This window comes from Halogranum gelatinilyticum, assembly GCF_900103715.1.
In the GTDB taxonomy this organism is placed as follows: domain Archaea; phylum Halobacteriota; class Halobacteria; order Halobacteriales; family Haloferacaceae; genus Halogranum; species Halogranum gelatinilyticum.
The window spans coordinates 228704-437712 of record NZ_FNHL01000004.1; the positions used below are offsets into that span (position 1 = coordinate 228704).

Sequence of the window (209009 nt, forward strand, 5' to 3'; positions counted from 1 at the left end):
GCGATTGTTTACAGTAAGTCGCGCCTACCAACCGGTAAGCAGGCACTGATTCGTCCTTTCGAGGAACAAACGCCAACAAACTTATTAGCCCCGGCTACAATCGGAAACCTGTATGAGCGCGAGAACAGCTACCACACGGAACTGGGACACACCCGATGCCTGTCCGTTCTGTGGCGGGCATCTGACAGACGGCGGCGCGGGGTTCATCGACCACATCGACGACAATCCGTCGTGTGCCGAGGAGTTCCACGACTGGCGGTCGATGGTCGCCTCCGACATGAGCGGCGAGTGGGGTGGATAGCCGAGACGTGAACACAGCCCGACCGTCCCAAACCTCGATGTCACGGCCCGCGTCGGCCACAACGACGCACACCTTCTGTGAGTCCTTCTACTCGGTCAAGCCGTAGCCACGCTTGAACAGCGCGACGTTCACCAGCGCGACGGCCGCGGTGAGTGCCGTCAAGACGGCGAGCGAGAGGTTCGGGTCGACCTCCGACGCGCCGAGGAAGCCGTAGCGAATCCCGTTGACCATGTAGACCATCGGGTTCAAGAGTGACAGCGTCTCCAGCAGCGGCGGCAGCTCCTCGATGGAGTAGAAGACGCCGCCGAAGAAGACCAGCGGTCGGAGAATGAACTGGTTCATCATCGTCAGGTCGTCCCAGTCGTCGGCCCAGAGACCGCCGATGATGCCGATACTGGAGAACAGCAGCGTGATGACGAGCGCGAACGCGACGAGGTAGAGCGGTCGCGTGATGCCGACCGGTGTGAACACCGCGCCGACGATGGAGATGAGGACGCCGACGATGAGGCCACGAGACGCGCCGGCGATGGTGTACGAGGAGACCATCTCCGTATAGGACAGCGGCGAGGTCAGCGGCTCGTGGATGTAGTCGTTCCATCTACCGTGGAAGATACTGAACGAGGCGTTCTCGAAGGCGTTGGAGATGGCACCGAGGACGACAAGCCCGGGGAGGATAAAGAGGATGTACGGGATGCCCTGAATCTCGTTGATGCGCTGGCCGAGGATGACCCCGAACACCGAGAAGTAGAGGATGTTCGTGATGAGCGGCGGCGCGAAGGTGTTCTTCGGCCGGCGGAGGAACCGCTGGATCTCCCGCTTCGTCAGCGTCGTGAAGCCGGTCGGCAGCAGGCTCATTGGCCACCTCCGATGTTCGCGGACTGCCCCTCGGTCAGCTCGACGAACACCTCTTCGAGCGAGGTCCGCGAGATGTCGAGGTCGACGATTTCGTGGCCCGCACGGTCGAGTTCGCGGAGGATGTCCGGCGCGACGACGCCACCCTGGCGGGCGGTGACGACGAGCCGACCGTCGACGAGTTCGACGTCGTCGATGTGGCCGTTGCCGGCGGTGAGGTCGGGGCGTGCCGAGAGCGGCTCGCGGAACTGGATGGTGATCTTGTCGGCACCGCGGTCCATCAGCTCCTCGGGGCTGGCGACGTCGACGACGCGGCCCGAGTCGAGGATGGCGACCTCGTCGCAGAGGCGTTCGGCCTCCTCGATGTAGTGGGTCGTGAGCAGAATCGTGGTGCCGTTGTCGTTGAGTTCGGTGATGAGCTTCCAGAGGTCACGGCGGAGCTGGACGTCGACCCCGGCGGTCGGCTCGTCGAGGATGAGCAGGTCGGGTTCGGTGATGAGTGCTCGGGCGAGCATGAACCGGCGTTTCATCCCGCCGGAGAGCCAGTCGAAGCGGGTGTCGCGCTTCTCGTAGATACCGACGCGCTTGAGCACGTCGTCGGCGCGTTCGCGGGCCTCGGCGGTCGGAATCCCGTGGTAGCCCGCCTTGTGCTCCAGTACCTCTTTGATGGGGAAGAAGCGGTCGACGTTGAACTCCTGGGGGGCGAGCCCGATGGCGTCGCGCGCCTCGCGGTAGTCGGTCTCGACGTCGTAGCCGAAGACCTGCGCGTCGCCGCCGGTCTTGCGGACCAGCCCGACGAGGATGTTGATGAACGTCGTCTTGCCCGCGCCGTTGGGACCGAGAAGACCGAAGAAAGAACCCTCGGGGACGGTCAGCGACAGGCCGTCGAGCGCCTGGACGTTGCCGTACTGTTTGCGGAGATCTGTGACGTCTATCGCGGCAGTCATTCGTCTGAACGTGGACGGGACAGCGGTTTAAGGGGAGTGAACGGGGAAGCCATAGACAGCCACCCACATACCGGCAACGGTGGCCGCGAGCCGGCGGCCGGACGCCACCGACGCAGGTCGGTGCGTCACTCGCCGGTGCGGGAGACCAGCCGTCTGAGCGACGCCATCGCCGCGCGAGTGGCGAGACCGTCGGCCTGCCGGGTCGCGGTCGCCAGCCCGTCGGTGACGACGCCGAAGGCGGGCGCGGCGGGGTCGGCGGCGGCGTAGAGTCGCGTATCGAAGGCGTCGACGTCGTCGGCGACGTCCGCCGCCCGCGCTCGGACGTCGTGGGCGACGCTCGGGTCGTCGCCGTCGAACAGCACCTCGACGGCGTCTTCGACCAGCGAGCGGATCCGGTGGACCAGCGTCTTCGTCGTCTCGGTCCACTCCTCGGGCGCGTCGACGTCCCGCTGGACGGGTTCGGTGAGCGACTCGGCCGCCGCGGCAATCGACCCGAGCTGGTCGGCGGCGACGTGATAGTCGACCAACGTCGAGCGCGTCAGGCCGAGTTCGTCCAGCGTCTCGTGGTCTCGGAGCGTCCGTTCGAAGTAGCGTCCGACGACGGCCGCCCGGCGGTCGGCGTCCTCGCTGCGGTCGGCGACGTGGCGCGCGAGGTCTCGGTCGTCGGCCGTCAGTGCCGAGACGGCGTCGCCGAGCGTCGAGAGCGCGACGTACTGCAGTTGGACGACAGAGCGGTCGATGGAGACCTCGCTCGTCGCGAGCAGACAGCCGAGCGTGACGCGGCCCTCGTTCTCGTCGACGACTTCGAAGCCGGAGAGTCCGTTCACCGCGCGGGAGACCGCCCGACGCGGCTCGTCGTCGAAGCCGTCGGTGGCGACGAGCGCGACTCGGTCGTAGCCGAGCCGGTAACAGGCCTCGACGGTCCGGCGGACGGTGTCGGACGACGCGCCGGTGAGGTCGACCGTCGGCGTCCCCTCGTGGCGGTCGCCCGTGCCGATGACGAGCGAGCCGTCGTCGTGCGGACGGAGCGCGAGCTGCATCCCGGGTTCGATGCCGTGTTCGCAGGCCCATCCCTTCGGGAGCGAGATGGTGAACGTCGAGCTGCCGGTCTGTTGGACCTTGCGACGCTCCATTGCGGTCACCCGAACTTCCCGGAGATGTAGTCTTCGACGCGCTGACTCTGCGGTTCCTCGAACACCTGGTCGGTCGCCCCGTACTCGACGAGTTCGCCGCCCGTGAGGAAGACGGCCGTCTGGTCGGAGATGCGGGCGGCCTGCTGCATGTTGTGCGTGACGATGACGACCGTGTAGTCCTGTGAGAGGTCGTCGATGAGGTCCTCGATCTTCGAGGTGGCGATGGGGTCGAGCGCCGAGGCGGGCTCGTCCATCAGGATGACGTCCGGGTCGACCGAGAGACAGCGGGCGATACAGAGCCGCTGTTGCTGGCCGCCCGAGAGACCGAGCGCGTTGTCGTCGAGTCGGTCCCGCACCTCGTCCCAGAGTGCGGCGTCGCGGAGGCAGGTCTCCACGAGTTCGTCCCGCTCGTCCTCGTTGGACCGGCCGAGGAGTCTGGCGAGCAGCCCCGTCTCGATGTCGCCGTGCTTGCTCGGCCCGTAGGCGATGTTCTCCCGGATCGACTTCGGGAAGGGATTCGGCGACTGAAACACCATGCCGACGCGCTTGCGGAGTTCGACGAGGTTGACGCCGTCCTGGTAGATCTCCTCGCCGTCGAGTGCGACCGACCCGTCGATACGGGCGGTCTTCACCCGGTCGTTCATCCGGTTGAGACAGCGCAGGAAGGTGGACTTCCCACAGCCCGACGGCCCGATGAGCGCGGTGACGCTGTTTTCGGGGATGTCCATCGAGACGTTCTTGAGCGCGTGGTCGTCGCCGTAGTAGACGTCCAGATCCTCGACAGCGAGCTTCGCGTCGCCGTCGAACTCGTAGTTGCGCCACTCTTCGCGGACGCGCTCGTCGCTCTCGCCGCTGACCGTCTGCGGCTGCTGTACCGTCTTCGTCGGGTCGTTCTCCGTTGTCTTCGGTTTCTGGTTGGTTTCGCTCATTGGTTGAGTTTCCTCCTGAAGTAGTATCGCGCGCCGATGCCGACCGCGTAGAACGAGAGGACGACGACGAGCAACACGAGTGCCGTCGCCCACTTGAACTCGTCAGGGTTGGCGATGTTGCCGGACGCACCGACACCAGCCGTGATGAGTGCGTAGAGCTGGTAGGGTAACGCCGAGGTCGCTTCGAGTAAGACCGGGTTCGCCACGAAGGGGGGGCTGCCGGTGAACTGGAAGCCGCCGACGACGTCGGCGGTCTGATTCCCGGGAACGAAGACCCCACCGGCCATCACCAGCAGAATCGGGGCGGTCTCGCCGGCGATGCGGCCGACGCCGAGGATGATGCCCGTGACGACGCCGGGGAGTGCCGCGGGGAGCACGACGCTCCGGATGGTCTGCCACTTCGAGACGCCGAGCGCGGCACTCGCATCCCGGTACTCGTCGGGGACGGCGAGCATCGCCTCCCGACTCGTGATGACCACGAGCGGCAGGAGCATGAAGCCGAGCGTGATCATCCCCGAGAGCAGCGACTTCCCGTTGCCGAACCGCGGGATGAGGAACGCGAAGCCGAACAGCCCGAAGACGATGCTGGGGGTGCTCCACAGCCCGTTCGTCGCCACCTCGACGACCTGCGTGAACCGGCCGCGTTCGGCGTACTCCGTCAGGAAGACGGCCGCACCGATGCCGAGCGGGACGGCGAACAGGACCGCGCCGACGACGAGCCAGATTGTCCCGACGATGGCGGGCAGGACCCCGTTGAACTCGTTCGTCAGCCCGACGCCGTTCATGACGAACGGCAGATAGACGGGCCACGTGAACGACAGCTGCTGGCCGAAGAGGACGACCGTCGATTCCGGGCCGACACCGGGACCGACCGCGAAGCCGCCGACCAGCCCCGGCAGTCCCTTCACGATAGTGAACGCGAGCAGGACGAAGAGGACGCCGACGATGGAGATGGCGTTCAGATACACGAGCAGGTACGCGCCCGTGTGTCGGCCACGGGCACCGAACCCGCCGTACGCCTTCGCCGCCGCCCACCCCGAGAGGAGCGCGCAGAACAGCGTCAGGACGGGCACGGCGAACTCGGCGGTGAACGACGCGCTCTGCTCGAAGCCGAGGTTCCAGACCCACGAGGGACCGATGGTGTCGGTGAGGAAGACGAGACCCGCGAACGCGGTGAGGGTGCCCGCCGGAAGCGTCGAGCCGATGTCCTCACGGGTGACTGTCGCCACGAGGAACGCGGCCACCCCTAAGACGAGAGCCGACAACACCCAGCCGACCGTCCCGAGACCGAGCGTCTGCGAGGCGACGAGGGCACCGATGGTGAACCACAGCAGGCCGAAGGCGACGCCCGCGACCAGCCCGGCGGTGGGCAGCGGTTCCGTCTCGACCGCGCCCAGGCGCGAGCCGACGCCGAAGACGACGACGGCCCCGCCAAGGAGGAGGAGCAGTCCGCCGAGCAGCGAGACGACAGGGATGCCCGCGATGGGGTCGGTGAGCGTGAGCACTTCGAACAGCGCGGCGAGCGAGACGGCGAACAGTAGTGCGGCGAGCGCGACTGCACCCGCGGCGACGAGACCCGTCGTGGAGTTCTCCTCGCGGACGAGCCTCCCGGTCGACGTCGCCATCAGTGCTCACCTCCCAGTTTGCTCCGCATCCGCGCCTCGATATACTGTGAGCCGACCGAGAGGAAGAGGACCGTCACGAACAGGATGACACCGGCGGCGAACAGCGCGCTGAGCTGCAGGCCGTCCGCCTCCCCGTAGTTCCGCGCGATGAGCGACGTGAGCGTCTCCTGCCCGTAGAAGGCGTTGTACAGCGGTTCGGTGAGCCGGGGGACCCCCCGGAGCATCACCGTCGCCGCCATCGTCTCGCCGATGGCGCGGCCGACGCCGAGGAGCACGGCGGCGGAGACACCCGAGAACGCGGCCGGAAGGGTGATCGACGTCATCGTCTGCCAGTCGGTCGTCCCCATCGCGAGCGAGCCGCTTTTCATCGACTCGGGCACGCTCGACAGGGCGTCCTCGGCGACGGAGACGACCGTCGGCAACGCCATCAGGCCGACGACGATGCCGACGAACAGATACGTCCCCTGTCCGAGGATGTCGAACTGGTCGGAAGCCCACGGACTGAGGATGGTAAAGCCGATGAAGCCGTAGACGATCGACGGGATCCCGGCGAGAATCTCGACGCCCGGCTTGACCAGCTCACGGACCGTCGCGGGCGCGATCTCCGAGAGGAAGAGCGCGGCCGAGACGCCGAGCGGTGCGGCGACGGCGGTCGCGATGAGCGTCACCATCACCGTCCCGTGGATCATCGGGACCATCGAGTAGCGCACGGGCGAGGAGACGGCGTTCCACCGCGTCTCGACGAACATCCGGACGGCCGGAAGCTCGATGCCGAGCACCGTGACACTCTCGTACTGGAAGACCGGCACCGCCTCGATGAAGATGAAGACAGTGATCAGGAGGAGGATCAGGATCGTCGACACAGTCATCGAGAGGGCGAGTATCTTCGCGGTCAGTTCCTGATGCCGGAGCCAGCCGTATCCCGCAGTGACGACGAAGAGTGCGAACGGAAGCACCGTGTACGACGAGACGGTGAGGAAGCCGAGGAACGCGGCCAGCAGTGCCACGGACATGACGGTGCCGACGACGAGCGCGGCGGGGTCCTCGTCGTCGACGACGTCTCGGGCACGGCCGACGAGTCGCTGGACGGGGTCAGACTCCGTATCGGTTTGGTTTGTAGACTGAACCATTTGTTGCGTTGTATGAGTAGTGTGAACGTGTCGAAAGAGTGGATCTGGTTGGAAGACGGAACAGCGTGCGAGACGGCAGGCTCTCCGATTAGACCTGGTCCGGCAGCTTCGCGGACTCGCTCTCGATGTCGGACGTCGGCAGCGGGATGTAGTTGTTGTCCTCGACGAAGACCTTCTGACCGAAGTCGGTCAGGAACATGTTCATGAACGCGGCCTCGCGCATGTCCGTACCGTTCGGCGTGTCCTCCGTGATCTTCGTGTACTGGTGCAGGTCACGGTTGAGCGGATACGCCGAGTCGAAGATGGTGTTCTCGGCGTCGCGGTCGGGCTCGTACAGCGTGCCCTCGAAGTTGATGCCGATGGGGAGCACCGTGTCGCTCGTGAACGCGAGCGCCATGTAGGCGATGGCACCGTCGTTCTGCGAGACAGCCTGTGCGACCTGCTGGTTCTGGCCGAAGCGAGTGTCGACGCCCGGCATCGGGGCGTCGGCGTCACCGAGCATGTTGAGGCGGAACGCGGTGTCGGTTCCGGAGCCTTCCGCACGGCCGATCACGTAGATCTCCTGGTCCGGGCCGCCGACTTCGCTCCAGTTGGTGATCTCGTCCTGGTAGATGCCGCGGACTTCCTCACCGGTGAGCTGCGTGACACCGTTGTTGTAGATGTCGGAGCTGACGACGACCGGCTGGCCGTCACGGCCGAGGACGTGGTCGACGACTTCCTCGTCGGCCTTCTCCTGGCTCCAGTCGAGTTCTGCCGTGATGGGACCCGAAGAGTTCCCGATGTCGACGAGGCCGTCGACGACGGACTGACAGCCGGTACCCGAGTGGCTCAGACCGATGGAGGTCGCGAACGGCGGCGTCGCCTGCTCGCCCGTCGGCTCGAAGCCGTAGAGGCTCGCGAAGTAGTCGGCGAGGCGCATATCCGGCTGGCCGAGCGCCTCCCATCCGGGGACGGTGTTCCCCTCTTCCTCGTTGCTCCCCCAGTATTCGCCGTCCGAGTTCGGCGGGTTGGAGTTCCAGTAGGAGCTTCCTTTGTTGGCGATGGGGTAGACCGTCGAGGATCCCTCGGCCGTCAGCATCGACGGTGCCTGCGAACCGGTCTCTTCTCCGGTCTCGGTCTGGCCGCTGCTTGCCTCGTTGTTGTTGTTACTTGCCTCGGTGTTCTCGCTGTCACCGCTGTTGCCGGAACAGCCCGCGAGGCCCGCAACCCCTGCCGCACCAGAGGCCACAAGGAATTTGCGACGCGAAACGCCCGTCGGGTTCTCCGAATCCTGCGTCATCAACTGTGAGCACGCGATTTGCTATTAAACCCGTTTATAATACTGGTACTGACGGATTCGGTACGTCCGAGAGGGAACAGCATGAGACAGTCCACCACACGCACCGAGATGGAGGGATACCGAGTGCTACATATTTCACAGTATATACATGACGGAAGATATAACGAGTCGCCATCGCAAGCGGTGGCTATGAGCTCGGATTCGGACGTGAGCGACGCTGCGTCCCTCGAAGGCCGTCCAGTGGACGAGGTAGTCGACCAGCTGGTGGAGACGCGGGACGCCGAGGCGGACACAGTCCGCGCCGCACTCGGCTACGTCAGCGACGACGGCGTCGTGTCTCGGGAGGCCGCACAGGACTCGCTCGCACACGTCTCGAAGGTCGTCTCGACCCCGGAGACACGGGTCGAGCTGGCACGCATGGAGCTGAGCGAGGCACGGGAGAAGGCGAGTGGCGTCGCCGACCTCGACGTCGTTGCCGCACGACTCTCGCGTTTCGAGACCCAGGTCGAGCGTGTCGAAGAGCGGGCCGCGGCACTCGGCCCCCGGCTACAGCGTCTCGTCGAACGGCAGGAGCGCGACGGGGACCTCTTCGAGATCGGCCGGGAGATTCGGCAGCTCACCACCGACGCCAACGAGGTGCAGCGCGACGCCGACGACCTCATGTTGGCCATCGAGGACGGCTTCGGCAAGTGGCTCGCGTCGAACGCCGTCCGCGTCCGCGAACTGCGTGAGGACGTCGATGCCCTCGACGCCTCGCACGACGAACTCGCGGCCAGTGTCGAGACGCTGGTAGACTTCGCGACGGGCGAATCCGACGACCCCCCCGACGGCTCCGAGCGCGTCTCCGACCCCGCCCTCGCGTGGGCGACGATTTCCCAGCAGCTCGCCGTGCACGATCTGTTGGCGGCGGACGTCCGGGCCGAACTCGAGGGGATTCGGACGTGGAAAGCGCGGGAGGATATCGAGGGTGACGGCTCACTCGACGACCTCGAACCGACGCTCGACAGGCTCGCCGAACGGCGGACGCGACTGCGGGAGCGACTCGCCGACGTCGCCCGCGACGAGTGGGTCGAACAGTACGGCGACCAAGTCGACGCCGTCGAAACGAAACTCGCCGCCTTCGACCCGCCGACGTCCTGGGAAACGGTCCAGACAGCGGTCGACCGCCACGGAGTCACGCCGACGGACTCGGCGTAGCGACGAACGGAATCCGTGCGAATTGAACGCCGGAGTACTGTGACCCAGACTCCCCGCTCGCCACGCGCCGGTGCTATCCCTGTCAGTTCGTGTCACACACGAACAATCTTTAAGTGAGTACCACGAATCATGTAGGATACGCCAAGCGCGTGGCAGTCACGCCGCGCGAGGTGACCCACATGACCACGCTCGACTCTCCCATCCCGATGCTCGCCCGCTATGGCAGCGACGGGACGGTTCGCCGCACGAAGTGCGGCAATGGGGTCGGCGTGGGTACTCACCCGCGCACTCGGTTCGACCTCGTCGTCGCATAGACGGATGCGGCGGCCGTCGACCCGCTTCTCTCACTCTCACGAAGCAGGGTCGACGCTGTCGGTCGAACCCGAGTACGGGTTCTGCCTTCTCCGCCGCTTCCATCCGACGACAGCCAGCCGACCGGTTCGGTCCGTGTGACCCACACCAGCGGTCCACGTGACCGACCCCGTCGGCAGCGTCGAACCGTCACCGACCGCCGAGTCCCGACGACTCGGCCCGTCGGTCCGGCTGCCGCTCCCACAGTGAGAGACATCGCTGTCGACCCCTGCGGGTTCCACCCGAGGCTGTGCCGTCCGGCACACCGCGTTCGACTCGCGGCAGGGGACTCATGTCAACCTACCAACACGACATGACGGTCCGCGCCGAACTCACCGTCCTCGTCTCGCGCAACGCGCGCGGCGACCTCTACGACGGGGTTCGCGACCGTCTCCGGAAAATCGCCGACGTTCACCGCGTCGACGACGTCGAAATCCGCGGTCTCCAACCCGGCCTGAACGACCTCACCGTCGACGTCCGTGCGCGACTCGTCGTCCGCGCGGACGGTCACGACGTCACCGCCGACAGCGACGCTGTCGACGCAGACGACGTCGCCAGCCGACTGGCCGCCGGATTCGGCATCAAGCATGCGGCCGTCACGGCCGACTCACAGACCGGCATCAGTTGACAGCCGTCCGACCACGTTGACTGCTGTCGGTGACGCCCTCGCGGTCTCCTGAATAACTCCGCGTCGGCCCTCCCACGCCCGTGACGGTCGGCCCGCCGTACCGCCCGCCGACCACGACCATTCACACACATCCGATGACACGCACTCGCGTCACCCGACACACCGTATCGTCCGACTACCAGACCCGCCGACCCGCACCCGCCGTCCACGTCTCGCTGGCGTTCGCGCTCGCCGCGCCCGCCGCAGTCTACGCGGTCACGCATCCGCTGTTTGCGGCACTGTTCGCCGTCACAGTCGCCGTCGCTGTCGCCGTCGGTCGCCGCCGCGACTGACGACGGTGCCGGTGTCGACGCCGTTGACGTCGTTGACGCTGTTGACGCCGCTGAGACGACCCCACCAAGAATCGCCCGCCATCCGCTGACGCTGCTACCCTCCCACCGCGACTCACACCATCGACCGAAGTCGGTCGACACGGCGGCGAGTCGACGGATGCGACCGCACCGGAAGCGGAATCGGCTCCTCGTTCTTCTCGTCGGTCCGTCGCTTCAGCGGCTGGTTCTCGTACATCGACTCGACGGCGGCCGGATCGGTCCAGTCGATGTCCGCGTTGGTGTCGGCGCGCTGCTCGCGGTGCTCGAACGGATACGGCAGGAACGACACCGCCTGCACGCTCCCTTCCTGTGTACGGAGGTCCCCCCGGGGGACCGCACGGACCCGCTCGTCGAGCGTCGAGAGCGCAGCGGCCAGCGCCGCCGGGTTTCCGGTGAGCCGTGCGGCGGCCCGGTCGGCGGCGTACTCCCGTTGGGTGGCGAAGAGCCGGAAGACGGCCTCGCTGACGACGCCGAAGACCAGGCCGACGGCGATACCGAGCAGGCCACTCGCGAAGTCGCTCTCGCCGGAACCGACGAGACCGCCTCGGTCGGCCCGTTCGACCTCCCGGCTCAGCCGTCGCGACTGCCAGACGAGATACTGGTGGGCGAGGATGGCCGGGGCAGCGGCGAACACCGTCGCGAAGCGGTCGCGGTTCTTGACGTGGGCGAGTTCGTGGGCGAGGACCGCCGCGAGTTCCTCACGGTCGAGCGCGTCGACGAGCGCCGTCGTCACGACGACGACCGGGTCGCCGGGACGGCCCGCGACGACGCTGTTCGGCACCGTCGAATCGGCGACGGCGAGGCCGGGCTTCGGCACGTCGCCCTGCCGACAGAGGCGGTCGAGGAGCGCGTGCAGTTCCGGTTCCTCCTCGGGACTGACCGTGCGCGGGGAGAGCGCGCCCAGCGTCCGTCGGTACGCGAACCAGCCCTGGAGGACGACGAGGACCGGCGTCACGACCGCGGCAGCCAGCACCGCGTCGCGGAGCGTGACGTTCGGCACGAGCTGGGCGACCGCCCACGCCGGGGCGAAGACGAGGAGGGCGTCGAAGCCGAGGACGGCGGCGACCGCGACGCCGAGTCGGACGCGAAGCGCGTGGTCGGGACGGAGCGACATCGGCGCGACGTTGTCGTTCGTCGGTGAAAAATCGCCGGGAGACTCAAGCCACTCGCCGACCTTCCACGTCGTGTGAGTGACACGTCACCGCGTGTGGGCGACGCGCCGTCCGGAGAGTCGTGGCTCTCCGTCGCCGACGAGGCGGAGGCTCAGGAGACGCTCGACCGCCTCCACGGCATCAGCCACCTGCTCGACAACGCGTTTCGGATTCCGGGGACGCAGTATCGGATCGGACTCGACCCGATTCTCGGCCTTCTCCCGGTCGTCGGCGACGTTCCGGGCGCGGTGCTCGCGGCGTACATCGTCGTCGAAGCCGCGTATCTCGGTGTCCCGCGCGAGACGCTCGCGCGGATGCTGTTCAACCTCGTCGTTGACGCCACCATCGGCTCGTTGCCCGTCGTCGGCGACGCCTTCGACGCGGTCTGGAAGGCCAACGCGCGCAACGTCGGCCTGCTCGAAGCACGTCGACTCGACCCCGGCGACGCGGCGACCGACCGTCGGTTTCTGCTGCTGGCGGTCGTCGCAATCGTAGGGTTCATCCTCGCGCTCGGCGCGCTGTCGGCACTCGTCGTGGTGTGGGCCGTCGGCAGACTCGGACTCGTCTGATTCTCGGCTCCGTCGACTACTTCGGCCGCGTCAGTCGTCGCTCGGATAGCCGTGGCCGCCGTCACGAGCGGGCGTGTCCGGCACGTAGACGTTCTTCGCCGTGTAGCCGCGGGCGAGACGGGCTTCGAGGCGGACGACGCGGCCGAAGACGGCGTTCCACTTCATCAGCGCGAAGCCGACGAGGATGAGCGCGAAGCCGCCGACGGTCGCCGTGGTGATGGTCTCGCCGAGCAGTGCCCAGCCCGAGAGCGCGGCGAAGACCGGGACGGCGTAGTTGACGAGGCTGATCTCGGTCGGGCCGAGGCGGTCCAGCAGGTGGAAGTAGACGAGGAAGCCGCCTGCACCGGCGACGACCGCGAGGTAGCCCAGCGAGAGCAGGACGTCGGTCGACCACGCGACGGTCGACAGCGCGGGTTCGCCGAGCACGACGTGGAGGACGTGGAGGAAGCCCGCGCCGAGCAGCATCGTCCAGGCCTGCGTCGTCGCCAGCGGCAGGTGGCCGGGCAGTCGCTTCGTGAGAACCGCACCGAACGCGAAGCTCACGGCCGCGAGGAACATCAGCCCGACGCCGATGAACTGCCCGCCGAGGACCGACGGGTCGGGGTTGGCGACGGCGACGACGCCCGCGAGCCCGAAGAGCACGCCGAGCATCCCCGGCAGGCCGAGTCCCTCGTCCGGCAGGAGGAGCCACGCGAACAGCGGCGTCAACATCGGTGTCGTGCTCAGGATAATCGCGCCGGTGGCACTCGTCACGTACTGCTGGCCCGTGAAGAGAAGGCCGAAATGGAGGCCGATGACCAGCAAGCCGCCGACGGCGACAAGCGTCCACTCCTCGCGCGTCCCCGGCCGCCAGCGGTCGGTCCGCCAGAGCGCGACGGCGAGCAGGAGGACGCCAGCGACGTCGTAGCGGAGGGCCGCAAAGAGAACCGGCGGGAGTTCCGCGAGACCGGCCTTGATCGCCATGAACGAGGTACCCCAGACGAAGGCGAGGGCGACGAACAACAGTGCATCACGATTCGCAGAGAGATTAGATACGAACTTCATTTTGGTAGTTGTATTGGTGTATAACTTCGCTAAACGCTCGATAAATAAGAGTATTCTCTAACGCACGCTAACACGCCACATGGAGTGAGTGGTGATCGTTCGTCGTCGGCCCGGTGGGTAGTCCGGTGGGTGGTCCGGTGGGTGGCCAGTACCGACCGGGACCGGTCACCGGTGCGAGCGGCAGCGACTCGCCGAATAGCAAGGCAATTACATCCGCGCGGACAGCGATAGAGCATGAGCATTCTCGACGACGCCCGCGAACTGGCCGCGAGCGGCCCGCTGTGTGACGCCTGTCTCGGCCGGGTCTTCGCCGAGCGGAGTTTCGGGTTGACGAACGCCGAGCGGGGCCGAAGCCTCCGCGTCGCCGCCGCACTGGACGCCGACGAGCCGTTCGAGCCGGTCGATACCGCAGACTGCTGGGTCTGTGAAGGTCTCTGTGACGAGTTCGACGAGTGGGCCGAACGCTGCGCGGAGAGCATCGAGGGCACGGAATTCGGGACGTACCAGGTCGGAACGCGCGCGCCGCCGCTCGTCGAGGAGAACGAGCTACTCCTGCGTGAGGGCGCAGGACTGCCCGAGGACGCGGGTGAGCTGTTCAAATCGGAGTTCAACCGCGAGGTCGGCAAGCGCGTCGGTCGGCTGACGGAGACGGAGGTCGACTTCGGTCGGCCGGACGTCCAGTTCACGCTGGACCTCGAAGGCGACACGGTCGAGACGCGCGTCCACTCGGCGTTCGTCTACGGCCGCTACCGAAAGCTGGAACGCGACATCCCGCAGACGGAGTGGCCGTGTCGCGAGTGTGACGGCAGCGGCTACCAGGGCAAACAGCCCTGTGACTACTGTGGTGGCTCGGGCTACCTCTACGACGAGAGCGTCGAGCAACTCACCGCGCCGGTCGTCCTCGACGTGATGGACGGCATCGAGGCACTGTTCCACGGCGCGGGCCGCGAGGACGTCGACGCCCTGATGCTCGGCACGGGCCGACCGTTCGTCATCGAGGTGAAGGAGCCGCGACGGCGCGTCGTCGACGTCGAGCAGCTGGAGGGCGACATCAACGCCTTCGCCGAGGGCAAGGTCGAGGTCGAAGGGCTTCGGCTCGCGACCTACGACATGGTCGAGCGCGTGAAAGAACTCGACGCCAACAAGACCTACCGCGCGGAGGTCGAGTTCGGCGACGACGTGACCGCCGACGCACTGAAGGAAGCACTCGCGGAACTCGACGGGGCGACGGTCGAACAGTACACGCCTCACCGGGTCGACCACCGGCGCGCCAGCCTCACCCGGACGCGGGACGTCTACGACGCGGACGGCGAACTCCACGACGCCCGCCACGCCACCGTCGATATCCACGGCGCGGGCGGTCTCTACATCAAGGAACTCGTCTCCGGCGACGAGGGGCGGACGAACCCGAGTCTGGCAGGCATTCTCGGTGTCGACGCCGTCGTGACGGCACTCGACGTGGTCGCGGTCGAGGGCGAGGAGGAAGCCTTCGAGGACGAGGAGTTCTTCAAGCAGGCTGAGTAGCGCGTTTTCTTCTCTTTCTGCGCTGAATTATCCATCTTCAGTGGCGCGTGGCTTCGCGGCGTTTCATCGCCGCGAGCCACTCGTGCGAGGGATGAGCGAACGAGCCTGCGAGTGAGCGAATCGGCTGGGGAGGGTGTGGCTGCGGCGGGTGGGACTGAAAGGGGACGGGCTCTCGGGGAAGACGGACGATGTAAGCACCGCAGTCGAGTGAAACGAGACGAGGAGCACAGCGAGTCCATCGACCCGAGAGTGCGTGGGCTTTCGAGGTGGTCCCAGCGAATCCAGTGCATGGTGCCGAATTGCTCACACCACCAGGACACACGACAACGAGTCAGAGAAGCAAATCGCTTAGTCACCCCACCGAAACCACCCGAGTATGATTCACGTCGGAGCCGACGAAGCAGGCAAAGGGCCAGTCTTGGGCCCGATGGTCGCCGCCGCTGTCCGCGCCGATTCCGACGCTCTCCCCGACGGCATCGACGACTCGAAGCGCGTCAAGCCAGCACGTCGGACGGAAATCGCTGAAACCCTCAGACGCCACGACGACATCACGGTCGGCGTCGGCATCGTCCCGACAGAGCAAATCGACGATCCCGAGACGGATATGAACTCCCTGACGGTCGCGGCGCAGGTCGAAGCCGTCGCGAGCGTCGCACGCGAGGGTGACACCGTCGTCGTCGACGCAGGCGACGTGAGCGAGGCACGGTTCGGGCGGCGGGTCCGCGAGGGCGTGTCGGAGAGAGCAGACATCCGAATCGAGGTCGTCTCGGAACACGGTGCCGACGAATCCCACGCAATCGTCGGCGCGGCGAGCATCGTCGCGAAGGTCGAGCGCGACCGGCAGGTCGAGAACATCTCCGAGGAGTACGCCGACTACGGCCCGGTCGGCAGCGGCTATCCGAGCGACCCGAAGACGAGGGAGTTTCTCAAAAGGTACGTCGCCGAGACCGGTGACGTGCCAGCCTGCGCGCGTCGGTCGTGGTCGACGTGTGCGGACCTTCTCGCTGCCCAAGAGCAGTCGTCGCTGGGCGAGTTCTAACCCATCTCCGCCAGCGAGACGTACGACCCCTCTTGGGCCGAAATCCACGTCGTCACTAACTCCGCGTCTGCGACGTCGGTCGGGTAGATGGTACACTCGTCGGGCGCGCCCTCGTAGTGAACGACCGTCGCCGCGTAGCATCCGAGCGTCGTCTCCGTCTCGTGAGAGACCCGCTCCTGCGATTCGTTCGGGATGGTGTCGGTCGGACTGGCTCCGTCTGTTTCGTCGTCTCGGAGTGGGGTGGGTGCTGCCATGGTGGAAGTCGGTGCCTGTCGTCCCCGACAGGTTCAGGTGTTCTGATGGTGGTACAGGTCCTCCTTCGCCATCCGAGTCGATGTATCCGGACGCTCGTTCTCGGCGGGTGAGAACGATGTGAGTTAGTCGTCGGCCGGCGACGGCGACCCGCTTTCGCTGGAACGGTTGAACGGCTGTTGGCCGTAGAGTGCGGCCGCTCCGAACAGTCCGACCAGGAGCCCGATGCCGAACACCGCGCCGGCGTTTGCGAGAGCAATCCCCACAAACAGCACTGCCAAGCCACCGAAGAACGCGAAGCTCCCGAGTATCGTCGTTCGTTGGTGTCGCAGCGCGGCGTCGAGTTCCTCGCGAACAACTGCTCTGACTTCTGCTTCCGTCAGTTCCGACTCGTCGGAGGGCATGGCTCGCGAGTCAAATGGGTGAGCAAAAAGCGTTCCGCGTCGATTGCTTAGCGGTCCTCGGTCAAGAGCGAGCGCAGGATGTCACCGTAGGCGGGTCGCGTCAGGAGCACGCCAGCGATGACACCGAGGATGGTGAAGATGGCGAAGCCCTGGAGGTCGCCGAGCGAGAGCACGGCGAGCGGGCTCATGGCGATGATGGTCGTCGCGGCGGCCGCGCCGATGACCCAGAACGCCTTGCGGAAGCGTGACTGGAAGATCTTCCGCGAGCGGACGTCACCTTCCTGCATCACCTCGTCGGCGATGATGATGAGGTCGTCCACCCCGGTCCCGATGACCGCGATGAAGCCCGCGATGACCGAGAGGTCGATGGGGTAGCCGATGGCCGCGGCGAACCCGAGGAGGATGACCACCTCCGAGAGTGCCGTGACGATCATCGGCAAGGCGACCTTCGCCTCGCCGTAACGGAGGAAGACGACCCCGCTGACGGCGAGGACGGCGATGATACCCGTGAGGAGCGAGTCGAACTTGAAGCTCTCACCCTGTGCGGGCGAGATGAACGAGGAGGTTCCCTCGCCGCCCTGGCCGATGTCGAGCTGGGCCGGGAGCGCGCCTGCACGGAGGTTGATAGCGAGCGTCTGGGCTTCCGAGAAGTTGGTCGTCCCGAGGATGAACTGCGGGTCGTCGACCCACTCGCCCGTCTGCATACTGTTCGCGAGCGACGGGCTCATCCCGGCGGAGTAGACGACGTCACCGTCGACCTTCGTCAGGAGACACGACTCGGTGCTCTCGGGTGCCTCGTCGTAGCGACAGGTCGACCCGCCGGGGCGGGCGACGCCGGTCTCGACGACGTCGTCACGGAACTGCGGTGCGACGTCTTCACGGACGGTGACCGGCACGTTCGCGGGCTGGCTGCCCTGTGCCTGGACGGCCGCGCCGATACGGCGGAAGTCACCCTGTTCGAGGACGGCTTCGCGGGTCACGTAGGTCCCGTTCTCCGCCTGGTAGTAGATGTCGATGCGGACGCTCCCGCGGGAGTCGACGAGGTCGATGACGTCCGAACGGTCCTGGTTCGGCACCTCGATGAGGATGAAGTTGTCACCCGTCGAGGTCGTCACCTGCTGGACCGTCCCCCCGCTGAGCCCCGCCTCGTTGATCTTCGACTGGAGGATGGCGACGGTCTGCTGGCGCGTGATTTCGGTGACGCCCTCGCGGACCTCGCCGTGTTCGTAGCCCGCGTCGCTGAGCGCCCGGTCGAGGTCGTCGGTCGTGACGCCCTCGGCGGTCACTTCGACGGCGTTCGTCTCCTGCGTCTCGGCCGCGCGACGCGCGGTCACGTCGGTGACGGACACGTTGGTCAACTCGGCGGCGACGTTATCCTCGACGCTCGCGAGGTCCTCGTTACCGAACTGGACCTCCTCGGCGGTCACGCCGACGAGCGGCGCGCGGATACGCGTCCCGCCGGAGAGTTCGAGACCGAACTTGAGGTTCGTCGGCCCCTCACGGGCGGTGTCGTTGCCGGGTGAGCCGGCGGGCGAACCGGGTGTCCCCGGTGGTGCGAGCAGTGCGAACGAACTCCCGAAGAGGACGACGACGAGCACGATGACTCGCCAGTTGTCGCGGAGGACGCCCATTATCGCGACACCCCCTCGAACTTCCACCAGCGAAGCAGGCTGAGGTTGAGCATGTAGGTGTTCATCAGGTCGGCGGTGAGACCGAAGACGAGGATGATCCCGATGGAGGCGAGCAGCTGAATCCCGAACAGCGTCGCCGTGATGGTCATGACGACCATCGCCGCCAGCGACGTGAGCGTCATCGTCACACCGGTCCGCATCGCGCTCGCGACGGACTCGTAGAAGCTCCCGCTCCGGCGGATGACGTGGTTGTTGAGCAGGATGTCGGAGTCGACGGAGTATCCGATGATCATCAGCAGCGCGGCGACTGTCCCGAGCGAGAGTTCGATGCCGAGCAGGTTCATCAGCGCGACGGGGATGACGATGTCCGAGAACGCCGAGATGACGACGGCGATGGAGGGAACGAACGAGCGGAACATCGCGAAGACGAGCAGGCTCATGCCGAGGAAGGCGACGAGAACGCCGAACAGTGCGGTCTGTTGGGTGTCGGCACCGAAGCTCGGGCCGACGGCGTCGATGGAGAGGATCTCGAACCCGGCCGACTCGGCCTGCTGTTCGAGCTGGGTCGTGCTCGGCCCGGAGCCGTCACCGGCCTCGAACGTCACGATGTAGGTCTGCTCGGCCGCGGCGACCGACTGGATCGCCTCGGGCTGCGTCGAGAACGCCGACTGGATCTGGTCGCGTGCGGCGTCGTTGCTCGGTGCGTCGACGGCGACGCGGAGTTCCGTCCCACCGGTGAACTCGACGCCGGGGTCGACCGGCGCGCCCGTCAGCGCGAAGGTCGCCGCGATGACGACGATTGCGGCGAAGAGGACTCCGAGCGGGATGGCCGCGAGTTGGCGATTCGAGTACCGCGTGTAGTCGACCTCCGCGAGGTCGAACGGGAGGGTTATCGTGCCCGACACGGTGTCAGGCTCCCTCCGGTACGGCGTGCTGGTTCATGGCTTGCGCTCGTTCTGGATGCCGAATAAGCCTTCTTCTTTCCAGCGTTCTCCATGCGGCGCGAAATCTTTGCCCGTCGAGCGCGTAGCGACAGTATGGCCGAGACACGAGCGACGCGCGTCGTCGTCTCCCATCCGACGGCACTGAGCGACTGGGGTCGCGACCAGCTGACGAGCGACCGCTACGTGAACTACCTGCGGAAGACGCTCGGGAGGGTCCACGCCGGCGACGAGTTCGAGGAGTTCCTCGACGTCGGCTGCTGCGGCGACAGCCTCGACGTGCCGCTCAGAGTCGAAGCGGTCGACGGCGGGCGCGAGGTCGGGATGGAGACGACAGTCGAGTTCGTCGAACGCGACGTCCCGATGGACGGTGGCTGGCGCGTGCAGAGCGCGGCCGGACCGGAAGACGCGTGAAAAGACGGGGACGGACGTGGTTCAGGGCATATAGCGGACGCTCACGACGCCCGGCGTCCAGCGAATCTCGACGCGGTTGACGCCGAGACGGGCCGCCCGGCTGAGCGTCGTCTCGATGTCGTCGGCGACGTCGTCGACGGCCTGTTCGGTCAGTTCTTCGGGGACCGTCAGAACGTGAATCTCGCCGGTTCCGGCGCGTTCCTCGCGGTGAATCTCGCCCTCGGGCTGGTCGGCCGCGATGTCCGTGACGTGCGCCGTCGGCGACTCGTCGTTCTTCTCTATCGGGATGGTCCAGCGGCGTTCGATCTCGACGAGTTGCCACGAGACGTTCATCGGCGGGTCGGGCGCGACCGTCCCGGTGACGGCGTCGTGAAGGTCGACGCCGGGGTTCGTCGACAGGGTGTGGACCTGCCCGTCGTGGACGTCCCGCAGGACGGCCGAGTCGTCGTCCGCGGCCGTCACGAGGAACGTGCTCTCCTTCGCTTCGTCTGTCGGCTCGTCAGTCATTGTCCTCTCTACTTCGTCTGTCCTTTTCCCGGTTTCGTCGCAGGTGCGGTGCGGGACGGTGTCACAGGGAGAGCGGGCATCCCGACGTTACCGGCCGAGCACACGGTGGACGGCGAGGATGAGCAGTCCCGCCACGAACGGCGGCAGCAGTCCGGCCAGCGGCGGCAGCCCGTAGAGCACCGAGACGACCGGAGCGAAGAATCCAGTCGGCGGCGTCTGGAACTCCGCGGGGACCGAGATGACGAGCCCGACGAACAGCGAGGCCAAGAAGAGGTAGCCAGCGACCGCGAGCAACTGGTCGTAGCGCGCGCCCGCGCCAGCCGCCAGCTCCCGGCGGTGGCGGCGGGCGACGAGCAGGACGGGGGCGAGGACCGGCGTCACCACGAAGAGACCGACGACGATGTAGAACGCCCGCGAGAGCGTCAGCGACCCGCCCTGGATGCTCGCCGTCTGCCCGATGAGGACGACCAGTGCCAGAAGCACGAACAGGGAGAGGGCGGCGGCGGCGACGCCGCCGACGAGGACGTACGATTTGAACAGCCGGGAGTCGGTACTGCCGAACGCGTAGGGGAACGCCCCGAACAGCCCACGGTAGCCGTCTGCCATTACTCGGGGTTGGGCCTTCGAGCGATTAAACTGCCCGATTGCGGGCGGGAGAGAGTGGTGGGTCGCCGACGACAGGGACAACGACTTTACTGCCGCCACACGCGCGTTCACCCATGTACGTCGACCTCGGTAACGTCCTCGACGCGACGCCCGGCATCTCCCGCGAGGGACTCGAACGGCTGGACGGCCGCGTCGCCGACGCCCACGACCGCATCGAACGGGGCCGCGCGGACGCGGAACACGGCTACGCCGCGCTCAATCTGCCAGAAACGACCGACGCCGACGAGATTCGGACCGCCGTCTCGCGGTTCGACGACCCCGAAGCCGTCCTGACAGTCGGCATCGGCGGCAGCGCGCTCGGTGCGGCCACCATCTCCGAAGCACTCGACTCCGACGTCGACGCCTACTACCTCGACAACGTCGACCCCGAGTGGGTCGCGGGGATGGTCGCCGACCTCCCGCTGGAAGACACCGTCGTCAACGTCGTCTCGCGTTCGGGCACGACGGCCGAGACGCTCGCGAACTTCCTCGTCGTCCGCGACGCGATGGAACGAGCAGGCGTCGACTGGACCGACCGCACGCTCGTCACGACCGGCGAGTCGGGGAATCTGCGAGACCTCGCGAACAAACACGACCTGCCCGCGCTGCCGGTTCCTGATGGGGTTCCCGGCCGTTTCTCCGCGCTCTCGACGGTCGGGCTGGCCGTCGCCGCGATTCAGGGCCACGACCTCGACGCCCTCCTGGCAGGCGCGGCCGACGAGGCCGACCGCCTCTCTGGCTCCTTGTTCGATTCGCCCGCCTACGCCTACGGCGCGACGACCTACGCGCTCGACCGCCGCGGCGCGTCCATCAACGCAATGATGCCCTACGCCGAGTCGCTGGAATACTTCGCCGAGTGGTTCGCGCAACTCTGGGCGGAGAGCCTTGGGAAGGACGGCGTCGGCCAGACGCCCGCCCGCGCGCTCGGCGCGACCGACCAGCACTCCCAGCTCCAGCTCTACCGTGCCGGCCCGCGCGACAAACTCGTGACGCTCGTGCGACCCCGCGAGAAACGGGACACGCCGATTCCGGAGACGGACCTCGACGGGCTGGCGTATCTCGGCGGCTCGTCGCTCGGCGACCTCTTGGATGCAGAGTTCGAGGCGACGGAGGCGTCGCTCGCGGCGGCGGACTGCCCGAACATCCGCGTCGAGATCGACCGCGTCGACGAGCGCGGTCTCGGCGAACTGCTCTACGGCATGGAGGCCGCCTGCGTGCTCTACGGCGAACTCGACACCGTCTCGACCTTTACGCAGCCCGCCGTCGAATGGGGGAAGAAAGCGGCTCGCGGCCTGCTCGGCGGTGGCGACTTCGAGGAAGCCGACGCCGTCAGCGACAAGACGCGGCTGGAAATCGAGTAACGAACGCCCAGCGACGCCCGCTCAGGCCGACGGAGCGGGCGTGATGTTCTGATTCGCCCGGAACAGGTTGTCCGGGTCGTACCGTGCTTTCACCTGCTGGAGCCGGTCGTAGTTGTCGCCGTAGACCGCCCGGACCAACTCCTCGCCCTCCTCGCCGAAGCCAGGGAAGTTGACGTAGAGCCCACCGGGCGAGAACTCCTGCATCGTCTCGTACAGCTCCCTGGCCCACGCGATGTTCGCGTCGTCTCCCTCTGCGTCGTCCCAGTTGGCCTCGATGCCGAGCATATAGGGCGCGTCGCGCTCGCCGAAGGCCGTCTCGCCCTCGTCGACGTCGGCGATGGCTCCGCCGAGTTGCCAGACGTCGACCGTCGAGAGCGGCGAGGGTGCGGTCTCGCTCGCGGCGACGATGGCGTCGATGGCCGCGTCCGAGAGGCCGGTGAGGTAGGTCGATTTCCAGTAGTACCGACGGCCGTCAGGGTAGTCTTCGTCGAGGACGCGCTGGAACTCGGTGTAGGGCATGATGCCGCTGAAGTCGAGCACGGGCGTATCGAACTCCCGGAGCGGGGCGAGCACGTTCAGTCCCGTCTCGAGGTCCTCGCCAGCGTAGCAGGCGAAGAAGCCGACGACCGGCTCGCCGCGTGCCGTTTCCGGGAACTCCGGTTCGTCGGGAACCGTCGCGGTGAACGCGAGCGGGCTGACCTCCTCGGGTGCGTCTGCGGCGTACTCCCGCAGGAACTGGAAGGCTTCCGTCGCGCGGGCGGCCGGATGAAACACCAGACAGCCGGCGACATCCGGTCCCAGTGGATACGCCTCGAACTCGAAGCTGGTGACCACGCCGAAGTTGCCGCCACCGCCCCGGAGTGCCCAGAAGAGGTCTTCGTGCTCGTCGGCACTCGCGGTCAGGGCGTCGCCGTTGGCGGTAACGAGGTCCACCGAGCGGAGGGCGTCACACGAGAGTCCGTACGTGCGTCGGAGGTGGCCGAAGCCACCGCCGAGCGTGAGACCCGCGACGCCGGTATCTGAGACGACGCCACCGGGGACCGCGAGACCGAACTGCTGTGCTTCGCGGTCGACGTCGGCCCACGTCGCGCCGCCAGCGACGCGGACCCGACGGCGGTTGGGGTCGACGTGGACGCCGCGCAGCTCCGAGAGGTCGACGACGATACCGTCGTCGCAGACCGCGGTGCCCGCGACGTTGTGGCCGCCGCCGCGCACCGACAGCGGGAGGTGCTCCTCGCGGGCGAAGTCGACACACGCGACGACGTCGGCCGTGCCGGTACACCGGACGATCGCCGCGGGTCGGCGGTCGACGAGACCGTTCCAGACGGTGCGCGCCTCGTCGTACTCGGGCTGTTCAGGGGTGATGACCGCACCCGCGACGCGCTCAGCGAGGGCCGCGACGGGGGGTTCGTACTGTCCAGTTCGCTCTCCCGATTCGTCTATTGCCATGACGGTTCACCACAAGAGGGTACGTCGACGAGCGAAATAATCGCGTGTGGCCGAGCAGGAGGACTGTCGGCGGCGACGGAACGTGAGCGGTCGTCGGCGTGGCCGGGACAACCGGTGGCTCTATTCGCGCCCGGCCGCTACAGTCGAGTCAGCAAATGGCAACCGACGTCTCAACGTCCGACGTGCAGTTCCACCTCCGGACTGTCGGCGCGGTCATCATCATCGTGGCCAGCGCGATCCTCTTTGCGACCCTGACGAGTGCCATCGGGCGAAGCCTGCTCGCATCCGCTGGCGTCTCGCTGATGGATCCGGAGCCGGGACCACGCGCGCTGCTCGACGCGCTGCAGTTCATCGGCTTCGGCATCGCCGTCGCCACCTTCCTCCAGTTCCGCGACGAGTGGGACCTCATCCGCTGGCGGAGACCGACCCTGCGCGACCTCGGCTGGATAGCCGCCGGACTGTTCGGACTGCTCGCGGTCCTCTACGTCCTCAGCACGGTCGTCAGCCTCCTCGGCGTCTCCACGGCCGAGAGCCAGATCACCGCGGCGGGCAGGGAGAACCCCGCGTACCTGCTGTATCTGATTCCCGTCACCGTCCTGCTGGTCGGGACGACCGAGGAACTCATCTTCCGCGGCATCGTCCAGGGGACGTTCAGCCGCGCCTACGGTCCCGTCGTCGGCGTCCTCGGCGCGAGCATCGTCTTCTCGTCGATTCACCTGCCCTCGCTTCTGGGGTCGGGCTCCGGACAGCTCGCGACGCTCGCCATCATCTTCACGCTCGGCGGGCTGCTCGGCGTGCTCTACGAGGTGACCGACAACATCCTCGTCCCCATCATGGTCCACGGTCTCTACAACGCGGTGCAGTTCGGCCTGCAGTACGCGACGCAGACGGGGCTGGTGTAGGCGACGGCCGAGTGCCACACTCCTGCGGTGGCGCGCGCTGGCGACGCGCCGTGTCTCGGCGCGTGACTCCCGCGCGAGGGATGAGCGAACGAGCACCGCGAGTGAGCGAATCGGTTGGGGAGGGCGTGGCCTCTCGGAGCGCGAGCAGTCGGAACGCAAGCAGTCGGAACGGAATATCGTCTCGTCACAACAGCCAAGAACAGCGACGACGACAGCCTGTGCAAACACGGCCAGAACGGCGACGCCACTCGCCGAACGAGCGACAGAACCGCAAAACCGTTCTCAGACGACTCAGTTCGGGTTCTTCCGCGAGAGGTCGCTGCCACAGATGGGACAGCGCGGCTTCTCCTCGTCGAACTCCCGGCCACAGCCGGCACACTGGAACGTCCAACTGCGCTGTTCGGTGATACCGTCTTGGGCGATGGCTTCGACGACGACGCCGAGATGTTCGGCGACGTTCTGCATCGCGTAGTCGTCGGTGACGAGCGTGCCGTCGAGTTCGAAGGCGGCGGCGATGAGCCGCGTGTCGGTGTCCGAGAGGACGTCGCCGTCGCCGGTCTCGCCGGCGGCGCGCTGGACCTTCTCGACGGTCCCCTCGGCGGGGATGTGGATGTGCATCCCGGCACCCTCCATCGCGTCGAAGCGGAAGGCGTGTTCACCCTCTAGTTCCTCGTGAACCATCGGAACCGACGCTGTCTGGTTGTCCGTGTGGTACTCGTGAATAAACGCGGAGGAATCGAGAACGTGCATCTACTGTCTGCTTATCGGTTGACGACGATGTAGTCTGTGACTGCCTGCACGCGATCGACCGGCACGCGAAGGTGGCCGGCCTCGTCGGTCGAGAAGGAAGTCTGACTCGGTGCGAGCGAGTCTTCCTGGGACTCGACGACGAGGTCGCGGAGTTCGCCCGACTTGAGGTTCATCGTGATGTTGTACAGCATCCCCAGCTTCGAGCCGTCAGAGCCCATGACGGCCTTGCCGGAGAGGTTCTCGGCGAGTATGTCGGCCATGAATCGGTATTCGTGTGGCGTCACATAAACGCCACGGGGCGCGTCTGACGGGCGTCTGCCTCGCGACAGCCGATGGCGATGGCTGAGACCACAGCGGCGACGACTGAGACCACGGTGGCGACGGACGAGACCACGGTGGCGACGGACGAGGTGAGGCCGCGTCGGGGGCGAGTGAGTCCGGCGTGTCTCCCGCTCACACGCCCCGAGACGACCCTCCCCCGAGTTGAAAGACTTAACTACGGTCCACGGCTGAACTCACACAAGAGAACTTCTGCCGGGTGATTTTCGATGTCGGACACAGATACACAAGGCCACGCTGAAACGCTACGTACCCCCATCGTCGCCGTCCTCGGACACGTCGACCACGGAAAGACCACGCTCCTCGACAAGATCCGCGGCTCCGCCGTGAGCGAGGGCGAGGCGGGGGCCATCACGCAACATATCGGGGCGACGGCCGTCCCGCTCGAGACCGTCTCGCAGATGGCGGGCAGCCTCGTCAATCCCGACGACTTCGACCTGCCGGGGCTGCTCTTCATCGACACGCCGGGGCACCACTCCTTCACGACGCTCCGCTCGCGCGGCGGCGCGCTCGCGGACATCGCGGTCCTCGTCGTCGACGTCAACGACGGCTTCCAGCCCCAAACCTTGGAAGCACTGGACATCCTCCAGCGCACGGGCACGCCCTTCGTCGTCGCCGCCAACAAGATCGACACGACGCCTGGCTGGAACCGCCAGGACGGCGAACCCATCCAGAAGACCTACGAAGCCCAGAGCAAGCAGGCCCGCAAACGGCTCGACGAGAACCTCTACAAGATCATCGGTAACCTCTCGGACGAGGGCTTCTCCGCGGACCTCTACTGGCGCGTCCAGAACTTCACGAAGAACATCGGCGTCGTCCCCCTTTCGGCCATCACCGGCGAGGGCATTCCGGACCTGCTGGCCGTCCTCATGGGGCTCTCCCAGCGGTACATGAAAGAGGAGATGGAGATCGACGTCGACGGTCCCGGCAAGGGGACAGTCCTCGAAGTCAAAGAGGAGAAGGGCTTCGGCGCGACGCTGGACGTCGTGCTCTACGACGGCACGGTGAAAGAAGACGAGACCATCGTCGTCGGCGGCGCGAACGGTCCCATCGTCACCGAGGTACGTGCCATCCTCCAGCCGCGACCGAACGCCGAGATCCGAACGGAAAAGCGGTTCAACCGCGTCGAATCCGTCTCGGCCGCCACCGGGACGAAAATCGCCGCGCCGGACCTCGAAGACGCGATGGCCGGCGCGCCGGTGCGCGTCGTCCGCGACCGCGACCTCGACGAGGTCATCGCCGAGGTCGAAGCCGAACTCGCGGGCATCGAGGTCGACACCGCCGAACAGGGCGTCGTCGTCAAGGCCGACACCCTCGGCTCGCTGGAGGCGATGGCCAACGCCCTCGACGAGGCCGAAGTACCCATCGTCCGCGCCGAAGTCGGCGACGTCGCCCCGCGGGACGTCTCCATCGCCGGGACGGCTCGCGAGGACGAGCACAAGGTCATCCTCGGATTCAACGTCGACGTCCTCCCGGACGCCAAGAAGGAGTTGGAGAACTCCGACGTCCGGCTGTTCAAACACGACGTCATCTACCAGCTCATCGAGGACTACGACGAGTTCATCACCGAGCGCAAGCGCGAACAGCAGGAGACGGTCCTCGACAAGATCGTCCGGCCGTGTCGCTTCCGAATCCTCGAAGACCACGTCTTCCGGCAGAACAACCCCGCCGTCGTCGGCGTCGAAGTGCTGGCGGGCACTATCAAGAACAACCAGTACGTCGTCAAGTGGGACGGCAACGAGACCACCCGCGTCGGCCAGCTCAACGGGATTCAAGAGCAGGGTGAGGACGTGAGCCAGGCCCGCGCCGGCAAGCGCGTCAGTGTCGCCATCGACGGCCCGACCGTGGGCCGACAGATCGACGAGGGCGACGAACTCTGGATCGACCTCCCCGAGAAACACGCGAAGATTCTGGAGCAGGAACTGTCCAGCGAGATTCCGGGCGACGAGTTAGAAGCACTGCAGAGCTATCTCGACAAGAAGCGGCGGCGTGACCCGTTCTGGGGCAAATAACAGCGTAATTATCGGTTGCGCTCGTCTTCGAAGAAGTAGAATGCAGCAGTGTCGAATGGGTTTACGAACAAGTCGCCGAAGTATCCGTCTCCTGGTGCTCTGATTTCTCCGTCTACGTCTGGTTCCCAACCATCATTAAGTGGAATATTCGTTGTGAGATCGAACTCAGTTAAATCTGACCACGCAACAAGTCGTCGTGACGGATTGTCTATCATGTGGCGATTGAAGCCAATCGATGGGTATGGTTCCGTACATTCAACATCTGTGTATTTGTAATCGACTTCTCTCGCACTTCGACCAGATTCTTCGAATCTATCATAGCCAGCGATGGGTATCTCAGGGATTTCTGAGAGCATTTCAGGAATGTCGAGGTTATGGAAGCCTGCGAATATGTGGTCGAGTCCTTGGGATACATCCGTTCTGACCATTACAGGGTGTTTTCCTGTCATCCAATGCCCGACACCGATGAACAACATCGTTGACGTTACACAGTCCGAACCAGGGATATCTCTAGCCGTCGTGTCACGAAGAAACATATTCACGATTGTTTCTTCGGGTGTTTGTTGGTATAAGCTGATTGTAAACTGATAATCTAAATCTCCAACAAATGCTTTAAGCGTCGTTAATTTTCGGAATTCGATTGATTCAAATGTATTAGCATATGGCTTGTTTTCGATAGCTTCTGAGAACTTTTCACCCCAACGTCGAGCAAAACTTCTCCCAACGCAAAATTTTACTGGATTAACTGTCCGCAGCTCATCGGGTTCAAACGGGTCATCGTAGCCAACTTGTTCGTGTAGCGCCCCTCTGATGAATGCATCTGAGGCAGGACTTGCGTCTTGTGCAACATGAGAAACCTCCCTCGGACTTGCCCTACTCTCACCGTATTCGTCTTTATCGACGATCATGCTTCCACCGAAGTCTTGTTTATTTTCGACTTCTTTCTGACGTACCCCACCCGTCCCAACGGACCAGTTATTGGCAGGGTTGAACAGTTTCATCGTTGGAGGTGAGTTGAAATATATAGATTCAAGATACTCTAGTGCTGATAATTCAAGATTGAGAACAGTCCAATCACAGTATGCCCCGAGAATATCACCTTCATCATCGGTTGCGAATTTGCGGTCTAATACAGGTGACCTGATGACAACAGTCATTTGAATATCATAGAGGTCAAACCAGTCGTCTCCATCTGCTGTCTGTGTGGTATACTGCGTCATATCGAGCGCAGGCATATTGAACGACGGCTCGTCAGGCTCGGAATACCATATTTCGACCTTCTGTTTTTGTCCCCGTGGGTCAGACCAGTCGCCAGGGGGCACATATGGGGGGCCAAGCTCTCTGAGCGTCTGCTCGTCTCTCGCCACGTTGTCGAAGGGGAGGTAGACCACATCGCTCCTGCCGAGGACGATCTCTGGGGCGTCCAGCTGTGGGCTGGCGAACCTGACTTCCAGCATCCGTGGGACGTTCATCAGGTCCTCACCGAACTCCAACGACATCTCATGTTCCTGTGAACTCCCCCTGAAACTGGCTCCCGTCTCGCCGAGGACAACCTCATCGTCCCCGATAGGTGTCTTCCCGTAGACTCGAAGGGTCCCCTCTACTGCCTCTTCGGGTTGTTGATTGGGTAGGAGACCGTTCTTTAGGGAGAACTGGAGCGAGTCCAGCGTTGCCTCGCCGAGTTCCAGTTCGTATCCTTCGACCACTTCGAGTTGCGTCCGAGCTCGCTGGAGGTCTTCGCTTCCCCAGACTTCCTCTTCGATCAGGCCGAGGTCTTGGCCGACATCTCGTGCTGTACCAGCACAGCCAGCCGTCCCCGTGGCCGCCGCCGTCGCTCCCGCCGCAAGGAATCTCCGTCGAGAGAGGGGTTCCGAATATCGAACTTCATCAGGAGAAGACGGCTCGTCAGACTCGTCGCTCATTGTGAAAGTCAGTACGTTGAGAAATGAAAAGTGCTCGGGTAATCATCAACATCTATTCTACGAGGAATGGCTCATCGCTCGTCTGAAACAATGGAGGATGCAGAAACGAGCGTCTGCTGTCGATGACGGGTTTGTCTATGATTCTGATACAATCAGCGACCTAATTCTGGGGGACGTAGTTTTAGATTGATTTTCGGCTCGAAAGGTCGCAATCCCGTTTCCAAGAATACCTCGAAAGCCCACGCGCAACAGCCACATCCGCCCCAACCGACTGCGTCCCCAGAACGCTCTGCGTTCTGGTGTGCAGACGAGACGCGAAGCGTCTCGTCAACGTTCCTCGGTCGCTTCGCTCCTTGCGGTACTCATCCCTCGCGAGAGCGAAGCTCTCGCTGCCCTTCGTTCGCTACGCTCACGAAGACCTCGCACGAGTGTTACGCGGCATGAAAGCCGCGAAGCCACGCGCCAAGTGGCTGGTCAAGAGTCAGCTAAATACGATTGGAAAGACGACACGAACCATGGTCTCCCGCGAAAACAAACTCATCACCGGATTCGTCCTCGTCGCGTTCGTGTTACTCTTCGTCCTGTCACAGTACACGTCACTCGCCTTCGAGTGGGTTATGGGGGTCGTATTCCTCGTCGGGATCCTCATCCCACAGATACTACTCCAGTACACGAACCTCGGAGCGGAGTAGTGCCTCGGGGTATCGACCGAAGTATCAAAGTCAGATCACCGAACCAACGCGAACAGGAAGGAGAACCGCGCCGATTATCGAGCCGTCTGTGCGACGCCGTCGCCGACGGCGTTCATGACCTGCATGGCCGCGCTGGCGGCCAGTCCGCGGGCGACCTCGCGGCGGTCGGCGTCGTCGAGACCGGATTCGAGGTCGTCGAGGTCCGGCGTGAAGCCGGCGCTGACGGGGTGGCCGGCGGGCGGGTGGACCGCCACCGTCGCCTGCGGGCCGTTCGAGCCGTAGGAGAGTTCCGACCCGATAGCGTAGCTGTCGGGGAGGTACGTCCGCGTCGTCGAGACGATCTGGGCGACGGCACGGCGGAGCATCCGTCGCTGCTCGGGTGTCAGTTCGACGTCTTTCGACGGCTGTCCAGCCTCGACCACGCCGGGTGCACCCGCGTACGGATTGTTTCCATTCATAAGGGAGATGCTACCAGACGTAAGGGAGAACTGGTTAAAAAGGCGTCGGAGGAGGCGGTTTTAGAGAATCGGCTCGCTCTGCCCGTATGCCGCGAGCGTCAGGGCCGTGGTGTAGCCCTCGCCGTCGGCCTCCGCGGTCGTGACGAGCACCTCCTCGTCGTCGAAGGTCCACTCGCGGAGGTCGCGACCCGCGTCGAGACCGGCGCGGACGGTCGCCTCGACTTTCTCGGGGTCGCTCCCGTCGGCCTCGTAGAACAGCCCCGGTCCCGGCCCGGTCGCCCAGCCGAGCCCGGCGGCGACGGTCCCCGCCTCGCCCGTCGTCGCCTTTGCCTGCACGACCGTGAGACGGTTGCCCGCGGGGCCGAGGTCCGGGGCGGTCTCGACGGCTTCGACCGTCGCGTCGGCGGGGATGACGGAGGAGACGGTGACGAGATTGTAGTTGTGGACGTTCGCCGCGGCGAGTGCGGCGTCGTAGGAAGCCATCGCCGTGGGGGCGGTGGCCGTGCCGCTGACGACGTAGATTGTACCCATTGGCGAGACTGAGACGACCGAGGCAAGAAGCGGTTACGGAATCCGCCGGCAGCGTCGGTATCCGGCGACAGGGCGAATCAGGACAGGAGCTGCGGCCCGAAGACCATCAGGACGAGTGCCGCGAGCATCGTCACGCCGATGGAGGTCGTGATGGTCCGGACGATGGGCCGGGGGTCGTTGACGGGCAGCCTGGAGACGACCGCCTCGACACAGGCGCGCATGATGCGGCCGCCGTCGAGCGGATAGCCCGGAATACAGTTGAACAGCCCGAGCTGGAGGTTGATCCACGCCGTCCAGAAGAGGACGTTGGCGAGGACGAACACGCCGCCGCCGAGGACCGCGAGCGGTCCCTGGACGACGTAGAAGTTGACCACCTCGGGGGTGAAGCCGGGGAAGTTGTACGGAAGCCCGAAGACGCTCGCCAGCGGCAGGATGAGCGCGACGTAAGCCAGCCCGAGGAACGAGTCGAGCACGCCCGAGAGCTGGATGCCCGAGAGGTCGCTCCCCACGTCGCCACCGAGCAGCGCGAGATAGGTCGCCGCAGGGTACGACTGGATGCCGAAGTCAGAGAGCACCAGCCCGCTCGTGCCCTGTGCGAGACCCAGAACCCCGAGAAGACCGTTGCCGTCCTGTTCGTTCGTCCCGAGCGTCACCGTATAGGTCGAAAGCGAGCCCTCGGTGTAGGCTTGGACTTCGACGGTGTCGCCGGGGGCGGTCCCGTCGAGCAGTCGCGTCAGGTCCGCGCGGGAGGTCACCCGCTCGCCGCCGAAGCCGGTGACGACCACGCTGGCGTTCTCGGGAGCACCCGCCTCCGCGAGCGGCCCGTCCGGAGCCACCTCCACGGCGTAGGCACCGACAGGGACGACGCGCTCACCCTCCGTGGTCTCGATTCGGGCCAGCGGCCGGTCAGCCACCGCGTCCTCGAAGGCCGCCTGCGTGTAGACTTCAGTGCCGTTCACCGCGAGCACCCGGACCGGGTCGGCGTCCTGTTGCACAGTGATTCCGGCGGGGTTCCCTTGGACGGAGCCGACGACGACGAGCGACCGTTCGACTTGGACCGTCCGCTCACCGTTGACCTCGACGTCGACCGCCCGGTCGGGGGTCGACGCCAGCGCGTCGTCGAACGTCGAGTCGTTCGAGACAGGCATCCCAGCGACGGCCGTGATGCGGTCGCCGCCGCCGATATCCGCCTCTGCAGCGGGCGTCCCGTCGTAGGCACCCGCGACGGCGACGCCAGGGGCGACGCCGATGGCACCGACGACCGGGCCGAAGAGCAGCGCGAAGGCGACGATGGTGACGACGAAGTTGTTCGTCACGCCCGCGGCGAACATCCGGGTTCGGCCGCCGCGGTCGGCCTTTCGCTGGCTCTCCTCGTTCGGTTCGACGAACGCGCCGATGGGGAGGATGGTGAGGAGGACGACGCCCATCGACTCGATGTCGATGTCTTCGACCCGACAAAGCAGGCCGTGGCCGCCCTCGTGGACGACGAGCCCCACGAGGAGACCGAGGACGATCTCGGGAGCCATCGAGAGGGGAAGGAAGTCGTTGACGCCGGGGATGACGAGGAAGTTCCGCGGTTGGTTGACCTGGGTGACCTGGGGGCTCTGGACCGTCGCGATGGCCGCCTGGAGGAACAGGAAGAACGAGCCGACCATGACGACGAGCGCGACGCCGACGCCGACGTTGCTGTAGGCGCGCCAGAACCGTTTCGGCCCGGCGAGCCAGTTGAGAAACGCTCGACCCCGTTTCGTGTGGATCGTCGTGAGCGGTCCCTGGAGACGGACGGATGACGGAAGCAACCCACGCGACTGCAGTGAGAGAGCGATGACTGAGTACAGGAGGACGCCGCCGAGTACCCAGAGCAGCGGATTCATTAGCCGAAACGAGGGCGTGACGCGCAAAAGGCGTTCGGGTTAGCGAGTCGCACGACACCACCGTCGGGCGACGGCGTTCGTGTGACGTGGCTACTTGTCGGCGACGACGGGGTCGTCGTGGATCTCGATGGTCGTCATCTCGCGGTCGCGACGACGCGCCCGGAGCCGACGGGCGAGTGCGACGCCAGCGACGCCAGCGACGACCGCGCCGCCGAGGAGGAGATAGCGGCCGAGTCGCCGGCCGTCGTCGTCGCTCGTGTCGTCCGGTTCCGCTCGGTCGGTCTGCTCGGTTTGTGGCAATTGCATGAAAGTCTCCTATCGAGAAGTCTTGCGAGTTGGCGGCGCGTGGTTCGACTCCGCCCTTTCAGGCCCGCACGGCCTGAACACCGGTAGTAAGGGAGATGTCGTTATAAAACTACTCGGTCGCAGCCACAACACTCAACAGGCTCACTCGCGGTCTTTTCACCGTGTTCGACGCCCGCCGTTACGAGGTCCGACAGAAGATTCGCATCGGCAACACGTACAACATCTACGAGGCGGGTGCCGACGAGCCCTTCCTCGAATCCGCCCAGAAGAAGTTCCGGCTGAAGGAGGACTTCCGGTTCGACGACCCCGAGACGGGCGAGGAACGGTTCCGCGTGAAGGCCGACAGCGTCCTCGACATCACCGCCGCCTACGACATCGTCGACAGCCGAACCGACGAGCGGGTCGGGTCGGTCAAACGCAGTGCCAAGTCCTTCTTCAAACACGAGTACGCCCTCCTCGGTCCCGACGGCGAGCAGGTCGCGACGGTGAAGGAGGACAGCTGGCTCCGAGCCGTGCTCCGACGCGGTCTCACGACGCTCATCCCCTTCTCCTACAACATCGAGGGATCGAACGGTGACCGTCTCGGCGACGTCTCCGGACAGTTCACGCCCGTCCGTGACCGCTACACCATCGACCTCGCTGACGACGGCCTGGACCCGCGGCTCGCCGTCATCGGGACAGTCGTCATCGACGCCATCGAGGAAAACTGACCGGTCTCGCCACGGCCGCGGACGTCGGCCGCGGACGTCGGCCGGGGCACAGCATTTCTCGGCGGAGTCTATCGCGAGAGGACGCGGAGAAACTCGGCCGTATCCGTGTGGTTGGTGAACTGGAGGACGAGACCGTCGTGCAGGTCACAGACGTGCGCGAACGGGATCTCGAACGTCGTCCCCGCGGCCGTCGTTCCGACGAACATCCCCTCGACGACGACCGTCTCGCCGCCGTCGACGAACCGGCCGGGGCGGACCTCAAACCGTCGGTAGGCGGCCTTGAGCGGGGCGAACACCTGTGAGACGACTGCGGCCGGGCTGCGGTACCGTCCCCCGGAGAGGGGGTCGCCACGCGGTTCGATCCAGGTCACGTCCGGATCCATCCCGGCCAGAACCGTGTCGATGTCGCCGCGGTTGAAGGCGTCGTACAGCGCCGAGACGGTCGCGACGTTGTCCGTCGTCGTCGTTGCCATAGCCGAAAGACGTGTCCCAAAAAGATAGTCGCTCGTTCCGTTCGGAAGACAGGACCGCGGGCGACGGACGTGTCGGCGCGGGCGTGCCGACGGTTACTCTTCGCGACGGAGTCGCTTCACGACGAACTCGGAGTCGAGTTCGCCGAGGAACGTCCCGAGGCGCGGTCCCTGCGTCGCGTCGAAGAACAGCCGGTAGCCGGCCTGGAAGAAGTCGCCCGTCGCGACGTCGTTTCGCTTCGCCGTCTCGTAGATTTCGCCCTGAATCTCCTCGCCCGTGTGGCCCTCGTCGACGAAGTCAGCCAGTTCGTCGAGCGCGGCGGCTACCTCGCTGTCGAAGTCTGTCTCGGGCAGTTCGACCTGCAGGCGGTAGTTGTACTCGTTGTCGAGGCGTTCGGCCCACGTGCGGGCCTTCTCGACGCGCTTCATCGCCTCCTCGATGGCCCACTCGGGCGTGTCGTCGGTGATGTGGCCCTCGTTGCGCGCCATCTGCTCGCGGAGGTCCTCGTCGTCGGTCATGCCGAGGACGGCCGCGAAGGTGTAGGGGAGTCGGACGCGCTCCTCGCGTACGTCGTCGACGGTGAAGGGATACGCGCGGTCGGCGAGTCGCTTCAGGTCGTCGTCTTCCACTTCGTCGAAGTAGATACGCTCGAAGCGGTCGAACTCGTCGACCAGTTGATCGAGTCGGGAGATGTCGAAGTCCTTCGCCTTCTTCGGGTTGCGGACGAAGAAGTACCGCAGCACCTCGGGTTCGAGGAGTTCCAGTACCTCGTGGACGGTCACGACGTTACCGGAGGAAGAAGAGAGTGCCTCGCCGTTGAGCGTGAACCACTCGTACGTCATCGGCACGGGTGGCTGGATGTGCAGGAAGTTCTCGGCGATATCCTTGCCCGAGGGCCACGAGCCTTCGGCGTGGTCCTTGCCGAACGGCTCGAAGTCGACGCCGAGGACCTGCCACTGGCCGGGCCACTCGAAGCGCCACGGCAGCTTGCCCTCGCGGAACGTCGCGGTCCCCTCGTGGCCACAGCCGTCGATCTGCTGGCCGCCGGCTTCGAGGCCTTCACAGACGTAGTCGACGGACTCGTTCTCGACGTCGACGCCCGTGATGTTCGTCGTCAGGACGCCGCACTCCGAACACTGCGCCTGGAACGGGACGTAGTCCTCGTCGATCTTGTCCTGGTACTCGGCGAGAATCTCGCGGGCCTCGTCCTGGTGTTCGAGGACGTATTCGACCACGTCGTCGAACGTCCCCTCACGGTAGAGTTCCGTGTTCGAGAGCATCTCGACGGGTACGTCGAGCATCTCGGCACTCTGGTGCAAGAGATCGGTAAAGTGCGCGCCGTAGGAGTCGTGGTCGCCGAAGGGGTCCGGAATGTCGGTGTAGGGCTTGCCGAGGTTGCGGCCGAGCGCGCCCGCGTCGACCTCGCCGAGACCGACGATGTTCCAGTCGGAGTCCGCGAGCTGTCGGGGGACCTTCCGAAGGGCGTCCTTGTCGTCGCTGGTGAAGACCTGCCGGACCTCGTGGCCGCGCTCGCGGAGGACTTCCGCGACGAAGAAGCCGCGCAGAATCTCGTTGAAGTGGCCGAGATGAGGGATGCCCGAGGGTGAGACGCCGCCCTTGATGACGATGGGTTCGTCGGGGTCGCGTGCCTCGATTTCGTCCGCCACTTCGTCGGCCCAGAAGGCGTGGTGGCCGTCGCCGCCCTCGTCGGGGTCGACGGTCTGCGCGCCGGTCGACTGGGCCTTGTCGCCACCGGCCGACTGCGGGCTGTCGGTCCCGCTCTCTTGGGAGGACTCGTCCGCGCTCATCGCTGTGCCCAGTAGCTCGGTTCCGTGCCGGTCCCTTCGGGGATGACGTCCGTCCCGTTGTGCTCGCCGCGGAGGACGGCCTGTTCGACGCGTTCGGGGTCGTTGCCGTCGAGGACGATGGTGCGCATTCCGGCGCGTTCGATGAGCTTCGTCGCCAGCAGGTCGACCGGCGCGGAGGAACCCGCGTCCCGGCTCATCGGGGCGACGATGTCGACGAGTTCCGAGGGCGTCATCTCGTCGAATTTGACTGCCTCGGGGTTCGTCTTCGGGTCCGAGTCGTAGACGCCGTTCGCGCTCGTCGCGTAGACGAGCAGGTCGGCGTTGACGTACTCGGCGAGTGCGGCGGCGACGGCGTCGGTCGTCTGGCCAGGCATGACGCCGCCCATCACGCTCACGTCGCCGCGGCGGATGGAGTCGCCCGCCGCCTCGTAGTTCTTTGCGACCTTCGGGTCGACGCCCGAGTCGAGCGCGGCGATGAGCAGCCGCGCGTTGATGCGCGTCACGTCGATGCCGATCTGGTCGAGCTGGACCTCGTTCGCCCCGAGTTCGCGAGCGGCACCGATATACTCGCGGGCGACCCCGCCGCCGCCGACGACGACGCCGAGTTCACAGCCCTCGCGGGCCAGCGACTCGACGACCGCTGCGTGTCCCTCCACGCGCTCGGGGTCGAGTTCCGGCGCGAGCACACTACCGCCGATAGAAACCACGACTCTCATTGCACCGGAATTGCCGGGTTTCGGGCTTAAGGGTTATCAAGTCGAGGACGGTCTGTGGGGGCGAGTCACGGGGGCGGACCGCAGAGGCGAGGCAGGCCGAAGCAACACTAAAGCCCCTCCGTCGCCGCCTTCGACGCATGAAGCTCCTCTCGTTCGTCGGCGACGACGCCGACCAGGTTGCCGAACGCCTCGCTCCGCGGCTCGACGGCCGCGTCGCCACGGTCGAACGGCTCCCCGAGCGCGCGGCCGGAACCGACACCGACGGCGTCGACGGCGCGTTCGGTCTCGCCGACGACGGCGCGTGGGTCGGCGCGGGCGACGACCGGTCGCTCTCCGACCTTCTCGACGCGCTCGCACCGGAGTACGACTACGCCCTGCTCTCGGGCTTTCCGGAGGCGCGCGCACCCGCCGTGGTCGTCGGCGACGTGGATATCGAAACTCGCGGTGACGTCGTCGCAGCGGTGAAATCCCCTGCCGACGCCGACCTCGATGAACTCGCGAAACACGCCGACGACGGCGAGGCGTACGTCACTCTCGACACGCTCGTCGAACGGGTCAAACGGTCGCCGCGGGCGGACTACGCCGGGGCCATCGCGACCTTCACGGGTCGCGTCCGGGCGAAAGAAGACGCAGAGGACGCACGGACGACCCATCTGGCCTTCGAGAAGTACGAGGGCGTCGCCGAAGACCGGATGGCGGCCATCTCGGCGGAGTTGACCGAGCGCGAGGGCGTCGAGGAGGTCGTCATGCACCACCGGACGGGCGTCATCGAGGACGGCGAGGACATCGTCTTCGTCGTCGTCCTCGCGGGGCACCGTACCGAGTCGTTCCGGGCCGTCGAGGACGGCATCAACCGACTCAAGGACGAGGTTCCCATCTTCAAGAAGGAGACGACGGTCGACGAGGAGTTCTGGGTCCACGACCGCCAGTAGCGTGTCGGACAGCGCGTTGATAGCGCGGCAAGCGGCGCGAGTGTGCTACGCAGCGCGGCGATAGCGTTTCGAGCAGCGTGTCGATGGCACGGCGACGACACGGTGAGCAGGGACTGCCGACGCCGCGCACGGACGGAGACCACCGGCGTCTGACGGCAACAGTTGCCGTCTCTCGGCAGTTTCAGGGCCAAATCCGGGGCGAAAAGGACCATATGGTATCGCAGAACGAATGGCAAAAAGAAAGCGTCAGATAGAGTTCTAAACGTTCTAAACGTCTCTCAAAAGTTCGTAAAAGGTTCACTTTCGTCGAATTTGACCTGAAAGAGACCGAACTCCCTCTAACGTTCCTCACTTTATATACTCCCGAAGTGGCTTAGCGAGAAGCGAGGACAAAGACATGAGCGCAACCGTACACCCCTCCACCGAAAGCCCGACCAAAGAAGAGCGTCTGAAGCAGTTCCTCCTGAACAAGGCGCAGAACGGCGAGCTCTACTTCAAGAGCAAGTTCATCGCCGAGGAAGTCGGTCTTTCACCCAAAGAGATCGGCGCGCTGATGGTCAAGCTCCGTGACTCCGCGACCGACCTCACGGTCGAGAAGTGGTCCTACACGAGCGCGACCACGTGGCGCGTCGAACCAGCCGCAGGCGACGCCGCCTAGAGCGTATCGGTCCCCGACAGAGACCCGAGTAGTGGCCTCACGCGAGCCGTCGGCCGCGAGCACGCCGCCCCGCCGCTCGCCCGCGACGGCTCGTTCCCCGCTTTTCCCCGTCGACACCGGTCGTCAGTGGCGACACCGTCGGAGTAGCCTCCGGCCGTCGTCACGGGCTTTATACAGCCGCGACGCGTAGCGGCGGGACGATGGATTCGGTCGATTCGTCCGAGACCACCCCGCCGACGGAAGTCCTCTCTTCCGTCTTCCACCTCTACGAGTGCCGCCGGGACGGCGACCGGCTTCTCTACTACGGTGAGGTGCTCGTCCCCGAGCGGATGCTCCTCCGCGAAATCTGGCCCGCGTTCCGGTCTGCTGGCTACGAGGTCCAACTCGCCCAGACCGACCGCGCACAGGACGTCCTCGTCGCTCGCCCGCTCGACACGCCGGACGGCAGCCTGCCGTGGAAGAACCTGCTGTTGCTCGCGCTGACGATCTGTTCGACGCTGTTCGTCGGCGCGACCGCGTGGTACTACGTCCCCGCTTCGGAGATCTTCGCGAACCCGCTGTCGGCCCTCCAGGCGTGGCCGTTCACGGCCGCCGTCCTCGGCGTCCTCCTCGTCCACGAACTGGGCCACTACGCGATGGCGCGCTACCACGGCGTCGACGTCTCCTTACCGTACGTCATTCCCTTCATCTTCCCGTTCGGGACGATGGGGGCGATCATCCGGATGCGCGGGCAGATGCCCGACCGGAAGTCGCTGTTCGACATCGGCGTCGCCGGGCCGCTGGCTGGGCTTGCGGCGACGATCGTCATCACGGTCATCGGCCTCTCGCTCGACCCGATAACCGTCCCCGAGCGCGTGCTCTCGGGCGGTGGCGAGGTCATCGTCTTCAACAATCCGCCCCTGCTCGACATCATCGCGGTCCTCATCAACCAGCCCGTCGCCTACGGCACGGCCGCGTCGCCAGCGACGAACGTCCCGCTCAACCCCGTCGGGGCGGCGATTCTCGACCTCATCGGCCAGCCTAGCGTGAGCGACCGGACGGGCGTGACGGTGCATCCGGTCATCATCGGCGGCTGGGTCGGGATGTTCTTTACCGTCCTCAATCTGCTCCCCGTCGGCCAACTCGACGGCGGCCACATGCTCCGGGCGATGCTCGGTGAACGCCAGGAGACGGTGGCGGCGATGGTGCCGCTCGCGCTGTTCGGTCTGTCGGCGTATCTCTACTACGGCCGCGGGCTGAGCATCAACGAGTCGGTCGGGCTGTGGGCCTTCTGGGGGCTGTTCTCGACGTTCATCGCGTTCAACGGTCCGGCCCACCCCATCGACGACACCGGGCTCGACGCGAAACGCATGGCCGTGGGTGTCTTCACGTTCCTCCTCGGCCTGCTCTGTTTCATGCTCGTGCCGATTCAGCTCCTCGGTGCCTGAGGCGAGTCAGTCGCTTCCCGGCGTCCTCGGGACCAGCCGTCGGAACACGCGGACAGCAGGCAGCAAGAGACACAGTGCGACCACGAGGAACAGTGGGACGCGTGCCTCGTTCGGGACACCAAGCCAAACCAGTCCAGCGGTGAGTCCGAAGGAGAGCCCGACGTAGCCGAGGAAGGCGAGCGTGACCGGGAGGAACCCGTGGCTCGGAGCGGGGGCTTCGTACAAATGTCAGCGTGTTTTCCCGGAGCGGTAAGTCTTGTGTGGGGTCGTGGTATCGCCTTCACTCGCTCACGTGTGAACCCGGAGTCGGTCGGCTCTCGTCACCGTCGGACGGCCGGTTCTCCACGTCGACGGCGAACTCGACGGCGAGTCCCGCGCTCGCGTAGCCGACACTGATGAGAAGCAAACTCAGCGCGAGGCGGTGGCCGAGCGCGAGCGGGAGTCCCTGTACCCCGAGGAACGCTGTGGCGGTGACGAGACCGGCGAGCGCGCCGGACCACCGATTGCCGCTCGCCCCCCAGACGTCCCAGCGACGGGCCATCGTCCAGCCAGCGACGCCGGTCACGAGACCGAAGACGAGCGCGAACAACGGCCCCGTCGGGAAGGCGACGAGTCCGACTGTTCCGGCGAGGAGAGCGGCGACGGTGCCGACGAGGCGAGGGCGGGAGCCGTTGGACGGATTCATACCACGAACCACCGATGTGAGCGTGAAAAGGCTTCATCCCCTTCCAGTGCTGTTTTCACTGACAGGACGCACAGTCGAACCGATGACGACCCTCCAAATCGCACGGGCTGTCGCGACCGCGACGTCTCGGCAACCGCGTCGGCGACCCGCCAACGGACAGCGTCGGCGACGACGGACGAAACCGAACGGGACAGGGAGCGGAGGTGGCCGGTAGATGGCCGACGACAGCGGCCTCAGTATCGACGGCCCGGAGACGCTGCGTGGCGCGCTCGTCGTGCTCGTGTTCGGGTGCGCGCTTGCGGGATACGGCGTCTACGACTACGTCCAGCAGGACGACGCGGTGCGTGATGCGGTCGAAGTCGACGCGACGATAACCGACGTCGGCGTCGAGACGAGATCGACGACCGGGTCGAGCGACGTCGAGTACCAGCCGACCGTCAGATACAGCTACGAGTACGAGGGTGAGTCCTACGCCGGAACGGACCTGTTCGCGGCGTCGATCCCGCCGAGCTACGACACCGAGTCGGCGGCCGAGGAGGTCGTCGCGGGCTACGAGACGGGGGAGACGGTGACAGCCTACGTCCCTCCGGACGACCCGAATGACGCGTTCGTGCGGACGGAGCGGTCGAACAGCCCGCTGCTCGCCGCCGGGATCGGCGGGATACTCGCGCTCCTCGGCGGTGCCTCCGCGGCGAAGCGCGTCACTACTCGCTCGCGTGCGTGAACCCACGGTCCGGCAAGGGGTCGCCGTCGGCGACGACGCCCGTCTCCGAGTCGGTGACGGTCCCGATTCGGGTCACGTCGACGTCGAGTGCTGACTGGACGGTGTCGACTCGGTCGTCGGGAACGGTGAACACGAGTTCGAAATCCTCGCCGAAATGCAGCGCGCACTCCCGTCTGTCGGCGGCGTCGTTGGTGACCTCGTCGACGGCAGGGTCGACGGGCACGCGGTCGAAGGCGACGTCGAAGCCACAGTCGCTCGCCTCGGCGAGTTGGTGGAGTGAGCGGGCAAGCCCGTCGCTGGAGTCCATCATCGCCGTCGCGTGGTCGCGGAGCCGAACCCCGGCGTCGACCCGCGGCGTGAACTGGAAGAGGTCGTTGCCGCGCTCGGCGTCGCCCTCGTCGAAAAAGCGGAGCGCGGCGGCACTCCGGCCGAGCGTGCCGGTGACGCAGACGGCGTCGCCGGGGGTCGCCCCGCTCCGGAGGACGGGGTCGTCGGCGTCGCCGATGGCGGTCGTGGCGACGGTGAACTCCTCGTGGCCGTCGAGGTCGCCGCCGACGTACTCAGCGTCGACGGCGGTACAGACGTCGCGAGCACCCGAGAGGAAGGCACGGAGGTCGGCCTCGTCGAATTCGGGGGAAGCGTAGACTGCGACGGCCGCCGTCGCCTGCGCCCCCATCGCGGCGACATCCGAGAGCGAGGCCCCGACGGCCCGCCACCCGGCGGTGTAGCGCGTCGTCCCCGCCGGGAAGTCCGTCGTCTCGTGGAGCATATCGGTCGTGATGACCGTGCCGTCGACGACGGCGGCGTCGTCGCCAGCACCGGGGAGGTCCATAGCGAGCATCCGCAGGGCCGTACGCTCGTCCATGCACGGGCCTACGACGCCGGGGGTGTAAAAGCTCCGAGACGGGAGTGGGGTAGGCGAGAGACGAACCGACGACAGGGGCCGGTTCCGGTGGCTTAAAGCCGTCAGTGGGCGACGGTCGGGACATGGCAAACGAGCGACTGCGGACGACAGTGCTCGGGTTCGCACTGACGTTTGCCGTCTTCGCCGCGCTGTTCTATTTCGCCGGAACCGACCGGTTGGTCTCCCAGTTACAGATGGCCGAGACGAGCCTCGTCGTCGCCGTCGTCGGCATCACGCTCCTGTGGCTGTCGGCGTGGAGTCTCTCGCTCAAGGTCGTCCTCGACGTGCTCGGCGTCGACGTCTCGGCCGTGAAGACCTTCTTCATCTTCGCGGGCGCGATGTTCTCGAACAACATCACGCCGTTCGGCCAGGCCGGTGGCGAGCCGGTGACCGCGTTGCTCATCTCGCGGACGGCCGACGCGGAGTACGAGACCGGTCTCGCGGCCATCGCGAGCGTCGACACGCTCAACTTCGTCCCCTCCATCACCATCGCGCTGTTCGGCGCGGGCTACTTCGTCACGGAGACGACGCTCGTGGCGAGCGACTCGCGCATCGAGATGGCGGTCATCGCCATCGTCGCCCTCGCGGTCGCCGTCCCCGGTATCCTCTATCTGGGGTGGCAGAACCGCTACGAGATCGAACGTCGGGCGATCCGACGGCTGACGCCCACGATTCGGTGGGTGACCGAGAAGCTCCCCCGGGTGTCCGTCCCGACCGCCGAGAGCATCGAGGGACGCGTCAACCGGTTCTTCCGGGCCATCGAGCGGGTGGCGACGAACCGCCGCGGGCTAGCTCTCGCTCTGGGGCTGTCGGCACTCGGCTGGTTCTGCCAGATGGTGGCGCTCTGGGTCGCGTTCCAGGCCATCGGCGTTCCCATCAAGCTCTCGTTGGCGATGTTCGTCGTCCCCATCGGTGCCATCGCGGGCGTGACGCCGCTGCCGGGCGGGGCCGGTGGCATCGAGTGGGTGTTGGCGACGCTGCTCGCGGCGGCGACTGGTCCTGCCATCGGCTTCGCGACGGCGACGGCCGCGGTCATCGTCTATCGGGGTGCGGTCTACTGGGTCCCGACGCTGCTCGGGGGGGCCGTGATGGGCGTTCTCAGCGTCCGTGGACGGGCCTAATACGATGGCTTTTTACAGCGATACCATGAAATCGTTGTTATGGTAACCCTCTACGACGTGCCGGCGGACGAGCTCATCGACGAGCTCGCCGTCCGACTCGAGGACCGTATCGAAGCACCCGAATGGGCGCAGTTCACGAAGACGGGCTCCGGCAAGGAGCTGCCGCCGCAGGACGACGACTTCTGGTTCGTCCGCGCGGGCAGCCTGCTCCGTAAGGTCGCCACGAAGGGGCCCATCGGGATGGAGCGACTCGCCGTCGAGTACGGCTCGAAGAAGCGCGGTTCGAACCGCTACAGCGTCTCGAAGGCCAAGACCTCGACCGGCGCGAAGAAGATCAACCGCGTCATTCTCCAGCAGCTCGAAGAGGAGGGTCTCGTCGAGACCGCACAGGGCGAGGGCCGCCGCATCACCGCCGAGGGTCGCAGCTTCCTCGACGAGGTCGCTGGCGACGTGCTCGAACAGCTCGACCGTCCCGAGCTGGAACGCTACGCGTAGAGTTTCACACACGGATTCGCTTTCTTCGACCTCGACTCGGTAGCGGTCGCGCTGTCCGTAATCGTTTTCCTGCCGAAGCGGGAACCATGAGCCATGAGTGGGAACCCTGACGACGACCGACTGGAGGAGCTTCGCCAGAAGAAGATGCAGGAACTGCAGGACCAAGCCGAACAACAACAGCAGCAGGGCGGCGGCGAGGCCGACGAGGCCGCCCGCCAGCAGGCCGAAGCGCAGAAGGACGCGCTGCTCCGGAAGTTCCTGACCGACGGCGCGCGCCAGCGGCTCAACGCCGTCCAGATGTCCAAGCCTGACTTCGCCGAACAGGTCGAACAGCAGGTCCTCGCGCTCGCACAGAGCGGGCGCATCCAGGGCCAGATCGACGAAGAGCAGATGAAGAGCATCCTGAAGGAACTCAAGCCCGACTCCAAGAGCTTCGACATCCGGCGCCGGTAGATGGAGCTGGCGCTTCTGTACAGCGGCGGCAAGGACTCCTCGTTAGCCGCTTTGCTGCTCGATACGTTCTACGACGTCCGGCTCGTGACCGCCCATTTCGACGTGACCGACGACTGGCAACACGCCGAGCGCGCCGCCGAGACGCTGGGCTTCCCGTTCGAGACGCTCGAACTCGACACCGACGTCGCTCGGACGGCGGCCGAACGGATGTACGAGGACGGCTACCCGCGCAACGGTATCCAGACCGTCCACGAACACGCGCTCGAACGCGTCGCCGAGTGGGACGTCGACGCCGTCGCCGACGGCACCCGCCGCGACGACCGCGTCCCGACCGTCTCGCGTGCGCAGGCGCAGAGCCTCGAAGACCGCCACGGCGTCGACTATCTCTCGCCGCTGTCGGGCTTCGGCCGCCACGCCGTCGACCGGCTCGTCGAGACGGCACTCGACGTGCAGACTGGACCGAGCGAGGAGATTCCCCGCGCCGACTACGAGGCCGAACTCCGCGTCGTCCTGACCGACAACTACGGTCCCGAGGCCGTCGCCGAGGTCTTCCCCGACCACACGCAGACGTACGTACGTGGTCGGCAGTAAGTCGTCGGCCGCTACCACCGTCCGTGGTCGGCAGTAAGTCGTCGGCCGCTACCACCGTCCGTGGTCGGCAGTAATCGCCGACAACTACCACCGTCCCTGGCTGACGGACACCGTTCTCAGACGAACTTACGAGCGAAGGGATAGCTCCAAGCGTTCCCACGGAGCGCCTGCACCGTCGCCCAGCCACAGCAGAGAACGTCGAGAAAGAGTAGACCGAAGATAGCGAACCCGGGGACGATACTGACGAGGTCCCAGGGGGAAACGGTGAAGCAGAACGTCAGTAGGAAGAGCGCGAACAGGACGAACAGCTGCCAGTTGAGTGCGTTGCGCGCGTTCGACGTCGAGAACCGCCGACGCGACAGGAAGAAGACGAGGGCCGTGCCGAACACGCCGAACACGAATCCGATTGCGTGAACGATGACGCCCGTCGCAGTTCTGTCTTCCTCGTCTCGGACGTTCGTGGAGGGCATGGCTTCGATTCGGATGTGGAATTGTTGATGTAAAGAAGTTCGTTTCGAACCGTCTCGGAGACGCGCCATCACCCTGCCAGTAGCCGAGAGACTCGTTCACAGGGCTCAATTGGCAGGGAATTCGAACCGCTCTTAGGCCCGTAACCTGACCGACAACCGTGGACCCCGGAATTCTCTACTCTCTCGTTGCCGCACTCCTGTGGGGCGTCCAGATCGTCGCCCTGAAGCGCTACTTCGACGGCTACTCCGCATACGCGCTGCCCGTCCTCATCAACGGCTTTGCCGCGCTCACCTTCGCCCCCTTCGCGGTCGCGACGACGTCGCCCGCGGAGCTACCGTCGCTTGCGACGTTCACGCCCGTCGCCATCGGCGCGATTCTCCTCACCGTCGTCGCCATCGGCGGCGCGTTCATCACCTTCCTGCAGGCACTCGAAATCGGCGAGGTGTCGTACGTCGCCCCCATCAACAAGCTCGCGCCGGTGTTCGTCCTGCCCATCGAAGTCGCGCTCTTGGGCGCGGTGCTCGGCCCGCTGGAACTCGCGGGCGTCGGCGTCGCGACCCTCGCGGTCTACGTCGCCAACTACGAACCCGGCGAACTCGTCGAGCCGATCAAGCGCGCAGCGTACTCGAAGCCCGCCCAACTCGCGCTCTTGAGTGCCGCTGGCTGGGGCGTCGGCGACGTGGGGAAACGCGTCGCCCTGCAGGAACTCGCGCTGCCGCCGCAGCTGTGGGTGCCGCTGCTCGAAGTCGGCGTCGTCCTCGTGCTCCTGCCGGTTGCGTTCCGAAAACTCCCCTCGTGGAGCCAGCTCCGCCCCGACCTGCCGAAGTTCCTCGCGCTCGGCGCGCTCGTCGCCTCCGCGGAGTTCGTCACGTCGCTGGCGTTCGGACTCATCCCCGCCAGCATCGCGTCGCCGGTCATCAACACCCAAGCGGTGGTCGCGGTCGTCCTCGGTGGGCTCCTCTTGGGCGAGGAGAACCTCGGCATCCGGCTCGTCGCCGCGCTGCTCGCCGTGGCCGGCGTCGGCCTACTCGCACTCTGAGGCCGTCGCGAAAGGGCAGGCTTGAAGCGCGCCTGTCTCGAATCCTCGCCCATGTACGACCGACTCAAGGGCTTCCGCGACTTCTACCCCGAAGAGATGGGGTCGCGTCGGCAGGTCTTCGACGCGATGGAGGACACCGCGGCCCGCTACGGCTTCCGTGAAATCGGGACGCCCACGCTCGAACGGACGCAGATGTACGTCGACAAATCGGGCGAGGAGATCGTCGACGAACTCTACGCCTTCACCGACAAGGGCGGCCGTGACGTCACCCTCACCCCCGAACTGACGCCGACCGTCGCCCGGATGGTCGTCGCCAAGCAACAGGCACTCTCGAAGCCCATCAAGTGGGTCTCGACGCGACCCTTCTGGCGCTACGAGCAGGTCCAGCAGGGCCGCTTCCGCGAGTTCTACCAGACCAACGTCGACATCTTCGGCTCCAGCGAACCCGAGGCCGACGCCGAGATTCTGGCGTTCGCCGCCGACACGCTGTTCGACCTCGGCCTCTCCGCCGACGACTTCGAGTTCCGCGTCAGCCACCGCGACATCCTCTCCGGCCTCCTCGACGCCTTCGACGCCGACGTCAACAGCCGCGACGCCATCCGCGCGGTCGACAAGCGCGCCAAAATCGAGGACGCGGAGTATCTCGGTCTCCTGCAGGACGCCGGTCTCTCGGCCAGCCAGGCCCAGCAGTTCGACGACCTCATCACCGCAGGCAATCTCGACGCCATCGCCGACTTCGGCGACGAAGACCTCGCCGACGCGGTCGACAACCTCCGGAACGTCCTCGACGCCGCGGAGGACTTTGGCGCGGGCGACGTGACCACGCTGTCGCTGACGACGGCCCGCGGGCTGGACTACTACACCGGCGTCGTCTTCGAGTGCTTCGACACGACGGGCGAGGTCTCCCGCGCCGTCTTCGGCGGCGGCCGCTACGACGACCTCATCGAGGACTTCGGCGGCCAGCCGACGCCCGCCGTCGGTGTCGCCCTCGGCGACGCGACGCTCCAACTGCTCCTCCAGCGCGCGGACGCGTGGCCCGACGAGGAACTGCGGACGGACTACTACGTCCTGCAGGTCGGCGACACCCGCGAGACGGCCGCCCGCGTCGCCCGCGACCTCCGCGAGGAGGGCAACGTCGTCGAGTCGGACGTCGCCGGCCGCAGCTTCGGCGCGCAGATGAACTACGCCGACGGCATCAACGCGAAGACCGTCGTCATCGTCGGCGAACAGGACCTCGCGAACGGCGAGGTGACGGTCAAGGACATGGAGAGCGGCGACCAGACGACCGTGCCGGTCGACGAGTTCCCCGGCGACCTCGACGCGCCGACGTACGAGGACTTCGAGTGAGCAGTCATCCGGTTCTCGCCGACTGAGAACCGCCACCGACGCTTAATCCGGTCTGTCTCGTCTCTCTAGACGTGGTGACGACGATGTACGACACGATTCTAGTTCCGACAGACGGCAGTGACGCAGCGATGAACGCGGTCGACCACGCGGTCGACCTCGCCCGGCAGTACGACGCGACGCTCCACGTGCTGGCCGTCGTCGACCCGACGTCGTTCAGCACGCTCGACGTCGACCCCAGCACCGTCGTCGTCGCGATGGAGCGGCAGGCCCGCGAGGCGGCCCAGCGGGTCGAGACTGTGGCCGAGGAGGCCGGTGTCGCAATCGAGACGGCCGTCGTCCGCGGCGACCCCGCCCGGACCATCACGACCTACGCGACCGACAACGAGGCCGACCTCGTCGTCATGGGCACCCACGGCCGGAGCGGTCTCGACCGCTATCTCCTCGGCAGCGTGACCGAGCGGGTCGTCCGAACCGCGGACGTTCCCGTCCTCACCGTCCGCTACGAGGAGTAACCGGCTACTGCGGGGCGTCGCCAGCCGCGACGGAGCGTTGCCGACGGCGAGAGGGGGGAGTCGAGGCGGCGTTTATCTCGTTTTCCGACGTATCTCCCGTATGAACACACAGTACGAGCGGATCCTGGTCCCCACCGACGGAAGTGCCGAAGCGGAGGCGGCCGTCGCACACGCGGTCGAACTCGCCGCCCGCTACGACGCGGCACTCCACGCCCTCTCGGTCGTCGACGTGAGCAACTTCAGAGGTCTCGACGTCGACAGCGTCATCGTCGACGGCTTCGAGGAGGAGGCGCGGGCGGCCGTCGACCGTGTCGCCGACGCGGCCACCGAGGCGGGCGTCACGGCCGAGACGGCAGTCGTCCACGGCGCGGCCGGCGAGGAGATCTTGGCGTACGTCGCGACCCACGACGTGGACCTCGTCGTCGTCGGGACGCGGGGGCGTCACGGACTGGAGGGACTCCTCCTCGGCAGCGTCGCCGAGCGGGTCGTCCGCCACGCCGACGTGCCCGTCCTCACCGTCCAATACGACGAGTGAGTGAATCCGCGGCCGTTAAGCGCGCCGCCGGAAATCCACGAGTATGCCCACGCGTGCGTTCCGCGTCGCATACGACGGCCGCCCCTTCTACGGCTTCCAGCGACAGCCCGACGTGCCGACCGTCGAGGACACCCTGTTCGACGCGCTCCGCCGACTCGACGTGCTCGCCGACGACGCCAACAAACCCGCGGGCTACGCGGCCGCCGGGCGGACCGACGCTGGTGTCTCCGCCGTCGCCCAGACTGTCGCCTTCGAGTGCCCCGACTGGGCGACGCCGCGGGCACTGAACAGCGAGCTACCGGGGACGGTCCGCGCGTGGGCCGCCGCCGACGTCGCCGACGGCTTCCACGCGACCCACGACGCCGTCGCCCGGCGGTACAGCTACTATCTCTACGCGCCCGAATCCGGCGTCGACGCGCTCGACGGCCGCGGTGGCGTCGACGACGAGCGGGCGCGGGCCGCGCTCGACGCGCTCTGCGGCGAACACGACTTCCACAACCTCACGCTCGACGACACCGGGACCGTCCGCGAGCTGTCGGGCGAGCTGACCCGTGACGGCGACTTCCTCGTCGTTCGAGTCGAAGCGGGGGGGTTCGCCCGCGAACTCGTCCGCCGCGTCGTCTCGCTCGTCCACGGCGTCGCGAGCGGCGACTCGGAGATGTCGAAAGTCGAGCGCGTGCTCGGTCCCGACCCCCTCGACGGTGCCGAGGGCGTTCCCTCCGCGCCGCCGACGCCGCTGGTGTTGACCGGGGTCGACTATCCCGACGTCGCGTTCACCGTCGACGAGATGGCCGCGGCGTCGACGCGGCAGGCGTTCGGCGAGGCGGCCGTCGCCGGGCGCGTGGCGGGGCGCGTCGCGACCGCGGTCCGGGCGGGCGTGCCGTCGACTCGCGGAGACGAGTGAGAGCAGCGGAGCCGAGTAGTCGGCGGCAGCCGGGAGACGTCAGCCGACAGCTCACCAGGCCGTCGGCCAGAGGTCGGCCGCCCGCATCCCGCGCTCGAAGTCGGCGTCGCGGAACGCCGCCGCCAACGCGTCGGTGTCGAGCCGTGCCGGGTCGCGTGCTGCGAGTTCACGGACTAACAGTGCCGTCAGCATTGCGTGTTCGCGGAGGTTTCTGGGGTCCACTTTGTCGCGGGTGTCGGCCGTCGTGTGTGCCCAGCCGCGGCCGCGCTCGCCGCTATCGCTGTGGAGTTGCAGTGACGGAACACCGCGCCGGACGAAGGGCCACTGGTCGCTGAAGGGATGTGGCTCCGGCTCGACGCGGATCGGCTGGCCTGTCTCGTCGGCGACCGTCCGGGCGACGTCGGCCGTCGACTCCGAGGTATGAGTCATCGCGACGAGGTCGCGGAACCGTCCCGCGCCGTCGACGTTGACGACGGCGGCGACGTCGTCGAGCGCGAGGCGGTCGGCAAGGGCCTCCGAGCCGACGAGACCGGTCTCCTCGCAGCCGACGGCCGCCACGCGGACGCGACGGTCGAGGTCCAACTGGGCGAGCAGCCGGGCGGCCGCGACGACGACCGCGATGCCACAGCCGTTGTCGAGCGCGCCTTCCGCGATGTCGTGGGCGTCGTAGTGCGCGAGCAGCAGCAGGTCGCCGTCGGCTCCGGCGTCATCCTCCCCTGACGCGGCACCGACGCTCCCGAGGACGTTCTGACTCGTCGCCGGGTCGGTCCGGGCGTCGACCGAGAGCCGGACGCGGCCGCCGCGGTCGGCGTAGTCGGTCAGCCACGCGCCCGTCTCTTTGGACACGCCGACCGCGATGGCGTCGGCCTCCTCGTCGAACCGGAGCGCGCCCGTCGGCGGCAGCTGTCCGGCGACGTGGTTGACGAAGACGAAGCCCAGTGCTCCGGCCTCGACGGCGTGGCCGAACTTCTCCATCCGGTGGACGAACCGGCCGCCGGAGGGGGTGGTCGTGCTGGCGACGGCTATCTTGCCGTCGACGTCGGCCTCGTCGACCTCCGCGGGCGTCCCGTGGCCGACGTCGACCAGTTCGCCCTCGACCTCGCCGGGCGGACAGTACGGCAGGGCGATGGTCTCGAAGGCACGCTCGTCGGGTTCGAGCAGGTCGAGGGAGGCAGAGCCGCGGGTCCAGCGGTTCGTGTCGAACTCGTGGAGATGGACGTCGTCGAGTCCGGCGTCGCGGAAGGCGTCGGCGACGAGGTCGGCGGCGCGGCGTTCGCCGTCGCTGCCGCCCATCCGGTTGCCGATGGCGGTGAGATCGGAGAGAAGCTCCCACGGGGTGTCGTCGAGCCACGCGCGGCCGAGAGCGGCGTCGCCGTGCTGCGTGTCGCCGGAGTCGTGTGCGTCGGTGTCGTCCATGGCGGTGGTTCAGAAAGGAGTGACAAAGGTTCGTGGGTGGCGGCGGGTGTGGTGGATGTGACGGCGGATTGGGCGGTGAATATGGCGACGGATGCGGCGAGTGAGGTGTGTGCGCAGCCGGTTTGGCAAGACTTACCACCACGTCTACCATCCCTGCGTCTATGAGTTCGGTTCCCGAGCGGAGCGACATCGACGAGGAGTACAAGTGGGATCTCGAGAGCATCTACGCCGACGACGAGGAGTGGGAGGCAGCCTTCGAGGACGTCGAAGAGCGCGTCGACGACATCCGTGCCTACGAGGGGCGCGTCACCGAGGACGCCGAGACGCTGCTGGAGGCACTCGAACTGGAGGAGGCGGTCATCCGCGACGTCTCGAAGGTCTCGTCGTACGCCCAACTCCGGAGCAGCGAGGACACGCGAAATCAGGAGTATCAGGCACTCTCCGCCCGCGCGCAGTCGCTGGCCTCGAAGGCCCAGAGTGCGGCGAGCTTCATCGAACCCGAGATTCAGCAGACCCTCGACGAGTCGGACGTCGCCGCGTTCGTCGACGACGAACCCGCGCTCGCGGAGTACCAGCACTACTTCGACGACGTGCTCCGGATGAAGCCCCACACCCGCTCGGCGGAGGTCGAGGAACTGCTCGCCGAACTGTCGGAAGTGACGGGCGCGCCGAGCGACATCTACTCGATGTTGTCGAACGCGGACATGACGTTCCCGACGGTCGAGAACCCCGAGGGCGAGGACGTCGAAATCTCGCAGGGCAACTTCACGAAGCTGCTGAAGCATCCGAACCGTGAGTTCCGCCAGACCGTCCACGAGGAGTTCTACGAGGAGTGGGCCGACGTCAGAAACGCGGTCGGCAGTTCGTTGAAAAACAGCGTGAAGACGGACGTCAAACTCGCTCGTGCCCGGAACTACGAGACGGCCCGCGAGGCAGCACTCGACGACCCGAACGTCCCGGTCGAGGTCTACGACAACCTGCTCAACACCGTCCGCGACAACCTCGGCTACCTCCACCGTCACGCCGACCTGAAGCGGCAGGCCATCGACGCCGACGAACTGCAGATGTGGGATCTCTATATGTCGCTGACGGGCGACGAAGGGCCCGAAATCCCGTACGAGCAGGCCAAGGAGTACATCGTCGAGGCCGTCGCGCCGCTCGGCGAGGACTACCAAGAGCGCGTCGCGGAGGGCCTGGAGAACCGCTGGGTCGACGTCTACGAGAACCGCGGCAAGCGCTCGGGTGCCTACTCCGCGGGGACCTACGACACCCAGCCGTTCATCATGATGAACTACCAGGACGACATCACCTCGATGTTTACCCTAGCTCACGAGTTGGGCCACTCGCTGCACTCGGAGCTGTCGAAGGAGGCCCAGCCGTGGCAGTATTCGGGCTACGAGATCTTCGTCGCCGAGGTCGCCTCGACGGTCAACGAGACGCTCCTGACGCACTATCTCTTGGAGAACGTCGAAGACGACGAACTCCGGACGCACGTGCTCGACGAGTATCTCGAGCGCGTCCGGTCGACGCTCTACCGCCAGACGATGTTCGCCGACTTCGAGCAGCAGATCCACGAGGTCGCCGAGGACGGCGGCGCGCTGACGCCCGACACGTTCGACGAACTCTACGGCAACCTGAAAGCTGAGTTCTACGAGCCCGCCGTCGTCGACGACGCCATCCGCCGCGAGTGGATGCGCATCCCGCACTTCTACTACTCCTACTACGTCTACCAGTACTCGACGGGTATCAGCGCGGCCGTCTCCATCGTGGAGCGCATCCGCGAAGAGGGCGACGACGCCGCCGCCGACTATCTGGACGCACTGGAGATGGGTGGGGCGGCCTACCCGATGGAGATTCTGGAGACCGCCGGCGTCGACATGGCCTCGCCGGAACCCATCGAGGAGGCACTGGCCGTCTACGGCGACTACCTCGAACGGATGGCCGACCTGCTCGACCTCGACTGAGCACCGAGCCGTTCTCTCTCGATCGAGCGACTGTCTCGAACGGCGGACAGTATCACCGGAGAGAGGTCCGTCGACCCAAAGGCACATTTACGCGCATCCCAAACCGTGTCGTAGCTAATGTCACGTAGCCCGTCCCTTCCGGAGCGACCACGGCTCGACCTCGACCCGGATATGTCGGACGCCGAGCGACTGGACGCGATGCGCAAGCACTACGCCCGCATCCTCCAGGTCAACGACGAACTCGACGACCGCCTCGACAGCGCGGAGACACGTCGCGACGACCTCCAGGAGGAGGTCGACCAGCTCAAGCGGCGCAACGACGTCCTCAAGAGTTCCTCGCTCTACATCGCGAGCATCGAGGAGGTCACCGACGACGGCGTCGTCATCAAACAACACGGCAACAACCAGGAGGTTCTGACCGAGGTCTCGCCCGCGCTGGAGGGCGACCTCGAACCGGGCGACCGCGTCGCCATCAACGACTCCTTCGCCGTCCAGACGCTGCTCGACACCGAGACCGACGCCCGCGCACAGGCGATGGAGGTCGACACGTCGCCGACCGTCACCTACGACGACATCGGCGGCATCGACGAGCAGGTCCGGGAGGTCCGCGAGGCCGTCGAGGACCCGCTCGTCAACCCCGAGCAGTTCGAGACCGTCGGCGTCGAGCCGCCGGCCGGCGTCCTGCTCTACGGCCCGCCGGGCACCGGGAAGACGATGCTCGCGAAGGCCGTCGCCAACGAGACCGACGCGACGTTCATCAAGATGGCCGGCTCCGAACTCGTCCGGAAGTTCATCGGCGAAGGCTCGCGGCTGGTCCGTGACCTCTTCGAACTCGCCGCCGAGCGCGAACCCGCCGTCATCTTCATCGACGAGATCGACGCCGTCGCCTCCAAGCGGACGGACTCGAAGACCTCCGGCGACGCCGAGGTCCAGCGGACGATGATGCAGCTGCTCTCGGAGATGGACGGCTTCGAGGACCGTGGCGACATCCGCATCATCGCGGCGACCAACCGCTTCGATATGCTCGACGAGGCCATCCTCCGCCCCGGCCGCTTCGACCGCCTCATCGAGGTGCCGAAGCCCGCCGTCGAGGGCCGCGAGCAGATCCTCCGCATCCACACCCGCAACATGAACGTCGCCGACGACGTCGACCTCACGGCACTCGCCGAGGAACTCGACGACTACAGCGGTGCCGACATCGCCTCGCTGTCGACGGAGGCGGGGATGTTCGCCATCCGCGACGAGCGGACCGAGATCCGTCGCGAGGACTTCGAACAGGCGCGGGAGCGGATGGCACTCGAAGACGAGACCGACTCGGACGCGAAGGCGCGAAGCTACCAGTACTGAACTGAGTCGGCGCGGCTGTCGCTGTTCTCTCTCCGTTTCCCGTGCGTGAACACGTAGAACAGTGGCGTCGCCAGTCGGATTCGTAGTTAGCAGCCTCAGCCGTCGAGGTCGAGACCGTTTCGCTCGGAGAACTCTTCGGGCGTGTCGTCGACGCGCTCGAAGGGACCGAAGTCCCGCTCGTGGTGGCGGATGGTCTGTTCGACGATCCACGAGCTGAACGTCTCGTCGAAACACCAGTCGTCGTCGGGGCAGTCGACGCCGAACCGGTCGTCGGTGGCGAAGGCGACGTAGACGTGGTAGAAGCCGAGGATGACGTCGGCGAACTCGCGGGCTTTCGTCCCGCAGTCGCTGCGTTTCTCGGCCAGCTCCTCCCTGCCAGCGTCGGTGATGGCGAAGTACTTCCGGTCGGGTTCGTCCTCGCGTTCGACGCGTTCGGTCCAGCCCTTGTCCTCGAACTTGTAGAGGATGGGGTAGACGGAGCCGTAGGAGGGTTCCCAGTGGCCGCCGCTGAGGTCCTGAATCTCCTTGAGAATCTCGTAGCCGTAGCACGGCTTCTCCTCCAGGAGTTCGAGGACGAGATACGAGATCAGTCCTTTCGGTGGGCCACTCTTCCGCATTGTCGCTTCGTTTCCTGGGTGCTCGTGAAAGGGTTTCGGTCGCTTCGAGCGTGCCGTGGCGACGCGGCGAACACGCAAACCCCATACGAATGCGGGCCAAACCCCAGCGTATGCCGACGGCACCACAGACCGACGAAGGGTGGTACGTGCTGCACGACTTCCGCAGCGTCGACTGGGACGCCTGGCGCGACGCTCCCGAGCGCGCGCGACAGCGAGCCACCGACGAGGGGATCGCCTACCTCGAAGACCACGAAGCCGTCGCCGACGCCGACGAGGGTGCCTCCGCCGTCTTCTCCGTGCTCGGCCACAAGGCCGACCTGCTGGTCGTCCACTTCCGGCCGACGCTCGACGCGCTCTCGGCGGCCGAGCGACGCTTCGAGGGCACTGCGCTCGCAGGCTTCACCGAGCAGACGACCTCCTACGTCTCCGTCACAGAAGTCTCGGGCTACGTCTCCGACGACTGGTTCGACGGCAACAAAGACGACATCGACGAGGGACTGCGCCGCTACATCGAGGGGAAACTGAAGCCCGACATCCCGGACGACGGCTACGTCTCGTTCTACCCGATGAGCAAGCGTCGCGGCGAGGAGTACAACTGGTACGACCTCTCGTTCGACGAGCGCGCCGAACTGATGGCGGGCCACGGCGACACGGGCCGGGAGTACGCCGGCAAGATCAAGCAGGTCATCGCCTCCTCCGTCGGCTTCGACGACCACGAGTGGGGCGTGACGCTCTTCTCCGACGACCCCGCGCACATCAAGGACATCGTCTACGAGATGCGCTTCGACGAGGCCTCCTCGCGCTACGGCGAGTTCGGCCAGTTCTACGTCGGCCGCCGCTTCCCGCCCTCGGACCTCGGAGCCTACCTCGACGGCCAGCCGGTGCCGACGAGCGAGCACGAGAGCCACCACGGCCACAGTGACGCCGCGGGCCACCCCCACGGCGAGAGCGAGGGCCACGACAGCCACGCCCACGCCCACGGCGACGAGGGCGACCACGGCCACGACGACGCGGCGGGACACCCCCACGGTGGCGGCGAGGACGACGAGGAGAGCATCCGCGGCGAACTGGAGGAGCTCAACATCTACGCGGGCAAGCCCCACGGCGAGGACGTGTATGCGACCGTCCTCTACTCGGAGGCCGACTCCGAGGAGCTGTTCGACGAGGTCAACGGCCTGCGGAAGAACTTCGACCACTACGGCACGCACGTCAAGACCGCCGTCTACGAGGCCAACGGGCGCGACCGCGCGGCTGTCGTGAGCATCTGGGAGACCGCGAGCGCGGCCGACACCGCCGCGGGCTTCCTCTCGGAGCTGCCGGGCATCGTCGAGCGCGCCGGCGAGGAGTCCGGCTTCGGGACGATGGGGATGTTCTACACCGTCAAGCCCGATTACCGGGAGGACTTCGTCGAGAAGTTCGGGACCGTCGGCGGCGTCCTCGCGGACATCGACGGTCACCACGACACGGACCTGATGGTCAACGTGGAGGACGAGAACGATATGTTCATCGCGAGCCAGTGGCGGTCGAAGGAGGACGCGATGGGCTTCTTCCGCTCGGACGCCTTCCGCGACACGGTGTCGTGGGGTCGCGACGTGCTGGCGGACCGGCCGCGACACGTCTTCCTGGCCTGACGTCGTTCACATCGGCAGAGACTGGCCAGTATCCGAACGTCTTTTTTCGAGGGCCGCCGACCGAGGAGCCGTGCCCTCCCACGAGTTACACTATACCCGCCGGACAGCCCTCGCTCTCCTCGGAACGACGCTGAGCAGTGTCGGTCTCGTGCAGGCGAGCCAAGAGACGACGACACCGTCGGCGGCGAACGCCACGACGACAGACGCACCGGAGACCAGCGACGCCGCGACGATGTCGGCACCACCCGCACCAGCCCCGACCGGAAGCCATCCGATGTTTGGCGTCGATACCACCCGGACCGGCTACGCGCCCGAGGAGTCCGGGCCGGGTGAGCCAGTGTCGCCGTGGTGGTGCATCGGGGTCGACGGGAGCCGACTCACGCCGATGACACTGGTCGACGGACGGCTCTACGTCGGCAGTCCGGGTGGCGGTCTCCGCGCACTCGACCCGACGACCGGCGAGACGGTGTGGGAAACGCGGTTCGAGACCTATCCGAACGCACCGACCGTCGCCGGCGACCGCCTGTTCACGAGCGACGGGACCGCCGTCTACGCACTCGGGGTCGAGAGTGGCAGGGAACTCTGGTCGAAGCGGTTCGGCGCACAGCTCTGGACATCCGTCCTCGTGGCCGACGGTGGCCCCGGCGACCCGACGCTGTTCGTCGTGAGAGACGAGATTCGCGAATCGGACGGCGACAGCGACGCCGAGCGGGAGCCGGACAGTCCCCGACTGTTCGCACTCGACGGGGCGGACGGTGCGGTTCGGTGGGACGCTCCGCTCGAACACGGACCGCTGTACGGCTCGCTCGCCGCCCGCGACGGTGCCGTCTACGGCGGTGGTAAGTTCGGGCTCGCTGCGTTCGACGCGGCCACCGGGGAACGACAGTGGCACGCGGACATCGGTCGGGCGACGAATCCTGCGGTCGGCGACGGCTCCGTCTTCGTCGGGACCGACGCCGCGACCGTCCACGCACTCGACCCGAACGATGGGAGCGAGCAGTGGGCGGTCGAGCTCCCGAACGCCGGGAGCGAGGAGCGACAGGTCGAGGTGCGTACCTCGCCGGCCGTCGCCGACGGGACCGTCTACGTCGCCGTGACCGACGGGAACCTGTACGCACTGGACGGAGAGACAGGAAGGCAGCAGTGGACCTTCGACGGCGGGACGTGGCTCGACGTCTCGCCGACGGTCGCCGGTGCAGGAACCGACGCGACCGTCTACGTCGGCAGCCGGCAGGGCAACGTCTTCGCCGTCGACGCGGCCGACGGCTCGCTCGGCTGGTCGTATCAACTGACTGGTCCCGTCGAGACGTCACCCGTCGTCGTCGACGGCACGGTCTTCGTCGGCGACGAGGAGGGGCGGGTCCACGCGCTCGTCGGCGAGTCGGTCGCAGTGGAGACAGAAGGCTGTCGCGTCGCCGAGCGGACGCCGACGCCACAGCCGTCGAGCGAGGACAGTGACAACGACGGCGTCCCCGACAGACAGGACTACGCTCCGCGAGACAGCAGCGTCCAGCGACGGAGCGACCTCACCACGGCCGACGAAGAAGAGCCGGGATTCTTCGCGGGCGTCGGCGTCGGGACGGCGGTCGCCGCGTTCGGGGCCGGGACGGGCTGGTGGCTCGGCCAACGTGGCGACGGAGAGTAAAGAGAGCGTCGTCAGTCGTCGGCGCGGACGTAGCCCGCGACGCCCAGCAGCCCACCGAGGAGCGTCGCGAGTGCCCACTTCGGCCCGTCGTCACGGCCCGACGAGCGGGCGTGGGCGACGACACCCGCAGCGAGCACCGAGTGGACGACGAGCGTGACGGTGACGACGACGCCGAGCAGGCGTCGAATCGAGCGGTTCATGGTTCGGCTCAGTCGTCGGCGACCTGCTTGTCGACGCCGGCGGCGCGGATGTCCTCGCCACCCATCGACGACCGGAGGCTGTCCATGCCGTCGGCGCGGTCGATGCCGAAGTTGTCCTGGTAGAGTTCCTCCACGCGCTGAACCTCCTCGTCGGAGAGTGGCGGCGTCTCGGAGGCAGCGGCCCACTCGCGGATGTCGTCGGCGGTGTAGAACGTCGGCGTGACGGAGGCGACGGCGTCGTGGCTGAGGAGCCACTGGATGGCGGCCTGCCCCATCGTCCGCTCGCCGTCGCGTTCGAGGAACCGCAGGGTCTCGAGTTTCTCCCAGCCCGTCTCGTACCACGCGTCGGGGCGGAAGCCGCGGTGGTCGCCAGCTTCGAGTTCCGTGTCGGGCCGGACGTGTTCGTTCAGCAGTCCCGAGGAGTGCGGGACGCGGGCGATGACGGAGGTATCCGCGCCAATCTCCTCGATGTGGTCCAGTGCGTGGCGGCCCGGCGTCTGCTCGAAGACGTTAAAGACGGTCTGGAGACCGTCGAAGTCGAGGTCCGCAGCGGCCTCGTGTTCGGCCAGCCAGCCGATGGAGGGACCCATCGCCCAGCCGAGTGCGTCGACGACGCCCTCCTCTCGCAACTGTTCGAGCGTCTCCATGACCTCGGGGGTCACCTCGTCGACGTTGGCGTTGTGCAGCTGGAGATACTCGATGTGGTCGGTGTCGAGTCGGTCGAGGCTGCGCTCGACGCAGGTCCGAATCCAGTCGGGCTCGAGGTTCTTCGGCAGTTCGCCGTGACCGGCCTGGGGATGGTTGTAGAAGTCGTAGCCGATTTTGGTCCCGAGCGTAATCTCGTCGCGGTACTCGTTGAGTGCCCGAGCGAGCAGCTTCTCGCTCTCGCCGTGGCCGTAGACGTCGCCCGTGTCGAAGTAGGTGATGCCCTGGTCCAGCGCGAGTTGGACCATCTCGATGGTCTCCTCGTCCGAGCGGTCGCCCCACCAGTCCGTCCCGACGACCCACGCGCCGAAGCCGACTTCGCTCACTTCGATGCCGGAATCACCGAGCGTACGGTAGTTCATACCTAGGCCGTAGCTTCCCGGCCACTTAGCCGAAACGGTTCGCCGGAAAACCCATGCTGTCGTGTGTCGTGTCGACCGGGAATCGCCTCCGACAGCCCCCGACAACCCCCGACAACCCCCGACAGCCGCGCCATCACTTCCGTCTCGGAACGTCCCGGTGCACTGTTCAGCCCAACGCACCGCACCGGGGGACGGACGCTGGCCGTCCAGAAGGAGGCAAAACCGGCCGCCAGCGTCGGGGTCTGACGCCTCCGTTACACACCCGAATTCATATGGGTAGCCCCACCGAACAGCCCCCATGACCAAGCGCCACGTCTCCCTGCCCGAGGAGGCAGAATCCGGGCTACAGGCGTTCATCGACGAGGTCGACGAGCGACTCTCCGGCGACGAGAGCACCTGTACAGTCGTCGAAGACACGCTTATCGACCTCTTCGGCGACCGCGACGCCTACGAGCGGTGGCAGGCTGGTGCGGACGTCAGCCCCGCCGAGCGCGTCCGACTGCAGGGCTACGACCCCTGTAACTCCACACTGGAGTCCGAATACTACGCCGAGAAGGACGAAGAGCGGTACAAACGCTCGAAACATCTCCAGTGGCTCTGGCGGCAGTTCGACGCGACGCCGATGGCCGACAACGTCGAGTTCGCGCTGCGGTTCCGCCAGATGCTCGCGAACCATCTCTTCGACGAGGCGGGCGACAACCTCCGCATCTTTAAGGGCGTCTCCTTCTCCTACGGCCACAACATCTCCATCGGCGACAACACCGTCGTCCACGACAACGTCCATCTCGACGACCGCGGCAAACTGACCATCGGCAACCGGGTCTCTATCTCCGACAACGCCCACCTCTACAGCCACGACCACGACGTCGTCGACCAGACCGAGGTGCGGAACTTCCACACCGTCGTCGAGGACGACGTCCGGATCACCTACGACGCGATGGTCCGCGCTGGCTCCCGCGTCGGCGAGAACGCCATCGTCGGTGCCCGCGCGAACGTCCAGGGCGACGTACCCGCCCACCACATCGTCGTCGGCGCGCCCGCACAGAGCGTCAAGATCAAGCCCGGCTTCGAGGACGAGGCCGAGGAGATCGGCGACGGCAAACTCGTCAGTCGCCAAGACGAACGAGAGATTCCCTACGACCTCCCCGAGAACTTCGAGCCCTTCGACGAGTTCCAGCGGGACGTCGGCGGTCCCGTGACGCCGCACAAGCAGCCCTGAGTCTCGAACGGCGGACGGCAGACTGTTCTCGGGTCCTGTCGCTCGGTCCAGTGATTCGACGTGTAGCGGTGGCAACGGCGGTAGACGACCGCTCCGACCGACGTGAGTCGTCAGTCGACCGAAGCAACAAAGTTCCTTGAGAACATAGCACATGGTATGGAGTGGTTCGCCTGGGTCGCACTCTACGCCGTGGCCCTCGTCGTGTTCCAGGTCCTGGTCTACAGATATCTGTGGACGCAGGAGGAGCCGTTCGAGCGGCGGACCGCCCGGTCCAGCGAAAGCGAGGGACCGGAGCGTGCCCGACACGTCGGTCCCGAACCCTCGACGGGCGTGTGGACCGAGTCGCGGCCCGCCGACGTCGACGGTCTCACCGGCGACCGCAGCTGCCCGCACTGCGGTGAGACGAACGAGCCGGAGCCGATGTTCACCTTCTGTCGCAACTGCGCCGGGCGGCTGGCGTAGCTTCCAACGCCTCCCTTTTCACTCTCGTCGTCGTAGCCGCGGCCATGTCCCGCAGTATCGCCATCAACGTCGGAGCCAACACCAACCAGCCCGGCGTCCGCGGCCCGATCTACGCCGACGGCCGCTTCGAGTACGTCCCGATTCCCGAAGAGGAGCCGACGAGCGAGTCGGTTCCGACCTACGCCGACCTCGACCTCGCCGTCGACCTCCCCGACGGTGCCGCCAATCTACCAGTTCACCTCGACCCGGAGTTCGCCGAGTATCCGACGTGTGACCGCTACACCTACGGCGACGACCACGGCGTGAAAGCCGGGCCGCTCTCGAAACTCGACCCCGGCGACTCGCTGTTCTTCTATGCGACGCTGACGTTCCACGGCGACGAAGCGGGCGCGGCCGACTGGGTCACCCCGGACTGGGGGACCTACCTCATCGGCGAGTTCCGCGTCGTCCGCGCGGTGACGGGCGACGAGTACGACGCTCTCGCTCCCGACGAGCAGGCCGTCTTCGCCAACAACGCCCACGTCAAACGCGACCCGTTCGACGCGAAGGTCCTCGTCGAGGGCGGCGAGGACTCACGGCTGTTCGACCACGCGGTCCCGCTCTCGACGGCCGAGGCGGGCGTCGACGCGAACCGCCTCGTCACCGAGCTGTCGAACGACTCCGGCAAGGGACCGTGGTGGCGACGGCGGCTCTGGTTCGACGAAGGAGCGACGAGCGAACTCCGCGCGCTGGTCGACGCGTGGCCCGAGGGCGACGTGTCGGCACCGTAGTCACGTGTCGGCATCGTGGTGACACGTCGGCATCGTAGTGACGGTCGAAACCACATGACGTGTCGGAGTGAAGACACCCACCGACAGACGAGGTTATCCGTGCAGCACGCTAACAGAAGTCATGTCTACAGCCGCAGGTGACGGGACGACGAACGTCGAGCATCGGACAGTCCAGGGACGCGAAGCGCGGGTGTACAGCGTCCCGGACGAACTCTACATCGAGTGGCGGCCGGGCAGACCGGTCTACTTCGGGGTGAAAGTCGGCGACCGCATCAAGGACGCCGACCGCGACGTCGAGTCGGCGCACATCACCGAGTGGGAGGTTGTCGAAATCACGCCCGAGCAGGTTGTCGGCGTCGACGAGCGGACCGGCGAGCGGACGGTGTGGGAACGCCGCGAACTCGAACAGGGGCTGTTGCTCCGCCGCTACGCGACGAACCTCTCGGGGTTCGCGACCGTCGTCGTCCACACGGTTGGCAACTGGGGGGCGTACGAGGCAGCCACCGAAGCCGGTGAGCCGGCCCGCGAACCCTGTCTCGGCGTGGTCGTCTTCGGCAACAACGGCGAGAAGTACGGCCGTCGCTACCGCTTCATCGAGCCGGGCGAGACCGCCGAAGTCGAACTCATGGACGAGGACCCGAGCATCGAACGGCTCTCCCCAGAGCTACGGGCGAAACTGGACGAGACGGTCGCAGAAGCACTGAGCGAAGACGGCCACACGGTTCGGTAACGGCTCGTTTTTCCGCAGGACTCACACGACCCGGACCGTCACCCGTCGCGTCCGCGGCCCGTCGCACTCGACGAAGAGCACTGACTGCCACGTCCCGAGGTCGAGCGTGCCGTCGGTGACGGGGAGGGTGACGCTGTTACCGACGAGCATCGCCCGGAGATGCGAGTCGGCGTTGCCGTCGAGTTCGTCGTGCGCCCAGCCCTCGTCGGCCACGGCGTCGGCGAGGTAGCGTTCGATGTCGCCGACGAGGCGGCGTTCGTGCTCTTGCAGACAGACACCGGCGGTCGTGTGCTCGACGAAGACGAGAGAGAGACCGGTCGCCTCGGCTGGGACGGCGTCGGCGACGCGGTCGGTGATGTCGGTGACGCAGAGTCGCTCGTCGGTCTCGACGGTGAGTTGCATACTGGTGAGACGGGAGGGAGTCAAAAGAGTGTGTGTCGTCGGAGTCTCGCGCTGGAGGCAAAGAGACGGGTTCAGAGCGGTGCGAGCGGCTCTTCGTAGGCCTGCAGGAGGATTTCGGTGATCTCGCTCTTGTTGTGGCTCGTCATCAGATGCACCCGTAGGTCGGTCCGCGTGCCGTGCGCGAGCTCACAGAGTGGGCACGTCGAGAGTTCCCCTCCCGTCTCCTCTGTCGGTTCGACTCCCCTCTCCTCGGTGAGTTGACTACTCAACATGGTCTTGAGCAAAAAATGGCCGCGAGAGGCAATATAATTTCGCCCACGTGCTAGGGAAGTGAAATGTATTCAAATCATAGACAGTTGTCGGAAGGTACAATCCTGCGAAGGCGTGGAACGAGTGGGTCGGCAAATGACCGAAGGGAACGTGCTGCTCGTCGGTTGGTTCTCGGGGAAATGCGCCGACCGGGAATCGAACCGGAGCCAGACGGTCGTTCTCACTCCGCTCGAACGCTGCGACTGGCAGGGTTCGGATTCCCTGCGCATTTCGTCTCACTTCGTTCGACAGAAATGCGCCGACCGGGAATCGAACCCGGACTAGTGGCTTGGGAAGCCACTGTCCTACCATTGGACCATCGGCGCGCTCGTTGTCACGCTCCGAGACTCACCTCACAGCGTTCGGTGACCCATCGGTGCTCGGCGCACCACAGCCTACCCCGGCCCGTCACTTGAATATAGCGTTTCTCCGGAATGGACACGTGTCCAACTTCCGCGAGTCGAAAGGTGGCTATTAGTCCTCGCGCTCCGAAGAACGCTGTAATGAGCGACCACCAGTCCGTCGTCTCCGACGCCGCACCACTCGACCTCCGGCTCTCGGAGGCAGAACTCGAAGCCACTCGCGACCATCTCGTCTCGTTTATCCGCGACACCGTCGAGAACGCCGGTGCCGACGGTGCCGCGCTCGGTCTCTCCGGCGGCATCGACAGCACGCTGACGGCCTATCTCACCGTCGAGGCACTCGGCGAGGACGGTCTGCACGGACTCGTCATGCCGAGCGAGGTCAACACCGACGGCAACATGAGCGACGCCGAGCGCGTCGCCCAGGAACTGGGCATCGAGTACGACGTCATCGAGATCAACCCCATCGTCGACGCCTTCTTCGAGGCCTATCCGGAGGGCAAAGACGACCAGATGGCTGCGGGCAACGTCCGCGTCCGCTCGCGGGCCGTCGTGAACTACTTCGTCGCCAACCACGAGAACCGCATCGTCCTCGGGACCGGAAACCGGAGCGAGGCGATGACGGGCTACTTCACGAAGTACGGCGACCAGGCGGTTGACTGCAACCCCATCGGGACCCTCTACAAACAGCAAGTCCGGCAACTCGCCAGCCACGTCGGCGTCCCCGACGACCTCGTCATGAAGACGCCCTCCGCCGAGATGTGGCTGGGCCAGACCGACGAGGAGGAGATGGGCCTGACCTACGACACGCTCGACGCGGTGCTCGCACTCCACGTCGACGGGCCGCTGTCGACGTCGGCGACGGTCCGCGAACTCGATGTCACCGAAGAACAGGTCGCCCGCGTCGACGAACTCGTCGCCACGAGCGAACACAAGCGCCATATGCCGCCCGCACCCGAATCGCTGGACCTCTGAACACTACGGCCACGACCACGACCGCACAACCGACGCTACTTCTTCTCGCGGTCGGCCGCGATGTCGGCAGCGTAGGCCTTGACCAGCCGGTCGAACGCAGCCGCCTCGGCCGCCTCCTGCTCCTCTCGTGGACGGTCGTCACGCATCCGTGCTTTGACCACCCGGAGTGCGTCGGCTTTGTTGGCCGCGACCTCCTCGGCGACGGCCTTCGGGTCGTCGACGACCCGCGAGACGAGTCCGAGACGGTTCGCCTCCGCGGCGTCGACGACACGGCCCGAGAGCGCGAAGTCGAGCGCGTCGCCCTCCCGCAGGACTCGCGAGAGCCGGACCGTCCCACCCCAGGCACCGAACAGGCCGAACTTCACGCCCGGCTCGGCGAACGTCGCGTCCGGGGACGCGACCCGGATGTCGCAGGCGAGGGCGAGTTCGACGCCGCCGCCGCGGGCCGCCCCGTCGATTCCGGCGACGACGACGCTCGCCGAGTCCTGCAGTGCGTCGGCGACGCGTTGGCCGTGGCGGGCGAACGCCGCGGGGTCGTCGAGGGCGGCGACGGTGTCGAGATCCGCGCCCGCACAGAAGGCGTCGCCCGCGCCGTGGAGGTAGACCACCGACGCGTCGGTGTCGGTGACGGCAGCCTCCAGTGCGTCGAGTTCGTCGGGCCGGAGGGCGTTGCGTCGCTCGGGTCGGTCGATGGTGACGACCCGAAGCACTCCCTCGTCTGTCGTGCGAATCACGACCCCACGTGTCGCCCACTTTCCAAAGGTCTTTGCCCTTGCCGTCGCTAGACGACTCCAATGGAAGATGCCGTGCGGGCCCGCGATGCCGCGCGCGAGGCGCTCGCCGATATCGAACCCGAAGAGCTCCATGCGGTGCTCGACGGGCGACTCGTCGAGACCTCCATGACGCCGGGTGTCCTCACCCTGACGAGCGCGCGGGCACTGGACCCCGTGGTCGACCTCGACACGATCGCCGAGCGGGCCGCTGGAGTCCAACTCATCTACGAAGGACTCCGTCTCACTCGGACGCTGGCGCACGACGAGCCGTGGCTCGCTGCCGCCGACCTCGACGCCGACCTCGATGCTGACCTCGACATCCTCGCAGCCGACGTGCTCGTCTCCCGCGGCTTCTACCTCCTTGCCCGGACGGAGGCCGCCGCCGAACGCGCCGTCGAGACGGTCCGTGCCTTCGGCCGCGACCAGACTCGCCGCGAGTCCACGGACGAGAACGCCGACCTCGACCGCAATCTCGAAGCCGACATCTTCGAACTCGCCGTCGTCGCCGGGACGACCGCCGTCGGCGGCGAGACGCCGAACGCTCTCTTGGAGTACGCCGCCGGTCTCGCTCGCGACTACGACGGCGAGCTACCACCGGCGGCGGTGGTGCTCCCCGAGACGACCGCCGACCGGATCGCCTCGCTCTCGGGCGACGACCGCGTCACCTCCGTCTCGGACCGGTAGGTGAATGAGTCAGTTCGTGCCGATGCTTCACTCCCGCCGAGTGTCGACGACGGCGCGGGGGATGGTACGACACCGCACGGCACTCTCGACGCGTTTTCACCAGATTCTTATATACCACCGAAGTAGAACTGGATGCGTAACAGCGCGTGCGGGAACACCGCAACGTGCCTGGGTAGCTTAGCGGTAAAGCGCGTCCTTGGTAAGGACGAGAGCCCGGGTTCAAATCCCGGCCTAGGCTTCTCTTGTGCCTCAAGCCTTCTAGAGGCATTTCTTATTTGGGCATTATGTAGTCAACCAATCCAAGAAAGGTCGTTCCGACTTGTTGATTGGATGGTGCTGACTGGACATCTATCCTCCAACCGGCGACACGACGACCACGTCACCCACCTTCGGAAACAAACGAAGTTATGCTGCTGAATGCACCCGCTAAGTTCAGCACGCCACTTCCATCATCTTTTGAGGATTTCAACAAGCCAATCACAACGACGGAGAGAGTGTGAGAACCGCCGAAAAAGAATATTATCTGCATTCGGCAGTTCACTCCGAGTGTACACTCCCTCCTTCCACCCGCAATAATAGTATAGTAAAGAATCAACCCCACCCGAGTGTGCGAAACCGGACACCACCGACACGCAGCGATTGAATCCACTGAGTGCAACAACAGCCCATCTCACCCACTCACTGGAGCAGAACTGTCCAACACGATGCAGACACCAAACCCCAACAACGACGCCGTCAATTGAACACTCGGTTGCCGTCCTGCTTTGCAGTGAGACCAACCTCCAACAGTGTGTGACAAGAGCTGTCGCTCAGTTTTATTGTCATCATCTTCGAAGTTCAGATGTATGTACGACCGAATCTTGCTTTCGACGGACGGGACAGTCGCCTCCACAGAGGCTGAGAGTCATGCACTGACTCTCGCAGCCGCGCACGATGCTACCCTTCACGTGCTCTACGTCGTCGACGAAGATGTCGTAACTGCGTACAGCGGTGACGAATACGTCGACGAAGCTGAGGGTCCCGAACATGGGCTCGAAGAACTCGGCGAGGAGACGCTGTCGGACCTCCGTGGTCGCGCTTCCGAGGCAGGCGTTGAGATCGAGACAGTGATGGAGCATGGCCACCCCGCTGAGACGATCGTCGGGTACGCAGACGAGATCGATGCGGACGTGCTCGTCCTCGGGACCAAACGGCGACCGGACGAATATCGTGCCCTACTCGGTAGTGTCACGGACAGAGTCCTCCGGTTGACGACCCGGCCAGCAACCGTGGTCAAAACTGAAGTCAAAGAGTAGCTGTCGCGCGGTCACAGCGACGGTACGGCGGACTCAAACTGGTAGTTTCGAGGGAGTATGACCGGTTTTTGGACGCACTACTAGAACGCTTGCAGTGAGACATCCTTGTGGTCAGCAAGATACTGCTCGACGTCTCCCTCTCGCCACCCAAGCGGAGAAAGAACGCTCTCAGCGGCCCGAAGCAGTTGAGCACGATAGAAGTCGACATCATACTCGTCCAAGCCCTCGGAGGCGAGCGCAACGCGATCGGATGATTGCTTGCTGTCGTCGACGACGACGTACTCGACATCCTGTCCCGGAGAGCGCGTCAGTCCCCGATTCTCTACTCGCTCAAGTGCGGCAACGTTCCGGGTCGACTGCGTGTAGTCGTCGAGCGGCTTCGATACGCGGTTCTTGACCACGAGGTCTTCGACATCAACTTCTCCTGTCTGGATCTTCTGAATCCAGCGTTTCAGTCGCTCACAGACCCCCTTTATATCCCGGTGCTCGTCGAGTGCCGCAATCAGGTCCTTCTGCGCGTCCTCGATGAACTGAGGTGTGCTCCGTTGGCGGCACTCGATACCTCTGAACTTGTAGTCGTCGTCGCCGTCAACCTTACCGAAATACTTCGTTAGGGCACCCGCTTCGGAATTTCGCATCGGGACGAACGCAACCCAATCGTAGTGAGCCTCGTGCTCTAACCGGATGTCAACAGCTTCCGTGACCGTCGCTGCCAGTTCATCGAGCGGCGTCTGCTCTTCACCCGCCTCGGGTGTCACCCAGACAGAGTCGACGATCCCGTGGACGACGCGCCACCCGTGAGCTTCGAGCGTCTGCTTCGTGTCGAGCAGTATCTCACGGGCGAAGGCGTTGATGGCCTCATGACATTCGATACGGCCGAACTTCGCGTTCGAGAAGCCCTGATACCCGAAGCAAGAGACGAGAATCCACTTGATGGCACTGGATTGTCCTTCCAACTCTGCGGCTCGCTCGGGGTCGTTGGTCTCGCAGAGTTCCTGCTTGATCGCATCACGGTCAGCAATGAGCGGCCCCAGAACGGCCGGCAGATACCCACGTTCGTCGCAGATACAGTAGCCGAGACCGGGAACATCGTCACGACCGGCATGGCAGTCGCACCGAATCTTCTCGGGACTCACGTTGCGCGTGACGATGATGTTCGGATAGAGCGACGAGAAGTCTAGCTCGTGGACGTCCTCATGGACGCCGACGTCGGGAGCAAAGGTGAACCCACCCCGATCAGCTTCGTGGAGCTGGCGCATCGTCTTGAACTGCTCGTGACGCCACGAATGCCACGGGACCAACACCCCACGTCGACGAGCCTCTCGAATCTGAATCGCGGTGAGGATGTTGCCGATAGAGGCCCACGCGAGTTCTTGCAGTGGTTTCCCTGACTGCTCGATGAGGTAGAGACAGCCATCAAGGTTCGACTGCGACCAGAAGAACGTGTTCGAGCGGTCGATGATGGCCCGTCCGGGTAGGTTGTATCGCGCTGGAGAGTGGCCGACTTGGCCATAGCTCGCATAGGTAGAGTCACCAGCGAGCTGTTGCCAGCCGGGGAGTCGTCCGAGTTGGAACTCATCGAGGTCGAGCCGGTCAGCTGCCCGGTACAGTACCGGGACGACCTCGCTGGTGTTCAGCATCAATACGTCCGGGTCTTCTGCGTCGACGATTCGGTCGAGGTCGGTGAGTACCGTCTCCGGGTCTCCTGTGAGTGGTTCGTCGTCGACGACGACCTCAGTAGGTTGCTCGGACGCCAACACTTCCTCGTCGACGGTGAGTTCCAGCACAGTCGGCTTCCGAGCCGGGGTCGGGGAGATACCCTGCTCCAGACAGTACCGGAACTCGCGTGAGAAGTCGACGTTGTAGAGCCGATAGTCACCCGGTGCGCCCCAGCCAGCGATCTCGTGGGCGAGTGTGGTCACGGCATCCAGGCTGTCGACGTCGACACGAAGAACCGGGCTGGGATCGTGGCGGAAGCTGACGCGCTCCTCAACACGCCTGGCGTGGGTGACGTTCGGATGCTCTCGGAGCGTCGCATAGACCTCTGGAAGGTCTTTCCCTCCGTGAACGGAGACGTACAGCGTCGGGGTGTACGACTGGGTGCGCTCGTGCGTAACGCCGTCCTCGGTGAGCGTCCACTCAACGACGTCACCGTCGAGGTAGTCGACTTTGAACGGCATGGCTGCTCACCGCATCGTTTGCGAGATGGCGAGTTCCTCGACTGTCCGTTCCAGGTCAGCGATGCGTCGTTCGTGTTCGACGAGAATCGACATCAGGAGCGGTATCTCGACCGACTGGTGGTTGAGATAGCCAGCTGCATCAGCGTGTGCACGCCCATGTTCGAACAGCCGATCGAAATGTTCTCCGTCGTGCTTGCGAAGGGCGCGGCGGTACGAGGACCACCGTTCCTCGGTCCCCCGAAGCATATCGCGGTACGTCGGATTAGTGCGACCCAACGGTACTCACCTCCGGAGTCGTCGCCGTCGAAAGAGCCGGGTGCCGTTCGGTGAGCACACGCTGCCAGAAGGCAAGCGTCGTCTGGACGAGTCCCCCGTCGACCGGGTAGACGAGCGTCTCGAACTCCTCACCGGCGAAGCGGGGCCCGAACTTCGTCATCTCACAGCTGACCGTGTGTTCGGCAGCCGAGCGCAGCGGGGCAGTCAACGAGTCAGCCCGATACTGGGTCACGACGACTGGGACGTCGTACTCGTCGACGACATCGCCGACGAGGTTGAGGCCCGCAGTCATCATTCGCTTTCCTTCGCTACGCCGGACGTCGTCACCGCGGTAGAACGCGTCGAACGACGGGAGGACGACGAGAGAGGTGTCGTTGTCGACTTCGTCGGCGAGGTCGCGTAAGAGGCTCTGGTGTTGCCACGGCGTGAACGCTCGGGCGACGTGAATCCGTTCGAGCGTCCGCATACTTGGAGCGACCTGTGCGAGTGTGCGGGTCGTACTGTTGCCCTTTGCGTCGACCCAAACAGCCGATCCGTCAGCAACGAGGATGTGGTCGAGCACGAGCGACTGCAACGCGCCCGTGAGACGGTCGTCCGAATCGAGCAGCGTCAGCCCCGAATCGAGTGTCGGGAGTGCTGGCGTGTCAGGCGGTCTGTGGTTCATCACAGAGACACCGTTCACCGGAGAGACACATAGGCAAGGGCGAGCAGCTTCCGATTCTTCCGATAGCGGGTTCAGCGGACTCGGTAGGTGCGTGCACGGTTCTTGCCCTCGGAGACGATGAGCCGGTACTGGTCCATCTTCGAAAGGTAATTTCTGACTGTGCGCTTCGTCTTCGGTTCATCGACAGACTCCGAATAGCGGTCGTACAGCTCCCCCGGCGACAGTTCACCTTCCTCCTGCAAAATCTCGTAGAGGGCGTGCTGATGTGGCGTCAACTGGTTCACCGCTTTCTGTCGGACTTCCTGCTTCCCACCCGGGATGGCATCGTGGAGAATGTCGTTGGTAATCTCCTCTGCACCCTCCTGGTCGGCCCGTCGCGCCGCGTTTCGCAAGATACCGATTGCGACCCGTGCGTCGCCGGCAGCACCGTCGGCGATGAGCGCAAGTTGTTGCTTTCCGATAACGTCTTCCGAAAGTCCCCACCGGACGCGGGCTTCGAGGATTGAGATGAGCTCGTCGAAATGGTACTTCTCGAAGTGGATCCGTGTACAGCTTTGAAGCCGACTTGTCAGTCGCCCATCGAACTGTGAGAAGAGGTCGTTCTCGCGGTTCGCCATGAGGATCATGGAGATGTTTCGCGCACGGTAGAGATCGTAGAGAACACTCATGTCCTCCAGCTGGTCTGCCTCGTCGAGAATGAGGACGTACTGTGGCCCATCGTACTGTTGAATCCGGTCGAGTAGTTCGTCTTTCGGCGTCGACCGTCGGTGGATATCGACCGTCTTTCCGATGCCCTCGAGAGCGCGGTACAACACCCGAAAGCGTGTGTAGTCCTGCCAGCAGTTGATGTACTGCGAGTTGATGTCGAGGACGTTCTCCCGCAGCTTTTCCACGGTAAACTGGGCGATACAGGTCTTTCCTGCACCCGAGGGGCCGGTGAGCAGGGTCGTCTGGGCGGTCTCACCATCCATGATCGGCCGCAACGAGTTCGAGAGGAGGTTTACCTCCTGGTTTCGATGCTCGACTTTCCGTGGGATGAACTCCGACTGTAACACCCGAGCATCGGTAATCATTGAGTAGCCGTTCAGACCGAAGCTCAATAAACGGAACCGGGTCGTTTCCGATAGTTCCGATACGACAGTGATGTGCAAACGGTCACGGAGCGGGTTGGTCGACGACGCCGCTAGACGTACGTCTGATAGCCGATATACGTGGCAATAGCGAGACACGCAACACCGAGTCCACGAACGGTCCACGCCCACCGGTCGGGGATAACGTCGTCAGCACCGTACTCATTGCGTCGGCGACGGTTCTGGCCGACGAACACGGAGAGTCTGAGCGCGGTTCGTGGCGCGACGAGCAAGCCAATGCCGAGCGCGGCACCGAGGACTACTGCAAGCAGTTCGCGGCTGGCGAGCATCTATGAGCGGAGCCGCTGGACGCGCTTCTCCATCGGTGGATGCGTAGAGATGATCTTCTGCAGGAAGCCGCGGTCGGGGCTGGAGATGCAGAGCGCGCTCACCTGCTGGTCGATGTTCGCGTCGCGACGCCGGCTGTCGCGGCTACGACCACGCCGGGCAGTTCGAGACGACTCGCTTGCCTGTTGGTTGCCTTGGTGAATCTTCTCCAGCGCACGGGCCAGCGGGTCGCCGGAACCGATAGCGCGCTTTGCGTCGGCATCGGCGACGTACTCTCGGTACCGCGAGATAGCAAGGACGAAGATCATCACGAGGAACTGCACGAGGGTCCCGACGACGATGGCGAGGAAGAAGTCAGCGAGGTCGTTGTCACCCGTGAACAGCACGATGTACTGGGCGACGATGCCAACGATGGACGCGATGCCCTGCCCGAGTTGCATCGTCACGACGTCCCGGTTAGCGATGTGGGCAAGCTCGTGTGCGAGTACACCCTCGAGTTCGTCTCGGTCCAACAGCTGGATGAGCTCTTCGGAGACGACGACGATACCAGCACCTTTCCGGCCGACGGCAAAGGCGTTCGGCACGCCCATGCGAGCGATCTTCAACTCAGGCTTCGTGATACCCATCTCCTGAGAGTGCTCCTCCACCATCTGGTGGATGTGCGGATACCGCTGTTCGGACAAGTCTTCGGCACCGACGCTGCGGAGAGCCATCCACTTTCCAACTTTGTACTGGACACCGACGAGCAGGACACTGCCAGCGATGGCGATCGGCAGGACGCCCTGACCGAAGGCGGCCATCGCGACAGCGACCGCGACGAGGTAGAACGTCGCAAGGATAGCACCAACGACGGCCATCCGTACTTTGAGTCCGAAGTCTCCCATGTACTCGGACACGTTCTGGGCCACTCACATGAGGCTTCTGTTAGTCTCTCGCGCCGACTGACGGATTCACTGGATACACTCCTCAAATGAATAGAGAGGTCGTTGAAGCAGTCGACAGACAGCCATAGCCGGTAATACTGGAGGAAGAATCGAGGCTGTCTGCGGTTGATCCAATCCGGTCGAGAGCCATCTCTGCGGCTGCTCGACGAACAGCCTCACACTCTTCGATAGGGATCAAGCTTCCGTTGTCCTTGACGACTCGGACGATGTCGGTGCCTTCACCGGCTCGCTGGACGTGCATCTCCTGACGCTCCTGGACTGCACCGTCTTCGTCGAGGAGGCGATGAACTGATGTCCGCCGGCCCGGCCGTCGCGACCAGCTACCCTATCGAACGCGACAACGAGTTCCACTGTGCGGTCTGCAAGGCGTGCTGTATGCGCACGCTCGACCACGGTGAGGTTGGCCACAAGTACCGCTGCCCACGCCGTCCGAACCACCTGCTGAAGGGTGGCGGGACTGGCGGTGGCTCCTACTACGAACCAACGGAGGTGACGGCGGAGTGATCACCGCTGTCCCGATGTCGACGCCGGCCACGATCACGGCCGCAACCACGACTCGCTCCGGCTCCTCTACCCCGCGACTCCAGCGGCTCTCAGAGACGGGTTCTTGTATTGGGATTAGTGACAACAGGTTCGTAGCTCGGCCCAGGTTTCTACGATTTCTCCGACTCTGAGAGTCATTTCTCGGATTCAACGTACCGAAACGAGGACGCTTCCAGCGGGGACGCTCAACAGTTTCGGATCCAGAGTCACACCTTCACGGAGAGGTCTGTCCGAAACGGTACCTTGGGCGTCTCGTATCGAGACGAAATTTCTGTTTATCACGACAGTCTCTTCAACAGGATTTATTCTCTGACCAACATTATCTTGCGTGTTCGAGGTCGGGAAAATTATACCGCATATTCATAGATATAGTTTCTAATCGAGTAGTTTATATTTTTTTAATCTGAAAGGATGAGTAGATGGACGTCAGTCAGCTGTTATCTACGTTCACGTTCACGTCGGTTCAGGCTGCTGCGATCTTCTTCGGTGTGATCTGGACGACGGTCAACTTCTACACGTATACTCCAATCCTAAAGTACGGGACGGACAGGCTGGTCGAACGAGTCACAGGCCGGTCACACGCGACGTCGGTCGACCCCCAGAGCGTTCCGCAGTCGGAGTGGCCGACAGTCGAGGTGTTCATCTCCGCCTACGACGAGGCCGCAGTTATCGAGCAGGCGATACGGTCGACACTAGCGACGGAATATCCCAGTGAGAAGCGTACCGTAACGGTGCTCACCGAACCCGGAGACGACGAGACGAACGCCGTAGTGAGCAGTCTCCGCGAGGAGTTGGAGTTCGTCCACCGGGTGGTTCCCGAGGGGTATCCCGGCTCTCCGAACAAGCCACGGGCACTCAACTACGGGTTCGCCTTCAGTGACGCAGAGGTTATCGGCGTCATCGATGCCGAGGACGTCGTCGGGGAGACTCTCCTCAGTCAGGCCGCAGTGACGATCAGTGCCGGGAAGCCCGACTTCGTCCACGGCGTGCTCGACATGGTAAACGAGAACGACGGGTGGCTGAACCTGTTGTTCCGCGCGGAGTACGGCTACTGGTTCCGGCTGGTCGCACCGGGGTTCGTCGCCTCCGGTTTCGACATCCCACTGCCGGGGACGACCTGCTTCTTCGACCGAGAAGTGTTGACGGAGGTGGCCGCCCGCCGCGTCGAGCGGCTCGGTGAGACCTGGACAGAAGAAGCGCGGACACAGGCACGTGAGCTGGGTATCGGTGCCGTGAAGCCGTGGGACCCGACGAACGTGACGGAGGATTTCGAGATCGGCTTGATCCTCAGTTCGTACGGGTTCGACGCCGGATACGTTCCCGCGGTGACGCGAGAGGAGTCACCGCTCGAACTCAACGACTGGATTGAACAGCGTACTCGTTGGCAGAAAGGGAAGGTGTTCACCTTCCTCCGCTACCGGAAGAGTCTCCCGAAGGGAATCAACCACAAGTTCCACTTCCTGTATCAGTCACTGTTGCCACATCTCGGGCCGATCAACATCAGTGCCGTCGTGATCATCTTCATCCTCTCGCGGCTGTTGGCCTACGAGCCGCTCCCGATCGTCCGGATCGTGCTCAGCCTCGGGTTGGCGTTCATGGTGATCGCGGCCGGGGCCACTCTGGTCGGTTACTGGCTGGCTTCCGACGCACCGCGGCGAACGCGTCTGCGTCGGTCCGTCATCGTCGCGGTGGGGCTGTTCCCGTACTGGGTACTCCAGTGGGGTGCAGACCTCCGTGCGCTTCACCGGACGTATCTCGGCCGGTTCCACTGGGAGCACACGACACATCTCGGGCGGAACCTGACGGAGTCGATAACCGAGTCACGGCGGGACACCGAGTTCGACCCGACGTACACCCTCGATGGACTGCACCGAGAGCTGCTCTTGGCCGTTGTTCTCGTCGGTGCCGTTCTGCTCCGGCTCCCGCGGCTGGGGACCCAGAGCCTTTGGACCGACGAGATCTACTCCGTCGCCGTCCGTGCGAGCCTCTCGGTTCCGGACCTGCTCGTGATGCCGCAGGATCCCCATCCGCCGCTGTACTATCTCCTGTTGCGGGGGTGGATGACCGTGTTCGGGACGTCACCCGGGGCCGTGCGGGCATTCTCGGTGCTCTGTTCCGTCGCAGCTGTGTATGTCGCGTACTCGCTCGCGACGCGGCTGTTCGACGACCGGACCGGTCTCGTCGTCGCCGCGTTACTGGCGGTCTCGGTCTTCCACATCCACGTCGGGCGGACGGCACGGATGTACGCTCTCTTCGTGTTCCTCACGACAGTGTCGTGGTACAGCCTGCTCGACGTGCGAACCGGGAGTCTGCTCCAGCGCGCCGGCTACGCGGTCGCGACGGCGGCAGTCCTGTACGTCCACGTCTTCGGCGTGTTCGTCGTCGCAGCCCAGTGGGCGTATCTCGCCGTCAGTGCTCCGCCGTCCGGTGACCGCGGTCCGGAGCGACGGGCGGTCGCCGGAGTCGGGGTCCTGTCGCTGCCGTTGGTATATCTCTTCGGACAGGTCGTCTACCGGATGGCGACGTCGACCGGCCCGTCGCTCGACTGGATTCCGGCACCGACCGCCGACCTGCTGAGTCGAATCGGCCTGTTGTACGCGGGCTATCCGGAGATCTACCCGATTCTGGGTGGGAGCGTCGAAACACGGATGATCGCCACCGTGGTCGCGGTCCTCTTTCTCGTCGCTATCGCGTTCAGTATCTTCGAGTACGACGGCGAGAACGGCTTCGAACTCTCGCCGCCGCGGGCGAACGCACAGATGCTCGCGCTGGCGGTTGTCCCGATCGGTGGGCCGCTGTTGGTCTCGCTGCTGTACGAGCCGGTGTTGGTACCCCGGTATACGATCCCTGCGACCGTCGGCGTGTTCGTTCTCGTCGCCAACGGGCTGACGAACGTGCCGGTCCGGTCCGGACGGATCGCCACGGTGGCCGTCGTCCTCGTCGGTCTCCTGGCGATGGGCGGGGTGTATCACTCAACGGATTCGTTCGAGGACTGGCAGGGGGCGGCGAACGCCATCGAGACCGAGGCGTCCGACACCGACGCCATCGTCTACCAGCCTCAGTGGACCGACACGGACGTCGAGTACTACTACGACGGCCCGGCACTGACCTCGTACCGGCTCCCGCCCGACGACGGCGACCTCTCGGCCGCCGACCGCGGAAGGCTACGGGAGGTCGTCACCACTCACGAGCAGTTCTGGTACGTACAGTACGGTGCCCCGTACGACGCACCGACGAGTCGGTGGCTTCGGGAAAACGCCGCACAGGAATCGGTTCAGGAGTTCGGAATCGTCACCGTCTACCGGTTCACCGTCCCGGAGGAGCCGGACCGCACACAAGGGGTTTCGGAGACGCCACGGACGGGCGAATCCTGAGACGGCCGACGAGCGAGGCGGCCACGTCGGTCACCGGGGCAGGGAGAACTATGTCCGTCCGGTCCAAAGGGAGGATGAGAAGCGGACACACGGCGCGTCGGCGAACCGCAGCCGTGGACAGTTCACCGACACATGAGCCTCCCAGATCCAGCCGTCGTCGACGCCGCGCTACGCCGTCTCGACACTGACTCGCTCGTCGCCCTCGCCGCCGACCTGTGGGCCGCCCGCGGCTTCGACGTCGCTCGCGACGGGAGCCGCCTCGTCGTCGACGGCGACACCGTGGTCTGGGTCGTCGGCGACCGTCGAGTCGGCAGTCCGACCGTCCCGGCCGGCTCGGTCGACGTCGTGCTCGCGCCGGGGGCTGGCCGTACCGCACGGCGCGTCGCGGACGAGGCGGACGCTCGCCTCGTCGCCGCCGCCGGGCTTCGCGAGATGCTCTGGTACGCCGTCGAGCGGCCCGTCTGGCGGACGCTCTGTGCGGAGCATCTCGGCGCGGCACCGGAGGCACTCACCCCGCCGCTGTCGACGCGGCTGCGTGCTGCCGGGCGCGACGCTGCCGACACGGCCGAGGCGTCGCTCGCCCGCGTCACAGCGGTGCCGTCACCGGCCGTCGCTGTCGTCGCCGTAATCCTCCTCGTTGCCAGCGTCGGGCTGGTCGCGCCCGGCCTGACCGGGACGGGTGACTCCGGCGGCGAGTTCGGCGCGCTCGGCAGTCTCGGCGGCTTCGGCGGCGGGGACGCCAGTACCGGAAGCGAGGAGGCGTCGGGCGCGAGGGCCGAACCGACCGAAGCGACCGGGACTCCCGCGTCGGACGCGGCCGGGAGCGACAGTGGCGACGGAGAGGCGTCGGTAGCCGGGGACGATGGAGAGGCGTCGATAGCCGGTGTCGAGTCGATACCGGGAGTGACGCGCAACGGAATCGAGAACCTGAGTGCGTTCACCGCTGCACACAGCCGCAGCGTCGCGAACCGGTCGTACACGCTCTGGTTCGACAGCTACCGGCAGGACGTCGGCCGCCCGGAGACGCGCGTCCAGGGGGACGTCGACATCCAGGTGGAGGGCGAACGGTATCTGCTCGTCAGCGAAATCGAGAGGAACGGGACGCGGACGCGGGTCGGCCGAGTCTACTACGACGGCGAGGGGTGGTACGTGAGCGAACCGGATGACGGGGACGGGACGGACGGGTCGGGAGCGACGAACGAGTCGGGACCGGCGAACGCGACGGGCAACGGCACGGCAGACTGGCGACCCGCCGAGTCGAGCGAGACCGCCAGCATCGGTCCGAGTCCGTTCGACTACCGGGAGTTCGGTCTCGAACGGTATCTCGCGACACCGAACACGGTGGTCGCGGCGCGTCTGGAGGGTGACGACGGCCGCACCCGGTACCGTATCATCGGCGACGGGACGCCCTCTGGCCCCTTCGCCACGCAGATGACCGAGTACAGCGTCGTCGCCATCGTCGACAGCGAGGGCTTCGTCAGCGACCTCACCGTCGAATACCGCATCGAGGCGAAACAGCCCTACCGGGTCCGCTTCGAGTGGACCTACGGTCGGCTCGGCGAGACGACAGTCGAGTTGGGGAACGAGACGCTCGGGTCGCAAAACGAGACGGTCGAAGCGGTCAAAGCGGTCCAGACGGGAGCGGCCACGCCAGCAATCGAGACGGAGCCGACCGCCACAGCGGTCGTGTCGCGTGGTGCAGCGGCCGACGTGACGTGGCCGGTGTAGAGCTCTATAGAGCGCAAGAGCGCGAGAGCGCGATTCTCGGTCGCTCAGCGGAACGGTGCGGCGGGCCGCGACACTTTCTCGCGCAGCGTGCGGAACTGTGACTCGGCGGTGTCGACGCGGTTGCGCATCTCCTCGACCTTCGTCTCGGCGCGCTTGTACTCGGTGATGTCGCGGGCGAACAGCGAGACGCCGTCGTCAGCGGGGTAGGCGACGACGGAGATCCAGCGGTCCAACGGCGGGTAGTGTGCCTCGAACGTCCGGGACTCGCCGTCGTCGACGGCGGCGCGCAGCCCCGCCCCGAACGCCCGTTCGGTGAGCGCGGGCAGCGTCTCCCCGAGCGGGCGGCCGACGACGTCGTCGGCCGTGCAGTCGAAGAGTGTCTCGGCCGGGGAGTTGAGATACGTCACCGTCCAGTCGGCGTCGACGGCGAGGAAGCCGTCGCTGATACGCTCGTAGAGTTGGCGGACGCGTGCCTCGGCCTCCTGGGCGGCGCGGGCGGCGCGGTCGTTGGCGACGAGCGTCTGCACCCGGTTCCGGAGGAAGAGAAACGCCTTGTCGGTCCCCTTCTGGAGGTAGTCGGTGACGCCAGCGTGGATGGCTTCGGCGGCGACGCGCTCGCTCCCGTGGCCCGTGAAGAAGACGACCGGGAGGTCCGAATCGAACTCTCTGAGGGCCGTCAGAAACGCCAGCCCGTCCATCTCGTCCATCTGGTAGTCGGAGACGACACAGTCGATGCCGCCGTCTCGGAGCCGTTCGAGAGCCGCCTCGGCGTCAGTTTCGGTCTCGACGACCAGCTCCTCGTGGACTTCGAGCGTCGCCTTCGACAGGTCGAGGAAGGCCTCGTCGTCATCGACGTGGAGCACGGTGATCGGCGCGTCCTGCTGAGAAAACATACCCTCCACATTGTCGCCAGAGGAGATTAACGTTGCTACGAATCAACCGCATGACACCACGTGCCGGGTCGAAAGAACGAACGGATTGACAGAATGACTGGATTCACGGAATAAACGGACTCGCGGAGCGAACAGGTCCGTGGAGCGTCGCGACCGACGGAACGAACGAATTTGCGGAGTAACGGCCGCGAACGGCCGTTTCAGGGTCAGAGGTGCGTCGCTGGCGACGGCCGCTCAGCGGAAGTCCTCGACGAACCGTTCGGGCAGTCGGTCGAGGACGTGCGTCGGCAGCGCGGCGACGACGCGTTCGGCGACGGCGACGAGCGGCTTTCTGAGCAGCGCGTAGACCGCAGAGACCGCGAGGGCGACGACCACGGCCGACTGGACCGGGCCGTCGAAGACGGCGAGCGGGAGCGCGGCGAACGTCCCGGCGAGCAGGAGGTCCTCGGGCGCGCCGTCGTAGCGGATCCACCGTCGCGGCGGGACCCACCGACCCCGGAAGTGGTCGTAGACCGCGCGGTCGGAGGTGCCCTGCCACGGTTTCAGTTCGAGGCCGCCGCCGAAGGCGTCCATCACGGAGTGGAGGGCCGCGCCGGCGAGAAACAGCGCGACCGCGACCGACAGCGTCGTCGGCACGGCGAGCGCGAGCACCGTCGCCGGGACTGCGAGTGCCGAGAAGTACACCGGGAAGTGCAGCGTCTTGCGGTGGCCGGCGTAGAGGTCGAAGTCGGGGAACAGCCCGCCGAAGGCCGCCGCGGCAACGGCCACGACGCCGACCTCCGGCGCGACGAGGAACACGAGGGTTCCGAGCACGGCCCCTGCGAGGGCGTGCGTAGTTGCCATCATCTGTCCCGGCTAGGCCGTCGGGTTAGATAGGACTGTCGTGTGCCGTGTTGGCACGGATGCCGTCGGCCGCGAGACCGGGTGGCGGCCGCTGACGACGACACAGAGTTTAGCCGCTCGACGACCAACCTCCCGTATGGTCCATCCGCTCTCCGCACGGGGGCAGCTGGCTGCCAGCCGGGTGATGCAGCTCGCCATCGTCGGGATCCTGCTCGTCGGGCTGTGGACCCGAAACGTCGCCGTCGTGGTCAACGCCGCCCTCTCGCTGGCCGTCACGGTGCTACCGGCGGTGCTCGAACGCGACTGGGATATCCCGCTCGACGCCGGGCTGACGCTGTGGCTGACGACGGCCGTCCTCCTGCACGCCATCGGAATGCTCGGGCTGTACAGTTCGGTGCCGTGGTGGGACCATCTCACCCACACGCTCTCGGCGACGGTCGTCGCCGCCGTCGGCTATACGACCGCCCGCGCCATCGACGAACACAGCGACGCCGTCTACTTCCCGCCGCGGTTCCTCTTCGTCTACGTCCTGCTTTTCACCCTCGCACTCGGCGTCTTCTGGGAGGTGCTCGAGTTCGCCGTCCACGGACTGAGCGACGTCGTCGGCATCGACGCCGTGCTCGTCCAGTACAGTCTCGAAGACACGCTCGTCGACCTCGTCTTCGACGCGGTCGGCGCGGTGCTCGTCTCGTTGTTCGGGACGACGACGCTCCGGTCGGCCGTCGACACGCTGACCGCGCGACTCGCGGGCAGTTCGACTGACGAGAGTCGGTGAAGTGACGGGGAAAATCGGGACCTACCTTTTTGTTCCGGCTGACGTATGGACCCCCATGCGATTTGTTATCGTTGGCTACGGTCGGGTCGGGTCGCGGACGGCCCGCATCCTGATGGAGGAGGGTCACGACGTCGTCATCGTCGAGAACGTCCACGAGAAGGTCGAGCGTGCGAGCGAGGCCGGATTCGAGGTCATCGAGGGCGACGGCAGCAACGAGACGGTCTTGGAGAAGGCGGACCTCGACAGTGCGGACGCCATCGGCGGGCTGACCGGCGACCCCAACATCAACTTCGCGGCCTGTATGATCGGCAAGGAACACGGCTGTCGGTCGGTGCTCCGCATCGACGAGGACTACCGCAAGGAGATCTACGAACAGTACGCCGAGGACGTCGACGAGATCATCTACCCCGAACGGCTGGGCGCGGCGGGCGCGAAGACGGCACTCTTGGGTGGCAACTTCAACGCCATCGGCGAGCTGACCCAGCATCTCCAGCTATCGACGGTGACCATCCCGTCGGGGTCGCCCGTCGTCGGCAAGCGGGTCAGCGACATCGAGTTGCCCCAGAGCGCGCGGCTCTACGCCCACGGCCGGGGCCGCGAGCCGATGACGATTCCGTTGCCGGGGACGACCATCGAGGAGGGCGACCACGTTTCGCTCATCCTCGAACAGGAGGCCATCGGTGAGGTGCGGCAGGCACTCATCGGTGCGTGAGGAACAGACCCAGCCGACCCCGGCCCCGAAGCGCGGAGCCGGGAAGTCGGCTGTCGGCCGACAGGGTGGGGGGAGGTCGGCCGTCGGTCGAACAGGGGGTGTCGGGCGCGCGGGGGGTGGGAGGATGGGAACTGAGGCCGTCAGTGCGCGCCCGGTAGACTGGTTTTTCCCGGTTGGTATAAATCCGCGTCAGACGGCTGACCGACGGACGGAGACCGCTTTCGCGGCGGTTTCGACCCGGACGTGCGCCGCGTATCGCCGCGGGCAGAAGCTACTTCGACGCCGGGGGTGAGAACTTCCCATGCACGGCATCGGCCCACCCCTCGTGACACCGTTCACCGAAGACGGCGACGTCGACGACGCCGCCCTCCGCGACCTCGTCGGCTGGGTCGAGGCGCGCGGCGTCGACTTCCTCGTCCCCTGCGGCTCCAACAGCGAAGCCGAACTGATGACCGCCGACGAACGCGCCCGCGTCGTCGAGACCGTCGTCGACGAAGCCTCCGTCCCCGTCCTCGCGGGTACGGGCCATCCGGGCCGTCGCGAGACGCTCCAGCAGACGGAGCGCGCCGCCGACGCCGGTGCCGACGCCGCCCTCGTCATCACGCCGTTCTACTACCACCACACCCACGACGCGCTCGAAGCCTACTACGAGAGCGTCGCCGACGAGTCGCCGCTGCCGGTCTATCTCTACAGCGTCCCCGCCTACACCGACGTCGCGCTCGACCCCGAGCTCGTCGGACGGCTCTCGACACACGGCAACGTCCACGGCATGAAGGATTCCAGCGGGAGCATCGACGCGTTCGTCCGCAGCAAGCGCGCGACGGCCGAGGAGGATTTCGATCTCCTCGTCGGCAGCGGCGGCGTCCTCGCACCCGCACTCGACGCCGGTGGGGCGGGCGGGGTGCTCGCGCTCGCCAACGTTGCCCCCGAGGCCGCGGCGGAGGTCTTCCGTCTGCACCGCGCCGGCGACGACGACGCGGCCCGCGCACTCAACGCCGAGTTGGTCGAGCTGAACCGCGCAGTCACCGCCGAATACAGCGTGCCGGGACTGAAGGCGGCGATGCGGGCGAGAGGCGCGCCCGCCGGACACGTGCGCAGCCCACACCAGCCGGTCGGCGCGGAAACGAGAGAGGAGCTCGAATCGCTCGTCGACCGACTGGAGACGCTCGTCTCGGGCTTTTAAATCACAGTCGCCCGCGTCGCCGTCGCCTTGAACGAGGCGACGACCCTGTCGCCGACGGCGAGCGCGAGCCGTTCGACGCTCTCGACGGTCACGAGTGCCGTGAGCGGCGTCTCCGTCCCGACGTCGAGACCGACGCGGGCGACCGCCTCGCCGCGGTCGAGGCTGGCGACAGTGCCGGAAAAGCGGTTTCGGGCACTCGTGGCACCCTCGTCGGGTGCGTCGTCGGGCGCGTGCAGCGTCACCGCGTCGGCGCGGACGCTCACCTGAACCGTCACGCCCGCGTCCGCGTCAGTGTCCGCGCCAGCGACGAGCGCGCGAAGCGTCCCGGCGGGAGTCTCGACGAGCGCGAGTTCGCCCGTCCGCTCCGTGACGGTGCCCTCGAACACCGTCTCGGCGACCTGTGCCGTCCCCGAGAGCGCGGCCCGGAGCCGGTCGAAACGCGCCAGAAGCTCGCAGGCTCCGTCGGTCAGCTGGCTGCCGCCGCCGCCCGAACCGCCCCGGCGACGTTCGACGAGGGGCCCGAACGCCGACTCCAGCGCTTCGAGCCGGGAGAGCGCGCGCGGTCGCGAGCGGCCCAGCTCCGACGCGGCGGCACTGACCGAGCCGTGGTCGCGGATGGCTCCCAGAAGCGTCGCGTCGTCGGTTCCGAACGTCACGTCGCCAGCGTGTAGCCGTGCCTCGACTCCGGCGTCCATAGCCGGGATGCGCGGCCGGTCGGCAAAACGGTTGTCACACTCCCGTCGGTCGCACGGATTTCCGTCCCGTCGGCCGGGCAGATTTCCGTCTTGTCGGCCGCACGAACCTCCGTCTCGTCGGTCGCACGGACCACCGGACGACGGGCGACGACGCGGTGCGGCAACCGAAAGGGTTTCTCCGTTCCTCGCGCGCTACACTATCGAATGAGTACGGGCACCGGAAACGCGTCGGTCGTCGGCGGGACGTTCGGCCGCAGTGCGGTCGTCCTCGCCGTGTTGACCGTCCAGCTCGTCGCCTTCGCGACCGCGGTGGTGGTCGGCCAGCCGACGCTCTACGTCGCCTTCGCACTCGCCAGCGCCGCCGCCCTCGCCGTCGGCACCGGCGGCGGGTGGCAGGCGGTCCTCGCCGTCGTCGCCGCGACGCTCGTCCTCGTCGGTCTCCTCTCGGTCGTCGGCAGCCTCTGGCTGCTCGTGCTCGGCCCGCCGCTGTTGACGCTCGCGGTCGGCCTGACGGGCCACGAGTGGACCGGCGTCGCCGCCGCGACGCTCGGAACCGTCCTCCTCGTCGCCCTCGGCGTCCCGCTCGGTCTCTTTCTCGCCCGACAGGACCTCGCGCTCGTCGCGGGCGCGGCCGCCGATCCGGCGGTCCGCGAGATGCTCGTGCTGACCGTCTACGCGCCCTTGCTCGCCGCGCTCGCCGCGCTCGTCTTCGGCGTCCCGCTCGCGTATCTCCTCCGTGAGGGCTTCGCGGGGCAAGCACTCGTCGAGAGCCTCGTCGACCTGCCGCTCGTCGTCCCCCACTCCGTCGCGGGCATCGTCGTCCTGTTCGGCTTCGGCCGCGGCGCGGCGTTCCCGGACGTCCGCGTGCTCGGGACGCTGACCGGCATCGTCCTCGCGCTGACGTTCGTCAGCGTCCCCTTCGCGGTCAACGCCGCCCGCGAGGCCTTCGAGACGGTCGACACCCGACTGGAGTACGCCGCCCGCGCGCACGGCGCGAGTCGGCTCTCCGCGTTCCTCAGGGTCACCCTCCCACTGTCGGCCCGCGGGGTCCTGACCGGCGGCGTGCTGGCGTGGGCGCGGGCCGTCTCGGAGTTCGGTGCCGTCGCCGTCGTCGCCTACACCGTCCGCGACTACGTCTCGCCCGTGACCCTCCGCGAGACGACGACCCAACACGCCCCGGTGTTCATCTACAACACCTACACAAGCCAGGGGCTGCCCGAGAGCGGGGCCGTCGCGACGCTCCTGCTCGGTCTCTCGGCGGGCATCTTCCTGCTCGTCCGGTGGCTCGCCTACGACGACGGAGGGATACTGTGAGCCTCGCTGTCGACGTGCGGGCGACGTTCACCGCCGACGGCACCGAGCCGTTCACCGTCGACGTCGCACTCGACGTCCGGCCGGGCGAGACGCTCGTCGTCCTCGGTCCCAGCGGGAGCGGCAAATCGCTCCTCCTGGAGACGGTCGCGGGCTTTCACGCCCACGAGGGGACCGTGACGCACGACGGCAGCGATCTGACCGGCACCGAACCCGAAGCACGCGGCTTCGGCTTCGTCTTTCAGGACTACGCGCTCTTTCCGCATCTCACCGTCCGCGAGAACGTCGCCTTCGGGGCGCGCTACCACGAGGACACGCGGGACCCCGACGAACTGCTCGCCGAGTTGGGCGTCGGCCAGCTCGCCGACCGCACCCCGAAGACGCTCTCGGGCGGCGAGAAACAGCGCGTCGCGCTCGCCCGCTCGCTGGCCATCCGCCCGGCCGCGCTGCTCCTCGACGAGCCGCTGTCGGCACTCGACGTGCCGACCCGGCAGACGCTCCGGACCGACCTCGCGCGCATCGTCGCCGACGTGACGGCCGTCTACGTCACCCACGACCGGACGACTGCGCGGGCACTCGCCGACCGCATCGCCGTCATGCGCGACGGCGAACTCGTGCAGGTCGACACGCCAGAGGAGGTGTTCGAGTCGCCCGCGTCGCCCTTCGTCGCCCGCTTCACCGGGTCGAACGTCGTCGCGGGCGACGCGCTCGACGCGCTCGCATCCGTCGACGGTCTCGGCGGCGACTGGGGACAGTTCGCCATCCGACCGGAGCACGTCGTCGTCGGCGACGCCGCTGACACCACCAACACCACTGACACCACCGACACCACCGACATCACCGACACCACCGACACCGAGGCGACCGTCGAACGAGTCGTCCGCGAGGACGCCGCCTTCCGGGTCACGCTCGCGCTCGGGAGCGGCGGCGACGAGGCGACGGTCGACGCCTTCGTCTCCACCCCGCCCGCCGTCGGCGAGACGGTCGGTCTCCGCTTCCCGCCGGAACACGTCACACGCTTCCGCGACGAGTAACCGATTCCAGTTTCGTTTTGCCACCGCCGACAGCCACCACGGTTGCTGACAAGCTTGATTGCCGACGCAGAGTAAGAGACTCACGAATGGCGATTTCGGTAGGAAACCACACGGGACGTGACCTCCGGTTCTCGGTCGGTGAGCTGACCGGCGCGCTGGGAGATTCGGTTACGGTCCTGCCCATCGTGGTCGCGCTCGGCACGCTGACGCCGGTATCGCTGCCGCACGTCCTGCTGCTCTTCGGCGTCTTTCAGATCGTCTGGGGCGTCGTCTACGGGCTTCCGCTCTCCGTCGAGCCGATGAAGGCACTCGCCGGACTCGCCATCGCCGGGACCATCAGCTATCCCGAACTCGCCGCCGCCGGACTGCTCGCGGGCGGCGTCCTGCTCGTCGTGGGGCGCGGGCGGCTGCTCGCTCGCGTCGACCGCTACGTCGGCACGCCGGTCGTCCGCGGCGTCCAACTCGCCGTCGCGCTCCTGTTGGCGCAAGCCGGTCTCGAACTCGGTCTCGGCGACCCGCTGCTCGCTGGCGTGGCCGTCGGCGCGACGCTCCTCGTGGTCTGGTTCGGCTACCGACGGGCGGCGACGCTCGTCGTCCTCGGGTTCGGCGGCGTCCTCGCACTCGCCTCCGCTGGTGTTCCGTCGCCCTCCATCCCCTCGCTGACGCTCTTTCCCGCCGGTCTTCCGCGGCTCTCTCCCGGCGCGGTCGAAGCCTCCCTCGGCCAACTCGCGATGACCGTCGGCAACGCCGCCGTCGCCACCTCCGTGCTGTGTACGGACCTCTTCGACAGGGACGTCGCGGCCGACGACCTCGCGTCGAGCATGGGCGCGATGAGCCTGCTCGCCGTGCCGCTCGGCGGGCTTCCGATGTGCCACGGCAGCGGCGGCCTGGCGGGCAAGTACGCCTTCGGCGCGCGAACCGGCGGCGCGAACCTCGTCCTCGGCGGGCTCTACCTCGGCGCGGCACTCGTCGCCGGGCTGGTCGTGGCCTTCCCGATGGCCGTCTTGGGCGTGTTGCTCGTGCTCGTGGCCGTGCAGTTGGCGCGGAGCGCGACGGAGACGACGTCGCTGCCGCTGACAGTCGCGGTGGGGGTGACGGGCCTCGTGGTGAACGTCGGTGTCGCGTTCGTCGTGGGCGTGGCCATCCACCAGTTCGCGCGGCGCGTTCTGGACAGGGATTTGTAGTCGGGGCGACGAGAGAGGACATGACCTGGGCCGACCTGTTCGACCGCGCCGCCGACTACGACGTCGACGAGGAGACCGTTGTCGACGCCCTTCGGGAGCACCGCGATGCCGACGAGTGAGCCGAGTCCCGCCCGGATCGTCGCCGACGCCGACGTGCTCGTCGCGGACCTGTTCGTCGACGGCGACGCTCGTCGGGCGATGGATGTGGTTCGTCAACATTCGTGGCTGACGCTCGTCGCCAGCGACGAGTTGCTCGACGACGCCGAGGCGGTCGTCGAATCGCTCGGCGACGCCGCCCTCGCGGCCGACTGGCGCGAACGAATCGAGGAGTTGCGCGAGCCGGTCGACCAGCCTGCGGGCGACCATCCCGGTCTCGCCTCGGCGTATCAGGGCGGGGCGATGCATCTCCTCTCGTTCGACGAGCGGCTGGGGAGCGTGCAGGCCGGTGCGACCCTCCAGGGGCGAATCCCGCTGAGCGTCCGCCATCCGAAGGCCTTCGCCGCGCTGTTCGACGCCGCGAGTCTCTACCGGGAGGTCGTCGGCGACGAGTATCCCGGCCCGGACCGCGACCCGCGAGCATAGCGAAGCGCGGAGCCGAGGCTGACCGAAGTGCTGTTGCGGGCGACCGGAAATCCTGACCGGACGGGCCACCATGGGCCACCGCCGACGGAAGAGAGAGCGTAACGAGACGTTTCAGGCCGTGTTCATCCGCTTTACGACCTTCCGGATGGTGCTCCGGGGTGAGAACCGCACTGCGAGCGTGAGCAGCTTGTTCTTCCAGCCGTGGACGACGACCGGTTTCCCCTGCATCGTCGCCCGGTAGCCCGTCTCGGCGACGTCGGCCGCGCTGGCGACGTCACCCTGGAACAGCGGGGTGTCCGTGACGCCCGCGCGTTCGTCGAACTTCGTGCTGGTCGCGCCGGGGCAGAGTGCCGTGACGGTGACGCCCGTGCCGTCGAGTTCTTCGCTGATGGCTTCGGAGAAGGAGAGCACGTAGGCCTTCGTCGCGTAATAGACGGCCATGAAAGGCCCGGGCTGGAAGGCCGCGGTCGAGGCGACGTTGAGCACGCGGCCGTGACCCCGCTCGACCATCCCCGGGAGGAAGCGTTTGGTTAGCTCGGTCAACGCCGTCACGTTCACCTGAATCTCGTCGAGTTCGCGGCCGAGGTCGGTCTCGGTGAAGGGACCGTTCGTCCCGAAGCCCGCGTTGTTGACGAGCACGTCGACGGTGATACCCCGCTCGTCGAGTGCCGCTTGAATCTCGCCCGGCGACTCCGGGCGCGCGAGGTCTTTGACGACGACGGTGACGCCGATGCCGTGCTCGCGCTGGAGCATCTCACCCAGTTCGCGCAGTTTGTCCTCGCTACGGGCGACGAGGACGAGGTCGTAGCCGTCGGCCGCAAAGAGTTTGCTCAGCTCCCAGCCGATACCGCTGGACGCACCTGTGACGAGCGCGACACCGACGTCGCTGTCTCCGGTCTGTGACATGATGTCGGTCAGAGGGGCGAAGCCGGTATAAACACCCGCCGTTGCGGTGAGTCTGAAGACGAGGATAGCTTACCGCTCTGCGTCCCGCCGATAGACTCGCGTCGCTCGTCTATCGAGGTTTGCTTCGCTATCGCTCAGCGAACCACTCACCAAACTTCGCCAACGCCCGCCCACGGTGTGAAATCGCGTTCTTCTCTTCCGTGCTCATCTCGGCCATCGTCTTCCCGTCGTGTTCGAAGATAGGGTCGTAGCCGAAGCCGCCCTCGCCGCGCGGGGCGACGAGTCGGCCGCGGACGACGCCCTCGAACAGTTTGACGGGCAGGGCGTCCTCCTCCTCCTCGGCGTTCTCGTCGGCACCCGCTGCGGCGGCGGCGACGCGGTCGTCGCGGTCGATGGGGTCCGGGCTGGCACGGAACTCCTCGCCGTCGCAGTAGGCCAGCACACACCGGAACTCGGCGCGGCGGTTCTCTTCTCCCTCACCCAGTTTCCAGACGCGGTCGACGCCGACGGTGTCCTCGACGTAGGAGGAGTACGGGCCGGGGAAGCCGCCGAGCGCGTCGACGAACAGCCCCGCGTCGTCGACGAGGACCGGTTCGCCGAACTGGCGGTAGGCCTCGCGCGCGCCGTGGGCCGCGATGGGACCGAGTTCGGGTGCCTGAATCTCGGTGTAGTCGAAGTCGACCTGGCCGACCTCCGCGTCGCCGAGATACTGGACCGCCTCCCGGACCTTGCCGGGGTTCGTCGTCACGTAGTTGAGCATACGCTCACTGTCGGGAGGGAAACGAAAGAAGCGTCGGTTCGCTGTCTGAGTTGGTTCAGTCGTCGTCGACGACGACCTCGACGGGACCGTCGTCCTCGTCGACTTCGGCGACTTCCCCGCCGGACTTCTGTTCGAGGTAGAACATCGCGCCAGCGGCGAGGAGGACGACCCACGAGCGCCAGTTGGCGAGGTTGAGCGTGTAGCCGATGCCGAAAGGCTTCTTCACGAGCATACCCTTGCCGGGCTGCCAGTACGACGAGAGGAGCCGGCCGAGGCTCGGCCGCTCGAAGTTGTACGGGATGCCGAGAATCTCACCGGACTGCGGTTTGTCTGCCATAGCCGAGCGTACGACGGCGGGCGATAAATTGTTTTGGTGTCTGACTGGTCTTACTGGTACCGCCCGCGCCCCTCGACCGTCCGCAGTCGCGAGAGCACGTCGGCGTCGCCCGTCGCCTCGTAGCCCGCCTCGAACGCCTCGCGTAGCGGGGCGGGGTCGTCGGCGGTGCCGTCGATGCTCTGCTCGAAGACGTGGAGGTCCATCGCGTGGTCCTCGACGTGGCCGGTGTGGAAACCGAGACCGAAGTCGATGAGGAACGTGCGGGACGGCGATTCGCTGCCGTCCCGCTCGGAAGGTGAACGACCCACGCGCACGTTCCGCGTCGTCGGGTCGCCGTGGACGATACCGGCCCGATGCAGCCGACCCAGATGGCCGCCGACCTCCCGAATCGCGTCGGCCGAGAGGTCCTCGGCGAGGTCGCACGCGCCGACGTGTTGGAAGGTGATGGTCGCCTCCCGCAGGTCGACGTCGCGGACGAGCGGCGTCGGTACGCCCGCCTGTCGTGCCTCGCTCGTCAGCCGCGCCTCGGCGGTGGTCCGCTCTTTCCGGAGGCGGGCGTCGAGCTGGGGGTGGCGGTAGGACTTCGGTAGCCGACGCTTGACGACGTCCTCGCCCTCGAAGGAGACGGTCGCCTCCGCGCCGCGGATGTCGCCCGCCTCCGTGACCGCGCGGGCGACGGACTCGTCGTCGCCGCGCCACGTGACGGGCACCTGGTCGGGGCGGTAGTTCGGGTCGACCGAGGAGTCGGCGACGGGCAGGGTGTCGCCCGCGTCGTACATTTTGGCTCCCAAGACGGCAATCATGCCGGCGTTGTCGCGCAGGAACCGCGGTTCAGGCGCGTAGAAGTCCGCACCGCGCGCCTCGCACATCTCGGCGAGCATCTCTCTGAGTCGCGCGTTCTGTCCGACGCCGCCGCCGAGGACGAGTTCGTCCGTCCCCGTCAGCGACAGGGCACGCTCGGCGACTTCAGTGAGCATCCCAAAGACCGTCTCCTGCAGGCCACAGCAGATATCCTCGACCTCCTCGCCGTCGTCGTAGGCCTGTTTGGCGGCACTCATGATGCCCGAGAAGGAGAAGTCCATCCCCTTGACGACGTAGGGCAGGTCGAGATACTCGCCGTCTTTCGCGGCCTGCTCGACCTTCGGGCCGCCGGGATGCGTCCAGCCGACGTGGCGGGTGAACTTGTCGATGGCGTTGCCGACGCCGGTGTCCATCGTCTCGCCGAGGACGCGGTAGCGGCCGTTGTGGTAGCCCAGGAGATGGGCGTTCGCGCCCGAGGCGTTCAGGCAGACGGGCGAGTCGAAGCCCGACTGGTGGCGGCCGATTTCGAGGTGGGCCACCATGTGGTTGACGCCGACGAGCGGCACGTCGAGCGTCTGCGCAAGCGAGCGGGCCGCGGTGGCGACGATGCGGAGACACGGGCCGAGACCCGGGCCACGGGAGAAGGCGACGGCGTCGATTTCGGGGGCACCAGAATCGCTCGTCTCGCTCGCGTGCGCTAAGACCGACTCGACGACGCCCGGCACGGCGTCGGCCATGTGTTCGGCCGCCTCGCGCGGGTGAATGCCGCCGCTGTCGGGCTGGTAGGGGTCGGAGTCGATGAAAACGGAGTCGTCGTCGGCATCGAACAGTGCAGCGCTTGCGGCCCACGCCGTCCCTTCGATGCCGAGAACGCGCATTTAGCTACTTACGCTTCTTCGGCTTCCGCGTCGACGTCCTCGTCGCCGAGGGTGATCTTGTTGCGCTCGAGCATGTGTTCCTGCTCGACGTCGCGGGCGAAGTCGGCCGTCTCGTAGACCTTCGCGTAGCCGACCGTCTTGCGCATTCCGAACTTCGTGTCCAGCTTGTGGACGACGACTTCGTCCGAACCCTTGTCGAGTTTGGCCGCGAGACTGTCGCGGACCTGCAGACGGGAGGGCGTCGCTTCGTCGTGGACGATCTCGAATCGGACGTCGGTACGGTGCAGCATGGGGTTCTCCTCCTCGGAGATGATGTCGATATCCATGGTTCAGTTGCTTGGAACTCCTCTCGAAACAAGTAAAAGGATTTCGACCTCGTGACGGCCGTGTCAACGGGCACAACCGAGAGACGCCGTGACAGCGACTAGCGTCCGAACGCCCGAACGCCGTCGGCGGCGACGACGTACACGCCACCCTCGACGAGCGTCGGCGGGCCACGAATCCCCGCCAGAATCTGGTCGGAGACGCCCTGTTCCTCGGTGCGTCGTCGCCACCGCTCCTCGCCCGTCGCACGGTCGAGCGCGAGGACGGACCGCGAGTCGAAGCCCTGCTCGCCGACGTAGACGGCCTCGGCCCCGACGGTCGGTGTCGTCGGTTGCGACACGTCGGCGGTCCACCGCGACTCTCCCTCGGTGGTTAGCGCGTGCAACGCGGCGTCCTCGCCGCGGGACCCGACGTACACCTCACCGTCGGCGACGGCCGCGGCGGTCCCCCGGTCCGGTTCGCCGACGTCTGCAGTCCACCGTTCGCTCCCGTCCGCTGCCGCGACGGCGTGGAGCGTTCCACCAGAGTCGGTGACGTAGACCGAGCCGTCGGCGACCGTGGGCGTCGTCTCCGCGGACTCGTCGAACTCGACGCGCCACAGTTCGCTCCCGTCGGCTGTGTCGAGTGCGACGAGGTCGTCGTCCACGAGGAAGAGTCGATTGTCGGCGACGGCGACGGAGCCGTGGAGTCGCAACTCGCCGCTCCCGAGGTCGACGCGCCACCGTTCCTCGCCCGTCTCGACGTCGTACGCGAAGGCCTCGGTCGGCCACTCGGAGAACGAACCGTTGGCGAGGTAGGCCACCCCGTCGACGACGACGGGCGAGCCCGGCGGCCCGCGGCCGATGTCGCGCTCCCAGCGGAGGTTGCCGGACGCCCGGTCGAACGTGAAGAGCGTCCCGTAGCTCTGGACGACGAGCGTGTCGTCCACGACGGTCGGGACACCCATCGCGCCACCGCGTTCGACGGCCGTCGACCACTGGATGCGACCCGTGGCGGCGTCGCGAGCGACCAGCCCGCCCGCGTCACGGCCCGACTCGACGGTGTAGCACGTCCCGTCGGCGACGACCGGTGGCGACGACTGGACGTAGAACCCCCAGTAGGTCTCGGGGTCGTCGGGGACGGCCGTCAGCCCGGCGACGTGGCCGGTGTTACCCGCGTCGGCCTGAAACCGCGGCCAGTCGGTCGCCGTCGGCATCGGCGTCGGGTCCTGCGGGGCACCCGAGGTGGGCGGCGGCGGGGGGAACGTGCTCTCGGTACTCGTGGTCTCCGTCGATGGGTCGGTGCCGGGGCTGTCGCCCGTACAGCCGGCGAGGAGGCCGCCGAGGGCGACACCGCCGGCTCTGAGGAGGGCTCTACGTGTGTGGAGGGCCATCGGTCGGCAGTGCTGACGGGCGAGTAATAGGTCTTGTGTGGAATCCGTCAGCAACGACGGGTCAGTCCAGTCGCGCCAACGCCGCCTCGGTGTCGCCCTCGAACTGCGAGAGCAGCTCGCGGGCCTCGGCCTTCGTCTCCTCGGTGACGGGGACGTGGACCATGCCCTCGTCCGGTTGGCCGTAGATCACGCTCGCGCCGAGCGGCGCGGCGACGATGGCCGGGAGCGTCGCGAGATCCTCCTCGCCCGTGACGAAGAGGACGGTGGGGTCGTCGGCCGCGAGCGCGTCGACGAGCGCGTCGAGCATCGCTTCCGAGAGCGTCGCGGGCGGGTTCTCGACTTCGATACGGGCGGCGTCGCCGTCGAGGACCTCCCGAACCGCCTCGTCGACGGCCTTCCGCTTGGTCTTGCCGTCGATGACCGCCACGTCAGGTTCACGGTCCGCCTGCCGGAGATGGTAGGTGACGACGTCGCCGACGGCGATGAGCGGTGTCGGGCCGTCGTGGTCACTGGCCGTCAGATCGACGTCCCGCAACAGGTCCGCAGGGTCGGTGTAGACGCGGCCCATCGGGTCTTTGAACGCACCGCGGACCTCGGCGGGCAGCCGCAGCATCACCGGACCTTGAGCGCGTAGCCGCCCGGCTCCGAGACGTTCATCTCGGTGGCGACCTCGCTCTGTTCGGGATGCGTGATGATGACGTAGCCAGCCCAGTCCTCCGTCAGGCTGGACGAGCCACAGAGGTTGCACGTCTGGGCGTCGGGGTCGTTGATGTGGTGGCACTCACGGCAGGCTTTTCGCTTCTTCGCCATCGCTTAGCCCTCCGTTGTGGCCTGTCGCTCGTCGCGGTCGGCCTCCAGCCAGCCGTGCTTGCCGAGACCGGGCTGTTTGGCCGTCAGGCCGATCTTCGAGTCCCGTGGGTTGCGTTCGTCGATACTCTTCGTGACGATGCGGACGCGGACGGCGTCGTCGACGCCGAGCGTCCGGTTGGAGTCGGTCGACGCGAGCTGCTGGTTCTCGCCGTCGTAGGCGAGATACTCGTCCGAGATCTGCGAGACGTGCAGCAGGCCGTCCACCGGGCCGATGCCGACGAAGGCACCGAACTCGACGACTTCGACGACCGTCCCGTCGACGACTTCCTGCATCTTCGGGTCGAACGTGATGGCGTCGAACTCCGCCTGGTAGTAGACGCCGGGACGGTTCGGTAGGACCGAACCCTCGCCGATGTCGTGTACTTTGACGACGCTGACAACACTGCCAACGTCCTCGTCCATCCGTCCTTCGAGCTTGTCCTGGAGCAGCCGCTTGACCCGCTGGGGCGTCACGTCCGCCAGGTCGCGTGGCGGCACTTCGACCGTGTCCTTGAGTCGTACTTTCTTATACATATCCTCGTGTTATGGTGCGGTGACCGCGAGTGTGTTCCGTCCTCGAACGCCGACCACCGGACAGCCGCCGTCGAGCAGGCGGGTCCGGAGCGGTCGGTCGTTGGTGACGACGTAGTCGACCTCGCCGCGGTCGGCGAGTTCGACGAGTGCGTCGTCGGCGTACGATGCGTCCGTCTCGACCACTGAGCAGTGGCGCGTCGCGAGGTCCGAACCGACGCTGGCGGCGACGCCCTCCTCCCCGTTCGAATCCGCGGCGAGTTTCTCGAGTTCGTCGAGTACCGCCTGCGGGGTGACGAGGTCGGACGTGCCGAACAGCCGGTCGAGTTCGTCGAACACGCGCACGTCGAGTTCGACCGGCATCATCAGCGCGTTCGTGTCCATTGCGACGACGACCATCTACTCCTTGAGCGTACCGATGCCGATGAGTCGCCAGCGCGCGCCGACGCGGCGGTTGATGGCGATCTTCGCACCGACCGGGGCGCAGACGGGGCGCTTGAGTTTGACCTCACACTCCCCGTCGCGGGCGCTCGTGACCGCACCGACGGTCGTCGCCGTCCCCACGGTCAGCATGAGCGGTTCGCCGGTCGAGATCTCGTCGATCTCCTCGTCGCCGCCGACGACGCGTTCGAGGAGGTCGATGTCCATCTCGAAGGAGTGCCACGTCGGCGGGAGCGTGCCGGGTTCGCCGGCGACCTGTCCCGCGAGCGCGTCACCCTTCGTCAGGCTGGGGTCGAGTCCCGTCCCGAGACCGAGCAGGCCACCGGGGCGGACCTCGTCGAGCTGCTTGCCGCCCGCCTGCAGCGAGCGGATGGTGGTCGTGATGGGCTTCCACTCCGTCTGGCCGCCTTCGTCGACCTCGCGGCCGGGGCGGAGTTCGATGTCCTCGCCCTTCTCCAGTTTGCCCTCGACGAGCGAGCCGCCGACGACGCCGCCGGAGAGATCCTCCCACGTCGTGCCGGGGCGGTTGATGTCGAAGCTGCGGGCCACGAACATCCGCGACGCCTGCGTCTCGTCGCGCTCGGGCGTCGGAATCTCCTCCTCGATCGCCTCGATGAGGAGGTCCATGTTGACGTCCTGCTGGGCACTGATGGGCACGATGGGCGCGTCCTCGGCGACCGTCCCCTCGACGAACTCCTTGATCTGCTCGTAGTTGTCGACCGCGCGGTCACGGTCGACCAGGTCGACCTTGTTCTGCGCGATGACGATGTTGTCGATGCCGATGATGTCGAGCGCCATCAGATGCTCTTCGGTCTGTGCCTGCGGGACGTCCTCCGTCGCAGACACGACGAGCACCGCGCCGTCCATCAGGTTCGCACCCGACAGCATCGTCGCCATCAGGGTCTCGTGACCCGGGGCGTCGACGAACGAAACCGTCCGTAGGACGTCGGTTTCGACGTTGTGTTCTTCGCACGATTCTGCTACTGTGAAGCATTCGGGCTCGGCCTCCTCGGGACATTTGCGGAATGTCGCGTCGGCGTACCCCAGCCGGATGGAGATACCTCGCTTCATCTCCTCCGAGTGCTGGTCGGTCCACGACCCACTAAGCGCCTGGACCAGTGTCGTCTTCCCGTGGTCGACGTGGCCGACGAGTCCGATGTTCACCTCCGGTTGTTGCGGATTTTCCGTCACCATTGACCTCCTGAGAGTAATCTTGGGGAAACTTCGCCCCGAACGCGTGATAAAGTTGCTGTTCTCGTATCGGCCGCAAACGGGCGAACCGCCGCGCGACACGGTGACGGACCGCACGAGACAGCCGCCGAGACGACCGGCCATCTCACACGCCTCGTCACACTCGGGGAACGCAGAGAGTCCCAGCCGCTGCGGGAGGCGCGACGCTTTTTTGCTCTCCTTCCTAACGCACCCTGTGCACGAGTTCGGGTTCGAGTTGGCACTCTGTTCGCACCTCGAAGCGACGACCGACGCGGTCGTCGCCCGCCAGCTCGGCGGCACCGTCGCCTCGCCCGGCAGCCGCATCGTCGACGTCGTCGTCGTCGAGCAGGGGCCGGAGTTCGACGCCCGAACACGGATTACGGACGAGACCATCCCCGCGCTCGCCATCGAGAGCGACGTCGGCGTCGGCAGCGAGATCTACTGGAAAGACGCCTTCGACTGCCATCCCAATACAGCAAAGAGCGTCACCGACTGGGCCGTCGACGTTGGCTTCTTCGAGCGGAGCCGTCGCGGCGGCCGCGAGTACGTCCGCCAGACGACGCGCTACCCCGACTGGTTTGCGAGCCTTACGGCCATCGAGAACAAACCCGACCTCGGGACGCCCGGCGACCTCGAACGCCAGCTCCGGACCGACGCCAGCCTCGGCCTGTTCGACGAGGTCGTCTTGGCGACCGAGAGCTACGTCACCCGCGCGCATCTGAACCGCATCCCCGAGCAGGTCGGCGTCTGGCGGTTCGACCCCGAGAGCGGCGAGAAGGAGGTCGTCCGCGAGCCGACCCCACTCGACACCGACGCGACGGGCGTCGAACTGCTCGACCAGCACTCGCTGCGGACGGACGTCGCCTTCGTCGACGGCGACGAGAAGGCCCGCAAGCGACGCCGTATCGCCGAGAAAGCCTACGGCAAGGGCTGGCGGGGCGACGACCTTCCGGCCTGTGCGCACGCGACGACGACGGCGGACGGCCGGCCCTTCTGCGAGCAGTACGGCCGCGTCGTCGACCCGGCCTCCGAGTGCGGCGCGTCGTGTGCGGCCCACGAGCCGGCGAAGCCGCCGGACGTCGACCTCGCGGCCCTCCGCGACGAACGCTCGCCGTGGGTCGCCGACCCGACCGGGACCGCCCGCCGACAGAGCGGGCTGGGCCGCTTTCTGTGACCCGGGGCGACAACGGATCGCCGCGACGAAGCGCGTCCGAGAACACACAAACGACTCTTTGACTCTACGGAACGGCTTATTCCCCCGGTCGCGTCTCTCCGGCTATGCGAACAGACCTCACCCTCTCGACCACGGCCGTCGCCGCGATTGCGATGGTCGCACTACTGCTCGGGACGGTCGTCGGCGCGGGCGTCTACGCCACCGTCGGCCCCGACGGCGACCGACGAACGCCCTTCCCCGACGGCTCCGACCCGACCGGTTCGACGACCGGGAGCACGGACGCCAGCGTTGCCGCCTTCTCTTCGGCCGCTGAGTTCGAAGCCTACCTCGACGACGCGGCCGCACGGAGCGGTGGCTACGGCGTCGGTGGCGTCGGTGGCTTCGGCGGCGGCGTCCAGTTCCTCGGCGCGCCGGGCGGGACCGAGCCAGCCGTCGACAGCGCGGTAAGCCTCGAAGCCGCCGAGTCGGCCCCGCAGGCAACGGCGACGTCGCAGCCGGCCGGGACGGCGACGGCGGGTGACGCCGGTGGCGCGAGCGACGGAAGCGGTTCGGTCGACCGCGTCTCCGGCACGAACGTCCAGGTCCAGGGCATCGACGAACCCGACCTCGTCAAGACCGACGGCGAGACGACCTACTACGCCCGTGGGGGGCAGTACGGCTACCGGCACACGGAAGCGGGCGTGACGCTGCTGGACACCTCCGAGCCGGTCGATCCCAAGCTGGCGGGGAGCATCGACGCCTCGGGGCAGTTGCTGCTCTCGGGTGACACGCTGCTCGTCCTCTCGCACGACTCGGTCGTCGCCTACGATGTCTCGGACCGCGAGAACCCCGAACGTCAGTGGACAAAGCAGGTCGCCGGTCGCCTCCAGACCGCCCGTCTCTCCGATGGCCAGCTCTACCTCGTCACGGTCGAGGGTGTCAACTACGGCGACCCCTGCCCGATTCGGCCCTTTGGTGCGGGCGATGTGGAACTCGCCTGCACGCAGGTCTACCACCCGACCGAGCCGGTGCCGGTCGACACGACCTACACGACGAGCGTCGTCGACCCCGAGACCGGCGACGTCGGCGACGCCGTCTCCTTCCTCGGCGGCTACGGCTCGACGGTCTACATGTCCGGCGACTCGCTGTACGTGACCTACACCCAGCCGCCACAGTACGGGCAGGTCTACCTCGACTTCCTCCTGACCGACGAGCGCGACCGACTTCCCCCCTCAGTCGTGGACCGCCTCGAAGCCCTCCGCGGCTACGACCTGAGTTCGCAGGCACTCGCCATCGAGACGAACCGCGCGCTCGCCGAGTGGTACCGCGGCCTCGACGACGACGAACGCCGTGAGGTCCAGACCGAACTCGCGAACGACTGGCGGAACTATCTGGACGAGAACAAACGCCAGCTGACGACGACCGGCATCGCGAAAGTCGCTATCGACCGCTCGGGCGACGCACCCACGCTCGACGTCGCCGCGGTTGGCAGCGTCCCCGGCGTTCCCCTGAACCAGTTCTCGCTGGACGAACACGACGGCAACCTCCGTATCGCCACGACGATCCAGGCGTGGGGCACCGAGATCGAGAACGACCTCTACGTTCTTGATTCTAGCCTCGACCGTATCGGCGAGGTGCAGGGCATGGGCGTCGACGAGCAGATCTACTCTGTGCGCTACGTCGGCGACACGGCCTACGTGGTGACGTTCAAGCGTATCGACCCCTTCCACGTCGTCAACCTCTCGGACCCCGCGAATCCCGAGGTGACGGGCGAACTGAAGCTCCCGGGCTTCTCCTCGTATCTCCACCCGCTCTCCGAGGACCGCGTGCTCGGCGTCGGCGAGGAAAATGGCCAAGTAAAGGCCGTCGTCTTCGACGTGTCGGACCCTGCGAACCCCGTCGTCGAGGACGACTATGTGCTCGACGAGCACTGGTCGGCAGTGCGTGAGAGCCACCACGCGTTCCTGATGGACCGCAAGCACGGCGTGTTCTTCCTGCCGGGGCAACAGGGTGGCTACGTCTTCAGCTACGAGGACGGCCTCGAACTGGAGTCCGTCGTCGACGTGCAGGGTGCCCAGCGCGCCATCTACCTGAACGACTATCTCTACGTCTTCGGGCAGGACGAAGTCGTTGTCGTCGACGAGACGAGCTGGGAGCGCGTGGCGACGCTGGAGTTGCCCGCGATGGAGTTCGGCGGCTACGACGGCGGCGAGCCGGAGCCGTGAGAAGGATAAGTCGGCGCGCGCTGGCGCGACCTCCGTGTCGCGCCACGCCGTGCGAGGGATGACTGAGCGACCGCAGGGAGCGAAGGAGTCGGCTGGGGAGGACGTGGTTTCTCGGAGCGCAAGCAGTCGGGACGCTACCTGAGAACCCAGTACGACTCACTCCAACACCCCACTCTTCCACGAACCGACTCCACTCACGCCAGAAGACTCACCACGGTACCCTGCGAGCCACCACCTGTGTCCCGCACACGCACCACCATCGCTGCCCTCCTCCACGCAGCCCTCGCCGCGCTCTGCTGGACGTGGTTCGACTTCTCGACCCTCCTTACCAACACCGAACTCGCGTACCTCGCCGTCGGCAGTCTAGTCCTCGGCGCGCTCCCGGCCGTCCTCCTCACGTCGAAGCGACTCCGCACCCCTTCCGTCGTCGTCGCCACCCTGTTCGCTCTCTCGGCGTACGGCACGTGGTCGGTCGTCTCCGCGGGCCTGACACCCGTCGACCCGACGCCCTTCGGCTGGTATCTCCTCGGGTGGCCCGCCGTCGCCGCCGCGGCACTGCTCGTCGGCGGCGGAGAGTACGGATTCCGGCGGTACCGACAGCCGACAACCAACGCGAACGGAACCGCAGAATAAGCTCAGAGGTCGTACTGCTCGCCGTCCACAGCTAAGGGTTCCTCGAACGCCTCGTCGACCGGGTAGAAGTGCGCGGTGTGGACGAGTCGCGTCACGTCGGCCTCCAATTCGTCGGCCAACTCCAGCGCGCCCTCGCGGGTCATGTGCTTCGAGCCGAAGGTTCTGGGCACCCCGTCCTCGTTCTCGTCTTTCCCACCGATGGGGTGGTACTCACAGAGCGACGCCGGGACGATGGCGTCGGCGAGAAAGAGGTCCGGGTTCGCGAGCACCTCGCGGGACTCCGCGGGAATCCCGTAGCTCGTGTCACCCGAGAGCGACAGTTTGGCTCCGGTTTCGGGGTCTTCGACGGTCAGCCCGTAGCAGACGAGCGGCGGATGGTCGACCGGGACGAGCGTCACGTCCAGCCCGCACATCCGCACCGTCTCGAAGGGCGTGACGTCCTCGACCGTGATGCGGTCGAGATAGTCGTACTTCGAGCGCACGGTGTCGGCGACGCTCTCCTCGGTCACGGGGTCGACCTCGTCGGCCGCGTAGACCGGGAGGTCGTCGAAGAGCCGGTAGGCGTTGCCCAGCCCGTCGAGATGGTCGAAGTGGATGTGCGAGATGACGATGGCGTCCGGCAGCGGCACCTCGTGGTCCAGAAACTGCTGGCGGAAGTCGGGGCTGGCGTCGATCAAGAGCGACTCGCCGGTACGCTCGTTCTCGACGTGGACCGAGAAGCGCGAACGTTCGACGCCGCGGCGACGAGCCTCGGCGCAGGTGTCGCAGTCGCAGCAGATGGTCGGCGTCCCGGTCGTGTCGCCGGTTCCGAGGAGCGTGACCCGCATCGGTCAGTGGTCGTGATCGTGGTCGTGATCCGAGTGATCGTGGTCGTGGTCGTCCGACTCTCCGCGGCCGTCGCCGGCGACTTTCGCGCCCTCGCCGTCGATCATGTCCATGTTCTTCAGGTTGTCGCGCTCCTCGAAGTCCTCGACGGCGTCGAGGATGTCCGCCTGCGTCAGCTCCATCCGACCCTCGGTGAGCGCTTCGAGGACGGCCTCCCGCAGCACCATCCGCAGGTCGCTGCCGGTCAGCCCCTCGGTGCGGTCGGCGACGCCCTCGGGGTCGAAGTCCGCGATGTTCATCTGGCGGGTGACGACGCGGAGGATGTCCGCGCGCATCTGCCAGTCCGGCTTGGGGAAGTTGACGATCTCGTCGAAGCGTCGCCACGCCGCGGCGTCGAGCTGGTCGGGGTGGTTCGTCGCCCCGATGAGCAGCACGTCGTCGCGGATGAGCGAGATGTCGTCGATCGACTTCAAGAGGGTGTTGACCGCGCGCTTGAGTGCGGCGTGTTCGTCGCTCCGGCGGGTCTTCGCGACGGAGTCGAACTCGTCGATGAAGAGGATACACGGCGAGAGCCGCTTTGCCACCTCGAAGGTCTTCTCGACGTTCTTGGCCGTCTCACCGAGATACTGGCTCGTGATCATCGAGAGCTTGACCTCGACGAACGGCATCCCGAGTTCGTGCGCCAGTGCCCGCGAGATGGTCGTTTTACCAGTTCCGGGCGGGCCGACGAAGAGCAGTTTGCCGATCTCGCGGAGGCCGATCTGCGCGAGATAGTCGCGGTGCTCGATGGCCGTGACGATCTTGCTGATCTCGCCCTCCTGGTCCTCGGTGAGCACGAGGTCGTCGAGCGTCATCTCGATCTCTTCTGGCGCGCGGACGTGAACGAGGTCCAGCATCTCCGCGTCGCCGTCCTCGCCGTCGTCGAAGTATTCCTCTAAGAGGGAGTCGATCCAGACGCGGTCGGCCTGGATCGGGCGGTTCCCCTCGCGCGCCTCCTCGTGGGTCACGTCGACGTCGTCGCGGTGTTCGACCTCGGCGGCGATGGTCGGATTGGTCAGGATACGGTCGTCGTCCGCGCGGTCGAGGAACCAGTCGAGCGCCATGTCCGGTTGGGTGAGCGAGAGCTTGCCGGAGAACTCGGTCTGCTGGGTGAACAGCAGATCGGAGACGGCGTCCCAGGGCCGCTCGACGCCCGTCGCGGTCCGCGCCGTCTCGTTCGTCGCCGACAGCGGCCGCTCGATGGCACCGTCCTTCCAGAACACCTGCCGGTAGCGGGGCGGCAGGTCGTTCTCGTCCAAGTCCCGGTTTTCCGTGTAGAGATGTGTCGTCAGAAGGAACTCGACTACCTCGAGGGCCGGGTCAGTCATCCCGGCAAACTTCCCGCCACAGAATCTTAACACCGTCGAAGCGACTGAGCAGTGACGCGACCCGAAACCGCCGCCCGCTCGGGTGACTTCAACCGCGACTCGTCGGTGAAGACCACCACCGTCCCACCGTAGAGATAGAGGTCGTACCGCGTCCGCTCGTAGCCCGAGACCGCGGGCGCGACATCGTCGGCGACGGCGACGTCAGCGACGACGACCGGCGGGAGCGGCCCGTCGTCCGCCCGGTCGGAGAGGGCAGCAGCGTCGGGAGCATAGGCGGTCGAGAGGTCCGCACGCTCGACATACCACGACAGCGGGAGTCGGCCGAGCCACCAGCCCAGCCACCGATCGTCAGGGCCCGGCGGCTCGTCGGCGACCGTCTCGTTCGGGAGGTAGAACCGCTCGCCGTAGTAGAGCACCGCTGGCTCGGTGCCAGCCGCCGCCTCCAAGTCCGCCACGAGGGGGTCGAGGTCGTCGCCGGACTGGGCACCCTGCGCGAGGAGGTTGACCCGCGGGGTCGGCGACGTGTAGGACGTCGCGAGCACGACGACGCCCGTCTGTGCCGACAGCACGAGCAGCGCGAGAACGACGCCGGCGGCGAGCGCGCGGTCGCGGGCGGCGTTCCGCTCGCTCGTCCCGTCCGTCCCATCGAAAGCGAGTCGCCCGCGCGTCCACCGCGCGACGGCGACGAGACCGACCGCGGCCGGAATCGCCAGCGGAACGGCCGCGTGGACCGCGAGCCACGGGGCCATGATGTCGGCGGCGATGGGGTAGCCGAGGACGCTGACGAAGCCCCAAGCGGCCGCGAAGACGACGAGCGGGCGGGGTGCTCGCTCGCGCACCCGGAGTGTCACCGCCGTCCCGAGCGCGGCCAGCGTGTACAGCACCGCGCCGCCGATAGCGAGGACGCCAGCGTAGTGTGCGAGGAAGGGGAGATAGGGATGTTCGCGGACTTCGGGGGAGGCCCAGATGCCCGCCCGGAAGGTCTCGACGGAGCCGAGCGTCGCCTGCTCGACGAGCGCGGGGAGGAGCGTCGGCGTGGAAAGTGCCGCCGACAGCGACGGCTCGCCCGCCGCGCCGCGCGGCGCGTAAAAGTAGACGACAACGAGGAGCGTGAGCAGGAGTGCGGGGACGACGGCGGCCAGAAGCGGGCGGAGGGCGTCGCCAGCGGCGGTCGCCGCGTCGCGGCCGACGGTGCCGAGCGTCCGGACTGTCGAGGCCTGCGAGTCGGAGCGGTAGCGCGGGAGAACACGGAGTCCGTACGCGACGCCGAGCGCGCCGCCCCAGCAGGCCAGATAGACCAGCACGTTCTCCTTCGTCGTGAGCGCGAGACCGAGGGCGACGCCCGCCGCGAGCAGGTGACGGCGACGGCCGGACGCCAGCGCGCGGACGGTGAAGCCGAGCGCGAACGTCGCGAAGACCGCCAACGGGACGTCCGCGCGCATGAACCGCGAGAAGTAGAGCAGCAGCGGGTTGAACGCGAGGAAGCCGCCGAGGGCGACGACTTCGGCGTCGTCGAGGTAGTCGCGGAAGAGCCACGCCGCGAGCGGGAGCACTCCACCCAAGAGGGCGACGACGAGCCGGGCGGTGGCGTCGCTCGCGCCGAGGAGCGCGAAGACGTGGCGGTTGACGATCGGGAGGAAGGGACCGTGGATGATGGGTCGGTAGGCGAAGGTCCCCGTCTCCAGATACCGGAGCGTCCAGTAGCCGACGCGGGCCTCGTCCCAGTGGAAACTCCGCATCCCGAGACCGACGAGGCGGAGCGTGAGCGCGACCAGCGTGAGCGCGACGAGTGCGCGCCCCGGCGACGCCCCGACACGGTCCAGCCAGCGTCGAACGGGACGGAGGGAAACCATGGTCGCGTGGACCTGCCGCCGCCGCCGGGAAGTAGTTTCTCGTCGTCGCGTGCAGCGAGAACACCCGCGGTCGGACGCACAGCAGAGACCCGCTGAGATACTACTCGATTTCGTAACTCGAAAAATAGAAGCACGTCTGTCGACAAATACGTCCAAAAACCGACCGAAGTACACCAATAAGGTCCTTTAACAGCATTGTAAACCGGACGTCCATTCAGAGAAAGACGTTCGAAATTCATTTGTTCAACGATTAGCGTTTTAGTGTTTGATTCAGTCGCATAAGCCGTGAGAAGCGATACGTCCACGACAGTTCGAGAAATTTTCTCGGACAAACGTCAGCGGATCTGGATCGAACAGACGGAGGTGACTGTCGGTGGTTGACCCGGTCTCGACGACCTGTATGCGGTGTGCGGTCGGCTGTGGACACATCCATCAGGGTGCGGACATCGGCGACGGACTCGACCTCGTCCGTGGCGACGCCGCCCATCCGGTCAACCGCGGACTGGCCTGCGGCCGCGGCATCAGCGAGACGTCCGACCCCGAGGGCGACTGGCTGACCCGCCCGCTCGTCCGCAAGGACGGCAAGCTCGTCCGGGCGACGTGGGAAGACGCACTCAACCGCGTCGCCGACGCTATCGGAGCAGTTGACCCCGACGACGTCGCCGTCCTCGGCAGCGGCCAGCAGACCAACGAGGCCGCCTACGCGCTGGGCAAGCTCGCCCGCGGCGGCATCGGGACGCGCAACTACGACGCCAACACGACGCTGTGCATGGCGAGCGCGGTGAAGGCCTACTACGACGCCTTCGGCAGCGACGCGCCGCCGCCGACCTACGACGACATCCCCGAGGCGAAGACCCACGTCGTCTGGGGGGCGAACCCCGCGGTCGCCCACCCGGTGATGTTCCGGTGGATTTCGGACTCCGCCCGCGACGACGACAGCCAGCTCGTCGTCGTCGACCCCGTCAGAAGCGAGACGGCCGAGGCCGCAGACCACCACGTCCAACCCGACCCCGGCGGCGACTTCGCGCTCGCGCGAGCGGTCCTCGCGTGGCTCGTGGAGAACGACGGCGTCGACGAGGAGTTCGTCCACGCCAACACCGACGGCTTCGCGGCACTGACGACGTCGCTCCCGTCGGTCGACGCCGCGGCCGACGAGGCGGGCGTCGACGTCGAAACGGTCGAACACCTCGCGAGCGCGTTCGCCGACCCGACGCTCGTCTACTGGGGAATGGGCGTCAACCAGAGCGTCCGCGGAACGGCAACCTCGCGCGCGCTCGTCGACTGCTGTCTCGCCTCGGGCAACATGGGACCGGGCAGCGGTCCCTTCTCCTTGACCGGCCAGGCCAACTCGATGGGGACGCGCGTCTGCTCCTCGAAAGGGTCGTGGCCGGGCCACCGCGACTTCGAGTCGCCGAAACACCGCAATCGGGTCGCCGGTGCGTGGGGTGTCCCGGTCGACCGGCTCCCCGACGACGCCGGTCCCGGTCCCGTCGGCATCGTCGAGAGCGACCCCTCGGTCGTCTGGACGGTCGCGACGAACCCGCTCGCCGGGCTGCCCGACACCGACGCCGCCCGCGAGACGTTCGAGGACGCCTTCCTCGTCGTCCAGGACGCCTTCCACACCGAGACGACGGAGCTCGCCGACGTGGTGCTCCCCGCGGCGACGTGGGGCGAGTCGGCGGGGACGGCCATGAACATGGAGCGGACGGTCTCGCGGGTCCGCCCCGCGACCGGGACACCGACGGGCGTCAAGCAGGACCTCGACATCATCGCCGCCGTCGGCGTCCGCGTCGCGCCCGACCTGTTCGACGAGCCGACGCTCGACCCGGCGGCCGTCTTCGACGAGTTCGCCGCGCTCACCGCCGGCACCGACGCCGACTGTTCGGGGCTGAGCTACGAGCGACTCGACGAGGAACTCGCCGTCCGGTGGCCCGCCCCCGACGAGGAGTCCAGCGGCGGCTACCGCTACTACGACCCCGAGACAGCGGCGTGGGAGTTCCCGACGCCGACGGGGTGCGCGCAGTTCTCCAGCTACCGGAGCGAGGCCATCGAGGCCCTGCCGGAGACGGCCGACGAGGAGTATCCGCTCACCCTCACGACGGCCAGAGAGGCCGACGGCTACAACACCGGCGTCCGCTCCCGCGACGTCGACGACCCCGGGCCCGTCACCGCGCGGATCAACCCCGAGACGCTCGCGACGTACAGCGGTTCGGTCACCGACCAGCAAACCGTCCTCAGTTCACCGCGCGGGAGTGCCCCGGCCGTCGTCGAGGCCGACGAGGGCATCCCCGCGGGCATGGTCTGGCTTCCGATTCACCATCCCATGGCGAACAAGCTCACCATCGCGGCGACCGACCCCGAGTCCGACGAACCGAATTACAAACAGTGTGCGGTTCGCCTCGTCTCGCCGGAGGCCGACGCGGCGGCGGCCGACGCCGTGCCGGCTGACGACACGGCCGACACGACGGGCGACACGACGTCGGTGCCGCCCGCAGAGACCGCCGCCCTGCCGGAGGTAGGCCAATGAAGATGACAAAATGGCGGACCCTCGTCCTCGCGACGGCGGCGTTCAACCTCTCGTTTCTCATCTGGTTCTCCTTCGCTCCCTTCACCGGACCCATCGCCGAGGAGTTCGGCCTCTCCCTTACTGACCTCGGCATCCTCGCCAGCGCGGCCATCTGGAGCGCGCCACCGGGCCGTATCCTGACCGGCTGGCTCTCGGACCGCTTCGGTGCCTCCTCGGTGTTCGCCATCGTCCTCGCCTACGTCGGCGTGTTCAGCATGGCGAGCGCCTTTGCGACGAGCTACGAGATATTCTTCGTCGAGCGGCTCGTCGTCGCCTCGGCGGGCATCACCTTCGTCGTCGGTATCCAGCACGTCGCCCAGTGGTTCCCCGAGGAGCAGTTAGGAACGGCCGAGGGCGTCTACGCCGGCATCGGGAACGCCGGTGCCGCGGGCGGCGCGCTCGTCCTCCCGCGAGTCTTCGGCCAGTGGAACGGGCCGCTGTTCGACGTCGGTTGGCGGGCCGCGTTCTTCTACACGGGCGTCGTCGCCATCCTGATGGCGATCGTCTACTACACCATCGGCCAGGACGCCGCCACGGAGACGCAGGCCGAAGCCACGAGCGACTCGGCGACGCTCTCGTCGTGGGTCCACGTCGCCACGCGCTACGGCGTCATCGCGCTCGCGCTCGGCTACGTGATGAGCTTCGGGCTGGAGATCTCGATGAACGGCTGGCTGCCGACCTACTTCCGCGAGGGCTTCGGCTCGAATCTCGTCATCGCCTCGACGTTCGCTGCGACGTTCTCGCTCGCTGCCGGCCTCCTGCGGCCTATCGGCGGCTACATGAGCGACTGGGTGGTCAGGACGGAGACGGACATCCTGCCCGTCTTCACGGGCCGCTACCGCGAGCAGTGGACCGTCCTCTGTATGGGCTTCATCGTCACGGCGATGGCGGGGCTGACGTTCGCCGGGCAGACCGGAAACGTCCTGCTGACGGTCGCCGTCGGCTTCCTCGTCGGCACGGCCTGTGCCTTCACCGAGGGTGCCATCTTCGCGCAGGTTCCGGCGATGTTCCCCGACCGCTCGGGGGCGGCCGCGGGCGTCGTCGGCGGCATCGGTACCTTCGGCGGCATCGGCTTCCCGCTCGTCTACTCCTACGCGGCGGAGACGGGTGCCATCCACAGCGGCTACATCATCGTCGCCGCCATCATGGTGCCCATCGTCCTCCTGAACGCCTGGGTCGCCCGGCCGAAGATCGCCGAGTTCGCCCACGTCAGAGGCATCGTCGGCAGCAACACGGCGGACTACGGGGGTAGCGATGGCTGAGCTGACCGAGATGACTGAGATGACTGAACAGTCCCGCATCGACGGGACCGCGAGCACGCTGCGTGCCGCGACGGCGGCGGGCGGTGCGACCGGCTCGGGGACAGCGAGGGCCGAATGAAGCCGGACACGGGCCGGGCGGGTATCATCGTCGCCGGCGGCCGCTCGACGCGGTTCGGCGGCGGCGACAAGGCCACCGCTCGCGTCGACGGCGTCCCGATGATCCGCCGCGTCGCGGAGGCACTCACTCCGGCCGTCGACGACCTCGTCGTCAACTGTCGGCGGGACCAGCGGTCGACGTTAGAGACGGTGCTGTCGGACTGCGACGTCCGGTTCGCCGAAGACCCCATCCTCGACCGTGGGCCGGTCGCCGGACTGCGGACGGGGCTGCGCGCGACGGACGCGACCTACGCCGTCGCCGTCGCCTGCGATATGCCGTTCCTCCCGACGGCCTTCCTCGACTCGCTGTTCGCCGCGGCGCGCTCACAGACGGGTGCCGTCCCGGAGGTCGACGGCCGCGTCCAGCCGCTGCCGGCCGTCCTCCACGTCCGCGCCGGGACGACCGCCTGCACCGACGCGCTCGTCTACCGCGACGGCCGACTCTGTGACGTCGTCGACCTGCTCGACCCGGTCGTCGTCCCCGAGCGCACGGTGGCCGCCTTCACCACGCCTCGGGCGTTCCGGAACATCAACACCCGTGCGGAACTGCACGGACTCGGGAACTGACCCGACCCGCGTCCGAGCCGCTCCGACGCCTCCCGGTCTCCGCTCCGTTTTTCCCTCTCTGTTCGAGACATCGCCACCCCACCGTCCGGAGAGCGACGCCGATGGCGACATCTGACAGATCTCGACAGTATCTACCATACTTCGACACTGTTCGACATCATCCAACAGTTCACGACAGCTTCCGGCGAGTCGCTCGCGCCAGCCCGCGCGTAGCGAGCACCACTTGATTACATAACCCAGTTTAGTTAGTGGACGTGTGTCCAAACAAGTGTCGACTTACTCGGCATAATACGACCTTATATCCACCCTATTTGGTATTAAATTGGCTGTTCGACATTGAACGACAGGCTATTTTTTTAAGTTATCAACGATTAGCATTATCATGTTGTATCGGACACAGTCCAACCGTGATTTACCCCATGAGCGTTTCCGGTATTCCGGAAGAAGTAGACGGACGTAACGAGGTGTTCGTTGCCGATGCCCCATAAGAAAGAGGCATACAAGGAGGAGCTGTACGGCGACGAGGTCCGCGAGAAGATTCTGGAGTTCGCAGAGGAGGGCTTCGACTCCATCCCCGAGGACGAACACGACAAGTGGTTCACCCGCTTCAAGTTCTGGGGCGTGTTCCACCAGCGCGGCGGCCAAGAGAGCTACTTCATGATGCGGCTGACGAACGCCAACGGGCGGCTGAAGCCCGGGCAGCTGCGGGCCATCGGCGAAGTGGCGCGCGACTACTGTCAGGGACCGGCCGACAACCCGCAGTTCGGGAACGGCTTCGTCGACCTGACGACGCGGCAGTCCGTCCAGCTCCACTGGATCAAGCTGGAGGACGTCCCCGCCATCTGGGAGCGGCTGGAGTCGGTCGGCGTCACTACGCGCTCGGCCGGCGGCGACACGATGCGGAATATCTCGGGCTGTCCGGTCACCGGCCGCGACGCCGACGAACTGATCGACACGCGCCCCCTGCTCGAACGGTTCCGCGAGGATCTCCGCGGCGACAACGAACTCGCCAACATGCCCCGGAAGTTCAACATCAGCGTGACCGGCTGCCGGGAGGGCTGTGCGCAGGACTCCATCAACGACATCGGCGTCGAACCGGCCCACAAAGAGATCGACGACGAGGAGGTCCTCGGCTACAACGTCCGCGTCGGCGGCGGTCTCGGCGGGAAGAAACCCCGGAAGGCCCGCTCGCTGGACGTGTTCGTCACGCCCGACGAAGCGTACGACGTCGTCCGCGGCTTCGTCGAACTCTACCACGACCACGGCGACCGGGACGTCCGCGCGAAGAACCGCGCGCGCTTCTTCGTCGACGACTGGGGGACGGAGAAGATTCGGAAGGTCCTCCAAGCGGACTACGTCGACTTCGAACTGAAGACGGCGGGGCAAGACATCCGCGAGCAGTACACCTACAACGCCGGCAAGCCGCCCGCAGAGGGTAAGGCCGACCACGTCGGCGTCCACGAGCAGAAGGACGGCCGCTACTACGTCGGCCTCTCGGTCGCCGTGGGTCGGCTCACCGCCGACGACGCGATCGAACTCGCGGACCTCGCCGACGAGTACGGCACCGGCGAGGTGCGGCTGACTCGGCGGCAGAACCCGCTCCTGATGGACGTCCCCGAGGACGACCTGGATGCCCTCTTGGCCGAACCGCTCCTGTCGAAGCACACGCCCGAGCCGAACCCGTTCCAGCGTGGAGCCATCGCCTGCACGGGCACGGAGTTCTGTTCGCTGGCACTGACGGAGACGAAGGCCCGCACGGCGCGGATGCTCCGGTGGCTCCGCGACAACGTCGAGCTGCCGGACGACGTGGAGAACATCCACCTCCACTACTCGGGCTGTACGGCCGACTGCGGACAGGCCAACACGGCCGACATCGGCCTGCTCGGGATGCGCGCCCGGAAGGACGGGGAGATGGTCGAGGCGATGGATCTCGGCGTCGGTGGTGGCATCGGCGAGGACCCGAGTTTCGTCGAGTGGGTGCGCCAGCGTGTCCCCGCCGACGAGGTGCCGGGAGCCATCAAGAACCTCCTCGAAGCCTTCGCGGCCCACCGCGAGGCGGGCCAGACCTTCCGCCAGTGGACCGAGTCGATGGGAAGCGAGGCACTCGTCGACCTCTGTGAACCGGAGGAGACGACGTACGAAGACCCGTATCTGACCGACGCCAAACAGTCGTGGTATCCCTTCGCCGACAGCGAAGGCCCGGCAACGGCGGTCGAGTCACCCGCGGACGACTGACCATGACGGGACAGGACACCACGACGACAGAAGCGAGCGAGATGACACGCGACGGCCCGACTTCGGCGTCGGCCGAGCCGTCGTCGTCGACGCAACACACCTCGGCCGACGTCGCACCGGAACTGTTCGAGCCGTAGGTAGGCTTGGTCGTCTCCAGAGGCGGCTCGACAGGGTCCACCGTTTTCACGCCACTACACCCGAGAGCCGTGCGGAAACTCTCGACATATCCCCGCGAGTTCTGGACCATTTATCAACATGGACACCGGAGGACGGGGTATGCCAACGCCAGTCATCGCGAAAGCGTACCGGACCCCGCAAGGGAAAGGCGGCGGCGTCTTCGCGGACGTCCGCAGTGAAGACCTCTCTACCGCTCTCATCGACGAGATTCTGGCCGAGACCGGTCTCGACAGCGACGACGTCGACGACCTGATGTGGGGCGTCGCCCAGCAGCGCGGCGAACAGGACAACAACGTCGCCCGCGTCATCTCGCTGCTCTCGGACCTCGGCGAGAGCGTGCCGGCGACGACCATCAACCGCTGGTGTGCCTCTTCGATGCAGGCTATCATCTCCGCCTCCGACGCTATCGCCGCGGGCAACCGTGACTGCATCATCGCGGGCGGCGTCGAGAACATGTCGCGCGTCCCGATGGACGGCGACTCCTACCAGCATCTCCACCCCGAACTCTCCGAGGCGTACAACATCTTCCAGCTCCAGATGGGGATGACCGCCGAGAAGGTCGCAGAAGAGTACGAAGTCAGCCGCGAGGACCAAGACGAGTACGCCCTCCGGAGCCACCAGCGCGCCGCGGCTGCGACGGACGAGGGTCGCTTCGAGGACCAGATCGTCCCCATCGAGACGGAGGACGGCACGGTCAGCGAGGACGAGGGCATCCGCCGGGACACCTCTCTCGACGTGCTCTCCAGTCTCTCACCGGCGTTCACCGGCGACGGCTCGGTGACCGCGGGCAACTCCTCGCAGATTTCGGACGGCGCGGCCGCCGTGCTCGTCACGAGCGAGGAGTTCGCTGAGGAGCAGGAGTTAGAGATCCTCGCGAAGGTCGGCATGAACAACGTCGCCGGCGTCGACCCGACGGTCATGGGTATCGGCCCGGTCCCGGCCACCGAGGGCCTCCTGGAGCGCAACGGCCGCGACATCGACGACTACGACCTCGTCGAGATCAACGAGGCGTTCGCGAGCCAGTGTGTCTACTCGCGGCGCGAACTCGGCATCGACGAGGAGAAGCTCAACGTCAACGGCGGTGCCATCGCCGTCGGCCACCCGCTGGGTGCCTCCGGGGCGCGCCTCCCCGTGACGCTCATCCACGAGATGATCGAGCGCGACGTCGACCGCGGCCTCGCCACGCTCTGTGTCGGCTTCGGCCAGGGTGCGGCTATCGAGTTCTACCGGTAGAGGTTCCACGCCACCCGACCAGCGGGAGGGTGGCGTGTTTTTCATCGACGTTTTGCCGAGCGAGCGTAGCGAGCGCAGTGCAAAAGGTCGTCGCGTCAGGGTGCGGCCATCGAGTTCTACCGGTAGAGGTTCCACGCCACCCGACCAGCGGGAGGGGACGTGTTTTTCTTCGAGCTGTGACCCAGCGAGCGTCGCGAACGCGGAGTCAGTCAGACGCCTCGCCGTCGACTCGTTCCGCGACAGCACGGACGGGCGCGCCGTCGGCACCGACGAGCGCGAGCGGCAGGGCGGTGAGTCGGACGCGCTCGGGAAGCGCGCCGAGACCGGTCAGATTCTCCACCAGCAGGCAGTCGGCTCGGAGGAGGATGCGGTGGGCAGGGAACGACTCGGCACCGGTCGGGTCGGGTCCGGCGGTGTCGAAGCCGACGTCGTAGCCGCGGTCGGCACACCAGCGTGCCGCGTCGCGGCTGAGATGCGGATGGTCGTCGTATTCGGGCGTCCCCCAGTGGGCGTCCCAGCCAGTGTGAAGCAGGAGGCTGTCGCAGTCGGCGTCCGGGAGGTCGGCCGCCCGAATCGCGTCGCCCGCGCCGAGACCGGTACAGTCGACGACGCGAGCGTCGGAGACGAACCGCTCGACGGGATAGTCGTCCAGCGTCCGCCCGTCGGCGAGGAGGTGGGCGGGCGCGTCGACGTGGGTCCCGGCGTGGCTGTTGGCTCGGAAGTCCGTGACGCGGTAGCCGTCCGTCTCGTGGGTCGCCGCGGGCGAGACGCGGACCGGCGGGTCGCCGGGGTAGACGGGCGTCTCGTCGGAGAGGGGGTGGGTGAGGTCGAACACGGCGAGTATTCGACGGGACGGCGCAAGAACGCTTGGTCGGCTGGTCGGCTGGCCCGCGCGGGTCGCTTACTCCTCAGGGTGACAGAAGTCCATCGCCTCGCGGACGGCGTCACGCCGACCGAGGATGGTGATGCGGTCGCCCATCTGGAGCGTGTAGTCCGCGTCGGGGACCTCGATGTCGCCGTTGCGGGCGACGAGTGCGACGAGACAGCCGCCAGGGAGTTCGGGACCGATCTCGCGGATGGTGCGGCCGACGAGTTCCTCGGAGGTCACCTCGATCTCCTGGACGTCGCCCGAGCGGCCGAGTTCGCCCATCCAGTTGGCGAGCGCGGGCCGTTCGATGAGGTTGTCCATGGCCTGTGCGGTCGCGAGCGTCGTCGAGATGGTGCGGACGCCGAGTTCCTCGAACGCCTCCACGTTGTCCGGGTTGTTGGCGCGGGCGATGATGGTCTCGGGGTCGAACTTCGAGGCCGACAGTTGGGAGACGAGCAGGTTGGCGTCGTCGTCGCCGGTCGCGGCCACGACGATCTTGCTGTTCTCGGCACCGGCGGAGCGGAGCACGTCCGTGTCGGTGCCGTCGCCGTGGTGGACGGTGAAGCCCTTGTCGCGGGCCGTCTCGACTATCTCGACGTCATTCTCGATGATGACGACGTTCTCTCCGCGGTCTTCGAGGCGTTCGGCGAGCGTCCGGCCCACCTTTCCGCCTCCGATTACGAGTACACGCATTGGTATCACGTCAAAGAATTCTGCGATTCTGCGGGCGAGTCCGGCTTCGAACACGACGGTCATCAGGATGACGAGGAAGACGGTGCCGACGAGCGCGTCGGCGGCCGCGGTCATCCCCTGTGCACGGAACTCGATGGCGAACAGCGTCGCGACCGACGCGGGGATGATGCCGCGCGGGCCGACGAAGCTCATGAACCACTTTTCGGCGGTGGTGAAACGGTCGCCGACCGTCGAGACGAACACGAGCAGCGGGCGGATGACGAGCGCGACGGCGACGACGACGAGCAGGCCGCCGATGCCGAGCCGCTGGAGGTTTTCGAACTCCAACAGCGCCGCCAGGGCGATGAAGACGAACGAGAGGACGATGAGGGTGATGTCACCCTTGAACGCCGAGATGTCCTCCTCGTAGGGGATGTCCATGTTGCCGAGGAGGATGCCCGCCGTCGCGACGGCGGCGATGCCCGCCTCGGTGGCGATGAAGTCCGCGGCACCGTAGGCGACGAGCGCGCCCGCGAGAACCAACAAGCGGGCGTTCTGCGGGGCGTTCCCCGGCGAGAGGTCGACGTACCGGAGCGCGAAGAACACCAGTCCGGCGACGAGACCGCCGACGACGACGCCGACACCGAGCCGTTCGGTGAACAGCGCCAGGAACTCGATGGGGGTCTCGATACCGATGGTGATGGCCTCGAAGAGGACGATGGCGAGGATGGCGGCGGTGACGTCGTTGACGATCCCCTCCGTCTCTAGGGCCGTCTCGACGCGGTCACGCGCCGGGACGACTTCGAGGATAGGGGCGATGACCGTCGGCCCGGTGGCGACGAGCAGTGCACCGATGAGGAAGGAGATCAGCCAGTCGACGCCGATGAAAAACCGGACCGCGAGGGCCGTCCCCACGAGGGCGATGAGCGCGCCGAGCGTGACGAGTCTGAGTGTCGCCGCCGGAGCCTCTCGAAGGTCCTCGATACGGAGATGGAACGCCCCCTCGAAGACGATGATGGCGACCGAGAGACCGACGATTGCCGGCAGGGCACTGCCGAACGACTCGGGGGTGACGATGGGGTCGATGAAGGGGAGCCAGTTGCCGATGCCCTCCGGTCCCATGAGGATACCGGCGGTGATGAGAAAGATGATACTCGGGACCTGCAACCGGTCGGCGAGCACCTGTGAGATGACGCCGACACCGATGATGGCGGCGACGAGTGGGATGAGGTTTCCCGCAGCCTCGGCAGCCATTAGCGATCCTCCATGTGGCTTCGGGTTCCTCGGGACCGCTGATAAACCTCACCCTTCTGTAAGGAATCGACTTGGCAGAAGCAGGACGGCCGTTCGGAAATATCGACAGCTGTCGCGGCCGGGCTACCGCTTCGCCGCGGGCGCGTCGTAGATCATCGCCACCTCGTCGGCGTACCGCTCGAGGATGTGCCGACGCTTCTTCTTCATCGTCGGCGTCAACATCCCGTTCTCCTCGGTGAACTCCTCGGTGACGACGCGGAACTGCTTGATCTGCTCGTAGGACTCGAAGTTCTCGTTCACCTCGTCGACCTCCCGTTGGAGTCGCTCGCGGACGCGCTCGTCGCGACCCAGCTGCCGACGGTCGTCGGGGAGGTCGATCCCCTCGCGGTCGGCCCATTCGCGGAGGGCGTCGACGTTCGGGACGAGAAGCGCGCTGACGAACTTCTTGCCGTCGCCGAGCACCATGCACTGCTCGACAAGTGGATTCGAGGCGAAGGCGTCCTCGATGGGACCGGGCGCGACGTTCTTGCCGGTCGAGAGGACGAGCAGCTGTTTCGCCCGCTCGCGGAACTCGATATAGCCGTCGGGCCGGTGGTGGACGATGTCGCCCGTGCGGAACCAGCCGTCGTCTGTGAACGCCTGTTCGGTCTCCTCCGGGCGGTTCCAGTAGCCCGACGTGACGTTCGGTCCCTTGACGAGCAGTTCGCCGACCTCCCCGGCGGCTTCCCGGTGCTGGACCTCGCCGACCGCGCTCTCGTCGATCCGGGTCTCGACGTCGACGACGGGCGGGCCGATGGTGCCGATCTCGGGCGCGTCCGGGGGGTTGACGGCGACGACCGGCGACGTCTCGGTGAGACCGTAGCCCTCCAGGATGGGCAGCCCCATCCCGTGGTAGAGCGCGCAGAGGTCCGCCGAGAGGCTGCCGCCGCCGCTGATGAAGAACTCCAGACGGCCGCCGATTGCCTCCCGTACCTGCGAGAAGACGAGGCGGTCGGCGAGGCGGTGTTTGTACGTCAAGAGGGTGCCGGGGTCGTCGGTCTCGTGGTAGTCTTGGCCGACGCCGACAGCCCACTCGAAGATACGCTCTTTGACGGGCGACTCCGAGGCTTGCGTGCGGATGGCGTCGTACAGTTTCTCGTAGACGCGCGGGACGCTCGTCCCGGTCGTCGGCCGGACGAGTTGGAAGTCCTCGCGCAGGGTGTCGGGGCTTTCGGCGTAGCCGACGGTCGCCCCGGCCGCGAACATCAGATAGTGGCCAGCGAGCCGCTCGAAGACGTGTGCGAGCGGGAGAAACGAGAGGGTCGTCGAGTCGGGCGTGATAGAGAGACGGTCGGGGTCGTCGGGGCGCGGGCCGAACCGTCGGAAACACTGGTTCACGTTCGACCGGAAGTTGCGGTTCGTGAGTTGGACGCCCTTCGGCTGGCCGGTCGTCCCCGAGGTGTAGATGAGACTCGCGAGGTCGTCCACGTCTCGCGAATCGATCCACGACTGGTAGGCGTCTTCGTCGAAGGCGTCAGTCCCGAGGTCGTGGACCTCGGCGAGCGAGTAGATGTCGTCGCGATCCCGCATCGCGCCCGACATCCCGCTGCCGTCGGGGATCTCGTCCATTACGACGACGAAGTCGAGGTCGAGGCTGTCCTCGACGGCGAGGACGCGACGGAGACAGTCGTCGTTCTCGACGACGACGCCCGAGGCGTCGGGGTCGCCGAGGAGATACTCGACCTGCCGCTCCGACGAGGAGGTGTAGACCGTCGTGACGACGCCGCCAGCGGCGAGGAGCGCGAAGTCGGACTGCGCCCACTCCATCCGGGTGTGAGCGAAGAGACCGACGCGTGTTCCGTCGCCGACGCCGAGCTCGCGGAATCCGGCCGCGAGATTGCGGACGATGTCGCGCATCTCCGAATACGTGACGTCGGCGTAGGTCCCCTCGGAGGCGGCGCGAACGACGCCGCCAGCGACGAGCGAGCGGTCGTAGACGCCGCCTTTGTACCGCTGGGCGACGCTGTCGGCGTTCCGCTCCGCACTGTCCTCGAACAGCCGCGCGAGTGTCGTCTCCCCCAGCACCTCGCTCTCGTACTCCGCTTCCGCGTCCCTCCTGTCCATATCGCGCCGCTACGGGGGTTGGTTATAAAAAACCGGGCAGAATTTGCGGTCAGTTGCTCCCAGTTGATTCGTCGCCTCCATAGGAACACCTCTGTCGGCGACTACCGCTCGGCCGTCCACTCCCCCCGGTGGCTCTACCGCTCGGCCGTCCAATGCCTCTACCGCTCGGTCTCCCACTCCTCGCGCAACAGGCCGTACCAGTACATATCGTGGTACTCGCCGCGGAACCACGCGGCTTCCCGCAGCGTCCCCTCACGTTCGAAGCCGAGCGACTCCAAGAGACCGACGGAGGCGTCGTTGAAGCTCCCGACTCGCGCCTGGAGCCGACGGAGGTTCCGGTCTTCGAAGGCGTACTGGACCATGCGGGCGGCGGCGTCGGAACCGAACCCCTGCTCGTGGTGTTCGGGGGAGAACCAGTAGGCGAGTTCCGCCGACCGCGCTCGCGACGTCTCGTCCGGGCCGTACTGGGACTCGGTCAGCGTGACGACGCCGAGCGGCGTCTCGCCGTCGCAGGCGAGACAGCGGACGCCGTCGTCGCCCGAGAGGACGTCCTCGAAGAACTCCGAGACCTGTTCGTCGTTGGTCGGGTCGACGTCGAGGGCGGGCCGCCAGACCCGCGGGTCGTTCATACACCGCTGGACGAACCGGAGGTCCTCGCGCTCGATGGGGCGGAGGGTGACGCGGTCTCCTGTCAGAAAGACTGGGCCGGGCATGGCTCGGCGTTCAGCCGAGTGGAGCAAAACACTGGTGGTGGCGTGCGAGCCCGTCTCGCCCGGTGGTCGGCCGAGCGTCCGACGGCTACTCGTCGGCCACTCGACGACCACTCGATGGTTACGCGTCAGTCACCCGTCGGCCACTCGATGGTTACTCGTCGTCCTGTTTCGCCCGGTAGTCGAGATAGCCGAGCACGCCCTTGACGTTCAGCCGCGCCTCGTCGCGTGCTTTCCGCTCGCCCCACGCTTCCGCGGTGTCGGTGTGGTCCTCGAAGAACTCGATGACGGCCTCGTCGTCGTCCAGTTCGGCGCGCTTCTGGCGGACGGCCTCGACCCACTCCACGAGCGTCCGCTTGTACGCCTCCATATACTCGGGTTCGAATGCGAGCGGGCCGAAGTGGCCGAAACAGAGCGTGTCGGGGTCGCGGTCGATGATGGCCGAGGCGTCGTCCAGACACTGTTCGAGGTCGAACTGCGACGGTGGCGACGTCTGGCGAATCTCGGTCATCTTCGGGACCCAGATACCGGCCGAGTCGCCCGTGAACAGCACGTCGTCGGCGGTGTCGTAGAAGGTCACCTGGTGCGGCGCGTGGCCGGGTGCGTGGGCGACTTCCAGCGTCCTATCGCCGAGGTCGACCGTCTCGCCGCCTTCGAGTCCCTCGATACGGTCCTCGGGGACGGGCTTCGGGTCGACGTAGAACTCCCACTGGTCGTCGACGGCTGCCTTCGTGCCCGCGACGAGTTTCGAGGGGTCGACCAGATGAGGGACGCCGATCTCGTGGGTCAGCACCGTCGCGTCGGGATACGCCTCGGCGAGATAGCCCGCCCCGCCCGCGTGGTCGAGGTGGATGTGCGTCGGCAGGATGTAGGCCAGGTCGTCCGCGCCGATTCCCAACTCGTCGAGCGCGTCGAACAGCTGCTCGCGGTTGGTGCCGATACCGGTGTCGACAACGGCGGGCCGCTCGGCGTCGAGGACGTAGACCGACCCGTACCCCTCGATGTCGTACATCCCGGTGTCGAGATAGTAGAGGTCGGTGCTGTCCGGGACGGGTTCGAGGTCGCCGATAGCCATGCGGAGGGAAGCGTCGGGAGTGTTCAAAAGGGTTCGGACGACATCCCGGAAGGTCGGGGAAAGCTACTACAGGCTGACAGCCGACGTGCCGGTATGGCCCTCCACTCGCGACGCGCGCTGCTGAAGATGGGAACGGCGGCAACAGCCTCGGCCGTCGCACTCGCTGGCTGTGTGGCACCGGCGTACAGCGTCCCCGTGACGGTGACGAACGACACGGACGCGGGGCTGTCGACGCGGGTGTCGCTCGCCGAACGGGAGTTTCTCGACGGCGACAGCGACGAGTGGCGACTCGACCTCGACGCGGGCGAGACGGTCGAGCGGTCGCTCGACGGCGGTGGAAAACCGAGCGACCGGTTCCGGCTGGTGGTCGACCCGACCGGCCGCGAGCAGGTCCGCTCGACGCTCCGGAACCCCCTCTCTGTCGCTGTCGTCATCGACGAGGACCGAATCCACGTGACCGTCGAGAAGTACAGCGACGAGGTGGAGACCCAGGCGTCCGTCTCCACCGTCGACCGCCGTTGAGGCGGCGACGGCGACCATCGTGGTTCCAGTACGTCTGGCCGATGTTCCTCTGGTAGAACGGCCGGTGTGCCGCCGGGAGACCGCCGACGCGCGGTCGGCGTTCGCTGGCGGCTCACGCGGAGTGTAGTGGGTTCCGTCCGGCACGGACCCACAAAGATGCGATACGGTTTTCCCACGTCCAACTGAATTTCGAGCAAATGCTTCACCGACGATATCTCCGCGAGCACCCGGAGACGGTCCGCGAGAGCCTCGCGAACCGCGGCTACGACGACGTCGACCTGGATCACGTCCTCGCCGTCGACGAGGAGTGGCGTGAGCTGAAGGCCAGAGGCGACGACCTGCGCCACGAGCGCAACACGGTGTCGAGCAAGATCGGCCAGCTCAAAGCCGAGGGCAAGGACGACGAGGCCGACGAGGCCATCGCCCGCTCGCAGGAACTGAAGGAGGAGCTCCAAGACATCGAGACCCGCGCCGACGAACTCGAAGCCGAGTTGGAGGAGACGCTGCTCGAACTGCCGAACGTCCCCCACGAGAGCGTTCCCGTTGGTGCTGACGAGAGCGACAACGAGGAACTGCGTCGCCACGGCTTCGACGACCTGCGCGACCTGCCCGACGAGGTCACCCCGCACTTCGACATCGGCGAGGACCTCGACATCATCGACGAGGGCCGCGGCGCGAAGACGACCGGCTCGGGCTTCTACTTCCTGAAAGGCGAGGGCGCGATGCTGGAACACGCGCTCATCCAGTTCATGCTCGACGTCCACCGCGAACAGGATTACGTCGACATCTTCCCGCCGATTCCGGTCAAGACGACGTCGATGGTCGGCACCGGTCAGCTGCCGAAGTTCGCTGAGGACGCCTACCGCATCGGCGGCTCGGAGACCGAGGACTACGAGGACGACGACCTCTGGCTCTGCCCCACGGCGGAGGTCCCGGTCACGAACATGTACGCCGACGACATCCTCCTGAAGGACGACCTTCCCCTCAAACATCAGGCCTACACACCGAACTTCCGGCGCGAAGCCGGGGAACACGGGACCGAGACGCGCGGCATCGTCCGCGTCCACCAGTTCAACAAGGTCGAACTCGTCAACTTCGTCGAACCCGACGAGTCGTACGACCGCCTCGAAGCCCTGCTCGACGAAGCAACCGAAGTCCTCGAACGACTCGGTCTCCCGTACCGTGTGCTCAACCTCTGTACGGGTGACCTGACCTTCTCGTCGGCGAAGACCTACGACATCGAGGTCTGGGCACCCGGCACGGAGTCGGACGAGGGGCCCGAAGCGGGCGGCCGCTGGCTCGAAGTCTCGTCGGCCTCGAACTTCGAGGACTTCCAGGCGCGTCGCGCCGGGCTGCGCTACCGGCCGGAACGCCACGAGTCGACGGAGTATCTCCACACGCTCAACGCGTCGGGGACGGCCGTCGGCCGTGTGATGGTCGCGCTGCTCGAATACTACCAGAACGAGGACGGTACCGTCGACGTGCCCGAGCCGCTCCAGCCCTACATGGGCGGCCGCGAGGTCATCGAGGGCCACGAACCCGTCGGCGAAGCCGCCGTCGGTGCGGGCAAGAAGGACTGAGACGGCGGCCGGCGGAGCGGAGTTCCGACTCGGCGGACAACCGGTTTTTCGACGTATAACGGACGAGAGAGCCGATAGCTCACCGTTCCCACCGATGGGACTATGAGAGAGTATCACGAATATACATGTATGACTACGAAGCGTGACACGGTCGGACGGGTGGTGATGGTCGTCGTAGGTGCGACGCTCGTAGTGACGGTGTTCGCGGGCATCGTCGGTGCCGTCTGGCGGTTGGCACTCTGGCAGACGATGCACGGGCCGCACGGTGCGACGGCGATGCAGGGCGGGACGTTCGCGGGGCCGGGGTTCGAGATGGGGTTCGGCGTGCCGCTGTCGGCGGTCGTCGCGTGGGCGGTGCTCGTCGGTGTCGCGGTCGCGGTCGGCTTTCTGGTCATCGACCGGGTCGGGCGCGACCAGTCGATAGACGGTTTCGAGACGGTCGACGGGGACGGACGCTAACTGGTGGGACTAACGCTGACCGGTGGAAGGGACGTTGACTGGTGGGACTAACGCTAACGGCTAGAACCGACGACAGTCAGTCGGTGTACGTCCGGAGTTCGGCGATTCGGCCGTCTTCGAACTGGAACACGTCGACGAAGCCGGTCAGTTCGGCACCGCCGTTCGTGCAGAGCCGTCCCCTGACGGCGAGTTCCGCGGGGTCGTCGGCCGTGAGGTCTCCGTCGTCGTCCCGGTAGACGACGTCGATCTCGTGGGACGTATCCTCGTGCGGCCGGTCTTCCTGCATGAAGTCGATGAACGCGCGACGGCTCGTAAAGGAGCGGTCGGGGCGCGTCTGCTCGAATTCGGGGTCGAGAAGGACCAACAGCGCGTCGTAGTCGCCGTCGTCGAGCGCGTCGTAGTACGAGTGAACGGCTTCGAGGTGACCCATACCACAACTCACGCAATCCTCCCTCTTGGCTTTCACCCACGAACCGACCGCTTTTGACCCGGCGCGACCTTCGCTCACCCGTGGAGCTGCACATCCGCTACGAGGGCGACGACGACCCCGACAAGTGCACGGCGCGCCGCCTCGCGAAGTTCGACCTCGCCGAGCTACACCGCTCGCACCGCGCGACGCCCTACGGCGTCGTGTTGAACCCCCACGCCGAGCAGGCGCTGTCACCCGCCGACAGGACGGAGACGCTCGTCGCGCTCGACTGCTCGTGGGAGTCCGCGGGCGAGGCACGCTTCTCGCTGCCGGGCGAGCACCGCGCGCTGCCCTATCTCGTCGCCGCCAACCCGGTCAACTTCGGCCGACCGATGAAGCTGACGACCGTCGAGGCGATGGCCGCGGCACTCGCCATCTTCGGCGAGTGGGAGCAGGCCGAGGAGATCCTCTCGAAGTTCACCTGGGGACACACCTTCTTGGAGATGAACGAGGAGCCGCTGCGACGCTATTCGGAGTGTGCGGACTCGACGGCGGTCGTCGAGATCCAACAGGAGTATCTCGACCGCGGGCAGTGAGCGGTCCGTCGCCCGAGAGTGTCGTCGAACCATAGAGTTACCTGCGGACCCGTCGTCGTGTGAACTATGTCCTCCACCAGCGAAAAGGTCACCTCGCGGCTGACCGCCGGACTCGACGGCTGGAACCATCCGCTTCGGATGGCCGCGTCGACGCCGCTTTTCGTCGTCGCCGGTGCCGTCGGCAGCATCCTGTTTCAGACGGAACTCGTCCACTACGGCTACACCATCCGGTTCAACGGCGCGGTGACCGTCTTCTTCGTGATGACGGCACTCGTCGGCGGACTGGTCCTGTTGGCCGCATTCGACTGACTCAGCCCTTTATCCAGCCGCCGAGCGCGCCAGCGACGGCACTGTCGACGGCGAAGACGACGGTCAGGAAGACGCCGACGAGGAGCACGCCCGCGCCGCCGAGGAACGCCCCGAGCGGCCCGCCCGCGAGACCCAAGGTCCCGCCGACGACCGCGAAGAGCAGCGTCAACACGACGCCCGTGATGGAGCCTGCCAGCAGGCCGTGCCACGCGCCGCTGCCGAGTCCGCCGCCAGCGAGATAGCCCGCAGCGAAGCCGCCGACGAGACCCGCGCCGATCTGTCCGAACAGGGGAAGCTGAAGCCCGATCGCGCCGACGACGAGGAGGACCACGAAGCCGACGGCAACTGCACGCCAGTTGGTCATAGTCGAGCGTAGGCGACGCGGCGGATTAAGTCGTATGGCAGAGTGGAGAACCGCATTGGCGCGTGGCTTCGCGGCCTTCCATGGCCGCGAGCCACTCGCGCGAGGGATGGCTGAGCGAGTGAAACGAGCGAAGGAGTCGGCTGGGGAGGGTGTGGCTGTGCGGTTGGGTGTCCTCGTGAGCGAAGCGAACGAGGGCTTGGAAGAGCTTGCTCTTCCAGTGGGACTGAAAGGGGACGTGTGCTCGACGAATCTCGATGCCGCAAGCACCGCAGCGAAGCGAGGAGCGCGGAGGTAGCGCGGGAGTCGAGAACGCGTGGGCTTTCGAAGAGTTCTGGAGGTAAGTATCAAGATAGAAACGAAACCCGCGGAGCCACTACGAAAGACGCAGTCGACAGCGACTACTTCACGAACTTCAGCAGGTCGTCGCGCTTCGCCTCGTGGAAGTGGTGTCTGAGTGCTTCCTTCAGCGGCTCCAACTGGCCGCGTTTCGCCACGATGGGGGCGATGGTGTCGCCCTTCCACTGTTCCCACGGCGGGTAGAGACCGAGGCGGTCACAGAGGTCGTTCAGCCGCTCGTCTCTGTCGTCGACCTTGTCCATCTTGTTGACGGCGACGACCGTCGGAATTCCCAGCTCTTCGAGGAAGTAGAACATCTCGACGTCGTGGGGAATCGAGTCCTCGCCCGTGTGGCGGTCGATGATGTCGACGACGCTCTTGCCGTCGACGACGAGCACGCCCACGAGAATCTTGTCGGCGTGCTCCTCGATGTAGCGGACGATGTCGGTCTTGATGGCCTCGCGACGCTCTTCCTCGACGCCGGACATGAAGCCGAAGCCGGGGAGATCAGAGAACATGAAACTCTCGCCAGCCCAGTCGAAGTGGTTGGGCTCGCGGGTCACGCCCGGCTTCTTGCCCGTGTTGAACTTGCTGTGGCCGGTCAACTCGCGCATCAGCGTCGACTTGCCGACGTTGGAGCGCCCGACGAAGACGACCTCTGCGTCGCGCTTGGGGCGGTTTTCGAACATACCGACCTTACTCGGGCGGGTCGGTTAACCCTGGCGAGAGCCGTCGGTGTCCGAGGGAACGCCGACGGAACACAGCGACGAGAGGGTAATTCGTCTATGAAAGTATTTATAAATGAAACCGGACGAGTACCGGTACTACTTGTGATGTCTCGTTCTCACGGACAGTCGAGAGAGGAGCCACCGGACTCGGAGGGGCAAGAGGCCGACGACGTCTACCGTATTCTGAGTAACCGTCGGCGACGGTACACGCTTCGGTATCTCCTCGCGCACGGGACCGCCGAGGTCCGGACGCTCGCCGAACAGATCGCGGCGTGGGAACACGACGTCGACCCGAACGAGGTCAGTTACGACCAGCGGCGAAGCGTCTACAACTCGCTGCAACAGTCGCATCTCCCGAAACTGCAGGCGGTGAACCTCGTCGCGTTCGACAAACGGGCGGGGACGGTCGAACTCGCCGAGGACGGGTCGGAGGTGCAGTCGTATCTCGGCCCGCTGACGCACCGACAGCCGTCGTTGCAGCGTCGGTATCTCCTCGTCGGTGGGTTCTGGCTGGTGGCACTCCCCGCTCTGTCGCTCTTCTATCCGGGTCCGACGGTCGCCGAGACGGTCCCGCTGTTCGGCGTCGTCGCGCTCTCGGTGCTGTGGGTCACGCTCGTCCACCGGTTCGAACTCGACACCGTCGCTGGCGAGAACGCGACGTCGAACGGCGACTGAGTCCGTCGAACGAAAGGGATGGGTGGTGGCTGAACCGGCCACCGAATGGGAAGGAAACACGAGACGCTGAGCGTCCCGAGTCGGTCGACGACGCCGCGTACACAGGCGGTTCGGACTGAACCAGGGGAGAGTGACAGCGGCCTCCACCGCGCAGCTGTGTCGTCGAGAGGGGTCACAGCCACACGAGAGGCGTTCTGTGTGCGGTCTACCGAGGGTAGTGCGTCGTTGGACGGACAGCGGCTGTCGTCCGTCGACAGCGTCTACTGACCTCCCAGCTACCTAAACATGAGTTCGATGCTGGGACCCGACCGGACCGAGGAGTCTCGATAGCGACGGGACGAAAGAGCCGGGATGCCACGAGCCGAACGGTCCGCCCCCGCGACACGCCGGGAGAGAGGGGAAGCGAGTCGCGAGTAGACCCGCCGTCGACGGCGGGTCTCGGACGGACCGGCCACCGTCGGACACGGGCCGTCACAGCGACGGCGTCCAACGGCGACGTGGCTCGTCAACCGGCCACCGGGTCGTAGCCAGCTGCCGACAGCGGGGAGACGGAGCGAACGACCCTATACATCAGCCCGATGCGGCCACCGCAACGATCCGATGCGGTTGGCAAACTGACTCGATAGGCGGCTGTGGTCGCCGAGCGTCGAGCGGACCCCGAGAGCCGCAGTGCTTTCCCCGGACGCACGCCAACCGCGGCCATGGACAAACAGACGCTCCGTGAGCGGATCTGGGGCGGCCTGGAGGACTCGGGCGAGGCCCGCTTTCCCTTCCCGCCGCACGGCCGCATCCCGAACTTCGCCGGAGCCGACGAGGCCTGCGACCGCCTCGCCGCGACCGACGAGTGGGCCGCCGCCGACGTCGTCAAGGCGAACCCCGACGCCCCGCAGCTGCCCGTCCGGCGGCGTGCGCTCCACGAGGGGAAGGTGGTCTACATGGCCCAGCCGCGGCTCCGCAGCGAGCGGCCGTTCATGAAACTCGACCCAGGGGTCATCGCCCCCGAAGACCTCGACGCCGCGGCGACGGTGTCGAAGATGGACGGCTACGCCGAACCGGTCGGTCCCGACGCGGTCCCCCACGTCGACCTCGTCGTCTCCGGCAGCGTCGCCGTCACCGAGGCAGGCGGCCGCGTCGGCAAGGGCGAGGGCTACAGCGACCTGGAGTTCGCCGTCCTGTCGGAGTTGGGTGCGGTCGACGACGAGACGACCGTGGCGACGTCCGTCCACGAACTGCAAGTGGTCGACGAGGCCGACGCGCCCGAGCCCGCAGCCCACGACGTACCGATGGACCTCGTCGCCACGCCCGAGCGGCTAATCCGGACCGACTCACCCTTCGGGCGGCCGACCGGCATCGACTGGGACGTCCTCGACGAAGAACGGCTGGACGAGATTCCCGTCCTGCAGCGGTTCGCCCCCTGAGTGGCTGCGGGCGACGACACCGAACCGTCACGTGCCAGAGGTATTTTCTCCCCGCCGAGTGAGAGGCGAGTGTGCGACTCGTTCAGGTGATGATTCCGGCCGGCAAGCGCGAGACCGTCCTCGCCGTCCTCGACGACGAGGGCATCGACTACGCCCTGACCGACGAGGTCAGTGGCCGCGAATACACCGCCGTCGTCAGCTTTCCGCTCCCCACGGCGGCCGTCGAGCCGATCCTCGAATCGCTCCGGGAGGCGGGTATCGAGCGCGACGCCTACACCGTCGTCCTCGACGCCGAGACGGTCGTCTCGCGGCGGTTCGAGCAGCTCGAAGACCGCTACGAGGAGTCCGAGGAGGGCAACGGCGACCGCATCGCCCGCGAGGAACTGGTCGCCCGGGCGAAGGACCTCGCCCCACAGCTCTCGACGTTCGTCGTCATGACGGCCATCAGTGCCGTCGTCGCCACCGCCGGTCTCCTCTTGGACTCTCCGGCCGTCGTCGTCGGCTCGATGGTCATCGCGCCGCTCATCGGCCCGGCGATGGCGACGAGCGTCGGCTCCGTCCTCGACGACACGGAGCTGTTCGTCCGCGGCGTCCGCCTCCAGGTACTCGGGGGCGTCCTCGCCGTCGTCAGCGCGGGGCTGTTCGCCGTCGTCCTCAGAGTGACCGGGACCATCCCGCTGACGGCCACGGAGGTGTTCGCCATCGGCGAGGTGCGCGAACGGCTCTCCCCGGACGTGCTCTCCTTGGCCGTCGCGCTCGGCGCGGGCGTCGCAGGCGCGCTCAGCCTCTCGACCGGCGTCTCCTCGGCACTCGTCGGCGTCATGATCGCGGCCGCGCTCGTCCCGCCGACGGCCGTCGTCGGCATCGGTCTCGCCTGGGGTCAGCCCGACGCGGTGCTCGGCGCGGCACTGCTCGTCGTGGTCAACTTCCTCTCGATCAACCTCGCCGCGCTCGCGGTCCTGAGCTACCAGGGCTACCAGCCGTTCCACTGGTTCCAGCGCGACGAGGCGACGGTGTCGACGGGCCGCCGTATCGCCGTCCTCGGCGTCGTGCTCCTCGTCCTCTCGGGCTTCCTCGGCGGCATCACCCTCACCACGCTCCAGGCGGCACAGTTCGAGGACAACACCCGCGAAACCGCTCGGATCGTCGGTGCCGACGCGGGCGTCGAGTATCTCTCGATGGACGTGACCTACGCCGACTTCCCGGTTCGACAGCCCGAGGAGGTGACGATCACCTACGGCTACCCGCCCGACGCCACGCCGCCGTCGACCGTGTCGACGCTGGAGACGCGGCTCAACGAGGAGTACGAACCGCCGTTCGGCGTCGGCGCGGACCACCACATCGCGGTAGAGGTCCGGTACGTCCCCGTCGAGCGAAGCGGGGCGACGGAACCGACGTCGGTCCGGGCCGTCGACGACTCTGCCGTGGGACGGCTCGCGCCGACCGTCTCGCGTGCAAACACGCAGACGGCGGGATAGGTCAAATCAGTCTTTGCGCTTAGCGCGGCTTGAATAGCTCAGCGAGCGTCTTGTCTCCTATGCGACCCTTACTTCCCCTCACGCTGGTGGCGATGCTACTCGTCGCGGGCTGTGCAGGTCCGTTGCAGACAGACGGCGGCGTCGGTGCCGCCGAGACCGAAACCGGCCCGAGCATCTCCGTCTCCGGCACGGGCACCGCCTCCGCCGACGCCGACCTCGCGGTGGTCCGCGTCTCGATCACCGCGCTCGAAGCCGACGCCGAGACCGCCCGGAACCGAGTCGCCGAGGACTCCCAGGCCATGTTCGACGCCCTGACCGACGTCGGCGTCGACACCGACGAGGCCGTCACGACCGCGGGCTTCCGCATCTCGCCGGAGTACAACTACCGCGAGGATGGCCGTGAACTGCTCGGCTACCGCGCCGTCCACAGCTACCAGATCGAAGTCGCCCCCGACGAGGCTGGCAGCGTCGTCGACGCCGCCGTCGGAGCCGTCTCCACGTCCGGCGAGGGTGGCATCGTCGTCGACGGCATCCAGTACACGCTGACCGACGAGACCCGCGCCGAGGTCCGCGCCGAAGCGCTCGAAGCCGCCGTCGACGCCGCCCGCGCCGACGCCGACACCGTCGCCAGCGCGGCCGGTGTGAGCGTCACGGGCGTCCGCACCATCTCGACGGGTGGCGACTACGCCCCCTACCCGCGGTTCGCGGCCGAGTCCGCTGACGGCGGCGCGGCGACCGTCCTCCAGCCCGGCCCGGTCGAGGTGACCGCCACCGTCTCCATCACCTACGAGGTCCAGTAGGCCGAGACGCAGTAACACTTCCCCGCTGACGCTCGACACATCACCCTCCGTTCACCCGTTCATTCTCACCCCACGGTCGATGACCGACTCCCTCCCCCCGAGCAGACGCTCCTTCCCGAACAGACTCGGTAGACTCGACGGGAGTCGCGAGACCGCCACCCCCACCCATCCAGACGGCCGATTCGCTTTTCAGCCAGCGCGGTGGCTCTCGACACGATGGCTCTCGGCCGAGATACCCTCCTCTTCGCACTGCTCGTTATGCTGTTCAGTGGATTCGGACTCGCAAACGAGACAGTTCCGTACGATGTCGCGTGGCTGCTGACGTTACTCGCACTCTTGGCCGGCTTGCTGGGCTTCTTGCAAGCTGTGAGAGAAGGCGTCCGCGACTAGCTCTACTCCTGTCGCGACGGCGGGATGTCCGGCTCGAAGCCGACCGCTTCCACGGCCAAGTCCAGCACGCCGTCGACGTTCTCGCCCTCGGTGACACTCATGTAGGCGTCGGCGTCGACGTCGCGCGAACGGTCCGACTTGTTACAGATGGTCAAGACGGGGATGTCGCGCTCGGCGAACCGCTTCTCGACGGCGTCGCGCAGTTCCAGTTGTGCCTCCAGCGGATAGCCGCAGTCGCCGCTCGGGTCGACGAAGAACAGGACCGTGTCGGCGAGATGCTCGATGGCACTGACGGCCTGTCGCTCGATGTCGTTACGTTCGTCCTCGGGACGGTCGAGCAGGCCGGGGGTGTCGATGATCTGGTAGCGGATGCGGTCGCGCTCGAAGTGGCCGATCTGGACGCCCTTCGTCGTGAAGGGGTACTCGGCGATCTCGTTCGAGGCGCGGGTGATCGCGTTGACGAACGAGGACTTGCCGACGTTGGGGTAGCCCGCGACGACGATGGCCGGTTCGTCCGGCCGGATGTCGGGCAGGTTCTTCAGCGCGTCACGCGCCTCGCCGATGCGGAGCAGGTCGTCTTCGACCTCCTCGACGATGTCGGCCATCCGGGCGAACGCCTGTTTGCGGTGTTTGCGACCCGTGTCGAGGTTCGAATTGCGGAGCTTCGACTGGTATTCGCTACGAATCTCCGGAATCTGGCGGCTCGCCCACATCACTTCGGAGAGGCTCTTGCGGACCTCGTCGACGTCGACGATGGCGTCGGCGAGTTCGTAGTAGAACGGGTCAACAGTGCCGAAGTCGGGCCACGCGACGGCGACGTTCTCCAGGTTGTCCGAGAGGATGTTCGCCGCGGTGATGAGCATCGACTCCTGGGCTTCGAGGCCACTCTTGGCCCGTCCGGCCCGCGACGCCCGCGAGAACGCCTTGTCGATGAGCTCCTCCGACCGGGGCGTGGTCGGTAGGTTCTCGAAAATCATATTCACTCTTTCAGCAGCCGAGCCTAAAAGGCCGTTCGTTTGCGATTCGGCCGATTTCGTGCGGGACGGTGGCGTGCGCCGTCGTCGCACTCCGGGGTGTGAGCCGGATCGAAGTCGGGGTCAGACGACCCGGTTGAGCGGCTCATCGCCCGACGCGAGCCGCTCGACGTTCTCGCGGACCAACCCGGCGATGTCGCGGTAGTAGTCGCGGGTGCCGGCCCCCGAGTGTGGGGTGACGATGACCTCCTCGTGGTCCCACAGCGGCGATTCTGGGGGGAGGGGTTCGGTCTCGAAGACGTCCAAGGCTGCACCGGAAACGGACCCCTGTTGGAGGGCGTCGACCAGGGCCGGTTCGTCGACCACGGCCCCACGGGCCACGTTGACGAGGTATGCGTCCTCGCGCATCGTCTCGAACTCGGACGTCGAGAACAACCCCTCCGTTTCCGGTGTAAGCGGCGTTGCGAGCGCGACGAACCGCGCGTCGGCGATGGCCGCGTGGAGGTTCTCCGTCGAGTAGACCTCGCGGACGCCGGGGACCGGCTCGCCGGAGCGACGGACGCCGACGACGTCCATCCCGAGTCCCGAGGCTCGTTCGACGATGCCCCGGCCGAGCGTGCCGAGACCGACGACGCAGAGCCGCTCGCCGTCGAGCGTGAAGAAGTCGGCGTAGTCGAGGTCGCGCCACTCGCGGTCGGCCTGCGCGTCGCGGAAGACGTGGAGCCGCCGGGCGAAGGCGAGCATATAGCCCGCGACGGTCTCGCCGATGGTCGTCCCGTGGATGCCGGTGCTGTTGGTGAGGATGGTGTGTTCGGACTCGTAGGCGTCGACGTCGAAGGCGTCGTAGCCCGCGCGGATGCAGTGGACCCAGCCGGCGTCGTGGAACTCCGGGCGGGGGCTGAACGTCGCCACGGCGTCGCCGTCGCCGAGGTCGGCACCGTCGCCGACGCGCTCGACCGGGATCGCGAGGTCGGCGAGCGCGTCGACGAGGAGTTCGGGCGGGAACGCGATGCCGACGGAGTCGTGGACAGCGAGGCGGTCGGGAGTCATGCGAGCGAGTGTGTCGAGGAGCGTCAAGGCGGTTGCGACTCGGGAAAGAGAGAGACGCGTCGCTCAGCGTGCTGATGAATCAGGTGCAGACGCCGTCGTTACAGTAGATGGTGGCTCAGTTGTAACTTATCATCACAAGGGGCTAAGTGGGGGTAACTGTCTTCATCGCCACCGTCTTTTCGTAGCGCGCTATGGTTGAAGAATCCCTCGCTTTCTCGGGGACCTGAAACAGTCTACCACTCCGGTCGCAGTGGTTCGCGTTCGGTTCGTATCTGGGTTGGAGGTTACAGCTATTCGTCCCACTCGGCGAACCGTCGGTGCTCGTCGGCGACGGCGGCCACGGCCGCCGAATCGAGCACGCCGTCCTCGGTCACGACGCCGGTCAGGAGGTCCGCGGGTGTCCGGTCGAACGTCGGGTTCAGCACGTCGAGACCGCTCTCACCCTCGTAGAGCGCGTCGCGCTCGCCGAACTCGGGGTGGAAGTCGTCGTTCGGGGAAACCTTGTCGCGGGCGGTGACGACGTAGAGCGGAACCCCATCGCGAGCAGCGGCCAGCGCGAGCAGTCGCGTCCCGACCTTGTTGGCGACGGAGCCGTCCGAGAAGAGGGTGTCCGCGCCGACGACGGCGGCGTCGACGTCGCGCTCGGCGAGAGCGTAGCCCATCGCGGCGTCAGTGACGAGCGTCACTGTGGTCCCTGCGTCGGCGAGTTCCTCGGCCACGGCGACACCCTCGCAGGCGGGCCGCGACTCGGCGACGACGACTTCAGGGACTTCGGCGAGCGCGGCCGTGACCGTCCCCGAGCGCGAGAGCGTCACGACCGTCTCCGCTTCTGTCTCCGACAGCAGCTCGGCCGCGTTTCTCGCTGCCGTCTCGTCGGCGCGGACCGCGTCGTCGACAGCCGTGGCAGCACGCTCGGAGACCGCTTCGGGAGTGCGGTCGGCGTCGCTCGCATCGCTCAGCACGCGGTTGACGCGGTTCGCCAGGGCTGCCATGCTCGGGCGAGCCTCGCGAAGGTTGCGGGCGACGGCAGCCACGTCGGCCCAGTCGTCGGCGAGGACGCCGCGGTCCCGCAGGACTTCGAGTGCACGGACGGAAACGTACGCCGAACCGTGACGCTGGTCGCCGCGGACGGTCTCGACGCTCGGTGCGACGGCCTCGTACGCTTGCCAGAGACCGGGGACGGTCTCGCGGGTCCGCATCGCGGGGGCGTGGACCCATTCGGTCGCGGTGAGTTCCTCGTTCGTCTCGATACTCTCGTCCACGGCGTCGAACAGGAACGGATGAACCGTCCACTCGCGGTCGCCGTCGACGATGGTGACAGTACTGCCCGCGCGGACGAGCGTCGCGTCGGTGACGCCGACCTCCTCGCGGAGTTCGCGGCGGGCGTCGTCGAGCGCGTCGGCCGGGTCGCCCTCGACGTAGCCGGAGACGCCGCCCCAGAGACCCTGGTACGTCCCGACAGCGTCGCTGCGGCGGACGAGGAGGAGGCGACCGCGGTCGCGGAGGAAGGCGGTGACGACGTGTGTCATAGCCGACCGTTCGGTCCCGAGCGACAACGGTGTTGTGACGCCGTAACGGACACCGGTTCGCTTCGCCACCTTCGGCGGCCTTTTCACCGCAGACCACACATCGCTCGTATGGAACTGTTCGCCGTCCCCGACCTCCCGGAGATTCAGCCGGGAGACGACATCGCGGCACTCGTCCGCGAGCGGGTCGACCTCCGCGCCGACGACGTGGTCTGCGTCGCCTCCACCATCGTCTCGAAGGCGGAAGGGCGACACGCGAACCTGGAGGACTTCCCGGCCGGGCCGCGGGCGAACGAACTCGCCGCCCGCCTCGGCGACATCAGCGGGGAGGAGAAGGACCCGCGGTTCGCCCAGGCCGTCCTCGAAGAGAGCACCGAGATAATCATGGAGGCCCCGTTCCTCCTCACCGAGACGCGGTTCGGCCACATCGGCGTCAACGCGGGCATCGACCGCTCGAACGTCCCCGGCGCGGACCTGCTTCTCCTCCCGAAACGCCCCTCGGAGAGCGCCGAGCGAATTCGTCAAGAACTCGACGCCGACCAGGTCGTCGTCACCGACACCTGCGGGCGACCGTTCCGCCACGGCCAGCGCGGCGTCGCCATCGGCTGGGCGGGCATCCACGCCAGCCGCGACTGGCGGGGCGAACCCGACCGCGACGGCCGCGAACTCGGCGTGACGGTCCAGAGCGTCGTCGACGAACTGGCCGCCGCGGCCAACCTCGTCGCCGGCGAGGGCGCGGGTGGCACGCCCGTCGTCGTCGTCCGCGACTTCGAATTCGGTGACCATGCGGGCAGCGACAACCACTTCCGCGACGTGGAGAGCGACTTCGTGCGACAGGCACTGCGACAATGGAGCTTCGACCACTGATGTTCGGCATCGAACTCACCCCGGAACACTCGGTATCGCGCATGACTGACCTCGGCGTGCAGGCCGAAGAAGCGGGGTACGACACGGTCTTCACGAGCTGTCACTACAACAACCGCGACCCCTTCGCGGTCCTGACGAGTATCGCCGCCGCGACTGACGAGATTCGACTGGGACCGGGCGTCGCCAACCCCTACGAGACGCATCCCGTCACACTCGCCTCGAAGGTGGCCACGCTCGCGGAAACGAGCGAGGGCCGCGCCGTCTTCGGCATCGGGCCGGGCGACCCTTCGACGCTCCGCAATCTCGGTCTCGCCGACCAGCGCGGCCTCCGGCCGGTCATCGAGGCGTTCAAAACCGCCCAAAAACTGTGGGCGGGCGAGCGCGTCGACAACGAGGGAACCTTCGACGCCCACGAGGCGGGGCTGAACTACGACCCGCCGGGCGACATCCCGGTCTACGTCGGCGGCGAGGGACCGCATATGTGCCGGATGGCGGGCAAGCACGCCGACGGCCTGCTGTTCAACGGCTCGCACCCCGACGACCTCGCGTGGGCCCGCGAGCAGGTCGAAAAGGGGAAAGAAGACCGCCTGAGCCACCTCGGAGACTTCGACCTCGCGGCCTACGCCTCGGTCAGCGTGAGCGAGGACTACGACGCGGCACGCGAGGCCGCCCGGCCGCCGGTGGCGTTCATCGCGGCCGGTGCCGCGCCGCCCGTGCTCACCCGGCACGGCATCGACGAGGAGGTGGCAAGCGACATCGGCGACGAGATCAGTGCCGGGAACTTCTCCGAGGCGTTCGACCTCGTGACGCCCGCGATGGTCGACGCGTTCTGTATGGCGGGCACTGTCGAGGAAGTGAGTGAGCGGATGAATGCGGTGTTAGAACACGCGGACAGTCTCGTGGTCGGGTCGCCGCTGGGTCCCGACCTCGACGAGGCGATTACTCTTGCTGCGGCGGCTGGCCGGTCTCGAAGCTGAACGTGCCCGAGAAGAGGTCGGCGACGGCACCGAGAACCGCGTAGCCGAAGTACGCCGAGGCGACGCCGATGAAGATGCTCCCCGAGATGATAGAGACGATGGAGAGCGGGTCGCCGCCGATGATGACGTTCGAGAGGAACGTCTGAATCAGTTCGACGATGCTCGTGAGCAACATGACGATGAACTCCGTGACGCTAACCATACTCGGTCTTGGGAGTAGGGGTACTTGTGTGTTCAGGGTTCCCGTGGCGCGCCGGTGCAGTCGCCACGGCTAAGACGCGTGGCCGACAGACTCGGCCATGAGCAGAGACAGTTCGCTGGGTGACTTCGTCGGCGGGGACGCGTCCGAGTCGCCAACGGCGGAGGCCGACGAGGAACCGGGGCGAGCCGAGGACCCCAAGTCACAAGAAGGCGAGAGCGACGGCACGGTCGAGACCGACACGGTCGACCCCGCCACGCCGACCTACCGCTTCGACCCTGACGGCGCGGCGTGCGACGAGTGCGGCGAGAGCGTGGAAAAACGCTGGCACGACGACGGGCAGTTCGTCTGTGCCGACTGCAAAGACTGGTAGTTACTCCGAGTCGTCGCGGCCGTTCGTGTCGTCGTCTTCGTCCGTCTTCGTCTTCCGGCCCTTCCCCATCTCCTTGCGAATCGTCGAGAGTTCGTCCTCGATCTCGTCGTCCGTGCGCAGCTGGTCGATCTCGGCGTCGAGGTCCTCGTCGTCGTCGAAGACGCCGCGTTCTTCGAGTTCTTCGAGTGCCGCCGCGCGAGCCTCGCGTTCGTCGATGTCGTCGGCCGCGGCCTCCGCGTAGCGGCCAGCCTCGCCCGAGGCGACGCCGCCCTTCGTGGCGAGGTCGGCGCGAGCGGCCTGCTCGCGGGCCGCCGCCTGCGCGCGCTTGGCCCGGTAGTGGTCGACGCGGCGTTCCAGTTCCTCGCTGCGTTCGATGAGTTCCTCTTGGGCGTCGGCGAGCTCCGAAACCTGCTCGTCGAGCGATTCGAGGTCGTTCAACTCACGCTGTTTCTTCCGCAGGACCTCGCGGGCGAGGTCCTCGCGGCCCGCAGCGACGGCCTCGCGGGCCTGCTCGTTGCGTTCCTCGATCTTCTCTTGGAGGCTGTCGCGTCGCTTTTCGAGGCGTTTCTTCTCGGTCACGAGGTCGAGGATGGCCTCCTTGACGCGTTTCAGTTCGTCGCGGAGCTGTTCGACGGCGTAGTCGGCACTCTCGTTTTCGTCTTCCAGCCGGTCGAGGAGGGCGTTCACGCGGGTGTTCAACAGGTCCGACGTCCGGTCAGTGAGACCCATAACCGGACATAGACGCCGCGGAACTTAAGCAGTCGTCCGGGTGCTCGGACTGCGCGGCCATCCAGCCGCGCTGGTCAATCTCGGACGACACGGCCATCCAGCCGTGTCGGTCGCTAGCTCCGCCCGAAGCCCGACGCCAGCGTCTCCTCCTCGATGGAGAGCACCGTCGGCCGACCGTGCGGGCAGGCGAAGGGCTGTTCGCACTCGCCGAGTCGGCCCAGCAGTTCCTCGGCCGTCTCGGCGTCGAGCGTGTCGCCCGCCTTCAGCGACGGATGACAGGCGAGGTCCTTCAGCAGTTCGTCGCGGGCGTCGGCGGGGTCGTCGCCAGCACGGAGTGCGTCGAGAGCGTCGTGGAACGCCGACGCGTCGGCGACGCGGCCGAGCGGAGCCGGGAGACCTGTGAGTCGGTAGGTTCCCCCGCCAAAGCTCGAAAAGTCGAAGCCGAGCTTCGCGAGCAGTTCCCGATTATGGTCAGCGACGGCGGCCTCGCTCGGCGACAGCGACACGGTCTCTGCGGGGTCGACGAGCGCGGCTTCGACGGGCGAGTCGGCGAGTGCCCGCTGCAGACGCTCGTAGTTGATGCGCTCGTGGGCGGCGTGTTGGTCGACGACGAGCAGGTCGTCGTCGGCCTCACAGAGCAGATAGAGTTCCCGGAACTGGCCGATGACGGTGACCTCGTCGAACAGGGAGTCGCCGTCGACGCGTTCCAGCGTCGTCTCGAGGTCCATCGCCACCTCGCCGCTCTGCCGGAGGTCCGCCGTCGTCACCGCCTCGTGGACCGCCTCTTCGACGGCCGACTCCACGGCGTCGCCGTCGAGGAACGCCACCTCGTCCTTCGAGGGATGGACGTTGGCGTCGACCAGCTGGGGCGAGAGCGACACCGAGACGACGGCGATGGGTTCGCGTCCCTGGGGAAGCAGCGTGCCGTAGCCCGAGACGACCGCGCGTTTCAGTCCCGCGTTGCCGACGGTCCGGCCGTTGACGGCGACGTGGACGTGGTCCCGACGCGAACGCGTGACTGAGGGGTAGACGAGCAGGCCGTCGACAGTGAGGGAGTGGTCGTCGCCGTCGACGGAGACGGCCGTCTCGTGGGCGAACGTGGTGCTCTGGCCCGCGACGGTCCGGTCGTAGACGCCGAGGACGGCGTCCGTGTAGCTGCCCGACCCCGGCGTCGAGAAGACCTCCCGGCCGTCGTGACGCAGCCGGAACCGGACGTCGGGGTGGAGGAGTGCGTAGCGAGAGACGACGTCGCTGACGCGGCCGAACTCGGCCTGTGTGCTCGAAAGCGACTTGCGCCGGGCGGGTCGGTTGTGAAAGAGGTCGCGGACCTCGACGGTCGTCCCGGTCGCGCGCCCCGCGGGCGACGTCGTCGTCTCGCCGCCCTCGACGAGCACGCGCGTTCCCCGCGGGCCGCCGTCGTTCGTCGTCACGTCGAGCGTCGCCACGGCAGCGATGCTCGGCAGTGCCTCCCCGCGGAAGCCGAGCGTCGAGACTCGTTCGAGGTCGCTGCTCTCGCCGAGTTTGCTCGTCGTGTGGTGGTCGACGGCGAGCGTGGCGTCCGCCTCGCTCATGCCGTGGCCGTCGTCTGCGACTTTCAGCATCGCTGTTCCGTCACCGTCGACCTCGACGCGGATGCTCTCCGCGCCCGCGTCGAGGCTGTTCTCGATCAACTCCTTCACGACGCTCGCCGGGCGTGTCACGACCTCGCCCGCGGCGATGCGTTCGACCGTCTCCGGCTCTAACTTCCTAACTGTCTCTGTCATCGAGTCTCCGTTTCAGGTCGTTCAGGCGGGTGAGTGCCTCCAGCGGCGTCGTCCGAGCGACGTCGATGCCGTCGAGTTCCGCGGCGATTTCGGCGAGTACGTCGTCGCGGGGGGTCGTCTCGGCGTCGGCACTCCTCTCCGCCGACTGGGTCTCGTCGGCCTCGACGGCCGCCTCGGAGCCGTTCGGGAGCGTCGTCTGCGTCACCTCGTGGCCGTTCGCCCGTAGTTGGCTCGCGGCGGGCTTGCCGCTTTCGCCTCGCTCGGCTGCTTCGGCGTCGACGAGGTCCTGCGACCGGCGGACGACGCGGTCGGGCACGCCCGCCATCTTGGCGACCTCGACGCCGTACGACGACGAGGAGGCTCCGCGTTCGACGCGGTGGAGGAACGTCACGTCGTCGCCGTCCTGACTGGCGGTGAAGTGCAGATTGAACACGCCCTCGCGCTCGTCGGCGACGGCCGTCAGCTCGTGGTAGTGCGTCGCGAAGAGCGTGTACGCGCCGACTTCGTCGTCGATAAATTCGGTCGTCGCCCGTGCGATGGCCCGGCCGTCGGCGGTCGACGTCCCGCGGCCGACCTCGTCGAGTAGGACGAGTGAGTCCGCGGTCGCGCCGTGGAGGATGTCGGTCAACTCGCTCATCTCGCGCATGAAGGTCGACTGGCCGCCCGCGATGTCGTCGCTCGCGCCGACCCGCGTGAAGACGCGGTCGACGACGGGCAGCGTCGCCGACTCCGCGGGGACGAAACTCCCCAGCTGGGCGAGGACGACGACCAACGCGACCTGCCGCATATACGTCGACTTCCCCGACATATTCGGCCCGGTGATGATCGCGATGTCACCCGCGTCGCCGCCGAGGCGGGTGTCGTTGGGGACGAAGGTCGGCTGGACGCGCTCGACGACGGGATGGCGGCCGCCCGTGATGTGGATGCCGCGTTCGTCGCTCTCCCCGTCGTGGAACTCGGGCCGGACGTAGTCGTTGTCGACGGCGACCACGGCCAAGGTCGCGAGCACGTCCAACTCGGCGAGCGCGGCGGCGAGTGCCTGCACACGGTCGGACTCGGCGGCGATGTCGCTTCGGACCTCGGTGAACAGCTCGTACTCCAGTTTGTCGGCACGCTCGGCGGCCCCGAGAATCTCGTCTTCCCGTTGTTTCAGTTCGGGCGTGTAGAACCGCTCGGAGTTCTTCAGCGTCTGGCGACGCTGGTAGTCGTCCGGCACCTGGTCGAGGTTGGGGTTCGTCACCTCGATGTAGTAGCCGTGGACCTGGTTGTAGCCGACGTCCAGCGAGTCGATGCCCGTGCGTTCTTGCTCACTGGCTTCGAGGTCGGCGACCCACTCGCGACCTTCTCGTTCGGTCGCTCGCAGCTCGTCGAGTTCGTCGTCGAAGCCCGACTGGATGACCCCGCCCTCGGTAATCTCGATGGGTGGGTCCTCGGCGACGGCGCGGCCGACGAGGTCACGGACGTCTTCGAGTTCGTCTAGTGCGTCGTACAGGTCGCGGAGTTTCCCCGACTCGACGTCCTCCAAGGCAGACTTGACCTCGGGCACCACGTCGAGCGTCGTCTTCAGCGAGCGCAGGTCCCGCGCGTTGGCCCGGCCGCGGGAGACGCGGGCGATGAGCCGTTCGAGGTCGTAGACGTCCGTCAGCAGGTCCCGGACCTCCTCGCGGACCAGCGAGTGCTCGGCGAACTCCCCGACGGCGTCGTGCCGAGCCTCGATGCGCTCGCGGTCGACGAGCGGCCGGCGGAGCCAACTCGTCAACTCGCGGCGGCCCAGCGCGCAGGAGGTGTCGTCAAGGACGTCGACGAGGGCGTGGCCCGTGCTCGTGCCGCGCGTCTCGAACAGTTCGAGGCTTCGCAGGGCCGTCGCGTCGAGTCGCAGCGACTCTCGCGGGTCGTAGCGGGTGATTCGCGAGACGTATTCGAGTCGCTCGTCGCCCTGCGTGTACTCGGCGTAGGCGAGCAGGCCGCCACAGGCCCGTAGTTCGGCGTCGGTGGCGACGACGGCGTCGGGCGAGGGGACGTAGCCCGCGAGGGTGTCGTGGGCCGCGTCGCGAGCGAAGGCGTCGGGGTCGAAGTCCGTCACCATCGCCCCGGCGGCGAGCGTGTCGGGGTCGAACTCGGCGGCGTCGACGCCGGGGGCGAAGAGCAGTTCCGCGGGTGCGACGCGTTCGAGTTCCTCCGCGATGCGTTCGCGGTCGGCACTCGTGACGAGACACTCGCCGGTGGAGACGTCGACGGCAGCGAGCGAAAAGACATCCTCGTCGCGGGCGACGCTCGCCACGTAGTTCGTCGTGCCCGCCGACAGGAGTTCGTCGTCGACGATGGTGCCGGGGGTGATGATCTGCGTCACCGCGCGGTCGACGAGCCCCGAGGCCTCGCTCGCGTCCTCGACCTGGTCGGCGATGGCGACGCGGTAGCCCGCGTCGAGCAGGCGTTCGAGGTAGGAGGCCGCGTTGTCGATGGGGATGCCCGACATCGGGTACGTCCCCGTGGAGTCCTCGCGTTTCGTGAGCGTGATCTCACAGATGCGGGCGACTTCCTCGGCTGCCTCACAGAATGCTTCGTAGAAGTCGCCGACCTGAAAGAGGACGAGCGAGTCCTCGTAGTCCTCGCAGAGACCGAGATACTGCGACATCATCGGCGTGAGCTCGTCGCGGACGGCGACCATCTGGTCGGGTGGGCCGGTCACCGAAGTCATGTCGAGAACCGGGCGACGGACGGGCTTAAGCGTCCGGGATGTGGGTCGGATGTGACCAGCACGTTCATGCCGTCCCCGCTGCTCCGTGGAGCCATGCCCGCGCCCTCTACCCGCCGCGATCTCCTCCGAGCGACGGCTGCCCTCGGCGTCACCGGGAGCCTCGGTGGCTGTCTCTCTCGGGCCGTCACGTCCGAGGCCGAGCGACAGGTGCCCTTCGCCCGCATCGAACAGCCGCAAGCGACGCCACCGCAGACCCAACCGACCGAGCAGTGGACCGTCGAGACGGCTGGCAAGCCTGGATTCGCCGTCGACGGCGACGCGCTCGTGGTCGTCACAGACGGCCGAACCCGAGCCATCGACGCTGCCGACGGCACCGAACGGTGGTCCGTCGACACCGGCGGCTGGCTGTCCGAGTCCGTCGCCGGACGGCAGTACGTCGTCGACGACGACGGTGTCTTACGCGCTGTCGCAGCCGGTGAGGTGCAGTGGGATGCAGACCCGGGATACCTCGTCCGCTGGGTTTTCGAGGGTCGAGGCACGGTCTACGTCAAGACGGTCTACGCACTCGTCGGTCTCCACGCGGACACCGGCGAGCATCTCTGGACGTACGACGAACGCGAGGAGGAGACCCGGCTCGGAAACGACACCGTCCCTGTCCCCGTCGACGACTCGTTACTCGTCGTCGGGGGCGACGGTGTCTACCGCCTCCGTGAGCGAACGGGAACCGACCGACTGTGGCGGCGGGCACCCGAACTGGCCACAGTCGTCGCGTTCGACGACCCACCGGACGGTGTCACTGGGCGTCGGCCGACCGGGGCGGTGGTCCGCAACGACGGCCTGTTCGTCTCGACGTGGCTCAACGAGTACAACCACGAAACCGCTGGGACGGGGCGGTTCCAACGGTTCTCACTCGACGACGGGACGGAGACGTGGCGTTCGCCGACACCGCTCCCCGTCTCAGGGGTGACACTCACCGACAGCAGTGCGTTCGGTGCGATGTGGGTGCCGGCGGGTGAACCGAACGGTGGGGTCGTCGCCGTCGACAGCGAGACCGGCGACCGACGGTGGGTGCGTGAGGTCGGCCACCTGCTCGGTGGCGCGACGGTCGCCGACGACGTCGTCGTTGCCGCCGGAACTTCCCCACACGACCGCAGTTTAGCGGGCGGTGTCTACGCGGTCGACGCGGCGACCGGAGAGCGACTGTGGCGCGTCCGTGGCACCGGCGGCATCGGGACGTACCCCACCGCGCTCGTCGGTGGAACGGTCTACTACGCCGACGGAGCAGGACTGCACGCACTGTGGTGACGTCGGCAGACCGCGACAACCGTGTGCGTGGACCACGCTAACGCCCGGCAGAGTTAGGTGCTTTCCACCAGAAGAGAACCTGTGACAATCGTGTCCGGGCAGCCCCGCCAGTGTAGGCCGACACGAACGATTCCCGCCGCGAGCCGCCGGCTCGGAGGTCCCGACGAACCACAATGACCGACGCAGAGACAGAAGCCAGAGGCAACGACCGTACAGCACTCCCAGTGTCAGAGACCGCCGACCTCGCCGAACGCATCACCGACAACGTCGAACGCGTCATCGTCGGCCACCACGACGCCATCGAACATCTCGTCGTGACCATCCTCGCCCGTGGCCATCTCCTCCTCGAAGACGTGCCGGGCGTCGGCAAGACGATGCTCGCCCGCTCGGTCGCCAAATCCGTCGACTGCTCGTTCAAGCGCGTCCAGTTCACGCCCGACCTCCTCCCCTCGGACGTGACCGGCGTCAACGTCTTCAACCAACAGAGCCGCGAGTTCGAGTTCCAGCCCGGTCCCGTCTTCGCCAACCTCGTCCTCGGCGACGAGATCAACCGCGCGCCGCCGAAGACCCAGTCCGCCTTGCTGGAAGCCATGGAGGAACAGCAGGTGACCGTCGACGGCGTCACCCGCGACCTTCCCGACCCCTTCACCGTCGTCGCGACGCAGAACGACGTCGAACAGGGGCGAACGTACGACCTCCCGGTCGCCGAGATCGACCGCTTCACGAAGAAGCTCCGGCTCGGCTATCCCGACGAAGCCGACGAGACCGAACTCCTCGGCCGAGTCGCCGGACGCCATCCCATCGAGTCCATCGAGCCGGTCGCGACGGTCGAAGACCTCAGCCGCGCCCGAACCACGGTCTCGGAGGTCGAAGTGAGCGAACCCATCAGGAGCTACGTCAGCCGTCTCGCAGGCTACACCCGCCAGCACGCCCAGCTGGGCGTCAGCCCCCGCGGCAGTATCGCCCTCCTCCGCGCGGCGCAGGCGCGTGCCGTCCTCAGCGAGCGCGACTACGTCGTCCCGGACGACGTGCAGACGGAAGCCCCGACCGTGCTGGCCCACCGGGTGGTCACCGGCTCCGCGGCGGAGACCGGAGGGGCGGTCGTCGAGGACGCCCTCGACGCCGTCGCCGTCGAATGAGACTCACCCGCCGCGGGGGGGCGCTCGTCGTCGTCTGCGTCGCGGGCTTCGCCGTCGCGGGGGTCTTCGGCGCGCGCTCGCTGAACGCCGTCGTCCTCCCCGGCATCGTCGGGCTCGTCGCGGGCGCGCTCCAGCTCCGGCGGCTCGACGCGCCGAGCGTCAGCCGCGAGCTCCCGAACGACGACTTCGTCGGCGAGACACACGAGGTGACGCTTCGCTTCCGCGACGTCGACCGCCCCTTCGTCGGCACCGTCACCGACACCGTCGGCGCGGGGCTGTCGGCGAGCGGCGGGCCGACGACTGTCGCCGTCGGCGACGAGCCGGTCAGCTACGACGTGACCTACGACGAGCGTGGCGAGCAGCGGTTCGGCCCGGCTCGCGTCGTCGCCCGCGACGTGCTCGGGCTGTTCGAGACCGACCTCGTCTGTCCGGGGACCGACAGCCTGCTCGTCTATCCCCGCGTCCACCCCCTCTCGGGATGGACCCGCCGCGAACTGTTCTCGCTCAGTCAGACCGACCGCACCGACGAGCGCTCGGAGTTCGACAGCCTCCGCGAGTACGTCCGCGGCGACGCGCTTCGGGACATCCACTGGAAGTCCAGCGCGAAGCGCGACGACCTCATCGTCCAGCAGTTCGCCGCCGACTACGACGTGACGAGCGTCACCGTCTCCGGCGGTGCCGACCCCGACGCGGCCGACGAGCTGGCCGAAGCGGCGGCGAGCATCGCCACGGTGCTCCACGACGCCGAGATTCCCGTGACGCTCTCGCTGCCGAACGGCCGGGTCGACGCCGACGTCGACCTGTCGGGCCGGACGCAGTTGCTCGAACACTGCGCGCTCGTCGTCGACGGCGCGGTCCCCGACCCCGACGCCGACATCGTCGTCGAGGCCCGCAGCGGGGGCGTCGAGGTCCGCATCGGAGAGGGCAGCCAGTCGTTCGCGAGTCTCGCTGGCGGGCGACGAATCGTCGACGACGCGGCGACCCGGGAGGCAGCCGCATGAGCGCGAATAGAACCGACGGCGGAGGGGAGGGGTCGGGCGGCCGATTCACCGAGTTCCTCCAGCCACCGCTGCTCGCGGTCGCCGTCCTGACGCTTTCGTATCTGAGCGTACTCGCCCACGTCACCGACGTCGTCGGCGGGACGGGGAGTCTCGTCCTCGTCGCCGCCGTCGCCGCCGGGTTGGCGACGGTGCTCGGCCGGTTCCTCCGCGTGCGGAGCGCCGTCGCCCTCACGACGGTCCTGCTCGTCGGCGGGCTCACGGCGTACTTCTTCTCGGTGCCGGAGAGCAACCGCGCGCTGTTTACCGTCGGCCGGGTCCTCTCCGACACCGTCGCGCTGTTGACCGGTCTCTCCGTGCTTCGGCTGACGAAAGCCGGTGCGTGGGCACTCGCCATCACGCCCGGCCCGGTCTTCCTCTCGTGGTATCTCGCGGTGCGACGCGAGTACGGCTGGTCGGTCCTCGTCGGCGGCGGGACGCTCTGCTTCTTCGTGCTGACGGGCGACGCCGGGTCGGGAACGACGCTCGTCGGCGTGTTGGCGGCCGCCGCGGCCATCGGCTTCGAGACGCTCTCGGTCCGTGGCGGCTGGGCGGCCCAACTGGACACGCTCGCGGTCGTCCTCGCCGCGATGGTGGTGCTCTCGGCGACACTCTCGGTCGTCCCCGGCGGGGCGGCTCAACCCCTCTTGGAGAACCGCGGGGCGGTGACCGTCGAGTCGAGTCTGGTCTCCTCGAACGACGAGGTGAACATCCTCGGCAGCATCCGGCTGTCGCCACAGGTGCGCTTCAGCGTCCAGAGCAACACGCCGGAGTACTGGCAGACCGCCGTCTACGACCGCTACACCGGCGGCGGCTGGGTGCGGTCGGGCGAAGACCAACAGCTGTCGGGACGCCTCGAATCGCCGCCGGGGAGTTCGCGGACGGTCGTCCAGACCGTCGAGGCGCGGACCCGGATGAGCGCGCTCCCGGCCGCGTGGAAGCCCGTCGACGTCGACGGCATCAACGAGAACGTCGTCCGCGTCACCCAACAGGGCAGTTTCCTGACGACCGACTCGCTGCGGGAGAACGAGAGCTACCGAGTCCGCTCGGAGGTGCCGCAGTACACGAGCGAACAGCTCCGCAGGTCGGGCGACGACTATCCCGCGACGGTCAACGACAGCTATCTCCAGCTGCCCGAGAGCACGTCGGACCGCGTGCGCCAGCGGGCCGCCGAGGTCGCGGGCAACGAGACGAACGCCTACGACAAGGCCGTCGCCATCGAGCAGTATCTCGAAGCGGAGAAGGAGTACTCGCTGACGGTCCAGAAGCCCGAGGGCGACATCGCCGACGCGTTCCTCTTCGAGATGGACGCGGGCTACTGCACCTACTACGCGACGACGATGGTCGTCATGCTCCGCTCGCAGGGCGTCCCCGCGCGGTTCGTCAGCGGCTACACCACCGGCGAACAGGTGGGCGACGACCGCTACGTCGTCCGCGGGCTGGACTCCCACGCGTGGGTGCAGGTCTACTTCCCCGAGGTCGGCTGGGTCACGTTCGACCCGACGCCCTCCGGTCCCCGGCAGACCGCCGAGTCCGCTCGGCTGACCGAGGCGCGACAGAGCCAGGAGGCGGGCGTCGACACCGAGGAGACCGACCCCGAATCGCAGACGACGACGCCGACGCCGACGCCGTCGCCGACGACGGGCAACGAGACGAACGAGACGGCGAACGGGACCCAGACGGTCAATCCGAACGCGCTCGGCCAAGAGGGCGGGACGAACAGCAACCCCGCCGTGACGCCGCCACCGGGGCTGGAGGGTGTCACCGGAACCACCGGTGAGACCGAGGACGACGGTCTCCCGTCGTTGCCGTCGCGTGAGACGCTCGGCGTCGGGCTCGCGCTGATGGTCGGTCTCGCCGCCGGTGCACGTCGGACCGGTGTGACCGGGCGAGCCAGCCGGTTCGTCTGGATGGTCCACCAGGGGGCGCGACAGGACCCCGTCGCCGACACCGAGCGGGCCTTCAGGCGGCTGGAGTATCTGCTCGAACGCGAATACCGCCCCCGGCGGCCGCGGGAGACGCCCCGAGCGTATCTCCGCGCGCTCTCGAAGGTCGGTGCCGACGAGCGGATCCAGACGGTCGGAGCGGTGTACGAGAAGGCTCACTACGGGACAGGCGTGTCGGCCGAGGAGGCCGACAGAGCGGTCGCGCTCGTCGACGAGCTAGTGCGCGAGGAACTCCCCGTTCTTCGGCGGTTGTGAACGGTGCCGAGAAGGCTCCTCGCGTCGGTTTCCGGGGGCTGTGCAAGGTCCCGATACTGTTTAATATCCCCATCGTGTAGGTGTGAACTGTAATGTCGGAAGTCTGCTCGACGTGCGGGCTGCCCCAGGAACTCTGCGTCTGCGAAGACGTCGCCAAAGAGTCCCAGGAGATCAGCATCCGCATCGACGAGCGCCGCTACGGAAAGGAGGTAACGATCATCGAGGGGTTCGACCCGAAAGACGTCGACATGGACAGTCTCTCTTCGGACCTGAAGTCGAAGTTCGCCTGTGGAGGGACGGTCGAGGACGGCTCTATCGAACTCCAGGGCAACCACACGGGTCGCGTCGAGGACTTCCTCCGCGACAAGGGCTTCAACGTCGCGTGATCGTCACCTGACACCACAGCGGACCGACGCTTTTCGTACTCTCACACTCGCGAGCGGAGAGGCCGTCCGCTCGTGACGTCTTCGACCGACGAGCGGTGCCACCGGTTCGGGTGCACGCGGGGAGAACGGTCATTAGGTAGACGGGCGAACCCTCCAGTAGCGAATGTTCCGTGCCGCCGTCGCCCTCCTCGTCGTCTGCTCGGTCCTCGCCACCGGTGTCGCTCCCGTCACGGGAAGCGTCGCCGATAGTGGGATGTCCTCGACCTCGTCGGATTCGATGGCCGACGCGACCGCCGCCGAGCGGTCGCCAGCACTCACGGCCAGCACCACCCGGACACTCGACCTGACGACGCGATACCAGCTGACGCCGAGTCGGCCCGGCGAGGTGCTCGTGACGCTCCACTACGAGATTCCGAGCACCGTCACCGCCGTCGAGACGCGCATCCCCGAGAACGCGACCGTCACGTCGACGACGGGGTTCGCCCGCGAGTCCGACCGGCTGTACGCCTGGCAGGGGACGAGCCGGAGTGCCGACCTCACCTACCGGCTCGCAGTCAACGAGACCGCGGGCGGGCGGCTCCCGCTCGCCGCCGAGGGTGAGTATCTCTTCGCCGACCCCGGCCCGTGGGCACTGTTCAGGCGGCCGTCGACGGGGACCCGCTGGGAGTGGCGAACCGGCGAGGTCGAGTTGACCCGGCGGTCGGTCGTCGAGGAGGGCGTCGTCAGCGACCAGCTCGTCTTCCTCGGCCCGGTCGAGGAGTACCGTCGGCAGGCCAACGGCCAGACCTTCCGGCTCGTCGTCCCCGAGGCGGCGACGCTGACCGAGTCGCCGACGGCCCTCCTCGACAGCCTCGCCGACGCGTCCGGCCGCCTCGACGTGGGTGACCGCGACCGGGAGGTCGTCGTCGTCGCCGCGCCGACGGCGGGGGTCGAGTGGGGCGTCCGCGGCCTCCAGACCGGCGAGAGCGACATCTGGGTGCGCGACACCGAGCCGCTGGCGACGCCGAACAACGTCTGGCTCCACGAGTACGTCCACAGCCGCCAGTCCTACCAGCCGACGCGGGAGACGCGGTGGTTCACCGAGGGGAGCGCGACCTACTACGCCGCGCTGTTGACGCTCGAACAGGGCTACGTCGGCTACGACGACTTCGAGTCGTGGCTGGCACTCGGTGCCAACGACCCCGTGGGGTCGACCGTCCTCTCACAGCCCGTGACGTGGGGAGTCGAGGGTGACTACCGGAAAGGCGCGCTCGTCGCCGGCGCGCTCGACTACCGCATCCGCGGCGCGGGCGAGGAGTCGCTGGCGACGGTCTTCGCCGACGTAAACGGCCACGATGGGCCGCTGTCGGCCGCCGACCTCCGGGGGTTCGTCGGCGCGGCGGGGAACGAGTCGGCCGCGGAGGCGACAGAGCGGTATACCACGACCGACGCGGCCCCGCCGACCTGGCCGCTCTCGGCGCACATCGACCGGTTCGGTGCCTTCCCCGGCCACATCACCGCCGAGTTCGTCGTCGCCGACGACACGCCAGCCGTCGTCAGCGGGCCGTACCGAAACGCGTCGGTGACCGAGTCGGCGGGGACGCTCGTCGTCCCGAACGAGACGCTCTCGCTGCCGGTGGCGATCCGAAACGACGGCGGCCAGCCGAAGGCCTACGAACTCACGTTCACCGTGGGGACGGGGACGGAGCGGCTAAACGGGACGCTCGACCCCGGCGAACGTCGGATCGAGCGGCTGAACCGCACGTTCGAGGAGCCAGGGACCTACACGCTCACCGCCGGCACGGACCGCTACACCGTCTTCGTCCGCGAACCGGCGGTCGCGCAGGTCGTCGACGTCTCGGTGTCGGCCACGGCGGTCGCGGTCGGCGAGCCGGTCACGGTCACGGCGACGGTCCAGAACGACGGCCCGCGACCCGGCGAGACCACGGTGGCGTTCACGCTCGACGGCGAGCGAGTCGCCGAGCGTCGCGTGACGCTCGATGCGGGCGAGGAGACGACCGTGTCGGCGACGGTCGTCCCCGAGAGACCGGGGACGGTGGACGTCGGAACGGACGAGACGGTGGTCGCCGTCGAGGTCGTCGAGTCCACGACGACGGCGGTGCCGACGGCCGACCGGACGACGGCGACCTCGCCCGGCTTCGGCGTCCTCGGCGCGCTCGTGGGAGTCGTGGGAGTCGTCGTGACCCTCCTCGGCGCGGTCGCAGCACGTCGAACGGGTCGGAGACGATGACGGGCGAGAAAAGGAGTTAGAACGGTGCGTCGGGACCTTCGTCGGCGGCGGCCTGTTCGACCTCGCTTTCGAGGTCGCCGTCCCACGCGGTGAGACCGCCTTCCATGCTGTCGACGCGGGCGTCGCCCGTGCCCTCGTAGGACTTGATGAGCCGGGCGGCCTGCACGCTGGCCTGGCCGTGCGGGCAGACAGTGACGATGTGGGCTGCGCCCTCCAGCGACGCGACCTTACTCGCCAGTTGGTTGAACGGAATGTTCTCGCTGCCGGGGATATGTCCGCGAGAGAACGAGGCGGGCTGGCGGATGTCTACGATTCGGGGAGGGTCGTCGCTGTGCAGGAGTTCCTCGACCTCCGCGGGGGAGATTTCGCCGTCCATGGGAGAACCAACGGACGGGACGGGATAAGTGACTCGCTCAGAGCAGTCCTTCCTCGTGGGCGAGGAGGATACCCTCGACCGTCGCGTCGTTGGTCGGGGCCGCGCGGGCGACGTCGAGCGCCTCGTCGACCGGAACCGCCCGGGGCGTCAGGAACTCGTTGGAGTCGAGCTGGCGTTCGCCGGGTTCCAGCCCCTCGGCGAAGACGAAGCCCCGGCGGTGTCGGAGCAGGCCCGTCGAACACCAGAAGTCCTGGAGCAGCGAGGTGCTGTCGGGGACGAAGCCGGTCTCCTCCTCCAGTTCGCGGGCGGCGGCGGTCGTGAAGGACTCGCCGCCCTCGACGATACCGGCGGGGAGTTCCATCTGCGTCTGGCGGACCGTCGGCCGGTACTGCTCGACGAAGAGCACCTGGCCGTCGGTGACGGCGACGACGACCACGGCGGTCGCCAACTCCGCCCAGTAGTATTTCTTCTCGCCGCCGTCGGGCTGTTCGACGAGGTCGTAGCCCCCGGTGAACCAGGGTGTGTCGTACTCGACGACCTCGTCGAGGACGGGCCACTCGGGGTCGGGCAGGGATTCGTGTCGGCGGCCGTTGTGAGCGGTCATGGTTGGACGACCGTTACACGGTATCGCTGCCCATTAAAGTCGACGAGAATCGCGTCCTCGCCGTCGACGCGGGCGTCGGGGTTCTGCACCACGAGCGCGTCGTACTCGTCGAACGGCGAGTGGGTGAACGACCCTTTTATCCCAAATGGCCCGCGCTGGTAGCCCTCCGAGCGGCCGTCTTCGAGCGCGCCGAGGAGGTAGGGATACCGCCGGGCGGAGAACTCGCTGACGTTGACCGCTTCGTCGGAGACGTCCGTCTCGTTCACCGGCTCGGCCGTCAGATAGTACGGGTCGCCCGTGCCGAGATAGCTCGGGAGTGCCCCGAGCGCGAGCAGGGCGACGATGACGATGCCGACCCCGATGAGGAAGTTACGGGTTACGCGTCGCACGAGTCGAGGTTAGGCGGCGAGGCGTATGGTGGTTTCGACCGCGACGGTCAGTCGACGCGTTCGACGGTCATGAGGTCCGCCCACTGGTCGCCGACGACGTACTCCATCCGGTAGGTCTCGTTCTCGTAGCGGACGTAGTCGGTGTCGCCGAGCGGCTGCGGGAGGCTGTCCCACTTGCCGGAGGGCGCGTAGTAGTCGCCCTCGACGAGTGCCGTCCGCACCTCATCGCGGAGGTCCGCAGGGAGGTCAGTGAAGTTCGTCACGGTCTCACTATCGCTCGGGACGCCGAGTTCGGCACTGATGCCGTAGCTGGCGTACAGCTCGCCCGCACCGTAGTCTATGTCGATGCGGTACAGCTCCCCCTCGTAGCGCACGTAGTCGGTGTCGCGGAACGGCCCAGCCTGGTCGGAGGGGTAGCCCTCGTCGGCGGCGACGTAGGAGGAGTTCGGGACGAACGCGACCGTGCCGTCGAGCGCGTCGCGGAAGGCCGCCTGCTGGTCGGCGTTCAGCTCGTCGAAGTCGACGACTCGTGACTCGTTGGTGGTGGGCGTCGGCGACGTCGACGTCGTCGGGCCGTCGTGTGTGATCGTCGCTGGCGTCTGCGTCTGCGTCGCCGTCTCGCTTCCCGCTGGCGGTCCGCCGGTACAGCCCGCGAGGACGATCAGACCGACGACGAGCAGCGTGGAGGGCAGTCGGGACATACCGGCGAAACACGTCAGTCGGTTGAATATCTTGTGTGGAAGAAACAGCGTTCGGTCCAGTTCGAGGGTTACGCTTCGAAGACGGGGCGGTAGATCCGGCCGAACGCCTGCCGCCGGAGCGTCCCGACCGCCGCCTCGCGTTCCTGCTGGTACGTCGCCGCGACGGCCGTCTCCGCGAAGGGGGCGACGTGCCAGACGACGTTGTCGACGTTCTCGCTGCCAGCCTCGTGGACCTCGTAGTCCGGATGCTCCTCGCACCACGCGTCGAACTCCTCGCGCGTCCCGACGGACACCACGAGCAACGAGGCGAACAGCGCGTCGCGGGCCGTCTCGACGACGTCGCCCGTCACACGGGATTTGTACTCCTCGCGGTCGAAGTCCATCGCCGTGACCGTCTCGCGGACGACGACCTTCGCCGCGGGACCGGTGTCCTCGTAGGCAGCGCGTGCCTCGGCTTCCGTCTCGGGTGCGTAGACGCCCTCGCGTTCCATGGTCGAGACGTGTCGCGCGCGACGCTTACGCCTTTCCGTCCGTCACTCTTCGGTCGTCTCCTCGTCGCGCTCGGACTCCTCGGCCGCGGCCTCCCGCTCGCGCACCGCCTCGGCGACCTCGTCGGCGTCGCCGACCATCTGCTGGGTGAGTTCGCGAGCTTCCTGGAGGACCTCCTGGGTCTCCGAGCCGAACTCGCCCTCCGTCCGGATGGCCGGGCTGCTCTGTCCGTGTCCGTGGCCGTGGCCGTGGCCCTGCGGATGGGCGTGGCTCTCGCCGTCGACGGTGTCCTCGAACAGCTCGTCGAACTCCTGTTCCTCGGCGTGGTCGACGACGACGTCGGCCAGTGCGGGCGCGTTCATGTCCTGCCAGCCGTCGACGTGCTCGTCGAGCCAGTCTTCGTGTTCCTCGTGGCGGAGCATGGCGGTGAAGGCGAGATGGTTGGCGAGATGTTTCCCGTCGCGCTGTGGCACGTCACAGACCGGGCAGGCGTATCCCATACCCGCCCTTACCGGTCGACGGACAAAAGCCCACTACTCTCGGGTCGTCGGGTCGGGGTCGTCTGCGGGCGGGTCGGCGGGACCGTCCGGGTCCGGTGCGCGGGCCTGTCGCTGCCAGTCGTCGAGGTCCAGCACCATCACGAGTGCCGCCTCGCCGTCCTGGTAGTAGCGGGGGACGCGTTGGGTCGGCTCGAAGCCCTCGTCGCGGTAGAGCGCGAGCGCCGGGCTGTTGGACTCGCGTACCTCCAGTTTGACGAGCGCCGCACCGGCGAAAACGAGACCGACGAGCGCGCGTTCGAGCAGCTGCCGACCGAGACCGTCGCCGCGGTGGTCCGGATGGACCGCGAGGTCCTTGATGTGGCCGATGTCGCGGCCGTAGTTCGGGACGGTGTCGGAGACGACGTAGCCGACGACGACGCCGTCGCGTTCGGCGACGAGGAAGCCCGGCTCGCCGAGGAAGCTCTCGAACGCGGTGTAGGGCCACGGTTGGGAGAAGCAGGTCTTCTCGATGCGGAACACGTCGAGGAGGTCTGCACGCTCGACTTGCCGAATCGAGAGCGGCGGCCCGTCGACCGGCGTGGTGGTCACACGTGACCATTGGTGTAGGCCTGTAAAAGCCGTGTGGCTCCGTGGTCGTGACGGTGTCCGTGGCCCGCACGCGGAGCGGACGACGAGAACAGCGCGTGCGAGACGACGGGACAGTCGCTCACGGGAGCGTCGTCACTGGCCGGACAGCAGCAAGAAAATGGGACGGTTAGGGGTGTGGCTTCAGTCGTCGGCCGGAGCGGCGCCGGAGTCGGACTCGTACTGCTGCTTCGTCCACGAGAGCTTGCCACCGGCGGCGAGAATCTTGCGCTCGCGCTCGGAGGCCTTCAGGCTCGTCGTGGCTTCCCAGTCGTCGTTGACGCGGATGGTGAACTCCTCGGCACCGGAGCGGACTGCCTCGGCGACGTCGTCGACGATCTCGATGTTGTCGCCCTTGTCCAGCTTCTCGTACGTCTCCTCGTCGATGGTGAGGGGGACGATACCGAAGTTGAACAGGTTCGCCTTGTGGATGCGGGCGAACGACTGGGCGAAGACGGCCTCGATGCCGAGATACATCGGACACATCGCGGCGTGTTCGCGGGAGGAACCCTGGCCGTAGTTCTCGCCAGCGACGAGGACGCCACCGTCGGAGTCCTTGGCACGCTGTGCGAAGGTGTCGTCGACACGCGAGAGCGTGAACTCCGACAGCCGCTCGATGTTCGAGCGGAACTTGAGGATGTCCGACGTGGCCGGGATGATGTGGTCCGTCGTGATGTTGTCCTCCATGTGGAGGAGTGCCTCACCCTGGATGTCGGCGGCGAGCGGGTCCTTCAGCGGGACGGCACCGATGTTGGGGCCCTTGATGAGCTCGTCGTCGATGGCGTTCTCGGGCGTGATGAGGTCGGACTTCGAGCCGTCGTACTTCTCGGGGAGCTCGATGCCGGGTGCCTCGAGGTCGCCGAGCTCGTCGGCGAGGTCACGCGGGTCGACGATCTCGCCCTTGAGGGCGGCGGCGGCGGCGACTTCCGGCGAGCAGAGGAAGACGGAGTCGTCCTCGATGCCGGAGCGGCCCTCGAAGTTGCGGTTGAAGGTACGCAGGGAGACGGAGTCCGAGGCGGGGACGTGACCGATACCGATACACGGCCCACACGTCGCTTCGGAGACGTTGACACCGGCTGCCATCATCTCTGCCGTCCAGCCCTGGCGGGCGAGCATCTCGCCGGCCTGCTTCGAGCCGGGCGCGACGATCATCTCGAGATGCTTTGCGACTTCGCGGCCCTTGACCATCTTCGCGGCCGGGAGGACGTCCTCGTAGCCGCCGTTGGTACAGGAACCGACGATGACCTGCTCGACCTTCTCGCCGGCGACTTCGCGGACCGGAACGACGTTGTCCGGCATCGACGGCTTGGCGATGAGCGGTTCGAGGTCGCCGAGGTCGATGACGACTTCGTCGGCGTAGTCGGCGTCCTCGTCGGCGGTGATTTCGACGTACTCGTCGCCACGGCCCTGGCGCTCCAGGTAGTCCTTGGTCTTCTCGTCCGTCTCGAAGATCGAGGAGGTGGCACCGAGTTCGGTCCCCATGTTGGTGATGGTGGTCCGTTCGGGAACGGTGAGCGAGGCAGCACCGTCACCGGTGTATTCGAAGACCTTGCCGACGCCGCCCTTCACGCTGAGGCGACGGAGCATCTCGAGGACGATGTCCTTCGCGGTCGCCCACTCGGGAAGCTCGCCTTCGAGCTTGACGTTGACGACTTCCGGCATCTCAACGTAGTACGCGCCGCCACCCATGGCGACGGCGATGTCGAGACCACCCGCACCGATTGCGAGTTCGCCGAGGCCACCGGGCGTCGGCGTGTGGGAGTCCGACCCGAGCAGCGTCTTGCCGGGTGCGGCGAAGTTCTCCTTGTGGACGTTGTGGCAGATACCGTTGCCCGGGCGGGAGAAGTACGCACCGTACGTGCCAGCCGCCGAGCGGAGGAAGCGGTGGTCGTCCGTGTTCTTGAAGTCGAACTGGTAGGTCTGGTGGTCGCAGTACTGCGCTGCGAGTTCCGTCTGCACTTCGTCGAGGTCGAGTGCCTCGAACTGCAGCCAGACCATCGTCCCGGTCGTGTCCTGGGCGAGGACCTGGTCGATTTCGATCCCGATCTCCTCTCCGGGGGTCAGCTCCCCTTCGACGAGGTGATCCGCGAGGATTTTCTCTGTGAGCGTCTGTCCCATAACGTCCGTGAGTCGTTTCCCGTCGGATATAAATCCCGCGTGTTCCCGTTCCATTTACCATGTGAAACGGGAACCGTACGGCAATTTTCGCAGGGACTCGTGAAGTAACTCGTATCCGAGTTGTAATCTCTACAAACGAGTCAGCAGTTTTTTCGACGGGACGGCGAATCGCCGAGTATGTACAAGTCCGGCTCGTTCGTCGCTGAGCACATCAGTCCGCTCACCGCAGACCAGGTCCAGCCCAACGGTGTCGACCTCACGCTCGACGCCGTCTTCGAGCAGCTCGACCCCGGCCGCATCGGACAGGACGGCAAAGAGATCGGCGAGCGACAGGCCGTCAGCCTCGAAGAGCGCGACGAGGGCGACCCCGAGACCTACTATCTCCCCGCGGGCGGCTACATCGTCCGCTACGCCGAGACGGTCCACATCCCCGAGGACCACGTCGGCTTCATCTACCCCCGCTCCTCGCTGATGCGCAACTCCTGTATGCTCAACACGGCCGTCTGGGACGCTGGCTACGAGGGCAAGGGCGAAGGGCTACTGCAGGTCCACCACGACATCGAACTCGAACGCGGCGCGCGCATCGCACAGATCGTCCTCGCCGACGCGGAGCACGACAGCACCTACGACGGCAGCTACCAAGGCGAGAATATCGACTGAGGTCACTGCGGCGGCGAAGGGCACGAGCAAGCGCGGCCTGGCGTACTCAGTCCCTCGAACAGATTTCTCACAGAACTCTTGTTGGCCGAGCAAAACTTTTGTTAGCACTAATTGAACCCGGAGGTATGCCTCGCAATCAGTTGCAGAGCCTCCTCCTCGGGAACTCCAGCGCACGGCGGTTACTTGACGTGTGCGCACTCTTCGCGTTTGTGTTCCTTTTCGGACTCGCCGAACCGGGGACGACGTTCGGTTTCCTCCTCTCGCAGTTACATCTGGTCTCGTTGGCCGTCGTCATCGTCGGTGGGGGGCTGGCTGCTATCGTTGCGTATCGGGATGGTGGGCTTCTGTTCAGTTGCCTCACCGTCTTCGCCCCGACGGTTGCGATGTTGTTGCACGTGTTCGTCATTAGCCCCAACGGGTCGTGGCTGACGTTCACGGGAGTCGCCATCGGATTCAGCCTCGTCCCAGCGGTTTTCGTCGGAACACTCGGCTACGCTCTCGGGCGTCTGCTGGCAACGAGAGATGGTCGGCTACGGAGCGAGATGGGCGACGGAACGGCGACGCTGTTGCTCGGTGGTGATGACTTGGCGCGGGCGAATCGGTATCTCGCACTCTCGGTCGTCCTCTTCGTCGCGTCGGCCACGACGATGACGTTGATCGGACCGTACACTACTCTGTTCGGTGAGGCGCGCCTCTACGAACTGTTCAGTCCGTTCGGCCCGGTGCGGGTGTACTCTCCACTCGGGGCGGGAATGCTGTTCGGCTGGGTCTGTCTCGCGGCGTGGCCAGCGTTCCGAAACCGTGGGTTGGTCGTGAGTTGGCTCCTCGTTTTCGGACCGATGGTCGGTGGACTGTCGAGCTACTTTGTCATCCAGCAGACGTCAGGTGGTACGGTATTCGTCAACGCCGCACTGGGTCTGTTGATGGCGACGATCATGACACTCGCCCTCGGGACAGTAGGGTTCGTCATAGGCGTCGGAGCCAGAGTCCTTTCGAAACGACTGAAACCAGCGACGATGGCGGAGTTGTAGCCTCGCTCAAGCAGTTGATTTGAGGCCTCACCGTGGCGCGAACCGCGAGCACACGAGGTCCTCGCCGTGTTGAGTCTCGTAGAAGCGGGCCGGGAGGGACTTGAACCGGGCCGAGACGTGCTCGCTCACTTCGGCAGAGCAAGCTCTGCCGTGCTCTCGCTCGTTCGTTCACGAGAACTTCGTTCACTGTGCGCGACTCGTCGGGTTCAGTCCTCCCGCGTTCGACTGACACCGCTCGCTGTCGCTCGCGGGTCAAGTACGGGCCGGGAGGGACTTGAACCCCCGACCGTCTGGTATCTCCCGCAACCACACGCAAAACGGCTCGTGTAGTCGCGATAAAAGCCAGACGCTCTGCCGAACTGAGCTACCGGCCCTCATGCACATCTTTCTGCACTACGGCTTAAGCGTTTACGATTATCCCGAAGTCCTTTCACGCGCACCACCCGACGACAGCACAATGACCGACATCCGAACGTTCACCGAGGAGTTCCTCCGCTTCGACACCACCGGCGGAGCCGAGGCCGACGCCCAGGCCTGGGTCCGCGACCGACTCGACGAGCTGGGCTTCGAGACCTACGAGTGGACCGCCGACGCTGGCCGCCTCGCCGAGCATCCCTCCTTCCCCGACGACCCGAGCGACATCGACGTCGCCGACCGGCCGAGCGTCGCGGGCGTCCTCGAATTCGGCGACACCGGCGCGGGCAAGACGCTCGTATTGAACGGCCACGCGGACGTGGTGCCCGTCGAGCGCGACCTGTGGAGCAGCGACCCCTTCGAGCCGACGTGGGTCGGCGACGACGACCTCCGAGCGCGCGGCGCGGCCGACATGAAATCCGGGCTCGCCGCCTGCGTCTTCGCGGCACTCGCGCTGCGCGAGGAAGCTCCGGACCTCGACGGCCGAGTCGTCGTCGAGAGCGTCGTGGGCGAAGAAGAGGGTGGCATCGGCGCGGCCGCCGCCGCGCTCGACAACCCCTATCCGTTCGAGCGCGACGCCGCCATCGTCGCCGAGCCGACCGAGTTGCAGGTGGTGACGGCCACAGAGGGCTGTCTGATGAAACGGCTGACGCTCACCGGCCGGTCGGCGCACGCCGCGACGCGGTGGGTCGGCGAGTCCGTCCTGCCGCATTTCGAGACGGTTCGCCGCGCCTTCGAAGCACTGGAGAGCGAGCGAACCGAGACGGTGACGCATCCGCTCTACGACGACTTCCCGATCCCGTGGCCGGTCGTGGTCGGGACCGTCGAGGCCGGGTCGTGGGCGTCGACGGTCCCCGCCGAACTGACCGCCGAGATGCGGATCGGCGTCGCACCCGGCGAGACGGTCGACGACGTGGAGACACAGTTCGAGGCGCGGCTGGACGAAATCGTCGCCGACAGCGAGTGGCTCTCGGCCCACCCGCCGACGTTCGAGCGGTTCTCGATCCAGTTCGAACCGGCCGAAACCGACCCCGACGAGCCGGTCGTCGGCGCGCTACAAGCAGCGATGGAAGCGACCGGACTCGACGACACCGAGCCGCGGGGTGCGACCTACGGTGCGGACTCGCGGCACTACGTCGCGGCCGGGATTCCGACGGTCGTGTTCGGTCCCGGCTCTATCGAGCAGGCGCACTACCCCGACGAGACGGTCCACTGGCCGGAGGTCGAACAGGCGCGGGAGACGATTACCGAGACCGCACGACGCTTCCTCGGCTAGGTCTCCTCGAAAGGGATTCTCCGGGGAGGTAATTCGCCGCGGAGGTAATTCTCTGGAGAGGTAATTCGCCGCGACGTCAGTGCTCCGCGAAGTAGTCGGTGAGCGCGTCGCCGACGATGTCGCCGGGCGTGGTGTTCTGGACCGACGCGCGGCGGCGGAGTTCGGTGTAGAGTTCGACCGGCAGACCGAGTTCGAGATGGCCGGGCGTGACCCCGTACGAGCGGAGCGCGTCGACCGGGTCGGTGCCGTTGTTGATCTCGCTGGCGATAGCCCGAACTTCTCGCACCGTGAGGTCGCCGTCGATAGTCGCCCACGCGAGGGTGAAGCGCGCTTCCCCGGGGACGCGGGCGATGTGTTTGGCGGCCGTCGGCGCGATGTGGCCGCGGGCGACGTGGCGGCGGATGGACTGCGGCAGGTCGTGGACGCGCGCCCACTTGCGGATGAAGGAGATGGAGGCGACGCCGTCGGTCCGTTCGGCGGCGGCCTTGTAGGAGCCGACGCCGCGGACGAGCGCTGCGCAGGCCGCCGCGCCGCGGAGCATGTAGACGTTGTCCTCGGCACCCGCGGTGTTCTGGACGAACGCGCTGACGGTCTCGGCGGCTTCGGCGACGCTCTCGGGGTCGTCGGGGTCGAAGCCGACGGCGTCGGCGGCGCGGTCGCCGGTGACGGCGGGGTCGGCGCGGACGACCGGCGCGCCGACCGGCTCCTCGCGGTCCGCTGGCAGACCCGACGGCGGCTGATCACTCATTGCTTATCTTCCGTTCGGTGGTCGTTCCTAAAAACATCTCGCTGTGTGGTACTTTTGCGGACCGTCCTGATAGTGAAAGAGAACAGATTGCTTACTCTTCGGCTGCTTCGCGCCGCTCGGAGAGATGCTCCCAGATTTCGGTACAGCCGGATCCGTCCTCGAGGTCGCGGAGGTGGTCGTCGTGGCGGTCGTCGGCGTCGTCAGTGTCTGTGACCTCTTCGACTTCGGCGGCGGGGTTACTCATCTCCGCCTCCCTGCGTCGGTTCGTACAGTTCCGGCGCGACGTCTGCGGAGACGTGCGTGCGGACATCGCGGTCGGATTCGTGGCGACTCATCAGACTATCCAATGGCGAGAACACCCATAAGGACGCCTCTATGCGTAACCTTGACCTCTGCTCCCGCGTCCCGGAACCGATTGCCGCTATCTTCGACGCCCGATTTTTGCAAAACCGCACGACAGCGAACAATCCTGCCCGAACCGTCACGTCGTGAAGTCCGACAGGGCTTGCGGTGGCCGACTGGTACAGGTGCCCGGAGCTCGTAGAGCCGACAATGAGTGTCGCCCTTCGTATCCTCGACGACGGTGCCTGGATCTCCGTCAACGACCACAGAGAGGTCAGTGTCAGCGAGCTGTGGCGGTTTCCCGACCCCGAGTTCTGCGGCTGTGAGCTGCCCGATATGGTCGTCGAGAACTTCCAGGAAGTCGGCGTCGACGGGCGGACGGTCGAGGTCCGCGTCTACGGCCAGTGCATCGCCTGCGGCGGCAAGGACGTCACGGAATGGCTCCCCGTCGGCCGAATCGTCGACGGCGAGTTCCGCGACATCGACCGCGAGAGCGTCCTCGCACCCTCGGGCGTGACAGCGAGCCAAGAATAAGCAATTTTTTCCCCTTCATGGGAGCACCGGGAAGGGTTGACGCCATGCGCGCTACCTTAGGGGTAGATACGAAAGGGATGGGCAGACAAATGCCTACGGACGTCGAGAAGTGGAAATCGGAGGTGTACGGCAACGAGATTCGAGAGCATCTGCTCGAGTTCGCCGAAGAGGGATGGGACTCGATTCCCGAAGACGAACACGACGAGTGGTTCGAGCGGTTCAAATGGTGGGGGCTGTACCACCAGCGCAACGGCCAGGAGAGCTACTTCATGATGCGGATCGGGACGCCGAACGGCGTGCTGACGCCCGGTCAGACCGAAGTCGTCGCCGACGTCGCCGACGAGTACGCCCGCGGCCCGGCCGAGAACCCGGTCTTCGGCAACGGCTACGTCGACTGGACGACGCGACAGTCCATCCAGCTGCACTGGATCAAACTGGAAGACATCCCAGAGATCTTCGAGAAACTGGAGTCGGTCGGGCTGTCGACCCAGCAGGCCTGTGGTGACTCGTGGCGCAACATCGTCGGCTGTCCCGTCGCCGGCAAGGACAAACACGAGCACGTCGACGCGCTGCCCGTCGCGATGGAACTCAACGAGGAGTTCAAGGGCAACGAGGACCACTCGAACCTCCCCCGGAAGTGGAAGGTCTCGATCACCGGCTGCCGCGAAGGCTGTGGCCAGGGCGACATCAACGACCTCGCGCTCGAACCCGCCACGAAGGAGATCGACGGCGAAGAGACGAAGGGCTTCAACATCCGCATCGGCGGCGGCCTCTCGCGTAACGAGCCGCGGCTCGCCCGCGACATCGACGTCTTCGTCACGCCCGAGCAGGCGTCCGAGGTCTCGGGTGCCATCTCCGCGCTCTTCCGCGAGAACGGCGACCGCGACAACCGCTACAACGCCCGCATCAAGTTCCTGATGGACGAGTGGGGGCCGGAGAAGTTCCGGAACGTCCTCCAGGAGGAGTTCGTCGACTTCGAACTCGAGACGGCAGGCGAGGACCTGCGCTCGGAGTACTCCTACAACTCCGGCTACGAGAACGGCGGCCACTCGGACCACGTCGGAATCCACGAGCAGGCCGACGGCAACTACTACGTCGGTCTCGACGTCCTGGTCGGTCGGATGGGCGTCGACGACACGAAGGAACTCGCCCGCGTCGCCGACGAGTACGGCTCCGGCGAGATCCGCATCACCCAGCGACAGAACGTCATCATCACCGACGTGCCCGAGGAGAAGCTCGACGCGCTGAAGAGCGAGGAGCTCCTCGACCACTACTCGCCGGACCCGCATCCGTTCATGCGCGGCTCCGTCGCCTGTACGGGCACCGAGTTCTGTTCGCTCTCCATCGTGGAGACGAAGAACCGCCAAGTGCGCTACGCCCGCTGGCTCAAGGAGAACGTCGAGCTTCCCGAGGGCGTCGAGGACTTCCACATCCATCTCTCGGGCTGTACGGCCTCCTGCGCGCAGCCGCAGATCGCCGACATCAGCCTCCGCGGGATGAAGACCCGCAAGGACGGCGAGCCGGTCGAGGCACTCGACATCGGGCTCGGCGGCGGGCTGGGCGAGAACCCGAACTTCGCCGACTGGGTCGCCCAGCGGATTCCCGTCGACGAGGTGCCGGGAGCCATCAAGAACCTGCTCGCGAACTTCGAGGAGCGTCGTGAGGGCGGCGAGACCTTCCGCGAGTTCGTCGAGCGCACCGACGAGGACGACCTCGCCGACCTGGTCGAACCCGAGGAGACCAGCTACGACGACCCGATGATGCACAACACGAAGATGACGTGGTATCCCTACGCGGAAGACGACTCGATGGACGCCAGCCCCGCGCCGACCGACGGCGAGGGCCAGCCGCTTCCCTCGGACGACTAACCACGACCTTTTTCTCCGGGAGGTTCGCCAGTGCCTCCGGCGCTGGCTCAACCCCCGGCAAAAAGCTCGGCCAAAAAGGCCGCGAGACTCGGGCTTACGCCCTCGCTCGCGGTGAGCGAGCTAGTTTTCCCCACCGGCGTCGACAGTGGCGTCGCTCACGACGCCTACTGCCCGCCGCCGCCGAACAGGATCATCGGGTCGCGCGTCTGGACCCAGACCCGCCCGTCGCCTTCGAGTCGCGTGACGAAACCCTCCCCTCCGAGCAGCGAGGACTTGATGCTGGAGTCTTTCGCGCGCGACACCGAGAGGTCCTCGCTCCACGCGAGCAGATGGTCCTCGTCGACGACGAGCGGTTCGTCGCTCGTGACCCGCTCCTCGCGGACCGCGCCGAACGCCGAGATGAAGGCCGTACCCGACCCGCCGAGACGGAGGACGGTGAGTTCGCCCGACGAGAAGAAGTTACTTGCCTCGTTGCGGGCGGTGCCGCGTTCGACGTCGGGTGTCCACGCGAGCAGCCCGCCGGACTGGACCTTCACCGGCCCGGTCTCGTCGATGTCGAGTTGGGCGATGTCGCCGAGATAATCCGGGGCGAGCACGGCCCGAGAGCCGTCGGTCTCCGCCTCAAGGAACGTCGTCATGACCTCCAGTTCGTCGGAGACGGCGCGTTTGAGCATCCCGCCGAGACCACCCTCGCTCGCGTTCGTCTCCGAGCGGATGGCGTCGCTGCGGGTCACCATCGAGCCGGGGTCGATGCCAACGCGGTCGCCGCTGTCCATCGTGACTTCGAGCGTCGCGTAGCTCCGTCCGTCGGCAATCTGGAACTCCATGCGCGGCCGTTCCGCGGCGTCGCATAAATTCTTTCAGGCGGGGTGGGACGGAATCTCACGGCGATGGGGACCTGGGGTTCGGGCGGCGTGGATGCTGTCGCGGACGACACGCCTATTCGAGTCGCCGACCGAGAGGTGAGTATGCCCGACCGACTCCTGCGCATCAACGCCTACACCACGTTCGATATGCTCGACGGCACCGCGACGGGCCACGACTTCGACGAGGAGGCTTTCGCCGTCCTCAACGTCACCGCCCCGCGGCAGAACCCCGACCACGTGAAACTCGAACTCGAACTCGACAACACGCAACTGGAGACGCTTCCGGCGCACGCCGACCGCGTCACCCTCAGTGCCGAGCAGGCACGGACGCTCGCGGGCGAGTTGGAGAAGTACGCCGACCGCGTCGAAGCGGCCCAGTTGGACAACGACGACGAGTAGCCGAGCAACGGCCGGTTCGCCACCGCCGAGAGCCGTGAGACTTCGGCACAGTTCCCCACGTGACTCGCTAACACCCGTTTTGATTTTAGCCGAAATGAGCGAGCGTTTGTCACGGTAAACCGAGTCCCAGTGAAAATAAGTAGTGCCAGAGCGCACGATTAGTTGAGGAACTCAACACATGGGCTATCACTCTCTCCACTCGTGTTCTCGTGTCGGCTCGACGACTCCCGGTTTCGGCAGCCGCAATACGCACACTGCGGCTGTTCCGAAACCGGGGGTGGGGCGATGAGTTCGCGCGGAACGCTCACCCTCTTCGGCGCGGCTTCGGTCTGTCTCGGCACTTCCTTCGTCGCCATCAAGGTCGGTCTCGCGACGGTCCCGCCAGTCCTCTTCGCAGCCTTCCGCTTCGACATCGCCGCCGTCCTGCTGCTCGCGCTCGCGGCGTATCTGTACGACGACTGGCTCCCACAGACGCGCCGCGACCTGCTCGGCATCGCCGCCAGCGCGGTCTTCATCGTCGGCATCAACAACGCACTGTTGTTCGTCGGCCAGCAGTACACCACGAGCGGCGCAGCCGCGATCATGTACAGTCTGATGCCCGTCGTCTCGCCGGTGTTCACCTATCTGCTGCTCGGCGAGCGCGTCGCGCGCCTCGACGTCGCCGGTATCCTCCTTGGTCTCGTCGGCGTCATGGTCATCGTCCAGCCCTCGCCCGACCAGCTCGGTGTCGGGACGGTGGGCCAGCTGCTCGTCCTCGTCGCCGCGGTCAGCGTCTCGCTGGGGAGCGTCCTCCTCCAGCGTGCTCGCCCGCGGCTGGCGATGCTCCCGCTGTCGGCGTGGGCGATGCTCCTCGGCGCGCTCGGTCTCCATGCGACGAGTCTCGCCATCGGCGAGTCGGCGGCGACCATCCCGCTGACGGCCGACACGGTCGCCGCCGTCATTTACGTCGGCGCGCCCGGAACGGCCATCGCCTACGGGGCGTACTTCCTGCTCATCGCCGACGCGGGCCCGGTCCGGGCCAACCTCGTCGCCTACGCCGTCCCGGCGGTCGCGACGGTGACGGCCTGGGCACTCCTCGGCGAGGCACTCGCGACGACGACGCTGGCCGGATTCGGCATCATCCTCGCGGGGTTCGCCCTCCTCCAGCGGACGCAGCTCCGCGCCGAGGTGGACCGGTTCCTCCACACGGCCGAACAGGACGTCCGGGCGTTCGAGCGCGAGAGCGACGACTGAACGGAGTCGCCGCGCGGCGGTGTTCGTCGCTCACTGTGGCGTCAACGGACACGAACTCCGCCCTCGGCTCGGCAGCGCGATTCTTTTAGAAGATCGAGTCAGAGATTATCGTCAGACGCGCGAGGAAATATTCAAGTGTATTGGTAACAATTGCCACGCAATGGGCAGACGGGCATCACGACTGCGCGGCTACTGTCCCTGTTGTGGCTACCGGACGCTGGAGCAGGACGAGCCGGGGTCCTACGAGCGGTGCGGCATCTGCTTTTGGCACGACGACCCCGAGCAGTTCGAGCGGGTCGACTATCCGGGCGGAGCGAACCGCGAGTCGCTCCGGGAGGCGTGGCGGAACCTCCGGGAGTTCGGCTGGTGTGGCCGCGGGTTCAGACCCGCGCTGCTGCGGAAACCGCGGTGTTCCGACCAGCGCGACCCGCGGTGGCCGTACGACGGCTGACTCCCCGCCTCAGAGTTCTCAGAGTTTCCCGCCGAGCACCTTCGCCGCCGTGAGCACGGGGTCCCAGACGGGACTGAACGGCGGCGCGTAGGCCAGGTCGAGCCGTTCGACTTCGGAGACGGTCAGCTCCCCGGCGAGTGCCGTCGCCACGGTGTCGATACGGATCGCCGCGCGGTCGCTGCCGACGATGGTGCCGCCGAGCAATTTTCCAGAATCGCGGTCGGCAGTCAGCGTGACGGTCGTCTCCGCCGCGCCGGGGTAGTAGCCCGAGCGCGACCCTGCGGTGATCGTCTCGCTCACCGGGTCGAACCCCGCCTCCCTCGCCTCCTCGTGGTCGACGACCCCCGTCCGGCCGCACTCCAAGTCGAAGGCCTTGAGCACGGCCGTCCCGGCGACGTCGCCGACGGGCGTCGGGTCTCCCGCGACAGTCCCGCCGATGGCCCGCCCTGCTCTGTTCGCGGTCAGCCCGAGCGGGACCCACGCCGGGCCGCCGGTGACGACGTGGCGGTCCTCGGCGACGTCGCCCGCGGCGTAGACCCCCTCGACGTTCGTCCGGCCGTACTCGTCCGTGGCGATGGCTCCCGAGTCACCCAGTTCGACGCCGGTCCCCGCGAGGAGGTCGGTGTTCGGCCGGATGCCGATGCCGACGAGCACCATGTCGACGTCGAGCGGGCCGTCACCGAAGGAGACGCCCGTCACGCGACCGTCGTCGCCAGCGAGGCGGTCGACTTCGGTGTCCAGATGCAGCGTGACGCCCTGTTCGCGTAGGTGCTCCTCGACGCGCTCGGCGACGGCCTCGCCGAACGGCTGGAGGACGTGCGCGGACCGCTGAAAGAGATGGACGTCGAGGTCGTGGGCCGCGAAGGCCTCGGCCATCTCGATGCCGACGTAGCCGCCGCCGACGAGCGCGACCGTCTCGGGCGGGTCCATCGCGCCGTACCGCGCCACGGTCTCGCGGTCGACGTACTCGCCGCCGCCGACCGCCTCGACGGACGCCGCGTCGGGGGCGTCGAGGAACGCGCGGATGGCCGCCGCCGAGTCGAGTCCGTGCAGCGTGAACACGCCGTCGAGGGCTGCCCCCTCGATGGGACTCGTCGCGGCGTGCGCGCCGGTCGCGACGAGCAGGTCGCCGTAGGCCTGCTCGACGGCGTCGCCGTCGGCGGTGCGGACGGTTACGGTTCGCTCGTCGGGTGACACCGCGACGACCTCGTGTTCCCGCCGGAGGTCGATACCGCGCTCTTCGATCTCCTCGGGCGAGAGTGCCAGGAGGTCGCTCAGATGCTCGATGTCGCCCTTGACGAAGTAGGGCGTCCCGCAGTGGGCGTAGGAGACCCACCGGCCCTTCTCGAAGACGATCACCTCGCGGTCGGGGTCGTCGCGCTTCAGTTTGCTCGCGGCACTCAGGCCGGCGGCGTCACCGCCGACGACGACGAACGGGTCGGTCATGTGTCGAGAGTCGGCCGCGGGCGACATGAAGGCTCGCGGGCGAGGTCGGACGCACGGCTAGCGGCCGACTGCGCCCGGTCAGACTTCGACGACCTGGCCGACTTCGGGCGCGCTCGCCTCGTAGCCGTCCTCGCGTAACTCGGCGGCGAAGTTCTCGCAGTTGTCGCCGTGGTTGACGAGAATCTCACTCGCTTCGTACGCCGAGAGGAACTCGCGGAGGCCGTCGTGGTCCGCATGAGCAGAGAAGTCGTAGGACTCGGCCTGCGCCGAGATGGGCATGATTCGGCCGTCGATCTCGGCACTGCCGCGTTCCAGAAGGTCGCGGCCGGGCGTCCCCTCGACCTGGTAGCCCGTCATGGTGATCTTGTTCGTCGGGTCGGCGCGGACCTCGGGGATGTAGGTCATCGCCGGGCCGCCCGAGAGCATCCCGCTCGTCGTCACGATGACGGTGTTCTGCTTCGCGATGCGTTTGCGCTGGCCGTTCCGACCCGTGACGAAACGGGCGTGGGACTTCGCCCGGCGGAGCGCGTCGGCGTCGCGGACGAACTCGGGGTGGTTCCGGAGCATCCGCGTCACCTGCTTGCCCATGCCGTCGACGTAGCACGGGAGGTCGTGGGCCTCACAGATGAGCAGCATCTCCTGCGTGCGGCCGATGGCGAAGGCGGGGACGACGACGGTCCCCCCCTCCCACATCGTCGTCTGGAGACTCTCGACGAAGCGGCGTTCGACCTCGCCGCGGGGGTCGTGTTCGACGTCGGCGTACGTGCTCTCGCAGATGACGACGTCGGCGTCGGGGCGGTCGGTCGACCCGGGGACGAGCCGTTGGCCGACGACGTCGCCGCCGTCCTCTTCGTCGAGGTGGAAGTCCGCGGTGTAGAGCAGTCGCGTGTCGCCGTCGTCGACGAGGACGTGCGCGCTGCCGGGGATGTGGCCGGCGTTGTAGAGCGTGACCTCGTGGCCCGCGGCCTCGAACGGTTCTCCATAGCCGTGTGGGTTCGACACCTGCGTCATCCGCTGGACGTGCGTCTCGGTGAACGGGCAGTCGTACGTCCCGCCGTGGAGTTTGAGCGTGTCGCGGGCGAGCGTCAGCGCGAGTTCCTGCGTCGGCGGCGTCCAGTGGATGGGCGGCCGCCGGTCGCCCGAGAGGAGCGTGGGGACCGCGCCGACGTGGTCGAGATGGCCGTGAGAGACGACGACTGCGTCGGGTTCGGGGGAGGCGACGGGATACTGCGGGGGGTTGCCGGTCAGCATCCCGTAGTCCAAGAGCAGGGAGTCGTTGACGAGGATGGCACTGCGGCCGACCTCGCGGGCCCCGCCGAGGAACTGGAGTTTCATTGGCGGGTCGTAGCGACTCACGCCCTATTCGTTCGTCGGTTTCGAGACGGAGAGGGCGAACCGCTAAGTGACGGCCGCGAGTCATCTCGGCCGTGACGCCCTCCACCCCTCGCTCGCGTCGTGACCTCGTGTCGCGTCGCTCGCTCCTCGGGCTCGCCGGAGCTGCCGCGGTCGGGAGTGCCCTCCTCGATCCGGCGTGGTTCCGCAGCGAGCAACGGCTCAGTTCGGATGACGACGACGCGTGGCCGATGAGCCGCGGCGGTCCGGAACGGACCGGCTTCGCCGAACGCGGCCCGACCGAGGAGGTCGGCGTCGCGTGGCACCGCGACCTCGGCGACTCCTTTCCCGGTCTCGCACTCCCCGTCGCCGTCGCCGACGAGACGGTCTACACGGCGACACGCTACGCGGTCCACGCGCTCGACGCGGCCGACGGGACGCCGCGCTGGGAGTACGGCTTGAGCGGCGAGGGCTGGTTCGGTTCCGACTTCTTTCAGAGCGGGACGCATTTCGTCCAGAGTCCGCCCGTCGTCGGCGACGAGGGGGTCTACATCTGCGCCGGGTCGGACCTCTTCGCCGTCGGGAGCCGGGGAACTGCCCGCTGGCAGTACGACACGTCGAGCAGTTTCGAAGACGTGCTCGTCGTCGGCAACACGGCTTATTTTACTTCGAATCTCGACAGCGAGACGCTCGTCGCGCTCGACACCGACTCGGGGGTTCCACGCTGGACCGACACACCGGCCCCGATTCTCCCGCGGGCGTACGGCGACGGTCTGCTCGTCGGCCCGACACTCGACCGCGACGAGGGAGTCCTGCGCGCCGTCTCCGCGGAGACAGGCACCACGCAGTGGAGTCGGGAACTCACCCTCGCCGACCCCTACCGGCTCGTGCCGACCGTCGCCGACGGCACCGTCTTCTACGGCGACACGACGCTCTACGCGCTCGACGCCGAGACCGGCGAGACACGGTGGACGTACGAGACGCCGGACGACAGCGGACTCGCACCGGTCGTCGCCGGCGACACCGTCTACGTCGTCGCCGAGTTCTCCGGACTCGTGGTCGCGCTCGACGCCGAGACCGGGGAGGTGCGTTGGGAGCGAACCGTCGAGCGGGCCGAGTCAGTCGAGAGTCCCGCCGTGACGGCCGACACGCTCTATCTCGCCGCCGGGAGGGCCGCCATCGGCCTCGACACGAGCGACGGCACGGAGCGGTTCCGCGTCGGCGTCCCCGGTGGCGGCGTGGACTCATTCGCACTCGCCGGAGGAACGCTCTACGTCGGCAGCGGCGAGACGGTCGTCGCGCTCCGGGAGGGTGAGCGATGAGCGACGAGAGCGAGCGTTCGGCTCGGACGGGTGGCGGCGTCCTACAGTCGCTGCTCGTCGTCTTCGGACTGAACGGTGCCTCGAACGTCGTCCTCTCGCTCGCCGTCGCACCACTGCTCGTCAACGAGCCGTGGAACTTCGCAACCTCGTGGTCGCTCCTCCTCACCGTCGTCGTCGTCGTCGCCCTGCGGCGGTGGGGACTCGGCCCGACGGTCAGAGAGGCGTGGACCTTCGGCATCACCGCGCTCGTCGCCACCGTCGTCTTCATCCCGTTTGGCGTCGGCGACCCCCGACTGAGTGGGTCGCTCTACCCGGTCCTCCGGGGTATACTCTCCTGCGTCGCCATCCTCGCGTTCGCGGGGTTCGTGACGACGCTCGGGATGGACGACCTCCGGCGAGTAGTGAAGACGGAGAAGTAGCCCGCTCGCCTCCTCGCCTCCTCGCCTACTCGGCGGTGTTATCGACGGATTCGGGTTCGTACGCCACCGCGACCGCGACCTCGTTGCGTCGGAGGAACGGTGGCGTGTAGGGGGCGTTGTACTGCAGGAGGAACGGCTCGCCGCGCAGGTCGAGATCGCGCTCGGCGAGCGTGTCGAGCAACGCCGACCGCTGGTCTGTGACCCGCTCGTCGGTCGCCCACCACGAGAACGTCTTCACCGCGAGCGTCTGCGGCGGCTGGACGACGAGCCGGACCCGCGAGTCGGTCGGCGTCGGCGCGGTCGCGGGCGTGTACTCCGACGGGAGGTAGAAGGCCATCGTGACCTCGCCGTCGCCGTCGTCCGTGCGGACCGGTGCCGTCATCGACAGCTCGTCACTGTCGGTGTCGCGCGCGCCGGTCGTCGCACGCTCCGTCCGCACCGGCGCGGTCATCGACACCGTCTGGCCGTCCGCGTCGCTGGCGACGGGAGCCGTCATCGACACTTCCTCGCTCGACTCGTTTGCCCCCGAGAGGTAGCGGAACAGCCGTCGGAACGCGGCTTCGTTGCTCTCGGCGGTCGTCTCGACGAGGATCGTCCGTGGATACCGTCGAATCTCGACGCCGTCGAGTTCGGCGAGCGTGTCGTAGGGGACCCGTTCGGTCGACCGGGTGGAGTACAGTCCCCAGCCGGTCCAGAGCGCGAGGCCAGCGCCGCCGACGGCGAGCAGGCTCTTGGTGAGCGTTCGCATGAGTGAGAGGAGGGGCGCGAGCGACAAAACCTATCGCCTTACTTCACCGTCACGTAGGTCAGGAAGCCGACGGCGACGAGCTGGAGTGTCCGGAGCGCGAGGATGGCGTTCTGGACGACCGGCTCGCCCGAGTAGAGCATCGTCGTACTGAAGAAGAAGTAGATGGCCAGGGCGTTCTCCAGGATGAGCGTCGCGCCGAAGGCGATGAGTCCGAGCGTCAGCGTCGACTCGAAGGTCCGGTAGTTGCGGACCCAAATCCCTGTGAGCACGAGCAAAAAGAGGATGCTCAGTCCCGAGAGGGCGGTCGCGACCGTCAGTGTGGTTGTCATAGCCATGGTTAGTCCATCTTCGTCAGGATGTCCTCGAACTGCTCGCGGTGGTGCTCGAAGCGGTCGGTGAGGAAGTACATCGTCCCGTAGCTGGCCTCGCCCTTCTCGACGACGTCGTGGTCGACGAGCAGGTCCAGATGGTAGCGGATCGTGTTGTACTCCAAGTCGAGCGTCTCCGAGAGCTGGTTGGCGTTCCGGGGACGCTCCGAGAGGGCGCGAATGATGCGCGCGCGGTTCTCACCGCCGCGCATCCCGGCCAAGAGATACCAGAGCGCCTTCTCCATCCGAGTTCACCTCCACTGTCGGCGACGTGGCATATATACGTGCTCATGGCCGGAGCGTCTTCGACACCCAGCCGGAGGCCCCGTTGGGGAACGCCGAAGCCTCGTCTTCGGGCTGGAGCGTGCCGGTACCGTCGGTGGCGCGGACGACCACCTCGTGTTCGCCCCCGGGCGGCTCGTACCGGTAGACCCACTGCCGCCAGACGTCGGTGCCGGGCAGCCGCTCCGACAGCTCCGCGTCAGCCCACGTCGCGCCCCCGTCGGTCGAGACCTCGACGCGCTCGACGTCGCGGGTCCCGGCGTAGGCGTGGCCCGCGACCTCGATGCGGCCGTCGTCGAGACGGTTGTCGACCCACAGCTTCGCGACGGTGTTGACCGGGCCGGTGCCGTGCCAGCCGCGTTTCTCCCAGTAGCCGTCGGCGGGGCGGTCGAGGATCTCGATCTCGTCGATCCACTTGACGTTGATCTCGCCCCAGTGGCCGGGGATGAGTGCCCGTGCCGGGTAGCCGTGGCCGCGCGGGAGGATCTGTCCGTTCATGCCGATGGCGAGAAAGCCGTCGCGGAGGGCCGACAGCGGGAACTCCTCGTAGAAGCCGTCGGCGGCGCGGAACATCACACAGCAGCCGTCGTCGACGCCAGCGGGTTCCACGAGGTCCATGATGGACACGCCGGTCCAGACGGCGTTGTCCAGCTTCCTGCCGTTCAGCGGTTCGCCGACGCAGCGCAGCGAGACGAAGCGGTGCTCCATCTCCATCCGGGCAATCTCCTCGTAGGAGTAGGTCACCTCCTCGTCGACCGCGCCGGTGACCGAGAGCGACCAGTCGGCGGCGTCGAGAGCCGGGTCCGTCGAGTTGATGTCGACCTGGTAGAACGAGTCGCTGACGAGGGGTTCCAGCCCCGCGACCGCGAGCGACTGCTCGCTCGCCTGTGCGAGCATCGCGTCGACCTCGGGGACGGCCCACGGCTCGCCGACGTCCAGCGTCGACGACGCGGACGACGCCGACTGTGAGTCGGCACGCGCACCCAGCGCGTAGCCACCGAGAACGAGCGGGAGCGCGCTCGCGATAGCCGCGAGGACGCGCCGCCGACCCGGTTGGGCCGCGTCGCCGTCGATGGCCGGGAACCCCCGAACCGCGACGAGGTCGGCGACGGCCGCGACCAGCCCCGCGGCGACGCCCGCCGCCAGCGACGGGAGGGGTGCCCCTGTGACGGCGTAGGCGACGGCGAGGACCGCCGCGGCGACGACCGGGCCCGAGACCGTCCCGCCGAGCGCGCGGTCCGCTCGCTGGCCGACCAGCGTCGCCCCGGCGAAGAGCAGCGTCGCGATACCGAGCGCGGTGAGGACGTTCAGCTGGTCGCCGAAGTCGCCGAGGACGACGATGGCGAAGGTGATGACCGCACCCGGTAAGCGGCGGGCGAGGAAGCCCGCGATGGGACCCGCGACGAACGCGGGCGTGAACGATGCGACCGCGAAGGAGCCAGCGACGCCCGCGACGCCCGCGAGGAGTGCCACGAGGATGCGAGCGGGCCACGAGTGTGACGGGGTAGCGTCGCTCGGTTCGGGGGATGTGTCAGCTGGGTCGGTTGGGGGCGAAGACATGAGGTGTGGTAACTCTCCAGATCTCAGTTGTCCATCGCTTGGGACGGAGAGATGGTTAGTCTGACGACCGAGGTAGTCTCGGGATAGTCGTAGCCGTCGTCGACGTCGCCGATGCGGCGGACCGTGCCCATCTCGTCGTCGCCGGTGTTCGGGCCGGACTGTCTCGGGGCCTGGTTGGGGCCGACGCCCGGCTCCTCGTTGACCTCGGTGCCGGCGTCCCAGAGCAGCAGGTGGCTCGTCCGGTCGCCGTCGACGGGTTCGTCGTTCTCGTCGAACAGTGGAATCCCGCTCGGTTCGGGCGCGTAGAACAGGTCGTTCGACTGGACGAACATCGTCGCCAGCGACAGCCGGTGGCCCGCGTGGGCCTCGACCTGGAAGGTGTACGCGCCGCCGGGACCGATGGGTCCCGCCTCGTCGCCGCCCTCGGGGACGGCCGCGGCACCCGCGTGGTCGACGCTCATCTCGACTTCGCCGACCAAAGTCGACGGACCGCCGTCCTCGGCGAGCGTTTCGAGGCCGGGGCTGGCCGCCTCGTCCTCGGTGAACAGCGAGACGCCCTCGTCGTGGACCGCGTAGGCGACTGGCGCGAGAACCGCGGGCACGGGACCTTCAGAAGTCTGGAGCGTCTCCGCCGAGCCGACGTTCTCGACGCGGACGGTGAACGTCGTGGCCATCATGCCGTCGTCCATCGATTCGCTTGTCGTCTCGCTCATGCTCTCGTTCATCTCGCCACCCATCGACTCCGTCGTCGTCTCGCCGCCCATCGACTCGGTGGTCGGCTGGCTCCCGCCGTCGCCGCCGGTCGTACAGCCCGCGAGCGCGACTGTCCCGGCCGCGCCGACGCCGATGAGGAACCGCCGCCGTGTCGTGTCGTGTGTCATTACGACCGAAGAAGCGTCGTTCGAGGGGATATTGATTTTTCAAAGTCGGACTCACATCGGCCGAACATCCGACGAAACTCTCTCGAAACTCTCTCTAGAATCTCCCTCGACTTCGAGCCGAAACGGAGGGGTCGCGCCGTCGACGCCGACGAACTCATGGGTCTCGGCGCGCGAAGAGGGGTATGACCGAGGACGACGTCACGACGCAGCTCACCGCGCTCGCCGACGAGCTCGCCGCGACCGCAGAGCGGCCGATGCGGCCCGACGTGACCCACTGGGTCGCCGAGGCCGACGCCGTCGCGGGCGACGTTGCCGATGGTGTCGATGTCGGTGGCGACGGTGGCCTGCCGGACGAGGTGGTCCGCGAGCGCGTCGGCCACGTCCGCGAGCTGCTGTCGCACGTCGAAGAGACCGGTGACGAGAAAGCCGATGAGCACGTCGCGACGGCGAACAGACTGGCGGAGGCGGTGCTGACGGAACTCGACTGAAGCGTTCACAGACCACCACAACCTCCTTACCGGAAACGGGACACACCGATTCATGGACGAGGACGTCGCGTCGGCACTGGGCAGCGCGTTTCCCAGTCGAGAGGTCGACGACATAGGGTCGACAGGACCCTCTTGGAACGAGAAGAACCAGACGGTCAGAGTCGAGTTCGTCGACGGCGGGGCGGTCTATCTGAAACTGGCAGCCGACGGCGACGGGTCGCGAATCAGACGAGAGCGTGCCGTACTCGACTACGTGAGCGCGAACTATCAAGTTCCGACGCCGACAGTACTGGTGAGCGAGACCGACACGCGAGTTCCGTATCTCGTGACCGACCCGGTCGCTGGCGAGACAGTCTCGAGAGTGTGGGCCGACGCCGACGACGCAGAACGAGCAGCGGTGGCACGACAGGTGGGCAAGGCACTCGCATCCCTCCACAGCCGTCGTTTCGACGGCCACGGCCGCGTCGTCGGTGGCGACGCCGACGGTCTCGAACTCGATCGAGGGTTGTGGACGGACGTCTTGAACGAGTCCGTCGCCGAGATGCGCGAACTGGCACCCGACGACCGGTTCGACGGATACTTCGAGACGGTGACCGACGCCGTCGAGACGAACCGCTCACTCCTCGACGACGCACCCGCCGCCCTCCTCCACGGCGACCCGGCGGGTCCGAACAGCTTTTGCGTCGGCGACGACGTCGGCTTTCTCGACTGGGAGCGCGCGCACGTCGGTGACCCGGCACGAGACCTCTATCGGGCCTACGACCAGCAGTTCTGCACGCTCCGAGCGGCGGCCTCAGAGCGGATTACGACGGCGTTCTTCGACGGCTATCGCGAGCGTGCCGGTGGACTGCCGGACGGGGCCGAGAAGCGGCGGCCCGTGTACGAAGCCGTCAGGTTCCTCGGTGTCGTCGGATACTTCGAGCACTGGGTGGAGTTCTCGGACGAACCATCGGACGAGCTCGCGACGTGGATGGAGGGAGAGATGGAGCGGCGGCTCGCAGCGGTTCGGTGACTGAGCGACTGAGCTACTCCCGCGGGACGCGTTCGATCTGAAACTCCCGGTAGCCGCCGTAGGCGACGTCGAGCGCGCCAAGCCACCAGTTCCAGCGCGAGGGCAGAGAGGTCCCCTCGGGCGCGTCCGCGAGGTTCTCGACGATCTCCTCGACCGTCAACGGACGGCCCCGGTCGGCTTCGTGTGTGCCCGAGTCCGCGAGGTCGCGGGCCTGCCGGGCGACGACGCGCCGTTCGGCGGCCGTCCCGCCGAAGGCCGCTTCGAGGGCGGTCTCCAGTTCTTCGGGGTCCATGTCGTCTGAGAGGGGCGTCCGGCGCTTGAGTGCTGTGTTCAGGCGAGCCACGCGAGCACGACGAACAGCAGCCCCCATCCGGCGAGGAACCATCCCACAGCAGCCGTCGGGGGCGGGCCGAAGAACGTCAGCGCGGCCGCGACGGCGACGAACAGGAGGCCGAGCCCGACGAGTGTCCAGCGCGCCGTCGTCCCCCGTGTCTCCTCCTCGGCCTCAGCGGTTCGCTCGGCCAGCGTCGCCAGCGCGGCCCGGAGGTCGGCACCGACTCGCGCGGGGAAGACCAGCCCGAACGGTTCGGTGAGCGCGTTTCCGCGGCGGTGTCGGAGCAGACAGACGACGTACGGGCCGAGTCGGAACGTGCGAAACCACCGGAGGCCGCTCAGGTCGTGGTCGAACGTCCGACCCCTTCGCTCGCGGACGAGTTCGCCCGTCTCGACGTCGAGACGGCCGTCGTACTGTCCCGAGACCGCGACCGACCACGCGGCCGCCACGCCGACGGCGTAGACGGGCAGAAGCCACGGCGCGACGCCTACGGTGAGAAAGGCGACGAAGGCGAGCGGGAGGGTGAGCGCGAGCCACCGGAGGCGGAGTTCGGACAGCCACGCGACGAGTCGGCCGCGTTCGTCCGCCTCGCCGTAGCGCAGCGCGTACCAGCCGTAGAGCAGCGAGAACGGCCCGCCCACGACGACCGCCGCGAGAATCACGAGGACGGCGCGGCTGTTTCCCGACAGGACCAAGCCGAGGACCGCGAAGGCGAGCACGCCCGCGAGGACGAGTGCGGCACTGACGGCGAAATGTTTGACCGCGGCGGCGAGTCGGCCCGGCGGCTGGCCGGACCACTCGATTCGGGAGGGGACCATGCGAGAACTACTCCGGATTCGGTCAAAAGTCTGTGGCCGAATCGGTCACGTGTCCGTGGTCGGCTTGCTCACACGCTCGTGACCTCACTCCCACCAGTCGCTCCGGCGCTCGCTGTAGCTCGCATCCTGGAACGGCCGGGGTCGCTCGTCGACCGCTTCCATCCCGAGTCCGTAGGCCAGCCAGTTGCCGACGTGCCAGCCGACGGCGGACGTATCGAGGTCGACGAGCGTGACCCGGAGCTTCGTGTAGGTCTCGATGGCCCCGTCGCCGTCGGGGTCGGGACCGAGCATCTGGCCACACGATCCTGCACCATCGTCACAGGGAGAGGTCTCGCTGAACTGGACGACGACGTCGGCCTCGTCGGGGTCGTCGACGAAGGTGAAAGAGAGGTTCGACGGGACGCCCTCGGTGCCGTCCGCGCCGGACGCGAAGTAGTCGAGGGCGTGGCCGACCTGGTCGCGAGCATCCGCCGGGTCCGAGGCGTTGGTGTCGTCGATGTAGACGGTGAACTCGGCGTCCTTCCACGGGAAGGCGCGGTCTTTCGCGTCCGGCTGCGGCTGAGTGTAGAGCACCGACTCGGCGGCCATCACGTCGGCGGGCGCGTCGTCGTGACGGAGACCGAGCGTGTGGCCGAACTCGTGTTCGAGGATGAGCGTCGTCGACTCGGCGGAGAGACCGGTCTGGATGTAGACGGCTTCGGGCCGGTCGAGCTGTCGGGAGTCGGTGACGAGCGGCGCGCAGCCGACGGCGTCGTTCGTGTCGCCGCAGGCCGGGACGTCCTCGACGAAGCGGACGACGATATCCGGCGAGTCGGCGTCGGCGTCGACGCGGTACGAGATGTTGTAACCGGCGTACTGCGGGGCGTTCGCCTCCCAGTAAGCGGTCGCATCGGCGACGAGCGCGGCGTAATCGCGGTCGGTGGCTGGCCCGTCGACAGCGACGACGACGGGGTCGCTTCCCCACGGGTTGGTCCGTGGCCGACTCGCGTCGCCCGTCGAACCGGTCGAACCGTCGACGTCAGCGGTCCCGCCACCGCTGCCGCTGGCTGCGGTCACCGGCTCCGAGCCAGCGGGGCTGTCGGTCGGCCCGAAGGCCACACCGAGACAGCCCGAGAGAACGACGAGACAGACGAGTGAGAGCGAGAGCACCACGCGACGCATTGGCTGTCTCTGGGGTGCAAGTGGGTAAGAGGATTGCGGCCCCGCGCCGGTCGGGTCGGACCGTCGCCGGGGAGTCAGTCTTCGGTGTGGTCCGTCCCGTCGGATTCGGGTCGCACGCCCGCCAGTCGGAGCGCGTTCCCGGTGACGCCGAGGCTCATCCCCATGTCGCCGACGACGATGGCGACGATGACCGAGACGTAGCCGAGCGGCGCGCCGATTGCCAGGACGGCCTTGACCCCAAGCGACGCCCAGATGTTCTGCCGGATGACGCCGTTGGCGCGGGAGGCGAGGTCGTAGAGGTAGGGCAGCCGCGTCAGGTCGTCGGCCATCAGTGCGATGTCCGCCGTCTCCAGGGCCGTGTCGGTCCCGGCGGCACCCATGGCGATGCCGACCGTCGCCGTGGCGAGGGCGGGCGCGTCGTTGACGCCGTCGCCGACCATGGCGACGCCGCCCTCGTACTGCTCGCGCAGTTCCTCGACGGCGGCGACCTTCTCCTCGGGGAGGAGGTCCGCCCGGACCTCGTCGATGCCGACCTGCTCGGCGATGGCGTTGGCCGTCCGCTCGTTGTCGCCGGTCAGCATGGCGACGTGGTCGACGCCGAGTTCGCGCAGGCGGGCGACGGCCCACTTGGCTTCGGGACGGACCGTGTCGGCGATGGCGACGACGCCCTCCAACTCCTCGTCGGTGCCGACGAGGATGACCGACTTCCCCTCCGCCTGGAGCCGGGGGATGGTCTCGTTGACGAGGTCGAGGTAGGTACCGTGGTCGCAGGCCTGCGGGTCGGCGGCGTCGCCGTTCTGTCCGGCAATCACTCGTCCGCCGTCCGTATCGTCGCGGCTGCCCAGTGCCGCGCCGCCGTCAGTTTTCACGTGCGTGTGCTCCAACTCGAAACCGAGGTCCGCGAAGAGCGCGGGCTTGCCGGCGTAGTGGGTCGTCCCGTCGAGGTCGGCCTTTACACCCTTGCCCGTGATAGCCTCGAAGTTCGTGATCTCGCGGTCCGAGACGCCCTGGTCCTCGGCGTAGTCGATGATGGCCGTCGCGATGGGGTGTTCGCTGCGCTGTTCGATGGCGCGGGCACAGCCCAGAAGCTCCGTGTCGGTCGTTTCGTTGAGCGTGATGACGTCCGTGACCGACAGCTCGCCCGTCGTGAGCGTGCCGGTCTTGTCGAAGGCGACGGCGTCGACGCCGCCCATCGCTTCGAGATGGTTGCCACCCTTGATGAGCACGCCGTTGCGCGCGGCCGAGGTGATGCCCGAGACGACCGAGACGGGCGTCGAGATGACGAACGCGCACGGACAGGCGATGACCAAGAGCGTCAGCCCCCGGACGAACGCCTGGGTCCACGTGACGCCGAAAATCGCGGGCGAGAGCAGCACCGTCGCGACCGCGAGGACGACGATGACCGGCGTGTAGTAGCGCGCGAAGCGGTCGACGAACTGCTCGGATTCTGTTCTATTTGACTGGGCGTCCTCGACCAGCTGGATGACCTGCGAGAGCGTCGAGTCCGCCGAGGCCGCCGTCACCTCGACTTCGAGATAGCCGCCCTCGACGATGCTCCCGGCGTAGACCTCGTCGCCCTCGGCCTTGTCGGCCGGGACGCTCTCGCCGGTGATGGGCGACTCGTCGACCGGCGAACTGCCCTCGCGGACGACGCCGTCCAACGGCACCTTGTCGCCGGGGCGGACGACGACCGTCTCGCCGACGGCGACGTCCTCGACGGCGACGGTCGTCTCCGCGTCGTCGCGCAGGACGGTCGCGGTGTCGGGCGAGAGTTCCATCAGTTCGCGCATCGAGTCCCGCGCGCGGTCCATCGAGAACCGTTCGAGGAGTTCGGCGACGCTGAACAGCACGGCCAGCGTGGCGGCCTCGAACGGGAGATCGACGATGAGCGCGCCGACGATGCCGGCGGTCATCAGGAAGTCGATGTCGAGGTTGCGGTTCACCGCCGAGTAGTAGCCGTTGCGGACGATCTCCTGCCCGGCGACGAGCACCGCACCGAGATAGAGCGCCCACGCGACCGTCACCTCGCGGCCGAGCGCGGTCAGGAGCGTCACGTCGAACGAGACGAGGAGATACTCGACGACGATGCCGAGCAGGAGGAACGTCGCGCCGCTCCACGTCTTGAGTGCGCGGGGACTCCGCCAGACGCTCTCGCGGCCGTCGTCTTCCTCGTCGTCGGCGACGGCGTAGCCCGCACCCTCGATGGCGGCGACGACCGAGCCGCGGGAGGCGCGGGCGGTGTCGTAGGTGACGAGCACGCGGCCCGTCGTCGGCTGCGTCTCGTACTCCAAGACGCCGTCGACGCCGCTCAGGGCGTTCTCGACCTTCCCCGCGCAGGAGGCACAGTCCATGTCGGGGACGCTGAAGGCTTCCGAATCCGTGTCTTCGACCGTGTAGCCCGCGCTCTCGACCCGTTCGCGGACGGCGTCGAGGCTCGTCACGCTCGGGTCGTAGCGGACGACGAGCGTGCCCGTCGTCGGCCGCGGGTCGACGGCCGAGAGTCCCTCGAGGTCGGCCAGCGCGTTCTCGACCTTGCCCGCACAGGAGGCACAGTCCATCTCGGGGACGGAGAGCCGGAGTTCCTCCCCGTCGGCGTCGCCAGCGGGGTCGGCGGCGAGCGTTTCGTGGTCGTGGCTGTGGCCGTCCCCGTAGTCGTGTGTCTCACCCCCGTTGTCGTGGCTGTGACCGTCGCCGACGTCGGCCGTGGCTGTCTCGTCGCCGCAGCCACACGCCTCGTCGGCACACCGGTCACCGGTATCGTCGCTCATTAGCCGACGCTAGTCGTCCCGAAGTTATTAATCTCCCTGCCATTCCCACCGGCTTAGTTAATAACAACACCCCGATTTGAGAGAGCGAGTTAATAACGAGCACCGCGGCTCGGCGAGTCGAGTGTGGCTGAGAGGAGTAAGCCCCCTTCTGTTCCTCCCGACATTCGGCTGAGCGTCCGCGTCCTGCGTTCGGACTACCTTTGGGCACGCGGTCGACGCACGAATCGCGTCGAGTCGCGCGCCGCGTGGCACGGACTTGCACCGGTGAGGATTCGCCGTTCCATCCGTTCTCGGCCGTCTACTCGCGGGCGCGAGGCGCCCGTTCGTGTTCGAGATGCGTGGCATCTCGCTGCCCTCGACGGGTCAACTCCCCTCCCTCGCGGTCGGGTTCGCACGTCTCATCGGTCGGGCCGAGTGGTCTCGTTTCTGTTCCAGAGCCAGCCGTCTCCGACTCCGGGCTTGCGCCCGGTCACCCGTCCGAACGGTGGGGGGACTTTCCTCATGCACCGGGGCACGTCGGCCGAAGGCCGCCGTGGGGTTCCGGCGCACGGTGGTCGGGCTCTCTCTGCCGACTAGGGCTAGTCTGTCGGCTCAAATAAGGGGTTCGATAGCCGTAACGGGTGGTTAAAATCCCTCATGATTCATCTTGTCCGAAGGGAAGCGTTGAAGTCTATCGGCACCCTGTGTGAGTGTATGTCCGAGGCGCAGACCGTACGCCTCTCCTACGAGGATGGGGCTCGGGCGGTCGAACTAGCGCGGGAATCGGTTGAATCGTACGTTCTTCACGGACAACGGGAGCAGCCCGGCAGTATGCGGGACGCGTTCTACAACCGCACCGGGGCGTTCGTCCGGCTGACTTCGACTCGGGGCCGAGGTCGCGTGCGAGGCTGTGCCGGCAGCTACAAGAGCAAAGACCAACTCGGCCACGCAATCGTCGACGCGGCCATCAAGGCCGCCTCCGGCGACTCCTGTGGCTCCGAGATCGAACCGGCGGAGCTACAGAACCTCAACATCTCCGTCTGCATCGTCTCCAACCAGATCCTCACCAACGACCCACTCAACGACCTCGTTCTTGGGAAACACGGGGTCGCGGTCGACAAGGGCGGCAACCACGGCTGGCTCTATCCGACCATCCCGATCGAGAACAACTGGAGCAAGGAGAAGTATCTGACACGCGTCTGCCGGAAGGCGAAACTCTCGCCGCTCGCGTGGCAGGACGAGGATACCATGGTGACGCTCATCGAAGGACAGGTCTTCCGCGAGCGTCCCGACGGCGGCAGCGTCCAAGAACTGAAAGTGTAGCGCACGGCTCTCTGCCCTCTTTTCACCGCTTCCACTCCCGACTGACGACGGTCTCGTCTCACACCGTCAGCGTCTCATCTCTCGGTTGCTACTCCTCGCCGAAGCCCGTCAGCGTCGCGTCCGCCGCCGCCCGCTCGGCCGCCGCGTCGAGGTCGAAGGGTTCCTCGTCGACGACCTCGCCGTCACGAATGAGCGGTTCCATGAGCGTCTCCGCATCCGCGGGTGCGTCGTGGCCGCGCAGGCCGACGTGGTGGCCGCCGTCGGCCGTCCGATACACTTCTTTCACGCCCGAGAGCTTGCCGCGCTTGGCCGCCGGTTCGCCGTCGACCTCGACGATGTCGAGCGCGAAGTCCACCGGGTCGGCGTTCGAGACGTAGCCGCCGACGCCGAAGCCGTCGACGTGGTCTCTCAAATGCCGGAGGTCGCTCGGGCCGAGTCCGCCGCTGACGAAGATGTCGACGCCGTCGATGTCGCGGGCGTCCAGCTCCCAGCGGACCTCCCGGCAGATGTGTCGGAAGTCGCCGCGGCGCGAACTGGTCGTGTCGAGCCGTACCCCGGAGAGGCGGTCACCCAGGGTGTCGACCGCCCGGACGACCTCGTCTTTCTCGTCGGAGTAGGTGTCACAGAGCGCGACGCGGGGGACGTCCTCGTCGACCGCCTCGTCGAAGGCCTGCCACGCCTGCTCCTGATTGCCGCGGCCGAAGGCGATCATCAGCGCGTGGGGCATCGTCCCGCTCGCTTCCTTGCCCAGGATGTCGCCCGCGGCGACGTGCGAGAAGCCGTCGAGACCGGCGATGAGGGCGTTCCGCTCGACGACCGCCGCCATCGACGGATGGACGTGCCGCGCACCGAACGAGAGGACCGTCGAGTCGGGGGCCGCCCGCCGGGCTTCGAGCGCTGCCGTCGCGATGCCCGAGGCGTGTGAGAGAAAGCCCAGAAGCGAGGTTTCGAGCCGGGCGAACGCCAGATACGACCCTTCGATACGCATCACGGGACCGCCGTCGAACAGCCGCCCCTCGGGGACCGTGTCGACGTCGACGTCGTGGCCTTCCAGCAGGCGCGCGGCGTCCTTCAGCCCCGCGAAGAGTTCGAACTCGCCGTCGGGGAACTGGTCGGCGGTGACCTCGGCGACGACGTGGGGGTTCTTGCCCGCGTGTCGGAGTGTCGTCTCCGTGCGGTCGAAGTAGGCGTCGGTGGCACGGCCGGACAGGATGGCCTCGTCGCCGACGATGTCGAAGGTGCTCATTGGCTTCGCTTCTGCCGGGAAATTCAAAAAGACATCCGTTCGGGCGGCAGTTGGGGAGCGAACAGTCAGCCCGACCGGTGGACGTCGTCTAACTCCTCGACGGTCGGCGCGTTGACGATGACGACCCGCGTCCCCTCTCGCGTCACGCGGAAGGCGTCGCCGAACGGCCGGTCGTCGGGGACGCGGTAGACGCCCTCCGAGACACGCTGGCCGCCGACGTAGAGCTGGAGTGTCGTCCGGTAGGCCGCCGCGAACTTCTTGGCGTCGGCGACGGTGTCCCACTCGGTCGCCCAGACGTAGCCGTAGTCGGCGTCGTCGCCCTCGCCGTGGCGGTAGGGGACGACGCGGTCACCGCCCCAGCCCGCGGTCACCGGATGGTCGTAGTTGTACGCGGAGTAGTTGCCCGTCTTCGTCCGCAGATGCGACCGCTCGATGTAGCCGTGCTGCCAGAACATCGCAACCATCGACGCCTCGCCGACGGTGTCGCTCTCCGGACTCGAAAACCGCGACCACTCGGCCGACGAGCGGTCGGGGACGGCCACGTCGACCGGCGTCTCGTCGGGATACGCCTCGGGATGGATGAGCTGCTCCGTGCTCTCGGGGCTACGGCTGTACGCGCCGTCGACGGCGTCCCAGCCGCCGCGGCGACGGAGGTCGTCGACGAGCGTCGGTCCCTCGCTGTAGGGGGCGTAAATCGTGAGGAAGACGCCCGGCGCGGAGAGCGCGCCGCCGGCACCGCCGTCGCTCGGCGCGTTCGCTACGCACTCGAAGACGCCGCTCGCACACCGCTCCTCGTAGAGCTGTTCGACGTAGCGCGCGTCGCCCTCGACGATACCCTGGCGGGCGAGTTGGGCGTCCTGCGTCCGGGCGTCGCTCGACAGCCCGAACTGCTGGTCCTGCAGCGCGTGGACGAGTTCGTGGGCCAGCGTCGTACGGTCGATGGCCGGCGTCTCGGCGTCGCTGACGACGACGATTCGCTCCTCGCTCGACGAGTAGTAGCCCTGCACCGCGCCGCCGTAGAGTTCGTCGAAGACGTCGCTCACGTCGGTATCCTCGCCGACGAGCAACAACGCCTCCCAGACCTGGTTGTTCCACGCCCGATAATCGGCGTCGGGGTCGCGGTCGCCCCCTCTCGACTCGCGGAACTCCGCGCGGGAGATGACCTTGACGGGGACCGACCGCTCGAACTCCAGCCCCCGGATATGTTCGACGCGGGCCATCGTGCGGGCGACGAACGCCTCGCGTTCGGTCTCGTTCAGGCCGTCCGATTGGTCGACGGCGATGGACTCGTTGTACCAGTAGCCGTTCTCCCAGCCGAGTCTGTCGGTCGCGGGGTCGTCGGGCCACTGCCAGTCGGCGTCCGGGGTGGGCCGCGCTGTCGGCGCGGCACAGCCGGAGACGACGAGGACGACGGCGAGGAGGAGGGCGAGTCGTCGTGACACACCGGAGATGGGCGCGCGGCCGACAAAGGTCGTTCGGCGGCGGAGAAAGAGTTACTCGCCGGCGCGGACGCCCGCGAGAGCCTCGACGGTCGGCGCGTTCGTGATGGTCACCGTGTCGCCGCGCTGGACGACGCGGAAGGCGTCGCTGAAGCCGTTGTCGTCACCCTCGGGGATGCGGTAGACCGACCCCGGACCGGACGCGTCCTCGACTTCGGTCGCGTTACGGTAGTCGAGCAGTTGGCCGTAGCCGTCGCGGAAGTCGTCCGCGGCCGACTCGTTGTCGAAGCGGACGGCCCAGACGTAGCCCGAGCGGTCCTCGGCGTCGGCGTCGGCGTAGGCGACGAAGCGGTCACCCGCGAAATCGTCGGAGTAGTCGGTGTCGTAGTTCAGCGGGTCGAAGGTCCGCGGCGTGCCGTTGTCGTCGGTGTTGAGCCACGACCGCGGCGAGACGATGGCCGCGCCGGGCTGTTCGTACAGCGGCGACGCGAACATGGCCGCCAGCCCCGCCTCGCCGACGCGGCCGTAGTTCACGCGACCCTCGGGTTCGACGCGCTCCCACGACCCCGTGGTTCGGTCGTCGACGGTCGGCACCGACGGCTCGCTCTCGGGATACTGGCCGGGGTGGATGGTCTGGGAGGTCGACGTCGGCGGGGTCTCGTAGACCGCGTTCACGGCGTCCCAGCCGCCCGCCTCGTAGACCTGGTAGACGAACGCCGGGCCGTCCGAGTAGGGCTGGTATTTCAGGAAGTACGGCCCGAGGTCGGCGAGACCGCCGGAGCTGGAGCCGCTGGAACTGTTGTTGCTGGTCTCTCCACTAGCACTGCCAGTGTCGCTCAGACAGGTCCACTCCTCGCCACACCGCTGTCCGTAGAGGTAGTCGACGAGGTTACCGTCGCCTTCGATAATGCCGTCGGCCGCGTTATGCTGTTCGCGGGTCGACTGGTCGAACGACGAGAGGTCGAACTGCTGGTCCTGCAGCGCGTGGAACAGCTCTTGGGAGAGCGTCACCTCCGAGACGCTCGGGGTCTGAGAGTTGCTAACGAGGACGATCCGTTCCTCGCTCGGGGAGTAGTAGCCGCCGACCGAGGCACCGCGGTTCTGCGACTGCACGGCGATGGAGTCCGTCGACTCGTTGATCATGAACAGCGCTTCGAACTTCGCGTTGTCGAACGTCCGGCGGCTCGGCGGCGTCTCGCGGTCGCTCTGTGAGGACGCGAACTCGTCGCGGCTGACGACCTCGACGGGGACCGACCGCTCGAACTCCAGCCCACGGATATACTCGACACGGGCCATCGAGCGGTTGGTCACGGCCGCCAGCTCCGACGAGTTGAGACCGTCGGACTGGTCGACGTCGATGGACTCGTTGTACCAGTAGCCACCCTCCCAGCCGAGTCTGTCGGTGGTGGGGTCGGCGAGGTCGGCGGGCGCGGGGTCGATGTCGGCATGGACGTCGTCGGGCGGGACAGTGTCCTCCGCGGTGCCGCCCGAGTCGAGCATGGGGACCGACCCGGCACAACCCGAGAGCAGTACGAGGACGACGGCTGCGAGTACTGGAAGGCGTCGCACGGTTGGTTCCGCTTGGAGCGCGCGACGCAAAGGCGTACTGCCCGCGGCGAAGGAGGAGTCAGTCGCGACGGCCGACGCCCGCGGCGACGGCGAGCGAGACGACGAGTGCGACGAGGCCGGCGAACAGTCCGAAACCGGGCGACTGGGCGTCCGTGGAGTCGTCGCCGTCGCCCGCAGTGGCACTGTCGCCACCGTCGTCACCGCTCGCATCGCTCGCGCCGCTCCCGTCAGCTTGTGCCGACGTCGGCCGGACGTCGCCGAGGTCGTCGACGGTCGGCGCGTTGACGACAGTGATGCGAGTACCGTCCTGCGTCACGCGGAAGGCGTCGGCGAACGCGCCCTCCGGGACGACGTAGACGTTCTCACCCTGCTCGGTCGCGCCGTTGGCACGGAGCATCGCGAGGTAGGTCTCGCGGAACTGCGTCGCGTCGCGTTCCGTATCCCACTCTAACTCCCAGACGTAGCCGTATTCGGCGTCGTCGCCCTCACCCTTGGCGTACGGGAAGACGCGGTCGTTCGCCCAGCCGGCCGTCGCCGTCGAGTCGTAGTTGAGCTGGTCGTACTCGCCCTCGGTCTGGCCGACCTCGCGCCAGTCGAAGCCCTCGAAGCCCTCGGTTCCCTCTCTGTCCTGATACCAGAACATCGCGTACAGCGAGGCCTCGCCGACGGTGTCGGAGCCGTCAAGGCCCTCGTCGAACAGCGACCAGCCGTTACGAGCGCGGTCGGTGTACTCGATGGGGACCGGCTCCTCTCCCGTCCGGTGGATGACCTGCTCGGAGGAGACCGGCGGGTTCTCGAAGCGTTCCTCGACGGCGTCCCAGCCGCCCTCCTGGTATAGGTCGTGGACGAACACGGGGCCGTCGGAGTAGGGCTGGAAGATGACGAGATAGATGCCGAGGTTGAGGTTTCCGCCACCGCCGCCGCCACCCGAGCGGGGCGTCTCGACGCACTCCCACTCGCCGCCACATTTCTCGAGGTAGAGATATTCGATGTAGTTCGCCTCGCCCTCGACCACGCCGGAGACCGCGAGGTCACCGTCCTGGCTCTCGGCGCGGTAGGTGTTGCTGGCGAGGTTGTGATACTGGTCCTGCATCGCGTGGACGAGTTCGTGGTGCAGCGTCGCGTTGTCGATGACCGGCCGGTCGGGCGAGTCGGTGACGATCTTGATCTCGTCGTCGCTCGGCGAGTAGAAGCCCGCGACGGCCGCGCCGAACGTCGATCCGAGTTCCGACTGGACGTTCTGCTGTTCGCCGGTGATGAAGAGTGCCTCCCAGACCTGGTTGTTCCACGCCTCGAAGGAGTCGTCGCGCTGACTGCTGTCGGCGGACTGCTGGCGGTACGCCTCGCGGGAGATGACTTCGACCGGCACGGACTCTTTGAACTCCCGGTCGCGGAGGTGTTCGACCCGCGCCATCGAGCGGGCGACGTAGGCCTCTAACTCGGCGTCGCTCAGCCCGTCGGACTGGTCGACGTCGATGGATTCGTTGTGCCAGTAGCCGTTCTCCCAGCCGATACGGTCGCTCGGAGGGTCGTCGGGGAACTGCCAGTCGCCGTCGGCCGCGGTCGGCGCGCCGGTGGGGGCCGCACAGCCGGAGAGGACGAGCGAGACGAGACAGAGGGCGATGAGCCGTCGCATACGTCCGAGTAGGGCCGGGGGTGCAAGTACCTTACCCGCATCTGTCGATTCCGGGGAGTCGCGTCTGCCCGTTTCGACCACGGCTCGAAGGGACGTCGGCGACAGCGTCGGCAACGCGTCCACATCTTTATCCCGACGCCACGGGTCGCATCATCCATGGAATACGACAGCGGAACGAAGGTCGTCCTCCTCGACGCGTTCCTCGCTGCCTCCACGTTCCTCCAGTACTGGCTTACTCGCCAGTTCGCGACGAACGGCGACTGGTGGATCGCTGGCGTCGTCGCGCTCGTGACGTTCGGACTGTTCGTCGCCGCCGACAGGAGTCGCGTCGGTCTCTGGGCGCTGGTCGGTGTGGGGGTGCTCGCGATGGCGATACTCGTCTGGATGGGCGCGACCGGCACACTTCGAACGTACCCCTTCGGCTGGTTCTTCCTCGGAGTTGCTGTCGCGATAGCCGCCAATCGCTTCGTCTTCGGCGTCGTCCGACCCGTCCCGGAGGCACGTCGCCGCCGCATGGACCCGTCGGGGTGGGTCGGCGAGTAGTGAAGCGGGACCAACCGTTTTGCGTCTCTCGCCCGAACCGGGAGCTATGAGCTTCGACCCCGCCCGAACCGCCGTCGTCGTCGTCGACATGCAGAACGGCTTCTGTCACCCCGATGGAAGCCTCTCCGCGCCAGCCAGCGAGGCCGCCATCGAGCCCGTCAGCGAGGTCGTCGCGTCGGCCCGCGAGGCCGGTGCGTCGGTCGTCTACACCCGCGACGTCCACCCGCCCGAGCAGTTCGAGGACAACCACTACTACGACGAGTTCGACCGCTGGGGCGAGCACGTCGTCGAGGGGTCGTGGGAAGCCGAACTCGTCGACGGCCTCGACGTGCGCGAGGAGGACCACGTCGTCGTCAAGCACACCTACGACGCCTTCTACCAGACCGACCTGGAGGGCTGGCTCGACGCCCACGGTATCGACGACCTGCTCATCTGCGGGACGCTCGCGAACGTCTGTGTGCTGCACACCGCCGGAAGTGCCGGTCTCAGGGATTATCGACCGGTCGTCGTCGAGGACGCGCTGGGCTTCATCGAGGAGGGTCACAAAGAGTACGCCGTCGACCACGCCGACTGGCTGTTCGGCGAGGTGACGACGCGCGGGGAGATCGAGTTCAGCTAATCAGTCAGCGAAAGAGTCGGTATGCGGCCTGTCCCGTCGCCACGGCGTCGGTCTCGCCCTCCGGGGTCGTACTCTCGACGGTGACGGTGCTGACGCCGATGGAGCCGCCCGAGCGGACCACCTCCGCCGTCGCCTGCAGGTCGCCGGAGGCGCGCTGGAGATAGTTGACGTTGAGGTTGACCGTCGCCACGCCGCCCTCCAGCGGATCGTCCAGCATCGTCCGCTGGGCGATGCCGCCCGCGGTGTCGATGAGCGTCGCGGCGATGCCCCCGTGCATCGTCGGCGGCGTGACGGTGTTGGTCAGCTTCTCGTCGTACGGGATGGCCATGACGACCCGGCCGCGCTCCATCGCGTCGACCTGCGTGTTGAGCCACGAGAGATAGCCGTGTTCGTTCTCGATGTAGGTCTGGACGATCTGGGCGGCGTCTTCGGGAAACGAGGCCTCGTCGGTCATGGCCCCATCTGCGAGGGGGTGGGGCTTGTAACACCCGGTCGGCGACGCGGGACGCCGACAGCTACCCGAGTCGCACGGGGTCGTCGGTCGGCCGAACCGTCACCTCGACCGCGTCGCCGACGGCGAAGTCGTGGTCGAAGGCGACGAGTTTCGCACCGAACCCCGAATCCTGCGCGGCGAACAGCGAGAGCCCGACGACGCGCTCGCCGTTCGCCAGTACCTCCACGTCGTCCCACGTCACGTCCCGGCCGTCGGCGACGCCGACTTGCGTGCCCAAGAAGGAGACCGGCCCCGTCGTCGCCGTCAGAATCCCGCCGCCGGTGTAGTGCGTCAGCCCCCCGTCCAGTACGGCCCCGTCGTCGGCGGTGATGCCCGCGAAGTAGTCGCCCGGTGCGGGGTGCGTCGGTGCGTCGAGGACGGCGTAGGTCTCGCCGACCGCGACGACCTCTCCCGTACCGTCCCAGTCCAGTGGTTCGACCGTCACGTCGGCTTCGACGGGCAAGGAGCCACCGGCGCGGAGATAGTTCTGCCCCGGTTCGCGGAAGCCGAGATGGACGTGGTTGTCGACCCACTGGCCGAAGAAGCCCGAACGAACCATCGGGCCGAGCGAGTCGCCGACGGCGACGACGTCGCCGGGTTCGACCGCCGGCTCGACGTGGAGGATTCTGGCGACCACGTCGCCACAGTCTATCACGATGAGGTGGTCGTGGTCGACCGCGTAGGGCTGGTCGGGACAGCGGACGGTCTTCGTCGCCAGCACCTCGCCCGCGACGGGCGAGAGGCCGTCGTTCGTCTCCGGGTAGAGGTCGACCGCGCAGCCGTGGTCGTGGGCGGGATACGGCGAGTTGTACAGCGAGAAGCGTCGGTAGCGTTCGAGGACCTCGGCCGGGAGCGTGACCGCCATGTCGGGCGGTCGGGGACGCGAGGTGATATGTACGTCGGGTCGCTACGGGCAGCCATGCGCGTCATCCGCGGCCGGGAGCCGACTCCGGAGGCCGACCGGCAGGCCACCGCCGATATGCTCGCCGAAGCGGGCGAGACGGCCGTCCCGGCGATTCGCGTCTGGACTCCCGCTCGGCAGGTCGCCTTCGGCCGCCGCGACGGCCACGCCGAGCGGTACGACGAAGCCAAGCAGGCAGCCGAAGCACGCGGCTACCGCGCGCTCGAACGGAGCGTCGGCGGCCGCGCCGTCGCCTACACCGGCCAGACGACACTCGCGTTCGCCACGGCCATCCCCGTCGACGATATGCGGCAGGGACTCGACAGACGCTACGACGACGCAGTCGAGACGGTCGTCGCTGCACTGGAAACGGTGGGCGTCGCCGCCGAACCCGGCGAGCCGCCTGAATCGTTCTGCCCCGGCGACCACTCGGTGCAGTGCGACGGGAAGATCGCCGGCATCGCCCAGCGCGTCACGAAGGGCGCGGCACTCGTCTCCGGCTGCGTGCTCGTCGCCGAGCGCGACGAACTGGTGGACGTGCTCACGCCGGTCTACGACGCGCTCGACGTCCCGTTCGACCCCGAATCGGTGGGGACTGTCGCCGACGCAGGCGGTCCCGACGACCCCGAGGCAGTCGCCCGCGCCATCGAGGAGACGTTCGTCGCGGGGCGGGAGAAAACTGTAGAATATCTCGGCGAAGACTGATCGTTCACCACGGCGCGCGCTGGCGACGCGACGGCGTCGCCGACACCGTGCGAGGGATGAGCGAGCGAACGTAGTGAGTGAGCGAATCGGCTGGGGAGGCCGTGGCTGTGCGGAGCGGTGCGGTCACTCGGTGTGTTTCGAGTCCCGTCTTCAACGCTGCCACACCGTCAGTCGACGGAGCCAGAAGAACCAGAACCATCAACCACACGCCACGCGTGCTGCGAGTATGAAGCCCTCCACGTACACCACACTCTCGCTCTCCCTCGCCCTCGCAGGTGGCACACTCGTCGCCGCGGCGTCGGGCTACAGACTTCTCTTCGGGCCGACCACCGACTTCACCTTCGCAACCAACCTCGCTGGTTTCGTCGGTGGTCTCCTGCTCGTCGTCGGTATCGGCGCGACGCTCCTCGGCGTCGACCCGACGAAGCGTCTCCTCGACTGAGCAAACACCACCCGAAGCCACGACCTTTAGCACCCGCCGACGAACATAGCCGACAATGCTCATCGAGAACGCGACGCTCGCCGACGGCCGGGTCCGGGACGTCCGGGTCGACGGGGACCGCATCGCCGACATCGCCACCGACCTCTCACCCAGTGCCAACGAAGCAGTCGTCGACGCGACGGACAAACTGCTCCTCCCCGGAGCCATCGACGCCCACGTCCACTTCCGTCAGCCGGGCTACGGCCACAAGGAAACGTGGGAGACGGGGTCGAAGAGTGCCGCCGCGGGCGGCGTGACGACCGTCGTCGACCAGCCGAACACGTCGCCGCCGACGGTCTCCGGTGACGCCTTCGACGAGAAGGCCGACTTTGCGCAACAGTCCATCATCGACTGGGGCATCAACGGCGGCGTCACCGCCGAGTGGGACCCCGACTCGCTGTTCGCCAAACCGCTGTTCGCACTCGGCGAGGTCTTCCTCGCCGACTCGACCGGCAACATGGGTATCGAGGCCGATCTCTTCGCGGACGCCGTCGCCCGCGCCGCCGAGGAGGACGTCGTGGTCACCGTCCACGCCGAGGACGCGACGCTGTTCGACGAGAGTGCCAAGGAGACAGACGACTACGACGCCTGGAGTGCCTACCGCGCCGCCGAAGCCGAGGCCGCGGCAGTCGAGCGCGCACTGGAGGTCGGCGGCGACTCCGCCGCCCAGATTCACATCGCCCACACCTCGACGCCCGAGGGCGCAGACCTCGCACACGACGCGGGGGCCTCCTGCGAAGTGACGCCGCACCACCTCTTTCTCTCGCGTGAGGACTACGACGACCTCGGCACGAAGGGCCGGATGAACCCGCCCCTCCGGAGCGAGGAACGCCGCGCCGGGATGTTCGAACGGCTCGTCGACGGCACAATCGACATCGTCGCGACCGACCACGCACCGCACACCGCAGAAGAGAAAGACGCGAGCATCTGGGACGCCCCGAGTGGCGTGCCCGGCGTCGAGACGATGCTGCCGCTCCTGCTGGAAGCGGCTCGCGAGGACCGACTCTCCTACGAGCGCGTCCGGGACGTCACCGCCGCCAACGTTGCCGAGGTCTTCGACCTCCCGCAGAAGGGCCACGTGAAGGCGGGCTACGACGCCGACCTCACCCTCGTCGACCCCGAGGCGAGTCGCGAAATCCGCGGCGACGAACTCCACTCGAACTGCGGCTGGACACCGTTTGAGGGGCGTCGCGGCGTGTTCCCCGAGCTGACGATGGTGCGTGGCGATGTCGTCTACGAGCGCGACGCCGACGGGACGGATTCGTTCGGCGACGCCGACGGGCAGAACGTCCGCGGGTAGGGAATCGAGAAGCGGAGTCACCTGCCGGAACGCGGCGGATTGATACCGCCCTGTCGCGTCCCCTTCCCAATGAGTTCCACGGAGGAGAGCACCTTCGACCGCTACCGCGTGCAGGTCGACCGGCCGCTCGTCCGCCTCTTTTCGACCTACGGCCGGTCACGTCGACTGTGGCTCTCGGTCGGTCTCGTCGCCAACCTCTTCGCACAGGCCGCCTCACTGCTCCCGCCGGTCGTCCTCGGCGTCGCTATCGACGCGCTGTTCTCGTCCAACGGGACGCCGTACAGCCTCCCGCTCGTTCCCCAGACACTGATTCCCGCGGGGACCGAAGCCCAGTTCTGGCTGTCGGTCGCGCTCATCGCGGGCTCGTTCGTCGCCACGGGCGTCTTCACCTGGATCTACGGCGTCTCCGCCAACCAGTTCGCCCACGAGGTGATGTACGCCGTCCGCACCGACAGCTTCGAGAAACTGCTCGCGCTCGACATGGCCTTCTTCGACGACAAACAGACTGGCGAGGTGATGGCCATCCTCAACAACGACGCCGGAAATCTGGAGGCGTTTCTCGACAACGCGCTCATGAACTCGCTGCGGCTCGTCGTCATGGTCGGCGGCATCGCCTTTATCCTCTTCACGCTCAACGCCCAGCTCGCGCTGGTGACGCTCGTCGCCGTCCCCGCCATCGCGGGGCTGACGTGGTGGTTCATGCGCGCCATCGCCCCGCGCTACCGCCAGCGGCAGTCGGCCGTCGCGCGGTTCAACACCCGCGTCGAGAACGGCATCGACGGCGTCGAGTTGACGAAGACCACCAACAGCGAAGCCTACGAACGCGACCGCGTCTCCGACGCCGCCTACGACGTCTTCCAGTCGACGATGGGCGTCCTGAAGCTCAGCTACCTCTACCGCCCCGGGATGGAACTGCTCGCCGGGCTCTCCTTCGCCGCGACGTTCCTCGTCGGCGGCTACTGGCTGCTCGTCGGCCCGCCGCTGTGGTTCTCGGGCGAGCTGACGGTCGGGACGTTCGTCACGTTCGTCTTCATGACCCAGCGGTTCGTCGCGCCGCTCGCCGAAGTCTCGAACATCGTCGACCAGATTCAGAGTGCCCGCGCCTCCGCCGAGCGCGTCTTCGGACTTGCGGACATCCCGGCGCACGTCACCGAACGCGACGACGCGACCGACCTTGGGGACCCGCGGGGTCGCGTCTCGTACCACGGCGTCTCCTTCGCCTACCGCGACCGGATGCAGGCGGACGGCGGGGGAAGTGAGGGAGAACGGGTCGTCCGCAACGTCTCTCTCGCGGCCGAATCGGGCGACACCGTCGCACTCGTCGGCGCGACGGGCGCGGGGAAGTCGACCGCGCTCAAACTGCTCCTCCGACTCTACGACGTCACCGACGGCGAGGTCCGCATCGACGGCCACGACATCCGAGACCTCACGCTCGCCAGTCTGCGGAGCAACGTCGGCTACGTCTCTCAGGACACATTCCTCTTCGACGGCTCCATCGCCGACAACATCAGGTATGGAAGATTCGACGCGTCGGACGAGGCGGTTCGGGAGGCCGCCCGCGCCGCCGAGGCCGACGAGTTCATCGAGCGCACGGCCGACGGCTACGAGACCCGCGTCGGCGAGCGCGGCGTCAGGCTCTCGGGCGGCCAGCGGCAGCGAATCGCCCTCGCCCGCGTCTTCCTGCAGGACCCACCGATTCTCGTCCTCGACGAGGCGACCTCCGCCGTCGACACCGAGACCGAACGCGCCATCCAACGCTCGCTGGACCGCCTGAGCGAGGGCCGGACGACGTTCGTCATCGCCCACCGGCTCTCGACCGTCGTCGACGCCGACGCGATTCTGGTGCTCGACGACGGCCGGGTGGTCGAACGGGGGAGCCACGACGAACTGCTCGATGCGGGTGGGAAGTACGCCTCGCTGTGGGCGGCACAGACGGCTGCGTAGTCCCCTACCAGCCGAACGAGATGGACCAGATGCCAACGATAATCAGGAGAAGGGCACCGAACCGGTCGGCGGTCCGGCCCGCGTCGCTGCGTTCGGCCGTCTCGAAGAAGGGGTTGAGTCGGTAGGCGAGCGAGGGGTCGTAGAAGCCGGCAGCTCCGGCGACGGCGGCGGCGACGAGAGAGGGCTGTTGCATAGCTGTTCGTTCGCTCATCGGCAGAAAAGCCTAGGGACCCCACGTGGGAAACGAACGTTTTTCCCGTCCTCACAGTCGACGGTGTGGCATGGACGACCATCCGCTCACGGGTTCGCTCGACATCTGGGAGGGTGTCGTCGAGGACATGGAGGCGACGGCGGCGGAGTACCGCGAGGAGGGCTGGGAGACGCTCGAACTGCATCCGGGCGACGTGACCGCGCTCCCCGCGGTCGAAGAGCGTGTCGACGGCCGCTTCGGACTCGACATACTCGTCCCCGGCGACGAGTACGAGGCACTCACGGAACTCGTCGCGGAGGCGACGTTCGACGAGTACGACGTCTTCCGCGCCCAGGAGAACGGGGTCGTCTTCCTCGTGATTGCGACGAAGTCGACGGCGACGAACCAGGTCGTCCTCCTGCCCGCGTACTACGGCATCGCCGACGCCGACCTGATGCTCAAGCGCGCCCGCGACGCCGGAGAGATGCAGACGCACGTCCGGCCGCTCTCGGGCGACGACCGCGTGACGCTGAAGCAAGAAGAGCCGGAGACGCTGTTTCCGCAGTAAGCGACAGGTCTCTTCTCACTCGACGCGCGTGCTCCGTGCGACGTGGACGTACCGCGCGAACCCGGCGCGCTTGGCGACCGGATACGTCTCGATATCGGTGTAGCCAGCAGCGGCCAGCCGCGCGCTGATGTCGGCACCGGCGACGTAGACGCCGCGCGGCGCGAGCGTCGCCGCGTGGTCGAGAATCCCCCGGACGACCGTCTCGTCGGCGTCCAGCGTCAGCCCGTAGGGGAGGTCGGTGACGACGGCGTCCGCACGACGGCGACAGTCGCGGGCGTCACCCCGCTCAACGGTGACATCGTAGCCGAAGTGTGCGGCGTTCTCGCGGGCCATCTCGACCATCTCGCGGTTCCAGTCGACTCCGACCGCGCAGAGACCGAGCGACCGCGCTTCTAGGAGGACCGAGCCGGTCCCGCAGCAGGGGTCGAGCACCGACTCGACGCCGGGGTCCGACGCCACGAGGTTGACGAGCGCGCGCGACAGCCGCGCCGAGAGCGACGCGGAGGTCCGCCGCGGTTTCTCGTCGTGTCGTCTGTAGTCGCGGTCGGCCGTCGCGAGTATCTCGCCGAACCAGAGACCGGTGTCGCGGACGACGACGAGAAACCGGTGGGTCGGGTCGTCGAGGTCGGGACGGTAGGGGAGGGCGTCGGCGAGTGCGACGGTCGTGTCCCGCCGCGAGAGGTCGCGACCGTCGGCGGGCGCGTGGAACTCGATCCGGAAGTCGTCGGCGGGGACGTCGAGGTCGCCGACGGCGGCCACGAGGTCGGCGACGGTGTCGCCGCGAGCGAGCAGGCGGACGCCGTCTCTGACGTAAGCGGCCTGCGAGACGCGCGACGGCGAGCGACAGAGCGCGACGCCGTCCGTGTCCGGCGCGCCTCCGGTGAGGCTCCGACACTCGGCCGCGACTAGGCCGTTTCCGGGGAGCCGTGCACAGACGGCGGCGTACGTGCCGTCGAGCGTCGCCGGAACGGGCCGCGTCTGGAGGGGCATGAAGGAGTGAGACTGGCGTTCGAGGGCGGAAAGGGCTGTCTACTCGGGCGTCGCTCCGCCGCTCAGGGTTCGTGGACGTGGCCGCACTCGGGACATTCGACCTCTTCGCCGCGCAGTTGGGCACTCTCCTGGCGCACCTCGCGCATGACGCTCGAAATCCGCTCCTCGGCGTCCAGTTCGTCGGCGACCGAGAGGTCGACGCCCTCGACTTCGAGGAGGAACTTCGCGATCTCCGTCACCTCGTACATCATCTCGTCGAGTTCTTCGGCCGTGAAGAAGCCCGACATCGCGCCGTAGAGGAACGTCGCGCCCGACTGCTTGACCTTCCCCTCGAACGACGAGCGCGCCTGGTTGACGGCCTGAGGGGTGTAGGTGTCGGTCATGAACGGGATGAGCCGCGGGAGGTTTTGGCCAATTTTCGTCATCTCGACGCCGGTCTCCGTGCGGAAGTCCGCACAGAGGCGGGCGATAGCCCACTCACGGGCGGTGATGTAGGTGCGCTCGCGGAGGAAGGAGTTGACGCGGTCGTACTGCGCGCCGTCCATCTTCTTGAACCGCTCGTACTTGCGGACGTCCTCGGGCACATCGTCGGGAACGTCGTCGTCGGTCGGTTCGTCCGTGTCGGCATCCGCGTCCTCGGCGGGAGCCGAGTCGGTGTGGGCAGTATCAGCGGTGTCGGCGGTGTCGGCGGTGTCGGCAGTCCCGGTCGGTGTCGACTCCGCGTCGTCGGCTGCGTCGGCCGTTCCGTTCGCGTGCTCGTCGGACGCACCCGTGGTCTCGGTGGCGGCCGTCGACTCGTCCGGAGCGGCCTCCTCGTCGAAGTCGGGCGTCGCCGCGGGGTCGTCGGTCATAACCGCCCTTGCTCGGCGGGGTGCAAAAGGGTTGTCGTGCGCCGAATCGGGGAAACACGAGAAACTGTTTTCTATCACGCCACCAACGCATGGCCCATGAAGGTACTCTTGGGCATCGGCGGCAGCGAGGACTCCATCTACGCCTTGGAGCAGACGGTCGACCGCGCGCTCGTCGCGGGCGACGACCTCACCGTCGCCGTCGTGGAGAACCCGAAGTCCGACGCGACGCCGGAGGAGGTAGAGGCGCGTGTTCAGGCCGTCCTCGACGAGGCCGGTCTCGACGCCGATATCCGACACGTCAAGGGCGACCCCGGCAGTCGCATCGTCGACATCGCCGAGGAGGAAGGCTTCGACCAGATCGCCCTCGGCGGTGGCGAGACCAGTCCGATGGGGAAGATCAACATCGGCGGCATCGCCGAGTTCGTCCTGCTGAACTCCCACGTGACGGTGAAACTGGTCCGATGACCGACCGAATCTACCCCGAGACGGCCGCGGGTCCGTTCGACGAGCCGCCGCTGTCGTTCGAGGACCGCGAGGGCCGGACCATCGAGGTCCGCCCCTACGACGCCGACAGCGACGCCGACGAGACCGAGGCACTCGTCGAGATGTATCTGGACTTCGACCCGGCCGACCGCGCCCAGGGCATCCCGCCGGGCCGGGAGAACCGCGTCCGCAGCTGGCTGGACAACATCCTCGGCGGCGACTGTCTCAACGTCATCGCGTGGGACGGCGACCAGGTCGCGGGCCACGCGACGCTCGTCCCCGCCGACGAGGGCACGTACGAACTCGCCATCTTCGTCCTCCAGGCGTACCAGAAGGCCGGTATCGGCACGCATCTCATCGAGGGGCTGCTCGGCTACGGCCAGACCGAAGGGGTCGAGAAGGTGTGGCTCACCGTCGAACGCTGGAACCGCCCGGCAGTCGGTCTCTACAAGAAGATCGGCTTCGAGACGAGCGACGCCGAGAGCTTCGAGCTGGAGATGACGCTGCGGCTGTAGAGAGACGATTTTTTCGCGGAGCGCGGCCCGTCGCGCGTCGGCTGTAGGACGAGCAGCGAGTGTGCACCGGGAGTGGGAGAGGTGAAGTGGTGAGCCCTGAGCAGCGCGTCCGGCCGACCCGTCGAAGCGTTACACCGAGAGGACGGGCTGGCTGGCGTAGAGCAGAACGTATTCGGCGGCTTTCTCCAGCACTTCGGCGGGGTCGCCGGAGACCGGTTCGCGGGGGACGACGACGAAGTCGGCGTCGAGGTCCTCGGCGGTGTCGAGGACGACGCTTCCGGGGTGGCGGGTCTTGATGTGCGTCGAGAACCCGTAGGCCGTCGACGTCGTGAGGTCGACGCCGTGGTCGGCGGCGATCTCCTGGGCCGTGTCGGTGAAGTCGGTCGTCTCGGCGGCGACCTCCGCCTCGTCGACGACGCCGGTTTCGATTGCGCGGACGACGTCCTCGCCGAGGATGTAGACGGTGTGGACGGTCGCGTCGTACTCGGCGGCGATAGCGACGGCGTACTCGACGGCGGTCGTCGACTCCTCGCTGCCGTCGACCGGGACGACCACCAGGTCGATGTCGAGTGGTTCCATACCTCCTCTGCGGCGGCCGGCATCAAAAACACTGCCCCCGCCCGACTCCGGCTTGGCCTCTCGACCGGTGGGAACACCGCTCCCTCGCCGTGCAGTTTTATGCCACGGGCGGGCGAACCCCGCGATATGTTCGACCGCATCGTCATCGCCACCGACGGCTCCGAGAGCGTCCGCCGAGCCGTCGACGTCGCGCTCGACCTCGCCGACCGCTTCGACGCCGAGGTCCACCTCCTCTCGGTCGTCGACGCGGGCGAAGTCGAGTCCTCGCCCGACCGCCTCCGCGACGAGATGCGCGAGGCACTGCACGAACAGGCCGAAGACGCGCTGTCGACGGTTCGTGACGGGGTCGACCGCGAGGTCCACACCGCCGTCCGCGAGGGCCGACCGGCACCCGAGATCACCGAGTACGCCCGCGAGGTCGACGCCGACATGGTGGCGACGGGCACCCGCGGCCGCCACGGCGAGAACCGGTTTCTCATCGGCAGCGTCGCCGAGCGGGTCGTCCGGACCTGTCCCGTGCCCGTCCTGACGGTCCGGCAGTTGGCCGACGGCGAGGAATAGACACCAGAACACCGGAGTTTTCACCCCGCACCTCCACTCGCGGATATGGAAGACGAGCTTATCGACAGCAAGCGACTCCCGCTTTCGCGGCGGTCGCTCCTGCCCGGCAAGGGCTTTTTCTACCCTGACTCGCTCGACGAGGACCGCGACGACGAACGCGTCAAGGAGGCCGTCGACGGCGCGGAGGTCGTCGTCATCGCCGACGGCGACGCCGACGGACTCGGCTGTGTCGCGCTCCTGCGAGAGGTCTACGACGCCGCCCTCGATGTCGAACCGTTCGAGGAGCGACTCGCCGAGCGGTTGGCGGGTGAAGAGAAGGCGGACGAAGAAGAGGAAGAGGAGGAGAAACCCACCTCGCCCGTCGCGCTCGTCCGTGCCTCGCCGCACAGCCTCGAAGACGAGATGGCGCGCGTCGCCGAGTTCGCCGACGACGGCGTCGACGTCTTCGTCTGTGACCTCTGTCCGGACCGCTACGAGTACGTCGAGGACGAGCTGGCCGAGCTGCTCGACACGGCAGCCTCCGTCCGCTGGTTCGACCACCACCAGTGGCGGCCGGAGGTCGAGGAGAGCGTCCGCGCGACCGGCGTCGACCTCGTCGTCGGCGACTCCGACGAGGAGTGTACGACGGACGTCGCGCTCCGCTCGTTGGACTACGACTTCGACGAGAAATACGAGGACCTCGCGGCCGTCACGCGGGACCACGACCTCTGGCTCCGCGAGGACCCCCGGAGCGACGATTTAGCCGATTACGCCTACTGGACGCACTCCGAGGAGTACGTCACCGTCGTCGGCGCGTACGGGGCGGATTTGCCCGAGGTCGTCGAGGAGTACATCGCCGAGCGTCGCATCGAGAAGGAACAGCTCATCGACCTCGCCGTGAGCCGCGCGGAGATGAAGGAGGTCGGCCCGTGGACCGTCGGCGTCACCTACGGCCGCTGTTCGCAGAACGAGGTCGCCGAGGCACTGCGCGAGCAGGGGAGCGACGCCGCGGTCATCGTCAAACCCGCCGGGAGCGCGTCCATCCGCGGGACCGAGGAGTTCGAACACTGTCACGAGGTCGCCGGACAGGTCAACGGCGGCGGCCACCCGAAGGCCGCGGGCTGTAAGCCCGACATCTACGACGATATGCTCGACTACGCCAACCACTGGTCGACGCAGGGGTCGGCCGCGAAACGCGTCATCCTCGCCGCGTTCGAGCGCGTCGCCGAGGAAGTCGAAGCCGAGGAAGACGAAGACGAAGGCGATGTCGTCGACGACGAGGGAGCCGACGACGACGAAGGCGTCGAGACCGAGCGGTAGTCGTCGACTTTTCGCGAATCGCCGTCGAACCCCCCGCTTTCGGGTGGAGAAAACAGAACGTTACTTCTCGCCGACGACCCACCGCTCGGAGTAGGCGGTCCCGCACTCACACTGCGCGTAGGCGTGGATGACGTCGCCCTCCTCGTAGAGGCCGCCGACCTCCTCGTTCTGTTCCTCCGCGAAGGCGAAGATGAACTTCACGTTGTGGTTCTCGTCGGCGTCCGCGTCGGGGCAGTCGCCGCCGCCGAGGTCGGCGTCAATCTCGCCGCGGTTGCCCATCGCGCCCTGGGCGAAGTCCATCGCGTCCATGCCGGTGCCCGAGGCGAACATCCCGCGGCCGTCGTCGCCGTCGACGACGAGGACGACGCCGTTGTCGACCGCCTCGCCGTAGTTGGCGATCTTGCCCTCCGCGTCGAGATACTCGTGGGTCAAGAACAGTGCGACGTCGTCGAGTCGCTCGCCCGCCAGGAACTCGTCGAGTTTGCTCATAGATGGGGTTCGTTGGTCGAGGGGTAAAAAGAGCCTGTCCTGTCTCCAGTGACTGGGTTGCAGAGCCGTTGCGGACACGTCGCTGCTGTCCGAACGGAGCAGAAGACTCACCGCGTCGACTCGTTGGCTACTCGCACTCTGGCGAGCCAGCGGGCCGAAGGAACCCCACTCTCCTCACCGCCCAGTTTCCGAGAACCCCAACCCGTATACGCGAGGAGCGAATCCCCGTTAGGGAGGTTACCACCTGATGGGCTTTCTCGATTCGTTCGGTGCGTTAGTCAGTAGTATCATCGCGTCGATCGTGTTGCTCGTGTTTGCGATTGCCAGCTTCTTCGTGACCGTGTTCATCGTCCAGGTCGGTGCGGGACTGGCCGGGTACTCGCCGGCAGGCGACTTCGTCGTCCTTTCGGCCGCAATTCTGGCCACGGGAGCAATCGTTGCCGGTGCCACTCCCATGACGAGTCTGAGCGGCGTCGCCGAATAACGTCGCACAGTGCCGCTCGGCGGAAGCACGCTGCTCAGTACAGCAGACGTGGTCGTTTTCAAACGGTCGTCCAATCTGTCGACACCGACGCCGAGCGACAGGCTCGGTCAGTTGTCGTCCAGCTGCTCCGCAATCGACGCGAGCGAGTCGTTCGGCTCCTGCGGCACGTCGTAGACCGTCCGCTTGCCGGGGACGCGGACGCCGTAGAAGAAGCCCGGTTCGACCTCGTCGACCTCGACGGCGGAGCCGGGGTCGCGGCCGCTCGACTCGGCCCACTCGACGAGGCGGTTCTCGCCGTCACCGGGGTCGCGGGCGAGCCGTTTGTTGTCGTAGGCTCCGCGGACGAGGAAGCCCTCGGCGTCCTCGACGACTGGCGCGTGGTAGGCCCGCCCGTCGAGCGAGAGCCGGACGATGTCGCCGCCCGAGAGGTTGAGGTCGGCCGGGAGGCGGAGACAGGGCCGGGTGGTGCCGCCGCTGCGGGCGATCTTGGCGCGGACTGTCGAGACCGACGGGTGGTCACTGGGGACGCGTTCAGCCATTGAAATTGAAAGAGAGAAGAGACGCTTACTCTTCGGCGTCTTCGTCTTCGCCTTCGTCGTCTCCGCCGAGCGCGGCGGCGACGGACTCGTCGCCGAGTGCCTTGACGTTGATCTGGACAGTCTCCTCGGAGACCTCGCGACCGCGGACGGTGATGCGCTTGCGCTCGCCGTCGCGGGATGGCTTGTAGCCGACGCCGCCCTCGAGGAGGACTTCCTTGAGGTTCGGGCCAGCGACGTCCTTCCGCATCGGACGGCCTGCCTTGTCCGAGCCACCGGTGAGCTCGAGGCTGAATCCGTCGAGTCCGACGGCCGAGCCGTCGACCTCGTCACCGAGCTCGCGGCCGAGGAATCGGTTTGCGTCCTGTCCGTCTACGTCGAACTGGTGCGTGTCGCCCGTGGTGGGGTCAGCGACGACGACTTTGAAATCTGCCATAGGCGGGATGAAACGGTCGGCGATAAAAAGTACGTCGAAACGGTCGCCCTCTGAGCCGTCAGTCCGTGTGAACGGCAGCCACGGATTTCGGGCGACAGCGCTTCTGGCGAGGAACCGAGGGACCGAGAGGGTGACTACGCCTCGAAGCCGTCCTCCCAGCGGAACGTGCCGTCGCGCTGGACGACCTCGCCGTCGACCTCGATGCGGGAGTCCTCGGACATATCCGTAATCATGTCGACGTGGACGGCCGACTGGTTGGCCTCCTCGGCGTGGCCCTCGGGGAAGTTCGAGTCGTAGGCGCGGCCGACCGCCAGATGGACCGTGTCGCCCATCTTCTCGTCGAAGAGGATGTTGTCGGTGAAGCGGTCGATGCCGCGGTTCATCCCGATACCAAGTTCGCCCAACCGGCGGGCACCCTCGTCGGTGTCGAGGATGTCGGCCAGCGCGTCCTCGCCCGACTCGGCCGAGAAGTCGACGACCGCGCCGTCCTCGAAGGTCAGCTGGACGTTCCGGACGCGCTTGCCCGAGAGCGTCATCGGGACGTCGAAGAAGACGGTTCCCTCGGTCGCGTACGGTGCGGTGAAGACCTCGCCGGAGGGGAGGTTGTGCGAGTCGTAGTCGACGGAGGCCGCGGAGTTGACCGCGACGCGGTTCTCGATGGACATCGTCAGGTCGGTGTCGTCCTTGACGATGCGGACCTCGCTCCCCGCGTCGAGGACGTCTTTCATCTCGGCCATCTGTCCCGCCAGCTCCTCCCAGTCGCGGAGGATCGCGTCGTAGACGAAGTCCCGATACTCGTCGTAGGCCATCCCGGCCTGCTGGGCGAGCGACCGCGTCGGATGGACCGTCGACACCCAGTCGGTGTCCATGCGTGCCTCGCGGATGCCCGTCGTCGCCGTCGACTGCGCCTGCCTCTTCGGGCCGGGGACGTCTGCCAGGGCGGAGGTGTTGCGGCCGCCACCAAGGAACAGGACGGAGTCGGCGTTCTCGTAGAGGGCGAGTTCGTGGGCGGGGTTCTCGTCGAAGTCGCCGTCGTGGCCTTGGAGGTAGGCACGGGAGACTTCGCCCGAGGCGTAGAGCGTCACGACGTTGGCACCGCGCTCGCCGAGTTTCTCGGCGACGGCGACCGCGAGGTCGTGGGCGTCTTCGGCGACGGAGACGACGACGTCGTCACCGCGCTCGATGCGGGCACTCCAGTCGACGAGTACCGCGGCGTGTTCGGCGGTTCGTGGGTCCATACAGGGAGCAGGCGCGGTTCGATTAAAACCTCGGCGTCTCCGTCGCCGGTGAGGTGGGAGTGCCGTCGCGTCAGTGGGGCGTCGCTCGAACCACAACCACTACCTCCCCTCCCTGACGACTCGCAGCCATGCAACTGGGCGTCATCGGACTCGGACGGATGGGACAGATCGTCGTCAACCGCGTCGTCGACGCCGGCCACGAGGTCGTCGCCTTCGACCTCTCGGCCGAAGCGGTCGCGACGGCAGCTGACGCGGGTGCAGAACCGGCGGAGTCGGTCGAGGACCTCGTCGACCGACTCGGCGACGACAAGCGCATCTGGCTCATGGTCCCCGCGGGCGATGCCGTCGACGCGACGCTCGACGAACTCGACCCTCTCTTGGACGAAGACGACGTCGTCGTCGACGGCGGCAACTCCCACTTCGAGGAGTCGACGCGCCGCGCCGACTCCGTCGAGGCGGCCTATCTCGACTGCGGGACCTCCGGCGGCCCGGCGGGCGCGGAACTCGGCTTCTCGCTCATGATCGGCGGTCCCGAGTGGGCCTACGAGGAACTGACGCCCGTCTTCGATGCTGTTGCCACGGGCCCCGCCGGCCACGACCGCATGGGTCCCGCAGGCTCGGGCCACTACGTGAAGATGGTCCACAACGGCGTCGAGTACGCGCTGATGCAGGCCTACGGCGAGGGCTTCGAACTGCTCGCGGAGGGCCGCTACGACCTCGACCTCGAAGCCGTCGCCCGCACGTGGAACAACGGTGCCGTGATTCGCTCGTGGCTACTCGAACTCTGCGAGGAAGCCTTCCGCGAAGAGGGCAACGACCTCGGCGACGTCGCCGACCACGTCGCCGGCGGGTCGACCGGCACGTGGACGGTCCAGGAGGCACTGGAGCAGGAAGTGCCGGTCCCGCTCATCTACCAGGCACTCTCGGAGCGGTTCGGCAGTCGCGCACCCGAGGAGGGCCGGTTCTCGCGCCGCCTCGCCAACCGACTCCGATACGGCTTCGGTCGGCACGAAGTCGCCCGCGAGGAGTAACTGAAGACCACCGGCAGACGGGCGATTTTTACCGAGTGGACGGCCGCCCACTGACGAATCTAATCATAACCCTGTTAAACCCACACTCCGAACCCCTCGCTATGGCAGAGGTAAACCTACTGGGAATCGGCCTCGGCGCCACGCTGACGCTCATCGCCGTCGCCATGCATTTCTCGAAAGGCACGGGATGGTCGCCCTCGCAGGACATCTCACAGGAGGTCCTCGAGCAGCGAGCGTCGACGGTCGCTGAGACCGACTTCCCCGAGCCGATGAACCGCTCCATCGGCGGCGGTGGCGGTGTCGCCGCGGGCGCAGTCGCTGGCGAGGACGGCGCTGAACTCGAAGAAGCCGAAGAGGAAGAAGTCAGCCCCGCCGATATGCCCGAGGACGAAGTGGAGTACTTCGACGTCGAGTTCGTCAAGCAGGGCAAGACCATCGAACTCGCGAGCAACGAGACGATTCTCGACCAGGCCGAGGACGAGGGGATGGACCTCCCCTACGCCTGCCGGCAGGGTCAGTGTGTCTCGTGTGCCGCCCACATCCAGGACGGTCCCGGTAACGACTACGTGACTCACTTCAAGCAGGAGACCTTCTCGGACTCCGAAATCGAAGAGGGGTACGTCCTGACCTGCGTCGCCTACCCAAAGGCCTCGTTCTCCATCGAGACGAGCGAAGCACCGTAACTCCCGACCCGGCCGACTTCCTCTCTCTGCTCTTTTCTCGTCGCCAGCTGCGGCACCTTCCGCCGGTTCGTACGATAGCTCGGCAAGTGGGCGTGAGCCGACCGCGTCGTTTCGGTGTTTCACGGAGGTCGCATCCGGGATGTCGCCGACGGCGAACGGTGACTCCACAACGGTTAAACGGGGTTGGGCGTATTGAGAGAGTGAGGGCCCGTAGCTCAGTGGACAGAGTACTTGGTTCCGGACCAAGATGCCGCGGGTTCAAATCCCGTCGGGCTCGCTTTTGTGAGGAACAACGTGACGAGCAACGCGAGCAGACGCAGGACTTGAATCAGAGAACGAACGAAGTGAGTGACCGTCGTTCACACTCCTTTCGGGCTCGCTGTTTTCCAGTTCGACACGACGTGCAGAGCGTAACTACCGTTCGACGCAGTGGTTCGTGAGTTCGCCGACGCCCTCGACGCCGACGGTCATCGTGTCGCCGTCGCCGAGCAGGATCTGGGGGTCGCGGAAGAAGCCGACGCCGTCCGGTGTCCCCGTGTAGATGACGTCTCCGGGGTTCAGGGTGAACGCCCGGCTACAGAAGGCGACGATCTCGTCGAGACCGAAGATGAGGTGCTCGGTGTTGGAATCCTGCAGTCGCTCACCGTTCACCTCCGTCCAGATATCGAGGTCGTGTGGGTCGTCGACCTCGTCGGGGGTGACTAGCTCCGGCCCGAGCGGGCCGAAGGTGTCGAGGCTCTTCCCACGGACCCACTGCTCGTCGGCGTTCTGGAGGTCACGAGCGGAGACGTCGTTGCCGACGGTGTAGCCAGCGATGTAGTCCAAGGCGTCCTCCTTGCTGACGTTGCGAGCGCGGTCGCCGATGACGACGACGAGTTCGCCCTCGTAGTCGACAGCACCCGTCAGTTCCGGATCCCACTCGACGGCCGCGTCGGGACCGACGAGCGACTGCGGGAACTTGGCGAACAGGACCGGTTCGTCGGGAACGTCGTGGTCACCCTCGTCGGCGTGCTCGCTGTAATTCAACCCGACGGCGACGACTTTTTCGGGGTCCGTGATCGGGGCGAGCTGGTCGAGTTCGTCACGGTCGTAGACACCCACTCCAGTCTCCTCCGCGTAGGAGACCGCCAAGTCGACCTTCTCTCGCCAGTGCCACTCGTCGAGTAGTGCCTGTGTCGTCTCCGGAAGACTGACACCCGCTGCCGCTCCCGCCTCGTGGAGGCAGATTACAGTCGCTTCGGAAACGACGCCTACCCATGCTTCCGCTGTCCCGTCTGTGGTGAATTGTCCAAGTCTCATGTCTGTTGTCGTGGCCGACCGTTCGTCGGCCGACTGTGGCCGGATACCGTCAGAGTCAGTCACCACCGTGCCTACTGCGTGCTGCCAAGGATGAGAGACTGTGTGCGTCGGTACCAGTGACCGTTTCTTCGGCGAGGCCGACCATAGCGTTTGGTATCCAGGTGACAGCCGCGGGTTTCACCCCGTCTCGACACGCCACCGCTACGGGCGTCAAGCAGCCCCGAAGCAGTCAGTGAGCACTGGTTACTCTGACTCCACCAGAGTTGACTCGTCGCCGTGGCCGACGACGACACTGTGTCGGGTGTGTCGAGCGTGCGTCTCTGCCCACCGGCGTGCGGGCCGCTCGGCGAGGAACTGATCACCGCTGGGACACTGCTGACAGTCGGCTGTCCATGGGGTCACGTCGTCCGGAAAGTGTCCGGTGTGCCGCAGATGGTCGAGTGCGAACTGCTCGAACGCGCGGTTACCCGCCCGCAGCTCGTCGAGTTCGTAGTTCAACTCCCACTCGCGGTCACAGCGACGGCAGGTGACCGTCGGCGTGTTGCCCTCGCTCGTCGTCTCGTCACCACTGTCAGTGTCGTCGGAACCGGATGGCACAGTTCTCACTACCGTGTCGTCGTACTTCTGTCTACATATCCGCGGAGGCCCTCGACGGGACGCCGCCTCAAACCTCGTGTTCGTCCCAGGTCTGTTCGCACTCGATGAGATGATACACGTCGTTCTCGTTGTCCTCGTTCACGAGCACGACGACCTCGTCACCGTCGACTTCGGCTCTGAGAACGGCAGAATACCCGAACGAACAGGCTGCGTCCCAGACGCCGTAGTCGGACCACTCCGTCCCGAACTGGTCCAGATACAGCTTGTCTCCCTCCGTCATGTCGTGGCCGTCCGGGTGCATTGAACCGTCACTCGGAGACGGAGGGTAATAAGGCTTCACGCTGTACGTACTGGGCGTCCAGCGGCGTTCTCACTCACTGGTCGGAGACGGAGAAGAAAAGACGTGCAGCGAACTCAGTACCGCGACGGGAGATAGGCCAGACCGATGAGGAGGATGATGACCGAGGCGCAGAGAATGGTGACGCCCCACAGTCCGTTCTCGTACACGTGGAACTCGTCGATATTATCGGTCTGGGTGCGGTAGCTCTCGAAGTTCTGCGTCAAGACGACGCTGTCGTTGTTCGGGAAGAACGCGAGATACGTTTCCCCACCGAGGCTGACGTTACCCTCGTTGCTCAGCCCTGCGGTGTTCGTCCGCGGTGCGTTCCACGCGAGGGTCACCGACTCGTTCTCGACGGCGTCGACGGTCGACTGGTTACCGTTGTACTGGAGGGTTTCGCCCTCGCTGTACTGCTCGCTCGTCGGCTCGGGGAAGTACTCGTCGGCAGGGACGAGCGTCGCCTCACCGTTCTCGTTCTGGACGACGACGTACTGCTCACCGTCGCGGGTGACGGTCTCGTTGTCCGCGTCGGGGTCGTCCATCAGGATTGCAGTCCGGTTGATGGTCGTCTGGAGGTCGAACGCCGTCGGGTTACCCGACGTCTGCTCGACGAGGACGCGGTACTCCTCGCCGTCGACGGTGACCGTCGTGTTGTTGTCCCACGTCTCGGTGTAGCGCGCGGAGTCGTTCACCCACGAGACCTGACCGGAGCGGACGAGTTCACCGCCACCGCCACCGCCGTGGCCACCACCACCACCGCTCTCGACCTCCGCGGTGATGTCGGAGACGGTGTACGTCTGTCCCTCGACTTGGAACGTATCTCCCTGCTGGTACGTGTTGTCGGGCTCTTCGAAGCTGATCGCCGGGGCCTGGGCGGTCGCGATGAGCGAGTACGACCCTGCACCGATGACCAAGAAGAGCGCGACGTAGATAGCCGCAGCCCGTCGTTGCATACGTGGGCCAAAGGCTACCCGGCGTATAACGGTTACTTTTCGGACGACGAAGCCGCCGCCGACCGACCGCCGCTACTACTCGTGGCGTCCGGGCAAGACTTCGACGAGGAGGAACAAGACGAGCGCGCCGAGGAGTGCCAACGTGACGATGACGACCTCGGCACTCGGCTCGAACGAGGATACGAGAGCGACGCCGCTCCGCAGGCTCTCTCTGATCTGCGGCCGCCACGGCAGCTGCAGATACGCGAGGACACTCATGCCGCAGACGAGGAGATAATCGAAAGTGTCCAGTGGACGCATAGGTCGTCTCCGTCGGACGGGGATAACAGTGTTGCGCCTCTCGGAACGATCCCCCTCACGAACGGACCACACGAACCGCTCGGCTACCGCTCGTCGGATGGGTTCGAAGAAAGCCAAGGGCCGGATTTGAACCGGCGATGGGCGGCTCTGCAGGCCGCTGCGTTAGGCCGGACTCTGCCACCTTGGCGCGGATGCTACTAGTCAAGTAACGCGCTTAAGAGTAGCGGTATCGGGCGGCGGCGTCCCCTTCGCGCCGCAGGCGCGATGGGGTCGTCACCCGTTCTACTGCTGTCGTTGGCGCGGTGCTGTCGGTGGTGTGAGTGCGGTGTTGTCGAGGTGTCGTTGCCGGCGCGGTGCCGTCGCTGGCGCGGTGCTGTGGTGTCGGTGTTGCGGACGCGATGCTGTCGCTAAGGAACTACTCGCGCTCGTGCTGTCGCTCTCGATAGTGCTGCCGCTCTCTGTATAAATGAAGAAAGCCCCCGACGCACTGCGTCGGAGGCTAAAGTATGAATGGTGGACGGCGAACGGGTGTTCCCAGAGGCTCTCGCACTCCAGTACTTGCTCGTACGCTGGTGAGCTTAACTTCCGTGTTCGGGATGGGTACGGGTGGAACCTCACCGCTGTGGCCGTCCGAATGCCGATCTACGGAATCGAACCGTAGTTAACACCAGGATCGGATCGGATTCGCTTTGACAACCAATGTGTTCGTGCATTCCAGTTAGCACCTGGACCCGTTTACGGACACGGGTTCCCATGCGGTATGAATGTGGCTTGGACTGTTAGTGCTCGCGGGCTGAACGCCTCGTTGCCTCGG

The 209009-nt window shown here is 66.9% G+C and carries 219 protein-coding genes, 5 tRNA genes, 1 rRNA gene, 1 other RNA gene and 1 pseudogene; 106 read left to right on the forward strand and 121 right to left on the reverse strand.

Annotated elements, in window-relative coordinates; all coding sequences use genetic code 11:
- Nucleotides 1-112 precede the first annotated feature (112 nt).
- The gene (locus BLR57_RS14545) at nucleotides 113-301 is read left to right on the forward strand and encodes a DUF7501 family protein (RefSeq protein ID WP_089698754.1); all 189 of its coding nucleotides are present in this window, start codon (nucleotides 113-115) and stop codon (nucleotides 299-301) included.
- A gap of 87 nt (nucleotides 302-388) precedes the next feature.
- Here the strand turns inward: BLR57_RS14545 and BLR57_RS14550 are convergent, their stop codons facing one another.
- The 7 genes from BLR57_RS14550 to BLR57_RS14580 all read right to left on the reverse strand — a co-directional run bounded on the left by BLR57_RS14550 (nucleotide 389) and on the right by BLR57_RS14580 (nucleotide 8196).
- Nucleotides 389-1156 (reverse strand): ABC transporter permease, encoded by a 768-nt coding sequence (locus BLR57_RS14550; protein WP_089698755.1) that lies wholly within the window; start codon nucleotides 1154-1156, stop codon nucleotides 389-391.
- Nucleotides 1153-2100, reverse strand: a complete 948-nt coding sequence (locus BLR57_RS14555) for an ABC transporter ATP-binding protein (RefSeq protein ID WP_089698756.1) — start codon at nucleotides 2098-2100, stop codon at nucleotides 1153-1155. The genes BLR57_RS14550 and BLR57_RS14555 overlap by 4 nt, the downstream gene beginning before the upstream one ends.
- A 125-nt stretch (nucleotides 2101-2225) precedes the next feature.
- Nucleotides 2226-3233 carry an AbrB/MazE/SpoVT family DNA-binding domain-containing protein gene (locus BLR57_RS14560; RefSeq protein WP_089698757.1) on the reverse strand — a complete coding sequence of 336 codons (1008 nt, stop codon included), beginning with the start codon at nucleotides 3231-3233 and terminating at the stop codon, nucleotides 2226-2228.
- Between the two features lie 5 nt (nucleotides 3234-3238).
- Nucleotides 3239-4162 carry a phosphate ABC transporter ATP-binding protein PstB gene (gene pstB, locus BLR57_RS14565; protein WP_089698758.1) on the reverse strand — a complete coding sequence of 308 codons (924 nt, stop codon included), beginning with the start codon at nucleotides 4160-4162 and terminating at the stop codon, nucleotides 3239-3241.
- A complete protein-coding gene (gene pstA / locus BLR57_RS14570; RefSeq protein ID WP_089698759.1) occupies nucleotides 4159-5787 on the reverse strand; it encodes a phosphate ABC transporter permease PstA in 1629 nt (542 codons plus the stop codon). Before pstA ends, pstB begins: the two co-directional genes overlap by 4 nt.
- The gene (gene pstC / locus BLR57_RS14575; RefSeq protein ID WP_089698760.1) at nucleotides 5787-6917 is read right to left on the reverse strand and encodes a phosphate ABC transporter permease subunit PstC; all 1131 of its coding nucleotides are present in this window, start codon (nucleotides 6915-6917) and stop codon (nucleotides 5787-5789) included. Before pstC ends, pstA begins: the two co-directional genes overlap by 1 nt.
- 88 nt (nucleotides 6918-7005) lie before the next feature.
- Nucleotides 7006-8196: a PstS family phosphate ABC transporter substrate-binding protein gene (locus tag BLR57_RS14580; protein ID WP_089698761.1), complete on the reverse strand. Its 1191-nt coding sequence runs from the start codon at nucleotides 8194-8196 to the stop codon at nucleotides 7006-7008.
- A 189-nt stretch (nucleotides 8197-8385) separates the two neighbouring features.
- Here BLR57_RS14580 and BLR57_RS14585 point away from each other — a divergent pair, with 189 nt between their 5' ends.
- The 4 genes from BLR57_RS14585 (at nucleotide 8386) to BLR57_RS14595 (ending at nucleotide 10704) form a co-directional block, all read left to right on the forward strand.
- Entirely contained in the window at nucleotides 8386-9393 is a 1008-nt protein-coding gene (locus tag BLR57_RS14585) for a halo transducer protein (protein WP_211603293.1), read from the forward strand.
- Between the two features lie 179 nt (nucleotides 9394-9572).
- Complete coding sequence (locus BLR57_RS19905; RefSeq protein WP_280140457.1) at nucleotides 9573-9707, forward strand: hypothetical protein; 135 nt, start codon at nucleotides 9573-9575, stop codon at nucleotides 9705-9707.
- 329 nt (nucleotides 9708-10036) lie between these two features.
- Nucleotides 10037-10372 (forward strand): hypothetical protein, encoded by a 336-nt coding sequence (locus BLR57_RS14590; protein ID WP_089698762.1) that lies wholly within the window; start codon nucleotides 10037-10039, stop codon nucleotides 10370-10372.
- 134 nt (nucleotides 10373-10506) lie between these two features.
- A complete protein-coding gene (locus tag BLR57_RS14595; RefSeq protein ID WP_139173369.1) occupies nucleotides 10507-10704 on the forward strand; it encodes a hypothetical protein in 198 nt (65 codons plus the stop codon).
- 112 nt (nucleotides 10705-10816) lie between these two features.
- On the opposite strand, the gene BLR57_RS14600 is transcribed toward BLR57_RS14595, so the two are convergent.
- Nucleotides 10817-11857 carry a M48 family metalloprotease gene (locus tag BLR57_RS14600; RefSeq protein WP_089698764.1) on the reverse strand — a complete coding sequence of 347 codons (1041 nt, stop codon included), beginning with the start codon at nucleotides 11855-11857 and terminating at the stop codon, nucleotides 10817-10819.
- Between the two features lie 93 nt (nucleotides 11858-11950).
- Between BLR57_RS14600 and BLR57_RS14605 the strand changes: the two genes are divergently transcribed.
- Complete coding sequence (locus BLR57_RS14605) at nucleotides 11951-12463, forward strand: DUF4112 domain-containing protein (protein WP_244510051.1); 513 nt, start codon at nucleotides 11951-11953, stop codon at nucleotides 12461-12463.
- A gap of 30 nt (nucleotides 12464-12493) precedes the next feature.
- Here the strand turns inward: BLR57_RS14605 and BLR57_RS14610 are convergent, their stop codons facing one another.
- Complete coding sequence (locus tag BLR57_RS14610; RefSeq protein WP_089698766.1) at nucleotides 12494-13507, reverse strand: DMT family transporter; 1014 nt, start codon at nucleotides 13505-13507, stop codon at nucleotides 12494-12496.
- A 234-nt stretch (nucleotides 13508-13741) separates the two neighbouring features.
- Between BLR57_RS14610 and BLR57_RS14615 the strand changes: the two genes are divergently transcribed.
- Together BLR57_RS14615 and rnhB are read left to right on the forward strand one after the other, a co-directional pair.
- A complete protein-coding gene (locus tag BLR57_RS14615; protein ID WP_089698767.1) occupies nucleotides 13742-15031 on the forward strand; it encodes a tRNA pseudouridine(54/55) synthase Pus10 in 1290 nt (429 codons plus the stop codon).
- A gap of 379 nt (nucleotides 15032-15410) precedes the next feature.
- Entirely contained in the window at nucleotides 15411-16070 is a 660-nt protein-coding gene (rnhB, locus tag BLR57_RS14620; protein ID WP_089699077.1) for a ribonuclease HII, read from the forward strand.
- On the opposite strand, the gene BLR57_RS14625 is transcribed toward rnhB, so the two are convergent.
- The 4 genes from BLR57_RS14625 to secF form a co-directional block, all read right to left on the reverse strand.
- On the reverse strand, nucleotides 16067-16324 hold the full coding sequence (locus tag BLR57_RS14625; RefSeq protein ID WP_089698768.1) for a DUF7511 domain-containing protein: 258 nt from the start codon (nucleotides 16322-16324) through the stop codon (nucleotides 16067-16069). The two genes, rnhB and BLR57_RS14625, sit on opposite strands and share 4 nt — an antisense overlap.
- 123 nt (nucleotides 16325-16447) lie before the next feature.
- Nucleotides 16448-16726 (reverse strand): hypothetical protein, encoded by a 279-nt coding sequence (locus BLR57_RS14630; RefSeq protein ID WP_089698769.1) that lies wholly within the window; start codon nucleotides 16724-16726, stop codon nucleotides 16448-16450.
- A 47-nt stretch (nucleotides 16727-16773) separates the two neighbouring features.
- On the reverse strand, nucleotides 16774-18357 hold the full coding sequence (locus BLR57_RS14635; RefSeq protein ID WP_089698770.1) for a preprotein translocase subunit SecD: 1584 nt from the start codon (nucleotides 18355-18357) through the stop codon (nucleotides 16774-16776).
- Nucleotides 18357-19262 carry a protein translocase subunit SecF gene (gene secF / locus BLR57_RS14640; RefSeq protein ID WP_170830657.1) on the reverse strand — a complete coding sequence of 302 codons (906 nt, stop codon included), beginning with the start codon at nucleotides 19260-19262 and terminating at the stop codon, nucleotides 18357-18359. The genes BLR57_RS14635 and secF overlap by 1 nt, the downstream gene beginning before the upstream one ends.
- A 132-nt stretch (nucleotides 19263-19394) precedes the next feature.
- Here secF and BLR57_RS14645 point away from each other — a divergent pair, with 132 nt between their 5' ends.
- A complete protein-coding gene (locus tag BLR57_RS14645) occupies nucleotides 19395-19712 on the forward strand; it encodes a DUF7968 family protein (RefSeq protein ID WP_089698771.1) in 318 nt (105 codons plus the stop codon).
- Nucleotides 19713-19733: 21 nt separating this feature from the next.
- Here the strand turns inward: BLR57_RS14645 and BLR57_RS14650 are convergent, their stop codons facing one another.
- Nucleotides 19734-20219: a DUF5812 family protein gene (locus BLR57_RS14650; protein ID WP_089698772.1), complete on the reverse strand. Its 486-nt coding sequence runs from the start codon at nucleotides 20217-20219 to the stop codon at nucleotides 19734-19736.
- An 87-nt stretch (nucleotides 20220-20306) separates the two neighbouring features.
- Nucleotides 20307-20825, reverse strand: a complete 519-nt coding sequence (locus tag BLR57_RS14655; protein ID WP_089698773.1) for a DUF8056 family protein — start codon at nucleotides 20823-20825, stop codon at nucleotides 20307-20309.
- A gap of 113 nt (nucleotides 20826-20938) precedes the next feature.
- On the opposite strand from BLR57_RS14655, the gene BLR57_RS14660 reads away from it, so the two are divergent.
- Entirely contained in the window at nucleotides 20939-22225 is a 1287-nt protein-coding gene (locus BLR57_RS14660) for a glucose-6-phosphate isomerase (protein ID WP_089698774.1), read from the forward strand.
- A 21-nt stretch (nucleotides 22226-22246) separates the two neighbouring features.
- Here BLR57_RS14660 and BLR57_RS14665 read toward each other — a convergent pair whose 3' ends face one another.
- A complete protein-coding gene (locus BLR57_RS14665) occupies nucleotides 22247-23674 on the reverse strand; it encodes an FAD-binding oxidoreductase (protein WP_089698775.1) in 1428 nt (475 codons plus the stop codon).
- Between the two features lie 155 nt (nucleotides 23675-23829).
- On the opposite strand from BLR57_RS14665, the gene BLR57_RS14670 reads away from it, so the two are divergent.
- Nucleotides 23830-24576: a CPBP family intramembrane glutamic endopeptidase gene (locus tag BLR57_RS14670; RefSeq protein WP_089698776.1), complete on the forward strand. Its 747-nt coding sequence runs from the start codon at nucleotides 23830-23832 to the stop codon at nucleotides 24574-24576.
- 291 nt (nucleotides 24577-24867) lie between these two features.
- On the opposite strand, the gene BLR57_RS14675 is transcribed toward BLR57_RS14670, so the two are convergent.
- Together BLR57_RS14675 and BLR57_RS14680 are read right to left on the reverse strand one after the other, a co-directional pair.
- Nucleotides 24868-25326, reverse strand: coding sequence for an NOB1 family endonuclease (locus BLR57_RS14675; protein ID WP_089698777.1), 459 nt, complete (start codon nucleotides 25324-25326; stop codon nucleotides 24868-24870).
- 11 nt (nucleotides 25327-25337) lie between these two features.
- On the reverse strand, nucleotides 25338-25586 hold the full coding sequence (locus BLR57_RS14680; RefSeq protein ID WP_089698778.1) for a PRC-barrel domain-containing protein: 249 nt from the start codon (nucleotides 25584-25586) through the stop codon (nucleotides 25338-25340).
- A 288-nt stretch (nucleotides 25587-25874) separates the two neighbouring features.
- Between BLR57_RS14680 and infB the strand changes: the two genes are divergently transcribed.
- Entirely contained in the window at nucleotides 25875-27677 is a 1803-nt protein-coding gene (gene infB / locus BLR57_RS14685) for a translation initiation factor IF-2 (RefSeq protein WP_089698779.1), read from the forward strand.
- An 8-nt stretch (nucleotides 27678-27685) separates the two neighbouring features.
- On the opposite strand, the gene BLR57_RS19030 is transcribed toward infB, so the two are convergent.
- Nucleotides 27686-29599: a hypothetical protein gene (locus BLR57_RS19030; protein WP_139173370.1), complete on the reverse strand. Its 1914-nt coding sequence runs from the start codon at nucleotides 29597-29599 to the stop codon at nucleotides 27686-27688.
- Nucleotides 29600-30039: 440 nt separating this feature from the next.
- Here BLR57_RS19030 and BLR57_RS14695 point away from each other — a divergent pair, with 440 nt between their 5' ends.
- Entirely contained in the window at nucleotides 30040-30291 is a 252-nt protein-coding gene (locus tag BLR57_RS14695; RefSeq protein ID WP_089698781.1) for a DUF7987 family protein, read from the forward strand.
- Between the two features lie 74 nt (nucleotides 30292-30365).
- On the opposite strand, the gene BLR57_RS14700 is transcribed toward BLR57_RS14695, so the two are convergent.
- The 4 genes from BLR57_RS14700 to BLR57_RS14715 all read right to left on the reverse strand — a co-directional run bounded on the left by BLR57_RS14700 (nucleotide 30366) and on the right by BLR57_RS14715 (nucleotide 33460).
- Entirely contained in the window at nucleotides 30366-30749 is a 384-nt protein-coding gene (locus BLR57_RS14700) for a DUF5811 family protein (RefSeq protein ID WP_089698782.1), read from the reverse strand.
- Between the two features lie 60 nt (nucleotides 30750-30809).
- Nucleotides 30810-31280, reverse strand: coding sequence for a pyruvoyl-dependent arginine decarboxylase (locus tag BLR57_RS14705; RefSeq protein WP_089698783.1), 471 nt, complete (start codon nucleotides 31278-31280; stop codon nucleotides 30810-30812).
- A gap of 77 nt (nucleotides 31281-31357) precedes the next feature.
- A complete protein-coding gene (locus tag BLR57_RS14710; RefSeq protein ID WP_089698784.1) occupies nucleotides 31358-33154 on the reverse strand; it encodes a site-2 protease family protein in 1797 nt (598 codons plus the stop codon).
- Between the two features lie 90 nt (nucleotides 33155-33244).
- Nucleotides 33245-33460 carry a hypothetical protein gene (locus BLR57_RS14715; protein ID WP_089698785.1) on the reverse strand — a complete coding sequence of 72 codons (216 nt, stop codon included), beginning with the start codon at nucleotides 33458-33460 and terminating at the stop codon, nucleotides 33245-33247.
- Nucleotides 33461-33621: 161 nt separating this feature from the next.
- On the opposite strand from BLR57_RS14715, the gene BLR57_RS14720 reads away from it, so the two are divergent.
- Entirely contained in the window at nucleotides 33622-34170 is a 549-nt protein-coding gene (locus BLR57_RS14720) for an LURP-one-related family protein (protein WP_089698786.1), read from the forward strand.
- A gap of 68 nt (nucleotides 34171-34238) precedes the next feature.
- On the opposite strand, the gene BLR57_RS14725 is transcribed toward BLR57_RS14720, so the two are convergent.
- The 3 genes from BLR57_RS14725 to pyrH all read right to left on the reverse strand — a co-directional run bounded on the left by BLR57_RS14725 (nucleotide 34239) and on the right by pyrH (nucleotide 37165).
- Complete coding sequence (locus BLR57_RS14725; RefSeq protein ID WP_089698787.1) at nucleotides 34239-34643, reverse strand: nuclear transport factor 2 family protein; 405 nt, start codon at nucleotides 34641-34643, stop codon at nucleotides 34239-34241.
- Between the two features lie 93 nt (nucleotides 34644-34736).
- Nucleotides 34737-36449, reverse strand: coding sequence for a lysine--tRNA ligase (gene lysS, locus BLR57_RS14730; protein ID WP_089698788.1), 1713 nt, complete (start codon nucleotides 36447-36449; stop codon nucleotides 34737-34739).
- Complete coding sequence (gene pyrH, locus BLR57_RS14735) at nucleotides 36446-37165, reverse strand: UMP kinase (protein ID WP_089698789.1); 720 nt, start codon at nucleotides 37163-37165, stop codon at nucleotides 36446-36448. Before pyrH ends, lysS begins: the two co-directional genes overlap by 4 nt.
- A gap of 137 nt (nucleotides 37166-37302) precedes the next feature.
- On the opposite strand from pyrH, the gene BLR57_RS14740 reads away from it, so the two are divergent.
- From BLR57_RS14740 to BLR57_RS14750, 3 genes are all read left to right on the forward strand, one after another.
- Entirely contained in the window at nucleotides 37303-38097 is a 795-nt protein-coding gene (locus tag BLR57_RS14740) for a molybdopterin synthase (protein WP_089698790.1), read from the forward strand.
- 397 nt (nucleotides 38098-38494) lie between these two features.
- The gene (locus BLR57_RS14745) at nucleotides 38495-38755 is read left to right on the forward strand and encodes a DUF7123 family protein (protein ID WP_089698791.1); all 261 of its coding nucleotides are present in this window, start codon (nucleotides 38495-38497) and stop codon (nucleotides 38753-38755) included.
- Between the two features lie 200 nt (nucleotides 38756-38955).
- On the forward strand, nucleotides 38956-40182 hold the full coding sequence (locus tag BLR57_RS14750; protein WP_089698792.1) for a site-2 protease family protein: 1227 nt from the start codon (nucleotides 38956-38958) through the stop codon (nucleotides 40180-40182).
- Between the two features lie 6 nt (nucleotides 40183-40188).
- Here BLR57_RS14750 and BLR57_RS14755 read toward each other — a convergent pair whose 3' ends face one another.
- Together BLR57_RS14755 and BLR57_RS14760 are read right to left on the reverse strand one after the other, a co-directional pair.
- Complete coding sequence (locus BLR57_RS14755; protein WP_089698793.1) at nucleotides 40189-40407, reverse strand: hypothetical protein; 219 nt, start codon at nucleotides 40405-40407, stop codon at nucleotides 40189-40191.
- Between the two features lie 55 nt (nucleotides 40408-40462).
- Nucleotides 40463-40867 carry a hypothetical protein gene (locus BLR57_RS14760; protein ID WP_089698794.1) on the reverse strand — a complete coding sequence of 135 codons (405 nt, stop codon included), beginning with the start codon at nucleotides 40865-40867 and terminating at the stop codon, nucleotides 40463-40465.
- Nucleotides 40868-41081: 214 nt separating this feature from the next.
- On the opposite strand from BLR57_RS14760, the gene BLR57_RS14765 reads away from it, so the two are divergent.
- Nucleotides 41082-41591, forward strand: coding sequence for a DUF3592 domain-containing protein (locus BLR57_RS14765; protein ID WP_089698795.1), 510 nt, complete (start codon nucleotides 41082-41084; stop codon nucleotides 41589-41591).
- Here BLR57_RS14765 and thiL read toward each other — a convergent pair.
- Entirely contained in the window at nucleotides 41572-42456 is an 885-nt protein-coding gene (gene thiL / locus BLR57_RS14770; protein ID WP_089698796.1) for a thiamine-phosphate kinase, read from the reverse strand. The two genes, BLR57_RS14765 and thiL, sit on opposite strands and share 20 nt — an antisense overlap.
- 122 nt (nucleotides 42457-42578) lie before the next feature.
- On the opposite strand from thiL, the gene BLR57_RS14775 reads away from it, so the two are divergent.
- From BLR57_RS14775 to BLR57_RS14790, 4 genes are all read left to right on the forward strand, one after another.
- A complete protein-coding gene (locus tag BLR57_RS14775) occupies nucleotides 42579-43616 on the forward strand; it encodes a lysylphosphatidylglycerol synthase transmembrane domain-containing protein (protein WP_089698797.1) in 1038 nt (345 codons plus the stop codon).
- A 39-nt stretch (nucleotides 43617-43655) separates the two neighbouring features.
- On the forward strand, nucleotides 43656-44111 hold the full coding sequence (locus BLR57_RS14780; protein ID WP_089698798.1) for a 30S ribosomal protein S19e: 456 nt from the start codon (nucleotides 43656-43658) through the stop codon (nucleotides 44109-44111).
- A gap of 93 nt (nucleotides 44112-44204) precedes the next feature.
- Nucleotides 44205-44564, forward strand: coding sequence for a DNA-binding protein (locus BLR57_RS14785; RefSeq protein WP_089698799.1), 360 nt, complete (start codon nucleotides 44205-44207; stop codon nucleotides 44562-44564).
- Nucleotides 44565-45155, forward strand: coding sequence for a DUF7411 family protein (locus BLR57_RS14790; protein ID WP_089698800.1), 591 nt, complete (start codon nucleotides 44565-44567; stop codon nucleotides 45153-45155).
- A 116-nt stretch (nucleotides 45156-45271) separates the two neighbouring features.
- Here the strand turns inward: BLR57_RS14790 and BLR57_RS14795 are convergent, their stop codons facing one another.
- Nucleotides 45272-45625, reverse strand: a complete 354-nt coding sequence (locus BLR57_RS14795) for a magnetosome magnetite crystal formation protein family (RefSeq protein ID WP_170830658.1) — start codon at nucleotides 45623-45625, stop codon at nucleotides 45272-45274.
- Nucleotides 45626-45783: 158 nt separating this feature from the next.
- On the opposite strand from BLR57_RS14795, the gene BLR57_RS14800 reads away from it, so the two are divergent.
- The 5 genes from BLR57_RS14800 (at nucleotide 45784) to truA (ending at nucleotide 49963) form a co-directional block, all read left to right on the forward strand.
- The gene (locus BLR57_RS14800) at nucleotides 45784-46665 is read left to right on the forward strand and encodes a DMT family transporter (RefSeq protein ID WP_089698802.1); all 882 of its coding nucleotides are present in this window, start codon (nucleotides 45784-45786) and stop codon (nucleotides 46663-46665) included.
- Between the two features lie 51 nt (nucleotides 46666-46716).
- Nucleotides 46717-48012, forward strand: coding sequence for a histidine--tRNA ligase (hisS, locus tag BLR57_RS14805; protein ID WP_089698803.1), 1296 nt, complete (start codon nucleotides 46717-46719; stop codon nucleotides 48010-48012).
- 83 nt (nucleotides 48013-48095) lie between these two features.
- Nucleotides 48096-48524 carry a universal stress protein gene (locus BLR57_RS14810; RefSeq protein WP_089699081.1) on the forward strand — a complete coding sequence of 143 codons (429 nt, stop codon included), beginning with the start codon at nucleotides 48096-48098 and terminating at the stop codon, nucleotides 48522-48524.
- 100 nt (nucleotides 48525-48624) lie between these two features.
- Nucleotides 48625-49059, forward strand: coding sequence for a universal stress protein (locus BLR57_RS14815; protein WP_089698804.1), 435 nt, complete (start codon nucleotides 48625-48627; stop codon nucleotides 49057-49059).
- 43 nt (nucleotides 49060-49102) lie between these two features.
- Nucleotides 49103-49963, forward strand: coding sequence for a tRNA pseudouridine(38-40) synthase TruA (gene truA / locus BLR57_RS14820; protein WP_089698805.1), 861 nt, complete (start codon nucleotides 49103-49105; stop codon nucleotides 49961-49963).
- Nucleotides 49964-50014: 51 nt separating this feature from the next.
- Here the strand turns inward: truA and BLR57_RS14825 are convergent, their stop codons facing one another.
- Nucleotides 50015-51379, reverse strand: coding sequence for a M28 family peptidase (locus tag BLR57_RS14825; RefSeq protein ID WP_089698806.1), 1365 nt, complete (start codon nucleotides 51377-51379; stop codon nucleotides 50015-50017).
- Nucleotides 51380-51540: 161 nt separating this feature from the next.
- Between BLR57_RS14825 and pepF the strand changes: the two genes are divergently transcribed.
- Nucleotides 51541-53343, forward strand: coding sequence for an oligoendopeptidase F (gene pepF / locus BLR57_RS14830; protein WP_089698807.1), 1803 nt, complete (start codon nucleotides 51541-51543; stop codon nucleotides 53341-53343).
- 117 nt (nucleotides 53344-53460) lie between these two features.
- The gene (pan2, locus tag BLR57_RS14835) at nucleotides 53461-54690 is read left to right on the forward strand and encodes a proteasome-activating nucleotidase Pan2 (protein ID WP_089698808.1); all 1230 of its coding nucleotides are present in this window, start codon (nucleotides 53461-53463) and stop codon (nucleotides 54688-54690) included.
- Nucleotides 54691-54785: 95 nt separating this feature from the next.
- Here pan2 and BLR57_RS14840 read toward each other — a convergent pair whose 3' ends face one another.
- Nucleotides 54786-55307: a PadR family transcriptional regulator gene (locus BLR57_RS14840; RefSeq protein ID WP_089698809.1), complete on the reverse strand. Its 522-nt coding sequence runs from the start codon at nucleotides 55305-55307 to the stop codon at nucleotides 54786-54788.
- Between the two features lie 110 nt (nucleotides 55308-55417).
- Between BLR57_RS14840 and BLR57_RS14845 the strand changes: the two genes are divergently transcribed.
- Together BLR57_RS14845 and BLR57_RS14850 are read left to right on the forward strand one after the other, a co-directional pair.
- Complete coding sequence (locus BLR57_RS14845; protein WP_089698810.1) at nucleotides 55418-56938, forward strand: heme-binding protein; 1521 nt, start codon at nucleotides 55418-55420, stop codon at nucleotides 56936-56938.
- 70 nt (nucleotides 56939-57008) lie between these two features.
- Nucleotides 57009-58583 carry an outer membrane protein assembly factor BamB family protein gene (locus BLR57_RS14850; protein ID WP_089698811.1) on the forward strand — a complete coding sequence of 525 codons (1575 nt, stop codon included), beginning with the start codon at nucleotides 57009-57011 and terminating at the stop codon, nucleotides 58581-58583.
- An 11-nt stretch (nucleotides 58584-58594) separates the two neighbouring features.
- On the opposite strand, the gene BLR57_RS14855 is transcribed toward BLR57_RS14850, so the two are convergent.
- Nucleotides 58595-58783: a hypothetical protein gene (locus tag BLR57_RS14855; protein ID WP_089698812.1), complete on the reverse strand. Its 189-nt coding sequence runs from the start codon at nucleotides 58781-58783 to the stop codon at nucleotides 58595-58597.
- Nucleotides 58784-58791: 8 nt separating this feature from the next.
- The gene (locus BLR57_RS14860; protein WP_089698813.1) at nucleotides 58792-59850 is read right to left on the reverse strand and encodes an aldo/keto reductase; all 1059 of its coding nucleotides are present in this window, start codon (nucleotides 59848-59850) and stop codon (nucleotides 58792-58794) included.
- Between the two features lie 298 nt (nucleotides 59851-60148).
- Here BLR57_RS14860 and BLR57_RS14865 point away from each other — a divergent pair, with 298 nt between their 5' ends.
- From BLR57_RS14865 to BLR57_RS14880, 4 genes are all read left to right on the forward strand, one after another.
- Nucleotides 60149-61069: an acyltransferase gene (locus BLR57_RS14865; RefSeq protein WP_089698814.1), complete on the forward strand. Its 921-nt coding sequence runs from the start codon at nucleotides 60149-60151 to the stop codon at nucleotides 61067-61069.
- Between the two features lie 156 nt (nucleotides 61070-61225).
- On the forward strand, nucleotides 61226-61531 hold the full coding sequence (locus BLR57_RS14870) for a DUF7577 domain-containing protein (RefSeq protein WP_089698815.1): 306 nt from the start codon (nucleotides 61226-61228) through the stop codon (nucleotides 61529-61531).
- Nucleotides 61532-61575: 44 nt separating this feature from the next.
- Nucleotides 61576-62301, forward strand: coding sequence for an Nmad3 family putative nucleotide modification protein (locus BLR57_RS14875; protein WP_089698816.1), 726 nt, complete (start codon nucleotides 61576-61578; stop codon nucleotides 62299-62301).
- 121 nt (nucleotides 62302-62422) lie between these two features.
- Complete coding sequence (locus BLR57_RS14880) at nucleotides 62423-63031, forward strand: hypothetical protein (protein ID WP_089698817.1); 609 nt, start codon at nucleotides 62423-62425, stop codon at nucleotides 63029-63031.
- A 21-nt stretch (nucleotides 63032-63052) separates the two neighbouring features.
- Here the strand turns inward: BLR57_RS14880 and BLR57_RS14885 are convergent, their stop codons facing one another.
- A complete protein-coding gene (locus tag BLR57_RS14885) occupies nucleotides 63053-63433 on the reverse strand; it encodes a secondary thiamine-phosphate synthase enzyme YjbQ (RefSeq protein ID WP_089698818.1) in 381 nt (126 codons plus the stop codon).
- Between the two features lie 71 nt (nucleotides 63434-63504).
- Entirely contained in the window at nucleotides 63505-63705 is a 201-nt protein-coding gene (locus tag BLR57_RS14890; RefSeq protein ID WP_089698819.1) for a hypothetical protein, read from the reverse strand.
- A 133-nt stretch (nucleotides 63706-63838) separates the two neighbouring features.
- Between BLR57_RS14890 and BLR57_RS19035 the strand changes: the two genes are divergently transcribed.
- Complete coding sequence (locus tag BLR57_RS19035) at nucleotides 63839-64027, forward strand: hypothetical protein (RefSeq protein WP_139173371.1); 189 nt, start codon at nucleotides 63839-63841, stop codon at nucleotides 64025-64027.
- On the opposite strand, the gene BLR57_RS14895 is transcribed toward BLR57_RS19035, so the two are convergent.
- Nucleotides 63998-64068, reverse strand: a tRNA-Gly gene (locus BLR57_RS14895). The two genes, BLR57_RS19035 and BLR57_RS14895, sit on opposite strands and share 30 nt — an antisense overlap.
- Nucleotides 64069-64245: 177 nt before the next feature.
- On the opposite strand from BLR57_RS14895, the gene BLR57_RS14900 reads away from it, so the two are divergent.
- Nucleotides 64246-65079, forward strand: a complete 834-nt coding sequence (locus tag BLR57_RS14900; RefSeq protein WP_089698820.1) for an NAD+ synthase — start codon at nucleotides 64246-64248, stop codon at nucleotides 65077-65079.
- Nucleotides 65080-65114: 35 nt separating this feature from the next.
- Here BLR57_RS14900 and BLR57_RS14905 read toward each other — a convergent pair whose 3' ends face one another.
- Nucleotides 65115-65813: an enoyl-CoA hydratase/isomerase family protein gene (locus BLR57_RS14905; RefSeq protein ID WP_089698821.1), complete on the reverse strand. Its 699-nt coding sequence runs from the start codon at nucleotides 65811-65813 to the stop codon at nucleotides 65115-65117.
- Nucleotides 65814-65873: 60 nt separating this feature from the next.
- Here BLR57_RS14905 and BLR57_RS14910 point away from each other — a divergent pair, with 60 nt between their 5' ends.
- From BLR57_RS14910 to BLR57_RS14920, 3 genes are all read left to right on the forward strand, one after another.
- Nucleotides 65874-66536 (forward strand): DUF7114 family protein, encoded by a 663-nt coding sequence (locus tag BLR57_RS14910; protein ID WP_089698822.1) that lies wholly within the window; start codon nucleotides 65874-65876, stop codon nucleotides 66534-66536.
- Nucleotides 66537-66702: 166 nt separating this feature from the next.
- A tRNA-Thr gene (locus BLR57_RS14915) sits at nucleotides 66703-66774 on the forward strand.
- Between the two features lie 607 nt (nucleotides 66775-67381).
- A complete protein-coding gene (locus BLR57_RS14920; RefSeq protein ID WP_089698823.1) occupies nucleotides 67382-67831 on the forward strand; it encodes a universal stress protein in 450 nt (149 codons plus the stop codon).
- Between the two features lie 80 nt (nucleotides 67832-67911).
- On the opposite strand, the gene BLR57_RS14925 is transcribed toward BLR57_RS14920, so the two are convergent.
- The 6 genes from BLR57_RS14925 to BLR57_RS14950 form a co-directional block, all read right to left on the reverse strand.
- Nucleotides 67912-70011: a type B DNA-directed DNA polymerase gene (locus tag BLR57_RS14925; RefSeq protein ID WP_089698824.1), complete on the reverse strand. Its 2100-nt coding sequence runs from the start codon at nucleotides 70009-70011 to the stop codon at nucleotides 67912-67914.
- Between the two features lie 6 nt (nucleotides 70012-70017).
- The gene (locus BLR57_RS14930) at nucleotides 70018-70287 is read right to left on the reverse strand and encodes a DUF8156 family protein (RefSeq protein WP_089698825.1); all 270 of its coding nucleotides are present in this window, start codon (nucleotides 70285-70287) and stop codon (nucleotides 70018-70020) included.
- Nucleotides 70274-70951 (reverse strand): hypothetical protein, encoded by a 678-nt coding sequence (locus BLR57_RS14935; RefSeq protein ID WP_089698826.1) that lies wholly within the window; start codon nucleotides 70949-70951, stop codon nucleotides 70274-70276. Before BLR57_RS14935 ends, BLR57_RS14930 begins: the two co-directional genes overlap by 14 nt.
- A gap of 71 nt (nucleotides 70952-71022) precedes the next feature.
- Nucleotides 71023-72024, reverse strand: a complete 1002-nt coding sequence (locus BLR57_RS14940; RefSeq protein ID WP_089698827.1) for a Cdc6/Cdc18 family protein — start codon at nucleotides 72022-72024, stop codon at nucleotides 71023-71025.
- A gap of 110 nt (nucleotides 72025-72134) precedes the next feature.
- Nucleotides 72135-72371, reverse strand: a complete 237-nt coding sequence (locus tag BLR57_RS14945) for a hypothetical protein (protein WP_089698828.1) — start codon at nucleotides 72369-72371, stop codon at nucleotides 72135-72137.
- Nucleotides 72372-73226, reverse strand: coding sequence for a M48 family metallopeptidase (locus BLR57_RS14950; RefSeq protein WP_089698829.1), 855 nt, complete (start codon nucleotides 73224-73226; stop codon nucleotides 72372-72374).
- A 378-nt stretch (nucleotides 73227-73604) separates the two neighbouring features.
- Here BLR57_RS14950 and BLR57_RS14955 point away from each other — a divergent pair, with 378 nt between their 5' ends.
- From BLR57_RS14955 to BLR57_RS14965, 3 genes are all read left to right on the forward strand, one after another.
- The gene (locus tag BLR57_RS14955; RefSeq protein WP_089698830.1) at nucleotides 73605-73817 is read left to right on the forward strand and encodes a hypothetical protein; all 213 of its coding nucleotides are present in this window, start codon (nucleotides 73605-73607) and stop codon (nucleotides 73815-73817) included.
- A gap of 458 nt (nucleotides 73818-74275) precedes the next feature.
- Entirely contained in the window at nucleotides 74276-77230 is a 2955-nt protein-coding gene (locus BLR57_RS14960; RefSeq protein ID WP_089698831.1) for a glycosyltransferase, read from the forward strand.
- 132 nt (nucleotides 77231-77362) lie between these two features.
- A complete protein-coding gene (locus tag BLR57_RS14965; protein WP_089698832.1) occupies nucleotides 77363-78958 on the forward strand; it encodes a hypothetical protein in 1596 nt (531 codons plus the stop codon).
- 44 nt (nucleotides 78959-79002) lie between these two features.
- On the opposite strand, the gene BLR57_RS14970 is transcribed toward BLR57_RS14965, so the two are convergent.
- Complete coding sequence (locus tag BLR57_RS14970) at nucleotides 79003-79851, reverse strand: response regulator (RefSeq protein ID WP_089698833.1); 849 nt, start codon at nucleotides 79849-79851, stop codon at nucleotides 79003-79005.
- 234 nt (nucleotides 79852-80085) lie between these two features.
- Complete coding sequence (locus tag BLR57_RS14975; RefSeq protein ID WP_170830659.1) at nucleotides 80086-80697, reverse strand: metal-dependent hydrolase; 612 nt, start codon at nucleotides 80695-80697, stop codon at nucleotides 80086-80088.
- A gap of 133 nt (nucleotides 80698-80830) precedes the next feature.
- On the opposite strand from BLR57_RS14975, the gene BLR57_RS14980 reads away from it, so the two are divergent.
- From BLR57_RS14980 to BLR57_RS14990, 3 genes are all read left to right on the forward strand, one after another.
- Entirely contained in the window at nucleotides 80831-81469 is a 639-nt protein-coding gene (locus BLR57_RS14980) for a DUF2238 domain-containing protein (protein WP_089698834.1), read from the forward strand.
- 55 nt (nucleotides 81470-81524) lie between these two features.
- The gene (locus BLR57_RS14985; RefSeq protein ID WP_089698835.1) at nucleotides 81525-82181 is read left to right on the forward strand and encodes a potassium channel family protein; all 657 of its coding nucleotides are present in this window, start codon (nucleotides 81525-81527) and stop codon (nucleotides 82179-82181) included.
- A gap of 301 nt (nucleotides 82182-82482) precedes the next feature.
- Nucleotides 82483-83364 (forward strand): dihydrodipicolinate synthase family protein, encoded by an 882-nt coding sequence (locus BLR57_RS14990; RefSeq protein ID WP_089698836.1) that lies wholly within the window; start codon nucleotides 82483-82485, stop codon nucleotides 83362-83364.
- On the opposite strand, the gene BLR57_RS14995 is transcribed toward BLR57_RS14990, so the two are convergent.
- Entirely contained in the window at nucleotides 83361-84059 is a 699-nt protein-coding gene (locus BLR57_RS14995; protein WP_089698837.1) for a TOBE domain-containing protein, read from the reverse strand. The two genes, BLR57_RS14990 and BLR57_RS14995, sit on opposite strands and share 4 nt — an antisense overlap.
- Before the next feature lie 204 nt (nucleotides 84060-84263).
- Here BLR57_RS14995 and BLR57_RS15000 point away from each other — a divergent pair, with 204 nt between their 5' ends.
- The 4 genes from BLR57_RS15000 (at nucleotide 84264) to BLR57_RS15015 (ending at nucleotide 88170) form a co-directional block, all read left to right on the forward strand.
- On the forward strand, nucleotides 84264-85373 hold the full coding sequence (locus tag BLR57_RS15000; protein WP_089698838.1) for an ABC transporter permease: 1110 nt from the start codon (nucleotides 84264-84266) through the stop codon (nucleotides 85371-85373).
- Nucleotides 85370-86404: an ABC transporter ATP-binding protein gene (locus BLR57_RS15005; protein WP_089698839.1), complete on the forward strand. Its 1035-nt coding sequence runs from the start codon at nucleotides 85370-85372 to the stop codon at nucleotides 86402-86404. Before BLR57_RS15000 ends, BLR57_RS15005 begins: the two co-directional genes overlap by 4 nt.
- Before the next feature lie 86 nt (nucleotides 86405-86490).
- On the forward strand, nucleotides 86491-87588 hold the full coding sequence (locus tag BLR57_RS15010) for a putative sulfate/molybdate transporter (protein ID WP_089698840.1): 1098 nt from the start codon (nucleotides 86491-86493) through the stop codon (nucleotides 87586-87588).
- A 105-nt stretch (nucleotides 87589-87693) separates the two neighbouring features.
- Nucleotides 87694-88170 (forward strand): DUF7384 family protein, encoded by a 477-nt coding sequence (locus BLR57_RS15015; protein ID WP_089698841.1) that lies wholly within the window; start codon nucleotides 87694-87696, stop codon nucleotides 88168-88170.
- Between the two features lie 111 nt (nucleotides 88171-88281).
- Here the strand turns inward: BLR57_RS15015 and BLR57_RS15020 are convergent, their stop codons facing one another.
- The 11 genes from BLR57_RS15020 to BLR57_RS15070 all read right to left on the reverse strand — a co-directional run bounded on the left by BLR57_RS15020 (nucleotide 88282) and on the right by BLR57_RS15070 (nucleotide 96563).
- Nucleotides 88282-89076: an SDR family NAD(P)-dependent oxidoreductase gene (locus tag BLR57_RS15020; protein WP_089698842.1), complete on the reverse strand. Its 795-nt coding sequence runs from the start codon at nucleotides 89074-89076 to the stop codon at nucleotides 88282-88284.
- Between the two features lie 127 nt (nucleotides 89077-89203).
- Nucleotides 89204-89836, reverse strand: a complete 633-nt coding sequence (locus BLR57_RS15025) for a non-canonical purine NTP pyrophosphatase (RefSeq protein ID WP_089698843.1) — start codon at nucleotides 89834-89836, stop codon at nucleotides 89204-89206.
- A gap of 55 nt (nucleotides 89837-89891) precedes the next feature.
- Nucleotides 89892-90173 (reverse strand): DUF5808 domain-containing protein, encoded by a 282-nt coding sequence (locus BLR57_RS15030; RefSeq protein ID WP_089698844.1) that lies wholly within the window; start codon nucleotides 90171-90173, stop codon nucleotides 89892-89894.
- A gap of 50 nt (nucleotides 90174-90223) precedes the next feature.
- Nucleotides 90224-91852: a bifunctional N(6)-L-threonylcarbamoyladenine synthase/serine/threonine protein kinase gene (locus BLR57_RS15035; protein ID WP_089698845.1), complete on the reverse strand. Its 1629-nt coding sequence runs from the start codon at nucleotides 91850-91852 to the stop codon at nucleotides 90224-90226.
- Nucleotides 91853-91860: 8 nt separating this feature from the next.
- Nucleotides 91861-92178: a 30S ribosomal protein S24e gene (locus tag BLR57_RS15040; RefSeq protein ID WP_089698846.1), complete on the reverse strand. Its 318-nt coding sequence runs from the start codon at nucleotides 92176-92178 to the stop codon at nucleotides 91861-91863.
- Between the two features lie 98 nt (nucleotides 92179-92276).
- Nucleotides 92277-93548 (reverse strand): outer membrane protein assembly factor BamB family protein, encoded by a 1272-nt coding sequence (locus BLR57_RS15045; RefSeq protein ID WP_089698847.1) that lies wholly within the window; start codon nucleotides 93546-93548, stop codon nucleotides 92277-92279.
- A 61-nt stretch (nucleotides 93549-93609) separates the two neighbouring features.
- The gene (locus BLR57_RS15050) at nucleotides 93610-94161 is read right to left on the reverse strand and encodes a GTP-dependent dephospho-CoA kinase family protein (protein ID WP_089698848.1); all 552 of its coding nucleotides are present in this window, start codon (nucleotides 94159-94161) and stop codon (nucleotides 93610-93612) included.
- Entirely contained in the window at nucleotides 94161-94358 is a 198-nt protein-coding gene (gene spt4, locus BLR57_RS15055; protein ID WP_089698850.1) for a transcription elongation factor subunit Spt4, read from the reverse strand. Before spt4 ends, BLR57_RS15050 begins: the two co-directional genes overlap by 1 nt.
- A gap of 3 nt (nucleotides 94359-94361) precedes the next feature.
- On the reverse strand, nucleotides 94362-94931 hold the full coding sequence (locus BLR57_RS15060; RefSeq protein ID WP_089698852.1) for a DNA-directed RNA polymerase: 570 nt from the start codon (nucleotides 94929-94931) through the stop codon (nucleotides 94362-94364).
- A 9-nt stretch (nucleotides 94932-94940) separates the two neighbouring features.
- Complete coding sequence (locus BLR57_RS15065) at nucleotides 94941-95312, reverse strand: twitching motility protein PilT (protein ID WP_089699086.1); 372 nt, start codon at nucleotides 95310-95312, stop codon at nucleotides 94941-94943.
- Nucleotides 95313-95327: 15 nt separating this feature from the next.
- Nucleotides 95328-96563, reverse strand: a complete 1236-nt coding sequence (locus tag BLR57_RS15070; protein WP_089698854.1) for a translation initiation factor IF-2 subunit gamma — start codon at nucleotides 96561-96563, stop codon at nucleotides 95328-95330.
- 232 nt (nucleotides 96564-96795) lie between these two features.
- Here BLR57_RS15070 and BLR57_RS15075 point away from each other — a divergent pair, with 232 nt between their 5' ends.
- From BLR57_RS15075 to BLR57_RS15085, 3 genes are all read left to right on the forward strand, one after another.
- Nucleotides 96796-97755 carry a DUF5787 family protein gene (locus tag BLR57_RS15075; RefSeq protein WP_170830660.1) on the forward strand — a complete coding sequence of 320 codons (960 nt, stop codon included), beginning with the start codon at nucleotides 96796-96798 and terminating at the stop codon, nucleotides 97753-97755.
- Between the two features lie 104 nt (nucleotides 97756-97859).
- Nucleotides 97860-99959: a beta-propeller domain-containing protein gene (locus BLR57_RS15080; RefSeq protein ID WP_089698858.1), complete on the forward strand. Its 2100-nt coding sequence runs from the start codon at nucleotides 97860-97862 to the stop codon at nucleotides 99957-99959.
- A 237-nt stretch (nucleotides 99960-100196) separates the two neighbouring features.
- The gene (locus tag BLR57_RS15085) at nucleotides 100197-100592 is read left to right on the forward strand and encodes a hypothetical protein (protein ID WP_089698859.1); all 396 of its coding nucleotides are present in this window, start codon (nucleotides 100197-100199) and stop codon (nucleotides 100590-100592) included.
- 2 nt (nucleotides 100593-100594) lie between these two features.
- On the opposite strand, the gene BLR57_RS15090 is transcribed toward BLR57_RS15085, so the two are convergent.
- The 3 genes from BLR57_RS15090 to BLR57_RS15100 are packed head-to-tail and all read right to left on the reverse strand — an operon-like array spanning nucleotide 100595 to nucleotide 104637.
- Nucleotides 100595-101419, reverse strand: coding sequence for an MBL fold metallo-hydrolase (locus BLR57_RS15090; protein ID WP_089698861.1), 825 nt, complete (start codon nucleotides 101417-101419; stop codon nucleotides 100595-100597).
- Between the two features lie 3 nt (nucleotides 101420-101422).
- Nucleotides 101423-102784, reverse strand: coding sequence for an ATP-binding protein (locus BLR57_RS15095; protein ID WP_089698864.1), 1362 nt, complete (start codon nucleotides 102782-102784; stop codon nucleotides 101423-101425).
- Between the two features lie 26 nt (nucleotides 102785-102810).
- Nucleotides 102811-104637 (reverse strand): flippase activity-associated protein Agl23, encoded by a 1827-nt coding sequence (locus BLR57_RS15100; protein ID WP_089698866.1) that lies wholly within the window; start codon nucleotides 104635-104637, stop codon nucleotides 102811-102813.
- A gap of 400 nt (nucleotides 104638-105037) precedes the next feature.
- Between BLR57_RS15100 and nasA the strand changes: the two genes are divergently transcribed.
- From nasA to BLR57_RS15125, 6 genes are all read left to right on the forward strand, one after another.
- Nucleotides 105038-107164, forward strand: coding sequence for an assimilatory nitrate reductase NasA (gene nasA, locus BLR57_RS15105; RefSeq protein WP_089698868.1), 2127 nt, complete (start codon nucleotides 105038-105040; stop codon nucleotides 107162-107164).
- A gap of 2 nt (nucleotides 107165-107166) precedes the next feature.
- Entirely contained in the window at nucleotides 107167-108465 is a 1299-nt protein-coding gene (locus BLR57_RS15110) for an MFS transporter (protein WP_089699088.1), read from the forward strand.
- Between the two features lie 114 nt (nucleotides 108466-108579).
- Nucleotides 108580-109188 carry a molybdenum cofactor guanylyltransferase gene (locus BLR57_RS15115; protein ID WP_089698870.1) on the forward strand — a complete coding sequence of 203 codons (609 nt, stop codon included), beginning with the start codon at nucleotides 108580-108582 and terminating at the stop codon, nucleotides 109186-109188.
- 477 nt (nucleotides 109189-109665) lie between these two features.
- A complete protein-coding gene (locus BLR57_RS15120; protein WP_089698872.1) occupies nucleotides 109666-111423 on the forward strand; it encodes a nitrite/sulfite reductase in 1758 nt (585 codons plus the stop codon).
- 2 nt (nucleotides 111424-111425) lie between these two features.
- Nucleotides 111426-111560 carry a hypothetical protein gene (locus BLR57_RS19910; RefSeq protein ID WP_280140458.1) on the forward strand — a complete coding sequence of 45 codons (135 nt, stop codon included), beginning with the start codon at nucleotides 111426-111428 and terminating at the stop codon, nucleotides 111558-111560.
- Between the two features lie 139 nt (nucleotides 111561-111699).
- Nucleotides 111700-112833, forward strand: a complete 1134-nt coding sequence (locus tag BLR57_RS15125; protein WP_089698874.1) for a thiolase family protein — start codon at nucleotides 111700-111702, stop codon at nucleotides 112831-112833.
- A gap of 205 nt (nucleotides 112834-113038) precedes the next feature.
- Here the strand turns inward: BLR57_RS15125 and BLR57_RS15130 are convergent, their stop codons facing one another.
- The 5 genes from BLR57_RS15130 to BLR57_RS15150 all read right to left on the reverse strand — a co-directional run bounded on the left by BLR57_RS15130 (nucleotide 113039) and on the right by BLR57_RS15150 (nucleotide 119515).
- A complete protein-coding gene (locus BLR57_RS15130; protein ID WP_089698876.1) occupies nucleotides 113039-113668 on the reverse strand; it encodes a cyclase family protein in 630 nt (209 codons plus the stop codon).
- A 66-nt stretch (nucleotides 113669-113734) separates the two neighbouring features.
- Complete coding sequence (locus BLR57_RS15135) at nucleotides 113735-115627, reverse strand: cation:proton antiporter domain-containing protein (RefSeq protein ID WP_089698878.1); 1893 nt, start codon at nucleotides 115625-115627, stop codon at nucleotides 113735-113737.
- A gap of 123 nt (nucleotides 115628-115750) precedes the next feature.
- Nucleotides 115751-117730 (reverse strand): AMP-dependent synthetase/ligase, encoded by a 1980-nt coding sequence (locus BLR57_RS15140; RefSeq protein ID WP_089698879.1) that lies wholly within the window; start codon nucleotides 117728-117730, stop codon nucleotides 115751-115753.
- Nucleotides 117731-117888: 158 nt separating this feature from the next.
- The gene (locus BLR57_RS15145; protein ID WP_089698881.1) at nucleotides 117889-118443 is read right to left on the reverse strand and encodes a GNAT family N-acetyltransferase; all 555 of its coding nucleotides are present in this window, start codon (nucleotides 118441-118443) and stop codon (nucleotides 117889-117891) included.
- Nucleotides 118444-118594: 151 nt separating this feature from the next.
- The gene (locus BLR57_RS15150; protein ID WP_089698883.1) at nucleotides 118595-119515 is read right to left on the reverse strand and encodes an MBL fold metallo-hydrolase; all 921 of its coding nucleotides are present in this window, start codon (nucleotides 119513-119515) and stop codon (nucleotides 118595-118597) included.
- 93 nt (nucleotides 119516-119608) lie between these two features.
- Here BLR57_RS15150 and BLR57_RS15155 point away from each other — a divergent pair, with 93 nt between their 5' ends.
- The 3 genes from BLR57_RS15155 (at nucleotide 119609) to BLR57_RS15165 (ending at nucleotide 122076) form a co-directional block, all read left to right on the forward strand.
- The gene (locus BLR57_RS15155; RefSeq protein WP_089698885.1) at nucleotides 119609-120037 is read left to right on the forward strand and encodes a hypothetical protein; all 429 of its coding nucleotides are present in this window, start codon (nucleotides 119609-119611) and stop codon (nucleotides 120035-120037) included.
- A gap of 197 nt (nucleotides 120038-120234) precedes the next feature.
- On the forward strand, nucleotides 120235-121617 hold the full coding sequence (serS, locus tag BLR57_RS15160; RefSeq protein ID WP_089698887.1) for a serine--tRNA ligase: 1383 nt from the start codon (nucleotides 120235-120237) through the stop codon (nucleotides 121615-121617).
- 129 nt (nucleotides 121618-121746) lie between these two features.
- The gene (locus BLR57_RS15165; RefSeq protein WP_139173373.1) at nucleotides 121747-122076 is read left to right on the forward strand and encodes a hypothetical protein; all 330 of its coding nucleotides are present in this window, start codon (nucleotides 121747-121749) and stop codon (nucleotides 122074-122076) included.
- 76 nt (nucleotides 122077-122152) lie between these two features.
- Here BLR57_RS15165 and BLR57_RS15170 read toward each other — a convergent pair whose 3' ends face one another.
- Complete coding sequence (locus BLR57_RS15170; RefSeq protein WP_089698892.1) at nucleotides 122153-122506, reverse strand: nuclear transport factor 2 family protein; 354 nt, start codon at nucleotides 122504-122506, stop codon at nucleotides 122153-122155.
- 80 nt (nucleotides 122507-122586) lie between these two features.
- Here BLR57_RS15170 and BLR57_RS15175 point away from each other — a divergent pair, with 80 nt between their 5' ends.
- Together BLR57_RS15175 and BLR57_RS15180 are read left to right on the forward strand one after the other, a co-directional pair.
- Complete coding sequence (locus BLR57_RS15175; RefSeq protein ID WP_089698895.1) at nucleotides 122587-123081, forward strand: DUF367 family protein; 495 nt, start codon at nucleotides 122587-122589, stop codon at nucleotides 123079-123081.
- A 66-nt stretch (nucleotides 123082-123147) separates the two neighbouring features.
- Nucleotides 123148-123390, forward strand: a complete 243-nt coding sequence (locus tag BLR57_RS15180) for a hypothetical protein (RefSeq protein ID WP_089698897.1) — start codon at nucleotides 123148-123150, stop codon at nucleotides 123388-123390.
- Nucleotide 123391: 1 nt separating this feature from the next.
- On the opposite strand, the gene BLR57_RS15185 is transcribed toward BLR57_RS15180, so the two are convergent.
- Together BLR57_RS15185 and engB are read right to left on the reverse strand one after the other, a co-directional pair.
- Entirely contained in the window at nucleotides 123392-123754 is a 363-nt protein-coding gene (locus BLR57_RS15185) for a DUF5518 domain-containing protein (protein WP_089698900.1), read from the reverse strand.
- 398 nt (nucleotides 123755-124152) lie between these two features.
- Nucleotides 124153-124779, reverse strand: coding sequence for a GTP-binding protein EngB (gene engB / locus BLR57_RS15190; RefSeq protein WP_089698902.1), 627 nt, complete (start codon nucleotides 124777-124779; stop codon nucleotides 124153-124155).
- A gap of 144 nt (nucleotides 124780-124923) precedes the next feature.
- On the opposite strand from engB, the gene BLR57_RS15195 reads away from it, so the two are divergent.
- From BLR57_RS15195 to BLR57_RS19485, 5 genes are all read left to right on the forward strand, one after another.
- Entirely contained in the window at nucleotides 124924-125493 is a 570-nt protein-coding gene (locus tag BLR57_RS15195; RefSeq protein ID WP_089698904.1) for a DUF7344 domain-containing protein, read from the forward strand.
- 701 nt (nucleotides 125494-126194) lie between these two features.
- Nucleotides 126195-126911 carry a 5-formyltetrahydrofolate cyclo-ligase gene (locus tag BLR57_RS15200; RefSeq protein WP_089698906.1) on the forward strand — a complete coding sequence of 239 codons (717 nt, stop codon included), beginning with the start codon at nucleotides 126195-126197 and terminating at the stop codon, nucleotides 126909-126911.
- 71 nt (nucleotides 126912-126982) lie between these two features.
- Complete coding sequence (locus BLR57_RS15205; RefSeq protein ID WP_170830661.1) at nucleotides 126983-128389, forward strand: TIGR00341 family protein; 1407 nt, start codon at nucleotides 126983-126985, stop codon at nucleotides 128387-128389.
- A gap of 59 nt (nucleotides 128390-128448) precedes the next feature.
- Complete coding sequence (locus tag BLR57_RS15210; RefSeq protein ID WP_089698908.1) at nucleotides 128449-129189, forward strand: SIMPL domain-containing protein; 741 nt, start codon at nucleotides 128449-128451, stop codon at nucleotides 129187-129189.
- Between the two features lie 216 nt (nucleotides 129190-129405).
- Complete coding sequence (locus tag BLR57_RS19485; RefSeq protein ID WP_170830662.1) at nucleotides 129406-129579, forward strand: hypothetical protein; 174 nt, start codon at nucleotides 129406-129408, stop codon at nucleotides 129577-129579.
- Between the two features lie 2 nt (nucleotides 129580-129581).
- Here the strand turns inward: BLR57_RS19485 and BLR57_RS15215 are convergent, their stop codons facing one another.
- The 3 genes from BLR57_RS15215 to BLR57_RS15225 all read right to left on the reverse strand — a co-directional run bounded on the left by BLR57_RS15215 (nucleotide 129582) and on the right by BLR57_RS15225 (nucleotide 133132).
- Nucleotides 129582-130556 carry an NOG1 family protein gene (locus BLR57_RS15215; protein ID WP_089698910.1) on the reverse strand — a complete coding sequence of 325 codons (975 nt, stop codon included), beginning with the start codon at nucleotides 130554-130556 and terminating at the stop codon, nucleotides 129582-129584.
- Nucleotides 130557-130676: 120 nt separating this feature from the next.
- Complete coding sequence (gene ddh, locus BLR57_RS15220) at nucleotides 130677-131603, reverse strand: D-2-hydroxyacid dehydrogenase (protein WP_089699092.1); 927 nt, start codon at nucleotides 131601-131603, stop codon at nucleotides 130677-130679.
- Nucleotides 131604-131893: 290 nt separating this feature from the next.
- Nucleotides 131894-133132 carry an eIF2B alpha/beta/delta subunit family protein gene (locus tag BLR57_RS15225; RefSeq protein ID WP_089698912.1) on the reverse strand — a complete coding sequence of 413 codons (1239 nt, stop codon included), beginning with the start codon at nucleotides 133130-133132 and terminating at the stop codon, nucleotides 131894-131896.
- 108 nt (nucleotides 133133-133240) lie between these two features.
- On the opposite strand from BLR57_RS15225, the gene BLR57_RS15230 reads away from it, so the two are divergent.
- Both BLR57_RS15230 and BLR57_RS15235 read left to right on the forward strand, forming a co-directional pair.
- Nucleotides 133241-133996, forward strand: coding sequence for a coenzyme F420-0:L-glutamate ligase (locus tag BLR57_RS15230; RefSeq protein ID WP_089698914.1), 756 nt, complete (start codon nucleotides 133241-133243; stop codon nucleotides 133994-133996).
- Nucleotides 133996-134973, forward strand: a complete 978-nt coding sequence (locus BLR57_RS15235) for a 5,10-methylenetetrahydromethanopterin reductase (protein WP_089699094.1) — start codon at nucleotides 133996-133998, stop codon at nucleotides 134971-134973. Before BLR57_RS15230 ends, BLR57_RS15235 begins: the two co-directional genes overlap by 1 nt.
- On the opposite strand, the gene BLR57_RS15240 is transcribed toward BLR57_RS15235, so the two are convergent.
- Complete coding sequence (locus BLR57_RS15240) at nucleotides 134936-135175, reverse strand: DUF8024 family protein (protein ID WP_089698917.1); 240 nt, start codon at nucleotides 135173-135175, stop codon at nucleotides 134936-134938. The two genes, BLR57_RS15235 and BLR57_RS15240, sit on opposite strands and share 38 nt — an antisense overlap.
- Before the next feature lie 97 nt (nucleotides 135176-135272).
- Here BLR57_RS15240 and BLR57_RS15245 point away from each other — a divergent pair, with 97 nt between their 5' ends.
- Nucleotides 135273-135545, forward strand: coding sequence for a DUF7573 domain-containing protein (locus tag BLR57_RS15245; protein ID WP_089698918.1), 273 nt, complete (start codon nucleotides 135273-135275; stop codon nucleotides 135543-135545).
- Here the strand turns inward: BLR57_RS15245 and BLR57_RS15250 are convergent, their stop codons facing one another.
- From BLR57_RS15250 to mutS, 3 genes are all read right to left on the reverse strand, one after another.
- The gene (locus BLR57_RS15250; protein WP_089698920.1) at nucleotides 135546-136274 is read right to left on the reverse strand and encodes a PspA/IM30 family protein; all 729 of its coding nucleotides are present in this window, start codon (nucleotides 136272-136274) and stop codon (nucleotides 135546-135548) included.
- Between the two features lie 113 nt (nucleotides 136275-136387).
- Nucleotides 136388-138037 carry a DNA mismatch repair endonuclease MutL gene (gene mutL, locus BLR57_RS15255; protein ID WP_089698922.1) on the reverse strand — a complete coding sequence of 550 codons (1650 nt, stop codon included), beginning with the start codon at nucleotides 138035-138037 and terminating at the stop codon, nucleotides 136388-136390.
- Nucleotides 138021-140735 (reverse strand): DNA mismatch repair protein MutS, encoded by a 2715-nt coding sequence (mutS, locus tag BLR57_RS15260; RefSeq protein ID WP_089698924.1) that lies wholly within the window; start codon nucleotides 140733-140735, stop codon nucleotides 138021-138023. Before mutS ends, mutL begins: the two co-directional genes overlap by 17 nt.
- A gap of 93 nt (nucleotides 140736-140828) precedes the next feature.
- Between mutS and BLR57_RS15265 the strand changes: the two genes are divergently transcribed.
- From BLR57_RS15265 to BLR57_RS15290, 6 genes are all read left to right on the forward strand, one after another.
- Nucleotides 140829-142040 (forward strand): outer membrane protein assembly factor BamB family protein, encoded by a 1212-nt coding sequence (locus BLR57_RS15265; RefSeq protein ID WP_170830663.1) that lies wholly within the window; start codon nucleotides 140829-140831, stop codon nucleotides 142038-142040.
- 173 nt (nucleotides 142041-142213) lie between these two features.
- Nucleotides 142214-143179 (forward strand): AAA family ATPase, encoded by a 966-nt coding sequence (locus BLR57_RS15270; RefSeq protein ID WP_089698927.1) that lies wholly within the window; start codon nucleotides 142214-142216, stop codon nucleotides 143177-143179.
- Nucleotides 143176-144180: a DUF58 domain-containing protein gene (locus tag BLR57_RS15275; RefSeq protein WP_089698929.1), complete on the forward strand. Its 1005-nt coding sequence runs from the start codon at nucleotides 143176-143178 to the stop codon at nucleotides 144178-144180. Before BLR57_RS15270 ends, BLR57_RS15275 begins: the two co-directional genes overlap by 4 nt.
- Nucleotides 144177-146417, forward strand: coding sequence for a transglutaminase TgpA family protein (locus BLR57_RS15280; RefSeq protein ID WP_089698930.1), 2241 nt, complete (start codon nucleotides 144177-144179; stop codon nucleotides 146415-146417). The genes BLR57_RS15275 and BLR57_RS15280 overlap by 4 nt, the downstream gene beginning before the upstream one ends.
- A gap of 92 nt (nucleotides 146418-146509) precedes the next feature.
- On the forward strand, nucleotides 146510-146803 hold the full coding sequence (yciH, locus tag BLR57_RS15285; protein ID WP_009733138.1) for a stress response translation initiation inhibitor YciH: 294 nt from the start codon (nucleotides 146510-146512) through the stop codon (nucleotides 146801-146803).
- A gap of 163 nt (nucleotides 146804-146966) precedes the next feature.
- Nucleotides 146967-149033 (forward strand): CARDB domain-containing protein, encoded by a 2067-nt coding sequence (locus BLR57_RS15290; RefSeq protein WP_089698932.1) that lies wholly within the window; start codon nucleotides 146967-146969, stop codon nucleotides 149031-149033.
- A gap of 16 nt (nucleotides 149034-149049) precedes the next feature.
- Here BLR57_RS15290 and BLR57_RS15295 read toward each other — a convergent pair whose 3' ends face one another.
- From BLR57_RS15295 to BLR57_RS15330, 8 genes are all read right to left on the reverse strand, one after another.
- A complete protein-coding gene (locus BLR57_RS15295; protein ID WP_089698934.1) occupies nucleotides 149050-149409 on the reverse strand; it encodes a rhodanese-like domain-containing protein in 360 nt (119 codons plus the stop codon).
- 37 nt (nucleotides 149410-149446) lie between these two features.
- Nucleotides 149447-150013 carry an NUDIX hydrolase gene (locus BLR57_RS15300; RefSeq protein ID WP_089698936.1) on the reverse strand — a complete coding sequence of 189 codons (567 nt, stop codon included), beginning with the start codon at nucleotides 150011-150013 and terminating at the stop codon, nucleotides 149447-149449.
- On the reverse strand, nucleotides 150010-150402 hold the full coding sequence (locus BLR57_RS15305; protein WP_089698938.1) for a hypothetical protein: 393 nt from the start codon (nucleotides 150400-150402) through the stop codon (nucleotides 150010-150012). Before BLR57_RS15305 ends, BLR57_RS15300 begins: the two co-directional genes overlap by 4 nt.
- Before the next feature lie 47 nt (nucleotides 150403-150449).
- A complete protein-coding gene (locus BLR57_RS15310; protein ID WP_089698940.1) occupies nucleotides 150450-151103 on the reverse strand; it encodes a DUF7979 domain-containing protein in 654 nt (217 codons plus the stop codon).
- Between the two features lie 68 nt (nucleotides 151104-151171).
- Nucleotides 151172-151594 (reverse strand): DUF5809 family protein, encoded by a 423-nt coding sequence (locus tag BLR57_RS15315; RefSeq protein ID WP_089698942.1) that lies wholly within the window; start codon nucleotides 151592-151594, stop codon nucleotides 151172-151174.
- Between the two features lie 42 nt (nucleotides 151595-151636).
- Nucleotides 151637-152092 carry a DUF5810 domain-containing protein gene (locus BLR57_RS15320; RefSeq protein ID WP_089698944.1) on the reverse strand — a complete coding sequence of 152 codons (456 nt, stop codon included), beginning with the start codon at nucleotides 152090-152092 and terminating at the stop codon, nucleotides 151637-151639.
- Between the two features lie 33 nt (nucleotides 152093-152125).
- On the reverse strand, nucleotides 152126-152680 hold the full coding sequence (gene rimI, locus BLR57_RS15325) for a ribosomal protein S18-alanine N-acetyltransferase (protein WP_089698946.1): 555 nt from the start codon (nucleotides 152678-152680) through the stop codon (nucleotides 152126-152128).
- Between the two features lie 180 nt (nucleotides 152681-152860).
- The gene (locus BLR57_RS15330; RefSeq protein ID WP_089698948.1) at nucleotides 152861-154834 is read right to left on the reverse strand and encodes an aconitate hydratase; all 1974 of its coding nucleotides are present in this window, start codon (nucleotides 154832-154834) and stop codon (nucleotides 152861-152863) included.
- Between the two features lie 174 nt (nucleotides 154835-155008).
- Here BLR57_RS15330 and BLR57_RS15335 point away from each other — a divergent pair.
- Nucleotides 155009-155494 (forward strand): annotated as a pseudogene (locus tag BLR57_RS15335) (deoxyuridine 5'-triphosphate nucleotidohydrolase); the annotation flags it as partial.
- Nucleotides 155495-155619: 125 nt separating this feature from the next.
- A complete protein-coding gene (locus BLR57_RS15340) occupies nucleotides 155620-156525 on the forward strand; it encodes a hypothetical protein (protein ID WP_089698951.1) in 906 nt (301 codons plus the stop codon).
- A 259-nt stretch (nucleotides 156526-156784) separates the two neighbouring features.
- On the opposite strand, the gene BLR57_RS15345 is transcribed toward BLR57_RS15340, so the two are convergent.
- Nucleotides 156785-156899, reverse strand: a tRNA-Lys gene (locus BLR57_RS15345).
- A gap of 83 nt (nucleotides 156900-156982) precedes the next feature.
- Between BLR57_RS15345 and BLR57_RS15350 the strand changes: the two genes are divergently transcribed.
- Nucleotides 156983-158215 (forward strand): ArgE/DapE family deacylase, encoded by a 1233-nt coding sequence (locus tag BLR57_RS15350; RefSeq protein ID WP_089698953.1) that lies wholly within the window; start codon nucleotides 156983-156985, stop codon nucleotides 158213-158215.
- A gap of 76 nt (nucleotides 158216-158291) precedes the next feature.
- On the opposite strand, the gene BLR57_RS15355 is transcribed toward BLR57_RS15350, so the two are convergent.
- Together BLR57_RS15355 and BLR57_RS19490 are read right to left on the reverse strand one after the other, a co-directional pair.
- Nucleotides 158292-158963, reverse strand: a complete 672-nt coding sequence (locus tag BLR57_RS15355) for a DUF7119 family protein (protein WP_089698955.1) — start codon at nucleotides 158961-158963, stop codon at nucleotides 158292-158294.
- A 91-nt stretch (nucleotides 158964-159054) separates the two neighbouring features.
- Nucleotides 159055-159207: a hypothetical protein gene (locus BLR57_RS19490; protein ID WP_170830664.1), complete on the reverse strand. Its 153-nt coding sequence runs from the start codon at nucleotides 159205-159207 to the stop codon at nucleotides 159055-159057.
- A 308-nt stretch (nucleotides 159208-159515) separates the two neighbouring features.
- Between BLR57_RS19490 and BLR57_RS15360 the strand changes: the two genes are divergently transcribed.
- The gene (locus BLR57_RS15360; protein ID WP_089698957.1) at nucleotides 159516-159839 is read left to right on the forward strand and encodes a DUF8134 family protein; all 324 of its coding nucleotides are present in this window, start codon (nucleotides 159516-159518) and stop codon (nucleotides 159837-159839) included.
- Nucleotides 159840-159928: 89 nt separating this feature from the next.
- Nucleotides 159929-161707 carry a nitrite/sulfite reductase gene (locus BLR57_RS15365; protein ID WP_089698959.1) on the forward strand — a complete coding sequence of 593 codons (1779 nt, stop codon included), beginning with the start codon at nucleotides 159929-159931 and terminating at the stop codon, nucleotides 161705-161707.
- Nucleotides 161708-161871: 164 nt separating this feature from the next.
- Here the strand turns inward: BLR57_RS15365 and BLR57_RS15370 are convergent, their stop codons facing one another.
- The gene (locus BLR57_RS15370) at nucleotides 161872-162534 is read right to left on the reverse strand and encodes a TIGR00266 family protein (RefSeq protein ID WP_089698961.1); all 663 of its coding nucleotides are present in this window, start codon (nucleotides 162532-162534) and stop codon (nucleotides 161872-161874) included.
- Nucleotides 162535-162675: 141 nt separating this feature from the next.
- Here BLR57_RS15370 and BLR57_RS15375 point away from each other — a divergent pair, with 141 nt between their 5' ends.
- The 3 genes from BLR57_RS15375 (at nucleotide 162676) to BLR57_RS15385 (ending at nucleotide 164656) form a co-directional block, all read left to right on the forward strand.
- Nucleotides 162676-162972 carry a DUF6360 family protein gene (locus tag BLR57_RS15375; RefSeq protein WP_089699096.1) on the forward strand — a complete coding sequence of 99 codons (297 nt, stop codon included), beginning with the start codon at nucleotides 162676-162678 and terminating at the stop codon, nucleotides 162970-162972.
- Between the two features lie 285 nt (nucleotides 162973-163257).
- Complete coding sequence (locus BLR57_RS15380; protein WP_089698964.1) at nucleotides 163258-164205, forward strand: DMT family transporter; 948 nt, start codon at nucleotides 163258-163260, stop codon at nucleotides 164203-164205.
- Between the two features lie 160 nt (nucleotides 164206-164365).
- Nucleotides 164366-164656 (forward strand): CPCC family cysteine-rich protein, encoded by a 291-nt coding sequence (locus BLR57_RS15385; RefSeq protein WP_211603295.1) that lies wholly within the window; start codon nucleotides 164366-164368, stop codon nucleotides 164654-164656.
- Nucleotides 164657-164674: 18 nt separating this feature from the next.
- Here BLR57_RS15385 and BLR57_RS15390 read toward each other — a convergent pair whose 3' ends face one another.
- Nucleotides 164675-166102: an FAD-dependent oxidoreductase gene (locus BLR57_RS15390; RefSeq protein ID WP_089698966.1), complete on the reverse strand. Its 1428-nt coding sequence runs from the start codon at nucleotides 166100-166102 to the stop codon at nucleotides 164675-164677.
- 78 nt (nucleotides 166103-166180) lie between these two features.
- Complete coding sequence (locus BLR57_RS15395; RefSeq protein WP_089698969.1) at nucleotides 166181-167437, reverse strand: MBL fold metallo-hydrolase; 1257 nt, start codon at nucleotides 167435-167437, stop codon at nucleotides 166181-166183.
- Between the two features lie 92 nt (nucleotides 167438-167529).
- Here BLR57_RS15395 and BLR57_RS15400 point away from each other — a divergent pair, with 92 nt between their 5' ends.
- Nucleotides 167530-168756: an outer membrane protein assembly factor BamB family protein gene (locus tag BLR57_RS15400; RefSeq protein ID WP_139173374.1), complete on the forward strand. Its 1227-nt coding sequence runs from the start codon at nucleotides 167530-167532 to the stop codon at nucleotides 168754-168756.
- Entirely contained in the window at nucleotides 168753-169175 is a 423-nt protein-coding gene (locus BLR57_RS15405; protein WP_089698973.1) for a hypothetical protein, read from the forward strand. Before BLR57_RS15400 ends, BLR57_RS15405 begins: the two co-directional genes overlap by 4 nt.
- Nucleotides 169176-169200: 25 nt before the next feature.
- On the opposite strand, the gene BLR57_RS15410 is transcribed toward BLR57_RS15405, so the two are convergent.
- Genes BLR57_RS15410 through BLR57_RS15430 form a run of 5 tightly spaced genes read right to left on the reverse strand, consistent with a single transcriptional unit; the run spans nucleotide 169201 to nucleotide 173014 of the window.
- Nucleotides 169201-169923 carry an SOUL family heme-binding protein gene (locus tag BLR57_RS15410; protein ID WP_089698975.1) on the reverse strand — a complete coding sequence of 241 codons (723 nt, stop codon included), beginning with the start codon at nucleotides 169921-169923 and terminating at the stop codon, nucleotides 169201-169203.
- 38 nt (nucleotides 169924-169961) lie between these two features.
- Nucleotides 169962-170258 carry a DUF8036 family membrane protein gene (locus BLR57_RS15415; RefSeq protein ID WP_089698977.1) on the reverse strand — a complete coding sequence of 99 codons (297 nt, stop codon included), beginning with the start codon at nucleotides 170256-170258 and terminating at the stop codon, nucleotides 169962-169964.
- 2 nt (nucleotides 170259-170260) lie between these two features.
- A complete protein-coding gene (locus tag BLR57_RS15420) occupies nucleotides 170261-170536 on the reverse strand; it encodes a winged helix-turn-helix domain-containing protein (protein ID WP_089698980.1) in 276 nt (91 codons plus the stop codon).
- A gap of 43 nt (nucleotides 170537-170579) precedes the next feature.
- A complete protein-coding gene (locus BLR57_RS15425) occupies nucleotides 170580-172133 on the reverse strand; it encodes a molybdopterin-dependent oxidoreductase (protein ID WP_089698982.1) in 1554 nt (517 codons plus the stop codon).
- 23 nt (nucleotides 172134-172156) lie between these two features.
- Nucleotides 172157-173014, reverse strand: a complete 858-nt coding sequence (locus tag BLR57_RS15430) for a spondin domain-containing protein (protein ID WP_089698984.1) — start codon at nucleotides 173012-173014, stop codon at nucleotides 172157-172159.
- Nucleotides 173015-173196: 182 nt separating this feature from the next.
- On the opposite strand from BLR57_RS15430, the gene BLR57_RS15435 reads away from it, so the two are divergent.
- A complete protein-coding gene (locus BLR57_RS15435; RefSeq protein ID WP_089698986.1) occupies nucleotides 173197-173502 on the forward strand; it encodes a DUF8152 family protein in 306 nt (101 codons plus the stop codon).
- Between the two features lie 52 nt (nucleotides 173503-173554).
- The gene (locus BLR57_RS15440; protein WP_089698988.1) at nucleotides 173555-174514 is read left to right on the forward strand and encodes a phosphotransferase family protein; all 960 of its coding nucleotides are present in this window, start codon (nucleotides 173555-173557) and stop codon (nucleotides 174512-174514) included.
- Between the two features lie 13 nt (nucleotides 174515-174527).
- On the opposite strand, the gene BLR57_RS15445 is transcribed toward BLR57_RS15440, so the two are convergent.
- The 5 genes from BLR57_RS15445 to rnpB form a co-directional block, all read right to left on the reverse strand.
- A complete protein-coding gene (locus tag BLR57_RS15445; RefSeq protein ID WP_089698990.1) occupies nucleotides 174528-174806 on the reverse strand; it encodes a WNWW family protein in 279 nt (92 codons plus the stop codon).
- Between the two features lie 38 nt (nucleotides 174807-174844).
- On the reverse strand, nucleotides 174845-175666 hold the full coding sequence (locus BLR57_RS15450; RefSeq protein ID WP_089698992.1) for a hypothetical protein: 822 nt from the start codon (nucleotides 175664-175666) through the stop codon (nucleotides 174845-174847).
- 84 nt (nucleotides 175667-175750) lie between these two features.
- On the reverse strand, nucleotides 175751-176827 hold the full coding sequence (locus BLR57_RS15455; RefSeq protein ID WP_089698994.1) for a zinc metalloprotease: 1077 nt from the start codon (nucleotides 176825-176827) through the stop codon (nucleotides 175751-175753).
- Nucleotides 176828-176901: 74 nt separating this feature from the next.
- A complete protein-coding gene (locus BLR57_RS15460; RefSeq protein ID WP_089698995.1) occupies nucleotides 176902-179595 on the reverse strand; it encodes a heavy metal translocating P-type ATPase in 2694 nt (897 codons plus the stop codon).
- A gap of 125 nt (nucleotides 179596-179720) precedes the next feature.
- Nucleotides 179721-180127, reverse strand: an RNA gene (gene rnpB, locus BLR57_RS15465) — RNase P RNA component.
- A 161-nt stretch (nucleotides 180128-180288) separates the two neighbouring features.
- Here rnpB and BLR57_RS15470 point away from each other — a divergent pair.
- Nucleotides 180289-180897, forward strand: a complete 609-nt coding sequence (locus BLR57_RS15470) for a TIGR00296 family protein (RefSeq protein WP_089698998.1) — start codon at nucleotides 180289-180291, stop codon at nucleotides 180895-180897.
- An 88-nt stretch (nucleotides 180898-180985) separates the two neighbouring features.
- Here the strand turns inward: BLR57_RS15470 and BLR57_RS15475 are convergent, their stop codons facing one another.
- The 4 genes from BLR57_RS15475 to BLR57_RS15490 all read right to left on the reverse strand — a co-directional run bounded on the left by BLR57_RS15475 (nucleotide 180986) and on the right by BLR57_RS15490 (nucleotide 186787).
- Nucleotides 180986-182143 (reverse strand): nicotinate phosphoribosyltransferase, encoded by a 1158-nt coding sequence (locus tag BLR57_RS15475; protein ID WP_089699000.1) that lies wholly within the window; start codon nucleotides 182141-182143, stop codon nucleotides 180986-180988.
- 65 nt (nucleotides 182144-182208) lie between these two features.
- A complete protein-coding gene (locus BLR57_RS15480; protein ID WP_089699001.1) occupies nucleotides 182209-183585 on the reverse strand; it encodes an Hvo_1808 family surface protein in 1377 nt (458 codons plus the stop codon).
- 51 nt (nucleotides 183586-183636) lie between these two features.
- Nucleotides 183637-185151, reverse strand: coding sequence for an Hvo_1808 family surface protein (locus BLR57_RS15485; RefSeq protein WP_089699002.1), 1515 nt, complete (start codon nucleotides 185149-185151; stop codon nucleotides 183637-183639).
- A gap of 58 nt (nucleotides 185152-185209) precedes the next feature.
- Nucleotides 185210-186787: an Hvo_1808 family surface protein gene (locus BLR57_RS15490; RefSeq protein WP_211603297.1), complete on the reverse strand. Its 1578-nt coding sequence runs from the start codon at nucleotides 186785-186787 to the stop codon at nucleotides 185210-185212.
- A 156-nt stretch (nucleotides 186788-186943) separates the two neighbouring features.
- On the opposite strand from BLR57_RS15490, the gene BLR57_RS15495 reads away from it, so the two are divergent.
- Entirely contained in the window at nucleotides 186944-187330 is a 387-nt protein-coding gene (locus BLR57_RS15495) for a hypothetical protein (RefSeq protein WP_089699005.1), read from the forward strand.
- A 46-nt stretch (nucleotides 187331-187376) separates the two neighbouring features.
- Complete coding sequence (locus tag BLR57_RS15500) at nucleotides 187377-187949, forward strand: cysteine hydrolase family protein (RefSeq protein ID WP_089699007.1); 573 nt, start codon at nucleotides 187377-187379, stop codon at nucleotides 187947-187949.
- Nucleotides 187950-187953: 4 nt separating this feature from the next.
- On the opposite strand, the gene BLR57_RS15505 is transcribed toward BLR57_RS15500, so the two are convergent.
- Nucleotides 187954-188403 carry a PaaI family thioesterase gene (locus tag BLR57_RS15505; protein WP_089699009.1) on the reverse strand — a complete coding sequence of 150 codons (450 nt, stop codon included), beginning with the start codon at nucleotides 188401-188403 and terminating at the stop codon, nucleotides 187954-187956.
- A gap of 61 nt (nucleotides 188404-188464) precedes the next feature.
- Nucleotides 188465-189307 carry a DUF8155 domain-containing protein gene (locus BLR57_RS15510; protein ID WP_089699011.1) on the reverse strand — a complete coding sequence of 281 codons (843 nt, stop codon included), beginning with the start codon at nucleotides 189305-189307 and terminating at the stop codon, nucleotides 188465-188467.
- A 54-nt stretch (nucleotides 189308-189361) separates the two neighbouring features.
- Between BLR57_RS15510 and BLR57_RS15515 the strand changes: the two genes are divergently transcribed.
- The 4 genes from BLR57_RS15515 (at nucleotide 189362) to BLR57_RS15530 (ending at nucleotide 193773) form a co-directional block, all read left to right on the forward strand.
- Nucleotides 189362-190048, forward strand: coding sequence for a lipoyl protein ligase domain-containing protein (locus BLR57_RS15515; protein ID WP_089699014.1), 687 nt, complete (start codon nucleotides 189362-189364; stop codon nucleotides 190046-190048).
- Between the two features lie 226 nt (nucleotides 190049-190274).
- Nucleotides 190275-190490, forward strand: coding sequence for a hypothetical protein (locus BLR57_RS15520; protein ID WP_089699016.1), 216 nt, complete (start codon nucleotides 190275-190277; stop codon nucleotides 190488-190490).
- 55 nt (nucleotides 190491-190545) lie between these two features.
- Nucleotides 190546-191829, forward strand: a complete 1284-nt coding sequence (locus BLR57_RS15525) for a dihydroorotase (protein WP_089699018.1) — start codon at nucleotides 190546-190548, stop codon at nucleotides 191827-191829.
- Nucleotides 191830-191898: 69 nt separating this feature from the next.
- A complete protein-coding gene (locus BLR57_RS15530) occupies nucleotides 191899-193773 on the forward strand; it encodes an ABC transporter ATP-binding protein (protein WP_089699020.1) in 1875 nt (624 codons plus the stop codon).
- A gap of 4 nt (nucleotides 193774-193777) precedes the next feature.
- On the opposite strand, the gene BLR57_RS15535 is transcribed toward BLR57_RS15530, so the two are convergent.
- Nucleotides 193778-193966: a DUF6199 family natural product biosynthesis protein gene (locus BLR57_RS15535; protein WP_089699022.1), complete on the reverse strand. Its 189-nt coding sequence runs from the start codon at nucleotides 193964-193966 to the stop codon at nucleotides 193778-193780.
- Between the two features lie 88 nt (nucleotides 193967-194054).
- Here BLR57_RS15535 and BLR57_RS15540 point away from each other — a divergent pair, with 88 nt between their 5' ends.
- Entirely contained in the window at nucleotides 194055-194531 is a 477-nt protein-coding gene (locus BLR57_RS15540) for a DUF7529 family protein (protein WP_089699024.1), read from the forward strand.
- A gap of 15 nt (nucleotides 194532-194546) precedes the next feature.
- On the opposite strand, the gene BLR57_RS15545 is transcribed toward BLR57_RS15540, so the two are convergent.
- The gene (locus BLR57_RS15545; RefSeq protein ID WP_089699026.1) at nucleotides 194547-195521 is read right to left on the reverse strand and encodes a methyltransferase domain-containing protein; all 975 of its coding nucleotides are present in this window, start codon (nucleotides 195519-195521) and stop codon (nucleotides 194547-194549) included.
- A gap of 62 nt (nucleotides 195522-195583) precedes the next feature.
- Nucleotides 195584-196372: a DUF5806 family protein gene (locus tag BLR57_RS15550; protein ID WP_089699027.1), complete on the reverse strand. Its 789-nt coding sequence runs from the start codon at nucleotides 196370-196372 to the stop codon at nucleotides 195584-195586.
- 96 nt (nucleotides 196373-196468) lie between these two features.
- Here BLR57_RS15550 and BLR57_RS15555 point away from each other — a divergent pair, with 96 nt between their 5' ends.
- Together BLR57_RS15555 and BLR57_RS15560 are read left to right on the forward strand one after the other, a co-directional pair.
- Nucleotides 196469-196837 carry a universal stress protein gene (locus BLR57_RS15555; RefSeq protein ID WP_089699029.1) on the forward strand — a complete coding sequence of 123 codons (369 nt, stop codon included), beginning with the start codon at nucleotides 196469-196471 and terminating at the stop codon, nucleotides 196835-196837.
- Nucleotides 196834-197370 (forward strand): GNAT family N-acetyltransferase, encoded by a 537-nt coding sequence (locus BLR57_RS15560; RefSeq protein WP_089699031.1) that lies wholly within the window; start codon nucleotides 196834-196836, stop codon nucleotides 197368-197370. Before BLR57_RS15555 ends, BLR57_RS15560 begins: the two co-directional genes overlap by 4 nt.
- Before the next feature lie 129 nt (nucleotides 197371-197499).
- On the opposite strand, the gene BLR57_RS15565 is transcribed toward BLR57_RS15560, so the two are convergent.
- Nucleotides 197500-197949: a universal stress protein gene (locus BLR57_RS15565; protein WP_089699033.1), complete on the reverse strand. Its 450-nt coding sequence runs from the start codon at nucleotides 197947-197949 to the stop codon at nucleotides 197500-197502.
- Nucleotides 197950-198075: 126 nt separating this feature from the next.
- Here BLR57_RS15565 and BLR57_RS15570 point away from each other — a divergent pair, with 126 nt between their 5' ends.
- Nucleotides 198076-198510: a universal stress protein gene (locus tag BLR57_RS15570; RefSeq protein WP_089699035.1), complete on the forward strand. Its 435-nt coding sequence runs from the start codon at nucleotides 198076-198078 to the stop codon at nucleotides 198508-198510.
- 45 nt (nucleotides 198511-198555) lie between these two features.
- Nucleotides 198556-199809: a DHH family phosphoesterase gene (locus BLR57_RS15575; RefSeq protein WP_089699037.1), complete on the forward strand. Its 1254-nt coding sequence runs from the start codon at nucleotides 198556-198558 to the stop codon at nucleotides 199807-199809.
- Between the two features lie 60 nt (nucleotides 199810-199869).
- Here the strand turns inward: BLR57_RS15575 and BLR57_RS15580 are convergent, their stop codons facing one another.
- Complete coding sequence (locus BLR57_RS15580) at nucleotides 199870-200298, reverse strand: DUF5807 family protein (protein WP_089699039.1); 429 nt, start codon at nucleotides 200296-200298, stop codon at nucleotides 199870-199872.
- A gap of 247 nt (nucleotides 200299-200545) precedes the next feature.
- Here BLR57_RS15580 and BLR57_RS15585 point away from each other — a divergent pair, with 247 nt between their 5' ends.
- A complete protein-coding gene (locus tag BLR57_RS15585; protein WP_089699041.1) occupies nucleotides 200546-200782 on the forward strand; it encodes a hypothetical protein in 237 nt (78 codons plus the stop codon).
- A 107-nt stretch (nucleotides 200783-200889) separates the two neighbouring features.
- Here the strand turns inward: BLR57_RS15585 and BLR57_RS15590 are convergent, their stop codons facing one another.
- From BLR57_RS15590 to BLR57_RS15600, 3 genes are all read right to left on the reverse strand, one after another.
- Nucleotides 200890-201321 carry a DUF7112 family protein gene (locus BLR57_RS15590; protein WP_089699043.1) on the reverse strand — a complete coding sequence of 144 codons (432 nt, stop codon included), beginning with the start codon at nucleotides 201319-201321 and terminating at the stop codon, nucleotides 200890-200892.
- A gap of 25 nt (nucleotides 201322-201346) precedes the next feature.
- Nucleotides 201347-201754: a 30S ribosomal protein S6e gene (locus BLR57_RS15595; protein ID WP_089699045.1), complete on the reverse strand. Its 408-nt coding sequence runs from the start codon at nucleotides 201752-201754 to the stop codon at nucleotides 201347-201349.
- Between the two features lie 134 nt (nucleotides 201755-201888).
- Entirely contained in the window at nucleotides 201889-202992 is a 1104-nt protein-coding gene (locus tag BLR57_RS15600) for an aminopeptidase (RefSeq protein ID WP_089699047.1), read from the reverse strand.
- A gap of 128 nt (nucleotides 202993-203120) precedes the next feature.
- Between BLR57_RS15600 and gnd the strand changes: the two genes are divergently transcribed.
- The 3 genes from gnd (at nucleotide 203121) to BLR57_RS15615 (ending at nucleotide 204983) form a co-directional block, all read left to right on the forward strand.
- Nucleotides 203121-204023, forward strand: coding sequence for a phosphogluconate dehydrogenase (NAD(+)-dependent, decarboxylating) (gnd, locus tag BLR57_RS15605; protein WP_089699049.1), 903 nt, complete (start codon nucleotides 203121-203123; stop codon nucleotides 204021-204023).
- Nucleotides 204024-204124: 101 nt separating this feature from the next.
- Nucleotides 204125-204706 (forward strand): 2Fe-2S iron-sulfur cluster-binding protein, encoded by a 582-nt coding sequence (locus BLR57_RS15610; protein WP_089699051.1) that lies wholly within the window; start codon nucleotides 204125-204127, stop codon nucleotides 204704-204706.
- 204 nt (nucleotides 204707-204910) lie between these two features.
- A tRNA-Arg gene (locus BLR57_RS15615) sits at nucleotides 204911-204983 on the forward strand.
- A 137-nt stretch (nucleotides 204984-205120) separates the two neighbouring features.
- Here the strand turns inward: BLR57_RS15615 and BLR57_RS15620 are convergent.
- The 7 genes from BLR57_RS15620 to rrf all read right to left on the reverse strand — a co-directional run bounded on the left by BLR57_RS15620 (nucleotide 205121) and on the right by rrf (nucleotide 208829).
- A complete protein-coding gene (locus BLR57_RS15620; RefSeq protein ID WP_089699100.1) occupies nucleotides 205121-206005 on the reverse strand; it encodes a fumarylacetoacetate hydrolase family protein in 885 nt (294 codons plus the stop codon).
- Nucleotides 206006-206248: 243 nt separating this feature from the next.
- A complete protein-coding gene (locus tag BLR57_RS15625; protein WP_089699052.1) occupies nucleotides 206249-206602 on the reverse strand; it encodes a DUF8062 family protein in 354 nt (117 codons plus the stop codon).
- 67 nt (nucleotides 206603-206669) lie between these two features.
- Nucleotides 206670-206903, reverse strand: coding sequence for a hypothetical protein (locus tag BLR57_RS15630; RefSeq protein ID WP_089699054.1), 234 nt, complete (start codon nucleotides 206901-206903; stop codon nucleotides 206670-206672).
- A 113-nt stretch (nucleotides 206904-207016) separates the two neighbouring features.
- Nucleotides 207017-207895 (reverse strand): hypothetical protein, encoded by an 879-nt coding sequence (locus BLR57_RS15635; protein WP_089699056.1) that lies wholly within the window; start codon nucleotides 207893-207895, stop codon nucleotides 207017-207019.
- A gap of 75 nt (nucleotides 207896-207970) precedes the next feature.
- On the reverse strand, nucleotides 207971-208195 hold the full coding sequence (locus BLR57_RS15640) for a hypothetical protein (RefSeq protein WP_089699058.1): 225 nt from the start codon (nucleotides 208193-208195) through the stop codon (nucleotides 207971-207973).
- A gap of 111 nt (nucleotides 208196-208306) precedes the next feature.
- Nucleotides 208307-208382 (reverse strand) — tRNA-Cys (locus tag BLR57_RS15645).
- A gap of 325 nt (nucleotides 208383-208707) precedes the next feature.
- Nucleotides 208708-208829, reverse strand: a 5S ribosomal RNA gene (gene rrf, locus BLR57_RS15650).
- Nucleotides 208830-209009 lie beyond the last annotated feature (180 nt).

Coding starts and splice junctions, on each gene's coding strand:
- BLR57_RS14765 (WP_089698795.1), top strand. CDS start 41,082: ATGGCCGACGACAGCGGCCTCAGTATCGACGGCCCGGAGACGCTGCGT.
- pstB (WP_089698758.1), bottom strand. CDS start 4,162: ATGAGCGAAACCAACCAGAAACCGAAGACAACGGAGAACGACCCGACG.
- BLR57_RS15020 (WP_089698842.1), bottom strand. CDS start 89,076: ATGTCACAGACCGGAGACAGCGACGTCGGTGTCGCGCTCGTCACAGGT.
- BLR57_RS15500 (WP_089699007.1), top strand. CDS start 187,377: ATGAGCTTCGACCCCGCCCGAACCGCCGTCGTCGTCGTCGACATGCAG.
- BLR57_RS14710 (WP_089698784.1), bottom strand. CDS start 33,154: ATGAATCCGCTGCTCTGGGTACTCGGCGGCGTCCTCCTGTACTCAGTC.
- BLR57_RS15210 (WP_089698908.1), top strand. CDS start 128,449: ATGCGACCCTTACTTCCCCTCACGCTGGTGGCGATGCTACTCGTCGCG.
- BLR57_RS15380 (WP_089698964.1), top strand. CDS start 163,258: ATGAGTTCGCGCGGAACGCTCACCCTCTTCGGCGCGGCTTCGGTCTGT.
- BLR57_RS14810 (WP_089699081.1), top strand. CDS start 48,096: ATGTACGACACGATTCTAGTTCCGACAGACGGCAGTGACGCAGCGATG.
- BLR57_RS15395 (WP_089698969.1), bottom strand. CDS start 167,437: ATGAAACTCCAGTTCCTCGGCGGGGCCCGCGAGGTCGGCCGCAGTGCC.
- BLR57_RS15630 (WP_089699054.1), bottom strand. CDS start 206,903: ATGCACCCGGACGGCCACGACATGACGGAGGGAGACAAGCTGTATCTG.
- BLR57_RS15550 (WP_089699027.1), bottom strand. CDS start 196,372: ATGACCGACGACCCCGCGGCGACGCCCGACTTCGACGAGGAGGCCGCT.
- BLR57_RS14960 (WP_089698831.1), top strand. CDS start 74,276: ATGGACGTCAGTCAGCTGTTATCTACGTTCACGTTCACGTCGGTTCAG.
- BLR57_RS15375 (WP_089699096.1), top strand. CDS start 162,676: ATGCCCGACCGACTCCTGCGCATCAACGCCTACACCACGTTCGATATG.
- BLR57_RS15620 (WP_089699100.1), bottom strand. CDS start 206,005: ATGAGACTTGGACAATTCACCACAGACGGGACAGCGGAAGCATGGGTA.
- BLR57_RS14585 (WP_211603293.1), top strand. CDS start 8,386: ATGAGCTCGGATTCGGACGTGAGCGACGCTGCGTCCCTCGAAGGCCGT.
- BLR57_RS14865 (WP_089698814.1), top strand. CDS start 60,149: ATGACCAAGCGCCACGTCTCCCTGCCCGAGGAGGCAGAATCCGGGCTA.
- yciH (WP_009733138.1), top strand. CDS start 146,510: ATGTCGGAAGTCTGCTCGACGTGCGGGCTGCCCCAGGAACTCTGCGTC.
- BLR57_RS15180 (WP_089698897.1), top strand. CDS start 123,148: ATGTCCTCCACCAGCGAAAAGGTCACCTCGCGGCTGACCGCCGGACTC.
- BLR57_RS14615 (WP_089698767.1), top strand. CDS start 13,742: ATGAGCATTCTCGACGACGCCCGCGAACTGGCCGCGAGCGGCCCGCTG.
- BLR57_RS15430 (WP_089698984.1), bottom strand. CDS start 173,014: ATGACACACGACACGACACGGCGGCGGTTCCTCATCGGCGTCGGCGCG.
- BLR57_RS14760 (WP_089698794.1), bottom strand. CDS start 40,867: ATGAATCCGTCCAACGGCTCCCGCCCTCGCCTCGTCGGCACCGTCGCC.
- BLR57_RS15435 (WP_089698986.1), top strand. CDS start 173,197: ATGACCGAGGACGACGTCACGACGCAGCTCACCGCGCTCGCCGACGAG.
- spt4 (WP_089698850.1), bottom strand. CDS start 94,358: ATGGCGAAGAAGCGAAAAGCCTGCCGTGAGTGCCACCACATCAACGAC.
- BLR57_RS15060 (WP_089698852.1), bottom strand. CDS start 94,931: ATGTATAAGAAAGTACGACTCAAGGACACGGTCGAAGTGCCGCCACGC.
- BLR57_RS15410 (WP_089698975.1), bottom strand. CDS start 169,923: ATGCGAACGCTCACCAAGAGCCTGCTCGCCGTCGGCGGCGCTGGCCTC.
- hisS (WP_089698803.1), top strand. CDS start 46,717: ATGTACGACCGACTCAAGGGCTTCCGCGACTTCTACCCCGAAGAGATG.
- BLR57_RS14560 (WP_089698757.1), bottom strand. CDS start 3,233: ATGGAGCGTCGCAAGGTCCAACAGACCGGCAGCTCGACGTTCACCATC.
- BLR57_RS15490 (WP_211603297.1), bottom strand. CDS start 186,787: ATGCGACGGCTCATCGCCCTCTGTCTCGTCTCGCTCGTCCTCTCCGGC.
- BLR57_RS14550 (WP_089698755.1), bottom strand. CDS start 1,156: ATGAGCCTGCTGCCGACCGGCTTCACGACGCTGACGAAGCGGGAGATC.
- BLR57_RS14990 (WP_089698836.1), top strand. CDS start 82,483: ATGCACGGCATCGGCCCACCCCTCGTGACACCGTTCACCGAAGACGGC.
- BLR57_RS14815 (WP_089698804.1), top strand. CDS start 48,625: ATGAACACACAGTACGAGCGGATCCTGGTCCCCACCGACGGAAGTGCC.
- BLR57_RS14645 (WP_089698771.1), top strand. CDS start 19,395: ATGGCCGAGACACGAGCGACGCGCGTCGTCGTCTCCCATCCGACGGCA.
- BLR57_RS15115 (WP_089698870.1), top strand. CDS start 108,580: ATGAAGCCGGACACGGGCCGGGCGGGTATCATCGTCGCCGGCGGCCGC.
- BLR57_RS15370 (WP_089698961.1), bottom strand. CDS start 162,534: ATGGAGTTCCAGATTGCCGACGGACGGAGCTACGCGACGCTCGAAGTC.
- lysS (WP_089698788.1), bottom strand. CDS start 36,449: ATGAGCGCGGACGAGTCCTCCCAAGAGAGCGGGACCGACAGCCCGCAG.
- BLR57_RS15340 (WP_089698951.1), top strand. CDS start 155,620: ATGCCTCGCAATCAGTTGCAGAGCCTCCTCCTCGGGAACTCCAGCGCA.
- BLR57_RS15610 (WP_089699051.1), top strand. CDS start 204,125: ATGGCAGAGGTAAACCTACTGGGAATCGGCCTCGGCGCCACGCTGACG.
- BLR57_RS15000 (WP_089698838.1), top strand. CDS start 84,264: ATGAGTACGGGCACCGGAAACGCGTCGGTCGTCGGCGGGACGTTCGGC.
- BLR57_RS14910 (WP_089698822.1), top strand. CDS start 65,874: ATGGAAGATGCCGTGCGGGCCCGCGATGCCGCGCGCGAGGCGCTCGCC.
- BLR57_RS14705 (WP_089698783.1), bottom strand. CDS start 31,280: ATGGGTACAATCTACGTCGTCAGCGGCACGGCCACCGCCCCCACGGCG.
- BLR57_RS15295 (WP_089698934.1), bottom strand. CDS start 149,409: ATGGACGGCGAAATCTCCCCCGCGGAGGTCGAGGAACTCCTGCACAGC.
- BLR57_RS15540 (WP_089699024.1), top strand. CDS start 194,055: ATGGACGACCATCCGCTCACGGGTTCGCTCGACATCTGGGAGGGTGTC.
- BLR57_RS14790 (WP_089698800.1), top strand. CDS start 44,565: ATGGAGCTGGCGCTTCTGTACAGCGGCGGCAAGGACTCCTCGTTAGCC.
- nasA (WP_089698868.1), top strand. CDS start 105,038: ATGCGGTGTGCGGTCGGCTGTGGACACATCCATCAGGGTGCGGACATC.
- BLR57_RS15040 (WP_089698846.1), bottom strand. CDS start 92,178: ATGGATATCGACATCATCTCCGAGGAGGAGAACCCCATGCTGCACCGT.
- BLR57_RS14825 (WP_089698806.1), bottom strand. CDS start 51,379: ATGGACGACACCGACGCACACGACTCCGGCGACACGCAGCACGGCGAC.
- BLR57_RS15140 (WP_089698879.1), bottom strand. CDS start 117,730: ATGGACAGGAGGGACGCGGAAGCGGAGTACGAGAGCGAGGTGCTGGGG.
- BLR57_RS14860 (WP_089698813.1), bottom strand. CDS start 59,850: ATGAACTACCGTACGCTCGGTGATTCCGGCATCGAAGTGAGCGAAGTC.
- BLR57_RS15025 (WP_089698843.1), bottom strand. CDS start 89,836: ATGCTCAACTACGTGACGACGAACCCCGGCAAGGTCCGGGAGGCGGTC.
- BLR57_RS14885 (WP_089698818.1), bottom strand. CDS start 63,433: ATGCAACTCACCGTCGAGACCGACGAGCGACTCTGCGTCACCGACATC.
- BLR57_RS15360 (WP_089698957.1), top strand. CDS start 159,516: ATGAGTGTCGCCCTTCGTATCCTCGACGACGGTGCCTGGATCTCCGTC.
- BLR57_RS15225 (WP_089698912.1), bottom strand. CDS start 133,132: ATGACACACGTCGTCACCGCCTTCCTCCGCGACCGCGGTCGCCTCCTC.
- BLR57_RS15290 (WP_089698932.1), top strand. CDS start 146,967: ATGTTCCGTGCCGCCGTCGCCCTCCTCGTCGTCTGCTCGGTCCTCGCC.
- BLR57_RS19910 (WP_280140458.1), top strand. CDS start 111,426: ATGACGGGACAGGACACCACGACGACAGAAGCGAGCGAGATGACACGC.
- BLR57_RS14680 (WP_089698778.1), bottom strand. CDS start 25,586: ATGGCCGACATACTCGCCGAGAACCTCTCCGGCAAGGCCGTCATGGGC.
- BLR57_RS15330 (WP_089698948.1), bottom strand. CDS start 154,834: ATGGGACAGACGCTCACAGAGAAAATCCTCGCGGATCACCTCGTCGAA.
- BLR57_RS15450 (WP_089698992.1), bottom strand. CDS start 175,666: ATGGTCCCCTCCCGAATCGAGTGGTCCGGCCAGCCGCCGGGCCGACTC.
- mutS (WP_089698924.1), bottom strand. CDS start 140,735: ATGACTTCGGTGACCGGCCCACCCGACCAGATGGTCGCCGTCCGCGAC.
- BLR57_RS15310 (WP_089698940.1), bottom strand. CDS start 151,103: ATGTCCCGACTGCCCTCCACGCTGCTCGTCGTCGGTCTGATCGTCCTC.
- BLR57_RS15440 (WP_089698988.1), top strand. CDS start 173,555: ATGGACGAGGACGTCGCGTCGGCACTGGGCAGCGCGTTTCCCAGTCGA.
- serS (WP_089698887.1), top strand. CDS start 120,235: ATGCTTCACCGACGATATCTCCGCGAGCACCCGGAGACGGTCCGCGAG.
- BLR57_RS14890 (WP_089698819.1), bottom strand. CDS start 63,705: ATGTTGAGTAGTCAACTCACCGAGGAGAGGGGAGTCGAACCGACAGAG.
- BLR57_RS14595 (WP_139173369.1), top strand. CDS start 10,507: ATGACACGCACTCGCGTCACCCGACACACCGTATCGTCCGACTACCAG.
- BLR57_RS15350 (WP_089698953.1), top strand. CDS start 156,983: ATGACCGACATCCGAACGTTCACCGAGGAGTTCCTCCGCTTCGACACC.
- pepF (WP_089698807.1), top strand. CDS start 51,541: ATGAGTTCGGTTCCCGAGCGGAGCGACATCGACGAGGAGTACAAGTGG.
- BLR57_RS15165 (WP_139173373.1), top strand. CDS start 121,747: ATGACTACGAAGCGTGACACGGTCGGACGGGTGGTGATGGTCGTCGTA.
- BLR57_RS15240 (WP_089698917.1), bottom strand. CDS start 135,175: ATGGTTAGCGTCACGGAGTTCATCGTCATGTTGCTCACGAGCATCGTC.
- BLR57_RS14715 (WP_089698785.1), bottom strand. CDS start 33,460: ATGCAATTGCCACAAACCGAGCAGACCGACCGAGCGGAACCGGACGAC.
- BLR57_RS14590 (WP_089698762.1), top strand. CDS start 10,037: ATGTCAACCTACCAACACGACATGACGGTCCGCGCCGAACTCACCGTC.
- BLR57_RS14880 (WP_089698817.1), top strand. CDS start 62,423: ATGTCTACAGCCGCAGGTGACGGGACGACGAACGTCGAGCATCGGACA.
- BLR57_RS14700 (WP_089698782.1), bottom strand. CDS start 30,749: ATGAATGGAAACAATCCGTACGCGGGTGCACCCGGCGTGGTCGAGGCT.
- BLR57_RS14555 (WP_089698756.1), bottom strand. CDS start 2,100: ATGACTGCCGCGATAGACGTCACAGATCTCCGCAAACAGTACGGCAAC.
- BLR57_RS15150 (WP_089698883.1), bottom strand. CDS start 119,515: ATGGCTATCGGCGACCTCGAACCCGTCCCGGACAGCACCGACCTCTAC.
- BLR57_RS15215 (WP_089698910.1), bottom strand. CDS start 130,556: ATGATTTTCGAGAACCTACCGACCACGCCCCGGTCGGAGGAGCTCATC.
- truA (WP_089698805.1), top strand. CDS start 49,103: ATGCCCACGCGTGCGTTCCGCGTCGCATACGACGGCCGCCCCTTCTAC.
- BLR57_RS14985 (WP_089698835.1), top strand. CDS start 81,525: ATGCGATTTGTTATCGTTGGCTACGGTCGGGTCGGGTCGCGGACGGCC.
- BLR57_RS15455 (WP_089698994.1), bottom strand. CDS start 176,827: ATGCGTCGCGTGGTGCTCTCGCTCTCACTCGTCTGTCTCGTCGTTCTC.
- pstA (WP_089698759.1), bottom strand. CDS start 5,787: ATGGCGACGTCGACCGGGAGGCTCGTCCGCGAGGAGAACTCCACGACG.
- BLR57_RS15125 (WP_089698874.1), top strand. CDS start 111,700: ATGCCAACGCCAGTCATCGCGAAAGCGTACCGGACCCCGCAAGGGAAA.
- BLR57_RS15365 (WP_089698959.1), top strand. CDS start 159,929: ATGCCTACGGACGTCGAGAAGTGGAAATCGGAGGTGTACGGCAACGAG.
- BLR57_RS15530 (WP_089699020.1), top strand. CDS start 191,899: ATGAGTTCCACGGAGGAGAGCACCTTCGACCGCTACCGCGTGCAGGTC.
- BLR57_RS15560 (WP_089699031.1), top strand. CDS start 196,834: ATGACCGACCGAATCTACCCCGAGACGGCCGCGGGTCCGTTCGACGAG.
- thiL (WP_089698796.1), bottom strand. CDS start 42,456: ATGGACGAGCGTACGGCCCTGCGGATGCTCGCTATGGACCTCCCCGGT.
- BLR57_RS15555 (WP_089699029.1), top strand. CDS start 196,469: ATGAAGGTACTCTTGGGCATCGGCGGCAGCGAGGACTCCATCTACGCC.
- BLR57_RS14695 (WP_089698781.1), top strand. CDS start 30,040: ATGAAAGCCGCGAAGCCACGCGCCAAGTGGCTGGTCAAGAGTCAGCTA.
- infB (WP_089698779.1), top strand. CDS start 25,875: ATGTCGGACACAGATACACAAGGCCACGCTGAAACGCTACGTACCCCC.
- BLR57_RS15420 (WP_089698980.1), bottom strand. CDS start 170,536: ATGGAGAAGGCGCTCTGGTATCTCTTGGCCGGGATGCGCGGCGGTGAG.
- BLR57_RS14630 (WP_089698769.1), bottom strand. CDS start 16,726: ATGCCCTCCGACGAGTCGGAACTGACGGAAGCAGAAGTCAGAGCAGTT.
- BLR57_RS15600 (WP_089699047.1), bottom strand. CDS start 202,992: ATGGACCCACGAACCGCCGAACACGCCGCGGTACTCGTCGACTGGAGT.
- BLR57_RS19485 (WP_170830662.1), top strand. CDS start 129,406: ATGGCTCTCGGCCGAGATACCCTCCTCTTCGCACTGCTCGTTATGCTG.
- BLR57_RS15570 (WP_089699035.1), top strand. CDS start 198,076: ATGTTCGACCGCATCGTCATCGCCACCGACGGCTCCGAGAGCGTCCGC.
- BLR57_RS14545 (WP_089698754.1), top strand. CDS start 113: ATGAGCGCGAGAACAGCTACCACACGGAACTGGGACACACCCGATGCC.
- pan2 (WP_089698808.1), top strand. CDS start 53,461: ATGTCACGTAGCCCGTCCCTTCCGGAGCGACCACGGCTCGACCTCGAC.
- BLR57_RS15390 (WP_089698966.1), bottom strand. CDS start 166,102: ATGACCGACCCGTTCGTCGTCGTCGGCGGTGACGCCGCCGGCCTGAGT.
- BLR57_RS15495 (WP_089699005.1), top strand. CDS start 186,944: ATGGAATACGACAGCGGAACGAAGGTCGTCCTCCTCGACGCGTTCCTC.
- BLR57_RS14740 (WP_089698790.1), top strand. CDS start 37,303: ATGAAGCTCCTCTCGTTCGTCGGCGACGACGCCGACCAGGTTGCCGAA.
- BLR57_RS14935 (WP_089698826.1), bottom strand. CDS start 70,951: ATGAACCACAGACCGCCTGACACGCCAGCACTCCCGACACTCGATTCG.
- BLR57_RS15065 (WP_089699086.1), bottom strand. CDS start 95,312: ATGGACACGAACGCGCTGATGATGCCGGTCGAACTCGACGTGCGCGTG.
- BLR57_RS14745 (WP_089698791.1), top strand. CDS start 38,495: ATGAGCGCAACCGTACACCCCTCCACCGAAAGCCCGACCAAAGAAGAG.
- BLR57_RS15635 (WP_089699056.1), bottom strand. CDS start 207,895: ATGCAACGACGGGCTGCGGCTATCTACGTCGCGCTCTTCTTGGTCATC.
- BLR57_RS15185 (WP_089698900.1), bottom strand. CDS start 123,754: ATGACCAACTGGCGTGCAGTTGCCGTCGGCTTCGTGGTCCTCCTCGTC.
- BLR57_RS14660 (WP_089698774.1), top strand. CDS start 20,939: ATGTACGTCGACCTCGGTAACGTCCTCGACGCGACGCCCGGCATCTCC.
- BLR57_RS15590 (WP_089699043.1), bottom strand. CDS start 201,321: ATGGCTGAACGCGTCCCCAGTGACCACCCGTCGGTCTCGACAGTCCGC.
- BLR57_RS14665 (WP_089698775.1), bottom strand. CDS start 23,674: ATGGCAATAGACGAATCGGGAGAGCGAACTGGACAGTACGAACCCCCC.
- BLR57_RS15355 (WP_089698955.1), bottom strand. CDS start 158,963: ATGAGTGATCAGCCGCCGTCGGGTCTGCCAGCGGACCGCGAGGAGCCG.
- BLR57_RS15030 (WP_089698844.1), bottom strand. CDS start 90,173: ATGGCAGACAAACCGCAGTCCGGTGAGATTCTCGGCATCCCGTACAAC.
- BLR57_RS14610 (WP_089698766.1), bottom strand. CDS start 13,507: ATGAAGTTCGTATCTAATCTCTCTGCGAATCGTGATGCACTGTTGTTC.
- BLR57_RS15545 (WP_089699026.1), bottom strand. CDS start 195,521: ATGCCCCTCCAGACGCGGCCCGTTCCGGCGACGCTCGACGGCACGTAC.
- BLR57_RS14875 (WP_089698816.1), top strand. CDS start 61,576: ATGTCCCGCAGTATCGCCATCAACGTCGGAGCCAACACCAACCAGCCC.
- BLR57_RS15505 (WP_089699009.1), bottom strand. CDS start 188,403: ATGACCGACGAGGCCTCGTTTCCCGAAGACGCCGCCCAGATCGTCCAG.
- BLR57_RS15470 (WP_089698998.1), top strand. CDS start 180,289: ATGTCCGAGGCGCAGACCGTACGCCTCTCCTACGAGGATGGGGCTCGG.
- BLR57_RS15405 (WP_089698973.1), top strand. CDS start 168,753: ATGAGCGACGAGAGCGAGCGTTCGGCTCGGACGGGTGGCGGCGTCCTA.
- BLR57_RS14600 (WP_089698764.1), bottom strand. CDS start 11,857: ATGTCGCTCCGTCCCGACCACGCGCTTCGCGTCCGACTCGGCGTCGCG.
- BLR57_RS14855 (WP_089698812.1), bottom strand. CDS start 58,783: ATGAACCGCTCGATTCGACGCCTGCTCGGCGTCGTCGTCACCGTCACG.
- BLR57_RS15195 (WP_089698904.1), top strand. CDS start 124,924: ATGTCTCGTTCTCACGGACAGTCGAGAGAGGAGCCACCGGACTCGGAG.
- BLR57_RS14780 (WP_089698798.1), top strand. CDS start 43,656: ATGGTAACCCTCTACGACGTGCCGGCGGACGAGCTCATCGACGAGCTC.
- BLR57_RS14840 (WP_089698809.1), bottom strand. CDS start 55,307: ATGCGGAAGAGTGGCCCACCGAAAGGACTGATCTCGTATCTCGTCCTC.
- BLR57_RS14675 (WP_089698777.1), bottom strand. CDS start 25,326: ATGCACGTTCTCGATTCCTCCGCGTTTATTCACGAGTACCACACGGAC.
- BLR57_RS15035 (WP_089698845.1), bottom strand. CDS start 91,852: ATGCGCGTTCTCGGCATCGAAGGGACGGCGTGGGCCGCAAGCGCTGCA.
- BLR57_RS15235 (WP_089699094.1), top strand. CDS start 133,996: ATGTTCGGCATCGAACTCACCCCGGAACACTCGGTATCGCGCATGACT.
- ddh (WP_089699092.1), bottom strand. CDS start 131,603: ATGACTCCCGACCGCCTCGCTGTCCACGACTCCGTCGGCATCGCGTTC.
- BLR57_RS14775 (WP_089698797.1), top strand. CDS start 42,579: ATGGCAAACGAGCGACTGCGGACGACAGTGCTCGGGTTCGCACTGACG.
- BLR57_RS14795 (WP_170830658.1), bottom strand. CDS start 45,625: ATGCCCTCCACGAACGTCCGAGACGAGGAAGACAGAACTGCGACGGGC.
- BLR57_RS14670 (WP_089698776.1), top strand. CDS start 23,830: ATGGCAACCGACGTCTCAACGTCCGACGTGCAGTTCCACCTCCGGACT.
- mutL (WP_089698922.1), bottom strand. CDS start 138,037: ATGACAGAGACAGTTAGGAAGTTAGAGCCGGAGACGGTCGAACGCATC.
- BLR57_RS14970 (WP_089698833.1), bottom strand. CDS start 79,851: ATGTTTTCTCAGCAGGACGCGCCGATCACCGTGCTCCACGTCGATGAC.
- BLR57_RS15080 (WP_089698858.1), top strand. CDS start 97,860: ATGCGAACAGACCTCACCCTCTCGACCACGGCCGTCGCCGCGATTGCG.
- BLR57_RS14650 (WP_089698772.1), bottom strand. CDS start 20,219: ATGACTGACGAGCCGACAGACGAAGCGAAGGAGAGCACGTTCCTCGTG.
- BLR57_RS15580 (WP_089699039.1), bottom strand. CDS start 200,298: ATGAGCAAACTCGACGAGTTCCTGGCGGGCGAGCGACTCGACGACGTC.
- BLR57_RS14870 (WP_089698815.1), top strand. CDS start 61,226: ATGGAGTGGTTCGCCTGGGTCGCACTCTACGCCGTGGCCCTCGTCGTG.
- BLR57_RS15515 (WP_089699014.1), top strand. CDS start 189,362: ATGCGCGTCATCCGCGGCCGGGAGCCGACTCCGGAGGCCGACCGGCAG.
- BLR57_RS15045 (WP_089698847.1), bottom strand. CDS start 93,548: ATGGCCCTCCACACACGTAGAGCCCTCCTCAGAGCCGGCGGTGTCGCC.
- BLR57_RS15250 (WP_089698920.1), bottom strand. CDS start 136,274: ATGGGTCTCACTGACCGGACGTCGGACCTGTTGAACACCCGCGTGAAC.
- BLR57_RS15280 (WP_089698930.1), top strand. CDS start 144,177: ATGAGCGCGAATAGAACCGACGGCGGAGGGGAGGGGTCGGGCGGCCGA.
- BLR57_RS15170 (WP_089698892.1), bottom strand. CDS start 122,506: ATGGGTCACCTCGAAGCCGTTCACTCGTACTACGACGCGCTCGACGAC.
- BLR57_RS15010 (WP_089698840.1), top strand. CDS start 86,491: ATGGCGATTTCGGTAGGAAACCACACGGGACGTGACCTCCGGTTCTCG.
- BLR57_RS14750 (WP_089698792.1), top strand. CDS start 38,956: ATGGATTCGGTCGATTCGTCCGAGACCACCCCGCCGACGGAAGTCCTC.
- BLR57_RS19905 (WP_280140457.1), top strand. CDS start 9,573: ATGACCACGCTCGACTCTCCCATCCCGATGCTCGCCCGCTATGGCAGC.
- BLR57_RS14635 (WP_089698770.1), bottom strand. CDS start 18,357: ATGGGCGTCCTCCGCGACAACTGGCGAGTCATCGTGCTCGTCGTCGTC.
- BLR57_RS15460 (WP_089698995.1), bottom strand. CDS start 179,595: ATGAGCGACGATACCGGTGACCGGTGTGCCGACGAGGCGTGTGGCTGC.
- BLR57_RS19035 (WP_139173371.1), top strand. CDS start 63,839: ATGACCGAAGGGAACGTGCTGCTCGTCGGTTGGTTCTCGGGGAAATGC.
- BLR57_RS14950 (WP_089698829.1), bottom strand. CDS start 73,226: ATGGCCGTCGTTGGTGCTATCCTTGCGACGTTCTACCTCGTCGCGGTC.
- BLR57_RS15100 (WP_089698866.1), bottom strand. CDS start 104,637: ATGGTTTCCCTCCGTCCCGTTCGACGCTGGCTGGACCGTGTCGGGGCG.
- BLR57_RS15585 (WP_089699041.1), top strand. CDS start 200,546: ATGGGCTTTCTCGATTCGTTCGGTGCGTTAGTCAGTAGTATCATCGCG.
- BLR57_RS15385 (WP_211603295.1), top strand. CDS start 164,366: ATGGGCAGACGGGCATCACGACTGCGCGGCTACTGTCCCTGTTGTGGC.
- BLR57_RS15015 (WP_089698841.1), top strand. CDS start 87,694: ATGCCGACGAGTGAGCCGAGTCCCGCCCGGATCGTCGCCGACGCCGAC.
- BLR57_RS14625 (WP_089698768.1), bottom strand. CDS start 16,324: ATGGCAGCACCCACCCCACTCCGAGACGACGAAACAGACGGAGCCAGT.
- BLR57_RS14965 (WP_089698832.1), top strand. CDS start 77,363: ATGAGCCTCCCAGATCCAGCCGTCGTCGACGCCGCGCTACGCCGTCTC.
- BLR57_RS15415 (WP_089698977.1), bottom strand. CDS start 170,258: ATGGCTATGACAACCACACTGACGGTCGCGACCGCCCTCTCGGGACTG.
- engB (WP_089698902.1), bottom strand. CDS start 124,779: ATGTTCGAAAACCGCCCCAAGCGCGACGCAGAGGTCGTCTTCGTCGGG.
- BLR57_RS15090 (WP_089698861.1), bottom strand. CDS start 101,419: ATGCGGGTCACGCTCCTCGGAACCGGCGACACGACCGGGACGCCGACC.
- BLR57_RS15275 (WP_089698929.1), top strand. CDS start 143,176: ATGAGACTCACCCGCCGCGGGGGGGCGCTCGTCGTCGTCTGCGTCGCG.
- BLR57_RS15230 (WP_089698914.1), top strand. CDS start 133,241: ATGGAACTGTTCGCCGTCCCCGACCTCCCGGAGATTCAGCCGGGAGAC.
- BLR57_RS14655 (WP_089698773.1), bottom strand. CDS start 20,825: ATGGCAGACGGCTACCGTGGGCTGTTCGGGGCGTTCCCCTACGCGTTC.
- pstC (WP_089698760.1), bottom strand. CDS start 6,917: ATGGTTCAGTCTACAAACCAAACCGATACGGAGTCTGACCCCGTCCAG.
- BLR57_RS15200 (WP_089698906.1), top strand. CDS start 126,195: ATGGACAAACAGACGCTCCGTGAGCGGATCTGGGGCGGCCTGGAGGAC.
- BLR57_RS14785 (WP_089698799.1), top strand. CDS start 44,205: ATGAGTGGGAACCCTGACGACGACCGACTGGAGGAGCTTCGCCAGAAG.
- BLR57_RS15525 (WP_089699018.1), top strand. CDS start 190,546: ATGCTCATCGAGAACGCGACGCTCGCCGACGGCCGGGTCCGGGACGTC.
- BLR57_RS15510 (WP_089699011.1), bottom strand. CDS start 189,307: ATGGCGGTCACGCTCCCGGCCGAGGTCCTCGAACGCTACCGACGCTTC.
- BLR57_RS15155 (WP_089698885.1), top strand. CDS start 119,609: ATGGCCCTCCACTCGCGACGCGCGCTGCTGAAGATGGGAACGGCGGCA.
- BLR57_RS14995 (WP_089698837.1), bottom strand. CDS start 84,059: ATGGACGCCGGAGTCGAGGCACGGCTACACGCTGGCGACGTGACGTTC.
- BLR57_RS15050 (WP_089698848.1), bottom strand. CDS start 94,161: ATGCTGCGGCTGCCCGCCGAGGTCCGCGGTGCGTTCAAAGACCCGATG.
- BLR57_RS15270 (WP_089698927.1), top strand. CDS start 142,214: ATGACCGACGCAGAGACAGAAGCCAGAGGCAACGACCGTACAGCACTC.
- BLR57_RS15575 (WP_089699037.1), top strand. CDS start 198,556: ATGGAAGACGAGCTTATCGACAGCAAGCGACTCCCGCTTTCGCGGCGG.
- BLR57_RS14900 (WP_089698820.1), top strand. CDS start 64,246: ATGAGCGACCACCAGTCCGTCGTCTCCGACGCCGCACCACTCGACCTC.
- BLR57_RS14975 (WP_170830659.1), bottom strand. CDS start 80,697: ATGATGGCAACTACGCACGCCCTCGCAGGGGCCGTGCTCGGAACCCTC.
- BLR57_RS15145 (WP_089698881.1), bottom strand. CDS start 118,443: ATGCCCGGCCCAGTCTTTCTGACAGGAGACCGCGTCACCCTCCGCCCC.
- BLR57_RS15110 (WP_089699088.1), top strand. CDS start 107,167: ATGACAAAATGGCGGACCCTCGTCCTCGCGACGGCGGCGTTCAACCTC.
- BLR57_RS14725 (WP_089698787.1), bottom strand. CDS start 34,643: ATGGCAACGACGACGACGGACAACGTCGCGACCGTCTCGGCGCTGTAC.
- BLR57_RS15095 (WP_089698864.1), bottom strand. CDS start 102,784: ATGACTGACCCGGCCCTCGAGGTAGTCGAGTTCCTTCTGACGACACAT.
- BLR57_RS14940 (WP_089698827.1), bottom strand. CDS start 72,024: ATGATTACCGATGCTCGGGTGTTACAGTCGGAGTTCATCCCACGGAAA.
- BLR57_RS15445 (WP_089698990.1), bottom strand. CDS start 174,806: ATGGACCCCGAAGAACTGGAGACCGCCCTCGAAGCGGCCTTCGGCGGG.
- BLR57_RS15300 (WP_089698936.1), bottom strand. CDS start 150,013: ATGACCGCTCACAACGGCCGCCGACACGAATCCCTGCCCGACCCCGAG.
- BLR57_RS15425 (WP_089698982.1), bottom strand. CDS start 172,133: ATGTCTTCGCCCCCAACCGACCCAGCTGACACATCCCCCGAACCGAGC.
- BLR57_RS19030 (WP_139173370.1), bottom strand. CDS start 29,599: ATGAGCGACGAGTCTGACGAGCCGTCTTCTCCTGATGAAGTTCGATAT.
- BLR57_RS15315 (WP_089698942.1), bottom strand. CDS start 151,594: ATGGAACGCGAGGGCGTCTACGCACCCGAGACGGAAGCCGAGGCACGC.
- BLR57_RS14945 (WP_089698828.1), bottom strand. CDS start 72,371: ATGCTCGCCAGCCGCGAACTGCTTGCAGTAGTCCTCGGTGCCGCGCTC.
- BLR57_RS15640 (WP_089699058.1), bottom strand. CDS start 208,195: ATGCGTCCACTGGACACTTTCGATTATCTCCTCGTCTGCGGCATGAGT.
- BLR57_RS14920 (WP_089698823.1), top strand. CDS start 67,382: ATGTACGACCGAATCTTGCTTTCGACGGACGGGACAGTCGCCTCCACA.
- BLR57_RS15565 (WP_089699033.1), bottom strand. CDS start 197,949: ATGGAACCACTCGACATCGACCTGGTGGTCGTCCCGGTCGACGGCAGC.
- BLR57_RS14955 (WP_089698830.1), top strand. CDS start 73,605: ATGTCCGCCGGCCCGGCCGTCGCGACCAGCTACCCTATCGAACGCGAC.
- BLR57_RS15120 (WP_089698872.1), top strand. CDS start 109,666: ATGCCCCATAAGAAAGAGGCATACAAGGAGGAGCTGTACGGCGACGAG.
- BLR57_RS15520 (WP_089699016.1), top strand. CDS start 190,275: ATGAAGCCCTCCACGTACACCACACTCTCGCTCTCCCTCGCCCTCGCA.
- BLR57_RS14580 (WP_089698761.1), bottom strand. CDS start 8,196: ATGACGCAGGATTCGGAGAACCCGACGGGCGTTTCGCGTCGCAAATTC.
- BLR57_RS15135 (WP_089698878.1), bottom strand. CDS start 115,627: ATGGCTGCCGAGGCTGCGGGAAACCTCATCCCACTCGTCGCCGCCATC.
- BLR57_RS15535 (WP_089699022.1), bottom strand. CDS start 193,966: ATGCAACAGCCCTCTCTCGTCGCCGCCGCCGTCGCCGGAGCTGCCGGC.
- BLR57_RS15070 (WP_089698854.1), bottom strand. CDS start 96,563: ATGGTGACGGAAAATCCGCAACAACCGGAGGTGAACATCGGACTCGTC.
- BLR57_RS19490 (WP_170830664.1), bottom strand. CDS start 159,207: ATGAGTAACCCCGCCGCCGAAGTCGAAGAGGTCACAGACACTGACGAC.
- BLR57_RS15265 (WP_170830663.1), top strand. CDS start 140,829: ATGCCCGCGCCCTCTACCCGCCGCGATCTCCTCCGAGCGACGGCTGCC.
- BLR57_RS15245 (WP_089698918.1), top strand. CDS start 135,273: ATGAGCAGAGACAGTTCGCTGGGTGACTTCGTCGGCGGGGACGCGTCC.
- BLR57_RS14925 (WP_089698824.1), bottom strand. CDS start 70,011: ATGCCGTTCAAAGTCGACTACCTCGACGGTGACGTCGTTGAGTGGACG.
- BLR57_RS15320 (WP_089698944.1), bottom strand. CDS start 152,092: ATGGGATACGCCTGCCCGGTCTGTGACGTGCCACAGCGCGACGGGAAA.
- pyrH (WP_089698789.1), bottom strand. CDS start 37,165: ATGAGAGTCGTGGTTTCTATCGGCGGTAGTGTGCTCGCGCCGGAACTC.
- BLR57_RS14980 (WP_089698834.1), top strand. CDS start 80,831: ATGGTCCATCCGCTCTCCGCACGGGGGCAGCTGGCTGCCAGCCGGGTG.
- BLR57_RS15595 (WP_089699045.1), bottom strand. CDS start 201,754: ATGGCAGATTTCAAAGTCGTCGTCGCTGACCCCACCACGGGCGACACG.
- BLR57_RS14845 (WP_089698810.1), top strand. CDS start 55,418: ATGCCGACGGCACCACAGACCGACGAAGGGTGGTACGTGCTGCACGAC.
- BLR57_RS15475 (WP_089699000.1), bottom strand. CDS start 182,143: ATGAGCACCTTCGACATCGTCGGCGACGAGGCCATCCTGTCCGGCCGT.
- gnd (WP_089699049.1), top strand. CDS start 203,121: ATGCAACTGGGCGTCATCGGACTCGGACGGATGGGACAGATCGTCGTC.